Raw genomic sequence first — 223,200 nt, forward strand, 5'->3', positions numbered from 1 at the left:
CTGGTCCAGGTCTACGCCTGCCTGCCGATGCTGACCCTGTATCCCATGGCGCTGGGCATGGTCTGCTACCGCCTGGCGATCAAATTGTCGGAACACAAACGCGCCCTGAGCGCCTTGAGCCGCACCGACAGCCTCACCGGCCTGCTCAACCACGGTTCGTGGAAAGACCTGCTGCACCTGAAGTTTCACAAGTGCCAGCAACAACATGGGAACGCCACCATCGCGCTGATCGACATCGACCATTTCAAGCAGATCAACGACAGCTATGGGCACATCATCGGTGACCAGGTTCTGCGCCAACTAAGCCTGGAACTTCGACGCAACCTGCGGGCAAACGACCTGGCCGGGCGATACGGCGGCGACGAGTTCTGTGTGATTCTTCCGGACATGCCCATGGAACAGGCCGCGCAAGTCATGGAACGCATGCGCGAGGTGTTCAGCAATTACCGCAACCCGGAAATCCCCGAGCTGCGGGTCAGCCTGAGCATTGGCCTGGCGTCTTTCCAGAGCACCTTCACCGACGCGGCCATGTGGCTCAACGCAGCGGACCGCGCGCTGTACGCGGCCAAGGACACCGGCCGTAACCGAGTCAATATCAGCGACTACGTGGTCGCCCATTCCGCCTGAATCCCGCCCTCTGCATCTCGTCTGAATTAAACGCGCCCGTCGCCGACCGATAGCATAATGCCGCCATTGGTCGACTGGCATAGAACTTCTTGCCGGCCATACGACTCAGAACTCGCTGTTCCACCCCGCTGCCAGCACAAGGAAGCTGGCAATGAGCACGTTTGCCGTATGGCCAGGCCTTACGGTGGCAGGCGCCCCCATGGATACCCCTGACGCTTGCTTCCCCCGAGCACACGACCATGCTATTCAACGCCCATAAAAAAACCATCAGTACCCTGCAAGCCACCATTGCCCAGCAAGCCAGCCTTCTCGACGCCATCGACCGCTCAATGGCGGTGATTGAATTTGATCTGCAAGGCACGGTCCTGCGGGCCAACGAGAATTTCCTCAAGGCCATGGGCTACACCGCCGACCAAGTCGTGGGCCAGTCCCACCGCCTGTTCTGCACCCCGGTCTTTGCCCGCAGCGCCGAGTACGGCCAGCTATGGACGCAACTGCGCAACGGCCAATTCCAGTCCGGCACCTTTGAGCGCGTGACCAGCGACGGCCAGCCGATCTGGCTGGAGGCCAGCTACAACCCGGTGCGCGACGAGTCCGGCAGCGTGGTGAAAGTGGTGAAGTACGCCATGGACGTCACCCCGAAAATGCAGGCCGAGAGTGAAGCCAACGCCAAGTTGCAGGCCATCGACCGCGCCATGGCGGTGATCGAGTTCAACCTCGACGGCACCATCATCAGCGCCAACCAGAATTTCCTGCAGCGCATGGGCTACAACCTGGCGCAGGTGCAGGGCAAGCATCACCGCATGTTCTGCACACCGGAGCTGGCCAACAGCAGCGCCTACAGCGATTTCTGGCGACGGCTGAACCAGGGTGAGCTGTTCAACGGCCAGTTCGAACGCATCGACAAAAACGGCCAGGTGGTGTGGCTGGAAGCCAACTACAACCCGGTGTACGACGCCAGCGGGCGCCTGTGCAAGGTGGTGAAATACGCCTCCGACGTCACGGCCATGGTGGAGAAACACGCGGCCGACGCGCAAAGCGCCACCCAGGCTTATCACATCTCGCTGCAAACCCGGGACATCGCCGAAAAAGGCGCCGAGGTGATCCAGCAGACCGCCACCGGCATGCGTGAGATTGCCGCCAATATCGACGGTTCTTCCGCGCTGATCGCCAAGCTGGGCGAGCGTTCGCAGCAGATCACCGCCATCGTCAACACCATTCGCGGGATTGCCGACCAGACCAACCTGCTGGCATTGAACGCTGCCATCGAAGCCGCACGCGCCGGCGAACAAGGGCGTGGCTTTGCGGTGGTGGCCGATGAAGTGCGGCAATTGGCGGCGCGCACCAGCGGTTCGACGGCCGAGATTTCGTCGATGATCGAGATGATCCAGACCGAAACCCGCCAGGCCATCGACAGCATGGACGGTACCCGCGACCGCGCCGCCCAAGGCGTGGACCTGGCCAACCAGGCCGGCACGGTGATCCTGCAGATTCGCGAAGGCGCCAGCGAGGCGGTGCAGGCTGTGAGTGCGTTTGCCAATGAACGGGGCAACAGGTAAGCGACAGGGTTCTTCATGTGCCAGGCCGAGGGCTCGGTCTATAGTGGTGGCTTGTCTTACGCCACGGATTCGAGCCCGCCATGACCCCGGATAAACCTGAAGCCAACGTTGACCACCTGCGCTTTCATCGTAAACACGCCCATCTCGCGCCGACCTTTGGCAACGACACCTTTGCGTTGAAAGCCGAAGCCTTCGCGCGCTTCTTTGGCACCCCGACGTTCCTGGGGGCGCAAACGGCAATCGTGATTCTGTGGGTCGTGCTCAACATGACCGGCATCACGCACTTTGACGTCTACCCGTTCATCCTCTTGAACCTGGCGTTCAGCCTGCAATCGGCCTATGCCGCCCCCTTGATTTTGCTCGCCCAGACCCGCCAGGCCGCACGGGACAAGGCCCAATCCGACGCCGACGCCCAGCACCGCGAAGCCCTGGCCGTGGCCAACACCGAACGCCAGGCCCAGGCGGCGCAGACCACCAAGCAACTGCTGGAACTGTTGGAGCAGAACACCAAGCTCACCGAGATGACCAAACAACTGACCGAACGCATCGAAGGGCTGACCAGCGAAATGCACGACCAATTCGTGCGCAAGACCTGACCCTCCCACGCATCCCGTGTGGGAGCTGGCTTGCCTGCGATAGCATCTGCGCGGTATGCCTGATGCACCACAGCGCCTGTATCGCAGGCAAGCCAGCTCCCACAGTTATCTCACCGGCAAACGCACATGCTGGCCCAACTGATCAAATAACGTCACCACCGAGCGCAAGGCCCGGCAATCGGGGCGCGTCAGCAGCCACAGGGCGGTGTCGTGCCCCACCAGCGGCGGGCTCAACGGTTGCAGGTCCGCGCCCAGCAGGTAATCCGGCAACGCGGCCACGCCGAGTCCCGCGCGCACCAGTTCGGTTACCGAAACCATGCTGTTGCAGCGATAGGCCGGCATCACTCCCGGCAAGTGCTGGCGCCGCCAGGTGACGGTGGGGTGATCCGGCAGGAAGTCATCCGGCGCGATCCAGTTCAGGGCCGCCAGTTCCTCCCCCGCATGCTGGCGGGCATAGTCGGCACTGGCGCACACCCGATACGACACCGTGCCCAGGCAACGTCCTACCAGATGCTCGGGCGGTGCCTTGGTCAGGCGCAGGGCAATATCCGCATCGCGGCGACTGAGGTTGGCGAAGTCATTGGACGTGCTCAGCTCCAGGGTCAGCGCCGGGTAACCCGGCATGAACTGCGCCAGGGCCGGCAGCAACAGTGACTGCAATACCGAGTCCGTGCACGTCAGGCGCACCGTACCGCTGATCACTTCACCGCCCTGCTCCACTCCCACACGTGCTGCCTCCAGCGCCTGTTCGGCACGTTCGGCCTGCTCGGCGAGGGTGGTGGCCAAGGTGGTGGGCAGGTAGCCGGCGCGGCTCTTTTCGAACAGCGTCTGGCCCAGCGCCGTCTCCAGCCGCCGCACTGCGCGAAACACCGTAGACACATCCACCCGCAGCAACGCCGCCGCCCGCGCGAGCGTGCCGCCGCGCACCAGGGCGAGGATCAGGGAAAGGTCTGGGTAGTCGATCTGATAGTGCGCCACTGCATTGAACATGTGTGTTGACGCCAATATTGATTGCGTGAGCGCCAATCTATAGTGAGCGCCAGGACTCAACAAGCCACGGATACCCTCGATGAATAAAACCACCCTGCACCTGGCCCTGATCGGTGACTACGATGCCCAAGTCACCGCCCACCAGGCCATTCCCCTGGCGTTGCAACAGGCCGGCGCGGCGCTGGGCCTGACGGTGCGGTTCGACTGGCTGGCCACCGACACGATCAAATCCACCGAACAGCTGCAGCACTTCGACGGATTCTGGTGCGTCCCCGCCAGCCCCTACCGAGACCTTGACGGCGCGCTGCTGGCCATCCGGTATGCCCGTGAACAAAAGCGCCCGTTCCTCGGCACCTGCGGCGGTTTTCAACACGCGGTGCTGGAATATGCCCGCAACGTGCTGGGCTGGGCCGACGCCGAGCATGGCGAACTGGCCCCCGACTCGCCGCGTGCAGTGCTGACACCGTTGACCTGCGCGCTGGTGGAAGCGACCGACACCATTCGCTTGATGGCCTTTACCCGCATCGCCGAGGCCTACGCCACCCTCGATATCCATGAAGGCTACCGTTGCCGCTATGGCATCAATCCAGACTTCGAAAGCGCATTGCTGGAAGCCGACCTGATTGCCAGCGGCCATGACTCGGCGGGCGATCTGCGGGCGGTGGAGTTGCTGGGCCATCCGTTTTTTGTCGCCACCCTGTTCCAGCCGGAACGTGCGGCGCTTAAAGACGTCACCCCGCCGCTGGCCATTGCGCTGCTGAAGGCCTGCGCATGATCGCCAAGACACCCAAACCGCCGTACTACGCCGTGGTGTTCAGTTCATTGCGCACTGAAGGTGACAACGGTTACGGACAAGCCGCCGACCGCATGCTGGAACTGGCCCGGCAACAACCCGGGTTTCTCGGCGTGGAATCGGCGCGCGGGGACGACGGGCTGGGCATCACGGTGTCCTACTGGAGCAGCGAAGCGGAGATCCTGGCCTGGAAGCAGCACGCCGAACACACTGAGGTGCGCGAACAGGGCCGCGCCACCTGGTACTTGGCGTGCCATACACGAGTGTGCAAGGTTGAGCGGTCTTACGCGTTCGAGCGCTGAAACCTCAGCCCGTGTAAAACACTTAATGTGGACAAGGGAGGCTCTGTGGTGAGGGCGCTTGCTGTAGTGAGGGAGCTTGTGTGGCGAGGGAGCTTGCTCCCGCTGGGCTGCGAAGCGGCCCCAAAATCTTGGGAGCGCTGCGCACTCCAGCGGGAGCAAGCTCCCTCGCCACAGCAAGCTCCCAAGCCACAGCAAGCTCCCTAGCCACAAAAAGCGCTCCAGCCGCAGGGCTATGCGGCACTCAACTGACCAGACTGCGCACCGCACTGATCTGTGGAATCTCCACCCGACGCATGTACACCCGCAGCGGTTCCGTGATGTTGATGCGATCGTCGATGTTCTGGTCCAGCAACAACTGGATCCGCTCGCGGGACAAGGTCATGGCCTGCCCGTCGACCTGCAGCCAGACAAACTCGGCGGTCGGGATAATGCCGTCATCGGCCACGTCCATGCCGAAGGAGTCTTCGCTGAAACGGACGATGTACTGGCCAGTCTTGCGGTTCAGGCCGACAAAACCCTGGAGTTGGTCGGCGGCCTGGCAGATAAGCTCGGAGGTGATGCGCATGGTAAACCTCACTGAAAAGTCCTACTTGGACTGGAAAGATGGTTTACACGCGTGGCAGGAAAATCTGCCCTCTGATGGGGCATTTCAAAGCAAGAGTACTGCATCGCACCGCACAAAAGTGCAGAAAAATGGCCGGTGAACACGTTAATGTCGGTTTGGTGATAGCGCCATTCGCAAGCAATTGTTAAAAAGGAGCCCTTCTCAAAGTTACCTCCACGAAAGGACTTCGCATATGCCTGTCACGTTTACCAAGAGTGCCCTGCTGCTGGCCCTGATGCTGGGCCTTGGCCAGGCACAGGCGGCAAGCCCGATCAGCCCTACCGAACTCGCGGCCAACGAAGGCATCCCGCACCCTGCCGTGATTGCCCACCGTGGCGCCTCCTTCGATGCACCGGAATCCACCGCCGCCGCCTACAAAGTCGCGCGCGACCTGGGTGCCGACTACCTGGAAATGGACCTGCAACGCAGCAAGGACGGCGTGCTATTCGCCCTGCATGACAACAACCTGCAACGCACCACCGACGTCGCCACCAAGTTCCCGGAGCGCAAGGACAGCCCGGCCAACGAATTCACCTGGGCCGAGCTTAAAACCCTGGACGCCGGCAGCTGGTTCAACGCCGCCTACCCGGACCGTGCCCGCCCGGGCTTCGTCGGCCTGAAAATCCTCAGCCTGGACGAAATCATCAAGATCGCCGAAGGCAACCCGCAGCACAAACCCGGCCTGTACATCGAAACCAAAGAGCCGAAGCAATTCCCGGGCATCGAGGCCGACCTGAAGAACAAGCTGCTGGATAAAGGCTGGTTGAGCTCCACCGGCTCCAACCAGGCCCAGAAAAACATCGGCGTCGGCCAGGGCAAGGGCCGCGTGGTGCTGCAAACCTTTGAGAAAGACAGCCTGAAAGAACTGCAAAAAGAGATGCCCAATACCCCGAAAATCCTGCTGTTGTGGGTAGGTGAAGGCAGCATCGAACCGAAATCCAAGGTGCCCTTCGCCGAGTCCGGCGAGCCGAGCAAAGCCGCCTACTACGCCAAGCAGGAGCCGAAGGACGCCGCCGAGTTCGAAAAATGGATCGACGAGGCCAAGAGCCTGGGCGCCATCGGTACCGGCCCTTCGGCACAACTGACCAACCTCGGCGACCAGAGCTACTCCGACCTGGTCAAACCCGAGATGAACCAGTTGACCCACGACAAGGGCTTGCTGGTGCACGTGTACACCGTGGATGAGCCGGTGGACTTCGACAAGGTCATGAAAGCCGGCGTCGATGGCATCTTCACCAACCGCGCTGCCGAACTGCTGAAGTACTACAAGCGCTGGCCGTCCTCGAGTGTGGCCGACCTGCTGCAGGACAACGGTTACTGAGTGAGCCCCGAATGGTCAGGTCGCCTGTGGCTGGGGCCTGACTACGGGCTGATCCAGGGCACACCGGGGCGCACCGCGCCCCATGCACACTATGCCCATCAGCTGATGTTCTCCGCGGGCGGGCCGGTCACGGCCAGCCTCGATGGCCGTGCCACCACGGCCCATCGCCTGTTTATCCCGTCCAGAATGCCCCACGCCATCCTCCAAACCCATGGTGAGGTATTGATGGTGTATGCCGAACCCGGCGCATTTGATATCGCCCCCTTGCAGGCCGCCCTGGCCGACAGTGAACGGTCCCTGGAAGCACTCGAGCGCACGCTGCGCCAATTGCCGAGACGCGCACTGGAAGATGCCAGGGTGGAGCGCGCGCTGTCGGCGCTGGATCAGCAACTGAGTGGCAAGGTCTCGGCCCACGCCCTGGCACAGGCGGCGCACGTTTCGTTAAGCCAGCTGGAACGTTTGTTCGCCAACCAACTGGGTTTGCCCGTGCGTCGCCTGGTGTTGTGGCGGCGCTTGCGAGTGGCGCTGGGACTGGCGCTCGGCGGCAGCACCCTGACCGAGGCTGCACATGGCGCCGGGTTCGCCGATTCGGCGCATTTTTCCCGGACCATGAAGCAACTATTCGGCGTCACGGCCGGGGCGTCGTTGCGCAACCTGCACGTACGAATCCTCGACTAAACCGACGGGAACCGGCGGCTCCTTGCTCAAGCGCACCGTCCTGAACGGGTCGCGCAACTGCGCCACATACTCCCGCGGAAAATCCGGCCGGCTGCCAATCCCCAAGTCGCCCTGCCCCATTCGATAGTCATGGCTGTAAAACGCCGTACCCAAGAGCCAATCCCACAGATTGAAAAACAAGCCGAAATTCACATCCCCAGCCCGGCCATATTTCATGTGATGAAAACGATGCACCGGCGCCCAGGCGAACACCCAGCGCAGCGGCCCCAGGCGCATGTCGACATTGGAATGCTGCAACAGCAGCTGCACGGCAATCGCCAGGGCCAGCAGCAGCGCCACCTCCGTGGGAATGCCCAGCAGGATCAACGGCGCCAACCCGGCCGTGGCTTCCAGCATCTGGTGCAACGGATGCTTCATCAAGCCATTGAAGCCATACAGCCGTTGCACGCTGTGGTGCACCGCATGCAGGCGCCACAAGGCAGCGACTCGGTGGCTGGCGTAATGCATCAGGGTGATGCCCGCATCGGCAATGAAGATCGCCAGCAGCAATTGCGCCCAGAGCGGCCACGCCCGCGGCCATACACCGTCGACGGCCAACAGCGCGGTCAGCACCGGCAAGATCAACAAGCCCGCCGCATTGAGGCCCTCATTGACCAACGCGTGAATCAAGTCGCGACGACGATCACCCTGGTTGCGATTCCACTGCGGCTCATAGGGCAACCACCACTCGGCGATAAACGACACCGCCACCGCCAGAACAAATACCAGCCCCAGCCACTGCAGCGCATCCCTCTGCACCAGCCACAGCGCCCACCCGATAAACCCCGCCCAGAACAAGGGCGCATACACCCAGGCCATTAACTGTTTCATCTGTGCCTCCCGTAAGTGAGACGCCAGCATGAAACCCCGCACTCGCCGCCGATTGAACAAACGGCGCAATTTTAAGGGTGAGTTAAGTTGCGCTGGTTAACCTGATCCCACTTAAACAGCTCACCCCAAAGGATCACACCATGAAAAACCTGACCGCTCTGTTCGCCGCTGCCGCCTTGACCCTTACCGCCGGTTTGGCCCAGGCCGATGTTCGCCCGGACCAGATTCCGAGCCTGCTCAAGTCCGGTGCCGTGATGGATTTTGAAAAGCTCAACGCCAAGGCCGTGGCCCAGCACAAAGGCGCCACCATCGTTGACACCGAACTGGAAGACAAAGCCGGCCGCCTGGTCTACGAGACCGAACTGCGTGACACCAGCAACGTGAAGTGGGACGTGAAGCTGGATGCCAAGACCGGCGAAGTCCTGGAAAACAAGCAAGACACTTGAGTTGAACTGCAAAAACGCCGCGCCGCCTTCGGGCCGCGCGGCTTTTTTATGCGCGCTCGTCGCCCAGAAGAGCAATTAGTCTAATTAGCGTGAACGAATTTGTACCTTACGCCGCCAAGCTCGCTAGAATCCCAACCATCAGCCAAGGCACAACGCCAGCAGCATCAGGACCGGAACCGTTCGCCATGGGGCAAAAAGCCGTCGACATTGCCACCATTGGCAGAATCAGCGCCGTCCCGGCGATTCTCCAGGTAGTCAGCGAGATGACCGGCTTGCGTTTTGCGGCCGTGGCACGGGTCACCGATGATTCATGGACCGCCTGCGCTGTGCGCGACCAACTGGACTTTGGCCTGCCCGTGGGTGGCGAGCTGGACCTGACCACCACCCTGTGCCACGAAATACGCGACTCCCACGTCTCGATCGTGATCGACAAAGCCAGCGAAGACCCGCTGTACCGCGACCACCACACGCCGCGCATCTACCACTTTGAAAGCTACATCTCGGTGCCGGTGTTCCGCACCGACGGGCGTTTCTTCGGAACCATCTGTGCCCTGGACCCGAACCCGGCGCAACTGCGCAGCAGCACCATCCAGTCGACCATGGAGTCGTTTGCCCGGGTGCTGTCGCTGCAGATCGAAGCCGAAGAAAGCCTCCAGCAGACCGAGGCCGACTTGCAACAGGAGCGCGAAACCGCCGAACTGCGCGAACAATTCATCGCAGTGCTCGGCCACGACCTGCGCAACCCGCTGTTCGCCATCAACGTCGGCGCCGAACGCCTGCTGCGCAAACACCCGGACCCGGCCACCGACACCCTGGTGCGGCACATGCTGGCCAGCGGCCGCCGGGCCTCGCAACTGGTGGAAGACGTACTGGACTTTGCCCGTGGCCGAATGGGCAGCGGCATCCCGGTGAACATCAGTGAATGCACCGGGCTTGAAGACACTTTGCAGCATGTGGTGGAAGAGGTGCAGCACGTGCACCCCAAGCGGCTGATCCACGCCCGCATCGGCAATCTCAAGGGTGTGAAAGGCGACCGCGAGCGGCTCGCGCAATTGCTCTCCAACCTGGTCGCCAACGCCATCAGCCACGGCAACCCGCAAGGGCCGGTTGAAGTCAGTGCGCAGGTCAACGCCGGCACGTTTGAGTTAACGGTGAAAAACCTTGGGCTGATCAGTGAGCAAGCCATGCCGCTGCTGTTCCAGCCCTACTCCCGACCGACGGGCGCCTTGCCCCAGGCCGGGCTGGGCCTGGGGTTGTACATCGTCAAACAGATTGCCGACGCCCATGGCGGGCGGCTGGAAGTGTCTTCCAGCGAGCAGGACGGCACGGTGTTCAGCTTCAGTTTGCCCGCGGGCGATTGACGGCCACCTCAAACCGTCACAAAAGCGTCAAATTCAGTTGCCATGATGCGCTCAAGTGAACCTGTGAAATTTCCTACAGGCACTTTCCCTGCGAGCCTCCATGAACCACAGCATCGACCACAGCCACCAGGACTCCGACCTGTTTGGCTTGCTCTACGGTTTTCGTTTCCGCCCCGGTGAAAAGGGCGAACAGATTGATTCAGCCACTGCCCTTGCGGCCTTGCAGCAACCCGGAGACCCCAACGAATTCCTCTGGCTGCATTTGAACCTGGCCCACGCCGCGTGCGAGCGCTGGATGCAGGCGCACCTGAACCTGCCGGAAGAATTCTTCGAAGCCTTGCACGAAGGCTCACGCTCCACCCGCATCGAACACGTGGACTCGGCCTTGCTGGCGGTGGTCAACGACGTGGTGTTCAACTTCAGCAGCATGGTGTCTTCAGACATTTCCACCTTATGGGTGTGCGCCCGCAGCCGGCTGCTGATCAGCGCGCGCCTGCAACCGCTGCACTCGGTGGACAAGCTGCGCTCGTCGGTGAAGGCCGGTGAACACTTTCGCTCGCCGCTGGAACTGCTGGTGCATTTGCTGCGGGACCAGGGCGAGGTGCTGACACAGATCGTGCGCAAGACCAGCCTCAGCGTCGACCAGATCGAGGACCAGTTGCTGTCGTCACGCCTGTCCACCAACCGCGCCGAACTGGGTGCCGCGCGCCGGGTGCTGGTGCGCCTGCAACGGTTGCTGGCGCTGGAGCCGGGCTCGTTGCTGCGGCTGCTCAATCGTCCGCCCCAGTGGCTGCAGAAGGAAGACGTGAAAGAGCTGCGCAAATCCACCGAGGAGTTTGCGCTGATCATCAACGACCTGATGGCGTTGGGTGAGCGCATCAAGCTGCTGCAGGAAGAGATCGCCGCCAACCTCAACGAACAGAGCAACCGCACGTTGTTCACCCTGACCGTGGTCACGGTGCTGGCGTTGCCGATCAACATCATTGCCGGTTTTTTTGGCATGAACGTTGGTGGTGTGCCGCTTTCTACAGACCCTGAAGGCTTCTGGATTCTGGTGGCGCTGGTGGCAACGTTCACGTTGATTGCCGGGCGCTGGGCGTTTCGCAAGCGCAAGGATTATTGAATTTGAAATGCGATCAATGTGGGAGCTGGCTTGCCTGCGATAGCGGTGGAGACTGATACACCGCTATCGCAGGCAAGCCAGCTCCCACATTTTATCGGCGGTGTTTTATAGACCGGCGGCAACTTCAATTCCCTAAACACTGATTTACCGCAGCATCTCTGTAACATTCTGCAACGATCATGACGGATATCCTCCCTCAACACTGGATGTTCCGGCATGGCAACCCCTTCGCTGACCGCCTCCACCGCCTCCGTCACCAACGATCCCAAACCGCGCCTGGACAAAAAACCGGGCCTGGTGACGGTGATCATTTTCTTCGCCGTACTCGCCATGGGCCTGTTGTTCACCGCCTACAGCCTGATGCACGACATGCACGAGCTGGGCACGGTGGTCACCACCTGGACGCCGTTCCTGCTGCTGGGCGTGGCGCTGTTGATCGCCCTGGGCTTCGAGTTCGTCAACGGCTTCCACGACACCGCCAACGCGGTGGCCACGGTGATTTACACCAACTCATTGCCACCGCATTTCGCGGTGGTGTGGTCGGGCTTTTTCAACTTCCTCGGCGTGCTGCTATCCAGCGGCGCGGTGGCGTTCGGCATCATCGCCCTGCTGCCGGTAGAGCTGATTTTGCAGGTCGGCTCCTCCGCCGGCTTTGCGATGATCTTCGCGCTGTTGATCGCCGCGATCCTGTGGAACCTCGGCACCTGGTGGCTGGGGTTGCCGGCGTCGTCGTCCCACACCTTGATCGGCTCGATCATCGGCGTGGGCGTGGCCAACGCACTGATGCATGGCCGCGACGGCACCAGCGGTGTGGACTGGGGCCAGGCGATCAAGATCGGTTATGCGCTGCTGCTGTCGCCGCTGATCGGCTTCGCCTTCGCCGCCCTGCTGTTGCTGGCGCTGCGGGCCTTCGTGAAAAATCGCTCGCTGTACAAAGCGCCGAAAGGCGATACCCCGCCGCCGTGGTGGATTCGCGGCATGCTGATCGCCACCTGCACCGGCGTGTCGTTCGCCCATGGTTCCAACGATGGCCAGAAGGGCATGGGCCTGATCATGTTGATCCTGGTGGGCACCCTGCCGATGGCCTACGCGTTGAACCGCACCATGCCGGCCGGTGAGTCGTTGCAGTTTGCCGCGGTGGCCGAAGTCACCCAGGCAGCCCTGGTAAAAGCGGCGCCGCAACTGGCCCCCGCCGACTCTCGCGGCACCTTGTCGACCTACGTACGCACCAAGGAAGCCACCCCGGAACTGGTGCCCGCCCTGGCCGCCATCACCGGGCATATCGGTGAGGAAGTGAAGAGCTACGGCTCCCTCGCCGCCGTTCCGGCCGAGGCCGTGGGCAACGTGCGTAACGACATGTACCTGACCAGCGAAACCATCCGCCTGATGGACAAGGGCAAGGTCGGCAACTTCGATGCCGACACCCAGAACAAGCTGCAACTGTTCAAGCAACAGATCGACAACGCCACACGGTTTATCCCGCTGTGGGTCAAGATCGCCGTGGCCATCGCCCTCGGGCTGGGGACCATGGTCGGCTGGAAACGTATCGTGGTGACCGTGGGCGAGAAGATCGGCAAGACCCACCTGACCTACGCCCAGGGCGCATCCGCCGAGATGGTGGCAATGCTGACCATCGGCGCGGCAGACATGTATGGCTTGCCGGTGTCCACCACCCATGTGTTGTCGTCGGGTGTGGCCGGGACCATGGTGGCGAACGGCGGTGGCTTGCAGATGAAGACCATCCGCAACTTGCTGATGGCCTGGGTGCTGACGTTACCGGCGGCGATTCTGTTATCGGGTAGCCTGTACTGGCTATTCACCCAATTGTTCTGACACAACCCGATAAAAATGTGGGAGCGGGCTTGCTCGCGAATGCGGTGGCTCAGTCACAGACTTATTGACTGACACTCCGCTTTCGCGAGCAAGCCCGCTCCCACATTGGGTTCAGTGGTGAGTTCAGGTGCTAAACAACCCACCCATCACCTTCAGCCGCTTTTTGTACACCCGCCGCGCCTCCAACGCTTCCTCCAGCGTCACCGCCACAAACCCCGCCCGCTGGTTCGGTTGCATCTGCCCGATCAGATCCAGGTCGGCACTGATCACCGTGCCAATCATCGCGTAGCCCCCGCCCGACACCGCGTCCCGGTGCAGCACGATCGGCTCCAGACCCGCCGGCACCTGGATCGAACCGATGGGGTAGCAACTGTCGACGATGTTCGACGGATCGGACCCGGCGCCAAACGGCTGTTCCCGTGGCTGAAAGCTCAAGGCATTGCCGCCCTTGAAGCGATAGCCGATGCGGTCGGCCTCCGACCCTACCGTCCAGGGCTCGGCAAAAAAGCTGCTCTTGGCGGCGGGCGTCAGGCGCTCGTAATACAGCCCTGGCACCACCCGCAGGGTCACGTCCCCACCCACCGATTGGCGCAACGCCATGGGCAAACTGTTCCCCGCCCGGCCTTTGCCGCTGGCTTCGCCCACGGGCAGTTCATCACCCTCCACCAGCCGCCGCCCGTGAAACCCGCCCAACGCACCCAGGGTGTAAGTGGACCGGCTGCCCAATACCAGCGGCACGTCAATACCACCAGCCACCGCGAGGTAAGTCCGTGCGCCGGCCTTGGGAAATTCAAAGCGCAGCACTTGCCCGGCCCGCACTTCAAACGCGGTGTCCTGATGCACCACCACGCCGTCCAGGCGCGGCGACATCAGCGCCCCGCACAACGCCACCAGGGCATCCTGCTGAAACTCCAGCTCCGGCCCGATCAACGTGCATTCCAGCCCGGCAGCGCCGATGGGGTTGCCCACCAGGTGGTTGGCCGCGCTCAACGCGTATTGGTCCAGGGCGCCGGATGGCGGGATGCCGAGGTGGTAATAACCTTCGCGGCCAAGATCCTGCACGGAGGTGGCGAGGCCGGCTTTGAGTACCTTGATCATGCCAGCGCCTCCTGCAAGGTTTTCGGGTAGCCGATGGGGTCGGCGAGAAAGGCGTCGAGGGAAAACTCCACCGGGCGGATGCGCAGGTCGAAGCGCCCTGCGTCCACTTCTGCCACGGCCAGGTCATAGGCGTCGCGGTCCATGGGTTTGAACTGCACGATGTCGCCGGGACGGAAGAACACCATGTGCTCTTTCAGGTAAGCCAGTTGCTGTTGCGGGTCGTAGATCGGCGCCGGGGTGACGCCGAACATCTGGTAACCGCCGGCGCCGCGTACCGAATAGATACAGCCAAAGCAGCCGCCGTGGCCGAGGGTCAATTTCGGCGTGTCGGTGCGTGGGCGCAGGTACTTGGGCACCTGCAACTGCCGCTCGCGCTCCACCATCTGGAACATGAACGGCAAGCCCGCCACAAACCCCACCATCGAGACAAACCACGGCGCGCCACTGTGGGCCGCGATAAACGCGTCCACATCCGCCAGGCCGTTGATCCGCGCTGCATATTCCAGGTCGGTGCCGGTCGGGTCCTGATGACGGTCGCGAAAGCGCATCAGGGTTTCATGGGTCCAGGGGTCGTTGTACAGCACCGGGATTTCGATGATGCGGGTGTGCAAGGTACGTTCGGCCACGGCCTGGGCTTCGGCGCTTTGTACCGCGTCGAGCAACACGTGGGGCGCGATGCGGTCCGGGTCGAAGCGAATCTGGAACGAGGCGTTTGCCAGGCAGACGTCCAGCACACCGTCCAGGGCCAAGCGTTCCACCGCGCGGGTGACGGCCATGCCCTTGAAGAAAGCCTCCAGGGACATGCTCTCGCTGACCTCGGCAAACAGGTGTTCATCACCGCCAAAGCTGTAGCGGATCGGGGAAGATTCAGCCATGTCTGTTCCTCTTGGAATCATTGTAGAAAGGCAGGCAAAAAATCAATCAGACCCGGTGTCTGGGCACCGGTGTCGGTCAGCGGGGTGTGCGTACTTCGATGCCCGCCTGATCCAGCGCTTCACGGGTGGCTTCCACCAGTTCAAGGGCGCCGGGGGTGTCGCTGTGCAGGCAAATGGAATCGAATTCGATAAACAGGTCTTCGCCTTCAACCGTGCGCACCAGGCCGGTCTGGCAGGCACGCAGGACACGCGCCGCAACCGTTGCCGGATCCAGCGCCCGCACATTGCGGGTAAACACGATGGAGCCGGTGAGATCGTACTCACGGTCGGCATAAAACTCCCGCACCACCGGCTGGCCGAGTTCCTTGGCAATGCGCCAGATCACCGAGTTGGGCATGCAGTACAGCAACAGCGTGGGTTCCAGGCGTTGCAGGTTTTCCACCAACAGCCGCGCCGCTTCTTCGTCCCGCGCCAGATGCATGTACAACGCGCCGTGGGGCTTGATGTGTTGCAGCGTCAGGCCCTGGGCCCGGGCGATCTCCCGCAGGGCGCCGAGTTGATAGAGCATGTCGTCCACCAGCTCCTGGGCCGGGGCGTTGATATGGCGCCGGCCGAACCCCACCAGGTCACGAAAACCCGGGTGCGCGCCAATCGCCACGCCCAACTGCTTGGCGCGCTCGACGGTGCGGCGCATGGTGCCCGGGTCGCCGGCATGAAAGCCGGTGGCGATGTTGGCCGAGCTGATGTAGGCCATCAGTTCACTGTCGACGCCATCGCCGATGGTCCAGGGGCCGAAGCCTTCGCCCATGTCCGAATTGAAATCCACTGCCTGCATCGGGGTCGCTCCGTTGAAGTTCTTGCGATGGAAATTAGGCTGCCCCTTGACCCCTTGGGAAGATCTATTATCAGATGGCCCATCTTCTGAAAATCAGATACCCGATACTGATCGTTCCCACGCTCCGCGTGGGAATGCCGCCCTGGACGCTCTGCGTCCGCCCTTGAAATCGTGACGCGGAGCGTCACAGGATGCATTCCCACGCAGAGCGTGGGAACGAGCGGAGAAACCATGTCCCTGACCCTGCGCCAAATCCGCTACTTCGTCGCCACCGCCGAAATCGGCCAGATCTCCCAGGCGGCGATTCACCTGAACATCTCCCAATCGGCGGTGACCACCGCGATCAAGGAGCTGGAAGCGATGCTCGGCGCGCAGCTATTCGTGCGCTCGGCCCAGGGCATGAGCCTGACCGACGCCGGGCGGCATTTCCTCAACCGGGCGTATGTGATTGTGCGCAGCGTCGACGATGCCCTGAACAGCCCGCTGCCGGACTACCGCGCCAGCGGCGTATTGCGGGTGGCCGCCAGCTACACCGTGCTCGGTTACTTCCTGCCGCACCACTTGCAGCGCATGGAACACTGGCACCCGGACGTGACCATCGAGGTGTTCGAACAGGAACGCCAGGCCATCGAACACGGCCTGCTCAACGGCCAGTTCGACATGGCTGTGGTGCTCACCGCCAACCTCACCCACGCGGATATCGTCTCGGAAATCCTCTTCAACTCCGAACGCCGCCTGTGGCTGCCCAGCCATCACCCGTTGTGCGAACGCCCCGCCGTGAGCCTCGCCGATGTGGCCAGGGAGCCGTACATTTTCCTCACCGTCGACGAAGCCGAACAAAGCGCCATGCGCTACTGGGAACAGGCCGGGCAAATCCCCAAGGTGCGGCTGCGCACCAGTTCGGTGGAGGCAGTACGCAGCATGGTCGCCAACGGCAGCGGCGTGGCGATCTTGTCAGACCTGGTGCATCGCCCGTGGTCACTGGAAGGCAAACGCATCGAAACCGTGAGCGTCACCGACAAGGTCACGCCCATGAGCGTCGGCCTGGCCTGGCACCGCGAGCGCGATTTCACGCCGGCGATGCAGGCGTTTCGGGATTACTTCCATGATGCATTCCTGGCGCCGCAGCAGTTGTCTGCCCGGCGTTGAAAGCAGCCTGCAAGGTGGCGGCCAGCCAATCCATGAACACCCGCACCCGCAGCGGCAAATGCCGTTGGCCGGCGTACAGCAGGGACACGTCCAGTGCCGGCGCCGGATAGTCCGGCAGCACCGCCACCAACTCGCCGCTGGCCAGTTGATCGTGAATGCCCAGGGCGGGCACCTGGGTCAGGCCAAAGCCACCGATGCACGCCGCCCGGTAAGCGTCGGTGCTGTTGACCGTGACGCGCCCGGCCATGGGAATCCGCTGCACCTTGTTGCCTTGTACGTATTCAAACCCTGGGGAACGTGAGCCCAGCGGGCGTACGTAATGCACCAACTGATGGTGAGCCAAATCAGCGAGCGTCCTGGGTACGCCGTAACGCTTCAGGTACGCAGCACTGGCGCAGTTGATCATCGGCATGCTGCACAACAAGCGGGCTACCACCGACTGGTCCGGCTGCGCACCGACGCGCAAGACGCAGTCGAAACCTTCCGCCAGCAAATCAACCTGGCGGTCGGTGCTGCTGATTTCCAGTTCGATCAGCGGGTGCAGGTCCATGAACTCGGGCAGGCGCGGCAGGATCAATTCCCGGGCCATGACATTGGGCATGTCCACCCGAATGCGCCCCGCCAGCTGCGCTTCATCCTGGCGAAACAAGCCTTCCAGCTCTTCCATGTGCGACAGCAAATCCTTGCTGCGCTCATACAGCACGCGCCCGTCCTGGGTCGCCTGGACCTTGCGCGTGGTGCGCTGCAACAGGCGCGCGCCCAGCAACTCTTCCAGTGCCTGCACATGCTCGGAAACCGTGGAGCGCGGCAAGCCCAGGCTCTCGCCCGCCTGGGTGAAACTCGACAGTTCAGCAACGCGCACGAAGGTACGCAGCAACTCTAGTTTGTTCATTGGATTGTTCGCCTTATCCGGCCAGTGATTCCGGTATAGCTCTGTTTATCACGTTATAGCCGGACAAATACACTCAGTCCCACGAACCACCACACGCCCCGAGGACTTCACCATGACCCGTAAAATTGCACTCATCACCGGCGCCAGCCGCGGCCTGGGCAAAAGCGCTGCGCTGCACCTGGCGGCACAAGGCGTCGACATTATCGGTACCTACAACAGCGCGGCGGACGAAGCCCAGGCCGTGCTCGCCCAAGTCGAAGCGCTGGGCGGCAAGGCGGCCATGCTGCAACTGGACGTCAGCCAGAGTTCCACCTTCGAGGCGTTCACCGCCCAGGTCGGCTCGGTATTGAAGGACGTGTTCGGCCAGGCGCACTTCAACTTCCTGATCAACAACGCCGGGATCGGCGCCCACGCCAGCTTCGCCGACACCACCGAAGCGCAGTTCGACCAACTGGTGGCGATCCACTTCAAGGGCCCGTTTTTCCTGACCCAGAAACTGCTGCCGCTGATCAGTGACGGTGGCCGCATCATCAATATCTCCAGCGGCCTCGCGCGCTTCAGCCTGCCGGGTTATTCGGCCTACGCCTCGATGAAAGGCGCGGTGGAAGTGCTGACCCGCTACCAAGCCAAGGAACTGGGTGCCCGTGGCATCACCGTGAACACCCTGGCCCCCGGCGCGATTGCCACCGACTTCAGCGGCGGCGTGGTGCGCGACAATCCGGACGTGAACGCGATGGTCGCCAACAACACCGCCCTCGGTCGCGCAGGCTTGCCGGATGATATCGGCGGGGCGATTTCCACCCTGCTGGCCGACGGCAGCAACTGGATCACCGGGCAACGGGTCGAGGCCTCGGGCGGGATGTTTCTGTAACGCTCTCGGATTCTCCGCTAGCATCAATGCTTTCGGATACCTGACAGGCAATCACCCATGAGTTTTGATCCAGGACTGGCCGGTGGCATGGGCGTACTGGCCGCCGTGGTCGACAGCGGCAGTTTCGCCCGCGCCGCCGACAGCCTCGAGATGACGCCTTCGGGGGTCAGCCGGGCTATTTCGCGGCTGGAAAAACGCTTGGGCATCCGCCTGTTCGACCGCACCACCCGCTCGGTGCAATTGACCGACGAGGGCCGGCGTTTCTACCAGGAAATCGCCCCGCTGCTGGCCGGCCTGGAAGAAGCCGCCAGCTCGGCGGCCGACAGCGCCCTGACGGTTCGCGGGCGGTTGCGGGTGAACATCGACCCGTACTTTTCGCGGCTGGTGCTGGGGCCGGTGCTGGGTGAATTCATGAGCCAATACCCGCAGCTGCAGTTGGACCTGCACACGCGGGATCAACTCGGGGACCTGGTAGCGGATGGCTTTGACCTGGCCATCCGTTTTGGCATTCCGCAATCGTCCTCGCTGATCGCCCGCAAGCTGATGGAAGTGCGGGTGCTGACGTTGGCCTCGCCAGCTTATCTCGAGCGGCATGGTCGCCCTTCACACCCCAAGGACTTGGAAGACGGCCAGCACGTGTGCATCGACTTTCGCGACTCCCAGACCGGCCGGCCGTTTGGCTGGGAATTCCACCGGCCGGGCGAGCAGGTCAACATCGCCACCAGCGGGCGGCTGGTGGTCAACGATGCCGGGACCTTGTACAGCGTGTGCGAACACGGCCATGCAGTGGCGCAAATGCTCGACCTTGGGCTGGCACCGGCGCTGAAATCCGGCGCGTTGATCGAGTTGTTTCCCGACTGGCCCGACGAGCGTTTCCCGTTGTATGCCTTCTACCCGTCGCGGCATTTGCCGGCGGCCAAGGTGCGGGCATTCCTCGATTTTGTGGCCGCCCTACAACCCCTGTAGGAGCTGGCTTGCCGGCGATGACGTATCCAAAATCGCCATCGCCGGCAAGCCGGACTCCTACGCGGTGCGCATCCGTTTCTGCATAATCCGCTCCCGCGCGGCGTCATACGCCCAGTGATACACATAGGTGTACGGCAGGAAAAACAGCAACACGCCGATGTCGAGGATAAACGCCTGCATCAGGCTGATGTTCAGCCACCAGGCAATCAGCGGCACACAGATCGCCACCAGGCCGCCTTCAAACATCAACGCATGCAGCACGCGGGTCCACACCCCGCCGGACAGTTGCAGGCGCGCCTTGAGACGGTCGAACAGGCCGTTGAAAATCACGTTCCAGGCCAGCGCCATAAGGCTGATGGCCAAGGTCACCATGCCCATCTCCAGGGCCGGTTTATCCATGATCCACGCCAGCAGCGGTGTACAGATCAACAAGGCCAAACCTTCAAAACCAATGGCCTGCCAAACGCGTTCAGTAATCGACTTGGTGGGTGTCATGACCCGTTCTCCGTGAGTGACGATGGTTGCCATCATTACCCTTGGAGTCGATACTTCATAACCAATAACCATCGATCAGGGCGATAGTCATGGCATCCCATGAAGTGCTTCAGGCGTTTGTGCAGGCGGCGACCCACGGTTCGTTTTCAGCGGCGGCGCGCAAGCTGGGCAAGAGCCAGTCCACCGTCAGCGCGGCGGTGGCCAGCCTGGAGATTGACCTGGATGTGGTGCTGTTTGATCGCAGCAGCCGCAAGCCCACGCTGACCCCGGCCGGGCATGTGCTGCTGCAACGCGCCGAGCAGGTGCTGGAAGCCAGCAGCCGCCTGGAGTTGGCGGCCAGCCAGTTATCCCAGGGGTTGGAACCGAAGCTGAGTATCGCGATGTCCGATACGTATCAGTCGGACCGTTTCGAAACCGCCCTCAGCGCCTTCGAACAGCGCTACCCGGACCTGGAGCTGGAATGCCTGATCGCCGAATGCGAGGACTTGATCGCCCTGGTGCAAAGTGGCCGGGCGCAGATTGCGTTTATCGAGATGCAGGAGGTTTACCCGCCGGACCTCACCAGCACCACCGTGGAAGAGCGCACGGAAATCGCGCTGTTTGTCTCACCCAGACATCCGCTGGCGAACCTTGCGGACATCGACCAGCACACCCTGGAACAACACCGCGAACTGCGCCTGGCGAGCATCATCAACCCGAATGAAACCCGCGGCCTGGGCCGGGTGTGGTCAGCGCCCAGTTACCTGATGCTGATGGAAATGGCACAACTGGGTTTTGGCTGGGCACCGCTGCCGCGCTGGCTGGTGGAGCGGTTTGGCGGCGACCACCTGTGTGAAATCAAGGCCCGGGGCTGGCCGCGCTCGGTGGCGGTGGACGCGTTGTGGTCACGCCAGCATCCGCCCGGCCCGGCCGGCAGTTGGTTGCTGGGCAAGATGCTGGAATAACGCCGAAACACACTATTCGCAACAATGAAGATCAAATGTGGGAGCTGGCTTGCCTGCGATAGCGGTGTGTCAGTCACCACCGCTATCGCAGGCAAGCCAGCTCCTACATTGAATTTGCGGTGAATTCAAAGGCGCCGTCAGGCGGCTTCAATCTGCGGCGGGCGGTTGTTCTGGAAATACTCATGCAAGGCCCGCAACGCCGGCAACTCCAGGGCCTGGGCGGCAAAGCACAACCCCACCCGGCGCGTCGGTGCCGGCAGGTGCCAGGGGCGAATCACCACCCCGGCCCGCTCCGCCGCCAGCGACTGCGGCAACATCGCCACGCCGACACCGGCCGCCACCATGTGCAATGCCTGGGTCAACGAACCGGCATGCCCGGCCACCGCCTGGGGCGAGCGGCCGTACAAGGCCATCAGCCGTTGGTGGGAATCATGCTGCGGGCAGGTAATCCAGTCTTCGATCGGCGCCCAGGCCTGCTCCTTGCCGCCCGCCGCCATCGGGTGCGCAATCGGCAGCGCCATCACGTAGGACTCTTCCCAAAGCGGCAGGAACAATTCGTCCTCGCAGCACATTTCCTCTACCGCCAGGCGCCCTTCTCCTTCGCAGCCTTCCTGCAAGGTCAGCAGCAAACCCGGCAGGCCCTGGTGCGCCATGCGCAGGAAGGTTTCGATCTGGCTGTCGGCAATATCGCCTTCCACCCCCAGTTCCAGGGCGATGCGGTTTTCGCGCCCGCGAAACAAGCGGCTCAACGCATCGGCCTCGGCCACCATGCGCCGGGCTTGCGGGTACAGCACCCGCGCCTCGTCACTGACCTCGACCCCACGAGGCTGGCGCAGAAACAGCGCCACGCCCAGTTCTTCTTCCAGTTGCTTGATAGTCACCGACAACGTCGGCTGGCTGATGAACAGGCGCTGGGCGGCGGCGGTGATATTGCGTTCCTCGAATACCGCGAGAAACGCCTTGAGATGACGCACATCCATAGTTAATACCGATGACAGACAGAGGAATAAGGCATTTTTCAGCCAGCCAAGGGCTAAATATACTGCGCTCCACGTTCAGTTATTTGTTTTTCTTATTTCAGGAGTTCCACCATGAGCAAGCCATTGATCATCATTACCGGCGCCAGTTCGGGCATTGGCGAAGCGACTGCGCGCTTGCTGTCGGCCGCCGGCTACCCGCTGTTGCTGCTGGCCCGCCGCATCGACCGGCTGAATGCGCTGGAGTTGCCGAACACCTTGTGTCGCGGTGTCGACATCACCGATCGCGCTGCGCTGGTGGCGGCGGTGAAGGAAGCTGAAGCGCAATTCGGCCCGGCCGATGCACTCATCAACAATGCCGGCGTGATGCTGCTGGGCGCGGTCAGCGAACAGGACCCGGCACAGTGGGAGCAGATGCTCGACGTCAACGTAAAGGGCCTGCTGAACGGCATCCATGCGGTGGCCGGCAGCATGGTCGAGCGCAAGGGTGGCACCATCATCAACGTCAGCTCGGTAGCCGGGCGCAAGACCTTCCCCAACCACGTCGCCTATGTAGGCACCAAGTTCGCCGTGCATGGAATTTCGGAAAACCTGCGGGAAGAAATGTCGCCGCACAATGTGCGTGTGATCACCATTGCGCCGGGCGCGGTGGAAACCGAACTGCTGAGCCACACCACCGACGAAGCCATCAAGACCGGCTACCAGGCGTGGAAACAGGACATGGGCGGCACCGTGCTGAGCGCCGATGATGTGGCTTCGGCGATTGCCTATGCCTACCAGCAGCCGCAGCATGTGTGCATTCGCGAGATCGTGTTGGCGGCGACGCGTCAGCAGCCGTAACTCATTCATCAAGACAACATCGAACAAATGTGGGAGCGGGCTTGCTCGCGAATGCGGTGGATCAGTCACTGAAATGTTGACTGACACACCGCATTCGCGAGCAAGCCCGCTCCCACATTTGGATCTCCGGCGCCTGCACTATTTGAGTTCGGCCAATCGCCGCTCGATAAAGCGCTTTTCGGGCACTTGCTGGGTCAATGCCAGCGCCCGTTCAAACGCTCGCCGCGCGTCCTCCACTCGCCCCAATCGCCGACAAAACTCGCCCCGCGCCGAGTACGCCAGGTGATAGTCCACCAACTCCCCCCGCGCCAGAATGCCGTCCACCAATTGCAAACCGGCCTGCGCTCCATCGCGCATCGCAACGGCCACCGCGCGATTCAGCTCGATCACCGGCGATGGCATCGCTCCAAGCAACACGTCATACAGCCCGACGATCTGCGGCCAATCAGTCTCATCGGCGCTCACGGCTTCAGCGTGTACCGCCGCAATCGCTGCCTGCAGGCTGTAGGGCCCGAAGCGGCGTGTGGTCAGGGATTTCTCCACCAGGGCGCATCCTTCAGCAATCAACGACGCATCCCACAGCGAACGGTCCTGCTCATCCAGCAACACCAACTCACCGCCGGCCGAAGTGCGTGCCGGGCGCCGGGATTGGTGGAGCAACATCAGCGCCAGCAAGCCCATCACTTCCGGCTCCGGCAACAACTCCATCAGCAAGCGGCCCAGGCGAATCGCTTCGCGGGTCAGGTCTTCACGGGTCAGGTCGGCGCCCATTGACGCCGAATAGCCTTCGTTGAACACCAGGTAAATCACCCGCAGCACACTGTCCAGGCGCTCGGGCAACTCCGCCAGGGATGGCACCTGATAGGGGATCTTCGCTTCGCGGATCTTGCCCTTGGCCCGCACGATGCGCTGGGCGATGCTAGTGGGCGTGGCGAGAAACGCCCGGGCGATTTCCTCGGTGGTGAGGTCGCAGATCTCACGCAAGGTCAGCGCCGCCTGGGCATCCGCCGCCAGCGCCGGGTGGCAGCAGGTGAAGATCAGGCGCAGGCGGTCGTCTTCCACGTCTTCAACGCTCCAGTCTGCCGCTTCCAGCGCATCGGCTTGCGCCTGCAACAACGGGGTAAAACGCGCCTGGCGACGTAAACGGTCGATGGCCTTGAAGCGCCCGGTCGAGACCAGCCAGGCCCGGGGGTTATCCGGCACACCGTCCTGCCCCCAGCGCTCGACTGCGACGAAGAACGCCTCGTGCAAGGCTTCTTCAGCCAGGTCGAAATCGCCAAGCAAGCGAATCAGGGTCGCCAGGATGCGCCGCGATTCGCTGCGATAAACCGCTTCAACCCGGGCCTGCACCGTCAATCGCGCAGGCCTTCGGTCACCAGCGTCACCAGCCGGTCGAGGCTCTGCCCCCAGCCTTCGTGAAAGCCCATGGCTTCGTGGGCCTGCTTGGTCTCGGCGCTCCAGTGCATGGCGCGGGCGGTGTACAGGGTCTTGCCGTCGACATCTTCAAAGGTGACTTCGGCGGTCATGAATGGCTGGCCCGAAGGGATCCAGCCGGGGGTGAAGGCGTCGGTAAACACCAGCCGACTGGGGGCGGTAATCTCCAGGAATACGCCCTGGGTCGGGTATTCGCTGCCGTCCGGCGCGCGCATCAGCGTGCGAAATTGCCCACCCACCCAAAGGTCCATTTCGCACTCGGGAGTGGTCATCCCGTGTGGGCCCCACCACTGCTGCAACAAGGCCGGCTCGGTCCAGGCGCGGAACACGCGGCTGCGAGGGGCATCGATCAAGCGACTGATGGACAGTTCAAATTCGGCGGGTTTGGGTTGAATGCTCATGGGAAACCTCCTGGGTTTTATTGTTGTGATCAGAGATTCAATTCACGCACGGGGCGCACTTCCACACTGCCGACCCGGGCCGCCGGTATGCCGCCGGCCACCTGGATCGCTTCATTCAGGTCCTTGGCTTCAATCAGGTAAAACCCGGCGAGCTGCTCCTTGGTTTCGGCAAACGGTCCGTCGGTGATCGACAACTTGCCGTTGCGCATGCGCACGGTGGTGGCGGTGCTCACCGACTCCAGCGGTTCGGCGGCGAGCATGCGTCCGCTGGCCTGCACGGACTGGCCATAGGCGAAACATTCCGGGTCCTTGGGGCTGTCGGGCGAATCGTGCAGCACCTGTTCGTTGCTATAGATCAGGCAGAGGTATTTCATGGGATTCTCCGTTTTCGGACAACTGACTATAGTTCGCGGCGCTCAAGGTTTCAGGTCGAACAGACCGGCGCCGGTTTCCATGTCGAACGGTGCCGACCAATGTTCATGCACCACTTTCCACTCGCCGCCAACGCGCTGGTAGCCGGCGCTGACGCGCATCCAGCAGGTCTTGAGTACGCCGTCGGGCCCGGTGCCGCCACAGTGCGCGAGCCAGTGGGCAAAGGCGCTGTTATCGCCGGCGACGATACGCATCTCATGGAAGTCAAAGACCCCAGGGCCCGGGCAGAACTCCATGCACGCCTTCCAGTGCGCCTGATAGGCGGTCTTGCCCTTGAACTGCAGGGCGCTGACGGCGTCGAACGCGACGATATCGTCGGCGTAAAAGCTAACAATCTTCTCGACATCCTTGGCGGTGACCGCCTGTTTCCATTGTTCGATCAAGCTGCTGATTGCGGTGCTCATGGCAATACTCCTTGCGGGAAAAATCACTGAAGACACCCTTAGTCGACTGAGCCCCGGGCCAATCGACAGTCCCGCAAAAAATAATTGCGACTACCGCAAACCCGCTAGAATCCGCGCTTCTATGTAGGATTTCGGATGCTACGCCGATGGAAACCCGCCTCGTCGCCTATCAGACGTTGACTGCCCTGCAACAACAGCAACTCAACGCCCTGGAAGTGCATCCCGAACAACTGGGTTTTTCCGGCGATATCTACTGTGCGCTGAACACCCTGCTGGTCAATCCGAATCCCGGCGTGGCAGGCTTTGCGTTACTCGCCGACGAGATTCCCGTGGCCTTCCTGCTGCTCAAACGCCCACCCTGCCTGCCCCATTGGGCGGATGAACACAGCGCCACGCTGCACGCGTTGCAAGTCGATCGCCATCAGCAAGGCCTGGGGTTTGGCAAAGCCTGCCTGCAAGCCCTCCCCGCCGCCGCGCGCCTGGTTTGGCCGCAGATCAAGGCGCTGGAGCTGTCGGTGGACACGGATAATGTGGCGGCGATGGGGCTGTATTTGCAGCAGGGCTGGGTGGACAGCGGGGAGGCGTATAAGGGGCGGATTGGGTATGAGCGCCGGTTGGCGTGGGTGTTTTAAACAATAAGGAGCTGGTGAAGATGCTAACAACCCTGGAACAACTCGAATCCCTCTACGGCCTGCCCCACGAACGGGCCGTGCGCAAGGAAATCCCGTTTCTCAACGAGGATTACCAGGCCATGGTCCGCGCGTCACCCTTGGTGGTGGTGAGTTCATCCGGCCCGGACGGCATCGACGGTTCGCCCCGTGGCGACGTGCCAGGTTTTGTACGAATCATCGACGAGCGCACGTTGGCGATTCCGGATCGGCCGGGGAATAACCGCCTCGACACCCTGCGTAATCTGGTGGTGGACCCGCGTATAGCGTTGCTGTTCATCATCCCGGGCATTGGCGAGACGTTGCGGGTCAATGGCCGGGCGCAGATTTCCATCGAGCCTGAGTTGCTGGAGAGCTTTGCGGTAAATGGCAAAGCGGCCCGTTCGGTGATTCTGGTGCAGGTGGAGGCGGCATATTTTCATTGCTCCAAAGCCTTTGTGCGCTCCGATTGCTGGAACCCGGAAAAGCATCTGGATCGCTCGGCACTGCCCTCCGCCGGGGCGTTTCACAAGCGCTTGAATGATGGCGCGTTCGACGCCGAAGCCTATGACCGCGAGATGCCGGAACGGGTCAAGGCCACGCTGTATTGAGAGGCCATTGCAGGAGCGAACGTGCTCGCTCCTGCCGGTGGCGCGGTCAGGCGGATTCGGCGTTGATGGGGATCCAGATTTCCACGGAGCCCGTGCCTTTACCCACATCGAAATCGGCGCTGTAGCGCTCAAAATCAGCCCCGACCACCTTGTACCCGGAGGCCGGCAGCCATTCGAACATGATGCGTTCATAGGTCTGCGCCAGCGCCTGCACCGGGCCAAAATGCGGGAACACGGCATAGCGATGGGCCGGGATTTCAATCGACTGGAAGTTGCTCGGTACATCGCCCTTGGCCGGGACTTCAACGCCGGCCAGGTAGTCAAATTCATCGTGTTTGGCGTTGTAGCACACGCCATAGGTCACGCCGCCGACGCGTTTCTTGATCTCTGTGAAGCAGCTGTCGAACAGCTCCCACAACTTGGGAATATCGCCAATCGTGGCCTTTGAATAACGCCCTTGCACACCCGCGATCACCAGGGCCTTGCCCTCTTCCATGCGCGGCTGTAACGGCAGTTTTGTCTGTTGATCCATCTGAACAGTCTCCTTCTCATGAGGGAACAAACCCGCGTCGAGTATAGGGGCATATCCCCGTCGCACTCCAAGCAGAAATTTTTCCCACAGCATCTGGACAATTGGCCATCACCGACCGTATTGTCTGCCCCGCAGGCCACCGCAGTGGCCGACGTCGCTCGGACGGTTCCGGGCGCTTACGTATTTCGAGGCAACAATGGCCGAACCCCATTCGCCGCGCCGCTTTGCGCGCATAGATCGACTCCCCCCTTACGTGTTCAATATCACTGCCGAGCTGAAGATGGCTGCGCGTCGGCGCGGCGAAGACATCATCGACTTGAGCATGGGTAACCCGGACGGCGCCACTCCACCGCACATCGTGGAAAAAATGGTCACCGTCGCCCAACGCGAAGACACCCACGGTTACTCCACTTCCAAAGGCATTCCGCGGCTGCGCCGGGCGATTTCGCGCTGGTACAAAGACCGCTACGAAGTGGACATCGACCCGGAAACCGAAGCCATCGTGACCATCGGTTCCAAGGAAGGCCTGGCGCACTTGATGCTGGCCACCCTGGACCAGGGCGACACGGTGCTGGTGCCCAACCCCAGCTACCCGATTCACATCTACGGTGCCGTGATTGCCGGCGCCCAGGTGCGTTCGGTGCCGCTGATTCCGGGGGTGGACTTCTTCGCTGAACTGGAACGTGCGATTCGTGGCTCGATCCCCAAGCCGAAGATGATGATCCTCGGCTTCCCGTCCAACCCCACCGCACAGTGCGTGGAACTGGACTTCTTCGAACGGGTGATCGCCCTGGCCAAGCAGTACGACGTGCTGGTGGTGCATGACCTGGCCTACGCCGACATCGTCTACGACGGCTGGAAAGCTCCGTCGATCATGCAAGTACCGGGGGCCAAGGACATCGCGGTGGAGTTTTTCACCCTGTCCAAGAGCTACAACATGGCCGGCTGGCGCATCGGTTTCATGGTGGGCAACCCGGAACTGGTCAACGCCCTGGCGCGGATCAAGAGCTACCACGACTACGGCACCTTCACCCCGCTGCAAGTCGCGGCGATTGCGGCGCTGGAAGGCGATCAGCAGTGCGTGAAGGACATTGCCGAGCAGTACCGCCAGCGCCGTAACGTGCTGGTGAAAGGCCTGCATGAGCTGGGCTGGATGGTCGAGAACCCGAAGGCGTCGATGTACGTCTGGGCGAAGATTCCCGAGGCGTATGCCGCGATGGGCTCGCTGGAGTTTGCCAAGAAGCTGCTGCTTGAGGCGAAGGTGTGTGTGTCGCCGGGGATTGGCTTTGGTGAGTATGGCGACGACCACGTGCGCTTTGCACTGATCGAAAACCAGGACCGGATTCGCCAGGCGGTGCGGGGCATCCGGGCGATGTTCCGGGCGGATGGGCTGGTCAAGAAAGCTGACGCCTGACCCGATCCAACGGCAGGAACCCAATCAATGTGGGAGCGGGCTTGCTCGCGAAGGCGGTGGTTCAGTCAACTCATATGTCGACTGATTCACCGCCTTCGCGAGCAAGCCAGCTCCCACATTTTGTTTTGCGGTGTGCCTGTTAGACCACCAGCGACAGCAACATGATAAAGCCCAACGCCACTACCGACAGGATGGTCTCCATCGCCGTCCAGGTCTTGAACGTCTCGGCCACGGTCATATTGAAGTACTGCTTCACCAGCCAGAACCCCGCATCGTTGACGTGAGACAGCACCAGCGAGCCCGCCCCCGTCGCCAATACCAGCAACTCGCGGTTCACTCCCGGGATCATTCCCACCACCGGCACCACAATGCCGGCACCGGTAATGGTCGCCACGGTGGCAGAACCGGTAGCCACACGAATCACCGCCGCCACCAGCCAGGCCAGCAGGATCGGGTTGATCTGCGCGGTCACCGCCATATGGCCGATCACATCACCTACGCCGCTGGTCACCAGCATCTGCTTGAAACCACCACCGGCACCGATGATCAGGATGATCGCAGCCGTCGGCGCCAGGCTGGCGTCGAGCAGCTTGAGGATTTGCTTGGAGCCGATGCCCTGGCGATGACCAAAGGTGTACAACGACAACAGCAAGGCCAGCAGCAAGGCGGTGATCGGGTGACCGATCATGTCCATCCAGTTGCGGATCACGTGGCCGTCCGGCAGGGCGACGTCGGCGAAGGTTTTCAGCAGCATCAGGAACACCGGCAGCAGCACGGTGATCAGGGTGATACTGAAGCTCGGCAGGGTCTTGGACTCCGGTTGCTCACTGGCCAGTTGGTCTACCAGTTCCTGGGACGGGTTGCCCGGAATGTACTTGGCGATAAACGAACCGTAGAGCGGGCCGGCGATGATGGCTGTAGGCAGCGCGACAATCAGGCCGTAGAGAATGGTCTTGCCGATGTCAGCCCCAAACACGCCAATTGCCAGCAACGGGCCCGGGTGCGGTGGCACCAGGCCGTGCACCGCCGACAGGCCGGCCAGCAGCGGAATGCCGATCTTGATCAGCGACACACCGGTACGGCGCGCGACGATAAACACCAGCGGGATCAGCAATACAAAACCGATCTCGAAGAACAACGGAATGCCCACCAGGAACGCGGCGAACATCATTGCCCACTGCACCTTCTCCTTGCCGAAGGCCCGCACCAGGGTTTGCGCGATCTGATCGGCACCGCCGGAATCGGCCATCATCTTGCCGAGCATCGTACCCAGCGCGAGGATAATCCCGACAAAGCCGAGCACCCCGCCGAAGCCGTCCTGGAAGGCCTTGATGATCTTGTCCACGGGCATGCCCGAGGTCAGGCCGAGAAAGCCTGCGGCGATGATCAGCGCAATGAACGGGTGGACTTTGAACCGGGTGATCAACACGATCAGGCCGATGATGGTCACCACTGCATCGAGCAGCAGATAGGTATCGTGGGACAAGCCAAACATGGGGGTCTCTCCTGTTTGTTGTTGTTATTAAAGCCGGTAAAAAATTCAGTGCAGGCGGACAGCGCTATCTTGTCCGGCAAAAAATTATTTGTTTGGTTCAAAGCCGTGTTCGAGCCACCAGGCATTGGTTTGCTCGGCCAGTTCTTCAACGCTGTCTTCACTGGCGTTCAGCGCCAGGGTCAACGGCTCGCCCACCGGGGATTCCAGGGTGGCGAATTGGCTGTCGATCAGGCTGGCCGGCATGAAATGGCCGGGGCGATGGGATACACGGTCAGCGGCGACTTCGCGGGTCAGCTCCAGAAACACAAACCCCAGGCCCGGCGCGGCTTCGCGCAGGTGGTCGCGGTATTTCTTCTTCAGGGCCGAACAGGTGAGCACCGGATGCTCGCCGGCCTTGAGCGAGCGGCGCAGCTCATCGCACAGGATGTCGAGCCAGCCGGCGCGGTCTTCGTCGTTAAGGGGATGGCCGGCGCTCATCTTCTCGATGTTCGCGGCGGGGTGAAAGCTGTCGCCTTCGATGGCGGTGGCGCCGTTCAGCAGGCACAGGGCCTCGCTGACGCTGGACTTGCCACAGCCGGAAACACCCATGATCACGAGGGCAGTAACAGGTTGACTCATGAAACACCTCAAGACGCAGATAGCGCTACCTTTGCACGCTGTAAGGCTAGTGCAAAAACAGGCTTTTCCCGCGCCGTCTTGTCATTTTTATGGAGTGACGCGTGCATCTGCTCCAAAGGTTTGAACGGGAACAGGCATCCCGACGTTCAAGAATTTGCAGGGTCTTGGAGACAGCGCTACCTTAGTGCCTCGATTTTTGTTTGGCAAGCCGCCTGATGACTCCCAAGAACGATAAAAATACCCGCACCACGGGCCGCCCTACCCTCAATGAAGTGGCCCGCCTGGCTGGCGTGAGCCCGATTACCGCCTCCCGGGCCTTGCGCGGCATCAGCACCGTGGCCACCGAACTGGTGGAAAAAGTGCAAAAAGCCGCCGCCGAACTGAGCTACGTGGTCAACCCGGCCGCCCGTGCCCTGGCATCTGCCCAGAGCCAGTCGGTGGTGGTGTTGGTGCCGTCGCTGTCCAACCTGCTGTTTATCGAAACCCTGGAAGCCATCCACCAGGTGCTGCGGCCCAAGGGCTTTGAAGTGCTGATCGGCAACACCCACTATTCCCGCGAAGAAGAAGAAGACCTGCTGCGCAACTACATGGCCTACCAGCCACGGGGGTTGCTGCTGACCGGGTTTGACCGTACGGAAAGCGCCCGGCGCATGGTGGAATCGAGCAATGTGCCGTGTGTGTACATGATGGACCTGGACCCGGGCGCCGGACTGAACTGCGTAGGATTTTCGCAATTGAACGCCGGGGAAACAGCGGCGGCGCATTTGATCTCACGGGGGCGCAAGCGGTTGGCCTACATTGGCGCTCAGTTGGACCAGCGCACGTTGTTGCGCGGTGAGGGTTTCAGGCGCGCTTTGCAACAGGCGGGGTTGTATGACCCTGCGCTGGAAGTGTTGACGCCACGGCCATCGTCGCTGGGCCTGGGTGGTGAATTGTTCCTGCAGTTGCTGGCCAGCCATCCGGATGTGGACGCGATCTTCTTTGGCAACGACGACCTGGCTCAAGGTGCGCTGCTGGAAGCGCTGCGCCATGGCATCAAGGTGCCGGAGCAGATCTCGGTGCTGGGCTTCAACGACCTGCCGTCTTCCTCGTTCATGGTGCCGCGTTTGAGCAGCATCAGCACCCCGCGTGAAGCCATTGGCCGGCGGGCGGCAGAGCATTTGTTGACGGTGATGGCCGGCAACAAGATCGCCCGGCCGGTGGTGGACATGGGGTTTGAGTTGAAGGTGCGCGAGAGTACCTAGGCGGTAGCTGTAGGAAGTGGCTGGTGTTGATGGCAGCGCCTTGCTCCGTTACCTACAGGTACGTCAGAATCCGCCGGCTTGTGCGCCTGGGTAGGGCTCTCTAAGGTTGCCCGGTCGCTGAATTTCTCAGTGATCGGGTTTAGTAGCCTGGACAGTCATACAGAATGAGCATGAGCTTCATCTATCAGACTTACGTGTCTGTGCTTGATGGTGGCTGTGCGCAGGGCGCCCTTGTGGCGCGCCGGATTTTTGTGTGACTTTGCCGGTCTACTAACCTGCGTGCAGCCGCCACCCTTTCGTTTAGTAGCGATCAGGTGATGGCCCAGATAGAGGTCACGCTTATGTTCAAAGTTACTCCCAATCCTCCTTCCTTATTCACCGTCAGCCCCGACGCCAGCAGCGAAAGCTTGATCGCCAACAGCTACGAGACGTTTTCCTCGGTCAGCACGTTGTTGCTCGACCTGTCTGATGAACTCACCGGCAAAGACCGCGACACCGCATTGGCGATTCACCAGTTGAGTGAGTTGGGCGTATTGCTGATGGGCAAGCTGATGGACCTGGAATCACCACTGATCTAACAGACCGCACGCGGTCAAACTGTGGGAGCGGGCTTGCTCGCGAATGCGGTGTGTCAGCCGACCTTTCCATCACTGATACACCGCATTCGCGAGCAAGCCCGCTCCCACATTTTTGATCCTGCCCACTTAACAACCTCGCCGTGCCTTCTGGCCCCTGCTAAATTGCCCCCTGCCTTCTCACCCTCGTCAGGAAAGCACCATGGGCCATTCGCTGAAAATCCTCGGTCGCACTTCTTCCATCAACGTGCGAAAAGTCCTGTGGACCTGCCAGGAACTGGATATCCCCTACGACCGCGAAGACTGGGGCATCGGCTTCGCCTCCACCCAGTCCCCCGAATTCCTGGCCCTGAACCCCAACGCCCAAGTCCCGGTGATCATCGACGACAACGGCGTGCTGTGGGAATCCAATACCATCTGCCGCTACCTCGTGGGCCTGCACCAACGCCACGACCTGTTGCCCACCGAGCCGGTCGCCCGTGCGAGGGTCGAGCAATGGATGGACTGGCAAGCCACCGAACTCAACCCGTCGTGGGGCTACGCCTTCCACGCTCTGGTACGCAAGAACCCGGACTATCAGGACCCGCAACGCATCAAAGCCGGGGTAAAAAGCTGGAACGACAAGATGGGCCTGCTTGAAGCGCAACTGATCAAAACCGGCGCCTACATCGCCGGTAACAACTTCACACTCGCCGACATCCTCATCGGCCTGTCGGTGCACCGCTGGTGGATGACGCCCATGGAGCATCCGTCCTACCCGGCGGTCAGCGCTTACTACGAAACCCTCAGCCAACGCCCCGGCTTCAAAACCTTCGCCCTCGACGGCCACAACTAAAAACAAGGACTACCCAATGAACGGACTCAACGTACTACTCACCGGCGCCTGCGGCCGCATCGGCAAGACGTTTTTCGAAGCCTCGAAAGACCGCTACCGCTTCACCCTCACCGACCGCATCGAGCCGGATTTCGCCCTCGGCGAGCACCGTTTCATCCCCGCCGACCTGAGCGACAAAACCGCCCTCGCCGCCCTGCTCGACGGGATTGACGTGATCGTGCACCTGTCGGGCATCCCCCACGCCAGCGCGACCTTCGACGAGTTGTTGCCCAACAATATCCTGGCCACCACCTACCTGTTCGAAGCTGCCGTGGCCGCAGGTGTGAAGCGCCTGGTGTTCGCCAGCAGTGCCCAGACCATCGAAGGCTACCCGGTAGACCGGCAGATCACGCCGGGCATGCCGGCACTGCCCGCCAACCTGTACGGCGTGAGCAAATGCTACGGCGAAGCCCTGTGCGGTTTTTACGCGGCCAAAACCCCGCTCTCCACCATCGCCCTGCGCATCGGTGCGTTTGAATTCCCCGAAACCCACGACCTGAACAACGCCCGCGACCTCAGCGCCTGGCTCAGCCCCCGCGACGCCGTGCAACTGCTACAACGCTCGGTGGAAACCATCGGGGTGAAACACCTGATCGCCCATGGCATTTCCAATAACCGTTTCAAACGCCTGGACCTCAGCGAAACAACCCGTGTGCTGGGTTACCAACCGGTGGATGATGCGTTCCAGGAATTCGAGATCCCGATCACTTACTGAGTCTTCTGCCCATGTCTTCACCCTCTCTTGCAGACGGTATCGACCCGATCCGCGCCGCGCACATCAGCGCGCGCATTGATCGGTTGCCCGCCGTCGCCACTGTCTGGCGCCTGGTGGCGCTGCTGTCGATTGGCGGCTTTTTCGAGCTGTATGACTTGTTTCAGACTGCCTATATCAGCCCCGGCCTGATCAGTGACGGAATTTTCCACACCGGCAGCCAGGGCGTATTCGGCTTCTCCGACCAGGCGGCCTTTGCCTCGGCGACCTTTCTCGGCCTGTTCCTCGGCGCCAGCCTGCTCAGCCCGATTGCCGACCGCTACGGGCGCCGGGCGATCTTCACCTTTGCGTTGATCTGGTACACCGTCGCCACCGTGTTGATGGGTATCCAGACCTCCGCCCTGGGCATCATCTGCATGCGTTTCCTGGTGGGCATCGGCCTGGGCATCGAACTGGTGACCATCGACGCCTACCTCTCGGAACTGGTGCCCAAGCGCATGCGCAGCTCGGCGTTTGCCTTTGCGTTTTTCATCCAGTTCCTGTCGGTGCCGGCGGTGGCGTTGATGTCGTGGTGGCTGGTACCTCAGGCACCGTTCGGGATTTCCGGCTGGCGCTGGGTAGTGGTGAGCAGTGCGGTATTTGCGCTGTTTATCTGGCAACTGCGCAAACGCCTGCCGGAATCGCCGCGCTGGCTCGCACAAAAAGGCCGTTTCGACGAAGCCGGGCAGATCATGGACAGCCTCGAAGCGCGCTGCCGGAAAGACCACGGCAAGCCACTCGATGAGCCGGAACCGCAAGCCGTCAGCGTGCAGGGCCAAGGGCGCTTCGCCGATATCTGGCAACCGCCGTACCGGCGCCGGGCGTTGATGCTGATTGTGTTTCATGTGTTCCAGGCCATCGGCTTTTTCGGCTTCGGCAACTGGCTGCCGGCGCTGCTCTCGGGCCAGGGCGTGAGCGTCACTCACAGCCTGGGCTATGCCTTCATCATCACCCTCGCCTACCCGTTGGGGCCGCTGCTGTTTGTGAAGGTGGCGAACCGGTTTGAGAACAAATGGCAGATTGTCGGCTCGGCGCTCGGCGCGGTGATCTTCGGCAGTTTGTTCGCGCTGCAAACCACCGCCGTGGGCCTGGTGATCTGCGGGGTGATGATCACCTTCTGCAATGCCTGGCTGAGTTTCAGTTATCACTCCTACCAGAGCGAACTGTTCCCCACCAACATCCGCGCCCGGGCGGTGGGTTTCTGCTATTCGTTCAGCCGGTTGTCGACGGTGTTCAGCAGCCTGTTGATCGGCGTGATCCTCGAACACCTCGGCACGCCCGGCGTGTTGGCGTTTATCGCCAGCAGCATGTTGATCGTGATGATCACCATCAGTTGGTTCGGCCCGCGCACCCGCAACCTGGCGCTGGAGAACATTGCCCACTAGCGGCAAACAATGGCCGTCGGCACGCCAACGCTTGCCGACGGTAGCGGCCAAAAGCCCCGTAAACACGGGGCTATACCACTGGGCACGCTAATTGCTCCACCTGTGGCACCGCCCACATCCACAGGTGTCCTGATCATGCTGATCAACAACAACCCCCAGGCTCAGTCGACGATCCAACGCATCAAGCGCGCAGACATGGACCCGGCCAACGCCGCGGCCAGCGCGCTGTACAGCGGTGCCGCGCAAAACGTGCAACAGGGCACTACCACTGTATCGACCACACAGGCAGCGGCCGACGCCACTGCCGACAACATCAATGCCGCCTTCGCCAAGACCCGTGTGCAGTTGCAAGCCACCACCGCAACCGCCTCGACCACCGATACGGCCAAGACTGACTCCACCACGTCGGCCCGCAGTGACTTCACCGACTACATGAAAAAAAGCCCGGCCGAGCGCATCCGCGAGCAACTGCTCAAGGAACAGGGTTTGACCGAGGATGATGTGAAGAACATGCCTCAGGACAAGCAGGATGCTATTTCCAAGGAAGTTGCAGAACGCCTGAAGGAGCAGCAGGCGCAGCAGGTAGCGGCGAAGACCGCTGACCCGCAGGCGCAGACGGTGAAAGAGACCCTGGCTGCGATCTAAGCGCTGACAATACAAACCCTGGTCAGGGAACTTGCTGGAGTGAGGGAGCTGCTGTGGCGAGGGAGCTTGCTCCCGCTGGAGTGCGCAGCGCTCCCAGGATTTTGGGGCCGTTTCGCAGCCCAGCGGGAGCAAGCTCCCTCGCCACAGCAAGCTCCCTCGCCACAGGTTATTTCTCGGCCATAACGGTGTGTTACTGCAGTTGCAGTGTGGAATTGAACTGACTGATCGCATCCACCACATGCCGTGACCCTTCCTGAATCTCCAGGATCACCTGCCCCGCCTCATTCGCCAGCTCCACCCCAAGCCCCGTGCGGCTCAGGCTCGATTGCATGCTCGACACCGCGCTGATCGACAGGTCGTGGTTCTTGCGCACCACATCCACAATCTCGATCGTCGCCTGGCTGGTTCGCGCCGCAAGGCTGCGCACCTCATCCGCCACCACCGCAAACCCGCGCCCATGCTCGCCCGCTCGGGCCGCTTCGATTGCGGCGTTCAGCGCCAGCAGGTTGGTCTGGTCGGCGATGCCGCGGATGGTCTGGACGATGGTGCCGATGATGTCCGACTGCTTGCTCACTGCGTCGATGCTCACGGCCGCTTCGTTAAGGTCACGGGAAATTTCTTCGATGATCTGCACGGTCTGCTGCACCACTTCCGAACCCTTGCGGGCGCAGGCGTCGTTTTGCACCGAGGTGGCGTGAGCCGAGTCGGCAGCCGTGCGCAAGGTGGTGACCTGGTCGGTGATGTCACTGGCGAACTTCACCACTTTGTACAGGCGCCCGTTGGCATCGAAGATCGGGTTGTAGGAGGCTTCCAGGAACAGCGTTTGGCCGAATTTGTCTTTGCGCTCAAACCGGTGGGAGTGATATTCGCCGCGATTGAGCGAGGCCCAGAATGCCTTGTAGGCCGGCGAATCGGTCTCACCGCGATGACAAAACAGACTGTGGTGCTGGCCGACGATTTCACTGAGGGAATACTTCACCGTCTTCAGGAAGTTGTCGTTGGCATTCAGAATCTGGCCTTGCGGGGTGAATTCAATGACCGCCATGGAGCGGCCGATGGCGTCGATCAGGCTCTGGTTTTCATGCTCGCGGTGAATCCGCGCCGAGATGTCCGAGGCCACCTTGATCACGCTTTGCACCTGGTTGTCGGCACCGATTACCGGCATGTAACTGGCCTCCAGCCACACTTCCTGACCATGCTTGTTCAACCGCATGAAGGTGCCACTGAGGGGCTCGCCCCGCGCCAGGTCGCGCCAGAGCTTGGCGTAGGCGTCGGTGTGGGTGTAGGCCTCTTCGCAGAAAATCCGGTGATGCTTGCCGCGAATTTCTTCGGCGCGGTAGCCCATGGTCTTGCAGAAATTTTCATTGGCATCCAGCACGATGCCGTCGCGATCAAACTCGATCATTGCCATGGAACGGCTGATGGCGGCCAATTTGGCTTTGGCTTCGGTAAGGGCACAGGAGAAACGTTCGATTTCCAGCAGGTCGGATTTGTGTTGGCGGTTGAACATGTCAGATCACCCTTTATTTTCCCGACGCCCACGCGGGCGCATTCCATTCACGGTTTGAATCTTGATCGAAGACCTTTATGGGGAAACCTATCCGAAACGCTTTATATGCCGAGCGTCATCAACGGTTCTGGGTGAGCATAGACAGGCGTTGGCGCTATGCAAGGCCACTAGTCAGCCAGCATTTGCAACAAAGCATTAACCACTGCGGAGGGCGGTTGGTGGCGTGATGTCACCAACGCAAACTCGCGATGCACCGGCTCCGCCAGGGGCATGATGCGCAAGCCTTGGCGCTGGGCCGGCAGGGTCATCTCGGGCACCAGCGTCACTCCCACGCCTTCACGCACCAGGCTGAAAGCGCTGTTCCACTCGCGCACTTCCACCCGCACCTCGCGCAGCACCAGGCCGGCTTCCTGCGCCAGGCTGCGGGCGTTGACGGTGCAGCCGCCGGTGGCAAGCACGAACGGTTGCTCCACCAACTCTTCCAGCGTGACCGTTGCCTGCGCCGGGCGCCGGGAAAACCCGTGGGCCATCGGCAGCACCGCCACCCAGTTATCCCGCCCCAGCACGGCGGCACTGCGCTCGGACGGCGGGTTGAGCACCACGCCCAGGTCGATCAGATTCGCGTCGAGCAGGGTGTTCACTTCATCGTCGGTCACTTCCAGGGCCGTGACCTCGATGCCGGGGTAAAGCTGGTTGAACCGACGCAGCAGCGGCGGCAGGAACACCGCCAGCACCATGGGGAAACTCGCGATGCGAATCGTCCCACGCAGCATCGGCCGCGCTTCGTCAACGGTGGTGCGAATCGCCTGCAAGGCCCCGAGCATCACCCGCGCCTGCTCGATCACTTGCAGGCCCAGGGCGGTAGGCACGGTCTGACGCGCCTCACGCACAAACAACTGCGCACCGAGGTTGGCCTCCATGGCCGCCATCGCCTGGCTGGCGGCGGACTGAGTCATGCCCACTCGTTCGGAGGCGGCAGTGATGCTGCCGTTGTCCGCCACGGCCACCAGCAGGCGCCAGTGCATCAGGTTCATCATGGCAGTAGCTGTCCTTATGGCAGGATTCTGAAAGATTAATTTTACCCAAGGTGCCATGCCCACGAGACTGAAGGCAACTGTCCTGCGGAGTTGCCCCGATGAAGCTGTATTTTTCCCCGAATGCCTGTTCCCTCGCCTCCCATATCGCGCTGCGGGAATTGGCCCTGCCGTTTGAATTGATTCGCGTCGACAACCAGAAAAAGCTCACGGCTGACGGTGATGATTTCCTGCAGATCAATCCCAAGGGCTATGTGGCCGCACTGCAACTGGACAACGGCGAGGTACTGACCGAAGGCGCGGCCATCCTGCAATACCTGGCCGACCGTGTACCCGCAGCGGGCCTGGCGCCGGCCAATGGCAGCTGGGAGCGGGTGCGTTTGCAGGAGTGGCTGAACTTTGTCTCCAGCGAGATTCATGGCGGGCTGGGAGTGTTGTTCAAGGACGCGATTCCCGATGAGGTGAAGGCGCTGTTCAAGGCCACGCTGTTCAAGCGTTTTGCGATTCTGGTACAGACCCTGGAGCGCCAGGATTACCTGCTGGGCGCGCAGTACTCAGTGGCGGATGCGTACCTGTTTGTGGTGCTGCGCTGGGCGGGGTTGTTTGATATCGACTTGCAGCAGTGGCCGGCGTTGGCCAAGTTTCAGCAGCGGGTGGGCGAGCGGCCGGCGGTGATTGCCGCCCTGGCCGCTGAAAATCCATGACCTGAAATGCGATCAACCTGTAGGAGCTGGCTTGCCTGCGATAGCGATGGTGAATCCAACACCGCTATCGCAGGCAAGCCAGCTCCCACATTGGGTCTTCATAGTTTTAGAGAATGGGTTTCAAGCCATAGTTTTCGATGAATGCACTTAACGCCAACACATCCACCGACCCCGAACGGTCCTGATCCAGGTGCGCCACCTGGCGGCGCACCGCCTGATGAATACGCCGGGTGCCCTGCCCCAGTTGAACCGTGCCGCACAGGTCCACCGCCTGCGCCGCCACGATCAACTCAATGCTGCCCAGCCACACCACGCGCTGCACCAGTTGCCGGGTTTTCTCGACCACCGCCAGCGCCTGCCCCGCATAATCTTCCACGCGATCCGCTACCGGCACGCTCACCGCCGGGATCGGATTGGCCAAGTGCCCGATCTCCGCCACCAACGCCGAACCGGTGCGCTGCAAGGCGGCCATGCCCACGTGCCCGGGCTGGTCGATCAGAAAGCGCGGCAGTTCACTGGAAGCCGGCGACAGCAACTTGGCAATCCGCTCGGCGCTGCACACCGCCACACGGCTCAACGCCAGGCCCAAGCCTTCGGCCGCCAGCGCGAGATGGGTGCTGTCGAAATTGGCCGTGGCCAGCACCAACGCGTCTTCGCTGATCAACGCCGGATTGTCCGCACCGCTGGCAAGCTCCAGCTCAACCAGTTCACGCAGTTGCAGCATCGCTTGATGCGCCGCGCCTTGAACCACCGTGGCACAGCGAAAGCTCAGCGGGTCCTGTAGCCGACGCGGGTTATCGGCCAATTCGCCGCCCGCCAGCAATTCCAGCAACGCCGCTGATTGCCCGCTTTGCCCCGGCGCCGGGCGCAACCGCGAAGCCCACGGCTGGAAAGGACTGAGGTTGGCCCGATAGCCTTCACACGACAACGCCAGCCCCGCCAACACGGCCTGCAATGCCTGTTCGGCCTCGGCCACCAGCAACGCGCCAAGGCCGATGCTCGCGGAGTTGGCCGACACCAGCGCCAGGCCATCCTTGCCCGTCAATGGCACGTTCAGCGCCAGGCTCAAATGCGCCAACGGCGCCAGGTCGCTCTCGCCCAACGAGCCGAGCAACGGCACCGCGGGCTCCATGCCGCAGTTGAGTAACACCAACAGCGCCTGCGCCGCACCCGGCGAAATACCCGAACGCCCCTGGGCCAACCCCGCCAAGCGGGCTGCGGTGATCGCGCGTAATTCCTCACGCTTGGCCAGGCGGCCAACGCCCACCGCACGCCCCAAAGGAATGTTTGCCTGCACCGGCGCAACCTGCGTATCCACCGCCGCACCGAGGCCGGTGGTCACCCCGTAAATCGGCGTGCCTTCAGCCACCAGGCGCAGCAACAGTCGATGCCCTTCGTCGATACGTTGGCGCGCCGCATCGCTGAAGTCAGCCGGTGCGTCTTGGCGGGCAATCGACAGCAAATCCTCAATCGTCAAACCGGCGGGATCGAAGTGAATCATGCCCAGCGCAACCGCTGGCCGATCCCCAGGCGTCTGGATTTTTCCAGCAGTGCGTGGCCCAGGGCGATATCGCTGAGGCTCAAGCCACGGTGCCAGAACAGGATGGTTTCCTCGGGGGTTTCCCGGCCGGTCTTCAAGCCGGCGACGATCTGCCCCAACTCGGCATGCAAGGTCTCGGCGCTGAGTTTTCCGGCGTCGACGTGGGCGCGCAATGCGCCGAACATCCCGCCCTTGCACTGGCCCCAGTCGTCCACCACCAGCTTGTGCATGATGTCGGTCAACGACAGTTCCACCGCGCTCATGGTGCCGTAGGGCACGACGAAGGCACCGGGCTTGATCCACTCGGTGTGCAGCAACGGTTGCGGCTGATCCAGGCGTGAAGCTTCCACCACGATGTCGGCGCCGCGCACCGTGGACTCCCAATCGTCCGTGACAATCACCGGCTTGCCGAGGTCGCGGCGCAGGCGTTCGGCGAAGGCTTCGCGGCTTTCACTGCGGCGCGAGTGCACGCGGATTTCGTCGAAGTCGAACAGGTGGTCCAGCAGCCGCACGTTCCAATACGCCGTGCCACGGGCACCGATGTGCGCGAGGACTTTACTGTCGGGACGGGCCAGGTATTTGGCACCGATGGCGGTGACGGCGCCGGTGCGCATGTCGGTAATCGCCGAGGCGTCCAGGATGGCCTTGGGGATGCCGGTGGCCGGGTCCAGCAGGTTGAGAATCGCCAGTTCCGAGGGCAGGCCCTTGCGGTAGTTATCGACAAAGTCGCCCACCACCTTGACCCCGGCGTAGCCGATTGCGCCGCCCAATACACCGCGCAGCACGTTGAAGTGGCCGTTGATTTCACCGCCGGGAATCAGGTGCATGCGCGGCTCGATCACCGCCTCGCTGCGGCCCTGGATGGCCAGGCTGGATTCGATGGCGTTGAGGATTTCGTCGTTGGTCAGGGCCAGTTCGTCGATGTCCAGGCCGTTGAGGAAGTCGATGTAGATCGGTTGCATGGTCTGCTCACTGATGGGTGCGAAGGTCGATGCTGAAGATGCTTTTATGGGGTGAGGGAGATTGCTTTGGGGAGGGAGCTTGTTGTGGTGAAGGAGCTTGTTGTGGTGAGGAGCTTGTTGTAGAGAGGGAGCTTGCTGTGGCGAGGGAGCTTGCTCCCGCTGGAGTGCGCAGCGCTCCCGCTTTTTTTGGGGCCGCTACGCAGCCCAGCGGGAGCAAGCTCCCTCGCCACAACAGCTCTTTCCCTAAAGCAACCTCCCTTGCCACAGCAAGCTCCCTCCCTACAGCAAGCTCCCTCTCCACAGGGATCAAGTTATGGAGCCTTGAACACAACCTGCTGCACATCGACCTTTTTCGGGATCAGGCCGTTGGCAAAAAACGCGTCGGCCGTACGTTGCTGGTTGGCGATATCCACGGCTTCCAATGGCCGGCTCGGCGTCGGCGAGCGGTGCTGGAAGTAACTCTCCACCACCGCCGGCTGCAAGCCCAATGTCTTGGCCATCAGCGCGACGCTTTCGTCATGCTGGTCCAGCGACAACCGCTGCGCCTGGGCAAACACCTTGAGAATCGCCGCAATCGCCTGCGGGTGCTGCTTGGCAAACGGCCCGCTGGCGATGAAGAAACTGCCCGCCGGGTTCAGCCCCTGGCCATCCCCCAGCACCTTCGCCGAACCGTCCACCACGGCCGCCGAGTAGTACGGGTCCCACACCACCCAGGCGTCGACCTTGCCTTGTTCAAACGCGGCACGGCCGTCGGAGGGCGACAGGTACACCACGTTCACGTCCTTCCACTGCAAGCCGGCACGCAGCAAACTTTTGAGGAACAGGTTGTGGGCGCTGGAACCCTTGAGCAACGCCACGCGCTTGCCCTTGAGTTCGGCCACGCTTTGCACGGTGCTGTCCTTGGGCAGCAGGATGGCTTCGGTGCGCCCGTCATTGGGCTCGACGCCGATGTAGCGAATGTCGATGCCGGCAGCCTGGGCGAAGATCGGCGGGATGTCGCCGATATTGCCGATGTCGATGCTGCCGCCATTCAGGGCTTCGATCAGCGGCGGGCCGCCGAGGAATTCGATCCACTCGACCTTGGTGCCCGGTAACCCTTGCTCGAACAGGTGATGCTCACGGGCGAGCACCATGCTCACCGAGCTTTTCTGGTAGCCGACGCGCAGGGTGGCCGGTTCTGCCGCCAGCAGCGGCCCGGCGCACAGTGCCAGCAGTGTGGCTGCGATGAGCTTGCGCATCAGAGACTCTCCTTGACCTTGGCCGCGACGTCCGCCGGCACCCATTGCTGCCAGACCTGCGGCTGTTCTTTCAGGAACGCTTCGGCCACCTGGCGCGGCGCGGTACGTTTCTCGGCCATTTGCGCGAGGATGCCGTTGAGCAGGTCAATCGGCAGGTCGACTTTTTCAAAGAACGTCACCAGTTGCGGGTACTGCGCCTTGAACGGCGCCGACACGCCAATCGCCAGGTGCGCTGGCATCGAACGAGTACCGATGGGGTGCGGGTTGTTGGCGTCGGCCAGGGTCTTCCAGGCTTCGGCGTTGAACGGTGGTTCTTCCAGTTTGATCAACTTGAAGCGCCCCAGCAGTGGCGTCGGCGACCAGTAGTAGAACAGCACCGGCTTGCCGCGACGGATCGAGGATGCAACCTCGGCATCCAGCGCCGCGCCGGAGCCGGTACGGAAGTTGACGTAGCTGTCGGTCAGGCCATAGGCCTTGAGTTTCTGGCTGTTGACGATCTCCGAGGTCCAGCCGGTGGGGCTGTTGAGGAAGCGCCCACGGGTCGGGTCTTCGGGGTCGCGGAACACGTCTTTGTAGCGGGCCAGGTCGGCGACGGATTTAAGCTCCGGGGCCAGGGGTTTGATGCCCCGTTCGGCGTCGCCCTTGATCACGTATTCCGGCACCCACCAGCCTTCGGTGGCGCCTTTGACGGTGTCGCCCAGGCCGAACACCTTGCCTTCGCTTTCGGCCTTGACCCACGCCGGACTGCGCCCGGCCCACTCTTCGCCGATCACCTGGATATCGTCCTTGGCCAGGGCGGCCTCCAGGCTCACGGTGCTGCCGGGCAAGGTGTCGGTGGGCAGGCCATAGCCTTTCTCGACGATCAGGCGCAGCACTTCGGTGATCAGGCTGCCGCTTTCCCAGGTGATGTCACCGAAGTGGATCGGTTTGGCAGGTTCGGCGGCCGTGGCTGATTGTGCCAGGACGGTGAGTGCCAATAGCGAGCCACCGAGCAGGTTCTTGATTGTTTTCATGTGTTACCTCGTGGTGATTCCATGAAGAGTGCTCTTGTGGCGAGGGAGCTTGCTCCCGCTGGACTGCGCAGCAGGCCCAAAGTGCTTGGGGCCGCTACGCGCCCCAGCGGGAGCAAGCTCCCTCGCCACAGGTTTTGCATCAGGGTTTAAAAGTCATAACTGAGCCGCGTGTAGTAAAACGCCCCTTCCGGCGCCGTCGGCGACAGGTAGCTGTATTGCTGGCCCGGGGTCTGGCGCAAACGGGTGTTGTAGTCGTCAGGCTTGCTGTCGAACAGGTTGTTGACGCCCACCGACACCCGCAGTTGTTTGGTGAAGGCGTAGTTCACGTCCAGGTCGGTGGTCCATTGCGCGCTGAAGGTCTGGTCGTACTGGGCGTTGGCTTCGCTGGAGGCGTATTTGCGGTACTTGCCGTAACGGGTTTCGTTGAGGGCGATAGTCCATTGGTTGAGCTTGTGGACCGCGCCAAACACCAGCTTGTCTTCCGGGTAACCGTGCTCCAGGAAGCCACGGGATTCACGGGTCAGCACTTCGAAGCCGTTGGGGTTTTCGTGGACCTTCTCGATGGTGGTGCGGGCCTTGGTGTAGCCCGCCGACAGGTTCAGGTTGCCCAACTGCTCAAGGTCCAGGTTGTACTTGCCCACGATGTCGACGCCGCGGGTGCGGGTGTCGGCGGCGTTGGTCATGAACTGCGCCCAGGAGTACTGGCCGTAGCCGGCGTCCTTGAGGATCTGCTCGGCCAGCGGCCCGGAAATACCACCGCTGAACAGCAGGCGGTCACGAATCGAAATCTGGTAGGCGTCGATGGTCAGCGAGGCCTGGTCGGTTGGGCGCAGCACCAGGCCCAGGGAGAAGTTGGTGGACTTCTCGGGCTTCAGCGGCTGTGCACCTAGGGCTCGGGCGGCCGGGTTGTCGGCCGGCAGCATGCGGGTCAGCACCGGGTTGCCGTTGGCGTCGAGGTTGGTGGTGGTGGTCCAGGAGGTGCCGATCTGGCCCAGGCTGGGCGCGTGGTAGGCATTGTTGACCGTGGCCCGCAGGCCGACTTTCGGGGTGAAGTCATAGCGCGCCGAGAGTTTGCCGGTGGTGGCTGAACCGAAGTCCGAGTAGTGCTCGGTACGCCCGGCAATGCCCACCTGGAGCTTGTCGGTGACCTGGTTTTCCAGGCCGAAATACACGCCGCCCACATCACGCTTGAAGGTGCCGGCGTCGTCCGGGGTCAGGCCCGAAGCCTGCACCGCGCCAACCTGCACGCCGTCGATGCCACCGTAGGAATAGGAATCGTAGTCGCCGGCCTCCAGCCGGTATTGCTCATGCCGGTAGGCGACGCCCGCCGACACGGTGAGTGGATGGCTCGACCAGTCGACGTTCAGATCCTTGGCGTAATCCAGGGTGATGTTGGTCTGGTCGTTGACCAGGGTGGCGACGTTGAACTTGGTCGGGCTGTTGATCCCGTAGCTCGGGTTGACGGTGTTGAAAGCCAGTTCGTCGTGCTCGTCGCGGCCATAGGTGGCGCTCAAATCGAAGCGGCCGATGCTCTCGTCTTCATAGCGGGTGCCGACGGTGACGGCGCCGTCTTCATAGCGATAGCGGTATTTCGGGATGGTGCCGTTGGGGTAGATCCCGGCCACGTTGTTCGGGCTGCTGGCCAGCAGCGGCGGCGTGTTGTTCACCGAAGTGTCCTGGCCGAAGGTGGCGAAACTGTAGAGGCGCCATTGGTCGTTCAGGCCGATTTCGGCGTTGGCCGCCAAGTTGTATTTGTCGCGCCCGGCACCGCCCCAGCGCGGGTCTTGTACCTGGCCGTCGGCGACGTATTTGTCGCCGATGTCATCGGGTTTGTTGTTCAGGGTGTTGAAGCTCAGGGTCAGGAAACCATCCCCCGGCAAGCCGATGCCGTACCAGCCATCGGTGGTTTTGCTGAAGCCGTCGCCCTGGGCGTATTTGCCCAGTTGGGTGTTGATGCCGCCACCGCTGTCGCGCTCCTTGAGCACGATGTTGACCACCCCCGCCACCGCGTCCGAACCGTATTGCGCCGAGGCACCGTCGCGCAGCACTTCGACGTGGTCGATGGCGCTGATGGGGATCATGTCGAGGTCCACCGGCTGCGCGCCAATGAACGGCACGCCACCGGAAATGTTCACCACCGCCGAGGTGTGCCGGCGCTTGCCGTTGATCAGCACCAGGGTCTGGTCCGGGGACAAGCCGCGCAGGGAGGCGCCTTTCGGATCCTGGCCGCGGGTGGCGCTGTTGTTCTGCGGAAAGTTGAACGAGGGCAGCAGTTGGAACAGCGCCTGGTTGAGGCTGGTGGCGCCGGTTTGCTTGAGTTCTTCGGCGTTGATCACATCCACCGGGGCGCTGCTGGTGAGGGCCGTGGCGTCACTGCGACGGGTACCGATGGCGACCACACGGTCGAGGGTCGGCGCCTGGGCTTCGGCGGTTTGCGCCTTGATGCTGTTGCTGGCAGGCGCGACTTTGGCGCCTTCCTTGATGATGAATGCACCGTCCGGGCTGACCTGGACTTGCAGGCCGGTGCCCTTGAGCGCGGCGTCTACCGCCTGTTGCGCCGACAGCGAACCGTCGACCCGCGCCGAGGAATAATTGCCCAGCTGCGGCGTGAAGGAAATCACCTGGCCGCTCTGGCGGCTGATGTTCAGCAGCACTTCGTCCAGCGGGCCGGGCGCGATGTGGTAGACCTGGCGCGCCTCTTCGGCGCTGGCAGCGAAAGACAGGAACAGACTGGCCAACGGCACCAGGGCAAAGGTTCGAAGCGGTGTACGGTTGAATGGGCTCACGTTGGCTCCCCCCAAGGAAACTCCTGAGCGCTGCTCCCCGCAGCGCTTACGGGAGTGATGTGGGATGGCCGGGGGAAAACTTGCAGATCGTTTGGTTATGTCGTTAGAACCGACATTCGGAAACGACGCGGTCAACTGTGGGAGCTGTCGAGCTTTAGCGAGGCTGCGATGGTATCGCTGCGGTACATCTGCGAGGCCGAGGTGCTCGCATCGCAGGCAAGCCAGCTCCCACATTGACCGAGGTGAACCGTTTTCAGGCGGCACTGACGGTCACCCACAACCCGGTCCGGCGGGTGATGTGGATCGGCAGGGTGCGTGCCAGGGTGTCGAGGATCTGGTCGGGATTGTCGAGGCGGTACAGGCCGCTGACCCGCAACCCTGCCACCGCCGGATCGAGGCGCAGCACACCGTTGTGATACGGGCGCAGTGCGTCGATCACTTCCACCAGCGGGCGGTCGCGCACTTGCAGGAAACCGTCGATCCACGCCGTCGCCCCCGAGGAACTGGCCAGCACCGGGCCGAAGCCGAAGCGGTCGTAAGTCACCTCGTGCCCGGCCTCCAGTTGCAGGCGTTCGCCGTTCTGGCCATCGATCTCCAGGGCGCCGTTGAGCGCCACCACATGGCCCTGCCCTTCGCGCTCGCGCAGCAACAGGCGATTGCCCAAGGCATGCAGTCGAGCTTGATCGGTCTGAATGAAAAACGGTCGGTTGCTGTCCCTGGCAATCTTCACCAGCAACTCGCCATCGCGCAGGCGCACCACGCGGTGTTGTGGGTCGAACTGGATGTCGGCGGCACTGCGGGCGTTGAGCAGTAACTCGCTGCCATCCGCCAGCTCTACAGTGCGCCGTTCGCCGGTGCCGGTGCGGATATCGGCGGTCAAATCCTCCACCACCGGCCGGGCCAGCCAACCGGCGCCCAGCATCAGGCCAGCGCCCACCAGGGCGCCGCGCAATACGGTGCGGCGGCTGGATGGCGCGTCCAGTGCCTGCTGCAATACCTTGCCGCTGACGCCTTGGGTCTGCGGAATTTGAAACACACCGAGGCGGGTTTCCAGTTGTTGGCACAAGGCTTCGTGACGCGGGTCTGCGGCGCGCCACTGATGGTAACGCTGCCAGTCGGCGGCACTCGCCTCGCCGGAGCGCAGCAACACCACCCAGCGAGTGGCGCTGTCGATCAGTTCGTCGCTCATTCCAGGCACAGCCGCAGGCAGCGGTTGACGGCACGGGTCATGTAGTCGCTGACCGAGCGTTGGGAAATGCCCAGCTCGGCCGCGATTTCCGGGTAGGTCAGGCCATTGAGTTGCGACAGCAGAAAGGTCGCCTTGACCTTGGCCGGCAAGCCGTCGAGCAACTGGTCGATGGCCTGCAGGGCTTCGAGCATCTGCGCCAAATCTTCAGGGGATGGCGCGGGCGAGGTTTCGTCCTGGTCGAGGGCGTCGAGGTAGGCGCGCTCCAGGTCACGGCGACGCCACAGCTGGTACATCAGGCGTTGGGCAATGGTGGTGAGCAAGGCCCGTGGCTGGCGGATCGGCGCCACGCCCGGGGAACTCAGGAGCTGGACGAAGGTGTCGGCGGCGATGTCTTCGGCGTGGGCACGGGAATCGAGATGGCGGTGCAAACGGCCGCACAGCCAGTCGTAATGACTGCGGAACAATCCGCCCACGTAATCGCTGTGAGAAGTGTCGGCGCCGGACATAGTGGCTCCATCTGAGTAGGTTGCGCGTTATGTCCGGTGTTCCGGTGGAGCGATCCTAGCAAGGCTGCTTATTCTTTAATAATATTTAAAAGGTATTTTTATATAACCAATCGTTCACACGCTCTGCGTGGGAATGCCGCCTTGGACGCTCTGCGTCTGCTTTGAAATGGTGACGCAGAGCGTCACAGGATGCCTTCCCACGCGGAGCGTGGGAACGATCATTGGAGGCGTGGATAACCCACGGCTTCAGCCTGCTGCCGGTAATCCAGCAGCACCTGGTAATCCGCTTCGGTGGCGGGCAGCACTTCGTGTACGCCGAGGGTTTGCACCACTTCGGGCAGATCCTGCAAGGCCAGGTTCATGGCCTCCCGCAGGTGTTCACTTGAGCCCGGCGCGCTGATGTAAGGCAGCGTCGGGCTGGGCGCGCTGCGAGTGACGATCCTCAGCCCGGCCACTTCCTCTGGCGCAAAACGGGCGAGGTAGTCGTAGGTCACGCTGTCGATGGCGGCAAGGTCGGCGCGGTTTTCCCGCAGCCAGCGCAGGCTTTCGCGATGGGCGCCGCTGATGCCGACTTCGGCAAAGAACCGACCGGCCTGCTGCAGCGGCGCCAGGCGTTCGCGCAGCAGGTTCATGCCGCTGTTGGAGTCATGGCCGTTGATCACGCCGCGGCTGTCTTGGAAGTCCGCCAAGGCAACGCGGGGATTGTCGTCGCGGGTCAGCAGCAGGCTGCAATGCTGGCCGCCGCTGCTATGGGGCAATTCGTAGCGCGGGCGGCCAATCACCTGGACTTGCCCGCGCAGCTCGGTCATCAGCGGGTAGCCGCAGGTTTGCGTCAGCAGCAATTGCGGGGCGCGCCACAGGCTGCGCAGGTCGAGATGATCAGCCTTGCGGCGGGTCGCGCCCAGGCGCTCAAGGATGCGCGAAAGCCAGCGCTCATTGGCCTGTTGCACCTGCTGCGGCGCCACGTACATCAGCAGTTCGGCGTAGCGGTCACTCATGGTCGTCTCTCAAGCAAAGGGGTGCCGTGGGCTGTCGATGGCCTTGAGCCCGTGACGGCCGATCAACTGGCCGTAACCCTGCACCAGGAACCCGCCGCTGCGCGCCACCCATTGTTCGCGGCGCGCGCGGTACACGGTGGGCAGCAAATACCACGGCAGCTTCGGCAAGTCGTGATGCACCAGGTGCAGGTTATTGTTGAGGAACAGCCAGGTCCACGGCCAGGCGGCTTCGTTAAGCACCGTGCGCTGTTCCGGTTGTGGGTGCGGGCGATGCTCATAGTAGGAACGGATCGCCGCCACCGACAAGGCCGGCACGCTGACCAGCGCCACGTAGTGCCACACCGGCAGCACGCTGTAGTGGGCGATGAAGGTCAGCATCAGCACGGTCACGGTGCCATGGCTCAGCCACATCAGCCACGCCTGGCGCTGGCCTTCGCGCAGACGCCTGACCTCGTTGCGCGCCAGCTTCCACAGCGCCAGCGGCGAACCCAACAGGAAGCGCCCCAGGACGGTCTTGGTCAGCCAATGCAAGGTGCGCTCGAACAGCGAACTGTCGTCCCACTGCCGCTGATTCAGGTAGCGGCTTTCCGGGTCGACACCGGGCACCGTCAGGTCTTCGTCGTTGTGGTGCACCAGGTGGCAGTTGCGGTACAGGGTGTAGGGGTACCAGACGGCAAACGGTGCGTAGCCGAGGAGTTTGTTCAAAGCAGTGAAGCGGGTGGGATGGCCGTGCAGCAGTTCGTGTTGCAGGGACATCCACAGCGTCACGAGCGGGATCAACAGTGCGGTACTCAGCCACAGGCCAAGCCAGTGGCTGGCGAGGATCACCGCAAACCAGCCGGCATAGACGCCGATCAACAGCAGCCAGGTCGGCCACTCGGTGCGGGCGGTAAAGGTCTGGGCCAGGGCTTCGATTTCCCGGCGCTGGGTTTCATCAAGGTAGTTGGACATCGGCAGCTCAGGGCAGGCGTGGCCGACGAAAAAGTCGGCTTCATCCTGCTCTGTGCAATGGGGCGGGAAAATCTTGCAGATCGTTTGGTGCTTAGCTTAGAACTTAATGACCGAACAGGTTGCTGTCGGTTTTCTTGGCCTTTTTCTCGGCGCGTTTTTCATCGGCGGTCTTTGCCGGTTTTTTCTTGTCAGCTTTCTTGGAATTCAGACCTTTGGCCATGATGCGTGCTCCACTTACAGGGGATGTAACACTGGGTATAACACCGATTGCCCAACAGAAGGCGCTTTGCCCGACTTATAATCTGCACCCCCTGGATTCGCGTGTTTGAAAACCATGCCCGAGTTGCACATCGACCGACTGGCAGAGCCGTTGTGGCCGCTGCTGAACAAGTTCTACCGCAGCCATAACTCGACAATGAAGGCCCTCAAGGGGGGCCAGTTGTGGGTGGCCAAGGGCAATGAGATTGTCGCGGGGCTGTGCCTGACGCCGGTGGAGGGTGGGCAGTGGTTGACCGGGCTGTTTGTCGACCCGGCGCTGCGTGGCCAGGGGCTGGCGGCGCAATTGATTCGCGCCTCGGTCGCAAGCGTTGAAGGCACGGTGTGGCTGCTGTGCCATCCGGACCTGGAAGGCTTTTATCAACGCCAGGGTTTTACCCAGGACACGTTGCTGCCGCAGTCCTTGTCGGAGCGCCTGGTGCGCTACAAACGCAACAAGCCGATGATCGCCATGGGCTTAGAACCGTTGGTGAGGTCGACCTTCAATAAAGTGTGATCAGCCGTTGTGGGCCCCATGCTAGCCTCGGCGGCACCAGCGGCCCATTACAGGATGATCATGAAAGCGACCCTTGCAGCCTTATCCCTTGCAGCCCTCCTCGCCCCGGCCTTGAGCCAGGCAGCCGAAGCGCCGGTTTCCGCCGAGCAGTATGCAACCGTGCTCGCCGGCAGTTGGCGCGTGCCGGCCAACAGCGCGCGTGATGGGTATCGTCACCCGCAGCAGACCCTGGAATTCTTTGGCCTGCGGGCCGACCAGACCCTGATCGAAATCACCCCCGGTGGTGGCTGGTACAGCGAGCTGCTGGCGCCGCTGCTCAAGGATAACGGCCACTACATCGCCGCCGTGCAGGCGCCGAACAGCAGTGCCTACGCGCGTACATCAGAAGAAAACCTGAAAAAGAAATTCGCCGCAGACCCGGTGCATTATTCCAAGGCCGGCTTCGCCGAGTTCGACCCCAAGGCTCCGGTGCTGGGCAAGCCTGGCTCGGCCGACACCGTGCTGACCTTTCGCAACGTGCATAACTGGGTGATGGCGGATACGGCGCCGGCGATGTTCGAGGCGTTCTTCAAGGTGTTGAAACCGGGCGGCGTGCTGGGGGTGGTGGATCACCGGGCCAAGGACGGGGCGTCGCTGGAAGACATCAAGCACAGCGGTTACCTGACCACCGCGTATGTGGTGAAACTGGCGACGGATGCGGGGTTCAAGCTTGAGGGGCAGAGCGAGGTGAATGCCAACCCGAAAGATACCAAGGACTACCCGGATGGGGTCTGGACCTTGCCGCCGGCGTTGACGTTGGGGGAAAAGGACAAGGCGAGGTATGTGGCGATTGGTGAGTCGGACCGGATGACGTTGCGGTTTGTGAAGCCCGCAAAATAAGCTGAATGCACACAGAACAAATGTGGGAGCGGGCTTGCTCGCGAATGCGGTGGATCAGTCTATATCTTCGGTGACTGGCACTCCGCTTTCGCGAGCAAGCCCGCTCCCACAGTTTGATGTGTGTTTTGCCTGAGGGTTATTCGTCTGCCGTAGGATCCATATCCGGGAACATCACTTCGATAAACCCGAACTTGCTGAAATCGGTAATCCGCGATGGGTACAGCCGGCCGATCAGGTGATCGCACTCGTGCTGTACCACCCGCGCGTGAAAGCCTTCGGCAATCCGCACAATCGGCTCGCCCTTGGGGTCAAACCCTTCGTAGCGAATCTGCTGGTAACGGTCCACTGCCCCACGCAAACCAGGCACCGACAGGCACCCTTCATAACCTTCTTCCAGCACCGGGCTAAGGGGCGTGATCAGCGGGTTGATGAGGATGGTCTGGGGCACGGCGGGCGCGTCCGGGTAGCGTTCGCTGCTCTCGAAACCGAAGATCACCAGTTGCAGGTCCACTCCAATCTGCGGTGCGGCCAGGCCGACGCCGCCGACGTGTTCCATGGTCTGGAACATGTCATCAATCAACTGCCACAGCTCGGGGCTGTCGAACATTTCCGGCGGAACCGGCGGGGCAATACGCAGCAGGCGCTCATCGCCCATTTTCAGGATTTCACGGATCATCGATCAGACTTCATCGGTAGTGGGCTTGAGGGAAGGGTCGCGGCCAAGGCCTGAGACATGCTTTTTTTCGTCGTGCTCGCCAAAGTCCTTTTCACCAGGATCCTTGCCTTCGGCCGACATGTGTTCGATCACCGCGTTCATCTCCGCCCCCAGCAACAGCACGGCAGCCGAGATGTAGAAGTACAACAGCAGCACAATGATCGCGCCGATACTGCCATACATGGCGTTGTAGTCGGCAAAGGTTTTGACGTAGTAGCCAAAACCCAGGGAAGCGACGATCCAGACCACCACCGCCAGGACCGATCCCGGGGTGATAAAGCGAAACTTCTGCTTCACGTCAGGCATCACGTAGTACATCAACGCCACGGAGAACATCAACAGGATGACGATCAGCGGCCAACGCAGGATGGTCCACAGCGTGACCACGAATTCCTGCATGCCGATCTGCCCCGCCAGCCATTCCATTACCTGCGGCCCGAGCACCATCAAGGCGGCGGCGGCCAACAGCATGCCGGCGAAGCCTACGGTGTAGAAAATCGACAGCGGGAAGCGCTTCCAGATCGGTCGGCCTTCCACCACGTCATAGGCGGCATTCATCGCACTCATCATCAGGCGCACACCCGCCGAGGCGGTGTACAGCGCGATCACGATACCCACCGACAACAGGCCACCCTTGGATTGCTGCAACTGGTCGATCACCGGGTTGACCTGCTCCAGGGCCTGGGGCGGCAATACCAGTTCCGATTGCATGCGCAGCCAGGTGAAGAAGTCCGGCAGGTGCAGGAAACCGATCAGGGCAATCAGGAACAGCAGGAAGGGAAACAGCGAGAACAGCATCTGGTAGGCCAGCGCCGAGGCGTACGTAGGCATCTCGTCATCGAGGAACTCTGTGACAGTGCGCACCAGCACTTTGTGCAGGGGCAAGCCTTGTAATACCGGAAAAATCATAGCGTCTCCTTTCGCCGCAAAAAGTTGAGTTCGTGGGCGACTCAGGGGCCGTTTTCTACATCAAGGTAGCTTATTTGGCGACCTTGAAACAATTTCCAAACTTTAATCACTGCAGGTGACACAAAAACGGCCATCCGTGGATGGCCGTCGGGCTGCTGGAGTGCAGGCAGCCAGGTCGGGACTATTTGACCGCTTTCTTTACTGCGTCCTTGGTGTCGCCGACTGCTTTTTGCACTTCACCTTTCTTTTCCTGAACCACGCCTTCAGCCCGCAACTTGTCGTTGCCGGTGACTTTGCCAACACCTTGCTTGATGTTGCCTACGGCTTCGTTCGCCAAACCTTTTGCCTTATCCGATGTGCTACTCATGGTATTTCTCCTGGGAACAATCAAGGATTTTGGTCACTACGTAATCGTTGACCCTTGGCCTTTCCAGAGAGTTTCAATTATTTTTTCAGCGGCATTTCATCGCGCCGTACAGGTTTGGCTTTATGTTTTGCGGCCAACCCACGAGAATGCCGGGCACATCCAGGCGCAAGCGCTGGGTAACAGATCCCGTAGGAAGGTTATGAAACTCAATAAAGCACAGGCCATTGCCCGCAGAAACCAGGAACTGGGCGGTGCCGTACTCGGTGTCAACAACTGCCACTTCACCGACCTGGACCGCAAACGCAACATCTGGTGGTTCGACCTGCCGGTGGGCCGGATTGCCGTGGGCCAGTACGAGTGGATCCACTTGTTGATGCACAACGCCGAGAGCGACCAGTTGCTGCACTTGAAGGTGCCAACGGTGTTTTTGCGCGAGAAGCTTGAAGGGCTGGTGGTGCGCAATGCTGGCAAGCGTAAGCCGGAGATTACCCTCGAGCTGAGTGCCGACAAGGACTCGTTCCTCAAGGACGTACGCCCGGCCGGTGCCGGTGTGAGCTTCGCGCAGTTCGCACTGTAGGAATACGGTAAAAACTGTGGGAGCGGGCTTGCTCGCGAAAGCGGAGTGTCAGTCACCGATATGTCACTGATACTCCGCTTTCGCGAGCAAGCCCGCTCCCACATTGGATTGCATTCCAAGTGGCGGAATCAGCGTTCAATAAAAAGCCCCGCATCTGCGGGGCTTTTTGTTGGGGCCGATTTACTTCTTCAAACCCAGCTTTTTCAGTTCTTCATCCCGCAGTTCGCGGCGCAGGATCTTGCCCACGTTGGTGGTCGGCAGCGCATCGCGGAATTCCACGGCCTTGGGCACCTTGTAGCCGGTGACGTTGGCGCGCATGTGCTCCATCACCTGGTCTTTGGTCAGGCTGGCACCCGGCTTGACCACGATGAAGATCTTGATGTGTTCCCCGGACTTCTCGTCCGGCACACCAATGGCCGCGCATTGCAGCACGCCCGGCAGGGTCGCCAGCACGTCTTCAAGCTCGTTGGGGTAGACGTTGAAACCGGAGACCAGAATCATGTCCTTCTTGCGGTCGACAATGCGCATGTAGCCATCCGGCTGGATGATCGCGATGTCACCGGTCTTCAGCCAGCCTTCGCTGTCGAGGATCTCGGCGGTGGCGTCTTCGCGCTGCCAGTAGCCCTTCATCACTTGCGGGCCCTTGACGCACAACTCGCCCACTTCACCCAGTGCCAGCTCGACGCCGTCATCGGTGATGACCTTGCACAGGGTCGACGGCACCGGAATGCCGATGGTGCCGATCTGGATGTTCTGGATCGGGTTCACGGTGGCCACCGGGCTGGTTTCGGTCATGCCGTAACCTTCGCAGATGGAGCAGCCGGTGACCGCTTTCCAGCGCTCGGCCGCCGCCAGTTGCAGGGCCATGCCGCCTGACAGGGTGACCTTCAGCGCCGAGAAATCCAGCTTGCGGAAGGCATCGTTGTTGCACAGGGCAACAAACAGGGTGTTCAGGCCGACAAAGCCGCTGAACTTCCACTTCGACAGTTCCTTGACCATCGCCGACAGGTCGCGCGGGTTGCTGATCAGGATGTTGTGGTTGCCGATCAGCATCATCGCCATGCAATGAAAGGTGAAGGCATAGATGTGGTACAGCGGCAGCGGGGTAATCAGGATCTCGCAACCTTCATTCAGGTTGGAGCCCATCAGCGCCTTGCACTGCAGCATGTTGGCGACGAGGTTGCGGTGGGTCAGCATCGCGCCCTTGGCCACGCCCGTGGTGCCGCCGGTGTATTGCAGCACGGCGACTTCGTCGCTGGCGGGGCTGACTTCGTTCACCGGCTGGCCGTGGCCCTTGGCCAATACGTCGTTGAACTTGATCGCCTTGGGCAAGTGATAGGCCGGGACCATCTTCTTCACGTACTTGATGACGCTGTTGATCAGCAGGCGCTTGAGCGGCGGCAACAGGTCGGCGACTTCGGTGACGATCACGTGCCGGACGGAAGTCTTGGGCACGACTTTTTCAGCCAGGTGCGCCATGTTGGCCAGGCAGACCAGGGCCTTGGCACCGGAGTCGTTGAATTGGTGTTCCATTTCCCGCGCGGTGTACAGCGGGTTGGTGTTGACCACGATCAGGCCGGCACGGATGGCACCGAACACGGCGACCGGGTATTGCAGGACGTTGGGCAGTTGCACGGCGATTCGATCACCGGGCTGCAAGTCGGTATGCTGTTGCAGGTAAGCGGCGAAGGCGCCGGACAGTTCGTACAGTTCACCGTAGGTGATTGTCTTGCCCAGGTTGCTGAAAGCCGGTTTGTTGGCGAAGCGTTGGCAGGACTGCTTCAGTACCGCCTGAATATTCGGATACTCGTCTGGATTGATTTCTGCAGCAATCCCGGCGGGGTACTTATCCTTCCAAAAGTCTTCGATCATGGAAGCCCACTCCTCAGCGACGCGAATTCATTCATCGCATTTGATGCGATTATTATTTGTTTGTTTTTGGGTGAGTCTGGCGGTTAAAAGCAGGCCAAGAGGTCACAAAGCGCGCCGAGAGTAGCAGCTTTGCCAAGGGCCGCCTAGAGCCAAAAGAGGCCCCTACGGTCATAAACATGACTCAAGAATATCTAATGGTCATTTTTAGAGCAAAGATTCTATAAGCCAAGAAAGGGCTCTGGAATGGGCATCTACGCATTTAAACTGAATGAATAAAAACCAAATGTGGGAGCGGGCTTGCTCGCGAAAGCGCAGTGTCAGTCACAGGATATGTCGACTGGTACACCGCTTTCGCGAGCAAGCCCGCTCCCACATTTTTTGACCTTATTTCAAATCAGGCTATGTCGCGCAATTCGCGCCGCAGGATCTTGCCCACCGGCGTCATCGGCAACGACTCACGCAACACAATATGCTTGGGCACCTTGTAGCCGGTGAAGTTGGCCTTGCAGTAGGTCTTCAGCTCTTCAAGGCTCACGCCCTGGGCACGGGCCACCACAAACAGCTTCACCGCCTCGCCGGTACGCTCGTCCGGCACGCCGATCACCGCGCAGCTGGCCACCGCCGGATGCGCCATCACCACGTCTTCGATCTCGTTGGGGTACACGTTGAACCCCGAGACGATGATCAGATCCTTCTTGCGATCAACGATGCGCACAAAGCCGTCCGGGTCGATCACCGCTATATCGCCGGTCTTGAGCCAGCCTTCGGCGTCCAGGGTCTCGGCGGTCGCCACCGGCTGCTGCCAGTAGCCCTTCATCACTTGCGGGCCCTTGATGCACAGCTCGCCCCGCTCGCCCAGCGGCAGCTCCGCGCCGTTGTCGTCGATGATCTTCATCGCCGTGCCCGGCACCGGAATGCCCACGGTGCCCAGCTTCGATTTGCCGCCATAGGGGTTGGTGCTGGCCACCGGTGAGGTTTCGGTCAAGCCGTAGCCTTCACCAATCGCGCAGCCGGTCAGTTGCTGCCAGCGCTCGGCCGTGGCCTTGACCAGTGCGGTGCCGCCGGAGTTGGTGAGCTTGAGGTGGGAGAAATCCAGGCTCTTGAAGTCCGGGTGGTCCATCAAGGCCACGAACAGGGTGTTGAGCCCCAGCAGCCCGGTGAAGCGCCACTTTTTCAGCTCCTTGATAAAGCCGCCGATGTCCCGGGGATTGGTGATCAGCACGTTGTGGTTGCCCGACACCATCATGCACATGCAATTCGCGGTGAAGGCATAGATGTGGTACAGCGGCAGCGGCGCCACCATCACCTCCTGCCCCTCCTTGATAAGCGGATGGCCGTCGTCCCCCAGTTGCGACATACACGCCCGCACTTGCTGCATGTTGGCCACCAGGTTGCCGTGGGTAAGCATCGCGCCCTTGGCCAGGCCGGTGGTGCCGCCGGTGTATTGCAGCACCGCGATGTCGTCGAGGGTCACCGGGTGGCGGTTGAGTGCCTGGCCGGCGCCCATGCGCAGGGCGCGCTTGAAGGAGATGGCTTGCGGCAGGTTATAGGCCGGGACCATCTTCTTCACCTTGTCGACCACGGTGTTGATCAGCCAGCCCTTGGCGGCAGGCATGAAGTCGCCCATCTTCGCTTCGATCAGGTATTCGATCTCGGTGTCCTTGCTGACTTCTTCAACCCGCGAGCCAAACAGGTTCAGGTACACCAGCGCACGAATGCCGGCATCCTTGAATTGGTGACGCATTTCCCGCGGGGTGTACAACGGGTTGGTGTTGACCACGATCAGCCCGGCGCGCAGGGCGCCGAACACGGCAATCGGATAATGCAGGACGTTGGGCATCTGCACGGCAATGCGGTCACCCGGCTTGAGGTCGGTGTGCCACTGCAGGTAACCGGCGAACGCGGCGCTGCGCCGATCCAGCTCGGCGTAGGTCAGGGTGATCCCCATGTTGCTGAACGCCGGACGATCGGCAAAGGTCTTGCAGGAACGCTCGAAGACTTCGATCACCGATTTATAGGCTGTGAGGTCGATCTCGTTGGGAACCCCGGCTGCGCGTTTGTCATTCCAGAAATCAGGTTGCATTATTCTTGTCCTCTTACCTGAGTGGTCCGGCCGCTTTTGATGTTGCGATGAAAGCGGAGCTTTGGGGACGTTAGCAGCTATGGTCAATCAGGCAAATACAACAAGATGCGTCATTGATTGTGTGAATCTCCCCGCCAAGGCCAGCGCTGATCCAGCGGCCTGCGGTGAATGAGCTATACACTGCAACGACCCTGAGCAAAGGAAGCGCCATGAACCACACCACTTTCTGGCTGACCGCGAATGACCGCAGTCGGGTGTACGTCAACCAGTGGCTGCCGGACGGGCCGCCCAAGGCGCTGATCATGCTGGCCCACGGCATGGCCGAGCACAGTGGCCGCTATGCCCGCCTGGCCCAGGCGTTGTGTGATGCCAGCTACGGCCTGTACGCCCCCGACCAGCGCGGCCACGGGCGTACCGCCGACGAGGGCACCCTGGGGCTGTTCGCCGAGAAAGACGGCTGGAACAAGGTGGTGGGCGACCTGGCGAGCCTCAACCAGCATATCGGCCAGCAAGCGCCGGGGGTGCCGATCATCCTGCTGGGCCACAGCATGGGCAGCTACATTGCCCAGGCGTACCTGCTGCACCACAGCGCGAGCCTTAACGGGGCGATTCTCAGCGGCTCGAATTTCCAGCCGGTGGCGCTGTACGGCGCGGCCAAGGTGATTGCCCATGTCGAACGCCTGCGCCAGGGGTTGCGCGGGCGCAGTGCGCTGATTGATTTCCTGTCATTTGGATCGTTCAACAAGGCGTTCAAACCCAATCGCACCGCTTTCGACTGGCTCAGCCGTGACCCGGCCGAGGTCGACAAGTACGTCAGCGACCCGCTTTGCGGCTTCCGTTGCACCAACCAGCTGTGGATCGACCTGCTGGGCGGCTTGCAGCAAATCAGCAAAGCGTCCAATCTCGCTCAGATAGACCCGGGGCTGCCCATCCTGATAATGGGCGGTGAATGTGATCCGGTCAGTGAAGGCAAGCGTCTCAAAAGTCTGGCCAATGCGTTGCGTGAAGCCGGCTGCCAGCACCTGGAGCTGAGCATTTACCCACAGGCGCGCCACGAATTATTCAACGAAACCAACCGTGATGCGGTCACAGCCGACGTGCTGACGTGGCTGGCCCAGGCAGCAGTGCTGCGCCGCCCTACTCGCTGCGAATGATTTTTCGTTTAAAATCAATATATTAAGATTTCTGATTAGCCACAGGATGCACCAACTGATGACCCAGGTTACCAACACGCCTTACGAAGCCCTCGAAGTCGGCCAGACCGCCAGCTACAGCAAGACCGTCGAAGAGCGCGATATCCAGTTGTTCGCGGCAATGTCCGGCGACCACAACCCGGTGCATCTGGACGCCGAATTCGCCAAGGCGACCATGTTCAAGGAGCGCATTGCCCACGGCATGTTCAGCGGCGCCCTGATCAGCGCGGCGGTTGCGTGCGAGTTGCCTGGGCCCGGCACGATATACATCGGCCAGCAAATGACCTTCCAGAAGCCGGTCAAAATCGGCGACACCCTGACCGTGCGTCTGGAAATCCTCGAGAAGCTGCCGAAATTCCGCGTGCGTATCGCCACCCGCGTATTCAACCAGCGCGATGAACTGGTGGTGGATGGCGAAGCCGAGATCCTCGCGCCACGCAAGCAGCAGACCGTGACCCTGACCGAACTGCCGGCCATCAGCATCGGTTGAACGAACGCCCATGAAAAAGCCCCGCATCTGCGGGGCTTTTTTATTCAGGCGGGGCTCAAGACTGAGCGCGAGCCTGGTTACGCAGGGCTTTCACCTGGTCGTGGTTGCGTTGCGCGCCGTGGAACTGACGCTCTACCAGGTCACGAATGCCCAGCAGGTTGTGCTTGTTGATCTTCTCGATCGCTTCTTTGTAAGCCTTCAGTGCGTGGTCTTCACCGCGCTCGGCTTCGTTCAGCACGGCTTCTTCGTCTTTACCGGTCACCATCGACTTCACGTCGACCCAACCACGGTGCAAGGCACCGGCGACGCTACCGGATTTTTCCGGATCACCACCCAGTGCTCTTACTGCGGTCTGCAGTTCGGCAGCGGCGGTACCGCAATCAACGGAACGTTTGGCAAACAGGGCTTTGAGTTCAGGGTGCTTGATGTCTTCTGCGCAGGTCTTGAAGCCTTCCTGGCCGTCTTTGCTGGTCTCGATCAGGTCGTTGAGTACGGAGATCGATTCTTTGTTGATATCAGTCATTTTTCAATTCCTTCGCGGGTTAAGAAACGTGTATTAGTAATTGCAGCGCCCGTGCCAGCTTTTGAAAAACAATTTATTACTTAAATTTCAATAAGTTAGCCAATACACAAAAATCTGTATCCGCTTTATTTGCATGATCTGTCATTTGGCCTCCATGCAGAATGCCTGTATTTTCCAAAGCACCGACTCAAACACCTGAAGCCGCAATGAACCCTGAAAAACTTGAACTGCTGATCACCCGCGAAATGCCCTTCGGCAAGTACAAGGGCCGGATCATTGCCGACTTGCCCGGCCCCTACCTGAACTGGTTCGCCCGTGAAGGTTTCCCCCATGGTGAACTGGGCGGGTTGCTGGCCCTGATGCAGGAAATCGACCACAACGGTTTATCCGAACTGCTGGAACCCCTACGCGCCAAGCACGGCAAGCCCTCCCCTCGTCATTAATAGAGCACGCACATGGACAGTACCCGCGACGAACAACACTGGCACGCCATCGCCCAGCGCTACGACCTGGAGCCCGGCCCGATCAACCTCGAAAACGGTTACTTCGGGCGCATGAGCCGCGCGGTACTTGAGCAGTATCAGGACAACGTCGCCTTCATCAACCGCAGCAACTCGATCCATGTGCGCCAGCGTTTCGAGCAGGGCGAAAACGTCGAGATCCGTAACCAGTTGGCGCAGTTGATGGACGCCGATCCTGAAGCCATCGCCCTCACCCGCTGCGCCTCGGATGCGTTGCAGTCGCTGATCCGCAACTACAACCGCTTGCAGCCCGGCGACCAGGTGCTGATCAGCGACCTGGAGTACGACACCGTCAAGGGCGCCATGCGCTGGCTGGCGCAGAATCGCGGTGTAGAAGTGATCGAGATTGCCCACGAACACCCGGCCAGTTTCGACAGCCTGGTGCAGACGTATCGCGATGCGTTCCTGCGCTATCCCCGCCTGAAACTGCTGGCACTGACCTACGTGACCCACCGCACCGGGCTGGTGATGCCGGTGGAGGCGATTGCCGGCGCTGCCAGGGAACATGGAATTGATGTGATCCTCGATGGCGCCCATGCGCTGGGGCAGATCGAGTTCAACCTGGCGCAGTTGGGTATCGCGTTTGCCGGTTTCAACCTGCACAAGTGGATCGGTGCGCCGTTGACCCTGGGCTTTATCTACATCGACCCACAACGCTTGGCGGACATTGATCCGGACATGGGTGAGTTTCATTACCCGGCCACCGATGTACGTGCCCGCACGCCATACAGTACGCCGAATTTCCCGGCGTTGATGACCTTGCCGCTGGTGTTCGAGGAGCATCGCTTGTTGGGCGGTTCGAAGGCCAAGGGTGCCCGACTCAACTACCTGCGGGATTTGTGGGTGAGTGAGGTGCGGCAGTTGCCGGGGATTGAAGTGCTGACGCCGGATGATCCACGGCTGTACTGCGCGATTACGTCGTTCAAGTTCACTCATCAGCCGGATCAACAGGTGATGGCGGACCGACTGCTCAAGGAATACAACCTCTTCACCACAACCCGCAGCGGGGCCTCGTTCGGCAGTTGTATTCGGGTGACACCAGGCTTTTTGACGTCAGCGGCGGACATTCATGCGCTGATCAAAGCCATCACCGAACTGAGCGCGATATCACTGTAGGAGCGAGCTTGCTCGCGAAGGTCGTTAACGATGACACGGGAAACCTGACACCCAGCGGTGCTCTCGGTTTTTTCGCGAGCAAGCTCGCTCCTACAGTGGGAGTGGGCCATTTTCCGCAGGCAAAAAAAAGCGGTACACCGACCAAGTGCACCGCAAAAATGCCGTAGAACACAGCAACAACGATTCGGTAAATCCAATCAGTCCAGCAGGGCCAGCGCCTCGGCGGTGGTTTCCTGGATGCGTGCCCAGTCGCCGTTCTTGACCCACTCCGGATCAAGCATCCAGCTACCGCCCACGCACATCACATTTTTCAACGCCATGTAGCTCTTGATGTTGGCCGGCCCAACACCGCCAGTCGGGCAGAATTTCACTTCGCCAAACGGGCCGCCCAGGGCCTTGATCGCCGCCACGCCACCGCTGACTTCAGCCGGGAACAGCTTGAAGCGGCGATAACCCAGGCCATAACCTTCCATGATCCCGGAGGCATTGCTGATGCCCGGCAACAGCGGAATCGAGCTGTGTACCGAGGCTTCCAGCAGGTCACGGGTAATCCCGGGGGTGACGATAAATTGCGAACCGGCCACTTCGGCCGCTTCCAGCATATGACGATCCAGCACGGTACCGGCACCGGTGCACAGCTCCGGACGCTGCTCACGCAGTACCTGGATGGCCTTGAGGCCGAACTGCGAACGCAGGGTCACTTCCAGTGCGGTCAAACCACCGGCTGCCAGGGCATCGGCCAGCGGCAGGATGTCCTGTTCACGGGCAATGGTGATCACCGGCAGGATCCGCGCCTTGGCGCAGAGGCTGTCGATCAAGGCAACTTTGTCCGCCATGGAAACGGTAGGTTGAGGGCTGTTCATCGCGGCTGATCCTTGGCTCATGGGCACCAGTAAATCTCTAGAGTAGGTTGCAAAAACGCGCGTATCGGCATGGCAGCAACGTCGTCACTGGCCAGCGCGGCGCTCAAGGTGGTCAATTTCGAGCTGCCGGAAATCGACAGCACGGTGTAGTGGGCGGTGGCCAGCAGCGCGCGACTCATGGTCAGGCGCTGGTGCGGCACAGTCGGCGCCAGCATCGGCCAGCAACGACGGCTGCCGTCCGGCTTCAACGCTTCAGCCAGGTTCGGGCTGTTGGGGAACAGCGACGCGGTGTGGCCGTCGTCGCCCATGCCCAGTACCAGCACATCAATCGCCGGCAACTCGGCCAGCAGGCGATCGGCCTGCTCGGCAGCGTCGTCAAGGGTGGCGGCGACGCTGTACAGGCTCAGGAACTTGGCCTTGGCCGCCGGGCCTTGCAGCAAATACTTCTTCAACAGGCCGGCATTGCTGTCGGCATGTTCCACCGGCACCCAGCGCTCGTCGGCCAGGGTGATGGTCACCTTGGACCAGTCCAGGCCTTGCTTGGCGAGGTTCTGGAAGAACGCCACCGGGCTGCGGCCGCCGGACACCACCAGGGTCGCCTCGCCACGGGCACTGATGGCCGCGCGCAGTTGTTCGGCCACGTCATTGGCCAAGCCATCCGCCAGCAGCACCGGGTTGCGGTACTCATGGGCAGTCACGCCCTGAGGCAGTTTCAAATCAGATATCGCCATACCAAGACCTCCCGTCCCGCGTGATCAGTGCAATCGAGCTCATTGGCCCCCAGGACCCCGCCGCGTACGGCTTGGGCGCATCACCGGATTTTTTCCATCCGGCGATCAACTGGTCACACCACTTCCACGCAGCTTCGATTTCATCTTTGCGCACAAACAGGTTCTGGTTGCCACGCATTACTTCCAGCAACAGCCGCTCGTAGGCATCGGGAATCCGTGCGCTGCGATAGGTGTCGGAAAAATTCAGTTGCAGCGGGCCGCTGCGCAGTTGCATGCCCTTGTCCAGGCCCTGCTCCTTGGTCATCACGCGCAAGGAAATCCCTTCGTCCGGTTGCAGGCGGATGATCAGTTTGTTGCTGATCTGCAAGCGCTGCTCCGGGGCGAAGATGTAGTGGGACGGTTCCTTGAAGTGGATGACGATCTGCGACAGTTTTTGCGGCATGCGCTTGCCGGTACGCAGGTAGAACGGCACCCCGGCCCAACGCCAGTTACGGATATCGGCACGCAGGGCGACGAAGGTCTCGGTGTCGCTCTGGGTGTTGGAGTTCTCTTCTTCCAGGTAACCCGGTACCGGCTTGCCGGCGCTGTAGCCGGCGATGTATTGGCCACGCACCACCTGGGTGGTCAGGCCGTCCGGGCTGATGGGCGCCAGGGCCTTGAGCACCTTGACCTTCTCGTCCCGAATACTGTCGGCAGACAGGTCGGCGGGCGGGTCCATGGCGATCAGGCACAGCAGCTGCAGCAGGTGGTTCTGGATCATGTCCCGCAGCTGCCCGGCCTTGTCGAAATAGCCCCAGCGACCTTCGATGCCTACTTGCTCGGCCACGGTGATTTCCACGTGGGAGATGTAGTTCTGGTTCCACTGGGTTTCAAACAGGCTGTTGGCAAAACGCAGGGCGATCAGGTTCTGGACGGTCTCTTTGCCCAGGTAGTGGTCGATGCGGTAGGTGCGGTTTTCCGGGAAGAACTGCGCCACTGCGTCGTTGACCTTGCGCGAGGAATCCAGGTCCGAGCCGATGGGTTTTTCCAGGACCACGCGGGTATTTTCCGCCAGGCCGACCTTGGACAGGTTCTCGCAGATCGCGCCATACACCGCCGCCGGGGTAGCGAAGTAGGCGATCAGGCGTTGTTCGGTGCCGGCGTTCTCTGCCAGGGCGACGTAGTCATCGGCCTTCAGGAAGTCGACATGCAGGTACGTCAGGCGGGCCAGGAAACGCTGGGCGACGGTTTCGTCCAGTTCCTTGCCAACGTAACCACGCAATTCTTTTTCAATGTGGGCCAGGTGCTGTTGCTCGGAACCGGCCTCACGGGCCAGGGCCAGGATGCGCGTGTCTTCGTGCAGCAGGCCCGCACCATCGAGTTGATAGAGGGCAGGAAATAACTTGCGCAGCGCCAGATCACCCAAGGCGCCAAACAGGGCAAAGGTGCAGGGTTCTACGGTTATCGAAGGCATGATGTTTGTTCTTTTATCAAGTTAAGCTACAAATACCTTTTTTTAAGGCATCACTCAAGGAAAAATGTAGTAATAACCACAACATTTTCCCGAAAAACGTATTCCGAGTGGTGGTGTTCAACTACCCTCAGTAGGATAGGCCACCGCAAAGGGCCGCTCGTCGATTGGTTGACGACCCTTATTTGCATCGTCGCCCTAAGGAAACATGAATGGACCGCGTGCGAAATCTACTGGAACAGATCCAGAAACGCCTCGAAGAACTGAACAAGGCTGAACGTAAAGTCGCCGAGGTCATCCTGCTCAACCCGCAGCAGGCGACCCGCTTCTCTATCGCCGCCCTCGCCCAGGCCGCTTCGGTCAGCGAACCTACAGTGAACCGCTTCTGCCGCTCGTTCGGCGTGAGTGGTTACCCTGAACTTAAATTGCAGCTGGCGCAAAGCCTGGCCAGCGGCGCGGCGTATGTCAGCCGCGCGGTGGAGGCCGATGATAACCCGGAGGCCTACACCCAGAAGATCTTCGGCAGTGCCATCGCGTCCCTCGACAGCGCCTGCCAGGCCCTGGACCCGAACCTGATCAGCAAGGCCGTCGACCTGCTGATCCAGGCTCGGCAGATCCACTTCTTCGGCCTGGGTGCTTCGGCGCCGGTGGCCATGGACGCGCTGCACAAGTTTTTCCGTTTCAACCTGTCGGTCACGGCCCACGCCGATGTGCTGATGCAGCGGATGATCGCCTCGGTGGCCCACACCGGGGAGTTGTTCGTGATCATTTCCTACACCGGGCGTACCCGTGAACTGGTGGAAGTAGCACGTATTGCGCGGGAAAACGGCGCCTCGGTGCTGGGCGTGACCGCCGAAAATTCGCCGCTGGCCAAGGCCAGTACGGTGAGCCTGAACATTCCGTTGCCGGAAGACACCGACATCTACATGCCGATGACCTCGCGGATCATTCAGTTGACGGTGCTGGATGTACTGGCGACGGGCATGACCTTGCGTCGCGGGGTGGATTTCCAGCCGCACTTGCGCAAGATCAAAGAGAGCTTGAACGACAGCCGGTATCCGGTTGGGGATGAATTCAACTAGGCCCGAATCTACTGTGAATGTGCCGGCCTCTTCGCGAGCAAGCCCGCTCCCACATTCGACTGCATTCCAAAAGTGGAACTCGGTCTAATGTGGGAGCGGGCTTGCTCGCGAAAGCGGCATCAGCAACACCGGAACATCCGGATCAAGCCCCCGCCCTCGCCTGCAAACTCAAATGCGCCCTCTCCCCCGGCGCCAGGCTCGCAGCAGCCATCGCCGACTCCACACACACAAACCCCGCAGCCTCGTTGAAGCTCACCCCCAGCAATGGTCGACTCCCCGGGTGCCACACCACCGTGTCGGCACTCTCGCCAGTGTCGATGCACAATTCGCGCTGCCAGGCATGGTCCTTGAGGTGCAGTTCACCGTCGTGCTGGAACACCCGCTGACACCCACCATCGACACGCAACTCGCCTTCCTGCTGGCACGCCTGACGATTCAGCTGGTCGTAGCCCTGCGCGCCATCGAGCCCAGACAGCGCTATCTCACCAACGTTGCCAATCCGCCAATAAGCGTGCAAAGCATGGCTCAATTGGCACGGCAGCTCGTCCTGGTGCTCGGTGGCCAGGCGCAGCTCCAGGGTTTCCCCCAGGTGTGCATGCAGGTCCACTTGCCAGTCGCATAGCTGCAATTGCCAGTGCAAACGCACGCCGTCGTCGTCGGTGCTGCTGTCCAGCAATTTCCAGTCGATCAGCCGTGCCCAACCATGGGACGGCCAGGCGTTTTCGCTGGGATGGCGGCCATACCACGGCCAACACACCGGCACGCCGCCACGGATGGCGCCGACCTGCGGCCACTTGGCAGCGCACCACAGCCAGGGCTTCTGGCCCGTGGGCTGAAAGTGCAGCAATTGCGCGCCCTGGCGACTGAACACCGCCTGGCAGAGCGGGTGATCAATCACCAGCACATCGCGCATCTGGAAGCGTTCCCAGGCGAATACCGGCCGCTCGCGCAGGGATTTGAAAAAGCGTTGCAGCGGATGCTCATGCATGTGCCACGGTCCTGAATATCTTTGCAGGCGCTGGCTTGCCTGCGATGGCATCGCCTCGGTGTGGCAGATACACCGCGGGGCGCGCATCGCAGGCAAGCCAGCTCCCACACAAAAAAAAGCGGATAGCCATGGCTACCCGCAAAATGCGCACAGAGAGAAGGAGCTTATCGCAACAACGTTAGAACGTAGACTGAATTTTCAGGCCCGCTACCACCGCGTTGTCGACTTGCTTAACACCACCTGGGTTGGCGATGTATTGCAGGTTGGGACGCACGGTCAGCCAGTTGGTGACGTGGATGCCGTAGTTCAGTTCGACGTTGTATTCGGTGTTGCGCAGCGGCGCGTAACCCGCTTCGCTGTAATCGGTGAAACCGTTGGCCTCGTTATACAGCTCGGCGTTTTTCTTCACGTCGCTGTTGGCATGGATACGGGACACACCGATACCCACGTCATCCTTGGTACGGGCGTCGAATGGGCCTTTGTACACAAGCATCACCGACTGGTAGTTGTCGACCAGGTTGGTGTCTTTGTCGTGGAAGGTGGCGTTGGCCGCGATGTTCAAGCCGCGGGAAGCGTCGCCATTGTGGGTAGTGAGTTGCTGTTGCACGACGCCCCAATAGCCGGTTTTGCTGCTGCGCACACGGTAGGCTGCCCCAGTGGTGGCTGCATCGTTGCCATTGACATCTTTAAGTACGTCGTTGGCGTCCGCGGCGCTCTTGTAGTAACCCACACGGTATTCACCCGGCAGGCCATTGACCTTAGGCGACCAGACCAATTCCACCGGAATCACGGTGCCCTTGGTGCCGCTGCCGCTGAGCTTGAAGCCGTTGCCGTGCTCCAGTTGCGACGGGTTCTGGTTGTATGCACCGATTTGCGCATACAGTTCAGGCGTGATGTTGTACTTCACGCGAATAGCCGCCTGGGCGACTGGCCAGTTGTACCAGGTGTTTACATAGTTACCGACCTGGGAGCCGCAGAACGACAGGTTCTGGAAGTCGCACGGGAAGGTGTTGAAGTCTTCGCCTTCACCGAAGTAACCGAGCTTCACGTCCAGCTTGTTGTCGAACATCTGGTGCTGAACCCAGAACTGGGTCAGACGCACCATGTGGCCTCGGCCGTCGACTTCTTGAGACGAACTCAAGGTGCCGGCACGCGGGTCACCGATACGGTCGTTGGAGATGTTTGCGCCATTACGATTGGTCAACTGGATCTTGGCCTGGGTGTTATCCCAGCCCCACAGCTTTTGCAGGTCCAGTGCCACGCCCAGACCGAACTGGTCAGCGTAACGGGCAGTCTTGTCGTTGTTGTAGCCGCCGCCAAGGTTGCCACCGACTTCACCGACGTAATCCGCCTTGATGTCGATACCTTGCTCGATCAGTTTGGTACGTTCGCCGCCCCAATCACCGGTCATCCACTTGGAGTCGGCGCTGAACGCGTCGTCCGCCATCGCATTGGCGGACAGTACCAGGGCTGCTGCTGCTGACAGTTGGCAGAACAACCGGGTGTTGTTGTGGTGCTTTTTCATCCCTACATCCTCGTCTTTATTGTTATTAACTGTTTTTATCTAACGCGGTTTACTTCTTTGTGAGAGCAGGACTCTCACAAAAGCCCCTACACATCATTTGAAACTTCAGCGTCCCTTGAATTGAGCGACGTTGTCGGCACGGTCCTGGGCAGGCAACGAAGCGGCAGTGCCCAGGCGCTCGCCGGTCTTGGCGTCGAACAGCAACACTTTGGCCGGGTCGAACTGCAAGGTCAGGGTCTCGCCCACTTGCGGCGCCACATCGGGCGCCAGGCGGCAGCAGACCTTGGTGTCATTGATTTGCACGAACACCAGGGTGTCCGGACCGGTCGGCTCGGTGACTTGCACCTCGGCCCGAATGGTCGGCGCGCCGGTGGCTTCAGCGGCAGCCAGTACGATCTGCTCCGGGCGCAGGCCCAGGATCACTTCGCGGTCTTCAAGACCGGCATCGTTCATGTTCAACGGCAATTCACAGCGGGCCTGGCCGCTGTCCAGCAGCGCCACCAGGCGGCCGTCCTTGCGTTGCAGGCGCAGTGGAATGAAGTTCATCGGCGGCGAACCGATGAAGCTCGCCACGAACAGATTGGCCGGGTCGTTGTAGATCTCTTTCGGCGTGCCGAACTGCTGGATGATGCCGTCCTTCATGACCGCCACTTTGTCGCCCAGGGTCATCGCTTCGATCTGATCGTGGGTGACGTAGACGGTGGTGGTTTTCAGACGCTGGTGCATCAGTTTCATTTCGGTACGCATCTCGACCCGCAGCTTGGCGTCGAGGTTGGACAGCGGTTCGTCGAACAGGTAGATCTTCGGGCGACGCGCCAGTGCCCGGCCCATGGCCACACGTTGTTGCTGGCCACCGGAGAGCTGGCCCGGCTTGCGATTGAGCAGGTGCTCGATCTGCAGCAGCTTGGCCACTCGCGCCACTTCTTCATCGATCGCCGCCTGGGGCATCTTGCGAATCTTCAGGCCGAATTCGATGTTCTCGCGCACGCTCATGGTCGGGTACAGCGCGTAGGACTGGAACACCATGGCGATGTCACGATCCTTGGGGCTCATGCCGCTGACGTCCTGGTCGCCGATCATGATCGCGCCACCGGTGATGTTTTCCAGGCCGGCAATGCAATTCATCAAGGTCGATTTGCCGCAACCCGAAGGGCCGACCAGGATCAGGAACTCACCTTCCTTGATCGACAGTTCGATGTTCTTCAGGGTGTCCGGCAGACCGGTACCGTAGGTCTTGTTTACGTTACGAAGTTCGAGCGTTGCCATGATTACCCCTTGACCGCGCCGGCCGTCAGGCCGCGCACGAAATACTTGCCTGCGACCACATAGACCAGCAGGGTCGGCAGCCCGGCGATCATCGCCGCCGCCATATCAACGTTATATTCCTTGACCCCGGTACTGGTGTTGACCAGGTTGTTCAGCGCCACCGTGATGGGCTGCGAATCACCGCTGGAGAACACCACGCCGAACAGGAAGTCGTTCCAGATCTGCGTGAACTGCCAGATCAGGCACACCATGATGATGGGTGTCGACATCGGCAGGATGATCAGGCGGAAGATCGTGAAGAACCCCGCGCCATCCAGGCGAGCCGCCTTCACCAGTGCATCGGGAATGCTGACGTAGTAGTTACGGAAGAACAGTGTAGTAAACGCCAGTCCGTAGACGATGTGCACGAACACCAGGCCCGTGGTGGTACTGGCCAGGCCCATCTTGCCGAGGGTGAACGAGGCTGGCAGCAGCACGGTCTGGAACGGCAGGAAGCACCCGAACAGCAACAGGCCGAAAAACAACTGCGAACCACGGAAGCGCCACATCGACAGCACGTAGCCGTTCAACGCACCGATGGCGGTGGAGATCAGTACCGCCGGAACGGTGATCTTGATCGAGTTCCAGAAGTAGCCGTCAACCGTGGCCCAGGCTTTCACCCAGCCGATGCCGGTGATCACGGTGGGCCAGCTCAGCAGGTTGCCGGTGCTGATGTCTTCCGGGGTCTTGAAGCTGGTGAGCAACATGACCACCAACGGCACCAGGTACAGCAGGACAGCGAGAATCAGCACCGCGTAGATCGCGACGCGGCTCAGGCTGATGGCAGGTTTGCCAGCAAGACTAGTCATTGCGCTTGGTCCTCAGCTCGGAGTACAGGTAAGGCACGATGATCGCGAGAATCGCACCGAGCATCAGAATCGCACTGGCCGAACCCATGCCCATCTGGCCGCGGCTGAAGGTGAAGGAGTACATGAACATCGCCGGCAGGTCGGAGGAGTAACCCGGACCACCCGCCGTCATGGCCGCCACCAGGTCGAAGCTCTTGATCGCGATGTGCGCCAGGATCATTACCGCACTGAAGAACACCGGGCGCAGGCTTGGCAGCACCACTTTCCAGTAGATGCGCGGCATGCTCGCGCCGTCGATCTGCGCCGCACGGATGATCGATTGATCAACACCGCGCAGGCCGGCAAGGAACATCGCCATGATGAAGCCGGAGGCTTGCCACACAGCAGCGATCACCAGGCAATACACCACACGGTCCGGGTCGATCAGCCAGTCCAGGCGAAAGCCTTCCCAGCCCCAGTCACGCAGCAGTTTGTCCAGGCCCATGCCTGGGTTGAGCAGCCATTTCCAGGCGGTACCGGTGACGATCATCGAGAGCGCCATCGGGTACAGGTAAATGGTGCGGATAAAACCTTCGCGACGGATTTTCTGGTCGAGGAAAATCGCCAGGGTCACGCCGATCACCAGGGTGATGCCGATGAACATGCCACCGAATACCGCGAGGTTCTTGCTCGCGACCCACCAGCGGTCGTTGTCGAACAAGCGCACGTATTGCGCCAGGCCTACGAACTTGTAGGTCGGCAGGAAAGTCGAGTTAGTGAACGACAGCACGAACGTCCACAGGATGTAGCCATAGAAGCCCACCAGAACGATGAACATGCTCGGCGCCAGCACCAGTTTGGGTAGCCAGCGCTGCAGTGCATCGAACGGCGAGGCTTTGCTGAACACAGCAACAGAACTCATGGGAAAATCCAGTACAGGGAAAAAGGACTACCGGAACATGCCTTGTGGGGGTTAGGGGTCCCCCCACAAGGCCATTCAGTGCTAACCGTTACTTGGCCGACTTGATCGCGGCAGCGAGTTTCTTCGCGGTATCCGCAGGGTCAGCTTTCGGGTCGTTGATGTAGTTGGTCACGACATCAAAGAACGCGCCTTGTACCGCCAGCGTGGTCGCCATGTTGTGCGCCATGCTCGGCTGCAGGCCACCGGTCTGGGCGTCTGCAAGGAAGTCCTTGGCGGCGGTCTGGGCGCAGGAGTCGAAGCCGTATTTGCCCATGTCTTTCAACATGTCGATACGAACCGGGATCGAGCCCTTGTTGATGCTGAAGACCTTCTGGAAGTTTTCGCTCAGCACCACCTTGGCGATGTCCTGCTGGCCGGCAGCAGTGCCCTTGTCTTTTTGCTTGAACGCAGCGAGGGAGTCGATGTTGTAGGTGAACGCCTTGTCGGTGCCCGGGAAGGCTACGCACTCGTAGTCTTTGCCGGCGACTTTCTTGGCGGCGGTCCATTCACTCTTGGCCCAGTCACCCATGATCTGCATGCCGGCCTTGCCATTGATGACCTTGGCGGCTTCCAGGTTCCAGTCCTGGCCCTTGCCGTCGGCGTCCATGTAGGTCGCGACTTTCTTCAGCTCGGTCAGGGACTTGATCATTTCAGGGCCGGTCAGGGCTTTTTCGTCGAGGTCGACCAGGGCTTTCTTGTAACCGTCAGCCCCCATGACCGAGAGCACGACCGCTTCGAAGACGGTGCTGTCCTGCCAAGGCTGGCCACCGTGGGCGAGCGCAATGAAGCCGGCTTTTTTCAGCTTGTCGCCAGCGGCGTAGAATTCTTCGAGGGTGGTAGGCGGTTTTTCGATACCGGCTTTCTTGAACACTTCCGGGTTGATCCACAGCCAGTTCACGCGGTGAATGTTCACCGGCACGGCCACGTAATCACCTTCGTACTTCACGGTATCGGAGACTTTCTTGTCCAGCAGCGAATCCCACTTCTCTTCTTTGGCGGGAACCTTCAGGACGTCGGTGTCGAGCAGCCCGGTGGACGCCCATTCCTGGATGTCGGGGCCTTTGATCTGGGCCATGCCTGGCGGGTTGCCAGCAACGGCGCGGCTTTTCAGTACGGTCATGGCAGTGGAACCGCCACCGCCGGCGACGGCACCGTCTTTCCAGGTGAAACCGTCTTTTTCAACTTGGGCCTTCAGGACATCTACTGCCGCTTTCTCGCCACCCGAGGTCCACCAATGCACAACTTCAACCGTCCCTTTCGAGTCGGCGGCAAAAGCACTGAGGGGAAACAACGAGGCAACGGAAATAGCTACGGCGAGGCGACTGATCGCTTTCATCTGAGTACCTTTTTTCTTGTTGTTATGCATGCAAGTCGGTGCTTGCGCTGCAAACGAGTTTAAACAGGGATTTTTCAGGTGCAGGTAACAAAGGGACGCCAAAATGTCACCACTTGGTGACATAGCGCCCGGTGGCCACGGCACGGGCCATGCTCGGTGACAAGGGTAGACCCGGCAGCAAGACAGACTGCCAGGCGTGGTAGAGGTCCGGTTTGCCACCCCAGATTTTCGCGCTGGGCTGGTTTTTCGGGCTCAGTTCGTGGTGCCAGCTGCCGTGGGTGCGGTCAATGAAACGGGTTTCACAGAACTCCCAGAAGCGCCGGTACCAGGTTTCGTAATGCAGCTCCCCCGTGCGCTTGAGCAGCGCCTGGGCAGCGGCACTGGCTTCGCAATGGGTCCAGTGCAGGCGCTCGCGCACCACGGGGCGCTGGCTCCAGTCGAGGGTGTAGACAATGCCGGGGGCGCCGTCGACGGCCCAGGCGTATTCACAGGCGCTGGCGAACAGGCCCTTGGCGTCGGTCACTAGCCACTCAGGGGTGACGAGCCCGGCATCCACGCGCGCAGCCTCAAGGTGCAACACCAGTCGCGCCCATTCGAAGCCGTGGCCGGGGGTGATGCCGTAGGGACGAAAACCATCGGCCGGGTTGTCTTCGTTGTAACCACGCAGGGGTTGCCAATGGCTGTCGAAATGCTCGATCACCATGTCCCTGTTTTGCGCCGCATGGGTATGAATAATCCGCTCGACGATGCGCAGTGCCCGGTCCAGCCAGCGGGTTTCACCGGTGACATCGGCCAGGGCCAGGAAGGCTTCAGTGGCGTGCATGTTGCTGTTGGCGCCGCGATAGGCTTCTACCCCGCTCCAGTCCTGGGCGAAGGACTCGAGCATCGCGCCCTCCTCTTCGTTCCAGAAGTACTGGTCGATGATGTGGATCGCGTCGTTGAGCAGGGTTTGCGCGCCGGGAGCGCCGGCCACTACTGCGGAGCTGGCGGCCAGGGCGACAAAAGCGTGCAGGTAGGCGGCCTTGCCGGTGTTGCCGTCGCGGGCGTCGGGCGTGGCGAACCAACCGCCGTGCCGGGCATCGCGCAGCGGGCCGCTGAGGGCCACGACGCCGTGTTCCACCAGGTCGGCATAACCTGGCAGGCCCAGCCCATGGGCCATGGCAAAGCTATGGGTCATGCGGGCGGTGTTCATGGTTTCGGCGACGGCATCGGGCGGCAGGACGCCTTGATCGTCGAGGTTGCCGAAGCCGTCAGGCAGCCTGGAAGCCTTGGCGAATGACAGCAGGCGCTGGCCTTCAGTGGCAAGCCAGGCGTGATGGGCAGGTGCGTTCAGCCAACTACTGGCAGGCAGTGGTTGCGTGGTCATGATTAGCCCTTTTTATTATGTGCGGGATGACGGGAGTCTAAACAAGGGCGGCGCGAGGGCAAGTAACGAAGGGGACGGGAAATGTCACCGATTGGTGACATTGATTGTGCCAGGGCCTGCAGGCGTCATGTGTAGTGACGCCTGCAGCACCTCACATCACTGCTGCCCGAGAGGGGTGATCCGGGCCGGCTGGTTGATCTGCTGCTGCAGGTTCTGCACCTGGCTTTGCAAGGCAGTGACGTTACGCGTGGTCTGGATGCGGAACACGTCGAACTCCTTGGTGGACGGACCGTCCGAAGCCGCGGCGCGGTTGTCCAGTTCGCTCTTGAGGACCACAAGGTCCTGCTCCAGGCGGGCGATGGCGGCCGTGGGGTTGCCCTGTTTTTTCAGGGCTGCGACGTCGGCGGAGAGGTCCTTGAACTCGGCGTCCCGGGACTTGAGGGTAGCCACCGCCTCCGTCAGCGCCTGGACCTGGCCCTGCAATTGCGCGTTGGCACTGGACAGTTGGGTCGTGCTGGCGGTCATCTGCTCCAGGCGCTTGTCCAGGTCAGTTGCCTGGCCGGCCACGCCCATCTGCTGCTTGCCCTGCTCCAGCAACTGGGTCTCCAGCTGCTTGATCTGCAGTTTCAGGGCCTCGCTGCCATTATTCACATTGGCTTCGCTGGCCACCACCTTGCCGGAAATATCCTGCAGGCGCCCCGCCGCTTCCTCGCTGATGCGCGCGAAGCTTTCCTGGGTCGCCACCAGTTGCTGGCCCATCAGGGAAATCTGCTGGAAGCTCCACCAGGCAAGGCCGGCGAAGGCGAACAGCAGCGCACCGACCAATGCCCACAGCGGCCCGGTACTGGCGCTCTTGACCTTGACAACCGGCGCAGGCCGGGAGCGCACGGAGGTAGCCGGCGTGGGCTCGAAATCATCGTCGTCCGAGGTGTCGGCCCGCAGGCTGGGAACGTTGTCGAAGTCGTCGTTAGCATCGTTACGCATGAATCAACCTTAAATCCTTTGAGGTGGCATATGGATAGCCAGGCGTCGGAGTATAAACCCCCGACCTGCCGCACTGATCGACCCGGGTTCGCAAATTCGGTTCCCGGTGTGTTGCCGGTTATTTAAGTCCGACGTCCTGGGCCTTCCACCAACTGCAGAACTCGTCGAGGGCCGCCCACAGGCTGACCTTGGGCTGGTAGTCGAGATAATGCCGTGCGCGGGTGATGTCGAGGGTGAAATCTTTGTTCATCACCTGCATGCCCAGCCGTGACAAAGACGGTTCCGGGCGCCCTGGCCACATGGCACAGAAGGCTTCATTGAGCGCCGCAACGCTGTAAGACAAGCCGTAGGACCGATAACGGGTGACCTGAGGCATGTCCATCTGTCGCATCACGTAGTTCACCACATCCCACACCGGCACCGGGGCACCGTTGCTGATGTTGTAGACCTTGCCCAACGCCGAGCCCGTCGCCAGCAAACTGCTGAGCAGGGCTTCATTGAGGTTGTGCACGCTGGTGAAATCGACCTTGTTCAGGCCATCGCCGACAATCGCCAGGCGGTTCTTGCGCTGCATCTTCAACAGGCGCGGGAAGATGCTCATGTCGCCGGCCCCCGTGACAAAGCGCGGGCGCAGGGCCAGCACTTCGAGGCCAAACTCCTGGGCGCCAAACACCTTTTGCTCCGCCAGGTATTTGGTGGCTGCATACGGATGCTTGAAACGCTTGGGCACTTGTTCTTCGGTCAAGCCCAGGTGGTCACGGCCGTCGAAGTAGATCGACGGCGAAGACAGGTGTACGAGGCGCCCGACCCGCTGCTTGAGGCAGGCCTCCACCACGTTTTCGGTAACCAGCACATTGCCCTGGTGGAAGTCCTGATAACGCCCCCACAGCCCCACGGCCCCGGCGCAATGCACCACGGCCTCGACGTCGCGGCACAGCTCGCGCACCAGGTCCGGATCATTCAAATCACCCTGGATAAACTCGGCGCCGCGCCGTACCAGGTGTTCCACACCTTCGGCCCGCCGCCCGTTGACCCGCACGTCCAGGCCCTGCTCCAGGGCGAAACGCGCAAAGCGCCCGCCAATGAAGCCGCTTGCGCCGGTGACCAGAATTTTCATGACTTACTCCGCATTCTTTCGTTTTTCATCGCTGTTGCCTTGACGCTGGCCATCACGCCAACGGCACCAACCATTGCCCCGTTGTGTGTGCCAGATGATCCGTCAGCAGGCCCAGCAATTGTCCACCACTGCGCCAATGATGCCAGTACAGCGGCACATCGATCGGCTTATCTGGCAATAACTCCACCAACACGCCCTTTTCCAGTTGGTCGCGCACCTGCAGTTCGGGCACCAGGCCCCAGCCCAATCCGGCTTCCGTCAGGCGAATAAAACCTTCGGACGAGGGGCATAGATGGTGTTCGAAACCACCGTCGACGCCCAGGGACGCCAGGTAGCGATGCTGAAGGAAATCATCCGGGCCGAACACCAGCGCCGGCGTGCGGGCCAGTTGATCGGCCCGCACGCCATCGGGAAAGTGCCGGGCGACAAACGCCGGGCTGGCCAGCGCCCGATACCGCATCGCGCCGAGCAACAGGCTGCGGGCACCGGCCACCGGGCGTTCGCTGGCGCAAATACAGGCTGCTACTTCGCCGGCGCGCATGCGCTTGAGGCCGACGGTCTGGTCTTCTACCACCAGGTCCAACAGCAAATGCTGCTCGGCGCAGAAGTCGCTCACCGCCTCGGCCCACCACGTGGCGAGGCTGTCGGCATTCAAGGCGATGCGCAGGCGCTCGGGCATGCCCTCTTCATCCAGCGCGGGCACCTGGCTTTGCAGGTCGCGCTCCAGCAATCGTACCTGTTGCACGTGGTTGAGCAGGCGGCGGCCGATCTCGGTGGGCGTCGGCGGCGTGGCACGTACCAGCACCGGCTGGCCGATTCGCGCCTCCAACAGCTTGATGCGCTGGGAAATCGCCGATTGGGAAATTCCCAGTACCTGCGCGCCCCGCTCGAAGCCGGCCTGTTCCACCACCGCCGCCAGGGCGGAAAGCAATTTATAGTCGAACATCAGTTTTCCTAATGAGCGATCAGCAATATTGGTTTTTCTTATACAACCTTGGACGGGAGAATAGCCAGCATCGCTTCTTCTTATTCAAGGACCTCCACATGGCTGGCGAAACCGCCCTGGCAACCCTGCTGCGCAGCATGAGCCCACAGCTCAATGACGGCGACTACGTGTTCTGCACCCTGGCCGACAGCCGAACCCCCGAAGGTTGCGAGGTGATCGGCAGCTTCCGCGAGCAGGAAGGCCTGACGTTGATCGTCGAGCGCCAGCAGGCCGAGCGCGCCGGACTGGCCTTCGACTATGTGGCTGCGTGGATCACCCTCAACGTGCATTCGGCCCTGGAAGCGGTCGGCCTGACCGCCGCGTTCGCCACGGCCCTGGGCCAGGCCGGGATCAGTTGCAACGTGATTGCCGGCTACTACCACGATCACCTGTTTGTCGGCCGCGCCGATGCCGAGCGCGCCATGACGGTGTTGCGGCAATTGGCGGCGGGCGCGGAGTAAATCCTATGTGGCAAAGCTATATGAACGGCCTGTTGGTGGCCTTTGGTTTGATCATGGCGATCGGCACCCAGAACGCGTTTGTGCTGGCGCAGAGCGTGCGGCGCGAACATCACCTGCCGGTGGCGGCACTGTGCGTGGTGTGCGACGCGATCCTGGTGGCCGCCGGCGTATTCGGCCTGGCCACCGTGCTGGCGCATAACCCGGTATTGCTGGCGATTGCCCGCTGGGGTGGCGCGGCGTTCCTGCTCTGGTACGGTACCCTCGCCCTGCGCCGGGCCTGCTCGAAGCAGAGCCTGGGCGAGGGCGAGAACCTCAAGGTACGCTCGTTGAAGGCGGTGATGCTCAGCGCCCTGGCGGTGACGTTGCTCAACCCCCACGTGTACCTGGACACCGTCTTGTTGATCGGCTCCCTCGGCGCCCAGCAAACCGAACCGGGCGCCTACGTGGCCGGCGCCGCCAGCGCTTCGTTCCTGTGGTTCATGACCCTGGCCCTGGGCGCCGCATGGCTGGCACCGTGGCTGGCGCGCCCCGCCACCTGGCGGATTCTGGACCTGCTGGTAGCCGCCATGATGTTCAGCGTGGCCTATCAATTAATCAGCGCAGCGTAGATATTCCAAAACGCTCTGGAACCTCTATCCCACACAGTTGTTGCGTGGTTTTGCCGCACCCCCGGTGCTATGATCCAGCCCCTGCGCCGCAAAGAGTACAAACTCCCCGGCGCTTGTTTGGCCGCCCGTGATCGGCCTTGCGCTCACCGCAACTGACCTGATTAGGAGAATCATCATGGCTTTCGAATTGCCGCCGCTGCCCTACGCACACGATGCCCTGCAGCCGCACATTTCCAAGGAAACCTTGGAATACCACCACGACAAGCACCACAACACCTATGTCGTGAACCTGAACAACCTGGTGCCTGGCACCGAGTTCGAAGGCAAGACCCTGGAAGAAATCGTCAAGTCTTCTTCGGGCGGCATCTTCAACAACGCCGCTCAGGTCTGGAACCACACTTTCTACTGGAACTGCCTGGCGCCAAACGCTGGCGGCCAACCTACCGGCGCACTGGCTGAGGCGATCAACGCTGCCTTCGGTTCGTTCGACAAGTTCAAGGAAGAGTTCACCAAGACTTCGGTCGGCACCTTCGGTTCCGGTTGGGGCTGGCTGGTGAAAAAGGCTGACGGTTCCCTGGCACTGGCCAGCACCATCGGCGCCGGCAACCCGCTGACCAGCGGCGACACCCCGCTGCTGACCTGCGACGTCTGGGAACACGCTTACTACATCGACTACCGCAACGTGCGTCCAAAGTATGTGGAAGCGTTCTGGAACCTGGTCAACTGGAAGTTCGTGGCTGAGCAGTTCGAAGGCAAGACCTTCACCGCTTAAGTACCGCTTGCAGTAGAAAGAGCCCGGCGATTGCCGGGCTTTTTTGTGGGCGATTACAAATGGAAAAATGCCAGGAAAACGCTGGAACTCATCAAAAGGATTTCGCCACGCAGCATGTAAGAGGAATGTCCCTCTGATTGACTGCAGGAGAACTTGATATGGATCTAGCATCTTTGATCGGCATGGCCCCTCAAGCACTTAACGTGTTCGATAACGTGACAGATAAGGGCCTGGACGTCCTGGACAAAAGCTTGGGCATCCTTGATAAGACCGTGGACATAGCTCGACAGGCCTTGGGGCAAATCGACCCTCAGGCGCAAGACCAGCCACAACCGCCGAAAATTTCGTTTACCTGATGGGCGCTGACGCTCGACGGTTTGTTTCGCTGGCCTGAAAAACCCGCGCTCGTCCTGAAAAGACAGTATAAGAAGTCGGCACGTACGATCCGCCGACTTCACTCCATGCCAGGCCTGCCTTTCCATTCCCCCTCCCAACGTCTTACCCCCGGACGCGCTCATCTAAACTGCAAAACCTGCCCTGGCCGCAATGTCCCTTTGACTGCCCTCACGGGATTGCCAATACTCATGGCATATTGAGGCTACCCGCATGGAACAAGGAATAACCCTTTGAAGCTGGAACTCAAAAACAGCTTGTCGGTGAAGTTGCTACGGGTGGTACTGCTTTCGGCATTGGCCGTGGGCGTGGTACTGAGCGCGGCGCAGATCGTCTTTGATGCGTACAAGACGCGCCAGGCCGTGGCCGGTGATGCCCAGCGCATCCTCGACATGTTTCGCGACCCGTCCACCCAGGCCGTCTACAGTCTGGACCGGGAGATGGGCATGCAGGTCATCGAAGGCCTGTTCCAGGATGATGCCGTGCGCATGGCCTCCATCGGCCACCCCAACGAAACCATGCTCGCGGAAAAAACCCGCGACCTGCAACAATCCCCGAGCCGCTGGCTGACCGACCTGATTCTGGGCCAGGAACGCACGTTCACCACGCCGCTGGTGGGGCGCGGGCCTTACAGCGAGTACTACGGTGACCTGAGCATCACCCTCGACACCGCCACCTATGGCAAAGGGTTTCTTGTCAGTTCGGTGATCATTTTCATCTCCGGGGTGCTGCGGGCGCTGGCCATGGGGCTGGTGTTGTACCTGGTCTATCACTGGCTGCTGACCAAGCCGCTGTCGCGCATCATCGAGCACCTGAGTTCGATCAACCCCGACCGCCCCAGCGAGCACAAGATCCCGCAGCTCAAGGGCCACGAGAAAAACGAGCTGGGGCTCTGGATCAACACCGCCAACCAGTTGCTCGAATCCATCGAGCGCAATACGCACTTGCGCCATGAGGCGGAAAACAGCCTGCTGCGCATGGCCCAGTACGACTTCCTGACCGGCCTGCCGAACCGCCAGAAACTGCAGGAGCAACTGGACAAGATCCTGATCGACGCCGGCCGCCGGCAACGCCGGGTCGCCGTGTTGTGCGTGGGGCTGGATGACTTCAAAAGCGTCAACGAGCAGTTCACCTACCAGGCCGGCGACCAGTTGCTGCTGGCCCTGGCCGACCGCCTGCGCGCCCACAGCGGCCGCCTCGGCGCCCTCGCCCGCCTCGGCGGCGACCAGTTCGCCCTGGTGCAGGCCGATATCGAGCAGCCCTACGAAGCCGCCGAATTGGCACAAAGCATCCTCGACGACCTGGAAGCCGAATTCGCCCTCGATCACGAACAGATCCGCCTGCGTGCCACCATCGGCATTACCCTGTTCCCGGAAGACGGCGACAGCACCGAGAAGCTGCTGCAAAAAGCCGAACAGACCATGACCCTGGCCAAGAGCCGCTCGCGCAACCGCTACCAGTTCTATATCGCCAGCGTCGACAGCGAAATGCGCCGCCGCCGCGAGCTGGAAAAGGATCTGCGCGACGCCTTGAGCCGCGAGCAGTTTCACCTGGTGTACCAGCCGCAGATCAGCTATCTCGACCACCGTGTGGTGGGTGTCGAAGCGTTGATCCGCTGGCAGCACCCGGAGCACGGCCTGGTGCCGCCCGACCTGTTTATCCCCCTGGCCGAACAGAACGGCACCATCATTGCCATCGGCGAATGGGTACTGGACCAGGCCTGCCGGCAACTGCGGGAATGGCATGACCTGGGCTTCACCGAGCTGCGCATGGCGGTCAACCTGTCGACCGTACAGTTGCACCACGCCGAGCTGCCACGGGTGGTCAACAACCTGCTGCAAATCTACCGCTTGCCGCCGCGTAGCCTGGAGCTGGAAGTCACCGAGACCGGCCTGATGGAAGACATCAGCACCGCCGCCCAGCACCTGCTGAGCCTGCGCCGCTCCGGGGCACTGATTGCGATTGATGACTTCGGCACCGGCTATTCGTCCCTGAGCTATCTGAAAAGCCTGCCGCTGGACAAGATCAAGATCGACAAGAGCTTCGTCCAGGACCTGCTGGATGACGACGACGATGCGACCATCGTGCGGGCGATCATCCAGCTCGGCAAAAGCCTTGGCATGCAGGTGATCGCCGAGGGTGTGGAGACCGCCGAACAGGAGGCCTACATCATCTCCGAGGGTTGCCACGAGGGTCAGGGCTACCACTACAGCAAACCCTTGCCGGCACGGGAGTTGGTGACCTACTTGAAGCAGGCCCAGCGCAATAACGCCGCCATCCTCTGAAGCGATGCCGGCCATCGGGGCCACGCGCGCCGATGGCCGGCAAATCGATACTAAATATTTCCTGCTTATAACGCTTTACACAAAATGCAAATCTTTCGCATTATGTCGCAGTTTTGCGCGCCCCCCGCGTGCCCCATCAACAACCGAAGCAGGATGTTCGCCATGATTCGTATGCCCCTGGCCACCGCCAGCCTTCTCGCCATTGCCATTTCGCTCGCCGGTTGCGGTGAAGGCAAAGACAAGGCCGCCGCGCCTCAAGCCCCGGCCGCCGCCAGCACCACCGCCCCGGCGGCTGCCCCGGCAGGCCAGGTAGACGAGGCCGCCGCCAAGGCCGTGGTCGCGCATTACGCTGACATGGTGTTCGCGGTGTACAGCGATGCCGAGTCCACCGCGAAAACCCTGCAAACCGCGATCGACACTTTCCTTGCCAACCCGAACGACGACACCCTGAAAGCGGCCCGTACCGCCTGGATCGCCTCGCGCGTGCCGTACCTGCAGAGTGAAGTGTTCCGCTTCGGCAACACCATCATTGACGACTGGGAAGGCCAGGTGAACGCCTGGCCCCTGGACGAAGGCCTGATCGACTACGTCGACAAGACCTACGAACACGCCCTGGGCAACCCTGGCGCCACCGCCAACATCATCGCCAACAACGAGATCCAGGTCGGCGAAGACAAGGTCGATGTCAAAGACATCACCCCGGAAAAACTCGCCAGCCTGAATGAGCTGGGCGGTTCCGAAGCCAACGTAGCCACCGGCTACCACGCAATTGAATTCCTGCTCTGGGGCCAGGACCTGAACGGCACCGGCCCGGGCGCCGGCAACCGTCCAGCGTCGGACTACATGACCGGTGATGGCGCCACTGGCGGCCACAACGAGCGCCGCCGCACCTACCTGCGCGCCGTGACTCAACTGTTGGTCAGCGACCTGGAAGAAATGGTCGGCAACTGGAAGCCCAACGTCGAAGACAACTACCGCGCCACGCTGGAAGCAGAACCTGCGACCGATGGCCTGCGCAAGATGCTGTTCGGCATGGGTAGCCTGTCCCTGGGCGAGCTGGCCGGTGAGCGCATGAAGGTTTCCCTGGAAGCCAACTCGCCGGAAGACGAACAGGACTGCTTCAGCGACAACACCCACAACTCGCACTTCTACGACGCCAAGGGTATTCGTAACGTTTACCTGGGTGAGTACACCCGCACCGACGGTACCAAGATGACCGGCGCCAGCCTGTCCTCCCTGGTGGCCAAGGCCGACCCGGCGGCCGATGAAGCGTTGAAGGCTGACCTGGCCTCCACCGAAGCGAAGATCCAGGTGATGGTGGACCACGCCAACAACGGCGAACACTACGACCAGTTGATTGCTGCCGGTAACGACAAAGGCAACCAGATCGTACGTGACGCCATCGCCGCATTGGTGAAGCAGACCGGTTCGATCGAACAGGCTGCTGGCAAGCTGGGCATCAGTGACTTGAACCCGGATAACGCTGATCACGAGTTCTGATCAGTGCCGCGTTGAATGAGGCGACCTTCGGGTCGCCTTTTTTGTGCCTGCCCTCCAAGCTCCATCAACCAGCACAAATCACCTGTGGGAGCGGGCTTGCTCGCGAAAGCGGTGGGTCAGCCAATGCATCCGTTGACTGATACACCGCTTTCGCGAGCAAGCCCGCTCCCACACTTGATCTGCCACGTCTCCAACGCCCCCCCGGTTTACTTGCCCTGCACCGCAGGTAGAATGGCGCCTTTCCTGTCACCCCGAGCGGACCTCATGGCGTTGCCGACCTTACGGATAATCGGTTTCATTATCGGCATCTTCCTGATCACCCTGGCGATCGCCATGGTCATCCCCATGGCGACCCTGGTGTTTTTTGAACGCACCAGCGACCTGCCGTCGTTCCTCTGGGCCAGCCTGATTACCTTTATCGCGGGCCTGGCACTGGTCATCCCCGGCCGCCCGGAACACGTGCACCTGCGCCCGCGGGACATGTACCTGCTGACCGTCTCCAGCTGGCTGGTGGTGTGCATCTTCGCCGCACTGCCATTCCTGCTGACCCAGCACATCAGCTACACCGACTCGTTCTTCGAAAGCATGTCCGGCATCACCGCCACCGGTTCCACGGTGCTCAGCGGCCTGGACACCATGTCCCCGGGCATCCTCATCTGGCGCTCGCTGCTGCACTGGCTCGGCGGTATCGGCTTTATCGGCATGGCGGTGGCGATCCTGCCGCTGCTGCGCATCGGTGGCATGCGCCTGTTCCAGACCGAATCCTCCGACCGCTCGGAAAAGGTCATGCCCCGCTCACACATGGTGGCGCGCCTGATCGTGGCGGCGTACGTGGGCATCACCATCCTCGGCAGCCTGGCGTTCTGGTGGGCCGGGATGGGGCTGTTCGATGCGATCAACCATGCGATGTCGGCGATTTCTACCGGCGGGTTTTCCACTTCCGACGAATCCCTGGCCCACTGGAAACAGCCGGCGGTGCACTGGGTGGCCGTGGTGGTGATGATCATGGGCAGCCTGCCGTTCACCCTGTATGTGGCCACGATGCGTGGCAACCGCCGGGCGCTGATCAAGGATCAGCAGGTGCAAGGCTTGCTCGGGTTGCTGGTGGTGACCTGGCTGGTGCTCGGCACCTGGTATTGGTGGACCACCGACCTGCCTTGGCTGGACGCGCTGCGCCACGTGGCGGTGAACGTCACCTCTGTGGTGACCACCACCGGTTTCGCACTCGGGGACTACAGCATCTGGGGCAATTTCTCGCTGATGCTGTTCTTCTACCTGGGCTTTGTGGGCGGTTGCTCCGGCTCCACGGCTGGCGGGATCAAGATCTTCCGTTTCCAGGTCGCCTACATCCTGCTCAAGGCCAACTTGAACCAGTTGATTCACCCGCGAGCGGTGATCAAGCAGAAGTACAACGGCCATCGCCTCGATGAAGAAATCGTGCGGTCGATCCTGACCTTCTCGTTTTTCTTCGCCATCACCATCTGCGCCATCGCCCTGGCCCTGTCGTTGCTGGGCCTGGACTGGATGACCGCGTTGACCGGCGCCGCCAGTACCGTGTCCGGCGTGGGCCCGGGCCTGGGTGAAACCATCGGCCCGGCCGGTAACTTCTCCACCCTGCCGGACGCGGCCAAGTGGATCCTGTCATTCGGCATGCTGCTGGGCCGGCTGGAGATCATTACGGTGTTTGTGCTGTGCATTCCGGCGTTTTGGCGTCACTGACAGGCAGCTCATGCAACCGCGCCCGGTACTCGCCGGGCGTGGCATCGAACCAGCGGCGAAACGCACGAAAGAAGTTGCTCGGGTCGGCAAACCCCAACAGGTAGGCAATTTCCAGCAGGGTCATGCTCGGCTGCGCCAGGTATTGCTCGGCCAGTTCGCGGCGGGTGTCGTCGAGCAAGGTCTGGAAACTCGTACCCTCCTCCTGCAAGCGGCGCTGCAAGGTGCGCTGGGACAGGTGCAACGTCTGCGCAACCACTTCACGCTTGGGCTCGCCCTGGGGCAGCAATCGGCATAGCACCTGCCGCGCCTTGTGGGTCACCCGGCTCTCGGAAAACCGCGCCAGGTACTCCCCGGCAAAACGATCGTGCAACAACGCCATCGCCTCGTTCGCCGTGGGCAACGGCGCCTCCATATCGGCCCGTTCGAAGATCAGCGCGTCATAGGGCGCGTTGAACACCAGCGGTGCATGGAAGGCTTGTTTGTAGGGCGCCAGGTCCGCTGGCTGATCGCCCTGCACCAGCACCTTGCGCGGTTGCAACGTGCGCCCGGTCAGCCAGCCGCATAACGCCAGGGCACTGGCCAGGGACGCTTCGGCACTTTGCCGGGTAGGCGGCAGGTGGTCGCCGTGCACCGTCAGAATCAGCGCATAACCTTCGGGTAACAGGCGGAAACTCAGGTCGGCACTTTCAGCAATGATTCGCTGGTAACGCACCAGCCGCATAAAACCTTCGGCCAGGGTATTGCTGGACATCAAGGCGTAGCCGGCCACATGAAACGACGCCGGGCGCACCACCTTGCCCATGTTCAAGCCAATCGCCGGGTTGCCCGACAGCTCGACCGCGCGCTGCCAGAGCCGGGTCATGGAGTCCTGGGGGAAGCGTGCATCCGGGTCATTCAGCGCGGCGTAATCCAGGCCAAGCTGCTTGAACAAGGCACGGCAATCCAGGCCGTCCATTTCCAGCGCCTTGACTATCCCCATCGCCCAGCTTGCAGAAGTCGTTCGTTCGCTCATGGCGTTTTCTTAACAAGGAAGGCTGAAACGACAGCCAGGAATCCGAAGGATACTAAAGTGGCATCTATTGTCACTGGCTGTTACCACTGATGACTCTAGACTCAAATAAGCTCCCCGCCGAACATCTGTCGGGCAGAACAATAACCAGAGGGCCGACCACTGTGGAAAATGCCAGGCAATTCAACAGCTTCGCCGATTTCTACCCGTATTACCTGAGCGAACACGGCAACAGTACGTGCCGTCGCCTGCACTTTATCGGCACCAGCCTCGTTATCTTCATTCTCGCGTTGGCGATCGGCAAAGGTGCGTGGTGGCTGCTGCTGGCGCTGCCGGTGGCCGGCTACAGCTTTGCCTGGATCGGCCATTTCTTCTTTGAAAAGAATCGCCCGGCGACCTTCCAGCATCCGCTGTACAGCCTGTTGGGGGATTTCGTGATGTACCGCGACATGATTCTGGGCAAGGTGCCGTTCTAGCCCCACGCTTGAAGAACAATAAGAGAGGCTTTGATGAACCAGCAGGCCCGCTTCACCCATATGCAGGATGGTACCCAGGAAGACTGGGCGATCATCGCCAAGGATTTCAGTGCTTACGCCCGGCAATTGCCAAGCCGGATCCTGGCGCATCTACGGCTGCTGGAGGGCGACTTCGGCGGCTTCCCGGTGGACCGCCTGACCCACTCGCTGCAAACCGCCAGCCGCGCCTGGCACGATGGCCGGGATGAAGAGTACGTGGTGTGCGCCCTGCTCCACGACATCGGCGACACCCTCGGTTCCTACAACCACCCGGACATCGCCGCCGCGATCCTCAAGCCGTTCGTAAGCGCCGAGAATCTGTGGATGGTGGAGAAGCACGGGATCTTCCAGGGCTACTACTTCTTCCACCACCTGGGGATGGACCGCCACCTGCGCGAGCAATTTGGCGACCACCCGCAGTACCGGCAAACCATCGAGTTCTGCGCGCAGTACGACGCAGCGGCGTTCGACCCGGCCTACGACACCCTGCCGCTGAGCTTCTTCGAGCCGATGCTGGCGCGGGTGTTTGCCCAGCCGAAGAACTCGCTCTACAAGGCGGCGATGGAACGCCAGGGTTAAACCGGCAGCAATGTGCCACCGTGGCCGGTTTGGGTGGCTGGCTCCGGATCTTTGACGATCTCCCGGGCCACCATCAGGATCACGATGGCCGCAATGATGTCGAAAATCGCCAGCACCACAAACAGCGGGCTGTAGCCGACCTTGGTCACCAGCACGCCGAACACCGCAGTAAATGCCGCAGCCCCGATAAACCCGCACATCTGCCCGCCACCGGTGGCGGTGGCCACGTCGTTCTTGCCGAATGAGTCCGAGGCGATGGAAAACAGCGCACCCGACAAGGTCTGGTGGGCGAAACCGCCGACACACAGCAGGGCAATCGCGGTGTAGGCACTGTCCACCAGGCCGATGCACGCCGGGCCGATCATGCACAGGCAACCGAACAGCATCACCAGCTTGCGCGAGGTGAACAGCGAGACCTTGAAGTAGCGGTGGAACAACGGGCTCAGGTAGCCACCCAGCACACAGCCAATGTCGGCGGCCAGGAACGGCAGCCAGGCGAACAGCGCCATTTCCTTGATGTTCATGTGCCGCTCGGTCATCAGGTACAACGGAATCCAGGCATTGAACGTCTGCCAGGCCGGCTCCGAGAGCATCCGCGCCGAGGCGATGGCGAAAAAGTTGCGGCTCTTGAGGATGCGCTTCCAGCTGGCTTTCTTCTGCACGCCTTCCTTGAGGTGGGTTTCCTGGCCGGCCTCGATGTACTCACGCTCGGCCTGGGCCAGCAGGCGCTGGTCACGCGGGTGCTTGTACAGCAGCAGCCACAGCCCGCTCCACACCAGGCCGATGCCGCCAACGATCAGGAATGCCAACTGCCAGCCGCTGTGCAAAATCGCCCAGACCACCAGTGGCGGCGCCAACAACGCACCAAACGACGAACCAAAGTTGAACCAGCCAATGGCGACGGAGCGCTCCTTGGCCGGGAACCACTCGGTAATCGCCTTGACGCCGCCGGGGAAGCCCGCCGACTCCGTCAGCCCCAGTGCGCCACGGGCCACTGCCAGGCTCTGCCAACCGGTGGCGAATGCCGCCAGGGCACAGACTACCGACCAGGAGATGGCGAAGATGGCAAAGCCCATCTTGGTACCGATCGCATCGATCACATAACCGGCGATCGGCTGCATCAAGGCGTAGCACACCTGCCAGGCAACAACGATGTGGGAATACTGCTCAGTGGAGATGCTCAGGTCGGTCATCAGCGTGGGGGCTGCGACTGAGAGCGTGTTGCGGGCCAGGTAGTTAATAATCAGGCCGACCGTCATCAGCCCGACCATCCACCAACGGATGCCTTTGATTTTCATCGCTTCACCTTAATTATTTTTAGATTTGAGGCGTACGTTCTGCGACCGAGCGCATCCGTATTACGGGCGCTATAAAACTGTAACGTCATATGTCGTCATACAACTGTTAGCGTTATATTCAGTCCGCAGCACGATGTCAATCCGTGAAGGGTGATGTTGTACGATGACAATCGACACCCCTGTGGCGCCACGTCACTTGCGCGGCGGGATGAAGACGCGTTCATTTTCTGAGATAAAATCTTTCTGTCATTTACAGTGCTGTATCCTGCACAGGCTTTTTGAACGCGCGGAATCACCTGCGATTGATAAAACAGATCTTGCGAGGAGCGACGACGATGCACGAAATCCCTAATCTCCCCTTCCCAAGCCTGCACGAAACTGAGCAGCCAACCCCGCAACAGGCCGGTGCCACCAAGCCCGAGCCCAAAGAGGCAAAACCGGTCGACCGCAAGAGCGAAGACTGAGAGCCGTACCCAGACCGTGTGGAAAGCGTGACATTGCGCGCTTTCCACACCGCCTGAACACCGTGAGCCCCGCCATGACCGACACCACCCCCGATACCGCCCTGCTCGACACTGCCTTGCACATGGTCGACGTATGGAACCGCCTCACTCCGGAAAAACAGGCCCTCCTGCTCAAGCGCTTCGGCACCCAGGAAAACGCCCTCGCCGCGTTGGTAACCACGCAACTGCTCAACCCCGCCGATCGCTAAAAGTTTGCTTTGCTGCCCCCGCACGCGCCCAGCATCGGTATCATAAGCAGCCTATCTTTTCCTGCTGCGACAGTGGACCTCTCCCCATGCCAGATACCCAGCGCCCCATGGCGGTCACGCTGCAAGTCGTTTCCATCGTTTTGTTCACCTTCATCGGCTACCTGAATATCGGCATTCCCCTGGCCGTGTTGCCTGGCTATGTGCACAGCGACCTGGGCTTTGGCGCCGTGATCGCGGGCCTTGTGATCAGCGTGCAATACCTGGCCACTCTGCTGAGCCGGCCCTACGCGGGACGCATCATCGATAACCGCGGCAGCAAGCGCGCCGTCATGTACGGCCTGGCCGGTTGCGGGTTGAGCGGCGTGTTCATGTTGCTCTCGGCGTGGCTGTCACACCTGCCGGCGCTGAGCCTCACCAGCCTGCTGATTGGCCGCCTGGTGCTGGGCAGCGCTGAAAGCCTGGTGGGCTCGGGTTCCATCGGCTGGGGCATTGGCCGGGTGGGCGCGGCGAATACCGCCAAGGTCATCTCCTGGAACGGCATCGCCAGCTACGGCGCCCTGGCCATCGGCGCACCGCTGGGGGTGTTGCTGGTCAGTCATTTCGGGCTGTGGAGCATGGGCGTCAGCATCATCCTGCTGGCGGTGCTGGGCCTGCTGCTGGCCTGGCCGAAAGTCGCCGCGCCGATCGTGGTGGGCGAGCGCCTGCCGTTCATGCATGTGCTGGGGCGCGTGTTGCCTCACGGCTGCGGGCTGGCGCTGGGCTCGATCGGGTTTGGCACCATCGCCACCTTCATCACCTTGTATTACGCGACCCAGCATTGGGATAACGCGGTGCTGTGCCTGAGCCTGTTCGGTGCCAGCTTTATCGGGGCGCGGTTGTTGTTCGGCAATTTGATCAACCGCATTGGCGGGTTTCGCGTAGCGATTGCCTGTTTGTCGGTGGAGACGCTGGGGCTGCTGCTGCTGTGGCTGGCGCCGGATCCTCATTTGGCGTTGGCGGGTGCGGCGTTGAGCGGGTTTGGCTTTTCCCTGGTGTTTCCGGCCTTGGGTGTGGAGGCGGTCAACCTGGTGCCCGCCTCGAGCCGGGGTGCGGCGGTGGGGGCGTATTCGCTGTTTATCGATTTGTCGTTGGGGATCACCGGGCCGTTGGCCGGGGCGATTGCGGCGGGGTTCGGGTTTGCCTCGATCTTCCTGTTTGCGGCGATCGCGGCGTTTGGCGGGTTGCTGTTGAGCCTGTATTTGTATCGGCAGGCGCCGAAGTATCGCGAAGAACGTCAGGCGAGTTAGAAGTCGACCTTGCCGCGGCCGGCCTTGATGCTGCCGCGTTTGGTCTTGGATTCGAGGCGGCGCTTCTTTGAGCCCAGGGTGGGTTTGGTGGGGCGGCGTTTCTTTTCGACCTTGGTGGCGCTGAGGATCAGTTCCACCAGGCGCTCGAGGGCGTCGGCGCGGTTTTGTTCCTGGGTGCGGTATTGCTGGGCCTTGAGGATCAGTACGCCTTCGCTGGTGATGCGGGTGTCGCGCAGGGCCAGCAGGCGTTCCTTGTAGAAGTCAGGCAGGGACGAGGCCGGGATGTCGAAACGCAGGTGCACGGCGCTGGAGACCTTGTTGACGTTTTGACCGCCAGCGCCCTGGGCGCGGATGGCTGTCAGCTCGATCTCGGCGTCGGGGAGGTGCACGTTGTTGGATATCACCAGCATTTTTTGATCGGGCCTTGGGGTGGAGGGGTAAGGATACGCCAATGTGTTGGGCTGCTGGGGGCTGGGGGCTGGGTACATATCCGTTATTTGGGTGATGGCTGATATTGGTTCCGCTCTTACAGCGGCTCACTTTTGAACAGCGCAAAAGTAAGCAAAACGCTCTTGCCCCACCACTCGGCACCTCGCCTAGGCTCGGTGTGCCCTCACTCCGGCTTTGGACCGTGGGCCGCCGTCATGGGCCATCCTTGGCCCAGGACGGCTAACCCGGCGTCCTGCCGGGTTACCCACGCTCCAAAGCCTGCGTTCGGCCAGCGTGGTTTAACGGGGCGCCTAAGATCAAGATCAAAAGCAGATCAAGAGCACAGCGCCCTACCTGTAAGCGCGCGCCGGATTTGGCACCGCGTTGCAGGATAATTGGCACCTCGCGCAGGCAATCAGACAGAAGTGTTTTGCACGCTATTTGGCATCACAGGCCACTCAATGGCTCTTGGAAAGCTTGCCTGCTGTTGGACCCGGTTGAGTGCTACACGGTAGCGCTTCCATGCTGTCAGCTCAGCCTCCTCATCCGAGGAGGCATCTCCCAGGTCTACGGCGTCTTGTAGCGGGGCTATTCTCGTCGTCGCATCACCCAGCAGCCGGTCCCGCTCCACCAGCGCCAGAGTGGTCAAAGCCTCGGTCTCAGCCTTTTTATCCAGCTGCCACTTACCGCCCTGCCATGAGTGGAACGGGCCAGGGCAACGCTCGGCCGTAAGATCATCGGGCAACGGGCCGAATCGTTCCCATCTGACAGCCTGGCCATCCGAGACTCGGTAAACGTCACCACGAAAGTCAGGCATGAGGCCCCACACTTGCTCGCCATCCGGCACGTGCACCACAGCGAGCCCCTTCTCGGGTTGTGGCGGGGCCTCGGTAAAGGCCATAGCAGGGATAAGCCACTTACCTGGCTCCAGTGGATCAGGATCGGCATGGGCGCAGCCTAGATACTCCCCTGTAAGCGGGTGAGCCTGATACACAAGCGGCGGTGTCAATTCAGTCATAAATCACCTCAATATTTAATGCACATTACTCGGACGACGTTGCGCGACCGGGCCTCGGACCCACCTGAAGATGCTGTTGCGTACTGCACCTGGCCAGGGCTGACGCCGGCAATCCCCGTGGCACTGAGTCCAAAGCTGTTGTTGTGGGTAGCACCGAATAGATGACTGTGAGCTTTGTTATCGGAGTCTTGCCAAGTAAACATTGCACGTCCTGGGTCTACCCCTCGGCCGTCGTCCACCCCCCGGATGAACTCGCCACGGCTATCCGGGAGGTTGAATGTTGTGCTGCCATCCCCCGCGCCGTAGTTCGTTCCAATCACGTTGAACAGATTTGCGTAGGTCGTGCGAGAAACCGCCGCACCGTTTTCCTTCAAGAAGCCTGAGGGCGCGAAGGCTCCCGCAAATTGAATGGTTGTACCCGTAGGAAAAATGAGATTCGGGTCAAGATTTCCGCTGTGCCAAAGTGATCGGGTAGCCGTCCAGGTACTTGCACCCTTGCATCCCCGTACCAGAATTAGAGGCTCGGTATTGCCCTGTACGAAACCAATCTGGCCAGCGTAAGTATCTGCACCATAGGGAATATTGACTAGGCCAACGTTGTTGCCGAAAGCAGACGGGCCACCGCCAAAGTAATAAAAGCCACCAGGCAAGCCGACAGTGTCAACACCGACTGAGGGCGCAGTTGTTCCTCCAAGTCCATACTGACCAATTGACAGCTTCCCACTCCCAAGGCCTGCTACGAAAGCAGTCGTGGCGAATTGAGTGGTGGCGGTTCCGGCGGGTGCCGTCGGACCGGATGGCATGCCGGTGAACACCGGGCTAATGAGCGGGGCTCTTTTGGAAAACTCTGTATCGATCTGCTGCGTTGTATAGGCGTTGGTGATCCCATAACCGGCCAACGTGGTGGCCTTGTCTGCCTTAGAGGACGGGTCAAACGTGCCGCTATGCCACAGCTCCCTAGTAGGGGTCCAAGTATTCGCAGTCTTACAGCCGCGTACTAAAATCCGTGGCTCATTATTCCCCTGCTGAAACCCGATCTGACCGGCATAGGTACTGTCAGCATAAGGAATGTTGACCAGACCTACATTGTTAGCGAAAGTGGTCCCTCCGCCCCCGAAGTAATAGAAGCCACTGGGCAACCCGACAGTATCAACCCCCATTGCCGGAGCTTTGGTCGTACCGAGACCATACTGCCCAATCGCCAAAGCATCAGAAATTCCGTACCCGTCCAGAGTCGACGGCTTGTTCTTCATCGTCAGAAAGTCATTGGCAGCACCTGCCAAGACCTTGACTGCTTTAAGCACCTGAGCATCATCCGAGGCATTAAGCGCGATATTTGCCCCCAGGACCAACCCTACAAGCTCACGCTGTAGAGCATTAAACCAACTGGCCTTTAGGAGTGTTGCTGCAACGCCTGCCCCCGGATTTCCTTCGGTGAACTCACCCGCAGCATTCGCTGTATTGGTGCTGTCGCTGATCTTCTGCATTTAGTTGGCTCCGTAACCGAACAGCAAAATGGATTCCGCGGGTTTCATCTGGCTAAGGCGGCACTCAAGGGCCTTGTTGCCCCATGCAGACAGTGGGTCGCCTGCGCCCGTACTTCCGATGCGGGCATGAATGGCCGTTACAGCGGGCGCATTGATACGCCAAGCAAAGGACCAGTCGCCGCCATTAATTGCGTCGCCAGCCCTAGCCAGTCCTGCGCGGGCAGGCTGAAAAGTGGTGATGGTGATGTCGTATCCCATGGACTTCGCCAGGGATATAAAAAAGGCCTTACTTTGCCCTGCACGGCCTTGCAGCTTGCTCACGACTGCTTGCACGCGCTGCCCAACTGTCTGGGCTTGCCCAATCAGGCATGGATCAGGAAGGGCTAACACTCTCTCCCAGTCCGCCAACCCCTCGCCCGTGTCAGGAAAGATGGTGCTGTAGACCGCGCTTGACTGACCGTCGGCCAGATCCATGGCATTAGCCTCTGCCTCCAGCGTGGCCGAGAGATAAGGCGCAGCGCCGTTGTAAGAGACTGGAGGAAGTAGGAGTCGCAGCTGGTCGGCGAGAGTAGTCATTCCATAAGCCCCAGAGTGATCGTCCCAGGGCGAATCCAACCAATTACGGCTGGGTTTTCCGATGCCTTAACGTTCCCTACTGGGCTAGTTACAGCCCGATCCAGCACCCCGGCCAAGTTATTGATCATGGCTTCAATCTGCGAACGCTTGAGCGTATCGCCCGGTTTCAATGCGTTGAGAAGCATGGTGTAGGCTTTTTGCGCCGCTGCTTGGACATCGGCCATGGAGTACTCGGGCGCTAACTCAATATTCGCGGCAGCGTTAACGGTACGAATGGTAGGGGCATAAACCCAGACATCAGCGATGACCGAGCATTGTTCCTGTAAGTGCGCCAAACAGGCGGCGATGACTTCCGCCGAAGGTAGTCCTGTACTTGCTGTGATAACCACATCAACAGTTCCTCCGCCTCGGCGCCGAGGGATCACAAGTGCTTCGGAAACTCCCTCAACCTCCAGAGCCCAACGGCGAAAGTCGTAAGCAGCACCTCCGGCCGGAGGCGTTTGGATGATGTCTAAAAAGCGGGCGAGCAGAGATTCGACTGCCTCTTGATCATCGCCGCCCGCAGTTTTACCGATGAATGTCGCCGCCGAATCCATGCCCAAGGGCGGGCTGGTAAGAATCAGGCCCCCGGTAAGATTGTTGACTGCCAGGCCAACTGTCTGCGCTTCAACCAAAACCGAAGCGGTGCCACTGGCACTAAGTTTCGCGCCAGCTTTGGCATTGAACTGTTCACCCGTGACAACGTGCCTCATGGTCGCGCCCACTAACAACTCGACACCCGGCGAGCCCTTCAATGCAACAGTGCCGGTGGCAGCAACAGCGTCTTTTCGCAAAACGCCTCTGAGTCCGGCCGCATGAAGAAGCTCTTCCTCATCGGCCGTGTCAGGGAAGATTTGGCGGTAAAGCCAGGCGAGCTTCTGATACAGCCCTTCAATGGCCGACGCCACAGCGGCTGACCGAACATAGTTGTCGCTGTCCGGACCAATATCAGCTTCGGCCTGAAGGTTGCGAATATCACGGAGGATGCCCTGCAATATTGTGTCGAGGGCGGGAGCGGTAAAAGCCATATCAGTTCACTCTTACAGGTTGGCGAAACACCTGCGGATTGCCGGTAGCGTCGGTGATGTCAATTTGCAGGTTGAGCCAGCCGTTGTGAGGCTGTTCGACGGTGATGGTGATGCTCTGGGCGCGGCCGTCATCGAGCAGCGGCTGGAGTGCCTGCTCGGCGTACTGCTTGGCGAGCTTGCCGACCCGTGACAGGTCTTTAGAGCGTTTCAGTTCGTGCAGGCGGGAGCCCACGGTGGTGTCTTTCCACCAGGTGCCGAGGGGTGTAATGAGGCGGATGTAAACGGCGTTGCCCAGCGTATAGATACGCTGGCCCGTCAAGTCGCCAGTAGTTGGGTTTATGCCTGCGTCCATAGGCTGGCATAGTGACGTGCACGCAAAAGACGCCGAGTATCAGCGGGGTTTAAGAATTTCCCTGGGGGCTTTCGGCTTACTGCTGTTGACCTGGTACTGGACCGCCCCCGTGGTTATGCCCGTTATAGATAAGCCGATCTGCCTGCATAGTCCGGGTATGGTCCGCGATATCTCCCGCTGCTTTAACGTCCTCGCTCATTTCGACCAGGGGCGTTTCAAAACGCACCTTGGTCGAGGCCCTGACCACCAATGTGTCAGTTTCGATTTCAATCAGCCGACCACGCTTCATATGGATGTAGTCGCCCTCATCGGTATATAGGGCCACCTCTCCATCCTTGATCACGACCCGATAACGTCCGTCCTCACTGGCCACGACGACCGTGTGCTTACTATTGCCGCCTACAGGGATCGCGATAAATTCAGCACCAGGCAGCGGCCCCGAGGTGAACCCATAGTGTTGCATCAGTTCGCCGGAAACCGACTCGCCCGCAAGCCCTTCCATTTCAATGCCAATCAACGTGCCATGGGTATTACGTGCCGCCGTACCTCGGAAGGCCTGACGAATGTTCCCCACCACTCTACTGACCTGCTCGCGCACCAGGCGCGCCATATTGCTCATCATGCCCCCCTGATGATTTCGATGAATGCCGCGTCCGGGTTGGCTTTCTTGCCCTTTCGCTTCTTGGTGGGGTTGCCGTCCAGCACCCACATTTTGTCTTCACGCAGCCGCAGCTCGGTGATAGGCCCGTCACTCCGAGTCAGGCGCAAGGCGCGGGCCATCAGAAAGTAAGTCGCATCCAGCCCATGGGGCTCACTACGCACAATGACCCGCTGGCCCGGGTTCCAAACTTGGCCGTTGTCGGCACGGTGGCCCATGACCACGGCTCGAATCTCGAAACCCTCCAGGCGACTGTCCGCCAACAGCTTACGGGCACGGGTGGTAGCCATGTCCTGGTTCTCGCTGGAGCTGTCGATCACCACCTTCGGCCGGAAAATCCCACGGCGGGACAGGGTTTCGTCCTGGATGACTGAGCGCAGGTGGGAGCGTTTGGTGTCCAGGCCGTCGTTGTCATACTGACCGTGTTGGCCCAATACAGTGATCTGGCTGTATCGGTTGGCGATAGAACGCCGCACACTGAGACGCTGTACGTTATTGCCGACGCCGTCTTCCCGCATGATCAGTGTACTGACTGGCGCGGCGTTGTAGTCCGGCCCGCCGATGATCAGGCGGCCGTCAGGCTCTACCCAGGGCCACAGGCCGTTGGCTTCGGCAACCTGGAGCAATGCCTCCCAGGCGCTTTGACCTGGTTCAATCTGAACGCGGCGCCTGGTCTTGGCCTGGGCGGCGCGGATTTCTATTTGAGTAATGCCCAGCGGCTTTACGACTTGGTCCAGGATCTGCGCCAGCGAAGCTTCGCGCATCGATACGAACGGTGCGGAACAGTCGACCAGGGGCGCCGCACGGTCCCGCCCGGTAATACGCATAGAGATACCCTGACGGGAGATGTCGTGTTCGAATTCGTCGACCTGGCCGGTTAGTACGCGGTCCTTGCCCAAGGTCAGCGAGCAAGGCGCGCCCTCGGCTAATACGCTAGGCAAGCGGGTGGCGTCTTTGGTGTACAGCTCAAGTTCGAAACCGTCAGCAGCGGTCAACAGATCGGACTCAACCGACCAGCCGTCCCATTCTTCATGCGCCAGGCCACCAATGGACAGACGTATAGACTCGTCCAGCACGTTACTTGGCGTAGGCACGCAGCACCTCCCCGGCCTGAATGTTATGTGGAGTTTTCAAGCTGGGATTGAGGCGGATCAGCTCGGCGGCGCGGGTATGGTCGCCGTACCAGCGGTGGGCCAACAGATGCAGGCTAGCAGGCATCTCAACCACTCGTTTCAGCAACGGCGGACTTTGCAGAATGACTTGGCGGGCGCGGGCCTGGATCAACGCGGCGACATTTCGCAATGCCTCAATGATCGGAAGAGCGGTTTCCACGTCGTAAAGGTGACGTTGAAGCAGAATGGATGACTGGACCAGAGAGCGCACCAGGTTAACCAGGCCTTCCAGTTCTAATGGACTCAAGGTCGGCGTATCGGCTTCGTCCTCGATGATGGTGGCCACCGCCTGGGCGTGAGCAAGCGCCAATTCGGTGATGACCAGGACAACCAGAGCGAAACCACTAGCGGCAACTGGATCATCTGGCATGCCATCAGGCAGCAGCACCAAGACGCTACCTGGAATGGTTGGTGCGCCAACGATCAGCGGGCCGACAGTGGTAGCCACACCCTGGCGCGCACCGATCAAAAAGCCCGCGCCTGCACGCGCTGCATCTGCCGGCAGGCTCGCATTACCTGGCAACGTAGCGGGCACACCAGTACGAGTAAGTAATGCTGTTGACGAGCTAGGTGTACTGCCCTGGACTGCGCCCCGGATCTCTGACGGGGTACGCATCAGATCGACCAGGGGATCAAACGCCCCTGACGGACGCTTGGCCATCGACCCAACACCGGACACCACGCCGAGGATCTGAGAGCGCAGTTGTTGCAGACGTAGGCCAATGCCAGGTAGGCCCAGGGCCTTTTCGATCAGCCCCACCCAGCCTCCGCCAATCCACGACTGGATCTCGCCGACCAGAGAGTCAATGCGGCCAAACAGATCGAAGATGCCATCCTGCCAGCTATATTCATCCTCCAGCCCCAATACGCCAATGTCGACGAACTCGAATTGCCGGTCGAAGAATGGAGCGTCGGGCGTGTCCTCAACAAACACTATGCTGATCTCGGCATAATCCGGCCGGTCGGCGCTGTGCTTCACTTCGCCAGTATTGCTGACGACATTCATGCTGCCGTAGATCGGGTGGATCAGTTCGCCCGTACCTGGTGTGTTCAGGGTGCGGAGGATGTTCTGAAGTTCGATCTCATAATTGACACCGAACACGACCACTTGCATGGGGATGCGGCGCGCCCCACGGCCCAGGTCTTTGACCCGGTCGCCATCCTTGAAAGGCGTCCCATGCTCGGACAGAGCGCGTTGCCATTGCAGGCTTTCGCTTTCTACCTGGAGCGGGACGCCGCGAAAAGAGGCGTCCAGCAGGCTCTCTGCCCAGCTCATCCGCCGCGCCTCATCTGAATACCAGTTCGACGCTCGACCTCGGCCTGGATCATCCGCGAGTCAGTACGCACTTCAATGATCAGCGGCTGGGTGAGCAAGGAACGGAGGCGTTCCTCGGCGGCTTGTGCGGCAGGATTGGCACCGATTGCACCTGGTGCGGAGCCGTTGCCGGCAATTCCAGGAAAGCCGGCCATGCTGCCGCCCGACAACGGGTTAGCCAGGCGTTGCGCCTGGTCAGCTAACCAGGTCGAAGGCTGGCTGGTACCGGTTTGCGACATCATGTCCCGCAGGCGTTGTTGTGCTGTGAAGGTGTTGGCACCCGCAGCCAGGGCACGACTGGCGAGGCCCTGGGCCCAAGTGTTAGCGCCGTCGGTGGGAAGGCCCGCAGCAGTCAGGCCGGTTTCATGGTGCGCCAGGCGCTGGGCCTCTGTGGACAGCCAATCAGATGACTGGCCGGGATTCCGGTCAGCGAGCGCCATACGGTTGCGATAGAAAGAGGTTTGATAGCTACGCTGATCATCGTTCAGCAGCTTGCTGCGTTGAGCGTCACGCAACCTACCTGCATCGGTACTTGCGCTGTCGCCACCTAACTGAGTTGCACTAGCACCGAGCGCCAACGGAGCCAACCACGGCGCGATAAATCCGCCAGGCTTACCCTTGGTCTTGTCCGGACCAGATCCATTTGGCAAATCTGGTCCGCCGCCACCAAGAACAGCACCAGCAGGCCAATTGGTGACGAACACCGATGTAACGCCCGTGGCCTCTTCCAGCACCTTGCCCACGGCGATGTTTTTCAAGGTCTCCGGTCCGCCCATGAACTTGTTGAGCAAAGCGCCAGCGCCTGCTTTGGCACCGCGTCCGGCGTAGTAGCCACCGACTCCCAGTGCGGCACCACCAGCCAGCATTTGCTCGCCTGATAGATTCAGGTCATCGAGTAGATAAGCGCCCATATCGGCAAACCCTTTGTTCAAGGGAGTCGCCATGCGGTCTATGGCTTCGGCCAGCGTCGCCTTCATGCGTGCGGCAGTACCACTTGTGCTTTCGGTGTTTTCCTTCAAGTCTTTGCTGTAAATAGGTTCAGCGTTACCCAGCGTTTTAGCACCAGACTTTAAGTCGTCCAGCCTGTCGCCAGTTAGCATACTGCGCCAGCCACGCACGGTATCCTGGTCCATGCCCTTGAAAACAACGCCCATGAACTTGGCGCGCTGCTCATCATTTTTCATCGCTTCAAACTTGTGCTTTAAATCGCTAAAGATCTCTTCTGGATTACGCGAGCTTTTATCTTTATTGAAAAATTTGATGCCCGTAGTTTTTGAAACTTGGTCTCTGTACTGCTTATTGCTAAATACGCGCAAGGTAGATTCAGCTAACGTACCCAGTCTATCTGGCTGTAACTCAACCTTTGATAGCGACTCGGTAAAGGCCAGCGCCTGCTCAATCGACATACCGGCCGCAGCTGCCGCACCACCAATTTTAGGAAACAAATCGGACAAGTTCTCAAGTTCAGCGTTACCAAGTCTTCCGGCGACCGTCATCTTTTGAAGCAGATCAAGCGCGGCACCTTCTTTATTCAGGTCAATGTTGAATGCGCCAGATGCAGCAACAACTGCTTTGCCTAAGATTGCTGGATTTGCACCGGTAATGGCATTGGCTTGACCGATGGCGTCGCCAGTTTTTTTCGCCGCATCGTAGTTCACGCCAGATGCAATCAAAGTATTGAATCCGGTGTCTACGTCTGCACGAGTAGCACCGTAAGTTTTAGCGATTCGCCAGCCTTCCGTATGCCACTCATCTTTTTCCTCATTGGTCATACCCGCAGTCTGTTTGGTACGAATCAGCACACGCTCTAGTTCGGAGTTTGCTTTCAGTCCAGCAACCACTCCGACTCCAACCCCCAGCCCAGCTAACTTTCCTTGCATACTGCCGCCCAGGCCCTTGATACGGTCGAACTCCTGACGCACACCTATCGCGATGGTTTTCAAAGTACGCAGGCTGCGACCGCTGTTCTGCGCCATGCGGCGGAAGGACGCTTCTGTCTTATCGACGCTCTGACGCAAAGGCTGCACACCTTGCCGGTCGGTACTCTGCAACTCAGTTTTTGCATCTCGTGCAGCCTTGCGAGCGGTGTTGGCCATATCCTTGAGTTCGGCGGTTGTCTTGCTGACCTCGATGCGCGTGCCGGAACCAGCCGTAGCGGTTTCGCGCATTGCTGCACGGATCACTTTATAGCTGTTGGCCCCGACCTGGCCAACCTTGGTGATGGCAGAAGATGCTTTCCAGCTTTCATCGGCCAGAGACTTGGCGCCCTCCTTGCCAGCCTTGCGCAGGTCACGGTTGATCTGCTCGATCTCGCGCCGACTGTTGCCCGCATGGGCCTGGAAACGAAGCGCGACGCGCAGATCGGACATGAATAACTCCCGGAAACAGACTTACAGGGACAGGAAAGGCCCGGTGTCGAGCCTGTCATTTGGGTTTAGGCAACGCCTTGCGCAGGCGCTGACTGACATAGCGGGTGCCTTTGACCTTGCCGATGATCAGATCAATACGTGCATCGATCTCGGCCCTGGTCATCTGGCGAAGCTCTTCTAGCCGGTAGCCGTGGCGGACGAAGGCGTGTTCGATTCGTCGCCAGTCGGCGTTGCCGCGCTCGGCGGCGCGAGCTTTTTTTCCAGCTCGGCATCGGCATCGGCAATGATGGCCAGGTCGCTCTCGGTGAGTTCGCCCAGGAGCAATTCAGTGGTCAACGCGTCGGCGGGAATCTCGCCCAGGGACAACAACTGACGGCGATAAACCTCCAGGGTGATCAGTTGAAATGGCGCGCCTGGGTGCAGCTCCTGCGCGGCGACCAGGTCGCCCGCAACAGGAACACGCAAAGTGAAGGTCTTGTGGCGCAGGCCGGAGTAATAGACACCCATTTTGAGTTCGCGGGTGATGCTCAGTCCTTCCCAGCGCTTGCTTGATTGCTCGGTCATTGCATCACTCCGTGTAGTAGTTGAGGGCGGCGATGGTCAGGTCGCGGGTGGCTTCACCTTCAAGCTGGTACTTACTGCCCAGCTCGATCAGAGAACAACCTGTCCAGGTCTCACGCTTACCGCCACCGTCCTGGGCATAGATCGTCAGCTTGGCATCCATCAGAGCGCGCCATTCCGGCTCGCCGCTTTTAGGAATGACCACCGAGACTTTCAGTTCGTGCTCTTCGATACCCTTCGCCGTGCCGGTGGGACGACCTGTGCGGTTCATGGTCTTGACCACCTTGCGCCCGGTCTTGAGGCTTGGCTCGACGCTCGTCACCTCATAGTCCGTGCCGTTGATCTCCAGGACGATCTGCCCTACGTAGTTATCAGCCATCTAAAATCACCTCTTACAGGAGCAGGTCAATGCGACCGGCGAACACATGCAGGCCGTTGACTACATCGACAGGAATGGTTGCATTGAGGCGGTTTACGTCCTGCAGTGAACGCTCAACCACCAGGCCATCCGCGTTGGCGTCCACCTCTTCGACGATTTCCAACTCTTCCAGCTTCTTGAGCACGTCCAGAATCTCGCCACGAACGGCCGCAGGTGTCTTGCTGGAGAGTTTCGAGCGTGGGAAGCGCAGGCGGATGCGGTCGCGAACCGCCACTCGCACGTAATACAGGGTGCGTATGGTGGTCAGATCCAGCAGCGACACATCCGTGGCACCGGCAGCAGACTTGGTGTAGGTGGTCACTGCACGGACGATCTGTATGACATCACCGGCCGCAACCTCCAGCGGCGTGACACCATTGGCCAGGGCCGTTTCCTGCTCCGTGCGGCCGAGGCGCTGAGTGACCGGCGGAACCTTGATACCAGTCAATACCAGGGTATTCAGCGGCCGCGCTGGATCTTCTTCCGAGGCGATCATGGCGGCGTAAGCGGCGGCGACCTGGCGCGCAGTCGATGCAGTTCCCGGCAGGACTGCCAAGCTGATTGCACCGGAGTTCAGCGACGTGGCCAACGTGGTCGCGGCCGACAAGGTGCTGGTCAGCGCCGCCACACCGATGATGCCCTGTTGCTCCATCGAACTGGTGTAGGTCTGGATGTGCGTGCGCAATGCAGTGAGTGCGATCTGGCTAAACCAAGCAGGCACCAGAATGGTGAAACCACCCATGGCGGTGGAGTCCAAAGCAGCCTTAATGTCGGGTTCTGTTTCGCCTGTAACCACCACGCCAACGGCCGAGAGGGAGGCGTACCGATTGGCGGAGATAAATGCATCCGCCATTTCCCCGGCCACTGTGCCGCCGAACAAAGCCTTGGCCTCGGCTGCACTGTAGAACGGCGTAGGCACGTTGGCAGCAACAGTAGCATCGACGCCCAGGGGCACGATCAGGCAGACGCTCTGCTTGTTGGTGGGCAGTGTCCGTACCGCCAGGCTGGTATTGAACTCAATGTAAACGCCCGGCTTGCGAATCGACGCCGGGATGGTGTCAAAGGAAATGCTCATTCAGCGGATTCCTGTGCGAGTTGTTTGGCACTGCCGCGTGGTTTCTTCGCGGCGAGCAGTTCACCAGCCGCCAAGCGGCGTCGGTAGTAGGAGGTATCTGGCACGTCGACGGACTCGGTCTCTTCGATGTACTTGTACGGATCTTCATCCATGGGCACCCGATGACCAGGTGCGGCGATAACGTGCATTACACGTCCCTCAGTTCGATGATGTCGGTGGCCACCGGCTCGGGGTTCTCCGATGGGGTGTGATATTCCAAGCTAACTCCCAGGAAGTCAGGCAGAGCTTCTTTCGGTTTCTCCCAATCCAGTTCGATGACGAACGACTGCCCCAGGACTGAGAGGTGGTCGCTGGCCAACTTGCCGTTGACCAGGTTGGAAAGCTCTGTCGGACGGATAGCCGCACGATTTACCCAGGGCTGCCAGTCGACCAGTTGGTGCATGCAGGCTTCCCACAGCGCGTATGTGCCAATGTCAGTGGGCGTTGTTCCGCGACGAGTTTCCTTTTCACCACGCGGATGACGCGCAGCAATGACCAGGCGAAACGTGATCGGCAAGGTGTAACGGGTGCTGCTTTTCCTGGTGAACGTAACCTTTGGCACCATCAGCAAGATCGCAGGACAACGTTTGAGCAGACCCGACAACAGGTCAGGGTCGCCAAGCTCACCGCCATAGCTGGCGACTGTCAGGCGCGGGAGCTTCACACTCAACTCCTTGAGCCGCGCCTCGATCAAGTCCTCCAGCTCGCCCAGCATTACAAGTTCCTCAAGGTGGTACGGCTCATAAGCCGAGGCTGGTGGCTGATCTGAAGACCAGACTGCCCACCATCCGAGGCGCCACGCTCCTTGTCTTCCTTGGCCAAGGTTTCCAGTCGCTTGATTACATCCTTGTAAAGCACCCGCACAGTCGACTCTTCCTTTCCGGCATCGTCGTACAGGTGGTAGCGGGCGATCTCGGCCAGGTCATCCGTGACCCATGCGGGAGCATCCTCGCCAGCCGCACGGAACCGTAGGTAAAACGAAACTTCGCTACGCGACCGAGTGACCGCGTCAGCGATCCTGGCCAACGCCATGACGGCGATAGCCACTTCTTCCGCAGGCCAGTCATCCAAAGGCTTGCCAGCGGCTGCGGCTACCAGCAGCTCGGGCTCAATGACTCGGTCGGTATCTGCTACTGCAACCTCGGTGATATCACGGGGGCCAAAGCGGACCAGGAGCTGACTGGCCGATGGCAGCGAGAGGTTCATTTATCCGCTGCCTTTTTCGGCTTTGCTGGTACCTTCGTCGCCTTTACTTTGGCCGCCTCCCGCAGTACATCCTCCGCAATCGCTTCATCCCAAAGCGTTTCGGTTTCTGCGTTCAGCTTGGCCGCTTCCCGTTGTTCTTCCTCCAGAAGCGCGGCGCTCCAAAGTACTTCAAGGTCTGGCTCGGACTTGCCTCCGCCTGCCGAAACAACGCCACCTACCGGCGACAAATCAGGCTCAAGGCTGGCTCCGTCCAGGAGTTTTGGCCCAACGTTACCCACTGCCGCAGGGTCTGCCTGACCCACGCTCGACAAGGCACCTTTACCGGAGATGGGCGCTTCCGGCAGCGCGGAGGACGACGTGAATGCATTGTGCTGCTCCAGTCCCAGGCCAAAGTCTCGCTCTTCGACGGCGAGAAACAATTGAGGCTCTTTACTCAGTTCCTCCCATTGCTCATCCGTGAAGTCATCCCGGAACCACGCAGTCGGCTGGTCGGAGTGAGCAACGCCGCAGCGACGGAAGCCGTTACGCTTGGCTGTAATAACGATGACAGTCGTCATGACACCCCCTTACGCTTCGCCAGTCGAGCCGAAGGCCAGTTGCCAGAAGCCATAACCACCGGCCGCCCGTGCTTCTGCCCCGAACTTGAATTTCTTGCGACTGAAAACGTCTTCAGCTTCGGGATCGGTCTGCTGGACGAAGACTGGAGCCTTGCGCTCCTGGTAGATGAAGGGGCGTACGGGCTTGCTTGTGTCCAGGAGGAACCAGGCCGTATCGGAGGTGATACGAGTCGAGACGACCAACTCGGCAGTACCCTTGTAGAGGTTGACCTTGCCGTCTTCCAGGCGATCACTGGTCAACAAGGCGCGGGCGGTGTCTTCCAAACCTGGGCCGACCAGGAGGATTGTTGGGCGCACATCCAGAGGACGGCCATCATCGTCCTTGAACTTGCCCATGGCGGTGCGTGCTGCGCCATAGCTGCCCTTGGCTGCCGCCTGAGTCGTAATGGAAAGCGCCGCCGTGCCTTTGTTGCTGACGCTACCAGTGCCGACGACGTGGTCGGTGTCGAAGAAGTACTGGCCGTCGTAGCACAGGTTGCCAAAACCGCCGTTCACCAACTCGAATACGATTTCATCCGGCAACTGCTTTGCTGAGAAGCCTGCCATTTGCGCCTGGGGCGCATAAATGCCCAACTGATCGTCTTCGATATGGTTGCGGTCAACTTCGACAGTCGCTTCAAAATCTTCGTTTTCTACGGTGTAGCTGAACGCCTTGAGGCTCTTAACGTGCTTTTCGCCAACCCAACGGCGCATTTTTGGAAACGCCGACAGCCACGCATACATGTTGGCGCCAGTGGTGCTTGGCACCTTCATGGCGATCTTTTCCCAGGCGCTGGGTGCGGTCGCAAAGGCGTTGTTGAAAAGGGTTTTCAGGGCAACAAATGCTGCCTGGATCGAGGACTTGTTAACTAACATGCGCAATGCGCTCCTATATATAGAGGGAGTTACTCAACCCACACGCCGTTGGTATCAATACCGACGATGCGTCCAGCAGTGGATCGGGTGCCGCCTGCATCAGCAGCCGCTACGGTTTCGTCATCGACGATGTAAGCGGGCTTGAACAGGTACGCCTGGGTGATGGTGCCGTCATTGGTCCAGAGGAATGCCTTGCCATGGCGGATCTCGACCTGAGCAGCACCAGCTGCGCCGCCACGGTTGTCGACTGACTCTTCGGCACGGCCGAGGTAGGACAGGCCCAGGGCGGTTGAACCAGGTGCAGCAAAACCAGTGGCGTTAGCGACTACCAGAGAGCCCGCGAAGATGCGGACGTTGGCGGCAACGGGAACCACCAGAACCTCGGTGGCCTTCATGGGCGTATTGCGATCTTGAGTCAGCGGCACGGGTTAAACCTCGCTTTGCTTGGTTTTGGCAAACTCGACCGGGTCAACCCCAAACTGCACGCACATGGCTTGCTCTTCGGAGTTGAGGGCGGTTGAAGTGTCTTTGTGTTTGCGGTCGCCCAAGCCGGTTGGGTTCGCAACGATGGGCGCGGCATCGACAAAAGCCTTGAAGCGCGTGAGACCGGCTTCGTCCTGGCACATGGCACGGTGGTAATCCACGGTCGCCGGGGTGATCTTCCCGGCCTGGGTGGCCTGAGTGATGACCGCATCCACAGCCTTGGTGTGTTCTGCCGTTTTAAGAGCGGTGAGGGCTTGCTCCGAATTCAACGCACGGGATTCCATCGCGTTGTAGTCGGCGCGAGGCACGAACCGCTCCAGGTTGCCCGACTCGGTATTGAGTGCCTGGTTAGTGGCGTTGAGTTTGGTGGTGGTGGCGGCAAAGACCTGCTCTGCGGTCGCCGTTTCAGGCAAACCGAGCAGCTTTAAAAGCTCTGGTGAGGGTTTCACAGGGACGTTCTCCATTTGCTCTTGGTTGAGTGCTGTCATTACAAGATTGGGGATGTTGGTAAGGGCTGCGCTGACCATGCGCACGATGCGTTTGGATCCATCGTCGTAATCAAAAACGGGGGAAAGGAAGCGGTACTCTTTGCTTTCAACCTGGAGTTCGCCGCGTGGCGTCCAGTCGACCTGACCCCACAACGCGCCGTCGCGGATTTCCAACTGTTTAATCCAGGCACCTGCGGGAGCTTCTTCACCGTGAGGGGCGCGGCGCTGGGTGGCATGCTCCCAGTCGATAGGCAAATCGATTGCCCGGCTGGAGAAGTTGGTCTGTACAAACTGATGGGCCGCATCGTCGAACAGCCAGGAGCGGCCGTCACGGCCGACCACATTGGGACCGGCGGGAATGAGTTCTACCCACTCGGGGGCCTTCCCTTCGGAAAGCTCGACAGAGCTGTAGATTTCAGAGTTAACGGCGAGTTGAGTTTTCATGCCGCCAGTGTGGATAGACTGGCGGATGAGTGAGTATCAGCGGGGTTTAAGGTTTTAGAATTCGTCGACTATCGGAATGATGGGAAAGACTTTTTTGAGTTGACCTTCTAATTCCTGGGAGAACTCTTCGACAAGCCTTGCCAGTCGACGCACATCGCCAATGGTAATCAAAACGGGATAACCGTCTTTGTCGCGTCCGCCACGATGGACAATATCGTGGCGTATGATTATTTCCGGAATGAATTTTTCGATCTCTGGGAAATTGATACCCAAGGTCATTTCTAGTAGAGGCTTTACTTTATCTAAGCGATGCCAGATGAATGTCTGAAGGTAGTCAGCTACTTTTCTCTCCAGGTCGTCCATAACGGTAAAAACGTCGGAAAGCTGGAATTTTTGTCCTGTAAAATCCTTATTGCTTTTTACGAATGACCGTAAGACCTTTTTATCCCGAGTGACCCAATAGGAAGTGGTATCCCAGAGATACGCCTCCAAAGCTGTTATTGCGGCACTATGTAATAAATGAGTGACGAAGCTTGGAAGAATCGACTGAGCTTCTATTGTTTCCTCGATCTGTTCAAGCCGTTCGTTGAGCATCCTCAAAGGATCTTCTCGTTCCTCAGGGCGTAACGAATATAAATCTTCGTAATTCCAACCCTCGTCTTCGGGATAAATTGGCGCCCACTCATCGCCACCTTCAGCTCCATGCAATTCTGCGATGAGTTCTTCCATAACCTCAAACTCCACCGTCTTATCGAAGCGCTCCTGGATCACATCGTTAGGATCATAAGGGCCCCCGTGTACAAACAGGTATCCCCCCTCTCTCCCGTCGTAAGGGGTGTCGTGAGCTGGGTCTTGGTAGCGCGCGTAAAACCAGCACCGCATTGCTTCGATTTGCAATTCTCTAGGTGCGGTCTCTAGCCAAGTATTGTCCGGATCAAATTGCTGAGCGGATAGGTCGCCCGATTCAGGAGGAAGCTCTGGCCGATCATCATAGTCCCACTCACTCATCGCTATTTCCCTACGGCGGCTTTGATTGTGTCTGACCATATGTGTTTCGTCTGGCACATTTCAAGCTCCGTCTTAGCCAGTCCACCCACCTATTACCAGACCTGTACGTTCTGTAAGCCCACAGAGCTAATCTAACGCACGTCTAACGGTGCTAACGCCATGCAGTGGCGATATGCGTACCGAGAGCATCGATACGCACCGCTGACGTGATTCTACGCAATCAGCCAGCGACCGGCTCCGAAAGATAGTCTTGGATGATTGCCAGCACCTCGATATCGTCCTCTGATGACATGCCCAGGTAGGGCCTTGCCTCGATCTCGGCGCCGTGCGCGCCACGAGTCACCCATTGGGCAAAGTTGGATTTGCTCTTCTTCACAAAACGATTCCCCACCGATCCATCTTTACCTTGCCGGAAGTAGACCTGCTGTGATCTGGCTGCATGCTGGACCTTTCCGCCGAACTGGTGGATGGCGCCGTACACGCGGTCTGTACCGAACGACAGTTCATTGCTGCTGACGGTGTGGCGCATGGTGTCTTGGAGCGTGCCCTTTTCGCGCAGGATGCGGCCACCTTTTTTACGGGCCAGGGTTGACGGTGCGAGTGGGGCCCAGGGAGAGCCGTCCGGGGCGACCTGTTGCCGAAAGCGGTTATCCGTGGCCTGGTGAAGATACTCCGCAATGTCATTCAGCGGCGTTGTGAGGTCACCCAGCCGCTCGGTCAGATCATCCAGGGCTTTGCCTACTGGACTTGTATCAATGGAGACCTCAAGCATTGAACCTGCCATGTGATGCTCCTTATTCCGTGCGCCGGTAAAGCAGTACGCCCAAGCGCAATGCCTCTAGGTACTGCTCACTGTCATCCACGAAGCCGGTGACGCCGGTCCAGCCGTCAGCGCCCTGGTCGAATACAGCAACGGCTGGCTCGGACTGACCCTTTACCTGGACGTGTGCCAAGTAGCGACGGCGCAGCACCGCCTTGCCCTGATCTTGCTGCCACTCCAGGCGTGCCCAAATTTCATCGGGCGCCTTAATAGCTTCAGCCAACAGCGGAAGTTCGCGTGCGTTGACCTGCTGCGCCAATGTTATTGCGCCGGTTTTGGCATCGCTGAACATCTCCCGCCCGATGACCAGGGCATCACCGGTCACATCACGGAACAGTGCCGGAGCTGCATCCGTGGCACCGAACTCGCCCAGGAACTGAGTCACAGCTTGAGAGGCAGGCACTTTGGCCGGGAGCAAACGCTTTGCTGGGATTTGTCGAGGTTGCGGCAAGGGACCGGTCGGCTGACGGTTGGGCAAACCCAATGCAGGTGTCGGAGCTGCTGATGGTGCAGGTATCAGATCGTGGGTGCGCATCTGGGGCACGGAGTTCGTCAGGCGTGATTGACCAGGTGCATATTCAAAGCCTGGATCAATGCCCTTGGGCACTCGCACTGTACGTGGTCCTTCAGGACTGTTCTTGCCGATGATCCGATCTTCCCACTCAATGGCGGGTGCCGAGCCAATCGTCAGGCCCTGGCGCTCTACGTCCCTTGCCGAAAGCATGAATTTCTTACACTTGCAGCCCCAACCATTTTGCGGGGTATGGGTCGCCCACCATGGGTCATCGAGCGGCAAGGTGATGCCGTTCCACGATAAGTGCATAGGCCGAGGGTGGGCGCTGTCGCCATGGCGATAGATTGCATAGGGTCTGCGTTTGCGCAGCTCTGGGTCTGCCATCTGCGCTTCGCGCCCGGAGTTATAGGACTGCCGTAGGTTTGTTTCCCAAATGACATTGGTACGCCATCCGCGCTCGCCCTGGTACTGCCAGCCATGTTTGCCGACGACCTGGTCAAAGTCTTTGCGGAACTGTTCCAGAGTGGTGCCGCTGGCGATGGACTTTTCTACGGCGCTCCGTAAGTCGACCAGTAGATCCCGCTTTACGGCGCCAGCTACAACAAACGCGTAGTCGTGTTCGGCCGTGTAAACATCCGTCCAGGAGCGAGTCGGCACATCAACTTTGCCACGGAAATAGTCGATCTGCTCTTTGAAAGGGAGTGATCCATGAGAGACAGCCATTTCTAGTCCTTGTATCGTATGGTGAGGTTAAGAAAACCAATGCTGTTCAATCAATGGAGCTGAAAAATGAACCAACAAGATGCAGCAAACGTCATTGAGGTTGTAAAAGAGCCAATAGCCGACATCACTATGGCTATAGTGCTTTTAATCCAAACACTCAAGCAGCAACCAAACTTCGATGTGTCATTGTTCAACTCACAACTGGAAAAGATTCTTACCGTTATCGGTGATCGGCCAATATGTGCAGAGCTGCTTAGGCAGTGCATCGACATTGAGGAAGCTTAAAGTCCCCGCAAAATATCGTCGCGGCCGGCCAGACTTGCAGCCGTCAGGCCGTCGGCGATAGCGTCTGCCAACTGGCTGGTGGTCATGGCTGGATAGGTCTCAATGAGGCGATCACGAAATTCTTCCAGGCTACTGACTGAGTCGAGCAGTTCCTTGATCTGCTCGACCATGTCATCTATATGGCCACCCGCTGTCCGCTCCAGAGTGCGCACCTGGTTATCGACGATGTCAGGCATCATCACCGGCTTGACTTGCTTTTGCTCGTTGTTGGTAGCCTGGGCTAACACTGGCGTGGCAACCGGTGGCGGGACACCCAGCAGCTCGGCGCCTTGTGCAGGAGCCGGGATATTGAGCTTGTCACGAATAACCGACTGCTCCACTTTCAACCCCAACGGAACCAGCTTTTCGAGTGCCTCGATCAGAAGCTTGGTGTTCTCAGGCTCTGGTACATCGATGATCAGTCGTGGATATGGACGACCTGGTGCAAAGTTTAAATCGCACCAGGGGCGCACAAAGTATCGGTTGAGGGTGTTGGACTCAGCCTTGGCGTCGGCTTGCAGTAGATCCAGGCGAACCTCATTGTGGATCGTTGCCTGGGCTTGGCTGGAGCCATCGTCAGTGGACATGGTTTGGCCGACCACGGCTTTGCTGACTTGCTTGTCCCACCATTCGGCCAGGCCTTTAAAGAAGTCACCAGCACCGGTGACGTTCGCTGCCTGAGTGAAGTCGATGCGCATGCTGTCCGGAATCACCGCTGCCGCGTCGCTGCCCAAGTTGGCCACCGCCGACATCAGCGTGGCGATATCGTCCTTGCTGGCACCAGGTCCATAGCGGCCCACGCGCATGGGCATACCGAAGATATCAGCGAAGCCCATCCAGTCTTTCCAGGTCCAGGCCTTACACATATAGCCAACGGCTGCCAGACGCGCCAAACCGCCCCGGATCGGCAGACCCGAACGGATGCGCGGCAGGTGGACGATAAACTTGTACGGCGCCAATGCGATGCCATTGAGCATGTCGGCTTCATCCAGCAGTCGTAGCTCCCGCCCGGTCTCGCGGTCAAACTGGAAAAACCGCTGATCCCGTGGCTCAAACCGGTCCGGGCTCCAGGTCTTGCCGCTACGGTCCCACATGATTTCAGAGACGGCGTAGCCCTTGCCCATGGCGTCGGTCAGGTCGGCTTGCAGTTCGCCGAACTCGGGGGAGTCCACAATCTCCTTGAGTTGGTCCGCTCGACGAACGTCCTCGGCGTCGTCGCTCGCAGCTTCGACACGGATGGCCAGGCCTGATATCGCGAGCTTACGAGTGCCTAACACCGAGGCGTAATGCAGATCCCGCTCTTCCATTTCCTCGGCAAGGGTCAGGTAATCGTGGGCGTTCCCTTCGGCGGCCCCCTGCAAGATGGCGGCAAGCCGACCAGGTGTCAGGCCGCTGGCCACCGACTGGTGCCAAACCTGGCGTATGCCGGTGGTACGCGCTGCGGCCAGCTCTTCCGTGAGCTTGTCGTACTGGATCGGGCGACCGTACTGGTCGACGATTTTGGATTCAGCCATTACCAAATGCCTTTTTTGGAGCGCCAACCGGCGCCGATCTGGATCTCGCGGTCATGCTGAGATGCGGGTTGGACACGGTGATATTCGATAATCTCGACTTCCTGACGGGACGCATAGTCGGCCAAAACGGCGGCAATACCGGCGTCGCCGTGGCGCTTGGGGCCGGCTTTTTCGCCTTTCTCGTTGGTGCGTTTCTCCGGGATGCGGGCCACACCCTTGACCATCCGAAAGGCACGCACGTCGCTGACCACGTCTTTGTCGGCCGGGATGTCGTAGAAGGTGTCATCTTCCAGGGCGGCCTTGAACGGTGGCATGTTGTCGCGATACCAGCCCTCGGTGAGCATCACACGCTCGATGCGGTTGAAGCCGAACTCGACGGCAGTGTCTTCCGACAGTTGCGAGCCGTTGCCCCTGGCGTCGTCGGCGCCTTTGAGGAAATTGGGTAAGCGACGGATGATGTAAAACTTAATCTGGAGTTGTTGCTTGAACGGGACGTTACGCAGCTCGACCACAAAGGGCGTGCGTTTGCGCAGATTCTGCTCTTTGAGCAATGGCCAGAAGACCGAGAGGTCGCCGGAGCGCCCGAAGTCCATGCCATAGAAGCTCTGAACGTCCAGGGGAATGGCCGAAAGCAGAGGGAGCAAATGCTCTTCGCACCACTCCAGGGACTCGGCCAGGCGCAAGTGTTCGGCGATGGTTTCGTAACCCTGCGGGTATGCCAGGCGCAGTACCGGCACGTCACGATTACTGCGCTGCTCAACCAGGGCCATGCTGAGGAAGGCACCGCCACCCTGGGATGGCACGCAGTCTAATTCTTCGTCGGCTGCATCGCCGTAGAAGCCGTATACGTCATTCACCCAGGCGATTTGATCCTCAAGCCTGTACTCAATGCCTTTACGCAGGCAGACACGCTTGTACAGACCATCAGCAACGGCTTCACCGAACGTGCAGCGGAACACTTCACCATTGCGCTTGCCTGCCCGGATTTCGTTGACCAGGTCGTTGAAGGGGTTCTCCGTACCGTCGTGGGTGCTGATCACATGGACTTCACCGCCCCAGATCAACAGAGCCATGGCAGCTTTCAGCAGCTCGGCCAAGTCCGCATGGAACGCGGCTTCGTCGATCACGACAACGCCCTGACGGCCGCGCAGGTTGGACGGGCGACTGGTCAGCGCAACTATGCGGTGGCCGCTGGGAAACGCGATGGTGTAGGTCTTGATGTGTTTGTCGGGGTCGCTGTCGGGCCAGATGCCTTCTTCTATTTGCTCGGCCGCGTAGTTATAGGCCCGCGCCCACATGGCGCATGCCTGGATGTACTCCACGGTCATGTCCTGGTTGTAGCCGAGGTAATAGACAGTTTGACCGCCCGCCGATTTTTCGGACGCGGCTACTAGGACGTTGTCTGCCGCCTCAGCCCATGTGAGACCGATACGCCGGGATTTCTCGCCAACCTTGAGTGGGGCGCGTATACCGATCCACTCTTTCTGATAGTCGAGTAAGACCGCTGGGGCAAGCAAAGTGGCGGTGCTGTCTAGGACAAGGGGCAGACTCACGATGCCATCCCCAGGATCTCGCGCCGGATTTCGTCCGCTGTTGTCTGACTCATGCCGCCTTTTTTGGCGATCTTGTCGACGCGAGCAGCGGCCGCTTCGACCTTTTCCTTCCACTCGGCCTGCCATTTTTTCTGCACAACTGAGGCCTTGCCAAGCTCGGCCACGGCTTTGGCCATCTTGTAGGGGTCGAACTTGCCCTCATCAGCCAGCAGCATCTTGAACAAGTGCTCTTGAACAAAGCGCATCAATGCTTCGTTGACTGAACCTTCCTCATCAGGCGCCGCCTCCACTACAGCACGGGCCTGCTCGCTGGCCATCCTCAAGGCGGAGAGCTTGGACTCAAAGTCCTGGCCATAGCGATGTAGCGCCGACTTGCTGATCGAAAAACCCTGGCTCGACAGTTCATTGGCCAGGGCTTCGTAATCGCTGAAGTTGTTTTCGGCCAGGGCCTTGTCGAGCCAGGTCTTGACCGACTTGGGCAGGCTGGCCACCTTGCTGCGCGGGGGCATAGGGTCACCAGTACTTTTCTGGACGGGCAACACCTGGATTGCAGGCGATGGTGTATTCCGCAATATCGACCCCGTAGTGGGTCAGGCCGCAGATCCACACACCGTTGGGCTTTTTGTCCAGCGTCACCAGGCTACGGTCGGCCAAATAGTCAAGTTCGCGGCGCAGCTCCATGGTGGTGGCGTCGGGATAGATGCCTTGGATAGTGGACAACACCACAGCCTCATGAGGATCTACGGGGCGCGAGGTGTCCAGGGTCTTGATGATGTACCAGCGCAGGGATTCCCGGCGCGTTTTGGCGGCGTCGATGTTCATTACTTCAGTCCTTTTAATTGAACGGTTTCTAGCTTGAGGGCCAACGCATCAAGCTTGGCCTCGATCACGGTTTGGCCGCGCACGTAGTCTTCCCGGCGCACGTAGTGCACGGGCATGTCACCCCGCAGCCGTTCAAAGGATATTTCCAGTGTGCGCAGGCGTTCGCTGTCCTTGTCCGTTATCGCAAAGCGCTGGTCCAGGCGGCGCTCCATTTGCATGACCATAACCTTCACCAGTCCGGCGAAAGCGCCGAGGATGGTTACGGCGATACTCACTAGTTGCCACGCCGGCATTTCAATCGTCGTCATCGACGCCCCCTCTTTTCGCGATGCGTTTGGCACTGCGCGCAAAGCTGCACACCTGGTATGGCCACACGGCGTTGTTCCGGGATTGGCATATCGCAATCCTCTCCTGTGCAGAACTCGGCCGAAGGGCCGGTCAATACTTCACGTTGTGCCAAATGTGCCGCCAAAGAGGATTCGTTGTGGATCGCCTCCAGGTGACTGGCAAAGTCAGTTACTTCCATTGAGTGTCCAATCGATCAGGCGGTTGAGCTGAGCCCGGCAGGAACTGTGCAGCTCCCCGTTGCGAATCTGGTTTGTGAGGACAAGCGGCTGGGTGACGCCCGAGTCGAGGCTGTCAGTGGCTCCGGCTCCATCGGGCGACGTAGCAATTCCGCTGGCGGCTTGTCGGGCTTGCTGGGCAGGCACTGCGGTGCCGATTCCGTTGGCTTTGTTCCACACGCGGACAAAGCCAACAGTGAACACGCCAACAGGCAAAGGCTCAGGCGCCGATTCGAGGGTGCGGCGATACAGGGTCGTGACACGGGCAATCTCTCCCTTGAGTTGGTCGGTATTCTTGCGCAACGAATCCTTAGCGTCGGCGAGCTGGGTGGCGAGCAGATCGCCCCGATCCCGCTGAGCGCGCAGATCCTCAACCGCCTGTTTGGCGGCTTTAGCTGTTGCATCGGCGATACGTTGCTGTTCCTGGGAATGTTCTAGGCGCAGCTTGGCGATAGCTGTTTCCCCTTCGCCCAAGGCCTTGGCGTAACCCTGGTCATAGCCGTCCTGCCAGTTGAGATGCAGGCCGAACACCACGGCCGCGATGATGCCCACGTACCAGGTGGCGGGCTTGAGTAGATCGAGCAAGCCATTCATTGGCACACCCCTTGGCCCCAGCCGGCCGTGACGTACAGGGCTTCCCAGCGCAACAGGATCAGACGCGGGTATTGACGATTTTCCTTGAACGCAGCAGCCGAGCGGCCGTTATTGAACCGCTCGACGGAGTTGAACCAGGTCAGCGGATCGGCACCCTTAGCCGATGCCAACTTGCGGTCTTTGATCACCCAGCCCAAACCGCCGTTGTAGGCGGAAAGGATCAGCGCCCCTTGTTCGCAGGGGCCACGCGCCTTGATGCGGTTCGCTAGCCAGCGGTCATAGCTGACAAGTGCCTGCATGGACCAAACCGGGTTATACGGCTCGACCTTGCCGAGAGCCTTGGGAAACAACTCGGCAAGCCAGGTGGCGGTCGAGGGCATCACCTGGCCCAAGCCTTGCGCACCGACGGGCGACTTCGCGTCGAACTTCCAGCGGCTTTCCTGGTGGATCTGAGCGGCGAAGGTGGATACCGGTGCATCCAGGCCCCATTCCGACTGGGCGATGCGGGTCAGGTCGCGGCGGTAGCGTTCTGCCTGGTCCGGGATTTCGGCCTTGGCCGGTGGGCTGGCGGCCAGGCAGACGAGCAAGCCCACGCAGCCAGCAGCTATATATAGAAGAGAACGAGAGCGGCGCATGTCAGAGCCCCAGCGTCAGGCCGAGGACGCAACCCAGCACCACCAGGGCGCGGCGGATACCGGCCATGGATTGGTCGCAACTCGGAACCATGTCCGGTCGGGCGTATGGGAACAACGCTCGATCCAGCCAGTAACCGAGCACGCAGCCCAGCGTAACCAGGCCACATTTGTAGAGGACGACGGGCAGCTTGGTCGGGGCAACGATGGCCAGGCAGAACAACAAAGCGATGGTGATCAGTGCCCAGAAGGTCATGCGAGGCGTACGGGGACGCCGCTTAGGTGCGGTGGTGGTCATTGGGATACTCGCGGTGAGTGGATGGCGGCGCGCAATGCGGCCAGGTGTTGAGCGGCGACCACGGCTTTGCCGGGTACATGGACGGGTGCCCGGTACTCGGCGAGGGTCGGCGTGATGGTTCTTACAGCGGGGCGTAATTTCTCTTGTTGGCGCACATGCTGCTCGATGCGACCGTTAGCCTGTGCAATATGCTGTTGCACCAACTCCCGCCAGTCGGCCGGGACCTTGGCCCACAACACCGCACGCGCAGCATCATCACCAGCGGCGAGGATGAGCTGGGCGAACTGGCGCGGCCATTTGGGCCGGGAGACTTTGGGCGATGTAGGTGCGGAATGCATAGTGCGAACCTGCCGTTGGGGGAACGGTGCCAGCTTCGCGTATGGGGAGGATTGGTTGAGTATCAGCGGGGTTTAAGAAAAAGCCCCGCTCGATGGCGGGGCTTGAAGTTACATACTGATAAATTGGGGCAGGATAAAAAGTGAAGCCTTACAAACTATCCAAACAATCATCGGAATATAGTTTGCTTTTAAGCGACTAGATCTTATGTAGAGATATACAGGTGGAATAAAGCACCACCAAATACTCGGGGGCTGGTGCCCTGCTAGGTGAAGCTTTCGAGAGTCAGCGCCGCACAGAGCAATAACGATCACGATACCGATGAAGATACCGACACTTTGATCGATGCCGAGATCAACAAACCCAAGAAGCGGTGAAAATGCGAGAGACCAAGCCCAAACGTTTGGCACAGAATTTTTGCTCAAAGGAGGCGGAACTACCGTCAGTTCAGCTTTGAGTTCTGTCGTTTCGATTGGAACCCAAGACTCCATCCCTGTTTTCCAAACGAGGGTGCCATGCCCGATTTTTTTCACAGTTAAGAGTTTTCTGATGTCACTTTCGGTGATTGGTCCTACGCGAGAACCGCCATCGTCATAAAACCATTGCACCTGTGTCATCAGTGGATACTCCTTCCTTGATCTTCGTTGTAGCCAAATAAGTCGGGCTCATTCTTGCGATGTAGTGCCCGTTGTCGGCGAATGATGTCATAAATTGTTTGGTTGGCAAGGTCGTACTTGCTGACCAAGTCAGGGATCGGTGTGTTGTTTTCTCTCCAATCCCGGTAGATTTTGGCATCTCGCAAGGCCCGCTTGAGTGCATCACCCCGTGGTAAGTAAACCACCCGACCGCCCATCACCGAACAAATCGCAAAGACAACATGCCGGGCTAGTTCAGCGGCTTCTACTCCCGGCTTAATTTCCACCAGGAGCTTGGCCTCGGCGATTTCTACCATCTCCCGCAATGAACCTTCCCACCGGGATATAACCGTAGGGTCTTGCATATTCGCCAATACCTTCTTGGCGTCAAGTTGATCGATGTCATCCGGGAACAGTTCTTCGTTCATCGCTCAGGTCTCCCATGTCGGCGGGCATCGTAGGTCAGTGCCGCAACCATTTTCTGAAGCTGCCCAGGGTCTAGCCATTCGACGCGTTCGACCTTGAACATGCGCAGGGCCATACCGTCGGCATAGGCCCAGGAACGCTTTGCCTCGGAGAGAAAGGCCTCTATTTTCCCCACCAGTTTTACACGGTCTGGAGCCGCCACTGGTGCTTTGCGCCCTTGCTTTTTAGCCTTTGTAGGCTCCCAGCCCAGGCGAGCGAACTCGGCCAGTACCGCGCCGATCTGGCGTGGCGTCAGATCTTTGGCCGAACGCACATCTGCCACGCGGCCCAACAAGGCGCGGTAGGTTTCATCATCCAGCCCAAGGTCCTTCTTGGCGATGTGGATCTTGCTCAATTGCAGGTTACGTGTAGTCACTGTCTTCCTCCTTTGATCAGTACCTGGAACGCTGCCGGGTCGGTTCGGGACAATGCGGCGACACCATGAATGGCCATCGTGAGCGCATGCTCTGTTTCGTCGAATCTACCGGCAGTGCGGATCTGTTCCAGCTCGTTTTGGGTGCCGCTGTAGATTTCCATCTTGAGCTTGCTGGCCCCCATAGCCAGGCGCTTTTCACTGTCGCGCTTACGCTGGGCACGTTTACGTTCGCGTGCCAGGCGGGTTTGGCGCTGTTTGGGTGTTTCGTCTGTCATGGGTGGCTGCTCATCAGTACCGGACAACCACGTCCGGCAGACCGTCCCAGCACGCCGGGGCGGTTTCGCTTAGTGCAGGGCAAGTTGTTCCTGGCCGCTGACGCCGTGGTTCAGACGGACATCGCCCGCCGCGAGAACGCCGTGCATAGCGTCAGTCATGGCACGTACACCGTTGCCCTTGCTGGCGTTGCGGTCGCGGCAATCAAGCTTTTCCGTCTCGGAATGGTGCTTGAGCATGTACGCCGCTGTTGCCGGTGATGGTTCATCGTTGCCAGCAAACGCCATGACTTGCTGGCGCACCGCCGACACCCAAGCACCACAGAACACGTCAGCGCGCTTGGTCTTGGTCGCAGGCTTGCAGCGTTTCAACTGAGTGCTGATGAAGTCACGGCGGGACTGGCGGACCTGGCGCAGTAACAAGGCCATGGTGTAGCTGGCCAGCTCGGCCAGTTCGCCGATAAAGCGCCATTCGCCGATGCCCGCCATGAACAGCACTTTGCAGGCGTAGGCCTGTGTAACTGCGCCCACCAGGTTGGCTTCCCATTGCGGCGGGGTCATCTTCGAACCACTACGGGCGGCACACTCGTACACCTCAGAGAGCTGAATGTCCGACTCTTCCAATCGGTACTTTTCCATCAAGGCGCGGGCCTGGCGCATTGCAGTGGCAGCTTCGTGGGGGTTGTCACTGGCTGCCAGGCGCAGCAGTTTTTTGATTTTGTCCAGGGCTTTGGTGTGGTCCATATCGTCAGTTCTCAAGGATTCGGGTGATGTTGGTATTGTTGGCCAGCAGGTGTTTTTTCAGGGAGTTGAAGCTTTTCCAGCACCAGTCGTAGGTGTAAAACTTGGTTGCCTCCATCTCGGTGGTTTTGCGCTTACCGTAGATTTTTCGATAGTTCTCGATATCCCTTTTGGTATGAAGAGCCCGAGTGACCTTGCGGTAAAAACGGCGAGTTTCTTCGTGCTTCGGTGCGCCGGTTTTGTGGTCACAATCCAACCAGACGCCCTTCAAATAGCCATCCACGTAGACCACCGTGGACCAGCTCTTTTTAGTGCGGTCAGTCTCCTGCGATAGGCTGATCTCAAACCCATCACATTTGAGCTTCATGTGGCCCCACGGGCTTTCCATCTGCTCCTTCAATGCATCCCAATCGGCTTGTTCCATCGTTTCCTCGGCTGCTCATCAGTACCAGGCAACCACGCCTGGCAGACCATCCCGGATAACCGGGACGGTTTCGCTTATTGAAGGGTCGTGGTGGTTGGTTGCCAGCGGCAGGCTGGAATGGCGCCCAACATCTTTTCGCTGGCGACCAGGTCGAACAGCTTGTTGAAAATGCGTACGGCTTCCGTCGGGCGGGGTGTGCCCAATGAGGTAGTCGGTACGCCTGTCATATCGACGGCGACGGAAGGCATGCCGCTGTCTTCACGGCAGTCTTCCAGGGTGATGATTATCTTGGCCATGCGGGCTCCTAGCGTTGCTTGTGAAAGGTGATGTGATAGTCGCGTGCGACCTGGCGGACGTGCTTTTCACTCATATGGTGTTTACGGGCGATCCACTTGGGCGAGTTGCCCATGGCCGCATCGGCCATGATCAATGCCGCGTCCCTGTCGGTGCCGGGGGGAGAACCTTCAGCGTCGGCAGGCGCTACGGCCTCTGGTACTGCCACAGGGGCCGAAGATGCAAACAGATGGGCATAAACCGGCGACCGCTCCGGGTTAATGGTGAACGTCGCCGGGGCGCTGCTCATCTGGTGACCGACTTTCTGGACCTTCCCGCCGCGCATCAGGAACTCCGCAGTCAAGCGTTCGAGGTTGGCGAGCTCGATGTCGTGTTGCGGCGAGTGGATCGGCAGCGGATCGCTGTGTGTGTCGTGATAGCGCTGCATGTCAGGCCCCCAACGCTCGGAAGCCAGCCTGGTTGCTCAAGGCAAGACGCTGGATGAAGTGCGCCACAGCGGTGATGCCTTCGCGCTGGCTCGCTGCCTCGGGCACACCAGGAACAAACAGCGTTTCGTTGTCAGCGCGGGACAGGCGAGCGTTCACGCAGACAACGTCGCGAACTGTTTTTTCTTCGCCGACAGCAAGCGCAATGGCGCCCTCGGGAAGGGCCACACCGAAGTCGATATGGCCGGAAGAGAAGCAATACGCAGTGATGGTTTTTTTCATTTCACACACCTGCAATGTCGAGGCTGATGGGTTCGTATTGGTCGGTATCACCAACCCGCTGATACACGCGGATGTAGGACTTGGAGCCGATCACCTGGCAGGCGTCGCCAATGGCCTGCATGGCGCGCTGCCAGCGTTCATCGGTGATTTCCATACGGCGCAACGCCAGGACGCGGGCTGTGCGGATGTCGCCCTTTTGGTCAGTCCGAAAGGCATCATTTACCAGCGTGACCACTTCGGGACGTGCCCCGGCGGTCCAGTCGCGCAGGCACTCATCAATCAATGCACGCGCAGCCTGGAGGCGTTCGTCGAAAGCGATGCTTTCCTGGACTGCGCGCATGATCTTGAAACGCCCATCGAAGCTGATCAGGCTGACATTTCCCTTCTTGCCACCGATCTGGGCGCCGTACTGCTCAGCACTGAGTTCGACAAAGGCTTCGATATCACCGAAGGCCGAGGCCTTGAACTTCGCCAGCACATCGCTGGCAGCGCGGGCTTTTTCAACCAGGCCAAGTACCAGGGCGTCCCGCTCCAGGTCTATAGGTTTGATCAGACTTTCCGGGATCAGCCGCTTTTGCGCGTCGACGCGGTAGCCTTCGGGAATGGTTTGTTGTTGTGTCATTGCAAGGTTCCTCAGTGGAGAGTCAGTCGCGACCAGTCAGCAGGACGGGAAGCGCTAATGGGTTCGCGCCATTCCAGGGTCACGCCCTGGAACTGCACGTTGAAACGGGTGCTACCGGCCGTGCCGTGGCGTTGATAGCCCTCGGTGTGGCCAAGGTTGATCAGCCGCTGACCGGCTTCCGGCGTGATCACCAATCGGTTATCAGCCGGATGAAAGCCCTGCACGCGAATCCCGTGGGCCTGCAAGTTGCGGGCGGCGGCGTTGAAAATGCGCAGACGGTCGGCCAGCGACGGAGTCAGGACTTTCAACGGATTACGGCTAGTGGAGGCGAGCATGAGCGTTCTCCTGGTTGCAGCAGTCGGGGTTGATTGGGCAGTGTTGGCAGGCGCGCCAGTGCTGCATCGCCTGCGGGTTGTGGGTCGGTGCGGGTTTTTCGCGGTAGCTTTGGCACTGGTCGGTGGTGATGGTCTCGTCCAGTGCGATGCATTCAATTCGCCCCAGGGTTTCCATTACCCGACGCTCGACGCCAGAGGTGCTGGGCGAGCTGTAGCGGTTGGCCAGGATCAAGCTGACGGCTGTGCGGCTCATGCCGATGCGCTGACTGGCCTTGGTTTTATTGCTGGCGGCAACTTCGGCGGCAAGCAAGCGCACGAACAGCGGTATGTCTTGGCCCCAGGCAGCAAGGTTGACCTGGTTCATTGGGTCACCTGCTGATCAGCCTTACGCCAAACCACCTGGTCCAGGTTTGGGTCATATACCTGGTCGAAGTCGCGCTGGTAGATGGGGTGCTTGGGGCCGGTGTAGCGCGACGAGACCAGGCGGAAGCGGGTTTTAAAACCTGCCGTACCGCCTCTGCGGGTCACGTAGCCAGCCTTCGCCAGGCCCGACAAGTACACGTGGGCGCCAAACTCGCTGATAGATACGCCGTTGATACTGGCTGCGACGGCGGCCTCTGCGGCGGTGAATTCACCGAGAATGCGCAAGGCGCGCCAGACGTTTTCAGCCCCATCCCCAAGCTTGATAACTTTACCGCCACGGGTCACACGGGGGGCTTCAATACCCTGGTCTTTCAGGAGGGTCCACTCGGCATCTAGACGGGGAAGGCTTCGTACTTTGCTGACAATCCCAGCCTTCGCCATATCCCGGAAATAGGCGCGTACAGATTGATCGTCTTGCTTGGACTTGCGCGCAACAGCGTAAGTCGTCAGCTCGTTGGGGCTGGCGTTTATGGCGCGAATGGCTTCCCACATGTGCTGCCGTGGGGACTTGCCGCCCACCATCACCAGATCGGCTCTGACTCTTGGCATCCTCAAGCCCTCCGGGACGGCGCTTCGCCGGTAAACCAGCTATCTGAGCCCCAACCAGCAAGGTCGATACTGTCAATGCAGCGAGCCTGGGTTTCGGTGTAGACCTTGTAGAGGTTGACCGCGACGCGGCGCAGGCAGCCATTCACCTTCTTGCGTAGGTCATCCAACAGGTCATCGGCGAAGTGCAGTTGTGGGTAACTGGCCTCGGCCAAAGCGCGCAGGTCGTCGAGGGTTGCGCGTTGCGCAGGCACCCACTCCAGCACCCGGTTATGCAGACGTTCCAACTTGGCCAGGCTACCGGGCACACGTTCTTCGCCGATCAGGACGATGGTGCCTTCGCTGGCGTTGTAGATGTCGGTCAGGACGTTGGCCACCGCCTTTTCGAGCAGGTATTGCACGTCGTCGATTAGCAGCGGGCGGCCACTTTTTGATAGTTGTTCGGCGATCTGGTCAACCATCACGGACATGGTTGGTGCGGGTTGGATGCTCATTTCCCGAAGGATGGCGTGCAGAAAAGCCTTTTTGCTCCAGGTGTCCCGGCACTCTACGTAATAGGCCCGGTGCTGGTTGGCGGCGAACGCAGCGCCCACGCTTTTACCCAGTCCGCTTGCACCGTACATAACGACCAAGCCAGGCAAGCCCGCTGGGCGGTTGTGGGTACGGGCGATAGCGGCGGACAAGAGGCCGACGTTGGTCAGGGGAACAATCTTGGTAACACTCATAATTCGACTCCTAAAGGTCTTGGTTTAAGCGCGTGCTTGCTCGGCGAACGCGAACATTTGCTGTATCGAGGTAAAGTCAGGGTGCTGCGGATAACGGGAGTGCCACTGCGTTTCCTCGGGGGTAAGCGTTTCGCCGCTGGTGAGGCGGGCGTCGAGCTGGTTCCAAAGGCGGTAGCGGGCGGTTGGGTCGGTCGGTAGGTCGAAAGCTTTGGGCTGCGGGGCTGACAGCTCGGCGAAACGGCGGGCTTCGGCCATTTGTTCAAGGCTGAGCTGGGCCGACGGCGCCGTGGTAGGGGCGATCATTTCCACGCGCTTGCCGGTCAAGGTTTCGATCTTGTCCACGGCGCGTTTCATCTGGCCGATTTCACGCTTCTCGTAGGCCTTCTCAATCATGGCTTTCGGCATGTAGTCGCTCGCATTGCCGTCTACCAGGGCCTCACCGATCAGGTCGCCACCCAGAGTGCGGACCCAAACACGTGAGGCATCTCGCACGTCGTAGGCCAGCCGGATTTCTTCGCCGTGAAAGCTGCGCAATGCGTCTAGGAAGTACGTTTCACCTGCCCAGGTAACTTCCCCGCGACGTGTCGGGCGGACGACTTGCGGGCGTGACAGGTCGTTGAGCAGCTCGGCCGGAGCAATAATTGGCTCCCAGCCTTCGGCGCGTGCGGCTTCCCAGGCTTCGTTCGGGCTCATGTGCCGCAGCTTGCCGGTCAGCGGGTCGCGGAATTTGGCAAGCCCCCGGTGTGGGCTGTTGTTGTACGTTTCAATCTCGTATTCAACACCGGCCATAAACTCGGCAAAGGTCGGAATCAAGCGGGTACGGCCGGTTTCGCGCAGCTCTTTGCGGCCAATCCGATGCACTTTGGTGCCTGCATGTTTGTCCATGTCGGCGCCGATGTAGCTGGTCAGCTTCTTGGCTGCATTGACCCAAATCGTTTGGTGGGAACGCTCAATGAGGCCGCGGGCCTGGCTGTTGTAGGGCAAGGCATGGGTCATAGTGCCGCCGAGACGGTCGACTACTTCACGTACGGTGTCGTTGGCAAAGCCGGAACCGTTGTCAACGTAGAACACCGCAAACATGCCGTGCTGCATGGCGTCACGCAGGGCGTCCATAACGCCGATGGTGGACTCGGCCTCACCAATGGAAATACCCACGGCCTTGCGAGTAGCGACATCGAGGACGGTGGTTGCTTCCGGGCGGTAAGGCTTGCCGGTGCGTGGGTTCAATACCTCTGCATCAAACTTGTGGCCGTCGGCGGTGAATACGTCGCACGGGTACATGCTCTTGGTGGAGCGGCGCTTGAATGGTTGCAGGGCTTTGAGTTCCTGCGGCGTACGGCGGCCGCGCTCGCGTGCCTCTGCGCTTAGCTTATTAAGGAAGCGACGCACCACATGGATGCTCGGACGCTCGGCCGGGTTCTTCATGGCGAACTCGGCATAGGCTGATTCGACGCTGGGCTTGGTCGGGCGCTGGTAGCACGCCAGGAAAGCCGCCGCCCATGTAGGGAGGCTCATGTCTTTTTGGCGGCGGGCAGGCGCCAGGCCGGTTTCACCTTCTTTGCGGAAATCGGCCAACCAACGCTTAAGCGTGCGCTCGCTCAAAGAGCGGTCGCCGGTCTTGCGGTCGTTGGCGCGCTGCACCAAGCCATTTAAATATGGTGTGAGCTGTTCAGCCTTTGCCAGGGAAACTAGGGTATCTATGGCGCGTTGCTGGCTTATAGCCTGGCTCATACGTTCGATTTCACGTACGAACGCCAGGCGAGCCGTCATCACAGAGCGTTGATCTTCGCTCAAGCGTGACGCCGAAATAGTGTCACGCTGGGTGCTTTCTGGTTTTGATGCGACCACCGTTTGCGATTCGGCTTCGGCGACCGATGCGGCAATCAGTGCGGCCTGGGTGACCTTCGGGAGAATTGCGAATGCATATTCAACAGCCTTGCTTCCTAGGCGTGCTTGGCCTTCCCAGTGTTCACGTGCAGCCAATGCTTTTACATTGCGTGCCGTCCCCGGAAGCCCTGGCAAGCCCGCAAGTTCCTGGGCTGAATACCAACTACGCATTGTCGTCACCCAACATCTTTTTCAGGTCCCGAACTTTGCGCGTTGCATCATGCGCCACCCGTGATAGGCGACCTATTTCCGCGTCCAGAGCCTCGCGCCCATAAGCGACCCGGCCACCGCGCAGGTGTACTTGCCAATTCGTCAGGACATGGCTTGCACAGACTTCCTCCAGCAAAGCAGCTCGATACAGAGGTAGGTTGTGATCTGCACGGGCAGGACTTGACCAGGCGTCTAACATGTTCTTGCTAACGTCGTCGCCCGAAAGGCGTGACATGCGAGCCGCAATCTCATAGCGGTCCAAGTCGGACTCTTTGAGGACTTCGCTGACCAGCTCGCTGACCTGGGCGGCATAGTTGCCGTGACCGGGTATAGAAAGCACCGGCTGCGGAACAGAGAAGATGTCTAATGTTCTGTCATCTTTTTGGTTACGCATGTTCAGGCACTCCTTGCCGCTTTACAGTGTCCAACCGTCTGTTGTCCGGTATCCTTGTTGTAGGACGTGTTTATTTCCGCGCGCCCAGGCCGTTGCCGGTGTGGAGTGCCATCGGCGTTCCAGCGCTCTGGCCAGATGTCGGAAGGCTCAAGGCACAGAGCATCAGCAAGGGACCGTTCGATGCGCGGATAGGGAGTGCTTTTGGCGTTGCGGATTGCGCGATCAGTGACCTCAAGCTGACGAGCAAGCTTCGCCATTGAGGTGCCCCGTACGCGGAGTTGGTATTTGATCCACTCCCATCGGCTAGTAGGGTCAGTGGGCATGTCGATATCGCTCATAGTTTTGAACCATCTTCACGGGTGGTTTTTTTGGGACGTCTAACGTCCTGTTGCGGATAAACATAGCGCGGATAAATGCGCATATCAATCGGAAAAACGAGCATCCGATTCTTTTTTATGCGTGGCGCGCTCGGAAAAATGAATAGAACGAGATAAATCAATGACTTACAAGGAATCGGATAAAACGGATGCTTCAGGAACGCAGCATCCGATTCCATCGGGGGCAATCGGATGTTTCCGTGAAAGACTTAAGGAAGCGATGGGGACTAGAGCGGCGCGCGTTTTTGCGCGCGACTCAAGCCTTTCTGAGGGGGCTATACGCAGTTATCTGAGCGGAGAGACGTATCCTACTCTCGACAGGCTGGAGCAGATTGCCCAGGCGGCTGATGTGTCGGCGATGTGGCTGGCGTTCGGTGAGCAGCCCCAGACTGCGCTTGTTATTGAGGATGACAAATACAGCTATGTCCCCCTTTACGACGCTCGTTGCAGTGCCGGTCACGGGGCATGGACAGAGGGGGCTCGGGTTCTTACGCACCTGGCTTTTACCACTTACTCATTGCGCAAGCAGGGATTGGAGCCGTCGAAGCTCTCGGCTATCCGGGTGGACGGTGACTCTATGGAGGGGGTGCTGAGTGATGGCGACACTGTGTTGATCGACCACAGTCGCAACAGCCTGGAAGGGGAAGCCATCTACGTTATTCGCTTGGATGACCATCTGTACGCCAAGCGGCTGCAACGCCAGATTGGCGGTGGCGTAGCAGTTATCAGCGCAAACGCGGCTTATCAGACCATGAAGGTTTCTAAAGAAAACCTGAATGACCTAGAGATTGTGGGACGTGTTGTTTGGGCGGGCGGTTGGATTTAACGGGCAAGGTGTAATATCACGCTACCGAGACGGCGCCGGGGCTGTGTGCCAAAGGTTTCGCTAAACTGGCCCGGTCACAGTGTTCCGGCTGGATTTGAACTGTTTATTTCGTTGCACTGCTTTGGCACTGATTTTAGTCGTAGCCTTTTTCTGAAACCCTTGCTGGGCTTGGTCCGTCGCACCATCTCCCGCTTTGTCCCGGCTCATCCCACTGACTTCCTACCAGTGCCATATCTAGAACCTCCCCACACTACCGGCCGGCTTGAGTGTTGAAGAGCAAAAGCCAAATCAAAATCTAAAGCGGGCACGGTCCACTGTAGGAGCTGGCTTGCCGGCGATGGCATCACCTCGGTGTACCTGCAAGACCGAGTTGCCTGCATCGCCGGCAAGCCAGCTCCTACAGAAAAGCAGCTCTGCTTTCGCTCTGGTTTTTGATCTGGCTTTTAACACTCAGGTCGGCTTTCAGGCCGCCGTGCTTTTGCTTTTGATTTTGATCTGCGGGCCCCGTCAACCACGATGGCCGCAAGCAGGCACGGTGGAGCGGGTAAACCGGCAAGGATGCCGGTTTAGCCGCGCCGGGCCATGGATGGCCCGTCGCGGCGGCCCGCGGAACCGGGCCGGAGTGCGGGCATGCCGAGCCTAAGCGAGGCACCGAGTGGTGGGGCAAAGACCTTTTGGTTACTTTTGGGGCGTTTGCCAAAAGTGACCCGCTGTAAGAGCGGAACCATAAGTCGCCGTTACCGAAGAAACGGATATGTACACCATCAACTCAACACCACCCCCTCCCGAGCCTTGCGCCTGTTCTTGATCCCATAACAAACCCACATAAACACCACCCAAACCGGAATCGCATACACCGACACCTGAATCCCCGGAATCAGCAGCATCACCCCAAGAATAAACACCACAAACGCCAGGCAAACATAATTCCCATACGGATACCAAAGCGCCTTGAACAACGGCACCTGCCCCGTCCGATCCATATGCTGCCTAAACTTGAAATGCGAAAAACTGATCATCGCCCAGTTGATCACCAGGGTCGCCACCACCAGCGACATCAACAACTCCAGCGCATGCTGCGGAATCAGGTAATTCATCAACACCGCCACCAGCGTAATCGCCGCCGACGCCAGGATCGACCGCACCGGCACCCCGCGCTTGTCGATCTTCGCCAATGCCCGCGGCGCATCACCCTGCTCAGCCATCCCCAACAGCATCCGGCTATTGCAGTAAGTGCCGCTGTTGTAGACCGACAACGCCGCCGTCAGCACCACAAAGTTGAGAATATGCGCCGCGGTATTGCTGCCCAACATCGAAAACACCTGCACAAACGGACTGCCGCTATAGGCGTCCCCGGAGGCATTCAGGGTCTCCAGCAAGCTGTCCCAAGGCGTCAACGACAACAGCACCACCAACGCGCCGATGTAGAAAATCAGGATCCGGTAGATCACCTGGTTGATCGCCTTCGGAATCACCGTGCGTGGCTTGTCCGCCTCAGCCGCAGTAAACCCGAGCATCTCCAGGCCGCCAAACGAGAACATGATGATCGCCATGGCCATCACCAAACCACCCACGCCATGGGGAAAGAACCCGCCGTGCTCCCACAGGTTGGTCACCGAGGCTTGTGGCCCGCCGGTGCCACTCACCAACAGGTAACTGCCCAGGGCGATCATGCCGACAATGGCGACCACCTTGATGATCGCAAACCAGAACTCGGCCTCGCCGAAGACCTTGACGTTGGAAAGATTGATCACATTGATCAGCACAAAAAACGCCGCCGCCGACACCCAGGTCGGGATCTCGGGCCACCAGTAGTGCACATATTTGCCGACCGCCGTCAGCTCCGACATGCCCACCAGGATGTACAAAATCCAGCAGTTCCAGCCCGACAGGAAGCCGGCGAAACCGCCCCAATACTTGTGGGCAAAGTGGCTGAAGGAACCGGCCACCGGCTCTTCGACGATCATCTCGCCCAGCTGGCGCATGATCATGAAGGCGATAAAGCCGCAGATGGCATACCCGAGGATCATCGACGGCCCGGCGGATTTCAGCACGCCGGCCGACCCCAGGAACAACCCGGTGCCAATCGCGCCACCGAGGGCGATCAGTTGGATATGGCGATTTTTCAGGCCGCGCTTCAGTTCGCCTGAATGCGAGTTGGCTTCACTCATGGAAAGGGTCTCACGCAAGGTTTGAGGGTGCTCATGGAGGGGTGCTGCTTTGGTAACGGGCTACAGCAGCGCCGATCAAACCCCGGTCCAGCGTTTTTTCTTACGGTCATACGTCACCTGTTGTTTTTATCTGTGACGAAATCGAACCCGACGGGCTTGTGGCCAGGCGGAATGAACAAGGCGGATAGCCCTGAGAGAGTGGGATCACAGTAAAACGCGGCGCATTGTACACCGCCAAACCTGTCTGGGCTGACAGGATGCGGTGCGGCAGATAGGAGGGACATTAGGAAAATTCTTTCAGATAACGAGAAGTTGACGAAAGGACGATTCCTACAAAACCATGCAACCAACTCTCTGTTTCATCGACATAAACCAAATCGCCATCAAAACGGAATAAAAAATCCAAATGGAACCGTGTCAATAAAAATTTTGCAATCCCAAACACTCTCTTCTAGGTTCATCCACTTGCCCAGCGCAGCAAGCTGGCAAGCTCGTTCTCAAACAACGTCATCTAGGAGATTCACCATGCAAGCACTGGAAAATGACCTGGAAACCGAACTGCAACTCGACGATTGGTTTGAAGCGCCGACCCATGAGGCCGCCGTTGAAATGATGCAAGCCGATGCCGTCGTGCCGTTCGGCACCGCGATGTGGCCTTTCTAATCTGATCAGGCACCCCGGCAGGTGCGGGACGCCGCACCTGCCACTGCTCCTACCGAAGGCTTTGAAGGAAGGACGTCATGGACAAGGCCCGCGCCGTCGAACATTTTCTGTATTACCTCGCCCATCACCCGGCCCTCGCCGGCCTGCACCGCCCCACCATTTTGCTTGGCCATACCGAACGCTACGACGCCATCGCCCAGTCGATCATCCAGGGCTGCGCTGCCCGCTTCGACTTCCAGGTACAACGCCTGGACCAAGCCCCCAGCGAAACGCTGGCCAAGGCCATCGAAGGCTGTGACCTGTACATGTTTCTCTACGATTCCTCGACCTTGCCCAACCCACGCGCCGAAGGCCCGGACTTTATCCGCGCACTGCAGGGCGTGATGGCCGAGCACTGGAAAAAGTCCCTGCTGCTCAAGGACTATGGCGATTACTTCTACGACACCTTCAGCGTCGCCCCACAGCGGATTGCCGACCTCAACGCCACGTTGATCCGGCGCATGTCCCAGGCCAGCGTGCTGAGCTTCACCGACCAGCATGGCTCGCGCCTTGAAGCGCCCATGAGCAGCATCAAGAAGTGGACCAATATCAACGGCGTCGGCAACCACGACCTGGCGCCCGGCGAGATCGCGACCCACAGCGAGGCCATCAACGGCCAGGTGCGGTTTGTCGGCACCTTCCTCAGCACCATTCCCTTTGCGCGTAAATACGGCGTGCTGCAATCACCGCTGGAACTGTGGATCGAGAACTCGACCATCTGCACCGTGGCCAGCGAAGTGCCGGGGCTGGCGGATGACTTCAACAAATACCTGAATGCCAACCCGTCCAATCGCCGGGTGGAAGAACTGGGCATTGGCACCAATGAAGGCGTGAAGGATTTGTATGCGCGCAACGCCGGCTTTGAAGAGCGTCATTGCGGGCTGCACCTGGGATTGGGTGGCGGGCAGAAAGGCAGCCACCACCTGGACCTGATCTTCGCCAGCGGCGTGTTGGCCCTCGACGATAAACCCGTGTTCGATGGGGCTTTCATGTTCTGACACGCCCGCCAAAACAATGGAGATCAACTGTGGGAGCGGGCTTGCTCGCGAATGCGGTGGGTCAGTCACTGGATGTATCAACTGATACACCGCATTCGCGAGCAAGCCCGCTCCCACAATGGACCTGCTTTGCTCATAGAGCAGGTTCCAAATCCAGGCCAAAAAAAACGCCAACCCGAGGGTTGGCGTTTTTATGCAGTGCTTAACGAATCACTGCGGCTTCTTGCGACCAAAACCTGGACGCTGGCCGGAACCGGCCGGTGCACCACGACGCTTGCCCGATGGCGCGTCATCGACCAGCTTCAGGCCCGGGCGCTTTTTCGGCGATGGCTTGGCTGGACGTTTGGTGCTGGCGCTGTCGTCGGCACGGCCCGCAGCCGGAGCACCACGACCAGACTCGCCACGGTTACCGCGACCGCCAGCAGGTGCATCACCACGACCGGCTGGACGCGGTGCGCGCGGCGCACGTTCGCCATCCTGACGGGGCGGTGCCGAAGGACGACGCTCGCCTTCGATGTGCGGCTCGCGGGAGATGCGGCCGCCCGTGGCCGGTGCATCCAGCGCAGGGCGCAGGGTGCGGGCAACACGGTCGGTACGCGCCACCGGACGCGACGATTTACGCTGCATACGCTCAAGCTTGTCTTTGCTCTTGGCGTTCATCTGCGGCATGGCCACCGGCGTCAGGCCGACTTCGGCACTGAGGATGTCGACTTCGTACTGGCTCATTTCGCGCCAGCGGCCCATCGGCAGGTCGGAGTTGAGGAACACCGGGCCGAAACGCACGCGCTTCAGGCGGCTGACCACCAGGCCCTGGGATTCCCACAGGCGACGTACTTCACGGTTACGGCCTTCCATCACCACGCAGTGGTACCAATGGTTGAAGCCTTCGCCGCCCGGCGCCTGCTTGATGTCGGTGAACCTGGCCGGGCCGTCTTCCAGCACGACGCCGGCTTTCAAGCGCTCGATCATTTCGTCATCGACTTCACCACGCACACGTACCGCGTATTCACGGTCCATCTCGTAGGAAGGGTGCATCAGGCGGTTGGCCAGCTCACCGTCGGTGGTGAACATCAGCAAGCCGGTGGTGTTGATGTCGAGACGACCGATGTTGATCCAGCGGCCTTCTTTGGGGCGCGGCATCTTGTCGAATACGGTTGGACGGCCTTCCGGGTCGTCACGGGTGCAGATTTCGCCATCAGGCTTGTTGTACATGATGACGCGGCGCACCGATTCGGCGGCCTCTTCACGCTTGATGACCTTGCCATCAATGGTGATGGCATCGTGCAGGTCGACGCGCTGGCCAAGGGTGGCTTCAACGCCGTTGACCTTGATGCGCTTCTGGGTGATCCAGGCTTCTACGTCGCGGCGCGAGCCTACGCCGATACGGGCGAGGACTTTCTGCAGTTTTTCACCTGCGGGGCCGATTTCCTGGGTGTCGTTCTGGTCTTGGTCACTCATCTTAAGCACCTCCCGGTGTGTCGATTCAGGCTTGGCCTGAAAATAGTAAAAGCTGGGCTTTTGGCGAACGCATCGCCAAAGGGTCGCGAATCATACGCTCATGGCGCGCGTTGCGCATCAGAGACTAGTCGATAAGTGCAGGCTCATTTGCCTTTCCGCCGACCGGTGGCACCCAGCGCCAGCAGGCGCAGCTCGGCTTCGGCGAGTACCGTGCGCTTGTCGACCTTGTCGAGTTTCTTCCAGGCACGGATCTCGCGCTTGCTGCGCCCGCAGCCCACGCAGATGTCATCGGTGAATTTGCAGACGCTGATGCAGGGGTCTTTGGTGGAGCTCATTTGAGTTCTCCTTGCTGGCGACAATCCAAATGTGGGAGCGGGCTTGCTCGCGAATGCAGTGTGTCAGTCGCCGGATGCTTGGCTGACCCACCGCATTCGCGAGCAAGCCCGCTCCCACATTTTGTTCTGCGTCAGTCTTCGAATTGGCGGCGCTCGTTTTCGATGGCTTCGGCCAGGGCGCGGGCTTCGTCTTCTTCGTCGCTCAGCGGCGGTTGTTCGAGCGCTGCGACGGCGGCCAGCAGTTTGGCACGGGCTTCGGCGACGCCGAGGATGTCCTCCTCGGGTTCAGGCTCGGGCTCATCTTCAACTTCGACTGGCGGCTCAACCTCAACGTTCAGTTGCAGCGCAGGCTCCTGCTCACCGTCACTGACCGCACCATCACGCAGCAAGTCATCGAAGTCGGTCTTGATGCCCTGCTCCATGTCATCCAGTTCCAGCAACAATGTGTGGAAACTGGTTTCGTCCTTCGGCTCTTCCGGCTCGGCGCTGGCGTCGGCCAGCTCCTGCAACCCGGCGGGCACCGGTGCGTCGTCGAAATCCAGGACCGGGTCCGGCTCCATCTCCCGCAGCTCGGCCAGCGGCGGCAAGTCGTCGAGGTTTTTCAGGTTGAAGTGATCGAGGAACACCTTGGTAGTGGCAAACATCGCCGGCTTGCCGGGCACGTCGCGGTAGCCAACGATCCTGATCCACTCCCGCTCCAGCAACGTCTTGACGATATGGCTGTTGACCGCGACGCCGCGCACGTCTTCGATCTCGCCCCGGGTGATCGGCTGGCGATAGGCGATCAGCGCCATGGTTTCCAGCATCGCCCGGGAATAGCGCTGCGGGCGTTCTTCCCACAGGCGGCCAACCCACGGCGAGAACTTCTCGCGAATTTGCAGGCGATACCCGGAAGCCACTTCCCGCAGCTCGAAGGCACGGCCGTCGCAGGACTTGCGCAGAATCTCCAGGGCCTTCTTGAACACCGGCGGCTCAGGGCGCTCGGCTTCTTCAAACAGTTCGAACAGGCGCTCCAGGGATTGCGGCTTGCCCGAGGCCAGGAGAAAGGCTTCCAGCAGCGGGGCCAGTTCGCGGGGTTCAGTCAGATTCATCGATTCAGCTCTTTATTCGGCTCGCGCCCGCACGTGGATAGCCGCAAAAGGCTCATTCTGGACCAGCTCGACCAAGGATTCCTTGACCAGCTCAAGGATCGCCATAAAGGTCACGACTACCCCCAGGCGCCCTTCTTCCTTGGTAAACAGCTCGACAAACGGCACAAACCCGCCGCCCTTGAGGCGATCCAGCACATCACTCATGCGCTCGCGGGTGGACAGTGCCTCGCGGCTGACCTGGTGGCTTTCAAACATATCGCCACGGCGCAGTACTTCGGCCATGGACATCAGCAACTCTTCCAGGCTCACGTCCGGCAGCAGCTTGCGCGCCCGGGCTTCCGGGGCGTCGAGCTTGGGCACCACCACATCGCGGCCGACCCGGCTCAAACCGTCGATGCCTTCGGCCGCGGCCTTGAAGCGCTCGTACTCCTGCAGGCGGCGGATCAGTTCGGCGCGGGGGTCATCCTCTTCCGCCTCGATAGTCTCCGAGCGCGGCAGCAGCATGCGTGACTTGATTTCCGCGAGCATCGCGGCCATCACCAGGTATTCGGCGGCCAGTTCCAGGCGCACGGTCTGCATCAGTTCGACGTAGCCCATGTACTGGCGGGTGATTTCCGCCACCGGGATGTCGAGGATATTGATGTTCTGCTTGCGGATCAGGTACAGCAGCAAGTCCAGCGGACCTTCGAAGGCTTCGAGGAAGACTTCCAGCGCATCCGGCGGGATGTACAGGTCCAGCGGCATTTCCATCACGGCCTGGCCGTAGACCATGGCAAATGGCAGTTCCTGCTGGGCGCCCGCCTGGCTGTCGACGGCTTCCACGGCCGACATTCAGGCCTCGACCATGAACGGTGCCGGGTCGCCACACCCTACGCGCACCACTTCCGGCTCGCCGTCGGCCAGGTTGATCACGGTAGAGGCCTTGTTGCCGCCGTAGCCGCCGTCGATGATCAGGTCGACGTGTTTTTCCAGTAGCCGGCGCATTTCATAAGGGTCGTACAACGGCTCTTCTTCCCCCGGCAGGATCAGCGACACACTCATCAGCGGCTCACCGAGTTCGGCCAGCAGCGCCAGGGCGATCGGGTGTTCCGGCACCCGCAGGCCGATGGTGCGCTTCTTCGGGTGCAGCAGCAGGCGCGGCACTTCGCGGGTGGCGTTGAGGATGAAGGTGTAGGGCCCCGGCGTGTGCGCCTTGAGCAGGCGGAAGGTGCCGGTGTCGACCTTGGCGAACAGCCCCAGCTGGGACAGGTCGCTGCAAATCAGTGCGAAGTTGTGGTTCTTGTCCAGGTCACGCAGGCGTCTTACGCGCTCGACCGCATTCTTGTCGCCGATCTGGCAACCGATGGCGTAGGACGAATCCGTGGGGTAGATCACCACGCCACCGGCACGGATGATCTCCACGGCCTGTTTGATCAGGCGCGCCTGCGGGTTTTCCGGATGAATCTGGAAGAATTGACTCACGTGTTCTACCTGTTCAGACGGTGGCAATAATGGGGTCATGTTTGAAGCGACACCAAAGGGGCGGCAAATCTTCCGGAACGGCGCGGTACTCGCCAATCTCGGACCAGCCGCCGGGGCCATGAAAATCACTGCCGGCGCTGACCAGCAGACCAAATTCACGGGCAAGAATCGCCAGGCTGCCTACCTGCTCGGCGGGTTGATGCCCGTTGACCACTTCGATTGCGTGGCCGCCCGCTCCAATATAGTCGCCAATCAGCTTGCGACGCTTGCTGCGGGTGAAATCGTAATGCCACGGATGCGCCAGGCTGACCCAGGCACCTGCTGCCCGCAGTGTGCCAACGGTGTCTTCCAGGGTTGGCCAGTGTTGCTTGACGTCCCCCAGCTTGCCGGCACCCAGCCATTTGCGGAACGCTTCGGCGCGATCCTTTACAAAACCTTCACGCACCATCCAGTCGGCAAAGTGCGGGCGGGCCGGGGCGTTGCCGCTGTCACCCAGTTCCTGCTGGATGGCGCGGGCGCCTTCCAGGCCGTTGGGCATGCCCTTGAGGGCCAGCTTGCGGCTTATTTCTTCGGACCGCAGCCAGCGGCCATCGTGCAATTTGGCGATGGCCTCCACCAGCGGCGGCGCGTTGACGTCGAAACCGTAGCCCAATACGTGGATGGTTGCGCCGCCCCAGGTGCAGGACAATTCAACTCCGTTGACCAGTTGCATGCCCAACGCATTCGCCGCTTCGCGGGCCTCTGCCAGGCCTTCGAGGGTGTCGTGGTCGGTCAACGACAGGACTCGCACGCCTTTTTCAAACGCACGCGCAACCAGGACCGCGGGCGCCAGGGCGCCGTCGGAGGCTGTGCTATGGCAGTGCAAATCAACATTCACGGGAGTGTGTAACCTCAAGTCAGCTGGCGCTTTCGCTACCAAGGATGTTTGTTATTATGCCGCCACATCCAGCTTCTGGCTCTTACTGTGAAACAATTCATCGACTTCATCCCGCTGTTGCTGTTTTTCATCGTTTACAAAACCGACCCTCGCGTTATCGATCTTGCCGGCCACGAGCTGACCGTCGGCGGCATCTACAGCGCCACGGCGGTGCTGATCATCAGCTCCGTGGTGGTCTACGGCGCGCTCTTCATCTCCCAGCGCAAGCTGGAAAAAAGCCAGTGGCTGACCCTGGTCGCCTGCCTTGTGTTCGGCAGCCTGACCCTGGCCTTCCACAGCGAAACCTTCCTTAAATGGAAAGCCCCGGTGGTCAACTGGCTGTTCGCCCTGGCCTTTATCGGCAGCCACTTCATCGGTGATCGCCTGCTGATCAAGCGGATCATGGGCCACGCGCTGACCTTGCCAGACCCGGTGTGGACCCGCCTGAACATCGCCTGGATCGTGTTTTTCCTGTTCTGCGGCGCTGCCAACCTGTTCGTCGCCTTTACCTTCCAGAGCTACTGGGTGGACTTCAAGGTGTTCGGCAGCCTGGGCATGACCGTGCTGTTCCTGGTCGGCCAGGGTATCTACCTGTCGCGCCACCTGCATGACACCGACCCTACCACGCCGAAAACCGAGGACTGACATGCTCTACGCCATCATTTCCACCGACGTCGCCAACTCCCTGGAAAAACGCCTGTCCGTACGCCCGGCCCACGTCGAGCGCCTGAAACAGCTGCAAGCCGAAGGCCGCCTGGTACTGGCCGGCCCGCATCCTGCGGTAGACAGCAACGACCCGGGAGATGCCGGCTTCACCGGTAGCCTGGTGGTTGTCGAGTTCGCCTCCCTGGCGGCGGCACAAGCCTGGGCCGATGCTGATCCGTATGTAGCGGCCGGCGTGTACGCCCAGGTGCTGGTCAAACCGTTCAAGCAAGTCCTGCCTTGATTCGTTGCGCGCTGAACCAAATGGCTTCAGCGCACTCCTAAACGCTCATTATTCCCGGTAACCTGCCGACAACGTTCTGAATATTCGTGTGGAATCAGGAGTTCCGATGCGCTTACGTCAGTTGTGTCTGTTGGCAGTGTTAATGATCGGGGCTACGGCCCACGCTGAAGAAACCTCGAACACCGGCAGTTCCACGCCCCTGTCCTTGAGTGCCGGCAGCCAGATCACCGATTTGCAGCAACGTTTGAAAGAAAGCGAACGCCAGCGCGATGAGCTGAGCAAGCAATTGCAAAGTGCTGACGCCACGCGGGAAAGTACCCAACTGAGTAAACTGCGCCAGGAGAACCAACGCCTGGTCCAGCAACTCAAAGAAGCACAGGGCAGTGCCTTGCCACGCTGGCTTACCGAGCAACAACAATGGTTCGTGACCGGCGGGGCAGTCGCACTGATCGCCCTGTTATGCGGGATCTTCGCCAGTGGCGGGCACCGGCGCCGTCGACAATGGCTAAATTGAGTGAGTCATGAGCGAGCTGTTACTGATAGATGATGACCAGGAGCTCTGTGAGCTGCTGACCAGTTGGTTGAGCCAGGAAGGTTTCCAGGTGCGCGCCTGCCATGACGGCTTGAGCGCCCGCAAGGCATTGGCCGAAGCCGCCCCGGCGGCCGTGGTGCTCGACGTGATGCTGCCCGACGGCAGCGGCCTGGAGCTGCTCAAGCAATTGCGCAGCGACCACCCGGAACTGCCGGTGCTGATGCTCTCGGCCAGGGGCGAACCCCTGGACCGGATCCTCGGCCTGGAACTGGGCGCCGACGACTACCTGGCCAAACCCTGCGATCCTCGTGAACTGACCGCGCGCCTGCGCGCCGTGCTGCGCCGCAGCCACCCGGCCGCCGTGTCCACTCAGCTGGAGCTGGGCGACCTGTGCTTCAGCCCGGTGCGTGGCGTGGTCACTATCGATGAACAGGAATTTGCCCTGACCGTGTCCGAAAGCCGCCTGCTGGAAGCCTTGCTGCGCCAGCCCGGCGAGCCGCTGGACAAGCAGGAACTGGCGCAAATCGCCCTGGGCCGCAAGCTGACCCTGTATGACCGCAGCCTGGACATGCACGTCAGCAACCTGCGCAAGAAGATCGGCCCGCACCCGGATGGCCGGCCACGGATCGTGGCGCTGCGTAGCCGCGGCTATTACTACAGCCTCTAGCCCGCGTAGCAGCTGTCGAGCCTCGGCGAGGCTGCGACAGCATCTCCTCGGTACAGGTGTCAGACCGCAGCGCCTGCCTCGCAGCCTCGCCAAGGCTCGACAGTTGCTACGGTCGCCAATAGTTTTGTCAGCCCCGCCCAAAATCCTCTTTACCCAAGCTTTACCGTCCCCTGACTGCCGCTGACCTTGATCTCCGTAATCTACTCACATCCGGACTCACCGGAATAGAGACAGGAGAATCACCATGCGCAAGACCCTTATCGCTTTGATGTTCGCTGCTGCCCTGCCAACCGTTGCCATGGCCGCTGCGCCAGAAGGCCCAGGCCCGATGGGCGGCCCTGAAGGCCACATGATGGGTGGCCCAGGTCACGGCGGTGAACACGGCATGCGGGGCAAAGGTGGCCCTTTCAGCCAGCTGGACCTGAGCCCTGAACAGCGCCAGCAGATCGGCAAGTTGATGGGCCAGCAATGGCACGCTCGCAAAGAGTTGGTGCGCAAGTACCTGGACAAACTGCCAGCCGCTGATCAGAAAGCCATGAAAGACGAAATGGCGGCCGCCAAGCAGAAAACCCAGACCGACATCCGTGCCGTGCTGAAACCCGATCAACAGAAGAAATTCGACGAGATCGTGAAAAAACAAGCCGAGCGCCGCGCCGAGTGGAAGGAATTCCAGGCCTGGAAAGCCCAGCAGCCGCAAAAAGCGCAATAATGATCTAGCTTCACTCCCAGCCCAGTGGCCACCGCCGCTGGGCTTTTCCTGTTTGAGGATTTCTTGTGCGTTCATTGTTCTGGCGCGTCCTTGCCAGCTTCTGGCTGGCCATCGCCCTGGTTGCCGGGTTGTCGATCCTGCTTGGGCATATGCTCAACCAGGACGCCTGGATTCTCAGCCGCCACCCCGGGCTCAATAACCTCGCGCAGGAATGGACGCAGCTTTACGAGGCCCAGGGCGAGGACGCCGCCCAGGAGCTGCTGCAGCAGCGCAAGCGTCAGTACCACATTGACGTGCAAGTGCTTAACGAAAGCGGCGAGCCTGTGGTGCGCGGCACTTTCCCGCGCCGCGCCGCCGCCCTCGAAGCCCGGCAAAACGACAGCCAGGACCGCCACCTGCCCTGGCGCCGGCTGACCGCCGAGTACACCAGCGAAAAAACCGGCGACACCTACCTGCTGATCTACCGCATTCCCCACCCGGAACTGGACGCCTGGCACCGCAGCAGCCTGCTCTGGCCGTTAAGTGCCCTGGCGATTGCGCTGGTGGTGCTGACCCTGTTCAGCCTGTTGGTGACGTTGTCCATCACCCGCCCCCTCAGCCGCCTGCGCGGCGCAGTGCACGACCTGGGCCAGACCACCTATCAGCAGAACAGCCTGGCGCGGCTGGCCAACCGTCGCGATGAATTCGGCGTACTGGCCACCGACTTCAACCGCATGGGCGCCCGCCTGCAAAGCCTGATCGGCAGCCAGCGCCAGTTGCTGCGGGATGTGTCCCACGAACTGCGCTCGCCCCTGGCCCGCCTGCGGATCGCCCTGGCCCTGGCAGAACGGGCCACGCCCGAAGCGCGGGAAAAACTCTGGCCGCGCCTGACCCGCGAATGCGACCGCCTGGAAGCGCTGATCAGCGAAATCCTGGTACTCGCCCGGGTGGACGCCGATAACGCCAGTGCCGAAGACATCGACCTCAACCCGTTACTCCGGACCCTGCAAAAAGACGCCTTGCTCGGCGCGCCGGACCAACCCGTGCAGCTGGATGCCGAGGCCGGGCTGCACCTCAAGGGCTGGCCGACCATGATCGAACGCGCGGTGGATAACCTGCTGCGCAACGCCCAACGCTTCAACCCGCCCGGCCAACCGATTGAAATGGAAGCCAGACGCCAGGGCGAACGCATTGTGATCAGTGTGCGCGACCACGGCCCCGGCGTGGATGCCGAACACCTGAGCCAACTCGGCGAGCCGTTTTACCGCGCCCCGGGGCAAACCGCCCAGGGCCATGGCCTGGGCCTGGCCATTGCGCGGCGCGCCGCAGAGCGCCATGGCGGCAGCCTGATCCTGGCCAATCATCAAGGCGGCGGCTTTATCGCCAGCGTGGATCTGCCGCTGGAGCCGGGGGTTGTCATTCAACCCTGATGATCTTCTATGATGGTCCTTCTCATTAGGAGGGCCTTTGATGACTGATCTGCTCACCCCCATCCAGGAAGCACTCGATTTACCCGTCACCCCACTGGCCGTAACCGAAGTCGGCGCCCTGCCCTCGACCTTTGCCGTCACCGAACTGGCCAGCGCCAGCATCGGTGCCGCGGGCCAGGCGGTCGCCCAGTTGCTGTTGCAGCAAACCGGGCGCCTGCCCTCGGTGACCGTGGACCGGCGCCTCGCCTCGTTCTGGTTCTCCTCCTCGCTGCGCCCCGACGGCTGGACCACCCCGCCGCTGTGGGACCCGATTGCCGGCGACTACGCCTGCACCGATGGCTGGATTCGCCTGCACACCAATGCACCGCATCACCGTGCCGCCGCCGAGCGCGTACTCGGGCAGGTCGCTGATCGTGACGCGATGGCCGCGAAGGTTGCGCCATGGACCGCTGCCGAGCTGGAACAGGCGATCGTCGAAGCCAACGGCTGTGCGGCGCAGATGCGTTCGTGGCAAGACTGGCAAGTTCATCCACAAGGCTTGGCGGTCAATCAGGAACCGCTGGTCCATCGCCAGACCTTTGCAGCCCTCAGCGACAAACCCTGGCTGGGCTCGGTGGCAAGGCCGCTGGCGGGCATCAAGGTGCTGGACCTGACGCGCGTATTGGCCGGCCCCACCGCCAGTCGTTTTCTCGCAGGCCTCGGCGCCGATGTACTGCGCATCGATTCCCCTGACTGGAACGAACCCGGCGTGGTGCCGGAAATGACCCTGGGCAAACGTTGCGCCCGCCTGGACCTGAAAAACCCCGACGACCGCCTGATCTTCGAAAACCTGCTCAAGAACACCGACATTCTGCTGCACGGCTACCGCGCCGATGCACTGGAACAGTTGGGCTACGGTGAGGCTGCGCTGCAAGCCATCGCGCCTGGCCTGATCGACGCCAGCCTCAACGCTTACGGCTGGAGCGGCCCGTGGCGCAATCGCCGGGGGTTCGACAGCCTGGTGCAGATGAGCACCGGAATTGCCGAGGCTGGCAGGCAGTGGAAAAAGTCGGAAAAACCGGTGCCGCTGCCGTTGCAGGCGCTGGACCACGCCACCGGGTATTTGATGGCGGCCAGTGCGATCCAGGCGTTGAGTGAACGATTGAAGTCCGGCCGCGGCGGTTCGGCACTGTTGTCCCTCGCGCGCACGGCAAAACTGTTGGTGGACGCAGGACAAGTCCCGGAACAACTACCGCTGCGGGCCGAAGAACCGGGTGATCAAGGCTTGGTGGTGGAGCAAACCGCCTGGGGCCCGGCCCACCGCTTGCTGCCCCCGGTGACCATCAGCGGGACACCGTTGCAGTGGGACTTGCCCGCAGGGGAATTGGGCTCACACCGCCCTCAGTGGTGACCGAAGATCCTGTGGCGAGGGAGCTTGCTCCCGCTGGACTGCGCAGCAGGCCCCAACTTTGGGGTCGATGGGGGCAATTCGCGTCCCAGCGGGAGCAAGCACCCTCGCCACAGGTATGCAGAATCAATCCGCGCGGCTCAGTGATGTCCACAAATGCTGCGCCGCATAGGCTCTAAGCGGTCGCCAGGCCTCAGCCCGCGCCAGCAACTGGCGCGGGCTCACCGGCCCGCCTTCCAGCGCCACCAGCGCATTGATCAAACCGATATCCCCCGAGGCAAACGCATCCTGCTCGCGCATCTGGCGCATGGCGATGTACTGCGCCGTCCAGTCACCAATCCCGGGTAATGCGACCAACCGCGCCACACCTTCCTTCAGGTTCGCCTTCGCCTGGAAGATCTGCGGGTCATCCAGCAACGCCTGGGCCACGCCCGACAAGGTACGCCCGCGACTTTTCGGCATGCCGAGGGTTGCCAAATCTGCGGCTGCCAGCACCTCGGCCGAAGGAAACACATGGGTCACACCGGCATGGGGCGTCACCAGCGGCGTGCCGTACTGCGCCACCAGCTTGCCCGCCAGCTTGATCGCCGCCACCACGCTAATCTGCTGGCCCAACACCGCGCGGATCGCCAGCTCCAAACCATCCCAGGTTCCCGGCACCCGCAAGCCAGGACGCGCCGCCACCAAGCTCGCCATCAAGGGATCATTCGCCAATTGCCGGTTGATCCGCTTCGGGTCAGCCGACAGGTCAAACATGTCCCGTAACCGCCGCTCAATTTCCGGCAACGCTGCCGGGTCGGGGAAGTCCACCGTTACCTCAAGCCAATCACCGGCCCCGGGCGACACACTGAGCCAACCCTGCTGACCGTCGACACTGATACTGCGCGAGTAAACGCCTGCGTCCACCGTCTCCATCCCGCTGATCGCCCGCGCCGACAAAAAGCCCAACATCGCCGCCCAGTCATACGGCGCCTGATACGCCAGCTGCATTCTCACAACGACAATACCCCGCTGTACAACCCATACGCCGCCAGGCTCGCCCCGGCGATCACGCAGGCGAAAATGCCTTTTTCCAGATGGGTAAACAAGGGCTGGCCCTGCTCGCGCTTGGCCAGGGCAAACAGGATCACGCCCGGTGCATACAGCAGCGCCGACAGCAGCAAGTACTTCAGGCCACCGGCGTAGAGCAGCCACACCGCATAGGCCAGGGCGATCAGGCTCACCAGCAGGTCCTTGGTGCGTTCGCCATGGGCGCCTTCGTAGGTTTCACCGCGGCCGCTCAACAGCACCGCATACGCCGCCGACCACAGATAGGGCACCAGGATCATCGACGACGCCAGGTAGATCAGGGTGGTGTAGGTACTTTCCGAAAACAGCGTGATCACCAGGAACAACTGGATCATCACATTGGTCAGCCACAGCGCATTGACCGGCACCTGATTGACGTTTTCCTTTTTCAGGAACGCGGGCATGGTCTTGTCATGGGCGGTGGCGTAGAGAATTTCGGCGCAGAGCAACGCCCACGACAGCAGCGCACCCAGCAACGAAACCGCCAGGCCGATGCTGATCAACAGCGCGCCCCACGGGCCGACGATATGTTCCAGCACCCCGGCCAGGGACGGGTTTTGCAGGTTGGCCAGTTCCGGCTGGCTCATGATCCCGAGCGACAGCAGGTTGACCAATACCAGCAGCGCCAACACCCCCAGGAAACCGATGACCGTGGCCCGGCCCACGTCCGAGCGTTTCTCGGCCCGCGCCGAGTAGACACTGGCGCCCTCGATGCCGATAAACACAAACACCGTGACCAGCATCATGTTGCGCACCTGATCCACCACGCCGCCGAAATTCGGATTACTCAGGCCCCAGATATCCCGGGTAAAGATATCGGCCTTGAATGCCACGGCGGCGATCACGATAAACATCACCAACGGCACGATCTTGGCCACGGTGGTGATCTGGTTGATGAACGCCGCCTCCTTGATGCCGCGCATCACCAGGAAATGCACCGCCCACAACAACACCGATGCGCAGCCAATCGCCACCGGGGTATTGCCCTGGCCGAACACCGGAAAAAAGTAGCCGAGGGTACTGAATAGCAACACGAAGTAACCGACGTTGCCCATCCAGGCACTGATCCAGTAGCCCCAGGCCGACGAGAAACCCATGTAGTCGCCAAACCCGGCCTTGGCGTACGCGTATACGCCGGAATCCAGTTCAGGCTTGCGGTTGGCCAGGGTCTGGAACACAAAGGCCAGGGTCAGCATGCCCACGGCGGTAATGCCCCAGCCAATCAACACCGCGCCTACCTCGGCCCGCGCCGCCATGTTCTGCGGCAACGAGAAAATCCCGCCGCCGATCATCGAGCCCACCACCAGGGCGATCAAGGCATTGAGGCGCAGCTTTTCCGAGGATTGGGACATGAACACTCCTGAACAAAACAACCATTGAGCCAACAACTGTGCACTCAACTAATTTATTAAGCCGGCGCAGCGTTTATTAGATATAGCCAATAAAGGCGCCTGCTTCATAACTTAAAGGCATGACAATAAACAGCGTTAAGGCAAATTTATAATTTAAATAACGCTGCGCTGTAAAAGTTTGCATATCTGTAAATACGGGCTAGCTTCAAAGGTCCATGCTAATGAGAAAACCTGTTGTTTGAAACGCAGAACCGCTCTACGACGAGCCTCTGCGAGGCACTTGAGCGCCCGTACCTTTCATCATAAGTCATTAATTCACAATGGAATGTGCCAATGAAGTGATCTGAGTCAGCTGTTTGATTAGCGCACGGATTTATTCTGTGGTCTCTCTTCTCCTGCATTGGAGTCATGCGATGTCTGAATCTCCCGGAAAACTTCGACTCGGCGCACTGGTTGCACTTGTCGTGGGTTCAATGATTGGTGGCGGGATCTTCTCACTGCCGCAAAACATGGCGGCCAGCGCCGATGTCGGCGCGGTACTGATTGGTTGGGTGATCACCGCCGTGGGCATGTTGACCCTGGCGTTCGTGTTCCAGACCCTGGCCAATCGCAAGCCCGACCTCGACGGCGGGGTCTATGCCTACGCCAAGGCCGGGTTTGGCGACTACATGGGTTTCTCATCCGCCTGGGGTTACTGGATCAGTGCCTGGTTGGGCAACGTCGGCTATTTCGTGCTGCTGTTCAGCACCCTCGGTTACTTCTTCCCCATCTTCGGCGAAGGCAACACCCCGGCGGCGGTGATCGGCGCGTCGGTGCTGCTGTGGGCCGTGCACTTCCTGGTACTGCGCGGGATCAAGGAAGCCGCGTTCATCAACCTGGTGACCACCATCGCCAAGGTGGTGCCACTGGTGCTGTTTGTGTTGATCGCGCTCTTCGCGTTCAAGCTGGACATCTTCACCGCCGACATCTGGGGCGTGAAAAACCCGGACCTGGGCAGCGTGATGAACCAGGTGCGCAACATGATGCTGGTCACCGTCTGGGTGTTCATCGGCATTGAGGGTGCGAGCATCTTCTCGTCCCGCGCCGAAAAACGCTCCGACGTCGGCAAGGCCACGGTGATTGGTTTTATCACCGTGCTGCTGTTCCTGATGCTGGTGAACGTGCTGTCCCTGGGGATCATGACCCAACCGGAATTGGCCAAGCTGCAAAACCCGTCGATGGCCGCCGTGCTGGAGCACGTGGTGGGTCACTGGGGCGCGGTATTGATCAGCGTCGGCTTGATCATTTCCTTGCTGGGGGCGCTGCTGTCGTGGGTGCTGCTGTGTGCGGAGATCATGTTCGCCGCCGCCAAGGACCACACCATGCCGGAGTTCCTGCGTAAGGAAAACGCCAACCACGTGCCGGCCAACGCCCTGTGGCTGACCAACGCCATGGTGCAGATTTTCCTGGTGATCACGCTGTTCTCGGCCAGCACTTACCTGTCGCTGATCTACCTCGCCACCTCGATGATCCTGGTGCCTTACCTGTGGTCGGCGGCCTATGCACTGCTGCTGGCGGTGCGCGGTGAAACCTATGAAAGCGCCCCGGGCGAACGCAGGAAAGACCTGCTGATCGGCGCCATCGCGTTGATCTACGCGGTCTGGCTGCTGTACGCCGGTGGCACCAAGTACCTGTTGCTGTCCGCCCTGCTCTACGCCCCTGGCGTGATCCTGTTCGCCATGGCCAAGCATGAATTGGGCAAACCGATTTTCACCAACGTCGAGAAGCTGATTTTCGCCGCAGTCGTCATAGGTGCCCTCGTGGCGGGCTATGGCCTCTACTCCGGCTTCCTGACCCTGTAATCATTGTTCACTGGAGGATCTGTAATGACCACGGAAAAAGTGAAGTACGGCGTACATTCCGAAGCCGGCAAACTGCGCAAAGTCATGGTGTGCTCCCCAGGTTTGGCCCACCAGCGGCTGACCCCAAACAACTGCGATGAACTGCTGTTCGATGACGTGCTGTGGGTAGCCCAGGCCAAGCGCGACCACTTCGACTTCGTGACCAAGATGCGCGAGCGCGACATCGATGTGCTGGAAATGCACAACCTGCTGACCGACATCGTCGCCATCCCCGAAGCGCTGGACTGGATCCTGGAGCGCAAGATCACCGCCAACCAGGTGGGCCTGGGGCTGGTCAATGAGGTCAGCTCGTGGCTGCGCAGCCTGGAGCCGCGCAAGGTCGCCGAGTACCTGATCGGTGGCGTGTCGGCCGATGACCTGCCGAGCAGTTTCGGTGGCAAGACCATCGAGATGTTCCGCGATTTCCTCGGCCACTCAAGCTTCATCCTGCCGCCGCTGCCCAACACCCAGTTCACCCGCGACACCACCTGCTGGATCTACGGCGGCGTGACGCTGAACCCGATGTACTGGCCGGCGCGACGCCAGGAAACCCTGCTGGCCAGCGCCATCTACAAATTCCACCCCGAGTTCACCAACGCGGACTTCCAGGTGTGGTACGGCGACCCTGACCAGGAACACGGCAACGCCACCCTGGAAGGCGGCGACGTGATGCCGATTGGTAACGGCGTGGTGTTGATCGGCATGGGCGAGCGTTCCTCGCGCCAGGCCATCGGCCAACTCGCCCTGAACCTGTTCAAGCACAAGACCGTGGAGCGTGTGATCGTCGCCGGCCTGCCGAAATCCCGCGCGGCGATGCACCTCGACACCGTGTTCAGCTTCTGCGACCGCGACCTGGTCACGATCTTCCCGGAAGTGGTCAACCAGATCGTCGCCTTCACCCTGCGCCCGGACGAGACCAAACCCGGCGGCATCGACATCCAGCGCGAAAAAACCAACTTCCTCGACACCGTCGCCGCCGCCCTGAACCTCAAGGCCCTGCGTGTGGTGGAAACCGGCGGCAACAGCTTCGCCGCCGAGCGCGAGCAGTGGGATGACGGCAACAACGTAGTGGCCGTGGAGCCTGGCGTGGTGATCGGCTACGACCGCAACACCTACACCAACACCTTGCTGCGCAAGGCCGGTGTGGAAGTCATCACCATCAGCGCCGGTGAACTCGGCCGTGGCCGTGGCGGCGGCCACTGCATGACCTGCCCGATCATTCGCGACCCAATCGACTACTGATATTCAAACCCTGGCCGCCGCTCATAAGGCGCCGGCCAGGGGGATAACCTAAACAGAAGGAGATCCACCATGGCTTTTAATATGCGCAACCGCAGCCTGCTGTCGCTGATGCACCACACCACTCGCGAGCTGCACTACCTGCTGGACCTGTCCCGCGACCTCAAGCGCGCCAAATACACCGGCACCGAGCGTCCGCACCTGAAGGGCAAAAACATCGCGCTGATCTTCGAAAAAACCTCGACCCGCACCCGTTGCGCGTTCGAAGTGGCGGCCCATGACCAGGGTGCCCACGTCACCTACATCGACCCGGTGTCGTCGCAGATCGGCCACAAAGAAAGCATGAAAGACACCGCCCGCGTCCTCGGCCGGATGTTCGATGCCATCGAGTACCGTGGCTTTGAACAGGAAATCGTCGAAGAGCTGGCCAAGTTCGCCGGGGTGCCGGTGTTCAACGGCCTGACCGCCGAATTCCACCCCACCCAGATGATCGCCGACACCCTGACCATGCGCGAGCACAGCGACAAGCCACTGCATGACATCAGCTACGCCTACCTGGGCGACGCCCGCTACAACATGGGCAACTCGCTGCTGATGATCGGCGCCAAGCTGGGCATGGACGTGCGCATCGGCGCACCGAAAGCCCTGTGGCCCCATGCTGATTTCATCAAGCAGTGCCAGGCATTTGCCGAGGAAAGCGGCGCGCGCATCACCATCACCGAAGACCCGAAGGAAGCGGTGAAAGGCGTGGACTTCATCCACACCGACATCTGGGTGTCCATGGGCGAGCCGGTGGAAGCGTGGGACGAGCGCATCGAGCAACTGCTGCCGTACCAGGTCAACGCCAAGATGATGAAAGCCTCGGGCAACCCACGGGTGAAATTCATGCACTGCCTGCCGGCGTTCCACAACAGCGAGACCAAGGTCGGCAAGGACATCGCCGCGCGTTATCCGAACCTGGCCAATGGCGTGGAAGTGACCGAAGAGGTGTTTGAGTCGCCGGCCAACATTGCCTTTGAACAGGCGGAAAACCGCATGCACACCATCAAGGCGATCCTGGTGTCGGCGCTGGCGGATATCTAAACCCACACCGCTCCCACTTTTGATACGCGGTCCAAAATGTGGGAGCGGGCTTGCTCGCGAAGGCGGCGTGCCAGTCGCTATATTTTTCACCGACACACCGCTTTCGCGAGCAAGCCCGCTCCCACATTTGGCCCGGTGTTCACAACGCTGGATTCTGGAAGGACAACCTTATATGCGTATCGTCGTTGCACTGGGCGGCAACGCCCTTCTGCGCCGTGGTGAACCCATGACCGCAGACAATCAACGGGCCAATATCCGCATCGCCACCGAACAGATCGCCAAGATCCACAAAGGCAACGAGCTGGTGATTGCCCACGGCAATGGCCCGCAAGTGGGCCTGCTGTCGCTGCAGGCTGCCGCCTACACCCAGGTTTCACCTTACCCGCTGGATGTGTTGGGAGCCGAAACCGAAGGCATGATCGGCTACATCATCGAACAGGAACTGGGCAACCTGCTGGACTTCGAAGTGCCGTTCGCCACACTGCTGACCCAGGTCGAAGTCGACGCCAAGGACCCGGCCTTCCAGAACCCGACCAAACCCATCGGCCCGGTGTACTCCAAAGCCGAAGCGGAAAAACTGGCCGCTGAAAAAGGCTGGGCGATTGCCCCCGATGGCGACAAGTATCGCCGCGTGGTGGCCAGCCCACGGCCAAAGCGGATCTTTGAAATCCGCCCGATCCAGTGGTTGCTGGAAAAAGGCAGCATCGTGATCTGCGCCGGCGGCGGCGGGATTCCGACGATGTATGGCGAAGACGGCAAGCTCAAGGGCATTGAAGCCGTGATCGACAAAGATCTGTGCTCATCCTTGCTGGCCGGGCAACTGGACGCCGATTTGCTGGTGATCGCCACCGACGTCAATGCCGCCTTTATCGACTTCGGCAAGCCCACCCAGAAAGCCATCGGCCAGGCGCACCCGGACGAAATCGAAAAGCTCGGCTTCGCCGCCGGCTCCATGGGGCCCAAGGTCCAGGCCGCCTGCGAGTTCGCCCGCCAGACTGGAAAAACCGCAGTGATCGGTTCACTCTCGGACATCGAAGCGATCGTCCAGGGCAGCGCCGGCACCCGCATCAGTACCGCAAAACCTGGCATCACCTACCTGTGAAGTAGAGGAGAAACGCCTATGGCTACCTTTGAACCTGGTCACCTGCACATCGAACGCCACGCGCTGAACAAGGATGACTACAGCTACAACCTGTGCATCGACTACGAAGTCAGCCAGGACCCAAAGGAAGGCAAGGGAATGCTCTTCAAGATGCACGGCACGGTGCAGGGCAAGGAGCTCAAGGAAGAGTTCTTCCTGCCCAAGGACCAGTCGTTCGACTTCGCCCGGCAGGCGATGAACATCGCGCAGAAGTACGGCATGCCGAAGATTGCCGTGCTCAATGGCCAGATGCACAAGCAGTACGATTTGATGTTTGAGGATGTGCGCCATCAGTTGGATGTGAAGCCTGGGGATCCGGTCAAACCCGAACACCTCGAATAACCTGATTTCCCAGGCACCAACCATCAAATGTGGGAGCGGCGGTGCGACGATTCGACTTGCTCGCGAATGCGGTGTATCAGTTGATACATCCGGTGACTGACACACCGCATTCGCGAGCAAGCCCGCTCCCACATTTTGATCTCCATCTTCTCCAAGGCATACTTGCCACCTCTCGCTCGCCAGAACCAAAAACAGCCCCATGCGTATCCACGTCAGCTTCATCGACCGCGTCGGCATCACCCAGGAAGTCCTGGCCTTGCTCGGTGGGCGCAATCTGAACCTGGATGCGGTGGAAATGGTTCCGCCCAACGTCTACATCGACGCGCCAACCTTGAGTGCCGAGGTACTGGAAGAGCTGCGTGATGCACTGTTCAGCGTGCGCGGCGTGCAAGCCGTGACCGTGGTCGACATCCTTCCCGGCCAGCGCCAGCACCTGCAACTCGATGCCCTGCTCGCCGCCATGACCGACCCGGTACTGGCCCTGGACAGCGCCGGCAAGATCCTGCTGGCCAACCCGGCGCTGATCGCCTTGTACGGTCGTGAACCCGCCGGGGAAAGCATCAACGAACTGTTCGACGACCCAACCCTGCTGGCCACCCTGCTGGAACACGGCTTTCGCCTGGCCCTGCGGGAAATCAGCGTCAACGGCCAGACCCTGCTGCTGGACGCCACGCCGATCACCGACGCCGGCGCCCTGCTGACCCTGTACCAACCCAACCGCATCGGCGAACAACTGTCGGCGCTGCACCATGACCACGCCGAAGGTTTCGACGCGTTGTTGGGCGAGTCTCCGGCGATCCGCACCCTCAAGGCGCGGGCGCAACGGGTGGCGGCGCTGGATGCACCGTTGTTGATCCAGGGCGAGACCGGCACCGGCAAGGAGCTGGTGGCCCGTGCCTGCCACGCCATCAGCGCACGCCACAGCGCGCCGTTCCTGGCCCTGAACTGCGCGGCGCTGCCGGAGAACCTGGCCGAGAGCGAACTGTTCGGCTACGCCCCCGGAGCCTTCACCGGTGCCCAGCGCGGCGGCAAGCCGGGGCTGATGGAACTGGCGAACCAGGGCACGGTGTTCCTCGACGAGATCGGCGAGATGTCACCGTACTTGCAGGCCAAGCTGCTGCGGTTTCTCAACGACGGCAGCTTCCGCCGGGTGGGCGGCGACCGTGAGGTGAAGGTCAATGTGCGGATCCTCAGCGCCACCCACCGCGACCTGGAAAAGATGGTCAGCGAAGGCACCTTCCGCGAAGACCTGTTCTACCGCCTCAACGTGCTCAACGTCGAAGTGCCGCCCCTGCGCGAGCGCGGCCAGGACATCCTGCTGCTGGCCCGCTACTTCATGCAGCAGGCCTGCGCGCAGATCCAGCGCCCGGTCTGCCGCCTAGCGCCGGGCACCTACCCGGCGCTGCTGGGCAACCGCTGGCCGGGCAACGTGCGGCAATTACAGAACGTGATCTTCCGCGCCGCGGCCATTTGCGAAAGCAGCCTGGTGGACATCGGCGACCTGGACATCGCCGGCACCTCGGTGGCGCGGCAGAACGATGGTGAAGTCGACAGCCTGGAGCAGGCGGTGGAAGACTTCGAGCGCGGGTTGCTGGAGAAGCTCTATGTCAGCTATCCGTCCACGCGCCAGCTGGCCAGCCGCCTGCAAACCTCCCACACCGCCATTGCCCACCGCTTGCGCAAGTACGGTATTCCCAGCAAGCCCTGACTGACTGAACGCGATCAACATGTGGGAGCGGGCTTGCTCGCGAATGCGTTGGGTCAGTCAATACATTCGGCACTGACATACCGCTTTCGCGAGCAAGCCCGCTCCCACATTTGATCTACGGCGCCCTCAAAAGCGACCTCCGCCTGTACTGAAAGCGCTACAGTGGAACGATATCAATACACACCGTCCCAGGCGTCGCGATGCAAGGCTTTGATCCTCATAGTCTTTTTTTCAACGGCCCAGCTGTAGCGATATCGCTACAACCACCTTCCGATCATCACCCGCCATAATCAGTAACTAATTGTTTTATAACGACAAAAAAACATTGGCCGCAATTTTGCTAAGCAACTCCCCATTATTCCAATCCCGTCCACCAGACGAATCTGGCCCTGAGGAGTTTCCATGAGCGAGTTGCGCTTTACTGAAGATCACGAATGGCTGCGCGCCGAAGCCGACGGCAGCGTGACCGTGGGCATTACCGCTTTTGCGCAGAACGCGCTGGGTGATGTGGTTTTCGTGCAACTGCCTGAGCTGCAGTCCTACGACAAAGGGGCAGAAGCCTCCACCGTTGAATCGGTCAAGGCCGCCAGCGGCGTATACATGCCATTGGACGGCGAAGTCCTCGAAGTAAACGACAAGCTGGACGGCAGCCCCGAGCTGGTCAACGAAGACCCGATGGGCGAAGGCTGGTTCTTCCGCTTTAAACCGGCTGATGCCGACGCAGTAGCTAAGCTGTTGGATCAGGATGCGTATGACCGCCTGATCAAAGCCAACGCTGAAGCCTGAGGAGCGCGCCATGACTAATCTGACCACCGCCAACGAATTCATCGCCCGCCACATCGGCCCGCGCCAGGACGACGAGCAACACATGCTCGCCACCCTGGGCTTTGATTCCCTGGAAGCCTTGAGCGCCAGCGTGATCCCGGAAAGCATCAAGGGCACCGCTGTGCTGGGCCTGAGCGACGGCCTGAGCGAAGCCGACGCACTGGCTTCGATCAAGGCGATCGCCGCCAAGAACGAGCTGTTCAAGACCTATATCGGCCAGGGCTACTACAACTGCCACACACCGTCGCCGATCCTGCGCAACCTGCTGGAAAACCCGGCCTGGTACACCGCCTACACGCCGTATCAGCCGGAGATTTCCCAGGGCCGCCTGGAGTCGCTGCTGAACTTCCAGACGCTGATCAGCGACCTCACCGGCCTGCCGATCGCCAACGCCTCGCTGTTGGACGAAGCCACCGCCGCTGCCGAAGCCATGACCTTCTGCAAACGCCTGAGCAAGAACAAAGGCAGCAACGCGTTCTTCGCCTCCGTGCACAGCCACCCGCAAACCCTCGACGTATTGCGCACCCGTGCCGAGCCGCTGGGCATCGACGTGGTGGTGGGCGACGAGCGTGAACTGACCGACGTCAGCGCCTTCTTCGGCGCCCTGCTGCAATACCCGGCGAGCAACGGTGACGTGTTCGACTACCGCGAGCTGACTGAGCGCTTCCACGCCGCCAACGCACTGGTGGCCGTGGCCGCCGACCTGCTGGCCCTGACCCTGCTGACCCCGCCGGGTGAGTTCGGCGCCGACGTGGCCATCGGCAGCGCGCAACGCTTCGGCGTGCCGCTGGGCTTCGGTGGCCCGCATGCGGCGTACTTCTCCACCAAGGATGCGTTCAAGCGCGACATGCCGGGCCGTCTGGTAGGCGTCTCCGTGGACCGTTTCGGCAAGCCGGCCTTGCGCCTGGCCATGCAGACCCGCGAGCAACATATCCGCCGCGAGAAGGCCACCAGCAACATCTGCACCGCTCAGGTATTGCTCGCCAACATCGCCAGCATGTATGCCGTGTACCACGGCCCGAAAGGCCTGACCCAGATCGCCAACCGCATTCACCACCTGACCGCGATCTTCGCCAAAGGCTTGGGCGCATTGGGCCTGGCGGTTGAACAAGCCCACTTCTTCGACACCCTGACCATCAAGACCGGCGCGCAAACTGCTGCCCTGCACGACAAGGCTCGCGCCCAGCGCATCAACCTGCGTGTGGTCGACAGCGAACGCGTTGGCCTGTCGGTGGACGAAACCACCTCCCAAGCCGACATCGAAACCCTGTGGAGCGTGTTCGCCGGCGGTAAAGCCCTGCCGGACTTCGCCGCATTGGCTGCCAGCGTTGAAAGCACCCTGCCGGCCGCGCTGCTGCGCCAGTCGCCGATCCTCAGCCACCCGGTGTTCAACCGTTACCACTCCGAAACCGAGCTGATGCGCTACCTGCGCAAACTGGCCGACAAGGACCTGGCCCTGGATCGCACCATGATCCCGCTGGGCTCGTGCACCATGAAGCTCAACGCCGCCAGCGAAATGATCCCGGTGACCTGGGCCGAGTTCGGTGCCCTGCACCCGTTCGCCCCGGCCTCGCAAAGCGCCGGCTACCAGCAACTGACGACCGAACTGGAAGCCATGCTCTGCGCGGCCACCGGTTATGACGCGATTTCCCTGCAACCGAACGCCGGTTCCCAGGGCGAATACGCCGGCCTGCTAGCCATCCGTGCCTATCACCAGAGCCGTGGCGAAGAACGCCGCGATATCTGCCTGATCCCGTCGTCGGCCCACGGCACCAACCCGGCCACCGCCAACATGGCCGGCATGCGCGTCGTGGTCACCGCCTGCGATGCACGCGGTAACGTCGACATCGAAGACCTGCGTGCCAAGGCTATCGAGCACCGCGAGCACCTCGCTGCGCTGATGATCACCTACCCGTCCACCCACGGCGTGTTCGAAGAAGGCATCCGCGAAATCTGCGGGATCATTCACGACAACGGCGGCCAGGTGTACATCGACGGCGCCAACATGAACGCGATGGTCGGCCTCTGCGCCCCGGGCAAGTTCGGCGGCGATGTGTCCCACTTGAACCTGCACAAGACCTTCTGCATTCCCCACGGCGGTGGCGGCCCGGGCGTCGGTCCGATTGGCGTCAAATCCCACCTGACGCCGTTCCTGCCCGGCCATGCCGCGATGGAACGCAAGGAAGGCGCGGTGTGCGCCGCACCGTTCGGCAGCGCGAGCATTTTGCCGATCACCTGGATGTACATCAGCATGATGGGCGGCGCGGGCCTCAAGCGCGCTTCGCAGTTGGCGATCCTCAACGCCAACTACATTTCCCGTCGCCTGGAAGAGCACTACCCGGTGCTGTACACCGGCAGCAACGGCCTGGTGGCCCACGAATGCATCCTCGACCTGCGCCCGTTGAAAGACAGCAGCGGCATCAGCGTGGATGACGTGGCCAAGCGCCTGATCGACTTTGGTTTCCATGCGCCGACCATGTCGTTCCCGGTGGCTGGCACCCTGATGATCGAGCCGACCGAAAGCGAATCCAGGGAAGAACTGGACCGCTTCTGCGACGCGATGATCGCCATCCGCGAAGAGATTCGCGCGGTGGAAAATGGCTCGCTGGACAAGGACGACAACCCGCTGAAGAACGCACCACACACTGCTGCGGAACTGGTTGGCGAATGGAGCCACCCATACAGCCGTGAACAAGCGGTGTACCCGGTGGCGTCGTTGATCGAAGCCAAGTACTGGCCGCCGGTTGGCCGGGTCGACAACGTGTTTGGCGATCGCAACCTGGTGTGCGCGTGCCCGTCGATCGAGAGCTACGCGTAACCTGATGTGGGAGCGGGCTTGCTCGCGAATGCGGAGTGTCAGTTGATACATCTGGTGACTGACCCGCCGCTTTCGCGAGCAAGCCCGCTCCCACATTGGACCGCGTACATCCGTTCAATAATAAGAAACCGGAGAACAACCATGTCTTTAAGCGTGTTCGACCTGTTCAAGATTGGCATCGGCCCCTCCAGCTCCCACACCGTCGGCCCGATGCGCGCTGCCGCTCGATTCGTCGAGGGACTGAAGCGCGACAACCTGCTGGGCGCCACCACCTGCGTCAAGGTGGAGCTCTACGGCTCACTCGGCGCCACCGGCAAAGGCCACGGCAGTGACAAGGCCGTATTGTTGGGCCTGGAAGGCGAGCACCCGGATACCGTGAACACCGAAACCGTTGCCGCCCGCCTGTTGGAAATTCGCGGCAACGCACGCTTGAACCTGCTCGGCGAACACAGCATTGCGTTCAACGAGAAAGAACACCTGGCGATGATTCGCAAACCCCTGCCCTATCATCCCAACGGCATGATCTTCCGCGCCTTCGACGCCGCCGGCTTGCAGATTCGCAGCCGCGAGTACTACTCGGTGGGCGGCGGTTTTGTGGTGGATGAAGATGCCGCCGGCCACGACCGTATCGTCGAAGACGCCACGCCCCTGACGTTCCCGTTCAAAAGTGCCAAGGACTTGCTCGGCCATTGCGCCACCTATGGGCTGTCCATCAGCCAGGTGATGCTGACCAATGAAAGCGCCTGGCGCCCGGAGGCGGAAACCCGCGCCGGCCTGCTGAAGATCTGGCAGGTGATGCAGGACTGCGTGGACGCGGGCTGTCGCAACGAAGGGATTTTGCCGGGAGGGCTGAAGGTCAAGCGCCGCGCCGCCGCGTTGCATCGCCAACTGTGCAAGAACCCGGAATCGGCGCTGCGCGACCCGTTGTCGGTGCTGGACTGGGTCAACCTGTACGCCCTGGCGGTCAACGAAGAAAACGCCAATGGCGGGCGCGTGGTGACGGCGCCCACCAACGGTGCGGCCGGGATTGTGCCGGCGGTGTTGCACTACTACATGCGCTTTATCCCGGGGGCCAGCGAAGACGGAGTGGTGCGCTTCCTGCTCACCGCCGCAGCCATCGGCATTCTGTACAAGGAAAACGCCTCGATCTCCGGCGCCGAAGTCGGCTGCCAGGGGGAAGTCGGCGTGGCCTGCTCCATGGCTGCCGGCGCCCTGTGTGAAGTGTTGGGCGGTACGGTTTCCCAGGTGGAGAACGCCGCCGAGATCGGCATGGAACACAACCTCGGCCTGACCTGCGACCCCATCGGCGGGCTGGTGCAGGTGCCCTGCATCGAGCGCAACGCCATGGGTTCGGTCAAGGCCATCAATGCGGTGCGCATGGCCCTGCGCGGCGACGGGCAACACTTCGTGTCCCTCGACAAGGTCATCCGCACCATGCGCCAGACCGGCGCCGACATGAAAAGCAAATACAAGGAAACCGCCCGTGGCGGTTTGGCGGTCAACATTATCGAGTGCTGACGCCTATAAGCGCGTCCGCACGTTTTTCAGGAGCTGAATATGTCCACCGAAACCCTGTTGAAAACCCCGTTGCACGCCCTGCACATCGAACTGGGCGCACGCATGGTGCCCTTCGCCGGCTACGACATGCCGGTGCAATACCCGCTGGGCGTGATGAAAGAACACCTGCACACCCGTGAACAAGCCGGGTTGTTCGATGTGTCGCACATGGGCCAGATCCGCCTGACCGGCGCCGGTGCCGCCAAGGCCCTGGAAACCCTGGTGCCGGTGGACATCATCGACCTGCCGGTGGGCATGCAGCGTTATGCGATGTTCACCAACGAGCAAGGCGGCATCCTGGATGACCTGATGGTCGCCAACCTGGGTAACGACGAACTGTTCCTGGTGGTCAACGCCGCCTGCAAGGACCAGGACCTGGCCCACCTGCGCCAGCACATCGGTGACCAGTGCACCATCGAGCCACTGTTCGAGGAACGCGCCCTGCTGGCCCTGCAAGGCCCGGCTGCCGTCAGCGTGCTGGCGCGCCTGGCGCCGGAGGTCAAGCACATGACCTTCATGCAATTCGCACCGACCCGCCTGCTGGGCGTGGACTGCTACGTCAGCCGCTCGGGCTACACCGGCGAAGACGGCTTCGAAATCTCGGTACCGGCCGCGAACGCCGAGGCCCTGGCCCGCAGCCTGCTGGCCGAAACCGAAGTACAGGCCATCGGCCTGGGCGCCCGCGACTCCCTGCGCCTGGAAGCCGGCCTGTGCCTTTATGGCCATGACATGAACACCGAGACCACGCCGATTGAAGCCAGCCTGTTGTGGGCAATTTCCAAGGCCCGTCGTGCTGATGGCGCACGCGCCGGTGGCTTCCCGGGCGCCGATGCGATCTTCACCCAGCAACAAACCGGCGTCAGCCGCAAACGCGTAGGCCTGTTGCCACAGGAACGCACGCCAGTCCGTGAAGGCGCAGAAATCGTCGACGAACACGGCACCGTGATCGGCAGCGTCTGCAGCGGCGGTTTTGGCCCGAGCCTGGGCGGCCCGCTGGCCATGGGTTATCTGGACAGCGCTTTCATCGCACTGGATACCGAAGTATCTGCGTTGGTACGTGGGAAAAAGGTGCCACTACGTGTAAGTAAAATGCCATTCGTGCCACAACGTTACTACCGTGGTTGATTGACTGTTCCTATAAGTAACGCGGTTGCGTTAACGTGCACTAATCTGTAACGCAACCGCCACATTAAAGTGCATTGACGATAGTCAATGTTATGTTCAGTCACCTATAACAAGTGACGAATTCTATCGAATAAACGCGTTCCACATTGTGGACAGAAGTGTAACGAGGCCGAGCAAAACCTGGGGTTTTGCCGGGGCTTGTTTTTTCTGTATTAGTTGGCGTAGAGTTTGCCCACTGTGTTTGCATGGGTCGCTTTGAACCTGGACCTGGGCAGTAGCCAAAGTTTGCTACAACCCGTTCGACGTCTCTTACTTTCCTGCAACCCAGCCCAGTACTCTTTCATGTGAAAGGGGCTGTCATTAATTTTTTTGCGTCAAGGAAATAAGAAAATGGCTGATCGTCAGAGCGGTACCGTCAAGTGGTTTAACGACGAAAAAGGGTTTGGTTTTATCACTCCAGAAAGCGGTCCGGATCTGTTCGTCCACTTCCGCGCTATTCAGGGCAACGGCTTCAAAAGCCTGAAAGAAGGCCAGAAAGTGACCTTCATCGCGGTGCAAGGCCAGAAAGGCATGCAAGCCGACGAAGTACAAGCAGAAGGCTGATCCTTGCTGCGACAAAAAGCCCCTGATATGACATCAGGGGCTTTTTTATGGGCGTTCTTCCGTAAAATGGCTTTTTTCCTGCCGAGAGCCATGCCATGTCGAAACACCTGCTGAGCCCCCAAGGCGAGTTTCCCGCCGTAGGCCTGGGCCGTCGTCTGGCAGCGATGTTCTATGACTTCCTGTTGTGCACCGCCCTGCTGATCGTCACGGCCTTTATCTACAAGCTGGTGTGGATGGGGTTTGTCGGGGAGGCCAAGTTACGGGCGCTGTCTGAGTCTGGCGCGCTGGACGGTGATCCGCTGTTGTCGACGATTTTGTTTTTTGTGTTGTTTGGGTTTTTTGCCAAGTTCTGGACGCACTCGGGGCAGACCCTGGGGATGCAGGTTTGGGGGGTGCGGGTGCAGAACGCTGATGGGTCGCGGATTAGTCTGTGGCAGGCGTTGTTGCGGTTTGTGGTGTCGATTGCTTCGTGGTTGTGCCTGGGGCTTGGGTTTATCTGGTCGTTGTTCGACAAGCAGAAGCGTGGCTGGCATGACATTTATTCGGACACGCGGTTGGTGCGGGTTCCGAAGAAAAAGAAGTAGGTTTTCAGGTTGGGGGCATATCCGTTGCTGCGGTGATGGCCGCTATTGGTTCCGCTCTTACAGCGGCTCACTTTTGAACAGCGCAAAAGTAAGCAAAACGCTCTTGCCCCACCACTCGGCACCTCGCCTAGGCTCGGTGTGCCCTCACTCCGGCTTTGGACCGTGGGCCGCCGTCATGGGCCATCCCTGGCCCAGGACGGCTAACCCGGCGTCCTGCCGGGTTACCCACGCTCCAAAGCCTGCGTTCGGCCAGCGTGGTTTAACGGGGCGCCTAAGATCAAAATCAAGATCAACAGCAAGAGCACAGCGGCCTCCCGGCCGGCTTGAGTGTTGAAGAACAAAATCAAAAGCTAAAGCGGGCACGGTCCAAATGTGGGAGCGGGCTTGCTCGCGAAGGTCGTTAACGATGACGTGGGCATCCTGATTCAACGCGGCGCTCTCAGGTTTTTCGCGAGCAAGCCCGCTCCCACAGAAAAGCAGCTCTGCTTTCGCTCTGGTCTTTGCTTTTGCTTTTAACACTCAAGCCGGCCGGGAGGCCGCTGTGCTTTTGATCTGCTTTTGATCTTGATCTGCGGGCCCCATCAACCACGATGGCCGCAAGTAGGCACGGTGGAGCGGGTAAATCGGCAAGGATGCCGATTTAGCCGCGCCGGGCCATGGATGGCCCGTCGCGGCGGCCCGCGGAACCGGGCCGGAGTGCGGGCATGCCGAGCCTAAGCGAGGCACCGAGTGGTGGGGCAAAGACCTTTTGGTTACTTTTGGGGCGTTTGCCAAAAGTGACCCGCTGTAAGAGCGGAACCATAAGCGGCCGTTACCTAAATAACGGATATGTACTCAAACAAGATCAAGCATTCCCCGCCAACCTCAACCGAGCCGCCTGAGTAAAATCCAACATCCGCTTCAGCGGTCTAACCGCCTGCGGAATCACCGAAGGCTCAACAAAAATCTCATTACTCCCCTCACGCAAGCACTGCAGCGTGCGCTCCAGGGTATTCATCGCCATCCACGGGCAATGCGCACAACTGCGACACGCCGCCCCATTCCCCGCCGTCGGCGCCTCGACAAACACCTTGTCCGGGCACAACTGCTGCATCTTGTAGAAAATGCCGCGGTCGGTGGCCACGATAAACGTCTTGTTCGGCAACCGCTGCGCCGCCGCAATCAACTGGCTGGTAGACCCCACCGCATCCGCCAACTCGATCACCGACGTCGGCGACTCCGGGTGCACCAGAATCGCCGCGTCCGGGTACAACGCCTTCATGTCCTCCAACTGCTTGGACTTGAACTCCTCGTGAACGATGCACGCACCATCCCACAGCAACATGTCTGCACCCGTCTGACGCTGGATATAGGTGCCCAGGTGCTTGTCCGGCCCCCAGATAATCGTCTCGCCGTTATCCATCAGGCTTTCGACAATCTCCAGCGCACAACTGGAAGTCACCACCCAATCAGCACGGGCTTTCACCGCCGCCGACGTGTTGGCATAAACCACCACGGTGCGCTCAGGGTGCTGATCACAGAATGCCGAGAACTCATCCACCGGGCAGCCAAGGTCCAGAGAGCACGTGGCTTCCAGTGTCGGCATCAGGATGCGTTTTTCAGGCGTGAGGATCTTGGCCGTCTCCCCCATGAATCGCACGCCCGCCACCAATACGGTCTTGGCCGGGTGCGCCGCGCCGAAGCGGGCCATTTCCAGGGAGTCGGAGACACAGCCACCGGTTTCTTCGGCCAGGGCCTGAATCACCGGGTCGCAGTAGAAGTGTGCCACCAGCACCGCGTCCTGAGCCTTGAGCTCGGCGGCGATGGCGGCGCGGTAGCCCGCCTCTTCTTCGGCGCTCAGCACCTTGGGCTGCTTGGCGTCGAGGTGGGCTTGGACCAGAAGGCGTTCGGAAATTTGCGTCATGTTCGCAAGACCTGCAGGCGCAGTTGCGCGAAAGTCGAGTGTACCACCGGCTCTGGAGCCTTTCGGGCGCCGCCGGACGAAGTGATTGTGTTCATCAAGCACGGTGAAGCTGCGCAAGGCTACAGAATATCGAATGGTTTCAAAAGCCTAATCTGGGATTCGGCCAGGCATGAAAAAGGGAAACCCGGCCAGGGGTTTCCCTTTTTTACAACGACCGGTTTAACCGGGCAAAGCGGACGGATCGTCTTGCAGCAACGCCCACTGATGCATGTTCGCCAGGGCATCCTTCAGGATGGTTTCATCGGCGCCCTTGGCACTCTTGCCTTCCCGCGCCGCATATTCCAGCAGTACCAGGTAGTCGCGATGGCTGGTGGCCTCGTTCGGTACCACGCTGTCTTTAACCAGTCGAGCCATCTCGTATCGCTGGGTGCGGGTGTTCTGGCTGGCGCTTTGGTCCACGGAGGCGTTGGTCAGGAAACCATCCTTGTAGGTGATGTTCGCCGCACTGCTGGCCTTGTCGTCGACCTGCACATAGAGGTAGTTCTGCGACTCGCGCCTGGTATCGAAAGCCGGCGGCTTCCCGCCATCCAGGCCTTGATGGAAACTGGCCTTGAGGCTTGATCGCTGGACCTGATCGATCGTGCGATTGGAGAGGTCATTGCCGCCGATGCGCGTTTTCTGGGAAATCCCATAGGCAAACGTATCGGTTTCCCCTGGGCGCGCCGGGTTGGGGGAGCTGGCCGCCTGGCTGATGGAGGCCTTGAAATCCGCCAGGCCCGTCAGCAGACCTTGATCTGCCGCGCTGCGGGTCAGCAGCGCAGGCGCTTTGGCGCCCTGCGGGTAGTTGCTGTTCATGGCGGTAAACGCATCCTTGAACATCGCCATCAGGTCAGCATCGGCTTTGCCCCGCGACTGGGCCTTGTCGAACTGGGCCAGGTAGCTTTTCAGCGCGATTGCCTGTTGCTTGGCGTTGCCGAGGATGCCGGCGTTCTTCAGGTCGACCGAGAGATTCACTTCCCCCGCCGGGCTACTCATGCGCGTGGTGCGGCCCTGGCTGTCCGCATGGAATGCAAGCGTGAGGTCGTCAGTATTGCTCACTTTCAATTTGCCGCTGAGGTCCACCGAAGCCAATACGCTGGAATCAAACTGCGTCAGCTTGCTCAGCTCGAGTTTCGGCGGCTGGGCGGCCAGGCCGTCGATCGCGTCCTGGAAGGCTTCGCCCAACTTGGCGACTTCCTTGAGTTCGGCGGCGCTGAGGGCGCCACCGTCCACCTTCGCCTGCGCGGCCAAGCCTCCCAACTGGCTGGCCAGGCTGAAGGTGACGGTCTTGCCGCTGGCCGTCTTGACGGTCAGGCTGACCAGGTTGTCGGCCCTGCTGTGCAGCAGCGCCTGTTGAACCTTGAGTTCGGCGGGGCTTTGGGTCCTGGAAGAGCTGGTGCTCAGCGCCGACTGGGAAATGTCGGTACCGCTCTTCGCAAATTGCTCAATCAGGGTGGCGCCCAGGCCGCTGAAGCCTGTGCCTCTGGGCAGTGCAGGGAAATTCGTGCTGATCGCTTTGGTGACCGCATCGTCGCTGTCACTTTCCCAGGCATTGATCGGCCCATGGCCGGGCAATTGGCCGTTGCGGGAATACGTCTCGGCTTGAACGTCCACCGTGACATTGCCAAGGCTGACCACCGAGGAAGGTCGCACGGCAGCGGCGTCCGTTTCTGGCGCCTGCGTAGCTGGCGGGGTAACGGCGGGTCGATTGGTAAGGGCGATGGCGGAGCTGATCGGCGAAAGCGTAGTCATGACGATCCCTGTCTTGAGCTGGATTGCAGCCAATTTAACCAAGACAGGGAAGGTTTGGTAGCGCGACCGATACAATTGCTAGCAAAGAGCCATGTCAGAAAACTGACTCTTTGCCCTCTTCCGGTGCATCAGAAGCGGTAAGTCACCGAACCGCCGAAACCGTTGGCGCTGTTTTCATACTTGGCGTCGTAGGTCAGCGCCAGTTGCGGATTATTGTCGCGGACCTTGATCGGCTCTTCTTTCAGGTAGGAATAAGCGACGTCGAAGGTCAGGTTATCCACTGGCGTCCAGCCAGCGCCCAAGCTGAACACCGTGCGATCGCCCGTAGGAATACGTACGGACCGGTCGGTGTTGTTGGTGGGCGTCTGGTCCACCGAAAAGCCGGTACGCAGCACCAGTTGCTTGTTCAACTGGTACGACAGGCCGATGGCGTGAGACCAGGTGTCATGCCAGTGCTGTTCTTCGGTGATGGAGTTCAGGCCGGCCAGTTCGGTGGCGAGGTCAGAGACGCCACTGTTGTTGATCGTAATCTTCTTCAACTGGCTCCAGCGGGTGTAGGTGCTGCCGACGTACAGGGTCCAGTCATCGTTGAGTTTATGGGTGACCGAGAAGTCCACGGACGACGGCGTGGTGACATCCAGCTTGGCGTCATACCGCTGCGGGCCGCCATCCACCAGGTCGGTGAGCACCCCCGAGGCGTTGGTTTTGCCCGACAGGTGATACACAACCTGCGAGTGGTAGGTCACACCAATGCGCGTGCTTTCAATCGGCTGCACCAGGATACCGGCGTTGAAACCGGTGGCGGTGTCGTCGCCCTTGACCTTTACGCTTTCCGTGCCGAGGCCAAATGCCGGGACCTTGGAGTCCAGTTCGCCACTGATACGGTTGAAGGTCGGACCGAAGCCCACCGAAACCTTGTCGTTGAAGGCATAGCTGACGGTTGGCTGCACCGTGATGACTTGAACCTTGCTTTTGTTGCCAAAGCCATTGCCCTGGAAGCTGTGTTCATAGTCGGTCACGAGGCCGAACGGCGCGTAGATTCCCAGGCCAAACGCCCAGTGTTCATCAATCGGCGTCACCAGGTAGCCCATCGGTACGGCGATGCCGGGGACCATATCGCCTTTGTTGGTGCCGGGGTTGTCCACGCCACCTTGGCTGGAGCTGGCGTCCTTGATGTTCGACTTGGCATCCAGGTAGGTCGCCCCGATGCTCACTTCATTCTGCTTGAGGCGAGACATGCCCGCCGGGTTGCCGAACACCGTGCTGGCGTCATCCGCGGAGGAGGAACGCCCGGCGTAACCGGTCCCCATTGAACTGATGCTTTGTTCGTTGAGGGCGAAACCACCGGCAAACAAGGAAGTGGAGGCAAGGGAAATCGACAGCGCCAAAGCGCTCTTGAAGAGTTTTTTATTCATTATTAGAACTCGAATTATTGGGCAGCGAGAGGAAGCTACCAATCTTCGAGCGGGCAAATTATGAAGAGTTTTTCATGCGCAAAATTGTCCGACAATCCTATTTCTTTCAAAGACTTCGACGGTTTTTCCAGCACTTATTCAGACCCCGGAACCTGAATATGACTGACGGGTTTTAATCTCGCCGTCACGCTTGCAGCAGGCCGGATTGCCTGCCATCGAATATGCGTGAAGGCGCTGGTGATATAAGTGTCGCAATGACATGATGACGGCCATTTAACACGTGTGGCAGCACTCAAATGAATAGCACTATCGGGACGGGTCCTGAGACAAACAGCCCACCTGAATCTGGCGAGAGTGATTTGTCCGCCGCGGGCCTCAACCACAGCGAAGCCTTCACCGAACGCGTGCTTGCCAGCATCAACGATTGCATCAAGGTGCTGGACCTCGACGCCCGCCTGACCTTCATGAGCGAAGGCGGCAAGCAGATCATGGAAGTCAGCGACTTCAATGCGATCCGCGGCTGCCCCTGGCCCGACTTCTGGCACGACCAGGGCAATCTCGATGCCAAGGCTGCCGTTGAGGCCGCCAAGGCCGGTCGCAATGCCAGCTTTGTCGGCGCTGCCCACACCCTGGCCGGCAACCTTAAATGGTGGCACGTGAACGTCAGCCCGATCATGGGCAGTGACGGCCTGCCGGAGAAAATCCTCTGCGTGTCCCGGGACATCACGCCCCTGCGCGAAGCCGAAGAGTCCCTGCGCAAACTCAACGAGTCCCTGGAACAGCGGGTGGTCGAACGCACTCGCGATCGCGACCGTATCTGGCGTCTGTCGCCGGACCTGATGCTGGTGGCACAACTCGACGGTGTGATCTCCGCCGTGAACCCGGCCTGGACACGCATGCTCGGCCACGCCGAAAACGACCTGGTGGGCAGCCAGTTGCTGGCCCTGGTTCACCCCGACGACCTGGCCGTCTCATCCTCGGCGGTCAGCCGTTTGGGCGATGGCAAGAACTTCCCCAATTTCAAGAACCGTTACCGCCACCAGGACGGCAGCTACCGCATGATCGCCTGGACGGCCGTGCCCGACAGCGACTACATCCACGCCGTGGGCCGCGACATCCAGGCTGAGGAAGAAGCCAAGGAAGCCCTGCGACTGTCGGAAGACGCCCTGCGTCAGTCACAGAAACTGGAAGCCATCGGCCAGCTCACTGGCGGTGTCGCACATGATTTCAATAACCTGCTGACGGTGATCAAGTCCTGTGCCGACTTGCTCAAGCCACCTGCCCTGAGCGAAGCACGCCGCGTGAAATACGTGGAAGCCATCGCCAGCACGGTCGATCGCGCGGCCCGCCTGACGGCCCAGTTGCTCACATTCGCCCGCCGCCAGGCTTTGCGACCCGAGGTGTTCAACGTCGGCGAAAGTGTAAAGCGGGTGGGCGAGATGATGGACAGCCTGACCGGCTCGCGGGTCAAGGTAAGCATCCAGGTGCCTGACGACGCCTGCTTTATCAACGCCGACGAAAGCCAGTTCGATACCGCGCTGGTCAACATGGTGGTGAACGCCAGGGATGCCATGGCCGGCAACGGGCATTTGACCATCACCGTTTCGACGGCAACCTGGCTACCCTCGGTTCGCGCTCACCCGGTACGCATCGCCGATTACGTGACCATCGAACTGGCGGACACCGGCTCGGGTATCCCGCCGGAAAAACTCGACGCGATCTTTGAGCCCTTCTACACCACCAAGGGTATCGGCCAGGGCACCGGCCTGGGCTTGTCCCAGGTGTACGGCTTCGCCAAGCAATCAGGCGGGGAAATCCTGGTACAGAGCGAGTGCGGCAGGGGTAGCCAATTTACGCTGTACCTGCCCAAGGTCGAGCCAAGTGCCATGCCGGTACCTCAAGACACCAGCGCTTCGCCCATCATCTCAGGCTTGTGCGTGCTGATGGTCGAGGACAACGCCGATGTGGGCCTGTACACCTCGCAAACCCTGGAACAGATGGGCTTTCACGTGCTGTGGGTGCCGGATGCGAACAGCGCGCTGGAAGCCCTGGCCCCCAACCCGGAAAGCTTCCAGGTGGTGTTCTCCGATATCTCCATGCCCGGCATGAGTGGCCTGGAGTTGCTGGACGCAATCGAAGCCTTGTACCCATGGCTGCCGGTGGTGCTCACCACCGGCTACAACGACGAATACGCGCGTATCGCCCAGGAAGAAGCCAGCCGTTTTGTCTTGCTGCAAAAGCCGTATTCCACCGAGGTGCTGGCCCTGCTGCTGCAAAAAGTCGTCAAGAGCCGCCTGCCCCTGGTCGCACAAGGCTAGACCGCAGGCCGGGTCGTGTCCGGAACATTCCCCATCTCCAGGGCCAGATCCAGCCAGGCCCGCGCCGCCGGTGGCAAGTGCGCCTGTCGCCGCCAGGCCAGGGCGATGTGCCAATCAGTCTGGGGCTCGTCCAGCTGGATCAGGGCGATGCCGGCGTGCAGGTGTTTGTAAGCCAGCATGCTCGGTAGAAACGCGACACCCAGGCCTGCGGCAACCAGGTCGACGATAAAGTCGATCTGGGCACTGCGGGCGGTGATACGCGGGACTACGCCTCTGCGCTCGCAGGCTGTGAGAATGATCCGGTTAAGCGCAAACCCGGCCTCGAACAGAATAAAGGGCGAGTCAGCCAGGTCGGAAAAATCGACGCTTTTACGCCCGGCCAAAGGATGGTCGATCGGCATCACCACCATCAGTGGCTCGACGCGCACATCCTGATATTCAAATTCTCCCGCCACCGGTACCAGCAACGCGGCCAGGTCCACCTCCCCGGCCTCCAGGCATTCGCCCAACTTCTTGCTGCCATGCTCGATCAGCTCGATCTCGATTTCCGGATAACGCTGTCGATACAAGGCAAACATCGCCGCAAACAGCACCCCACTGCCCACCGGCGGCAAGCCGATGCGCAATACACCGCGCTTAAGCCCCAGCAAGTCGTTGATCTCGGCCACCAGGTCACTGCGCTCCGCCAGCAACACCAGCGCTCGGCGGTAGGCAATTTCGCCGGCGGCCGTGAGCTCGCTCTTGTGGCCGATGCGATTGAACAGCGGCGTGCCCAATTCATCTTCCAGAGTCTTGACCGCCTTGCTGACGGTAGACTGGGTGAGCGAAACCACCTCGGCTGCTTGTGAGAAGCTGCCCTGGCGAACTACTTCGACAAAGGCCAGCAACGTACGAAGGTTCATGAGTATTCCGTTTGCGACTTGATTCAAGTTGGAAAAGTTGTTTTTACCATGAAAGGCCTTTGTCTATCCTCACCCCACCGTTTTCTTCACTCGGGGCATCACTGTTCATGATCATTTCGTCTGCATCGGATTACCGCGAAGCCGCCCGCCGCAAACTGCCGCGTTTCCTGTTCGACTACATCGACGGCGGCGCCTACGCCGAACACACCCTCAGGGCCAACAGCTCCGACCTGTCGGATATCAGCCTGCGCCAGCGCATCCTGCGCAACGTCGAAAGCCTGAGCCTTGAAACCACGTTGTTCGACCAGCCATTGGCGATGCCGGTGGTCCTCAGCCCGGTGGGCCTGACCGGCATGTTTGCCCGGCGTGGTGAAGTCCAGGCGGCGAAGGCGGCAGCGAACAAGGGCATTCCGTTTTGCCTGTCGACCGTTTCCGTGTGCCCGATCGAGGAAGTGGCGTCCCAGAGCCCGCAATCGATCTGGTTTCAGCTGTATGTGCTGAAAGACCGCGGCTTCATGAAAAACGCCCTGGAGCGCGCCCAGGCCGCCGGGGTGAAAAACCTCGTGTTCACGGTCGACATGCCCACCCCCGGCGCGCGTTATCGCGATGCCCATTCGGGTATGTCCGGTGCCTACGGGCCGCAACGCCAAATCCTGCAGGCCATGACCAAACCAGCCTGGGCCTTCGATGTGGGCCTGCTGGGTCGCCCCCACGACCTGGGCAACATCTCCAAGTACCTGGGCAAGCCCACCCAACTGAAGGACTACATCGGCTGGCTGGCCAACAACTTCGACCCTTCCATCAGTTGGAAAGACCTGGAGTGGATCCGCGAATTCTGGAAAGGCCCGATGATCATCAAAGGCATCCTCGACCCACAGGATGCCAAGGACGCGGTGAGCTTTGGTGCCGACGGCATCGTCGTATCCAACCACGGCGGGCGCCAGCTTGATGGCGTGCTGTCCACAGCCAAGGCACTGGCGCCTATCGTACAAGCCGTGGGCAGCGATCTGACGGTGCTGGTGGACTCCGGCGTACGCTCGGGGCTGGACGTGGTGCGCATGCTCGCGCTGGGCGCCAAGGGCGTTCTGCTGGGCCGTGCACAGGCTTACGCACTGGCCGCCGACGGGCAGCGTGGCGTGGAGAACCTGCTGGATATCTTCGCCAAGGAAATGCGCGTGGCCATGACGTTGACCGGAGTCACGTCGATCGCCCAGATCGATGAGTCGATCCTGGTGCGCAGCCAGGGTTGATCAGTGCAGCGACCTCGGAGCATCCCTTCCGGGGTCGCCCACAGATATTTCTAAATGTTTCTTCATAAAGCCAAACCGTCATTAAACAGACACATTTCAGGAATTAAATCGTCACGTCCCAGGCAGGTGGAGTCCTCCACCTGCCCCCTTCCTTTGAGGTGTCGTCGTGATGTTGCTGACCAAAAAGAGTCTGTCAGTGTTGTTCACTGCCCTGTGCCTGAGTGGTGTCGCTCACGCCACTGACGTCACGGGCGCAGGCTCCAGTTTCGTCTACCCGGTGCTGTCCAAGTGGTCCCAGGAATACAGCAAAAGCTCCAGTGACCGGATCAACTACCAGTCCATCGGCTCCGGTGGTGGTATCGCCCAGATCAAGGCGGCTACCGTGGACTTCGGTGCGTCCGACGCGCCGCTGTCGGCGGATGAACTGAAGGCCGGCGGCCTCGGCCAATTCCCAAGCGTGATTGGCGGCATCGTGCCGGTGATGAACGTCGAGGGCGTTGCAGCTGGCCAGCTGAAACTCGATGGTGATGTGCTGGCGAAGATCTTCCTCGGTGACATCAAGGCCTGGAACGACCCGGCGATTGCCGCCCTCAACCCCGGCTTGAAACTGCCGGGCGCGAATATCACCGTGGTCCACCGCTCGGACGGCTCGGGCACCTCGTACAACTTCACCAACTACCTCTCCAAGGTCAGTGATGGCTGGAAAACCAAAATCGGTTTCGGCACCACCGTGCCGTGGCCGGTCGGTGTGGGCGGCAAGGGTAACGAAGGTGTTTCGGCCTACGTGAAGCAGATCAAGAACTCCATCGGCTTTGTTGAATACGCCTACGCCCTGCAAAACAAGATGACCTACGCCTCACTGAAGAACGCGTCCGGCAAATTCGTCGAGCCCAACGCCAAGGCCTTCCAGGCAGCGGCTGATACTGCCGATTGGGCCAACGCCCATGACTTCAACCTGATCATGACCAACGCACCGGGCGAGAACGCGTGGCCGATCACGGCGACCACCTGGATCATCATGTACAAGCAGGCAAAAAACGCCGAGCAAAGCCAGGCCGCTTTCAACTTCTTCAAATGGTCGTTGGAGAAAGGTCAGCAGCAGGCTGCGGCATTGGACTACGTAGCGTTGCCCGATTCCCTCGTGACCCGGATCGAAGGTTACTGGAAGTCTGACTTCGCCCACTGATCCGCCTCTATAGCCCCCTTCCTCAAGCATGTGCATGCTTGATGGAGGCGGGTGAGCACTTCTGATATGAACGACACCGTGCAATCCCTGGTTATGACTACTCACGCAAGCGACGTGTCGGGTGATAGCCGCGCCGCTCGCGATCAGCGCCACGATCTGTGGTTCAAACGCTCGATGTTCGGGGCCGCGATGCTGGTGCTGCTGCTCTTGGCAAGCATCGCCGCCTCCACCCTGTGGGGCGGTGGCCTGGCCTTCAAGACCTTCGGTTTCGGTTTCATCACCAGCACCGAGTGGGATGCGGTCAACAACCACTTTGGCGCCCTGGTACCGATCTACGGCACCTTGGTCACCTCGTTGCTGGCGTTGCTGATTGCGGTGCCGGTGAGTTTCGGCATCGCGATTTTCCTCACCGAAGTGGCGCCGCCCTGGCTGAGAATGCCGGTCGCCTCCGCCGTTGAATTGCTCGCGGGCATTCCCTCGATTATCTATGGCATGTGGGGCCTGTTTGTTTTCGGGCCCTTTATGGCTGAACACTTGTCACCCTGGATCAACGATTACCTGGGTGCGCTTCCGTTTATTGGATCGCTGTTCCAGGGGCCACCGCTGGGCATCGGGATGCTGACCGCCGGCATCGTGCTGGCGATCATGATCACGCCGTTCATCACGTCGGTGATGCATGAGGTTTTCCGCAGTGTGCCGACTCAATTGAAGGAGTCGGCCTACGCACTGGGCAGTACTACCTGGGAAGTGGTGTGGGACATCGTCCTGCCCTACACCCGTTCGGCAGTGGTCGGCGGGATCTTTCTCGGCCTCGGTCGCGCCCTGGGTGAAACCATGGCCGTGACCTTCGTGCTGGGCAACGCGCAACAGTTCTCCGCCTCGTTGCTGATGCCCAGCAGTTCCATCGCGTCCGTCATCGCCAACGAGTTCAGCGAGGCGTACACCGACCTGCATCGTTCGGCGCTGATCGCCCTGGGCTTCCTGCTGTTTATCGTGACATTCGTGGTGCTGGCACTGGCGCGGCTGATGCTCATGCGCCTGTCCCGCAAGGAGGGCCTATGAGCAGCAACGAACGCCTGTACCGCAAGCGTGCCTTGAAGAACCGGGTGGCCATGCTGCTCAGTTGTGGCGCGACAGTCTTTGGCCTGCTGTGGCTGGCGTGGATTCTGCTGACCACCATCATCAACGGCTTTCAGGCGCTCAACCTGCGCCTGTTTACCGAGATGACGCCGCCACCCGGAACAGACGGCGGCCTGGCCAACGCGTTTTATGGCAGCGCCCTGATGTCCGGGATTGCGCTGCTGATTGGCACGCCCATCGGACTGATGGCCGGTATCTGGCTGGCGGAATTCGCACGGCACTCGCGCCTGGGTACCACGGTGCGTTTCATCAACGACATCCTGCTGTCCGCGCCGTCGATCGTGCTGGGCCTGTTCATCTACACCGGGGTGATCCTGCCGCTGAACCTGCTGACCAATCACCAGGTAGGTTTCTCCGCCATTGCCGGTGCCCTGGCGCTGGCCTTGCTGGTGATTCCGGTGGTGGTGCGCACGACCGACGAGATGCTCCAACTGCAACCTTCCACCATGCGCGAGGCGGCCCTGGCCCTGGGCGTACCCCAGTGGAAACTGACGTTGCAGATCGTGTTGAGAGCGGCCAAGGCCGGCGTGGTGACCGGCATCCTGCTGGCGCTGGCGCGGATTACCGGGGAAACCGCGCCGCTGCTGTTCACCGCCTTCGGCAACCAGTTCTGGAGCAGCAACCTGCTCAAGCCGATTGCCAGCGTGCCGGTGGTTATTTTCCAGTACGCCATGAGCCCCTTCGATGACTGGCACTCCCTCGCATGGGCAGGCGCCTTGGTACTGACGATGTTCGTGCTGGTGCTGAGCTTGCTGTCTCGCCTGATTCTTTTGCGCAATAGGTCCCACTGATGCAATCGACCCGCCTTGATCCTGAAAAAACCAAAATCCGTGTCCGTGGGTTGGAGTTTTTCTACAACAACCAGCGTTCGCTGAAATCCATCGACATCGACATTCCGGAAAAACGCATCACCGCGATCATCGGCCCATCGGGCTGCGGCAAGTCGACCTTGCTGCGCGTGTTCAACCGTATCTACTCGATGTACCCGAAGCAGGAAGCCCGCGGTGAAGTGCTGCTCAATGGCGAAAACATCCTCGCCCCCGGCTATTCGATGAACCGCCTGCGCAGCCACGTCGGAATGGTCTTCCAGAAGCCGGTACCGTTCCCGATGTCGATCTACGACAACATCGCCTATGCCGTGCGCCACCACGAAAAGCTGTCGCGCCGGGAAATGGATGATCGAGTCGAGCAAGCCTTGCGCGGCGGCGCGCTGTGGGATGAGGTGAAAGACAAACTCAAGCAGAGCGCCCAGAGTCTCTCAGGCGGGCAGCAGCAACGCCTGTGCATCGCCCGCACCATTGCGCTGCGCCCACAGGTATTGCTGCTGGATGAACCGACCTCGGCGCTCGACCCGATTTCCACCGGGCGCATCGAGCAGTTGATCACCGAGCTGAAAGAGCAATACACGGTGATCATCGTGACCCACAACATGCAGCAGGCCGCCCGGGTGTCGGACAGCACGGCGTTCATGTTCATGGGCGAACTGATTGAGCATGGCAATACGGATGAGATCTTCACCAAGCCGAAGATGAAACAGACCGAGGACTACATCACCGGGCGGTTTGGCTAGCTTTAACAAAAAAGCCGATCACTCTCTGTCGCGAGAGTGATCGGCTTTTTACTGGGCAAAAAAAAACCCGGAAATCCTCACTTGCGTGGGCCTTCCGGATTTTCTAAACCGCCAAAAATGGTGGGTCGTGTGGGATTCGAACCTACGACCAATTGGTTAAAAGCCAACTGCTCTACCAACTGAGCTAACGACCCGCTGTGTGGTGGCGCGTATAATACTGATTTCTAAGGATTATTCAACACCTTATTTAAAATAAATCAGAAATAACGCGTTGGGTCAGTAATTCCGGCCGCTTGGAAGCCCTCTGCACGCAGTCTGCAGCTGTCGCATTTCCCACAAGCGCGACCATCAGTGTCTGCCTGATAGCAGGAAACAGTCAGCGAGTAATCGACGCCAAGTCCTACGCCTGCCTTCACGATATCGGCCTTGCTGCGGTTCTGCAGTGGCGCCAGGATGCGAAAGCCCTGCCCTTCTACACCGGCCTTGGTCGCCAGGTTGGCCATGCGCTCGAACGACTCGATGTACTCGGGGCGGCAGTCCGGGTATCCGGCGTAGTCCAGGGCGTTGACGCCGATGAAGATGTCGCGGGCATTGAGCACCTCGGCCCAGCCGAGGGCCAGGGACAGGAAGACCGTGTTGCGTGCCGGCACGTAGGTCACCGGAATGCCTTCGCTGGGGCCTTGCGGCACGTCGATGGAGCTGTCGGTCAGCGCCGAGCCACCCATGCCGTCGAGATTCAGGCCGATCACCTTGTGCTCCACCGCGCCCAGGTGTCGGGCGACACGGGCGGCAGCGTTCAGTTCGGCACGGTGACGCTGGCCGTAGTCGAAGCTCATGGTGTAGCAGCTATAGCCTTCTGCACGGGCCATGGCGACCACTGTCGCAGAGTCGAGGCCGCCGGACAGCAGGATCACCGCACGTTTTTGATCAGTCATCTCAGCGCCCCGGCTCGTCGTTCCACAGGTACTTGTGCAGCTGCAGTTGCAGACGCACCGGAAGGTTGTCTGCAACAACCCAGTCGGCCAGGTCGCGAGCATTCAGGTCATGATGGCTGGGGGAAAACAGCACTTCGCCGGCGCGGCGGTCCAGGCCATACTGGATCAGCTTGGAGGTCGCCCAGTCGTAGTCTTCACGGGAACAGATGACGAACTTGACCTGGTCGTTGGCCGTCAGCAGCTCGATGTTCTCGTAGCGGTTGCGGTGCACTTCCTTGGAGCCTGGGGTCTTGAGGTCGACGACTCGGCTGACCCGAGGGTCGACTGCAGAGATATCGAGGGCGCCGCTGGTTTCCAGGGACACCTCGTAGCCGGCATCGCACAACTGCCTGAGCAAGGGAATGGCATTGGGCTGTGCCAGTGGCTCGCCACCCGTGACGCAGACATAACGCGGCCGGTAACCGGCCACCTGCTCAAGGATGTCTTCAAGGGTGCGCACGGTGCCGCCGCTGAAGGCGTAGGCGCTGTCGCAGTACTGGCAACGCAGCGGGCAACCGGTGAGGCGCACAAATACAGTGGGCAGCCCGGCAGTGCGCGTTTCACCCTGCAACGAGTAAAAAACTTCGGTGATACGTAATGTGTCTTGCATAGTCGCCACGGGCGTAACAGCTAAACAGGCTGTCCGCCTCCGTCAGGCACTTCGAGGAATTGCGCCAACGCGTAAACCCCAGGAAGCGTGTTTCATAAAAGGGCGTGGATTCTAACGAAAAAACCCGCGCAGGGCGCGGGTTTCTTCTGAACGGGTTGCGACGCTTACATGCGTTGCAGATCCCGCTGAGCCAACTGGGCCGCAGAGGTACCCGGATATTGGGCCACCACCTGCTGCAGAATGCCTTTGACCTTGTCGGTATGACCCAGGCGGCGTTCTACGTCAGCCAGTTTGTACAGCGAATCCGGCACCTTGGCGTGCTTGGGGTACAGCTGGCTGACCTTGGCAAATGCCTGGCCTGCGCCCTGCAGATCACCCTTGGCCAGGTTCACCTCACCCAACCAGTACTGGGCGTTGCCCGCGTACTGGCTGTTCGGGTATTTGCGCAGGAATGCGGTAAAAGCCTGGCTGGCCTTATCGAAATCCTTGGCTTTGATCAGGTCGAAGGCTGCATCGTAATACAGCTTTTCCTTCGCCGGATCACCCGGTTCGCTGCTGGCGGCAGGGGCTTGGCTGGCAGCCGCGGCCCCTGCTGCTGCACCACCGGCGGCGCTTGCGGCGCCACCGGCAGAAGAATTATCAGGAGTAGCGGCTGGTGTAACGCCGGCTCCAATGCGTCGATCAAGATCCTGGTAACGCTCCAGGCCTTCTTGCTTCAGCTGGTTCACTTGATTCTGCAGAACCTCAATCGTGCCTTGTTGCTGCGACAATTGATCCTGCATGCGTTGCAGCTGGTTGAACAGTTCGCCCTGTGCCGAAGGCGCGGCAGTTGCCGCGCCCCCGGCATAGGCGCCGTTCGTGCCATAACCCGCTGGCGGATAACTGCTCCCGCTATTGTTATAGCCAGAGTTGCTATCTTCCACAGGAACCGCAGCCCACACCGCAAGCGGTGCCAGGCTGAGAGCCAATACAGTTAGAGCACGACGGCACGTTCGCATGACGAATTACTTACGCAGTTCGACGCGACGGTTTTGAGCCCAGGACTGCTCGTCGTGGCCAGTAGCAACTGGACGCTCTTTACCGTAGGAAACCAGTTCCAGTTGGCCTGGAGCAACACCTTGCAGAACCAGGTAGCGCTGAACGGCTTTCGCACGACGCTCGCCCAGTGCCATGTTGTACTCACGAGTACCACGTTCGTCGGTGTTACCTTCCAGAACAACGCGAGCGCCGTTAGCTTTCAGGTCCTTCGCGTGAACGTCCAGAGCGCGCATGGCTTCTGGTTTCAGGTCCGAACTGTCGTATTCGAAGTAGAAAGTGGTGATAGCGCGCAGAGCAGCTTCTTCGCTCAGGGAGCCGTCAACTGCACCAGTGTTAGCGCCGTAACCAGCGTTTGGATCAACAGCTGCGCCTTCACCGGCATTGTCGCCGCCTTTAGACGAGCAACCAACGGCTACGGACAGAGCCAGAGCCAGAGCAGCAAACTTACCAAACTTCAGCATTTCCATCGTGAAACTCCTAATGAACCCCAGTGTGTTAAGTACTTCTTTTTGTAGCGCCGCGTCAGTTCAGGTAAGGGGACCAGGACGGTTCTCTGACTTCGCCTTGAGCGGTAGGAAGCGGGAGCCTTACGCGTCCATTAATGGACACGAGCATCAAGACTCCCCGGCCCTGCTGGCGGGTGGCGTAGATTACCATGGTGCCGTTGGGCGCAACAGTAGCTGACTCATCAAGGTTGGTATCTGTAAGGATTTTTACGGTTCCACGCTGCAAATCCTGGGCCGCAACCCGGAAATTAGTGAAACCATCCTGACGGTGAATCATCACCAACGTCTTTTCATCAGCCGAAAGCTTAGGTGCAGCGTTGTAGTTACCAATAAAGGTCACTCGTTCGGCGCCGCCGCCGTTGACGCTGGTTTTGTAGACTTGCGGCTTGCCGCCACGGTCGGAGGTGAAGTAGATGGTCGAGCCATCCTTGCCCCAGAACGGTTCGGTGTTGATGCCCGGGCCGCTGGTAACACGGCTCAGTTGGCGCGAAGCCATGTTCATCACGTAGATGTCCGGGTTGCCATCTTTGGACAGCACGAATGCCAGGCGTGAACCATCCGGCGACCAGGCTGGCGCGCCATTCAGGCCTTCGAAGTTGGTGATCTGCTCACGGCGACCGGTATCGATGTGCTGGACGAAGATCCGTGGACGCTTCTGTTCAAAGGACACGTAGGCGATACGCTTGCCATCTGGCGCGAAACGCGGCGACAGGATCGGCTCACGGGATTGCAGCAACGTCACTGCACGCGCGCCGTCATAGTCGGAACGCTGCAAAGTGTAACGAGTGTTGTCTACCGAAAAACGCTCGGCCGTTACATAGAGCAAGCGCGTGGAGAAGGCACCCTTGATCCCGGTCAGTTTTTCAAACGACTGGTCGGAGATGTAGTGCGCCATGTCCCGCAGCTGATCCGTGGTGCCCGACACGCTGCCGGTCAGCACTTGCTGCTCGGTCGCGACGTTGAACAGGGTGTACTGGATCTGCAGGCGACCGCCGGCGGGCGTGATGCTGCCCACCATCAGGTACTGGGCGTTCAGCGCTTTCCAGTCACGGAAGATGACTTCGCTGGCCTGGGTCGGCTGGCTGATCATGTTGCCTTTGTCGATCGGTGCGTAGTAGCCGGAGTTGCGCAGGTCATCGCTGATGATCTGCGACATGTCGTCCGGCAGCACGCTGCCGCCCTGCCAGCCAAACGGCACAACGGCGATCGGGGTGGCCCGATCGCTACCGCTGGTGACCAGGATGTTCTTTTCATCCGCCGCCGCTATCCCTGCCATGCAGCAAATAACGACAAGCATTCCTCGAAGAAGGTTTCTCACAAGGCTAGATCCTCAGGTGTGAATGTCATCTTGAATGAACGGTAGGGAGCGAAGTCGCTTGGTTTCATTCCCTGCATCTCGGTCAACCGGCCAATGTTCTTGACCGCTGCTACCGCCGAACTGTCGAACGAACCGTCGCCACTGGACTTGGCCACGCTGACCGAAGTCACCGTACCGTCCGGCAACATGCCGATCTGCAGCACTACTGTCATGCCTTTACGTGCCGAAGGAGGACGGGTCCACCCTTCCGCTGCCCGTGAACGAATCAGGTCGTCGAAACTGCCCGCGACTTCATCACCACGTTCATCGGCCAAGGCTTGCTGGCGCTGCGGCGTGTCGGAAAGCAAATCGGCCAAGGCCTGGGCCTTTTTGTCTTCGGTCGATTTACGCGCTGCTTCCTGGGCCTTTTTCTTGGAGGCATCGGCGGCAGCTTTCTTCTTCGCATCGTCGGCGATCTTCTTCTTCGCCTCGTCAGCTTCAGCTTTCTTCTTGGCGTCGTCCGCGGCTTTCTTCTTCGCGTCTTCGACTATCTTTTTCTTCGCGTCTTCAGCGGCCTTTTTCTTGGCCTCTTCTTCGGCAGCCTTCTTGGCTTCTTCTTCAGATTTCTTCTTGGCTATATCAGCCAATTGTTTCTCTTCAGCCTTCTTGGCTTCGGCAGCTTTATCGGCTTTCTTGGCTTCATCAGCCTTTTGCGCCTCTGCAGCTTTCTTCGCCTCGTCAGCCTTTTTCGATTCCTCGGCCTTTTGAGCCGCCTCTTCTTTCTTTTGTTCCGCAGCAGCCTTCACCGCTTCCTGCTCGACCTTCTTCTGTTCCATCTGCTCGACTTCAGTCTGGCGCGCAGCCGACTTCTGGGCCTCACCCGCAATCTTCTGATTGGTCTGGGTGGTGGCCTGGCTTTTCGATTTCAGCTGATACAGGGTCGCCTGCACGATCGGCTTGGCTGGCGGCAGGTCCGGGGTCATGGCAAAGCTGACGAACAGCATGCCAAACACCAGGACGTGCAGGGCAATTGCCCAGACGCTAGGCCAGAAGTAGCTTTCCGAGGCGGACGGCTCTCGCTGTTGGTGCATCAGGGCGCCTCGGTAATCAAGCCAACATTACCGACCCCGGCCTTCTGCAGCCCGCCCATGGCGCCCATGACGGAGCCGTAGTCGACGACCTTGTCGCCGCGAATGAACACCTGGGTGTGCTTGCCACCTTCGTTGCCGGCGCGAATGATTTTGGTCACGGCATCAGTCATCTGCGGCAAGGTCATGGCCTTGTCCTGCTGTTTCTGAGTGTCGACTTCGCTGCCAAGGTTCCAGTAATAGGTCTTGTCAGCCTTGATCGAAATGGTCAGGACCTGGGTGTTGTTGTCCTGCGGCAAGGCTTCGCTGGAAACCTTGGGCAGATCAACCTTCACGCCCTGATTGAGCATCGGCGCGGTCACCATGAAGATAACCAGCAGCACCAGCATCACGTCGATGTAAGGCACTACGTTCATCTCGGCGACCGGCTTGCGCTTTTTGCGAGCTCGAGCGATTAAAGCCATTGGGAATTACCTGCTTATTCTTCGCTGGTGTGCACTTTACGGTGCAGGATCGCCTGGAATTCATCGGCGAAGGTGTAGTAACGGCTGATCAAGGTTTCGCCACGAGCGGCAAAACGGTTGTAGGCGATTACTGCGGGAATAGCTGCGAACAGACCGATGGCGGTGGCGATCAGCGCTTCGGCGATACCCGGGGCCACGGTGGCCAGGGTCGCTTGCTGGGCCTGGGCCAGGCCGCGGAAGGAGTTCATGATCCCCCATACGGTACCGAACAGGCCGATATACGGGCTGACGGAACCGACGGTGGCGAGGAACGGCAGGCTTTGCTCAAGCTTTTCTTCTTCCCGGGAGATGGCGACGCGCATGGCACGGGCCACGCCTTCCATGACCGCTTCCGGGTCAACGCCTGGCTGCTGGCGCAGACGGGAGAATTCCTTGAAGCCGGCGCGGAAGATCTGCTCGACGCCCGAATCCGGGTCCGGGTTGCTGCCCGCCTGGCGGTACAGCTTGGACAGGTCGATACCCGACCAGAAGCGCTCTTCGAAGCTCTCCAGGGCACGTCGACCAGCACGCAGCAGGTTGCTGCGCTGAAAAATCATGACCCAAGAGGTAACCGATGCGGCTACCAGGACCAGCATCACCAGTTGAACCACGACACTGGCATTGCTGACCAGGCTCCACATGGAGGAATGGTCGACGACGGTAGGTTCCACGCTAAATCTCCTGCTCTGAATGTTTACCCGCGCCGCTCACGCCGGCAAAGGCCGCGCGTAGAGTTTCGGGAATGGCCCGGGGTTTCAAACTATTGGTGCGAACACAGGCCACCAGGAACTGCCCCTCACAGAGCAGCGTTGCATCCGTAGCCCGCCTGACCTGCTGTTTAAAGCGCAGGCTGGCACGGTTCAATTCGGTTATTTCTGCGCTGACCAGCAGCTCGTCGTCCAGTCGCGCCGGCGCGTGGTAACGCGCCTCGCTGGAATGCACGACAAACAACAGGTCCTCCCCTGCCAGCTGGGATTGGGCAAAGCCCAGCTCCCGTAGCCGCTCGGTTCGAGCCCGCTCCATGAACTTTAGGTAATTGACGTAATAAACGATGCCGCCAGCATCGGTGTCCTCGTAATAAACGCGACAGCGATGTGCGAACGACTGATCCCCGTTTTGCGCGCGCATACTCTAGTGCTTACTCCTCAGGTTGCCAATCCGGCCAGGCAACTGTTTTTCATTCTGTGGCACATTTCTAACGAAAGAATGACGACGCCAGCCACTAGGACAGCACAAACTCCGAATAAATCGAATCGCCAAGCGTTTTTAATCGTCTACTGCATCGAGGAATTCGTCTACTACGGGCATCTCGCCCAATCGTGACGGAATGTTTAACCCAAAGTGCAGATACGCATGCCGGGTGACCACACGCCCCCTTGGCGTGCGCATGATGTAGCCCTGCTGAATCAGATACGGCTCCAGTACATCCTCAATCGTATGCCGCTCTTCGCTGATGGCGGCGGCGAGGCTGTCCACGCCCACCGGGCCGCCGTCGAACTTCTCGATCATGGTCAACAGCAGGCGCCGGTCCTGGTGATCAAAGCCATGCTCATCCACATCCAGCAGGTTCAGCGCCAGGTCTGCCACGGGCTTGGTGATATGCCCCTTGGCCCGCACTTCGGCAAAGTCGCGCACCCGGCGCAGCAGACGGTTGGCAATCCGCGGGGTACCACGGGCGCGGCGGGCGATTTCAAAGGCGCCTTCCGGGTCCAGGGGCAAGCCCAGGATGCTCGCCGAACGGCTGACGATGGTGGCCAGATCCGCCGTGCTATAGAACTCTAGACGTTGAACAATCCCGAAACGGTCTCGCAGCGGGTTGGTCAGCATGCCCGCACGGGTGGTCGCACCCACCAGCGTGAACGGTGGCAGGTCGAGCTTGATCGAGCGCGCCGCCGGGCCTTCACCGATCATGATGTCCAGCTGGAAGTCTTCCATGGCCGGGTACAGTACTTCCTCGACGATGGGCGAAAGCCGGTGGATCTCGTCGATAAACAGTACGTCGTGGGGCTCCAGGTTGGTCAGCAGCGCCGCCAGGTCGCCCGGGCGCTCCAGCACGGGGCCGGAGGTGGACTTGATCGACACGCCCATTTCCTGGGCGATGATGTTAGCCAGGGTGGTCTTGCCGAGCCCGGGCGGGCCGAAGATCAACGTGTGGTCCAGGGACTCGCTGCGCCCGCGCGCGGCCTGGATGAACAGCTCCATCTGCTCGCGCACGGTGGGCTGGCCGATGTATTCGGCAAGGCTCAGGGGGCGAATCGCCCGGTCCTGGATTTCTTCACGATCACGAGGCCCGGTGGCCGCGATCAGACGATCAGCTTCAATCACTTAAATCATTCCCTTCAGGGCGCGGCGGATCATGTCTTCGCTGCTCAGGTTCTTGTCCTTGATGGCTGACACGGCCTTGCTCGCCTCTTGCGGCTTGTAGCCCAGGGAGATCAGCGCGCTGACCGCATCGCTTTCAGCGCTGGCCACCGGCACACCCGGCGCATCAGGCTGGTTGGGCACCAGGGCAAACATGCTCGGCACAACCTCCCAGGCCTTGAAGCGGTCTTTGAGCTCCACCAGCAGGCGCTCGGCGGTTTTCTTGCCAACGCCCGGTACCTTGGTCAGCGCGGACGTGTCCTGGGCCGACACACAGCGCACCAATTCATCCACTTCCAGGCTCGACATCAGCGCCAGCGCCAGCTTCGGCCCCACGCCGTTGAGGCGGATCAGCTCACGGAAAAAATCCCGGTCACGCTTGCCAACGAACCCATAGAGCAATTGCGCGTCTTCGCGCACCACCAGGTGAGTGTGCAGGGTCAGCGGTTCACCGACCGACGGTAAGCGGTAGAGGGTGGTCATGGGCACTTCAAGCTCATAACCCAGCCCGTTTACATCCAGAATCAGGTGCGGTGGCTGTTTCTCAGCCAGGGTGCCGCGCAAGCGTCCAATCACGTTCGAATCCTTAAGAATCGGCTCAAATCAAGGCCTGGCCGGTAATAACGCGGGCATGCCGGCCGACAGCACAGGCCGTTCATGCACCCCACGCAGAATGAATGCGCTGATGCTATCAGAGACGCAGCCGGCCGCCACGACTGCGTGCGGTCCCCAAGCCATGGGGCATCAGGCTGGAACGGGTATGGGCATGGCAAATGGCAATGGCCAGGGCGTCGGAGGCATCGATTTGCGGTTTGGCGGTGAGTTTGAGCATGTGCATGACCATCATCATCACCTGCTCTTTATTGGCAGCACCGGTACCGACCACGGCTTGCTTGACCTGGGTCGCGGTGTATTCAGCGATCTCCATGCCCTCCTCGGCTCCGGCCACAATGGCCGCACCGCGGGCCTGGCCGAGCTTCAGGGCGGAGTCGGCGTTTTTCGCCATGAACACTTTTTCGATGCCCATGGTCACTGGCCCATAGGTCTGGATCACTTCACGCACGCCGCGATACACGATCTGCAAGCGCTCGGCCAACTCGCCGGCGCCGGTACGGATACAGCCCGACGCCACGTACACGCAGCCTCGCGGGGTCTGTTGGACCACGCCAAAGCCGGTGATTCGCGAACCGGGGTCGATACCTAGGATTAGAGTCATAACGCCTGCAGTTGGATAAAAAATTCTTGATATAGCCAAGATCAAAATGTGGGAGCGGGCTTGCTCGCGAAGGCGGTGTATCAGTCACCGTATTGACTGACTGACACGCCGCCTTCGCGAGCAAGCCCGCTCCCACATTAGATCTGCATCATCCTTCAGCCTAGCTGTTCAGCCACCGATTCCGGAATATCGGCATTGGAATAGACGTTCTGCACGTCATCCAGGTCTTCAAGCATGTCGAGCATCTTGAGTACCTTCTGCGCCCCGTCCAGGTCCAGCTCGGCGCTGGTGGTCGGCAGCATCACGATTTCCGCGTCGGTGCCTTTGAAACCAGCCGCTTCCAGGGCGTTACGCACCGAATAGAAGCCCGCGAACGAGGTGAACACGTCGATGGAACCGTCTTCGTTGGTCACCACGTCGTCGGCATCGGCCTCCATTGCCGCCTCAATCAGCGCATCTTCATCCACGCCCGGCGCGAAGGAAATCTGCCCCTTGCGCTCAAACAGGTAGGCCACCGAACCGTCAGTGCCGAGGTTGCCGCCACATTTGCTGAACGCATGGCGCACGGCAGCCGCGGTACGGTTGCGGTTGTCGGTCATGCACTCGACCATCACCGCCACGCCACCCGGGCCGTAGCCTTCGTAGCTCAACTCGACCATGTCGTCGGTATCGGCCGCACCGGCACCACGGGCGACGGCGCGGTCGATGATGTCGCGGCTCATGTTGGCGCCGAGGGCTTTGTCCAGGGCCAGGCGCAGGCGCGGGTTGGAACCCGGGTCACCGCCACCCTGGCGCGCGGCAACGGTCAGCTCGCGAATCCACTTGGTGAAGATCTTGCCTTTCTTGGCATCCTGACGCTCTTTGCGGTGCTTGATGTTCGCCCACTTGGAATGGCCAGCCATAACACAACTCCGAAATTCTGTAGAAACCTGTCGATCCCGCCCCAGGCGGGACTTCCCTCTTTAACGTGCAGCCCTTGTAACGCAAAGGCGCATCCGAAGATGCGCCCTTAGCTGACAATGTAAAACCTTATCGCGCTTTCACGCTGCGGCCTTACTCAGCCTTTGGTGTCTCGCGCAGACGGATATGCAGCTCGCGCAGTGCCTTGGCATCCACCACACCCGGCGCTTGCGTCATGACGTCGGCAGCACTTTGGGTTTTCGGGAAGGCAATCACTTCACGGATCGACTGGGCACCGGTCATCAGCATCACCAGACGGTCCAGGCCGAAGGCCAGGCCGCCATGGGGTGGCGCGCCGTATTTCAGGGCGTCGAGCAGGAAGCCGAACTTCTCTTGCTGCTCATCTTCGTTGATGCCCAGCAGGCGGAAGACCGATTGCTGCATTTCCTTGCGGTGGATACGGATCGAACCGCCACCCAGCTCGGTGCCGTTGAGCACCATGTCGTAGGCACGGGACAGAGCGCCAGCCGGGTTGGCTTCCAGCTCTTGCGGCGTGCACTTCGGCGCGGTGAACGGGTGGTGCAGTGCGCTGAAGCTGCCGTCGTCGTTTTCTTCGAACATCGGGAAGTCGACAACCCACATCGGCGCCCACTGGCAGGTCAGCAGGTTCAGGTCGTTGCCGACCTTGATCCGCAGTGCACCCAGCGCTTCGCTGACGATCTTCGACTTGTCGGCACCGAAGAACACGATGTCGCCGTCAACTGCGCCAACACGATCCAGGATCACATTGAGGTTGGCTTCAGGGATGTTCTTGACGATTGGCGACTGCAGGCCTTCAACGCCCTTGGCGCGCTCGTTGACCTTGATGTACGCCAGGCCCTTGGCACCGTAGATGCCGACGAACTTGGTGTAGTCGTCGATCTGCTTGCGCGGCATGCTCGCAGCGCCAGGCACGCGCAGTGCGGCGATACGGCATTTCGGGTCGTTGGCCGGGCCGCTGAACACCTTGAAGTCGACATCTTTCAGTTGGTCTTCAACGTCAACCAGTTCCAGCGGGTTACGCAGGTCTGGCTTGTCGGAACCGTAACGGCGCATGGCTTCTTCGAAGGTCATGTGCGGGAATTCGCCGAACTCCAGGTTCAGCACTTCCTTGAACAGGTTGCGGATCATCTGCTCGGTGATGCCCATGATCTCTTTTTCATCGAGGAAACTGGTCTCGATGTCGATCTGGGTGAATTCCGGCTGGCGGTCGGCCCGCAGGTCTTCGTCACGGAAGCACTTGGCGATCTGGTAGTAACGGTCGAAGCCGGCGACCATCAGCAGTTGCTTGAACAGCTGTGGCGATTGCGGCAAGGCGAAGAAGGAACCGGCGTGGGTACGGCTCGGCACCAGGTAGTCGCGGGCGCCTTCCGGGGTAGCACGGGTCAGGATCGGCGTCTCGACGTCGAGGAAGCCGTTCTCGTCGAGGAAGCGACGGATGCTGGTGGTCATGCGCGAACGCAGGCGCAGCTTCTCGGCCATTTCCGGGCGACGCAGGTCCAGGAAGCGATAACGCAGGCGGGTTTCTTCGCCAACGTCAGAGAACTCGTTCAGCGGGAACGGCGGAGTTTCCGACTCGTTCAGCACTTCCAGTTCGTAACCCAGCACTTCGATCATGCCCGACGCCATGTTGGCGTTGGTGGCACCGGCCGGACGCAGGCGAACCTTGCCGGTGATCTTCACGACGTACTCGCTGCGCACGCGATCGGCGGCGGCGAAGCTCTCGGCGCGGTCCGGATCGAACACCACCTGGGCCAGACCATCACGATCACGGATATCGAGGAAGATCACCCCGCCGTGGTCGCGGCGACGGTGAACCCATCCGCAAAGGGTGATTTCCTGACCTTCCAGGGTCTCGTTCAGTTGGCCGCAATAGTGGCTGCGCATCATGATAGTGGTTTCGCTTCTCGTAATTCGAAATTCGGTGGAGGCCCGCCTCATCACCGTACAGCTAAGTCAGGTGACGGATAATGCAGGAGCCTGCGCGTAGAGTTCAACTCAGTCTGCTTTGTCGCCGCCGGCCAGATTCTTCTTCGAACCGGTCTTGAAGTCGGTCTCGTACCAACCGTTGCCACTCAGGCGAAAGCCCGGCATGGACAACATCTTCTTGAGCTCCGGTGCCTGGCAGGCAGGGCAATCGACCAGCGGCGCTGCGCTGATCTTTTGAATGGCTTCCAACTGATGACCACAGGAAGCGCATTGATAGTCGTACATGGGCATGGAGATGTCTCGGCGATCAGATCATTACTGCGCCACGCCCTGCCCTGGCTCTATCCTGTGGGAAAGTCCCGGCATGCGCAGCAAAGCCCGGGATTATATCTGGTAAATCGAGGCTGTGCAGCCGTAGCGGCGCGCTGCTCTTTATATAGATGACTGCAGCAGGCTTCTGCCAGGCGCCCGACCCGGGGCAATCCCGGGACGGGCGCCCGGCACAAGGTTCATGCAGGGTCCGGCTGGACACTGGGCGCGACAAGCCGCCCTTTCAATACATGCACCACGCAAACCACCCTGACCAGACCGCTGAAGTTCTTTACACCGCCATAACGCAAGTGCACTTCCCGGTCTACGTAAGACAGCAGCGCACTGACCGAACACGTATTGATCCTGGCGATCTCCGCGAGGATATTCCAATACACCTCTTCGAGCCGCAAACACGTCGAAAAACCATTAAGCCGAACCGATCGGGACAATGGCCTGGCCAAGTTCATATCGAACCCCTTGGCAAAGGGATCTACCTTTATCTTGTGCAATCCGCACGTTTCCATAACTCCATTACCTGCTCCGCGTGACATACACTTGACACTCCATTGCCTGACGGCCACTCATGTTCTCGTTGGCCGTTGAGCTATAAAACATCAAGACGACAAGTGCAGCCAGAAGACAGGGAGCCGATCACCGTAGGACAAGCCAACGCGCGTATCAGGAAGCTCGCGGAATCACGGAAATCGCCGGGAAGCAGGCATGCGAGGGGCGTCAGCTCGACGCCCTCCCGCCACCGGTGTTATTTGTTTTCGAGCAGGGAACGCAACATCCATGCGGTCTTTTCATGCACTTGCATACGCTGGGTCAGCAAGTCCGCCGTCGGTTCATCACTGACTTTATCCAACAACGGGAAGATCCCCCGGGCTGTGCGAGTCACCGCTTCCTGGCCTTCGACCAGTTGCTTGATCATGTCTTCAGCGCTCGGCACACCCTCTTCTTCCTTGATCGAAGAAAGTCGCGCATACACCGAGTAGGCACCCGGTGCGGGAAAGCCCAGGGCACGAATACGCTCTGCGATTGAATCCACCGCCAGCGCCAGTTCGTTGTACTGCTCTTCAAACATCAAGTGCAGTGTACGAAACATGGGCCCCGTTACGTTCCAATGGAAGTTGTGGGTCTTCAGGTAAAGTACATAGGTATCGGAAAGCAGTCGCGAAAGTCCATCAACGATTGATTTACGGTCTTCTTCACTGATACCAATATCGATTGCCATGTGTTTCCCCTTCAATTGATAAAAATTCATTGATCAGGTGCAGGACCACTCTAGCAAGAGTGCCGGCCGTGCGCAGCCTGGCTGACCCTTTCGAGGTGCGGCAAATCGCCCCTTGCAGAGCGGGCTTGCCCGACAGGCAAGGCTTCAACAGCTACCGGAAAAATTACCCAGCACCTGCGAAAAAGCCTGCACCTGTCTAGGACAAGTGTTTGACGCAGAAATGCCGTGCCCCTTGTAACAGCCTGAAATGCTTGATTTGAGTAGGCACAGGCTTTGCTGTTAAATAGGCAGCGTGTCGCCGCCGATATTTTTCGCGGCAAGCGGCATAGGCTGATACCCGTGCACGTGCCCAACGCCTCCCATTGTTCAGAAGCGAACCGTGCCCGTCAGCTCTTCCTTGTGATCCGTCTTAACGTGAGTTAATCAAAATGTTGAAAATCGTCCACCTGCTAACGGGCGCTGCAGCTTTGCTGCTGTCCTTTATCCCCAGCCTGCGATCAGAGACCCTGCCTTACCTGCAGCAACCTGACGCTCTCTACCTGACCTTCTTTGGTCTTCTTAACCTGACACTGGCTCCAGTCATTCCATACTGGAACAAAGGCCCGCGTCATCAACTGCAAAACCTGGTCAGCGCCCTGCTGGTCCTGGCTGTTGTCGTGCAAACCCTCACCCTGCTGGCGCCTATGCCTGAAGTGGGTGGCCACCCGGCCGTCCTGCTCAGCCTGGCAATAGCACTGGTCGCCATCGTTCTTCATCTGGCCATCAGTTTTTACCGCTCCTCCCCGGCCGCTGCGTCGCAAAGCTACGACATGACCAACCGGGATACCGGGACCGTCAAGTGGTTCAACACCTCCAAGGGCTTCGGCTTTATTTCCCGGGATTCGGGCGACGATATCTTCGTCCACTTCCGGGCGATTCGCGGCGAAGGCCATCGCGTACTGGTGGAAGGCCAGCGCGTGGAGTTCTCCGTCATGAACCGTGACAAGGGGCTGCAAGCTGAAGATGTGATCGCCGCATTGCCGCGTCGCTGATTCCAGCACCCCGAAAAAAAGAAACCGCGATGCAGCCTGGCTGCATCGCGGTTTTTTTATGCCCGGGGGGTCAACCCCTGCCTTATTAATAATGAGGCGGCGGCGCCTCTTCCTCGGACGACTCGAACTGGCCGCCCATTTCTTCCTGGCGCTTGAGCAACGCAGTCATCTGCAACTGCAGGCGTTCCACGGCACGCTGCTGGGTGACCAGGATGTCATTCAGGGTCTCGATGGTGTCGTCCTGAAAGGCCAGGCGGCTTTCCAGGTCGGTCACGCGGGCTTGAAGATCCATGGCTCAAGCCTCCAGGAACGTGAAGTCGGCCGGCAGGATCTCGCGCAGGCGCGCACGAATTGCCACCACTTGCTCGTCACTGTAGGGCTTCGCCGGGTGCTTGCCCCAGACCGGCGCAGGCCAGGCCGCGTCGTCGCGCTTGCGTACGATCACATGCACGTGCAGTTGGCTGACCACATTACCCAAGGCACCGATATTCATTTTGTCGGCGCCGAACCCTTCGTTCAGCCACTGTGCCAGTGCCGTGCTTTCCTGCCACACCCGCTGCTGGTCGGCGACATCCAGTTGAAACACTTCGCTGATACCGTCGATGCGCGGCACCAGGATGAACCAGGGGTAATTCGAGTCATTGGAAAGCAGCAGCCGACACAGGGGGAAATCCCCGATAGGCAAGGTGTCTTGTTGAAGGCGTGGATCTAAGGCGAACACAGCAGTCACTCCCGTTCGGCGGGTCAGGTTTCAGGCGCCCAGCATACCTGCGAATGCCGGTCGCTTCACGGCGAATGCGCGTGGCCGAATACGCGCCCAAACAGGACGCCACGAAAAAAAGCGCACCATTTCGAGACAGGCCAATATTTCAGCTACGCTAAATGACCAATGTATCCAATTCTGGTCAAAGTCGGGACGCAGAACATGCTTCAAGACCTTGAGCCAGACGGCTTTCAAAAGGCCAAGGGTGAACGGGAGCAGAAACGCAGTCAGTGAAGCACTGCACCAAAATGACCCATTTGTGCTTCAAAGGGATCCGCCAACTACCCACCGAACGGGGTGAACCGGTAACGTTTTGCTCTGGTACAGGTTTTATGCGCCACCAAACCGGAGTGCGGCAGGCGCGTCAAGGCCAAACCAAACGGCGTAAAAAGCCCGTGCTTATGCGGTTTTTACAGGCCGTTGACACTTTTCACGAAAAAATCACATTCGGTTACGGGTTTGTGCACGCTTGTTGCATTCACACCCATATCGTCGACAACGGCACCGGCGGGAAGCAGGTGTTTCGCGACGGAAAATAACAGCGGTTCAATGCCTGACAGGGATGAGTTGAAACTTTCAGGGGTGACTTTTCCACCCCGCTTCCAAGGTTTTAAAACAGCATTGAAGTTGTCAGTCCGGTTACAAGTGGACTGTGAATTTGCGACATGGAGCTAGCAATTTACGACAGGCCCGTAAAGAAGCTGAAAGGATAGATGTGCAAGTATCGTCAATAATGTCTGCGTGATATAACTTTGCGCCGACACAAAAAAGAAAGAGCCGCCCAGACAAAAATATAGGTGGGACGGCAGTACTCTTCCTAAAACCAAAGGAGCAAATCACGATGCGCGTGATGAAGTGGAGCATGATCGCCCTGGCTGTTTCAGCAGGCACCTCGCAGTTCGCAATGGCGTCCTCCCAGGACGATTCCAAGGGCTTTGTTGAAGACAGTACTTTCAGCATCAACACTCGCCTCCTGAACTTTAGCCGCGACTTCCGTAACAATGACACCGGCAAGAGCCGCGTCGACGAAACCGGTCTGGGCTTCAACGGCCTGTACCAGTCGGGCTTCACCCAAGGCACCATCGGTGTGGGTGTCGACGTCATCGGTCTGTTGGGCGTCAAACTGGACAGCGGCAAGGGTCGTTCCGGCACTGGCCTGTTTCCAACTGGCTCCGACGGTCGCGCTCAGGATGATTACTCCAAGGGCGGCGGCGCAGTTAAGTTCCGTATCTCCGATACGGTCCTGAAAATCGGCGACCAGTACACCACCGCGCCTGTATTCGCTTCCGATGACAGCCGTCTGCTGCCTGAATTGCCACAGGGTATCTCGCTGACCAGCAACGAGATCAAAGGCCTGAAACTTGAAGGCGGTCACTTCACTTCGAGCGTGGCACAAGCCCAGACCTACCGCGACAGCCTGGGCCTGACAAAAACCGACTTCATCGGTGGTGTCTACGCCCTGACTCCAGAAGTCAGCGCCAGCCTCTACTACGCGAAGACCGAAGACTACTGGAAAAAAACCTACGCCAACCTGAACTGGACCCATGCGCTCAGCAATGAGCAGTCCCTGGCGGTCGACTTCAACATCTACAGCACCAAAAGTGATGGCGCTGGCCTGCAACGGGCTGAGAAAGACGGCACCACCAAACTGGACAACCGTGCCTACAGCTTGCAAGGCGCGTACACCATCCAGGCTCACACCTTTACCCTGGCCTACCAGAAGGTCAGCGGTGACGGTGACTACGGCTACGGCGTAGACGGCGGCGGCACGATCTTCCTTGCCAACTCCATCGCTCGTTCCGACTTCAACGCTGAAGACGAGAAGTCGTTCCAGGCTCGCTACGACCTGAACATGGCGACTTTCGGCGTACCAGGCCTGAGCTTCATGACTCGCTACGTCAAAGGTACCGGCGCCAACACCGCCGACACCTCGAACGGCAAAGAGTGGGAACGTGACATCGAAGCCAAGTACGTGATCCAGAGCGGCCCGGCAAAAGACCTGAGCCTGCGCGTGCGTCAAGCCACTTATCGCTCCAGCGATGGTGTGTACTACGGTTCGGCGTCCATCGACGAACTGCGTCTGATCGCGCAATACCCGCTGAACATCTTGTAATTGGCAGTTTGATTACAACGATGACTTAGGGTTTCGGCCCTAACTAAAAAGCCGCTCACTTGTTCGCAAGTGAGCGGCTTTTTTATTGCAACTTAATCTCAACAACCGGATAACTAGCAAGCTAACTATCTAGTTTAATCCTGCGTAACAAACCTGACACATCGGCCAGGTTTAATCATCCAGTCACACTATTACTTCCCAGCACTTTCCTGCATGACGCGAATAACCCGTTGTGGAAACGGAATATCAATCCCCGCCGCTTTCAAACGGTCACGTGCCAGTTCATTGAACATGAACATCACATCCCAGTAATCCGAAGTCTTGGTCCAGACTCGCAGGGATACCGTGATCGAACTGTCGCCCAAGGTCGAAACTACCGCTGCCGGCGCAGGATCAGCCAATACACGTGGATCCTTGGCCAGTTCCAGCAGCACTTCACGTGCTTTCTGCAGGTCGGCTTCATAGTCGACCCCCACGTCAAACACCACCTTGCGGGTCGGCTGACGGTTGGTGTTGGTGATGAGGCCGTTGGACAGGCTGCCGTTCGGGATGATCACCGTCTTGTTGTCGCCGGTGCGCAACACGGTGTGGAAGATCTGGATGCTGTCGACGGTACCGGAAGTGCCCTGGGCTTCGATCCAGTCACCAATGCGGAACGGACGGAACAACAGAATCAGCACGCCGCCGGCGAAGTTCGCCAGGCTGCCTTGCAAGGCCAGGCCGATGGCCAGGGTGGCGGCGCCGATCGCGGCAACGAACGAGGTGGTTGCGACGCCGATCATCGAGGCCACGTTGACCACCAGCATGACCTTGAGCGCAATGTTCGCAAGGCTGGTAATGAAGTGTTGCAGCGCCAGGTCAGCATTACGCAATGCCAGCAAACGCCCTACCCGGTGGGTCAAGACGTTGATCAGCCACCAACCGATGGCCAGGGTGACCACTGCCAGCAAAAATCGGCTGCCGTATTCCATGATCATCGGTAACCACGACTCCGAGGTCTTGATCAAGTGATCCACTTCAGCGTTCAAGTCCATCTACATTCTCCTGTTTGCCGGATGTGCGGCCTTATCAATCCCCACATAACAAATGAGCCCCGAAGGGCTCAATCGTTTCTGCAGGTTCTGGGCGTGGGACGTCAAAAACGTCCACAGGTTCCCGAGGGGTCCACTCAGTCGCGGAAGTTATTGAACTGCAGCGGCATGTCGAAGGTCTTGGCGCGCAGGGCAGCAATGGCCTCCTGCAAATCGTCACGCTTCTTGCCGGTGATACGCACCTGCTCGCCCTGGATGGCGGCCTGGACCTTGAGCTTGGCGTCCTTGACGTGAGCGACGATTTTCTTCGCCAGCTCCTTGTCGATGCCTTCCTTGAGCACGGCTTCCTGCTTCATCAGCTTGCCGGACGCATAGGCATCCTTGATTTCAAGGCACTGTGCATCGATCTTGCGCTTGACCAGAGACAGCTTGAGGATCTCAATCATCGCTTCCAGCTGGAAGTCGGCTTCCGCGGTCAGGTTGACGGTCAGCTCCTTTTCCTTGAACTCGAAGCTGCCCTTGCCCTTCAAGTCATAGCGGCGATCCAGCTCCTTGACGGCGTTCTCGACGGCGTTGGTGACTTCATGTTTGTCCAGTTCGGATACCACGTCGAACGACGGCATGTAATTTCTCCAATAAAAAAGGGGCGCGGCTCAGTAGAGATGGAGCACGCCCGGGCTAAAATGCCCGGGCATTATAGCGGTTCTTTCGCCTCGTTCACTGCGGGCAGCCTTACGGAGTAAAAACTGATGTCGACCACCTGGCACGTCCTCGGCGCCGGCAGCCTCGGAACACTGTGGGCCGCCCGCCTGGCCCGCGCCGGGCTGCCCGTGCGCCTGATCCTGCGGGATCACAGGCGGTTGGCGAGTTATCAGAAGGCCAATGGCCTGACCCTGGTCGAGCAAGGCGTGGCTCACACCTACCCGGTCGTCGGCGAAACCTCCGACAGCCCTGGGCAAATTCATCGCCTGCTGGTGGCATGCAAGGCTTACGACGCCCAGGAAGCCGTCGCACAGCTGGAACATCGACTGGTGCCAGACGCCGAACTGATCCTGCTGCAAAACGGGCTGGGCAGCCAGGACGCAGTCGCCGCCCAACTGCCCCAGGCACGCTGCATCTTCGCCTCCAGCACCGAAGGCGCGTTTCGCGAGAGTGACTGGCGAGTAGTGTTTGCCGGCCATGGCTACACCTGGCTGGGGGATGCTCGGCACCCTACTCCGCCGCTGTGGCTGGATGACCTGCAAGCCGCCGGCATTCCCCATGAGTGGAGCACCGACATCCTCACCCGCCTGTGGCGCAAACTGGCCCTGAACTGCGCCATCAACCCGCTGACCGTGCTTTACCAATGTCGCAATGGCGAGCTGCAAGACCATCAGTGCGAAGTGGCCACCCTGTGCGCCGAACTCGCCGACCTGCTGGAATGCTGCGGCCAACCCGCTGCCGCAGAGGATTTGCACAGCGAAGTGGAACGGGTAATCCAGGCCACGGCGGCCAATTACTCCTCGATGTACCAGGACGTGGCCAGTGCCCGACGCACCGAAATCAGCTATTTGCTGGGCTATGCCTGCCAGGCGGCCGCCCGCCACCAACTGAGCTTGCCGCACCTGCAACAACTCCAGGCGCGCCTGGTACGGCAACTGTCTGCGCGCGGATTGCCCAGCGACTGAAGCACGCGCTACCCTGCCTGCTTGTTCCTTTGCAGCGAAAACCTTGATGCCACTGCGCCAGCGTCTCGAAAATCTACCGGTTGGGCAGAAACTGCTGGCGGCCCTGCTGGTTTTGTTGACCACCGTCTTGCTGGTGGCCAACCTGACCTTTATCAGCGCCGCCTACTGGATCTCCCAGGAAAGCATGGCGCCCCAGGCCTTGCAGGCCATCGGTCGGCTGGTGTCCAACCCGTCGCTCGCCGCCGAGTCCCTGGACTCACCGCTCAAGGCGCAAACCCTGCTGGATGAACTGACCAGCTACTCGCCATTGCGGGCTGCGGCCTTATACGACGGAGATGGCACGCGCCTGGCCCAGCTGCAACATGCCAATCGCCTGCACCTGCCAGATAATTTCCGGGACATTGAAACCTGGCGTACCACCGAATTTCGCAGCAACCAGGTGATCACCCTGCCCCGTGCCGGCAAACCGTCCGGGCACTTGCTGCTGGTGGCCAGCAGCGAACTGCCGGTGGCTTTCTATACCGGGACCTTCACCGCCAGCCTGGGTATCCTGATCTTCAGCGTGTTGCTGTGGCTGGTGATCGCCCGGCAGATCAAGCGCCTGATTACCCGGCCGATCCACGAACTGGAAGAATTGTCGCGCCAGGTCACCCGGGAAGAGAACTACGCCCTGCGCGCCGGTCGCGGCAACCATGATGAAATCGGCAGCCTCGCCGAAGCTTTCAACACCATGCTTTCGCGCATTGAAGCCCGTGAGCAGCAACTCAAGCGCGCGCGAGACGATTCCCAGGCCGCCTACGATCAAGCCCAGGGCCTGGCGGAAGAAACCCGCCACACCAACCGCAAGCTGGAACTGGAAGTGCAGGTGCGCAGCAAGATCGAGAAAAAGCTCACCGGCTTCCAGAACTACCTCAACAGCATCATCGACTCGATGCCCTCGGCACTGATCGCCCTCGACGAACAGCTCTACGTCACCCAGTGGAACCAGGAAGCCAGCGCACTTTCCGGGACCCGCCTGGACGAGGCACTGAACCAGCCGATCTTCCTCGCCTTCCAGCCGCTCAAGCCGTTCCTGCCGCAGATCAAGGCCACGGTAGAGCAACACACCGTAGAGCGGATCGAGCGCGTTACCTGGGTCAAGGATGACGAACCCAAGCACTACGCCCTGACCTTCTACCCGTTGATGGGCGGTGCCGGGCGCGGCGTGGTGATCCGGATCGACGACATCACCCAGCGCTTGTCCCTGGAAGAAATGATGGTGCAGTCAGAGAAAATGCTCTCGGTCGGTGGCCTGGCCGCCGGCATGGCGCACGAAATCAACAACCCGCTGGGAGCGATCCTGCATAACGTGCAGAACATTCGCCGCCGGTTGTCCAACGAACTGCCGAAAAACCTCGAGCACGCCGAACAGGCGGGCATCGACCTGGACTCGGTCAACCGCTACCTGCAAAGCCGCGAAGTGCCACAGTTGCTCGACGGCATCCAGCAGGCTGGCGCCCGGGCGGCGAAAATCGTCACCCACATGCTCAGTTTCAGCCGCCGCAGCAACCGGCAGATGGCGCCGTGCGACTTGCCGGCCTTGATCGACCAGGCGGTGGAAATTGCCGGCAACGACTTCGACCTCACCGTCGGCTTCGACTTCAAGGGCCAGGCGATCATCCGCCAGTTCGACCCGCAACTGGGCCCGGTCCCCGGCACCGCCAACGAACTGGAGCAAGTACTGCTCAACCTGCTGAAAAACGCCGCCCAGGCCATTCATCAGCGCGAAGACGGCAGCGAGCCCGGCCGGATCATCCTGCGCACCCGGCTCAACCCGCCGTGGGCAGAAATCCAGGTGGAAGACAACGGCATCGGTATGAGCGAGAACGTGCGCAAACGCACGTTTGAGCCGTTCTTCACCACCAAGGAAATCGGCCAGGGCACCGGGCTTGGGTTGTCGGTTTCGTATTTCATCATCACCAACAATCACAAGGGGCAGATGGAAGTGCATTCGACCCTTGGCCAGGGTACCTGCTTCACCTTGCGCCTGCCCCTGGCGGGCAGCCAATTGCCACCCAACGAACTCACTCAACTGGAGCGCTAACCATGGGCTTTCGCCTGTCGAAAATTTACACCCGTACCGGCGACAAGGGCGAAACCGGCCTGGGCGACGGCCGCCGCGTGCCCAAGGACCATCCACGGGTGGAGGCGATTGGCGAGGTGGATGCGCTGAACAGCCAGTTGGGTTTGTTGCTGGCGGGATTGGAGGAACAAAGCGGGCAGCATCCAGCGTTGAAGGATGTGATCGAGGTGCTGACACCTTGCCAGCATCGTCTGTTTGACTTGGGCGGCGAATTGGCGATGCCGGTGTACAAGGCGCTGAACGCGGCGGAAGTCGACCGGCTTGAGGCGGCGATCGATCGCTGGAATGAAGAGGTCGGGCCGCTGGAGAACTTCATTCTGCCGGGTGGTTCGGCGTTGATTGCCCAGGCCCATGTATGCCGAAGCCTGGCTCGCAGTGCGGAGCGCCGGTGTCAGCACCTGAATGCAGAGGAACCGCTGGAAGGCGTCGGGTTGGCGTACATCAACCGGCTGTCGGACTTGCTCTTTGTGGCAGCCAGGGTGATTGCCAAGCGCCAGGGCGTTGCAGAGATCTTGTGGCAGGCGGCGGCAAAGCCGCACTGACGCTTACTGACCGATTGCAACCTGTGGCGAGGGAACTTGCTCCCGCTGGGCTGCGTAGCGGCCCCAAAAAAGCGGGAGCGCTGCGCACTCCAGCGGGAGCAAGCTCCCTCGCCACAACAGCTCCCCTGGCCACTCGCCAGGGTTATGCCTAAACCTCAGGCCAGAACGCCCGAATCCCCGCCACACCTTGAGCACCAGCCTCCCAGGCCTTTTCCCGCTCAGCAGGACCCACCCCACCGAGCAAGAACACCGGTTTGCTGAACCCACTGATCAACTGCTGCGCCTGCTCCCAGCCCAACGGCTCGGCATCAGGATGAGTCAGGGTGGGCTGCACCGGCGACAAGGTGACGAAATCCACGTCCATCAACTCCGCCAAGGCTAATTCCTCAGCATTGTGGCAAGACGCCGCCAACCAGCGATCCTTCGGCAAAGGACGTCCCTTGCTGGCGTACTTGCGCAGTTGCGCCGAGGTCATATGCCAGCCGGCCGCGGGAAAATCCCCCAGCCATTCAAACGGCCCCTTGAGCATCAGTTGCGCCTTGCCCGCACACAGGCCCACGGCATCCACCGCCAGGTCACGGTACTTGGGGTCGTAACCGTTGGGGGCACGCAGCTGAACCAGCTTGATGCCACCAGCGATGGCTTTTTGAATACCGCGCAGCAGGACGAGTGTCTCCAGCTCGCCCGGAGTGATCAAGTAGTCAGCCGGTAAACGCGCCGCCGCAACGATCGGCGCATTGGCTGCCGGAAACTCATAGTTCGGCAGGTCCCGCTGGGCCACCCACTCAAGGGGTTGGCCTTCGGCACCGTGGGGCTCGCCGGTAAAGGCCGAGACTTCCCAGACATCCAGCAACACCTGTTTGTCCGGGTAATCATGCTGCACCTTGATCAACGGGCGAGCCGCCGTGACCTGGATGCCCAGCTCCTCCTGCAATTCACGGGACAGCGCGGTAGCGACCGACTCATCGGCCTCCACCTTGCCACCGGGAAACTCCCAGAGGCCGCCCTGATGCTGGGTATCGGCGCGGCGCGCCAGCAGAATCCTGCCGTCGACACCCCGGATGACCGCTGCTGCTACATGAACTCGTTTCACCGCACTATTTCCTCTGAATCGGTTTGAAGACCTGCCTGGTATCAGGTGCGGTATTCCGCGTTGATCTTCACGTACTCGTGGGACAGGTCAGTGGTCCAGATGGTTTCGCTGCACTCACCGCGACCCAATTCGATACGGATGGTGATTTCTTCCTGCTGCATCACCGCCGAACCCTGGGCTTCGGTGTACGTCTCGGCCCGGGCGCCACGGCTGGCGATGCACACTTCGCCGAGGAACACGTCGATCTTGCTCACGTCCAGGTTCGGCACGCCGGCACGGCCCACAGCGGCCAGGATACGGCCCCAGTTCGGGTCGGAGGCAAACAGCGCGGTCTTGATCAGCGGCGAGTGAGCCACGGTGTAACCGACATCCAGGCATTCCTGGTGGTTACCGCCGCCGTTGACTTCAACCGTCACAAACTTGGTGGCGCCTTCGCCGTCGCGCACGATGGCCTGGGCCACGTCCATGCACACTTCGAACACCGCCTGCTTCAACGCGGCGAAATACGCGCCGTTGGACGAGGTGATTTCCGGCAGGTCAGCCTGGCCGGTGGCGATCAACATGCAGCAATCGTTGGTCGAGGTGTCGCCGTCGATGGTGATGCGGTTGAAGGACTTGTTGGCGCCGTCGAGCATCAGGTTTTGCAGCACGTCACGGGAGACTTTGGCGTCGGTGGCGATATAGCCCAGCATGGTCGCCATGTTCGGGCGAATCATGCCGGCGCCTTTGCTGATGCCCGTGACGGTAACGGTCACGCCTTCGTGCACAAACTGACGGCTGGCGCCTTTTGGCAGAGTATCGGTGGTCATGATCCCGGTAGCCGCAGCCGCCCAGTTATCCACCGACAGGTCATCCAGCGCTGCTTGCAACGCGCCTTCGATTTTCTCTACCGGCAGCGGCTCACCGATCACACCGGTGGAGTACGGCAGCACCTGGCTGGCGTCTACGCCGGTCAGCTCCGCCAGCTTGGCGCAGGTGCGGGCAGCGGCGGCCAGGCCAGGCTCGCCGGTCCCGGCGTTGGCATTGCCGGTGTTGGTCAACAGGTAACGCACCGGGCCTTCGACACGCTGCTTGGCCAGAATCACGGGCGCGGCGCAAAACGCGTTCAGGGTGAACACACCCGCAACGGTCGAGCCTTCGGCACAGCGCATCACCACCACATCCTTGCGCCCCGGGCGCTTGATGCCCGCCGAAGCGATACCGAGTTCAAAACCGGCAACCGGGTGCAACGTGGGCAAAGGACCAAGACCAACAGCCATGAATGCGCTCCTAAAAATATTGGGTGTGTACCCCGTCGCTATCGACGGTGACGAAATGGCAAAACGCCGCGACGGCTGATGCCGGTCGCGGCGCGGGGGTGTTGCAGCGTCAGGCGAAAATCTTAGTTGATTTCGCCGTGGCAGTGTTTGAACTTCTTGCCCGAACCGCACCAGCACAGTTCGTTGCGGCCCAGCTTCTGTTCGTTGCGCACCGGGGCCTGGGCCAGGGCCACATCGACCTCTTCGCCCAATACTTCCGGAGCCTCAAGACCAGGCGCTTCGTCGTGCTGGAACTGCATGCGCGCAGCCAGTGCCTCGGCTTCCTGACGCAGGCGGGCTTCTTCCTCGATCGGGTCTTCGCGACGCACCTGAACGTGGGACAGCACACGAATCGAATCGCGCTTGATCGAATCCAGCAGTTCGGAGAACAGCGTGAACGACTCGCGCTTGTACTCCTGCTTCGGGTTCTTCTGGGCGTAGCCACGCAAGTGGATGCCGTGACGCAGGTGGTCCATGGTCGACAGGTGGTCTTTCCACAGGTCGTCCAGCACACGCAGTACGATTTGCTTCTCGAAGGTGCGCAGTGCTTCGGCACTCGCCTGCTCTTCTTTCTCGTTGTACGCGGCCAGCAGCTCGGTCATGAGCTTCTCGCGCAGGGTTTCTTCGTACAGGTGGTCGTCTTCGTCGAGCCATTGCTGGACCGGCAAGTCGACACCGAAGTCGCTCTTCAACGCAGCTTCCAGGCCGGCAACATCCCACTGCTCAGGCAGGGACTGTGGCGGGATATGGGCGCTGACGGTGGCGTTGAGCACGTCCTGGCGGAAATCGGCAATGGTCTCGCCGATGTTGGTGGCGGCCAACAAGCTGTTACGCATGTGATAAATCACTTTACGCTGTTCGTTGTTGACGTCATCGAACTCGAGCAGTTGCTTACGAATGTCGAAGTTACGGCCTTCTACCTTGCGCTGGGCCTTCTCGATGGCGTTGGTCACCATGCGGTGTTCAATCGCTTCACCGGACTGCATGCCCAGGGCTTTCATGAAGTTCTTCACCCGATCCGAGGCGAAGATGCGCATCAGGCTGTCTTCCAGGGACAGGTAGAAACGGCTGGAACCGGCGTCACCCTGACGACCGGCACGACCACGCAGCTGGTTGTCGATACGGCGCGATTCGTGACGCTCGGACGCGATCACCTGCAAGCCGCCGGACTCCAGCACTTGCTGGTGGCGCTTCTGCCAGTCGGCCTTGATCTGCGCGATCTGCTCAGGGGTCGGGTTGTCCAGGGACGCAACTTCCACTTCCCAGTTACCGCCCAACAGGATGTCGGTACCACGACCGGCCATGTTGGTGGCGATGGTCAGTGCGCCCGGGCGACCGGCCTGGGCAATGATCTCGGCTTCTTTTTCGTGGAACTTGGCGTTGAGGACCTTGTGCTCGATGCCTTCCTTGGCCAGCAAGCTGGACATGTGCTCGGAAGTTTCGATGGTGGCAGTACCCACCAGCACTGGACGGCCCTGGGCCATGCATTCCTTGATGTCGGCGACGATTGCAGCGTATTTCTCGTCGGCGGTCAGGAACACCAGGTCGTTGAAGTCTTTACGCGCCAGCGGCTTGTTCGGCGGGATAACCATCACCGACAGACCGTAGATCTGGTGGAATTCGAACGCTTCGGTGTCGGCTGTACCGGTCATGCCGGACAGTTTGTTGTACAGACGGAAGTAGTTCTGGAAGGTGGTCGAGGCCAGGGTCTGGCTTTCAGCCTGGATGTTCAGGACTTCCTTGGCTTCGATCGCCTGGTGCAGGCCTTCCGACAAACGGCGACCCGGCATGGTACGACCGGTGTGTTCGTCGACCAGTACGACCTGGCCGTCCTGCACGATGTATTCAACGTTGCGATGGAACAGCTTGTGGGCACGCAGGCCGGCATATACGTGGGTCAACAGGCCCAGGTTGTGCGCCGAGTACAGGCTCTCGCCTTCGGCCAGCAGGCCGATCTGGGTCAGCATGTCTTCGACGAACTGGTGACCGGCTTCGTTGAGTTCGACCTGGCGGGTCTTCTCGTCGATGGTGAAGTGACCTTCTTTGGTCACCACGCCTTCCACTTCCTCGATGTGTTGCTCAAGGCGCGGGATCAGCTTGTTGATCTCGGTGTACAGGCGCGAGCTGTCCTCGGCCTGACCGGAGATGATCAGCGGGGTACGGGCTTCGTCGATCAGGATGGAGTCGACTTCGTCGATCACGGCAAAGTTGAGTTCGCGCTGGAATTTTTCTTCCATGCTGAACGCCATGTTGTCGCGCAGGTAGTCGAAACCGAATTCGTTATTGGTACCGTAGGTGATGTCGGCAGCGTAGGCGGCGCGCTTCTCTTCCGGCGGCTGGAACGGCGTGACAACGCCGACGGTCAGGCCGAGGAATTCGTACAGCGGACGCATCCAGTTGGCATCCCGGCGGGCGAGGTAGTCGTTCACCGTCACAACGTGCACGCCCTTGCCGGACAGTGCGTTGAGGTAAACGCCCAGAGTTGCCACCAGGGTCTTGCCTTCACCGGTACGCATTTCGGCAATCATGCCTTCATGCAAGGTCATGCCGCCGATCAACTGGACGTCGAAGTGGCGCATGCCCATGACACGCTTACCGGCTTCGCGGGCGACCGCAAAGGCTTCGGGAAGCAGCTTGTCGAGGGTTTCACCTTTGGCTATGCGGGCCTTGAACTCTTCGGTCTTGGCGCGCAATTGCTCGTCCGAAAGGGCAACCATCTGCTCTTCGAAGGCATTGACCAGCTGCACCGTCTTGAGCATGCGTTTGACTTCGCGCTCATTCTTGCTTCCAAAAAGTTTCTTTAACAAAGGCGCAAACATATCGGCAGGTTCTTCCACACATAGGGATGGAGGGCGCCCCGTGAGTCGCCCGAGCAGCCCTCACGGCCGCATGCGAACGAGCATTCTACCCGGAAACGTGGGTGAGGAAAGTGGCGTTATTCCACGATGCTGGCACGGCGCTCTTGGAGGGCTTGTTTAAAATAAGGGCTTTTTGCTGAACTTCAACCCATTCGGGCAATAAGTTACTCGTTGATTTAATGGATAAACTGCCGGTAATGCAATGGCGGCGGTGTCGCAGACGCTTTCTGCTACCATGGCCTCTCTGTTACTTAAGGTGTCTAGTCATGGCATTTCGCCCTCTTACGGCCCGAGCTCCCGCCGTGTTGCTTCGCGAAGCCAAGCCTTTAAAAGCCATCTTCGGCCATGCGCAACGCCTTGGTCATCTGCAACGCCTGGTAGAAAGCCAACTGCAGCCCGCCGCTCGCGAACACTGCCATGTGGCCTCGTGGCGCGAAGGCAATCTGCTGCTGATCGTCACCGACGGCCATTGGGCGACGCGCCTGCGCTACCAGCAGAAACGTTTGCAGCGCCAATTGATGGCCTTCGACGAATTCGCCAGCCTGACGCGCATCCAGTTCAAGGTGCAACCGCCGACCGTGCCGCAAGGTGCGGTGGGGCATACGATGGATTTGTCGGAAATCGCCGCCGAAACCATTCAGGCCACGGCAGACGGGATTACCGATCCGAATTTACGCGCTGCGCTGGAGCGGCTGGCCGCTCACGCCAAACCCAAAACCTGAGACCGGCGCAGAACCAAGTGTGGGAGCGGGCTTGCTCGCGAAGGTGGCGTGTCAGTCACTGGATATATTGACTGATCCACCGCTTTCGCGAGCAAGCCCGCTCCCACATTTGATCCCATCGTTATTTACGTTTGCTGCCGCCTAACAAAGACCCCAGTAACCCGCGCACCAACTGCCGGCCCATCTGATTGGCCGCCTGTTGCATCGCCGATTTCAGTGCCTTGCCTGCCGTAGTACCGAGGAAAGCACCGGCCTTGTCGGTAAAGCTTGGCTCTTCAGCGGCGGGCGTCGAATCCTCTTGCGGGCCCAAGTCCTTGCGCGCCATCAACACTTCGTACGCCGACTCACGGTCAATCGGCTTGTCATAGCGCCCCTGCAATGGCGAACTGGCAATCAGTGCTGCCCGCTCAGCTTCGCTCAGTGGCCCGATCCGCGATTGCGGCGGTGCTACCAGTACGCGTTGGACTACTTCAGGCGTCCCCTTTTCCTGCAAGGTTCCCACCAATGCCTCACCTGTACCCAACTCGGTCAGCACCGCCAGCGCATCAAATGCCGGATTGGGCCGGAAACCATCGGCCACCGCCCGCAGGGACTTCTGCTCCTTGGTGGTGAACGCCCGCAGCCCGTGCTGGATGCGCAAGCCGAGTTGCGCCAGCACGGTGTCCGGCAAGTCCCCGGGAGACTGGGTGACGAAATACACACCGACGCCTTTCGAGCGAATCAGCCGCACCACTTGCTCCAGGCGATCCTGCAGGGCCTTGGGGGTGTCGGCAAACAACAGATGCGCCTCATCGAAAAACAGCGCCAGCAGCGGCTTGTCGGCATCGCCACGTTCCGGCAGTTGCTCGAACAGTTCGGCCAACAGCCAAAGCAGGAAGGTCGCGTAGACCTTCGGCGCCTCATGCACCAGCCGGCTGGCGTCCAATAGATGAATACGCCCGCGGCCGTCACTGGCCGGTTGCAGGATGTCTTCGAGTTGCAGCGCCGGCTCGCCGAACAACGCTTCGGCACCCTGCTGCTCCAGCACCGCCAGGCGCCGCAACAGCGCCTGGCTGGAACCGATGGTCATCAAGGCCGCGTCTTCCCCGAGCAACTCCGGGTGATAGCGCAAATGGTTCAGCAGCGCCTTGAGGTCCTTGAGGTCCAGCAACAACAGGCCTTCACGATCGGCCACCTTGAAGGCTGCGTAGAGGGCCGATTGCTGGCTGTCGGTGAGCTCCAACAGGCTGCCGAGCAACAGCGGGCCCATTTCACTCATGGTGGTGCGCAACGGATGACCGGACTGGCCGTGGATATCCCACAACGTCACCGGATACGCCTTGGGCGTGTAATTAAGGAAAGGCATGCCGGCTATGCGCTCGGCGACCTTGCCCTGAGGGTTGGCCGCAGCGCCCAGGCCACACAGGTCACCCTTGATATCGGCGGCAAATACCGCGACCCCGGCGTCGCTGAAAGCTTCCGCCAGGCGCTGCAAGGTCACGGTCTTGCCGGTGCCGGTGGCGCCTGCGATCAGGCCGTGGCGGTTGGCCAGGCGCATCGACTGGGCAATCGGCTGGCCCTGAAGATCTGCACCAATAATGAGTTGCGAGGAGTCAGGCATTTTGTCACCCATGGTTAATCTTTGGCGCTGAATGGTCGATACAGATAAAGCGAGAGACCCAAAAAGTCTTGGAAAAACAGGCCGGATAATTCCTGCAGGAGCAGATGGAAATATCACACTTTTTTTGACGCAGCCATTCCGCGCGTCCCAGAAGGACGTGCATCGGATATTAAGACCATAGCGGACCCCACAAGCCATGAATAAAAATCTGCGTTTCAGCCATAAAATCCTGCTTGCCGCCGCTCTTGTCGTCATTGCCGCCTTTGCGTTGTTTACCCTCTACAACGACTACTTGCAGCGTAATGCGATTCGCGACGACCTGAACAACTACCTGCATGAAATGGGCGATGTCACTGCCAGCAACATCCAGACCTGGCTTACCGGGCGCATAGTGCTAATAGAAAGCGCCGCACAGAACATCGCCATCAACCCGGATTCAACCAGCGTCGCCAGCCTTCTGGAACAGAAGGCCCTGACGTCCTCGTTCATGGCCACGTACCTTGGCGACAGCAAGGGCGGCTTCGTCATCCGCCCCGATACCAAGATGCCCGACGGCTTCGACCCACGGGTACGCCCCTGGTACAAGGGCGCGCAGGGCAGCAACGGCTCAACCCTGACCGAACCCTACATTGACGCGGCCACCGGCCAGTTGATCATCTCCATCGCCACCCCCAGCACCAAGGCCGGCCAGAGTGTCGGCGTGGTGGGCGGCGACCTGAGCCTGCAAACCCTGGTAGACAACATCGGTGCCCTGAACTTCGGCGGCATGGGTTATGCCTTCCTGGTCAGTGCCGACGGTAAAGTGCTGGTACACCCGGACAAGGGCCTGGTGATGAAAACCCTGGCCGACGTCTATCCGAACAACACCCCCCGAATCAGCAGCGACTTCAGTGAAGTCGAGGTAAACGGCAAGACACGTATCGTCACCTTTACCCCGATCAAGGGCCTGCCCTCGGTGAACTGGTACCTCGGCCTGTCGGTGGATAAAGATAAATCCTTCGCCATGCTCAGCGAATTCCGCACCTCGGCGATCATCGCCACGATCATCGCCGTGGTCATCATCATCGCCCTGCTGGGCATGCTGATTCGCATCCTCCTGCAGCCACTGCACGTCATGACCCGCGCCATGGAAGACATCGCCGACGGTGAAGGCGACCTGACCCGCCGCCTGACCATCCAGAACCACGACGAATTCGGCGTGCTTGGCAGCGCTTTCAATCGTTTCGTGGAGCGGATTCACACCTCGATTCGCGAAGTTTCCTCGGCCACCGAGCAGGTCAATGAAGTGGCCCTGCGGGTGGTCAGCGCCTCCAATTCCTCGATGGTCAATTCCGACGAGCAGGCCAACCGGACCAACAGCGTCGCGGCCGCGATCAACGAGCTGGGGGCCGCCGCCCAGGAAATCGCCCGCAACGCCGCACAGGCCTCCAACCAGGCCAGCGATGCCCGGCACTTGGCCGAAGACGGTCAGCAAGTGGTGGAACGCAATATCAAGGCGATGAACCAGTTGTCGCAGATGATCAGCGCCTCCAGCACCAATATCGAAGCGCTTAACAGCAAGACAGTGAACATCGGGCAGATTCTGGAAGTGATCACCAGCATTTCCCAGCAAACCAACCTGCTGGCCCTCAACGCGGCGATTGAAGCCGCACGGGCCGGGGAAGCCGGGCGCGGCTTTGCGGTGGTGGCCGATGAAGTGCGCAACCTGGCGCACCGCACCCAGGAGTCGGCGCAGCAGGTGCAGAAGATGATCGAGGAGCTGCAAGTCGGCGCCCGGGATTCGGTCAGCACCATGAGCGAAAGCCAGCGGCACAGCCAGGACAGTGTGGAAATCGCCAACCTGGCGGGCGAGCGTCTGAACAGCGTGACCCAGCGTATCGGCGAAATTGACGGGATGAACCAGTCGGTAGCCACCGCTACCGAGGAACAGACCTCGGTGGTGGAGTCAATCAACATGGACATCACCGAGATCAACACCCTCAATCAGGAAGGTGTGGAAAACCTGCAATCAACCTTGCGGGCCTGTTCCGACCTGGAACAGCAAGCGGCGCGCTTGAAACAACTGGTGGGTAGTTTCCGGATTTGATCCCGCCGGGTCAGCGGCTGCCTTGCACAGCCGCTGACGCCTTTTCTTCAGGCAATTCGGATGTGTCCTGCAATTGTTCCCACAACTCGGCGGCGCCTGGAAACTCGGTGCCGTCCTCACTGCTCAGGTCATCCGGGTCATATCGACTCAAACAACCCTCTCCCAGCGTCGCGGGGGCTTTGGAAGTCGCCTTGTCCAGTGGATCGCTCATGCTCCAGTCCTCACCCGCGCTCAAAAAAAGGGCCTGTAGCGATTTAACGCCCAGGCCCTTCATTCTTCAATCAAAACACTTCAATCAGAACACGACAGTCTTGTTGCCGTGCACCAGTACCCGGTCTTCCAGGTGATAGCGCAGGCCGCGAGCCAGCACCATCTTCTCGACGTCACGGCCAAAACGGACCATGTCTTCGATGCTGTCGCTATGGCTGACACGCACCACGTCCTGCTCGATGATGGGACCGGCGTCCAACTCTTCGGTGACGTAGTGGCACGTTGCACCGATCAGCTTCACGCCACGCAGGGATGCCTGGTGATACGGCTTGGCACCCACAAACGATGGCAGGAAACTGTGGTGAATATTGATCACCTTGCCAGCGTATTCACTGCACAACTCCGGCGGCAGAATCTGCATGTAGCGCGCCAGTACCACGACGTCCGCATCGTGCTGCTTGACCAGGCGCGAGACCTCGGCAAAGGCCGGCTCCTTGTCCTGCGGGTTGACCGGGACGTGGTAGTACGGAATGCCATGCCACTCGACCATGCTGCGCAGGTCGTCATGGTTGGAAATCACGCAGGAGATTTCGCAGTCCAGTTCATCGCTGTGCCAGCGGTGCAGCAGGTCTGCCAGGCAGTGGGACTCACGACTGGCCATCAGGACCACGCGTTTTTTCTGTTCCGTGTCGGTGATGCGCCAGGTCATCGAGAACTCTTCAGCGATCGGCGCAAATGCCTCGCGAAATGCCTCTAGACCAAAGGGCAGCGTATCGGCACGAATTTCGTGACGCATGAAAAACCAGCCGCTGAGATTGTCCGAGTGATGGCTCGCTTCGGTGATCCAACCGTTGTGGGAAGCCAGAAAGTTACTGACCTTGGCAACGATGCCAACCCGGTCCGGGCAAGCAATCACCAGCCGAAAAGTGCGCATTAGGGGGAAACTCCAGAACTTCGCAAAGGCCGCCATTCTAGCGATTGCGCAGAAAAACTGCAGTATTCCTCAACGCTTATTCTGATCGGCTGCGTCAACCCTGCCCCTTAATAGCGTAAGGTTTTTCCCCACTATGTGTGCAAACGCGTGGACTCCGGCAGTAAGCCAAGACTTAACCAGAGTATCTTTAGGCCATCCCCCTTACTAATTAACTCAATTCCACGCTTTTGCCACAAACAACCAAAGTAAATTACATAAATGCGGCCTTAAATGTTTACTTGGGCAAACTGTCTGACTATTATTGAGCCACTATCCCCTTTCACCCAGCGCCCTGCATAAGGTAGTCCCCATGTCCCTGATCAACGAATATCGCGCCACCGAAGAAGCTATCAAAGAGCTGCAAGCCCGTTTGAAGAACCTGTCCCAAGACGACAAACTGCAAACCGAGCTGGAATTCGAAGGCAAATTGCGCACCCTGATGGGCGAATACTCCAAATCCCTGCGTGACATCATCGCGCTGCTGGATCCGGATTCGAAAGTTAAGGCTCCACGTGGCGCCGTAAAAGCTACCGGCACCAAGCGTGCACGCAAGGTTAAACAATACAAAAACCCGCACAACGGCGAAGTGATTGAAACCAAAGGTGGCAACCACAAGACTCTGAAAGAGTGGAAAGCCAAGTGGGGCGGCGACGTGGTTGAAGGCTGGGCTACCCTGCTGGGCTAAGCCTCGCCAGGACGCTGCGTGATACGCAACGCAATAAAAAACGCCAGCTTGCTGGCGTTTTTTATTGTCCGTATTTTACCGGGAAGCTGATTACAGACTCATTCGAGTCGCTAAGGCATCAACATACTCCTGCCATTCATCAAGCACCTGGCGCTGAAACGGTGTGGCACTAACAGCCAACTCAAGACACGCCTGCTTAAAACCCTCAAGGGTGTTTGGCGCGCCCCATTGAGGGTCTGACAAACGTTGCTGACAGAAAACTCTCCAGCGTTGTTGCTCTTCACTATTCAAGGTGTCTGGAAAGTTGCGTGCACGATAGCGAAATAATAATTCAGGCAAACGTTCATCATCGAAAGGCCATTGCTGGCGCGCTAGTTGCGCCGGCTCGGCGACTCTCACTTGCTCACATAAACGTCGATCACGATCCCCGATAAAACCATCGTATAGCTGCTGCTCGGGATCGGCGCTTGGCGCAAAATCTTCCTCGGCGTAAATCGCCGCCAGTTTATCGCGCCATAGTTCCTGTGCGTCGCTTAGCCGCAGGGCCCGCGCCTCACACTCATCCATATCCAGCTGCAAACGCTCGCGGTCTTGCGGCCGAAGCACGCTCAACGGTGCGACCACCGGGCAACGATTGATGTGCAGCAACTTGAGCGGTACCGGCAATTCACCTTCGGCCAGTTCGTCGCGGCGGATATATAAGCGCCGGCGCAAGGTATCGGCGTCCTCGTCCAACAGCCCTTGCGGATCGAGCCCCAGGTCGCAGACGATCAATGCATTGCGATTGCGCGGGTGCCACGCCAGCGGCAGCACCACCCCCAGGTAATGACGCTCGGCAGAAAAACGACCGGAAATATGCACCATCGGCTGCAACAACCGCACCTGGTCCATGACCCGTTGTTTGCTGCGCAGTTGAAACAGCCAGTCATAGAGCTTGGGTTGCTTCTCGCGGATCAACCGGGCCAGGGCGATGGTGGCGCGCACATCGGACAAGGCGTCGTGGGCCTGGCCGTGGTCGATGCCGTTGGCGGCCGTCAACCGCTCAAGCTTGAGGGTGACGCGCCCGTCCTGTTCCGGCCAGACGATCCCGTCAGGGCGCAGGGCGTAGGCAGTGCGCACCACGTCGATCAGGTCCCAGCGGCTGTTGCCGCCTTGCCATTCCCGGGCATAGGGATCGAAGAAATTGCGGTACAAGCTGTAGCGCGTCATCTCATCGTCAAAACGCAAGGTGTTGTAGCCGGCCCCGCAAGTGCCCGGGGTGGCCAGCTCGGCGTGCACCCGGGTCATGAAGTCGGCTTCGGCCAGGCCTTTTTCCGCCAGCACGCCGGGAGTGATGCCAGTGATCGCGCACGCTGCCGGATGCGGCAGGATATCGTCGCTGGGGTGGCAGTAGAGATTGACCGGCGGCCCGACCTCGTTAAGCTCGAGGTCGGTGCGAATACCGGCTACCTGCAGCGGGCGGTCGGTACGCGGATTGATGCCGGTGGTTTCATAGTCGTACCAGAAAATGGTGGTCACGGGCTATTCCTGTGCTGAAGACCGGCAAAGTCTAGGCGCTTGCAGGCATCGGGGGCCAGCGCTGTGTTCCCTGTACAAATATTCAGTAAATCGTTGAGTGGTTGCTTCCACCGTCGACACTGCTAGCATCGGTCTTTCCAACCCCGCCGCTGCCGCCCAGGCGCCAGCGCCGCACTGCCAAGGACCGCGATGCCACCTGCGCCACTGGATACCCGCTACCAGATCGAGACCCCGGAGGGTATCGACCTGCCCCTGCGCCCGGCCGGCCTGCTGGTACGCTCACTGGCCTTTGCCTTCGACCTGGGTTTGCGCGGCCTGATTCTCGGCATCCTGTTTAGCGCATTGGCCTTTCTCGGCAACCTGGGCATTGGCCTGGGTTCGCTACTGCTGTTCCTCGTCAGTTGGTGGTACATGGTGCTTTTCGAAGTGCTCAACCAGGGCTGCTCGCCCGGCAAACAGGTCATGGGCCTGCGGGTGGTACAGGACGACGGCACGCCCATCGGCTGGTCCGCCTCGCTGATCCGTAACCTGCTGCGCTTTGTCGACATGCTGCCCTTCGGCTATTTCCTCGGCGCCATCAGTTGCCTGCAACACCCCAACTTCAAGCGCCTGGGCGACCTGGCGGCCGGGACCCTGGTGATCTACCGCGAACAACCGCTTTCCCGCCCGCAAGTGCCCCAGGCCCCGGCGCTGCGCCTGCCGTTCGCCCTTGAGCTGAACGAACAACGGGCGATTCTCAGCTTCGCCGAACGCCAGGGCGAGCTGTCGGCCGAACGGGTCAACGAACTGGCCGCTATCCTGGCCACGCCCCTGCAGGTCTCCCCTGCCCGCGCCGTGGCAGAACTCAACGGTGTGGCCCGCGGATTGTTGGGGCCAGCATGAAACAGAGTCTTTTCGAAAGCCGCCATCAGCCACAATGGCAAGCCTTTGCCGAGCAATTGACGCAGTTGGAGAAAGGCAAAGCCAAAGGCGCCGACTTCGTCGACTTCCCTCATCAATACCGGCAGTTGTGCCAGCACCTGGCCCTGGCCCAGGAGCGCGGCTACAGCAGCTACCTGGTGGACCCGTTGCAGCAGCTTGCCTTGCGCGGCCATCAACAGTTGTATCGTCATCGCAGCCGGATGGGGGCAAACGTGCTGAGCTTCCTGCTGGCCGATTTCCCCAGGCTGGTTCGCGCGCAATGGCCATTTGTGCTGGCTGCCGGCCTGCTGTTCTTTGGCAGCCTGCTCGGCATTGCCTTGCTGGTGTACCTGTTTCCGGACTTGATCTACAGCATCGTCAGCCCTCGGCAGGTGGCCGAGATGCAGGCCATGTACAACCCCGATGCCAGCCGCCTGGGCCGGGCAGCCGAACGCGCTTCCAGCGAAGACTGGATGATGTTCGGCTACTACGTGATGCACAACATCGGTATCGCCTTCCAGACCTTTGCCGCCGGGCTGCTGTTCGGCCTGGGCAGCGTATTTTTCCTGTTCTTCAATGGCCTGATCATTGGCGCCGTTGCCGGGCACCTGACGCAAATCGGCTACGGGCAAACGTTCTGGTCATTTGTCATCGGCCATGGCGCCTTCGAGCTCAGCGCAATTGCCCTGGCTGGCGCGGCTGGCCTGCAACTGGGCTGGGCGCTGATTGCACCGGGGCCCCTCACCAGAGGCGAATCCCTGCGCCTGGCCGCGCGCAAAAGTGTGCAAATGATTTGTGGTGTGATGGTGTTCCTGCTGATCGCCGCGTTTATCGAGGCGTACTGGTCGTCCACCAATGCCGTGGCGCCGTGGGTCAAGTACCTGGTCGGCACCGCCCTGTGGTTGCTGATGGCGGCCTACCTGCTGTTTGCCGGACGGAATCGCCATGCGCCTGAGTGATGCCAGCGTCGTGATCCGCCCGCGTACCTCCTGGGAGGCCATGGACCTCGGCATCCTGCTGGCCCGGGAACATCGGCTGCTGTTGATGAGCAGTTGGGCCATCGTGACCTTGCCGGTCTTCGCCCTGTTCAGCGTGCTGCTGTGGAATCACCCCACCACCGCGCTGTTGCTGTTCTGGTGGTTGAAACCGGCATTCGACCGCCTGCCACTGTATATCCTGTCCAAGGCCCTGTTCGGCGAAACACCCAGCCTGAAACAAGCGCTGCGCCAATCGCCGCGGCTGCTCAAGGGCCAACTGCTGGCCAGCCTGACCTGGCGGCGCTTCAGCCTCAGCCGTAGCTTCGAGATGCCGGTGGTCCAGCTCGAAGGGCTGCAAGGCCAGGCGCGCCAACAACGTCTCGGGGTGTTGCAGCAGCGCAACGCAGGCGCCGCGCGCTGGCTGACCCTGATCGGGGTGCACCTGGAAATCGCCCTGTGGTTCGGGTTGATGGCCATGTTCTATTTCTTCCTGCCGCAAGAGGTCGAACGCGACTGGGATTGGCAGCAACTGGTGCTCACCGCCGGCCACGACTGGCGTTGGCTGGAGCACCTGACCAACATGTTCTACGCCTTGATCCTGGTGTTCTGGGAGCCGATCTATGTCGCCTGTGGCTTCAGCCTTTACCTGAACCGCCGCACGGTGCTGGAAGCCTGGGACCTGGAACTGGTGTTCCGCCGAATGCGCCAGCGCCTGAGCGGTGTGGCGTCGCTGCTGTTGCTGGTGGCCGGGCTGACGCTGATTCCGCCGATCCCATCGGCATGGGCTGATGAACCGGTTCCCCAAACGCCGCTGACTACACAATCGGCCAGTCACTCGATCAAGACGCTGTTGGAGCAGCCACCGTTCAAGAACCCGGAAACGCTCACTCGTTACCGCTTCGGCGAGGATAAAGCAGCCGACAAAAACAAAGCGGCAGGTGATGCCAAGCTGCCAGCCTGGCTGGAAGCATTGCTGAAAAACCTCAATAGTGATTCGTTCAAGCACATCGCCAAGGGCCTTGAAGTACTGCTCTGGGGATTGCTGGCAGGTGGCCTGGCACTGGTGATCTGGCGCTACCGCGACTGGCTGCATGCCTTTGTCAGCCGCCGCAGCCCGCGCAAACCCAAGGCTGCCAAACCCGTGCCTTCGCAGCTGTTCGGCCTTGAACTGGGGGCTGACACCTTGCCCGAAGACATCGCAGGCGCCGCCGAACAGCTGTGGGCAACACAGCCCCGGGAAGCCCTCGGCCTGCTCTACCGTGGGTTGCTCAGCCGCTTGCTGCACGACTTCAACCTGCCGCTGAAAAGTGCCGACACGGAAGGTGAAGTCCTGGAACGTATCCGCCAACTGCAACAACCGCAGCTGCTGGCATTCAGCGGTGAGCTGACCCGTTACTGGCAAAACCTTGCCTATGGCCATCGCCTGCCGCCTGCCTTGGCGCAACAACAGCTATGCAGCGATTGGCGAACCCTGTTCGGCTCGGGAGCGGCGCAATGAACCGGCCGTTGCTGTGGGTCGGGCTGCTGGTCGCGGGCTTGCTGGCAGCAGGCGGTTTTTATGCCTGGCACACGGCGATTCCTTATCAGGAAGTGGTCGATCGCGGCCCTTCACCCGAAGCCCTGGCCAACCCCTACCTGGCAGCTGAACACTTTCTGCGCCAGCAGGGCCTGGTGGTGGAACATGCCAACAGCCTCGAACGGCTGGCCAGCCTTTCGCCCAAGGGCAACAGCCTGCTGTTGCTGGGCGAGCGCAGCAACATGAGCCCGCCCCAGGTTGATCAATTGCTGCAGTGGACCCGGGCTGGCGGCCATCTGCTGCTGGTAGCCGAAGCGCTGTGGGATGAGGACACCGGTGAAAGTGGCGACCTGTTGCTGGATCGTGTGCAGATACACCAATCCTTCAGTGAAGAATTCGACGCTCCGGCACCCGCGCGTAAAAAGAAAACGCCGGACCTGACCAAACTCTATGTGGACAACGAAACAGCGCCGGCCTATTTCAGCTTCGACACCGACTTCAACCTCACCGACCCCAGGCACCTGGCACAATTCTCGGCCAACAGCGCCCGGTCGACGCACCTGATGCAGGTCAACCTCGGGCAAGGGCGTGTGACCGTGGTCACCGACAGCGACCTGTGGAAAAACCCGGGCATCGGCCTGCACGATAACGCGTGGCTGCTCTGGTACCTGAGCCAGGGCACCCAGGTCACACTGCTGTTCAACACTGATGTCGAGGACCTGTTCAGCCTGTTGTTGCGCTACTTCCCCCAGGCACTGGTGGCACTTGCCGCACTGATCGCCCTGGGCCTCTGGCACGCCAGCCTGCGCCAGGGTCCGATCCGGCAACCGGCGCCCAAGGCACGGCGGCAATTGCAGGAACACTTGAACGCCAGTGCCGACTTCCTGTTGCGCCGCAGCGGGCAAGACAGCTTGCTGCAAGCTTTGCAGCGCGACATCCAGCGCACCGCTCGGCGCCGTCATCCCGGGTTCGAACACCTCGATACAGCCGAACAATTGCGGGTGCTTGAACGCCTGACCCGCCAACCCTCCCTTGTTATCAGCCAGGCCCTTGGCCCACCTGCGACGAAACGGCTCTCCAGCGCCGATTTCAGCCGCCAGGTGGCCTGCCTGCAAACCCTCAGGAATGCCCTATGAGCGAATTTCCCGCCACTGACCCGATTCAGCGCGCCAGCCAACTGGCCCAGGCCTTGCGCGTCGAACTGCGCAAGGCGGTTATCGGTCAGGACCCGGTGATCGATGACGTGCTCACGGCGTTGATCGCGGGCGGCCATGTGTTGCTTGAAGGGGTTCCCGGCCTGGGCAAGACCTTGCTGGTACGCGCGCTGGCACGCTGTTTTGGAGGCGAGTTCGCGCGCATCCAGTTCACCCCGGACCTGATGCCCAGCGACGTGACCGGCCATGCCGTATACGACCTGCATACCGAACAGTTCAAGCTGCGCAAGGGACCGTTGTTCACCAACCTGCTGTTGGCTGACGAGATCAACCGTGCCCCGGCGAAAACCCAGGCAGCGTTGCTGGAAGCCATGCAGGAACGCCAGGTAACCCTTGAAGGCGAGGCGCTGCCCATCGGCCAGCCGTTCATGGTACTGGCCACCCAGAACCCCATCGAGCAGGAAGGTACTTACCCGTTGCCCGAAGCCGAACTGGACCGTTTCATGCTCAAGGTGCGCATGGACTATCCCGAGGCACAGCAGGAACTGGACATGGTGCGCGAAGTCACCCGCTCGTCCCGAGCCGACATGCTCGACGTACAGCCGCTGCGCACGGTGCTGCAAGCCGAAGACGTGCTGCTGTTGCAACAGATTGCCAGCGAGTTGGCGCTGGATGAGCAGGTGCTCGACTACGCCGTGCGCCTGGCCCGCACTACGCGCAGTTGGCCGGGCCTGACCATCGGCGCCGGGCCCCGGGCCTCCATCGCCCTGGTTCGCGGTGCACGGGCTCGGGCCTTGCTGCGCGGGGGCGAGTTCGTGACCCCGGACGACATCAAGGGCTGCGCCCTGGCAGTGTTGCGCCATCGGGTGCGTATTGCCCCGGAGCTGGATATCGACGGGTTGGAAGTCGACCAGGTGCTCCGGCAATTGCTGGACCAAGTCCCGGCGCCACGCCAATGAGACGCCCATGAGACCAACCCGCCTGCTGTTGACCTGGCTCGGTGTACTGCTGGGCCTGAGTATCCTGCTCGGCGCACTGGTGGCGCTACAGGTCAAGGTGCCAGACGCCCTGCACTCAGTGACGTGGGGCCTGCTGCTGGCCCTGTTGCTGCTGGCCTTGCTGGATGCCAGCCGCCTGCGCCGCCGGCCGTCCCCGCGCGTGCGACGGCAGATGCCCGGCAGCCTGGCACTGGGGCGCTGGGGGGAAGTGCGGGTAACCCTGGAGCACGATTATCCCCAGCCGTTGGCGGTCCAGGTATTCGATCATGTGCCTGACGGCCTGGCGGTGGAGGACCTGCCGCAGTCCATCGAACTGCGGCCCGGCGAGCACAGTGAACTGGGTTATCGGCTAAGGCCCCAAAGGCGCGGGCATTTCAGCTTTACCCGCTGTGAAGTGCATCTGCCCAGCGCCCTGGGGCTATGGTCGGCCCGGCGCCTGATCGACGTCAGCGACGCAACCCGGGTCTACCCGGACTTCGCACGCCTGTATGGCGCGCAGTTGCTGGCGGTGGACAACTGGCTCAACCAGCTGGGCGTACGCCAGCGGCAACGGCGTGGGCTGGGCCTGGAGTTTCACCAGCTGCGTGAGTTTCGCGAAGGTGACAGCCTGCGCCAGATCGACTGGAAAGCCACCGCCCGGCAACGCACGCCCATTGCCAGGGAGTACCAGGACGAGCGCGACCAGCAGATCATGTTCATGCTCGATTGTGGCCGCCGTATGCGCAGCCAGGACGCCGAACTGTCGCACTTCGACCACGCGCTCAACGCCTGCCTGCTGCTCAGTTATGTAGCCTTGCGCCAGGGCGATGCCGTAGGGCTGTGCACATTTGCCTGCGACCAGCCGCGCTACCTGGCGCCGGTCAAGGGCAGTGGCCAGCTCAACCTGTTGCTGAATGCGGTGTATGAACTGGACACGTCCCGGCGTACGGCCGATTACCAGGCGGCCGCCAGCCAACTGCTGGCCCGGCAGAAACGTCGCTCGCTGGTGATCGTAGTGACCAATTTGCGGGATGAGGAAGATGAAGAGTTACTCAGCGCCGTAAAGCGCATCAGCCGCCAGCACCGGGTAATGGTCGCAAGCCTGCGGGAGGAGGTCCTTGACCAGTTACGCCAGGCTCCCGTGCAAACCCTGCCCGAAGCCCTGGCCTACTGCGGCACGATCAACTATCTCAATACCCGGGACGAACTCCACGACCGCTTGAACGCCCACGGGCTGTCGGTACTGGACACACTGCCTTCGGACCTGGGTGCCGCCCTGGTGACCCGCTACCTGGGCTGGAAAAAAGCCGGCGCGCTATGAACGCCGGATGCAGCACCTAGGCAGAGGCCTGCAACGGATCAAAGCTGAAGTAATCCAGCAGCGCGCTGATCACCTCCCCATATTCGGCAGGGGCCTGGGATATGCTGAACCCGGAATCGTAATGCTGGGGGTTTATATCCTCATGACACCACAGGCAGGTGGCCGTGAGGTCTACCGCCTGCACCTCACCCTCAGGCCCGGGGATCTTCAAGCGCAGCTCGAACTCCACATCGACCATCATGGGTAACTGGCTGATCAACATCAGGCCCTGCTCGGAAACATTGCCCAGATAGCCGATTGGCTTGTCCGTCAGGCGATTGAACACTTGAAGGAAGCAAGGTAACTGATGTCGCTCGATCCGTCGGGGAGTAAACATGATGAGGTCGCCATCCAATGGCCATGATTGTGGCCGCTCCAGTGATTCGAAACGAGCCTGAAGGCCCGCTCTCCCCGGATATCGGTGCGACAACCGCAAACGGGTTGCCACTTCTACAGCTGCCAAATCCGGGAACGCCATCCGTTTGAATAGAAACTTATACAAACTGACATTCAAAGATTAGCCCAAGACTGGCAACGAGCCAGCTATGGCATGACAAATATCATCACAACGACGCCGGCCGCGGCTGGGCAACGCTCGCGCCGGGGTAATGCCCCAGTTGCTGCAGGGTATCCAAACGGGCACGGGCACGGAATGCGTACTCGCTCGCCGGGTACTGGCTGATGATGAACTGATAGGTTTGCGCCGCATCGACAAACAGCTTCTCGCGCTCCAGGCACTGCCCGCGCAACATCGAGACTTCCGGTTGCACGTAGCGCCGGGAACGGCTTTCACGGTCGACCTGGGACAACTCAAGGGTGACCCGCTGGCAATCGCCCACACCGTAGGCGCGGTACGCATTGTTCAAATGATGGTCCATCGACCAACGGGTGCAGCCGACAACACTGACGGCCAGGGCAGCAATGATCACGATTCGCATGGGGGTTCTCCTGTCTTGTGCAGTGTATCGACCCTTCATCGAAAATCTTCAAGGTTGTTCATCTGTTCATGCAGAGTGAAAACAAGCGAATCATCGATAAGTAGTGCAAACGAACAATGACTACAACCAAAGAGCATAGTAGCCTTCCCCAGCGCTTGAACTCAGGAGTCCGTGCATGTCCGTCCGTCGTACCAAAATCGTCGCCACCCTTGGCCCGGCCAGTAACTCGCCGGAAGTCCTCGAACAGCTGATTCTGGCTGGCCTGGACGTTGCCCGTCTGAACTTCTCCCACGGCACCCCGGACGAGCACAAGGCTCGCGCCAAGCTGGTGCGTGACCTGGCCGCCAAGCATGGCCGCTTCGTGGCGTTGCTGGGTGACCTGCAAGGCCCGAAAATCCGTATCGCCAAATTTGCCAACAAGCGGATCGAGCTGAAGATCGGTGACCAGTTCACCTTCTCCACCAGCCATCCCCTGACCGAAGGCAACCAGCAAGTCGTGGGTATCGACTACCCGGACCTGGTGAAAGACTGCGGCGTGGGCGACGAACTGCTGCTGGACGACGGCCGTGTGGTAATGCGCGTCGACACCGCCACCCCGACCGAACTGAATTGCACCGTGATCATCGGCGGCCCGCTGTCGGACCACAAAGGCATCAACCGTCGCGGCGGTGGCCTGACTGCCCCGGCCCTGACTGAAAAAGACAAGGCCGACATCAAGCTCGCCGCCGAAATGGAAGTGGACTACCTCGCGGTATCCTTCCCGCGCGACGCCGCCGACATGGAATACGCCCGTAAACTGCGCGACGAAGCCGGCGGCACTGCCTGGCTGGTGGCGAAGATCGAACGCGCCGAAGCCGTAGCCGACGATGAAACCCTCGACGGCCTGATCAAGGCTTCCGACGCCGTGATGGTTGCCCGTGGCGACCTGGGTGTGGAAATCGGTGACGCCGAGCTGATCGGTATCCAGAAGAAAATCATCCTGCACGCACGTCGCCACAACAAGGCGGTGATCGTTGCGACCCAGATGATGGAGTCGATGATCCAGAACCCGATGCCAACCCGTGCCGAAGTGTCCGACGTGGCCAACGCCGTGCTCGACTACACCGACGCCGTGATGCTTTCGGCTGAAAGTGCGGCTGGCCCATACCCGCTGGAAGCCGTGCAGGCCATGGCACGCATCTGCGTCGGCGCTGAAAAGCACCCGACCAGCAAGACCTCCAGCCACCGTATCGGCAAGGTCTTCGAAAGCTGCGACCAGAGCATCGCCCTGGCGGCCATGTACACCGCCAACCACTTCCCGGGTGTGAAAGCGATCATCGCCCTGACCGAAAGTGGCTACACGCCGTTGATCATGTCGCGCATCCGTTCCTCGATCCCGATCTACGCGTTCTCCCCGCACCGCGAAACCCAGGCCCGTGCGGCCATGTTCCGCGGCGTCTACACCGTACCGTTCGACCCGGCATCGCTGCCGCCTGAGCAAGTCAGCCAGGCCGCGATCGACGAGTTGCTCAAGCGCGGCGTCGTGGAGAAAGGCGACTGGGTCATCCTGACCAAGGGCGACAGCTACCACACCATCGGCGGCACCAACGGCATGAAGATCCTGCACGTTGGCGACCCAATGGTCTGATTGACCGCTCGCTGAAAAACAAAAGCCCCGCCATGTGAATGGCGGGGCTTTTTGCATTGCAAATTGGCTTGTGTGTTGGCTTTACTGGCCTATTCGCGAGCAAGCCCGCTCCCACATTTTATCGCGTACATCCTGAAGAAACACGGTCGAATGTGGGAGCGGGCTTGCTCGCGAAGACGGCCGACCAGTCAACGCTCATTCATCTCCGAGTGATAAACCCCGACAACGCCGCAATCGCCTCCGGCGACTTCAACCTCTGGGTAAACAACGCCCCCTCCTCCTCGATCACCTTGCGCAACTGCTCGCGATCAACGCTTTTCATCAGATGCTTGCTGACCTGTACTGCGCCCGGCGCCAGGGTCTCAAACCGTCCAGCAATTTCCCGCGCCTTGGCCAGGGCCGATTCACCGCTGCCCAATGCCTCGGTGGCAATGCCCCAGGCGGCAGCCTGTTCGCCGGTAAACCCTTCACCCAACAGCAGCAACTCCGCCGCCTTGGCATGCCCCAGCAAGCGCGGCAGGATCAAGCTGGACCCAAACTCCGGACACAGCCCCAGGTTGACGAACGGCATGCGCAACCGTGCATCCCGGCTGACATACACCAGGTCACAATGCAGCAGCAGCGTCGTGCCAATTCCCACCGCCACGCCCGCCACCGCCGCAATCACCGGCTTGCGGCAGTTGAGCAAGCTGCGCATGAAATTGAAGACCGGGCTGTCGAGATCCGCCGGCGGTTGTTCGAGGAAGTCGCCAATATCGTTACCGGCGGTGAAGCACTCGCTGCTGCCCTGGATCAGCACGGCATTCACGCTGGTATCGGCATCCGCCTGCTCCAGCGCCTCGGCCAATTGGCTGTACATGGCGCGGGTCAGGGCATTTTTCTTGTCCGGGCGATTGAGCTGCAAAATCAGCAACCCGCGTTCGCGTTGCTGCAGGATGGCATCGGTCATGACAAATCTCGCGGCTGGGAAATTCAGCGCTCAACCACGGGGCAGGAACACATCGGCCAGCAGTTGATTGCGCGGCAGTCCGGCCAGGAACAGGCGCTTGGAAAAGGCCTCGACACTGGCCGGGTGCCCGCAGAGTAAAGCCAGAGTTTGCCGGGAAACAAGCCGCAGTTGCGCCAACGCCTGCGTCACCTCAGCCGCTGTCCATAGCTCAACGGTCACGTTCGGATGCGCACCAGCCAGCTGGGCCAATGGCCCGGCGAGGTAATGACCGCCCGCGTCATGGGCCAGGTGAATGACCCGGATGGCGCCCTGGTGATCCTGGCGCAAGGCCTCGCGCAACACGCCCCATAGCGGGCCGAGTCCGGTGCCCGAGGCCAGCAGCCAGAGCGGCCGCGATTGCCAGTCGGGGTCGTACTGCAAGGCGCCGCCCCGCAATTCGCCCAGGCGCAGGCTGTCACCGGCCTTGAATTGGCGGGCGGCGTCGCTGAATTCGCCGGGCAGGCGGCAATCAATGTGAAATTCGAGAAACGGATCTTCCTGGGGCAGGCTGGCCAATGAATAAGGCCGCGCAACGCTGCCGGCCCACAACACCAGATGCTGCCCCGCCCGGTAGCGCAAGCCGCGTTCGGGTTGCAGCCGCAAGCGCAGTACACTCGGGGTCAACCAATCGACGCTCAGCACCGTCGCCGGCAACCCGTCACGCAGCGGGTCGAAGGCTTCGACGTGCAAGTCACCTGCGACCTGGCACTGGCACGCCAGGCGCCAGCCATCCTGGCGCTGCGCCGGGCTCAGGGCATCCGGCTGGTTGTCCTGGATATCCCCCTGGCAACGCACCAGGCAGGCATGGCAGCTGCCGGCGCGGCAACTATAAGGCACGGCCACGCCCGCCTGGTTCAGGGCATCCAGCAAGTTGCTGCCGGCGGCTACCGACCAGTGGCGTTCACCGACGTGAAGTTCAGGCATCAAGGATCTCGGATCAAAAAGGCGTCTACAGGGAATCACGCCCGGTAGAGTTTGACCATAGTCGGGTGTATCGGCCACCGTGGCGGGTTATACTGCCGCGCCTTTTTAGCGTCGCGCCTGCACCACTTTGGCGTGCCTTGGAAAGGTGGCTTCAGCCGACCGATGCAACACTGACGCCACCTTTATTGAATGTTCCCTTATAGAGGAGCGCGACTCATGACCGTGATCAAGCAAGACGACCTGATTCAGAGCGTTGCCGACGCCCTGCAATTCATTTCCTACTACCATCCCGTTGACTTCATCCAGGCGATGCACGAGGCCTACCTGCGCGAAGAATCGCCAGCGGCCCGTGACTCCATGGCTCAGATCCTGATCAACTCGCGCATGTGTGCCACCGGCCACCGCCCGATCTGCCAGGACACCGGGATTGTCACCGTATTTGTACGTGTAGGCATGGACGTGCGCTGGGATGGCGCCACCATGAGCCTGGACGACATGATCAACCAAGGCGTGCGCCAGGCCTACAACCTGCCGGAAAACGTCCTGCGGGCTTCGATCCTCGCCGACCCGGCCGGTGCGCGTAAAAACACCAAGGACAACACCCCTGCCGTGATCCACTACTCCATCGTCCCGGGTAACACCGTGGAAGTGGACGTGGCCGCCAAGGGCGGTGGTTCCGAGAACAAGTCGAAAATGGCCATGCTCAACCCGTCCGACTCGATCGTCGACTGGGTGCTCAAGACCGTTCCGACCATGGGCGCCGGCTGGTGCCCACCGGGCATGCTTGGCATCGGCATCGGCGGCACCGCCGAGAAAGCCGCGGTAATGGCCAAGGAAGTGTTGATGGAATCCATCGACATCCACGAGCTGAAGAAGCGCGGCCCGTCCAACCGTATCGAAGAGATGCGCCTGGAGCTGTTCGAGAAGGTCAACCAACTGGGCATCGGCGCCCAGGGCCTGGGTGGCCTGACCACCGTGCTCGACGTGAAAATCATGGACTACCCGACCCACGCGGCCTCGCTGCCGGTGTGCATGATCCCCAACTGCGCCGCCACCCGTCACGCGCACTTCGTGCTCGACGGTTCGGGCCCTGCATCGCTCGAAGCGCCACCGCTGGACGCCTACCCGGAAATCGTCTGGGAAGCCGGCCCGTCGGCCCGTCGCGTCAACCTCGACACCCTGACCCCGGAAGACGTGCAGAGCTGGAAGCCGGGCGAAACCGTGTTGCTCAACGGCAAGATGCTCACCGGTCGCGACGCCGCGCACAAGCGCATGGTCGAGATGCTGAACAAGGGCGAAACCCTGCCGGTGGACCTCAAGGGTCGCTTCATCTACTACGTCGGCCCGGTTGATCCGGTGCGCGAAGAAGTGGTGGGGCCTGCCGGTCCGACCACCGCCACGCGGATGGACAAGTTCACCCGCCAGATCCTCGAGCAAACCGGCCTGTTGGGCATGATCGGCAAATCCGAGCGCGGCCCGACCGCTATCGAAGCGATCAAGGACCACAAGGCGGTTTACCTGATGGCAGTGGGCGGCGCGGCTTACCTGGTGGCCCAGGCCATCAAGAAATCCCGCGTCGTGGCGTTCGCCGAGCTGGGCATGGAAGCGATCTACGAGTTCGACGTGAAAGACATGCCGGTCACCGTTGCCGTTGATAGCAAGGGCGAGTCGGTACACATCACCGGTCCTGCCATCTGGCAGAAAAAGATCAGTGAAAGCCTGGCGGTTGAAGTGCAGTAAGCATTTCCCCGCAAGGATAAAAGGCGACCACTACGG

At 60.4% G+C, this 223,200-nt stretch carries 234 protein-coding genes, 1 tRNA gene, 2 other RNA genes and 1 pseudogene (1 of these 238 cut by a window edge); 93 read left to right on the forward strand and 145 right to left on the reverse strand.

Annotation, left to right across the window (positions count from 1 at the left end):
* The 3 genes from V6607_RS25195 to V6607_RS25205 form a co-directional block, all read left to right on the forward strand.
* On the forward strand, positions 1 to 627 hold the 3' portion of the coding sequence (locus V6607_RS25195; RefSeq protein WP_003211472.1) for a diguanylate cyclase. It extends 432 nt beyond the left edge of the window; 627 of the gene's 1,059 nt are visible here — the last part of the coding sequence; its start codon lies off the left edge, out of view; its stop codon occupies positions 625 to 627.
* Between the two features lie 239 nt (positions 628 to 866).
* Positions 867 to 2,186, forward strand: a complete 1,320-nt coding sequence (locus tag V6607_RS25200; protein WP_134327186.1) for a PAS domain-containing methyl-accepting chemotaxis protein — start codon at positions 867 to 869, stop codon at positions 2,184 to 2,186.
* A gap of 80 nt (positions 2,187 to 2,266) precedes the next feature.
* Positions 2,267 to 2,782, forward strand: a complete 516-nt coding sequence (locus V6607_RS25205) for a DUF1003 domain-containing protein (RefSeq protein WP_003211469.1) — start codon at positions 2,267 to 2,269, stop codon at positions 2,780 to 2,782.
* Positions 2,783 to 2,887: 105 nt separating this feature from the next.
* Here V6607_RS25205 and V6607_RS25210 read toward each other — a convergent pair whose 3' ends face one another.
* Positions 2,888 to 3,772 (reverse strand): LysR family transcriptional regulator, encoded by an 885-nt coding sequence (locus V6607_RS25210; protein WP_134327187.1) that lies wholly within the window; start codon positions 3,770 to 3,772, stop codon positions 2,888 to 2,890.
* A 79-nt stretch (positions 3,773 to 3,851) separates the two neighbouring features.
* Here V6607_RS25210 and V6607_RS25215 point away from each other — a divergent pair, with 79 nt between their 5' ends.
* Positions 3,852 to 4,547 carry a CTP synthase gene (locus V6607_RS25215; protein WP_134327188.1) on the forward strand — a complete coding sequence of 232 codons (696 nt, stop codon included), beginning with the start codon at positions 3,852 to 3,854 and terminating at the stop codon, positions 4,545 to 4,547.
* Positions 4,544 to 4,867 (forward strand): antibiotic biosynthesis monooxygenase, encoded by a 324-nt coding sequence (locus V6607_RS25220; RefSeq protein WP_134327189.1) that lies wholly within the window; start codon positions 4,544 to 4,546, stop codon positions 4,865 to 4,867. The genes V6607_RS25215 and V6607_RS25220 overlap by 4 nt, the downstream gene beginning before the upstream one ends.
* A 241-nt stretch (positions 4,868 to 5,108) precedes the next feature.
* Here the strand turns inward: V6607_RS25220 and V6607_RS25225 are convergent, their stop codons facing one another.
* Positions 5,109 to 5,432 carry a DUF2025 family protein gene (locus tag V6607_RS25225; RefSeq protein ID WP_134327190.1) on the reverse strand — a complete coding sequence of 108 codons (324 nt, stop codon included), beginning with the start codon at positions 5,430 to 5,432 and terminating at the stop codon, positions 5,109 to 5,111.
* 232 nt (positions 5,433 to 5,664) lie between these two features.
* Here V6607_RS25225 and V6607_RS25230 point away from each other — a divergent pair, with 232 nt between their 5' ends.
* Entirely contained in the window at positions 5,665 to 6,792 is a 1,128-nt protein-coding gene (locus V6607_RS25230) for a glycerophosphodiester phosphodiesterase (RefSeq protein ID WP_134327191.1), read from the forward strand.
* The gene (locus V6607_RS25235; protein WP_134327192.1) at positions 6,793 to 7,470 is read left to right on the forward strand and encodes an AraC family transcriptional regulator; all 678 of its coding nucleotides are present in this window, start codon (positions 6,793 to 6,795) and stop codon (positions 7,468 to 7,470) included. It begins immediately after the preceding gene.
* Here V6607_RS25235 and V6607_RS25240 read toward each other — a convergent pair.
* Positions 7,411 to 8,340 carry a sterol desaturase family protein gene (locus V6607_RS25240; RefSeq protein WP_134327193.1) on the reverse strand — a complete coding sequence of 310 codons (930 nt, stop codon included), beginning with the start codon at positions 8,338 to 8,340 and terminating at the stop codon, positions 7,411 to 7,413. The two genes, V6607_RS25235 and V6607_RS25240, sit on opposite strands and share 60 nt — an antisense overlap.
* Positions 8,341 to 8,480: 140 nt before the next feature.
* Here V6607_RS25240 and V6607_RS25245 point away from each other — a divergent pair, with 140 nt between their 5' ends.
* From V6607_RS25245 to V6607_RS25260, 4 genes are all read left to right on the forward strand, one after another.
* Positions 8,481 to 8,786: a PepSY domain-containing protein gene (locus V6607_RS25245; protein WP_003211453.1), complete on the forward strand. Its 306-nt coding sequence runs from the start codon at positions 8,481 to 8,483 to the stop codon at positions 8,784 to 8,786.
* A gap of 185 nt (positions 8,787 to 8,971) precedes the next feature.
* Complete coding sequence (locus V6607_RS25250; RefSeq protein ID WP_134327194.1) at positions 8,972 to 10,147, forward strand: GAF domain-containing sensor histidine kinase; 1,176 nt, start codon at positions 8,972 to 8,974, stop codon at positions 10,145 to 10,147.
* A 100-nt stretch (positions 10,148 to 10,247) separates the two neighbouring features.
* Positions 10,248 to 11,270, forward strand: coding sequence for a transporter (locus V6607_RS25255; RefSeq protein ID WP_102369741.1), 1,023 nt, complete (start codon positions 10,248 to 10,250; stop codon positions 11,268 to 11,270).
* 216 nt (positions 11,271 to 11,486) lie between these two features.
* Complete coding sequence (locus V6607_RS25260; RefSeq protein ID WP_008432964.1) at positions 11,487 to 13,103, forward strand: inorganic phosphate transporter; 1,617 nt, start codon at positions 11,487 to 11,489, stop codon at positions 13,101 to 13,103.
* Positions 13,104 to 13,226: 123 nt separating this feature from the next.
* Here the strand turns inward: V6607_RS25260 and V6607_RS25265 are convergent, their stop codons facing one another.
* The 3 genes from V6607_RS25265 to V6607_RS25275 form a co-directional block, all read right to left on the reverse strand.
* Positions 13,227 to 14,201: a biotin-dependent carboxyltransferase family protein gene (locus V6607_RS25265; protein WP_134327196.1), complete on the reverse strand. Its 975-nt coding sequence runs from the start codon at positions 14,199 to 14,201 to the stop codon at positions 13,227 to 13,229.
* Positions 14,198 to 15,076, reverse strand: a complete 879-nt coding sequence (locus V6607_RS25270) for an allophanate hydrolase subunit 1 (RefSeq protein ID WP_008432967.1) — start codon at positions 15,074 to 15,076, stop codon at positions 14,198 to 14,200. The genes V6607_RS25265 and V6607_RS25270 overlap by 4 nt, the downstream gene beginning before the upstream one ends.
* Before the next feature lie 76 nt (positions 15,077 to 15,152).
* On the reverse strand, positions 15,153 to 15,911 hold the full coding sequence (locus V6607_RS25275; RefSeq protein ID WP_063027778.1) for a 5-oxoprolinase subunit PxpA: 759 nt from the start codon (positions 15,909 to 15,911) through the stop codon (positions 15,153 to 15,155).
* Positions 15,912 to 16,142: 231 nt separating this feature from the next.
* On the opposite strand from V6607_RS25275, the gene V6607_RS25280 reads away from it, so the two are divergent.
* On the forward strand, positions 16,143 to 17,060 hold the full coding sequence (locus tag V6607_RS25280; RefSeq protein ID WP_087693153.1) for a LysR family transcriptional regulator: 918 nt from the start codon (positions 16,143 to 16,145) through the stop codon (positions 17,058 to 17,060).
* Here the strand turns inward: V6607_RS25280 and V6607_RS25285 are convergent.
* Positions 16,981 to 17,952: a LysR family transcriptional regulator gene (locus V6607_RS25285; RefSeq protein ID WP_003211437.1), complete on the reverse strand. Its 972-nt coding sequence runs from the start codon at positions 17,950 to 17,952 to the stop codon at positions 16,981 to 16,983. The two genes, V6607_RS25280 and V6607_RS25285, sit on opposite strands and share 80 nt — an antisense overlap.
* A gap of 112 nt (positions 17,953 to 18,064) precedes the next feature.
* Between V6607_RS25285 and V6607_RS25290 the strand changes: the two genes are divergently transcribed.
* Both V6607_RS25290 and V6607_RS25295 read left to right on the forward strand, forming a co-directional pair.
* Entirely contained in the window at positions 18,065 to 18,823 is a 759-nt protein-coding gene (locus tag V6607_RS25290) for an SDR family oxidoreductase (protein WP_134327198.1), read from the forward strand.
* 57 nt (positions 18,824 to 18,880) lie between these two features.
* Positions 18,881 to 19,789: a LysR family transcriptional regulator gene (locus V6607_RS25295; protein ID WP_003211434.1), complete on the forward strand. Its 909-nt coding sequence runs from the start codon at positions 18,881 to 18,883 to the stop codon at positions 19,787 to 19,789.
* Between the two features lie 57 nt (positions 19,790 to 19,846).
* On the opposite strand, the gene V6607_RS25300 is transcribed toward V6607_RS25295, so the two are convergent.
* A complete protein-coding gene (locus V6607_RS25300; RefSeq protein WP_134327199.1) occupies positions 19,847 to 20,284 on the reverse strand; it encodes a multidrug/biocide efflux PACE transporter in 438 nt (145 codons plus the stop codon).
* A gap of 89 nt (positions 20,285 to 20,373) precedes the next feature.
* On the opposite strand from V6607_RS25300, the gene V6607_RS25305 reads away from it, so the two are divergent.
* Complete coding sequence (locus V6607_RS25305) at positions 20,374 to 21,228, forward strand: LysR family transcriptional regulator (RefSeq protein ID WP_102369744.1); 855 nt, start codon at positions 20,374 to 20,376, stop codon at positions 21,226 to 21,228.
* 137 nt (positions 21,229 to 21,365) lie between these two features.
* Here the strand turns inward: V6607_RS25305 and V6607_RS25310 are convergent, their stop codons facing one another.
* Positions 21,366 to 22,208, reverse strand: a complete 843-nt coding sequence (locus tag V6607_RS25310; protein WP_003211429.1) for a LysR family transcriptional regulator — start codon at positions 22,206 to 22,208, stop codon at positions 21,366 to 21,368.
* A gap of 111 nt (positions 22,209 to 22,319) precedes the next feature.
* On the opposite strand from V6607_RS25310, the gene V6607_RS25315 reads away from it, so the two are divergent.
* On the forward strand, positions 22,320 to 23,045 hold the full coding sequence (locus V6607_RS25315; RefSeq protein WP_134327200.1) for an SDR family oxidoreductase: 726 nt from the start codon (positions 22,320 to 22,322) through the stop codon (positions 23,043 to 23,045).
* A 138-nt stretch (positions 23,046 to 23,183) separates the two neighbouring features.
* Here the strand turns inward: V6607_RS25315 and V6607_RS25320 are convergent, their stop codons facing one another.
* Genes V6607_RS25320 through V6607_RS25335 form a run of 4 tightly spaced genes read right to left on the reverse strand, consistent with a single transcriptional unit; the run spans position 23,184 to position 25,716 of the window.
* The gene (locus V6607_RS25320) at positions 23,184 to 24,395 is read right to left on the reverse strand and encodes an RNA polymerase sigma factor (protein WP_102370297.1); all 1,212 of its coding nucleotides are present in this window, start codon (positions 24,393 to 24,395) and stop codon (positions 23,184 to 23,186) included.
* 2 nt (positions 24,396 to 24,397) lie between these two features.
* Positions 24,398 to 24,880 carry an SRPBCC family protein gene (locus tag V6607_RS25325; protein WP_003213108.1) on the reverse strand — a complete coding sequence of 161 codons (483 nt, stop codon included), beginning with the start codon at positions 24,878 to 24,880 and terminating at the stop codon, positions 24,398 to 24,400.
* 29 nt (positions 24,881 to 24,909) lie between these two features.
* Positions 24,910 to 25,254 carry a YciI family protein gene (locus V6607_RS25330; protein WP_003213107.1) on the reverse strand — a complete coding sequence of 115 codons (345 nt, stop codon included), beginning with the start codon at positions 25,252 to 25,254 and terminating at the stop codon, positions 24,910 to 24,912.
* A 42-nt stretch (positions 25,255 to 25,296) separates the two neighbouring features.
* Positions 25,297 to 25,716 carry a nuclear transport factor 2 family protein gene (locus tag V6607_RS25335; RefSeq protein WP_134327201.1) on the reverse strand — a complete coding sequence of 140 codons (420 nt, stop codon included), beginning with the start codon at positions 25,714 to 25,716 and terminating at the stop codon, positions 25,297 to 25,299.
* Between the two features lie 146 nt (positions 25,717 to 25,862).
* Here V6607_RS25335 and V6607_RS25340 point away from each other — a divergent pair, with 146 nt between their 5' ends.
* Both V6607_RS25340 and V6607_RS25345 read left to right on the forward strand, forming a co-directional pair.
* Positions 25,863 to 26,348: a GNAT family N-acetyltransferase gene (locus V6607_RS25340; RefSeq protein ID WP_134327202.1), complete on the forward strand. Its 486-nt coding sequence runs from the start codon at positions 25,863 to 25,865 to the stop codon at positions 26,346 to 26,348.
* Between the two features lie 20 nt (positions 26,349 to 26,368).
* The gene (locus V6607_RS25345) at positions 26,369 to 26,974 is read left to right on the forward strand and encodes a pyridoxamine 5'-phosphate oxidase family protein (RefSeq protein ID WP_063027754.1); all 606 of its coding nucleotides are present in this window, start codon (positions 26,369 to 26,371) and stop codon (positions 26,972 to 26,974) included.
* A gap of 46 nt (positions 26,975 to 27,020) precedes the next feature.
* Here V6607_RS25345 and V6607_RS25350 read toward each other — a convergent pair whose 3' ends face one another.
* Entirely contained in the window at positions 27,021 to 27,506 is a 486-nt protein-coding gene (locus V6607_RS25350; protein ID WP_134327203.1) for a GyrI-like domain-containing protein, read from the reverse strand.
* 196 nt (positions 27,507 to 27,702) lie between these two features.
* Here V6607_RS25350 and alaC point away from each other — a divergent pair, with 196 nt between their 5' ends.
* Complete coding sequence (alaC, locus tag V6607_RS25355) at positions 27,703 to 28,920, forward strand: alanine transaminase (protein WP_102605211.1); 1,218 nt, start codon at positions 27,703 to 27,705, stop codon at positions 28,918 to 28,920.
* Positions 28,921 to 29,059: 139 nt separating this feature from the next.
* On the opposite strand, the gene V6607_RS25360 is transcribed toward alaC, so the two are convergent.
* Both V6607_RS25360 and V6607_RS25365 read right to left on the reverse strand, forming a co-directional pair.
* A complete protein-coding gene (locus tag V6607_RS25360; RefSeq protein WP_008431626.1) occupies positions 29,060 to 30,415 on the reverse strand; it encodes a GntP family permease in 1,356 nt (451 codons plus the stop codon).
* Between the two features lie 84 nt (positions 30,416 to 30,499).
* Positions 30,500 to 31,033 (reverse strand): gluconokinase, encoded by a 534-nt coding sequence (locus V6607_RS25365; protein ID WP_087693163.1) that lies wholly within the window; start codon positions 31,031 to 31,033, stop codon positions 30,500 to 30,502.
* Between the two features lie 212 nt (positions 31,034 to 31,245).
* Between V6607_RS25365 and V6607_RS25370 the strand changes: the two genes are divergently transcribed.
* From V6607_RS25370 to V6607_RS25395, 6 genes are all read left to right on the forward strand, one after another.
* Complete coding sequence (locus V6607_RS25370; protein WP_166742203.1) at positions 31,246 to 32,277, forward strand: LacI family DNA-binding transcriptional regulator; 1,032 nt, start codon at positions 31,246 to 31,248, stop codon at positions 32,275 to 32,277.
* A gap of 341 nt (positions 32,278 to 32,618) precedes the next feature.
* On the forward strand, positions 32,619 to 32,855 hold the full coding sequence (locus V6607_RS25375) for a DUF6124 family protein (protein ID WP_134327205.1): 237 nt from the start codon (positions 32,619 to 32,621) through the stop codon (positions 32,853 to 32,855).
* Positions 32,856 to 33,054: 199 nt separating this feature from the next.
* Complete coding sequence (locus V6607_RS25380) at positions 33,055 to 33,687, forward strand: glutathione S-transferase (protein ID WP_134327207.1); 633 nt, start codon at positions 33,055 to 33,057, stop codon at positions 33,685 to 33,687.
* Between the two features lie 16 nt (positions 33,688 to 33,703).
* Entirely contained in the window at positions 33,704 to 34,441 is a 738-nt protein-coding gene (locus V6607_RS25385; protein ID WP_134327208.1) for an NAD(P)-dependent oxidoreductase, read from the forward strand.
* An 11-nt stretch (positions 34,442 to 34,452) separates the two neighbouring features.
* Positions 34,453 to 35,862, forward strand: coding sequence for an MFS transporter (locus V6607_RS25390; RefSeq protein WP_003213083.1), 1,410 nt, complete (start codon positions 34,453 to 34,455; stop codon positions 35,860 to 35,862).
* Between the two features lie 135 nt (positions 35,863 to 35,997).
* Positions 35,998 to 36,507: a hypothetical protein gene (locus V6607_RS25395; RefSeq protein WP_003213081.1), complete on the forward strand. Its 510-nt coding sequence runs from the start codon at positions 35,998 to 36,000 to the stop codon at positions 36,505 to 36,507.
* A 190-nt stretch (positions 36,508 to 36,697) separates the two neighbouring features.
* Here V6607_RS25395 and V6607_RS25400 read toward each other — a convergent pair whose 3' ends face one another.
* Positions 36,698 to 38,017, reverse strand: coding sequence for a PAS domain-containing methyl-accepting chemotaxis protein (locus tag V6607_RS25400; protein WP_003213079.1), 1,320 nt, complete (start codon positions 38,015 to 38,017; stop codon positions 36,698 to 36,700).
* A gap of 167 nt (positions 38,018 to 38,184) precedes the next feature.
* Entirely contained in the window at positions 38,185 to 39,054 is an 870-nt protein-coding gene (locus V6607_RS25405; RefSeq protein WP_003213077.1) for a LysR substrate-binding domain-containing protein, read from the reverse strand.
* Positions 39,055 to 39,152: 98 nt separating this feature from the next.
* Between V6607_RS25405 and gstA the strand changes: the two genes are divergently transcribed.
* Entirely contained in the window at positions 39,153 to 39,755 is a 603-nt protein-coding gene (gene gstA / locus V6607_RS25410; protein WP_008431610.1) for a glutathione transferase GstA, read from the forward strand.
* Positions 39,756 to 39,861: 106 nt separating this feature from the next.
* Here gstA and V6607_RS25415 read toward each other — a convergent pair whose 3' ends face one another.
* From V6607_RS25415 to V6607_RS25455, 9 genes are all read right to left on the reverse strand, one after another.
* The gene (locus tag V6607_RS25415; protein ID WP_134327209.1) at positions 39,862 to 41,256 is read right to left on the reverse strand and encodes an aromatic amino acid lyase; all 1,395 of its coding nucleotides are present in this window, start codon (positions 41,254 to 41,256) and stop codon (positions 39,862 to 39,864) included.
* Entirely contained in the window at positions 41,253 to 42,257 is a 1,005-nt protein-coding gene (locus V6607_RS25420) for an ornithine cyclodeaminase family protein (RefSeq protein ID WP_134327210.1), read from the reverse strand. Before V6607_RS25420 ends, V6607_RS25415 begins: the two co-directional genes overlap by 4 nt.
* A 311-nt stretch (positions 42,258 to 42,568) precedes the next feature.
* The gene (locus V6607_RS25425; protein WP_008431606.1) at positions 42,569 to 43,495 is read right to left on the reverse strand and encodes an aliphatic sulfonate ABC transporter substrate-binding protein; all 927 of its coding nucleotides are present in this window, start codon (positions 43,493 to 43,495) and stop codon (positions 42,569 to 42,571) included.
* Complete coding sequence (locus V6607_RS25430; protein ID WP_003213067.1) at positions 43,495 to 44,508, reverse strand: ABC transporter substrate-binding protein; 1,014 nt, start codon at positions 44,506 to 44,508, stop codon at positions 43,495 to 43,497. Before V6607_RS25430 ends, V6607_RS25425 begins: the two co-directional genes overlap by 1 nt.
* Positions 44,509 to 44,654: 146 nt before the next feature.
* Positions 44,655 to 47,294 carry a TonB-dependent receptor gene (locus tag V6607_RS25435; protein WP_134327211.1) on the reverse strand — a complete coding sequence of 880 codons (2,640 nt, stop codon included), beginning with the start codon at positions 47,292 to 47,294 and terminating at the stop codon, positions 44,655 to 44,657.
* A 253-nt stretch (positions 47,295 to 47,547) separates the two neighbouring features.
* Positions 47,548 to 48,483, reverse strand: coding sequence for a FecR domain-containing protein (locus V6607_RS25440; RefSeq protein ID WP_134327212.1), 936 nt, complete (start codon positions 48,481 to 48,483; stop codon positions 47,548 to 47,550).
* Positions 48,480 to 48,989 carry a sigma-70 family RNA polymerase sigma factor gene (locus V6607_RS25445; protein ID WP_003213062.1) on the reverse strand — a complete coding sequence of 170 codons (510 nt, stop codon included), beginning with the start codon at positions 48,987 to 48,989 and terminating at the stop codon, positions 48,480 to 48,482. Before V6607_RS25445 ends, V6607_RS25440 begins: the two co-directional genes overlap by 4 nt.
* Before the next feature lie 218 nt (positions 48,990 to 49,207).
* Entirely contained in the window at positions 49,208 to 49,987 is a 780-nt protein-coding gene (locus V6607_RS25450; RefSeq protein WP_134327213.1) for a PhnD/SsuA/transferrin family substrate-binding protein, read from the reverse strand.
* A gap of 9 nt (positions 49,988 to 49,996) precedes the next feature.
* The gene (locus V6607_RS25455; protein ID WP_003213058.1) at positions 49,997 to 50,938 is read right to left on the reverse strand and encodes a fatty acid desaturase; all 942 of its coding nucleotides are present in this window, start codon (positions 50,936 to 50,938) and stop codon (positions 49,997 to 49,999) included.
* 334 nt (positions 50,939 to 51,272) lie between these two features.
* Between V6607_RS25455 and V6607_RS25460 the strand changes: the two genes are divergently transcribed.
* Positions 51,273 to 51,710, forward strand: a complete 438-nt coding sequence (locus tag V6607_RS25460; RefSeq protein ID WP_134327695.1) for a GNAT family N-acetyltransferase — start codon at positions 51,273 to 51,275, stop codon at positions 51,708 to 51,710.
* Positions 51,711 to 51,770: 60 nt separating this feature from the next.
* The gene (locus V6607_RS25465) at positions 51,771 to 52,589 is read left to right on the forward strand and encodes a class I SAM-dependent methyltransferase (RefSeq protein ID WP_134327214.1); all 819 of its coding nucleotides are present in this window, start codon (positions 51,771 to 51,773) and stop codon (positions 52,587 to 52,589) included.
* A gap of 136 nt (positions 52,590 to 52,725) precedes the next feature.
* On the opposite strand, the gene def is transcribed toward V6607_RS25465, so the two are convergent.
* The 3 genes from def to V6607_RS25480 form a co-directional block, all read right to left on the reverse strand.
* Positions 52,726 to 53,265, reverse strand: coding sequence for a peptide deformylase (gene def / locus V6607_RS25470; protein ID WP_003213049.1), 540 nt, complete (start codon positions 53,263 to 53,265; stop codon positions 52,726 to 52,728).
* 3 nt (positions 53,266 to 53,268) lie between these two features.
* Positions 53,269 to 54,213: a YihY/virulence factor BrkB family protein gene (locus V6607_RS25475; protein ID WP_003213047.1), complete on the reverse strand. Its 945-nt coding sequence runs from the start codon at positions 54,211 to 54,213 to the stop codon at positions 53,269 to 53,271.
* A gap of 181 nt (positions 54,214 to 54,394) precedes the next feature.
* Positions 54,395 to 54,580: a CsbD family protein gene (locus V6607_RS25480; RefSeq protein WP_003213044.1), complete on the reverse strand. Its 186-nt coding sequence runs from the start codon at positions 54,578 to 54,580 to the stop codon at positions 54,395 to 54,397.
* Positions 54,581 to 54,779: 199 nt separating this feature from the next.
* Between V6607_RS25480 and V6607_RS25485 the strand changes: the two genes are divergently transcribed.
* Entirely contained in the window at positions 54,780 to 55,157 is a 378-nt protein-coding gene (locus V6607_RS25485; RefSeq protein WP_003213043.1) for a hypothetical protein, read from the forward strand.
* A 180-nt stretch (positions 55,158 to 55,337) separates the two neighbouring features.
* Here V6607_RS25485 and fadD1 read toward each other — a convergent pair whose 3' ends face one another.
* Both fadD1 and fadD2 read right to left on the reverse strand, forming a co-directional pair.
* On the reverse strand, positions 55,338 to 57,029 hold the full coding sequence (gene fadD1 / locus V6607_RS25490) for a long-chain-fatty-acid--CoA ligase FadD1 (protein ID WP_003213041.1): 1,692 nt from the start codon (positions 57,027 to 57,029) through the stop codon (positions 55,338 to 55,340).
* 394 nt (positions 57,030 to 57,423) lie between these two features.
* A complete protein-coding gene (fadD2, locus tag V6607_RS25495) occupies positions 57,424 to 59,112 on the reverse strand; it encodes a long-chain-fatty-acid--CoA ligase FadD2 (protein ID WP_003213039.1) in 1,689 nt (562 codons plus the stop codon).
* A gap of 209 nt (positions 59,113 to 59,321) precedes the next feature.
* Between fadD2 and V6607_RS25500 the strand changes: the two genes are divergently transcribed.
* Together V6607_RS25500 and V6607_RS25505 are read left to right on the forward strand one after the other, a co-directional pair.
* Positions 59,322 to 60,266 carry an alpha/beta hydrolase gene (locus V6607_RS25500; protein ID WP_008431585.1) on the forward strand — a complete coding sequence of 315 codons (945 nt, stop codon included), beginning with the start codon at positions 59,322 to 59,324 and terminating at the stop codon, positions 60,264 to 60,266.
* A gap of 58 nt (positions 60,267 to 60,324) precedes the next feature.
* The gene (locus V6607_RS25505; protein WP_003213034.1) at positions 60,325 to 60,795 is read left to right on the forward strand and encodes a MaoC family dehydratase; all 471 of its coding nucleotides are present in this window, start codon (positions 60,325 to 60,327) and stop codon (positions 60,793 to 60,795) included.
* A 55-nt stretch (positions 60,796 to 60,850) separates the two neighbouring features.
* On the opposite strand, the gene V6607_RS25510 is transcribed toward V6607_RS25505, so the two are convergent.
* Entirely contained in the window at positions 60,851 to 61,318 is a 468-nt protein-coding gene (locus tag V6607_RS25510; RefSeq protein ID WP_008431582.1) for a PA2169 family four-helix-bundle protein, read from the reverse strand.
* A gap of 206 nt (positions 61,319 to 61,524) precedes the next feature.
* Between V6607_RS25510 and V6607_RS25515 the strand changes: the two genes are divergently transcribed.
* From V6607_RS25515 to V6607_RS25525, 3 genes and pseudogenes are all read left to right on the forward strand, one after another.
* A complete protein-coding gene (locus V6607_RS25515; RefSeq protein WP_265813452.1) occupies positions 61,525 to 61,761 on the forward strand; it encodes a DUF3820 family protein in 237 nt (78 codons plus the stop codon).
* Positions 61,762 to 61,773: 12 nt separating this feature from the next.
* The gene (locus V6607_RS25520; protein WP_134327216.1) at positions 61,774 to 62,955 is read left to right on the forward strand and encodes an aminotransferase class V-fold PLP-dependent enzyme; all 1,182 of its coding nucleotides are present in this window, start codon (positions 61,774 to 61,776) and stop codon (positions 62,953 to 62,955) included.
* Positions 62,946 to 63,053: pseudogene (locus tag V6607_RS25525) on the forward strand (outer membrane lipoprotein carrier protein LolA); the annotation flags it as partial. The gene V6607_RS25520 and the pseudogene V6607_RS25525, both read left to right, overlap by 10 nt.
* A 99-nt stretch (positions 63,054 to 63,152) precedes the next feature.
* On the opposite strand, the gene V6607_RS25530 reads toward V6607_RS25525, so the two are convergent.
* From V6607_RS25530 to zwf, 3 genes are read right to left on the reverse strand one after another with little or no spacing between them, the layout of a single operon-like run.
* On the reverse strand, positions 63,153 to 63,818 hold the full coding sequence (locus V6607_RS25530) for a bifunctional 4-hydroxy-2-oxoglutarate aldolase/2-dehydro-3-deoxy-phosphogluconate aldolase (RefSeq protein ID WP_003213027.1): 666 nt from the start codon (positions 63,816 to 63,818) through the stop codon (positions 63,153 to 63,155).
* A 17-nt stretch (positions 63,819 to 63,835) separates the two neighbouring features.
* Positions 63,836 to 64,549, reverse strand: coding sequence for a 6-phosphogluconolactonase (gene pgl, locus V6607_RS25535; protein ID WP_008431579.1), 714 nt, complete (start codon positions 64,547 to 64,549; stop codon positions 63,836 to 63,838).
* Positions 64,536 to 66,002: a glucose-6-phosphate dehydrogenase gene (zwf, locus tag V6607_RS25540; RefSeq protein WP_003213023.1), complete on the reverse strand. Its 1,467-nt coding sequence runs from the start codon at positions 66,000 to 66,002 to the stop codon at positions 64,536 to 64,538. Before zwf ends, pgl begins: the two co-directional genes overlap by 14 nt.
* Before the next feature lie 218 nt (positions 66,003 to 66,220).
* On the opposite strand from zwf, the gene V6607_RS25545 reads away from it, so the two are divergent.
* Entirely contained in the window at positions 66,221 to 67,081 is an 861-nt protein-coding gene (locus V6607_RS25545; protein ID WP_173406104.1) for a MurR/RpiR family transcriptional regulator, read from the forward strand.
* A gap of 142 nt (positions 67,082 to 67,223) precedes the next feature.
* On the opposite strand, the gene V6607_RS25550 is transcribed toward V6607_RS25545, so the two are convergent.
* From V6607_RS25550 to V6607_RS25595, 10 genes are all read right to left on the reverse strand, one after another.
* Positions 67,224 to 68,069, reverse strand: coding sequence for a D-hexose-6-phosphate mutarotase (locus V6607_RS25550; protein ID WP_003213018.1), 846 nt, complete (start codon positions 68,067 to 68,069; stop codon positions 67,224 to 67,226).
* 178 nt (positions 68,070 to 68,247) lie between these two features.
* A complete protein-coding gene (locus tag V6607_RS25555) occupies positions 68,248 to 69,594 on the reverse strand; it encodes a carbohydrate porin (protein ID WP_134327217.1) in 1,347 nt (448 codons plus the stop codon).
* A gap of 105 nt (positions 69,595 to 69,699) precedes the next feature.
* Positions 69,700 to 70,860 (reverse strand): sn-glycerol-3-phosphate ABC transporter ATP-binding protein UgpC, encoded by a 1,161-nt coding sequence (gene ugpC / locus V6607_RS25560; protein ID WP_017475738.1) that lies wholly within the window; start codon positions 70,858 to 70,860, stop codon positions 69,700 to 69,702.
* A 2-nt stretch (positions 70,861 to 70,862) separates the two neighbouring features.
* Positions 70,863 to 71,708 (reverse strand): carbohydrate ABC transporter permease, encoded by an 846-nt coding sequence (locus tag V6607_RS25565; protein ID WP_003213012.1) that lies wholly within the window; start codon positions 71,706 to 71,708, stop codon positions 70,863 to 70,865.
* Positions 71,701 to 72,609 (reverse strand): sugar ABC transporter permease, encoded by a 909-nt coding sequence (locus V6607_RS25570; RefSeq protein WP_003213011.1) that lies wholly within the window; start codon positions 72,607 to 72,609, stop codon positions 71,701 to 71,703. The genes V6607_RS25565 and V6607_RS25570 overlap by 8 nt, the downstream gene beginning before the upstream one ends.
* Before the next feature lie 88 nt (positions 72,610 to 72,697).
* Entirely contained in the window at positions 72,698 to 73,984 is a 1,287-nt protein-coding gene (locus tag V6607_RS25575) for an ABC transporter substrate-binding protein (RefSeq protein ID WP_134327218.1), read from the reverse strand.
* Positions 73,985 to 74,090: 106 nt separating this feature from the next.
* A complete protein-coding gene (locus V6607_RS25580; protein WP_134327219.1) occupies positions 74,091 to 75,350 on the reverse strand; it encodes an AGE family epimerase/isomerase in 1,260 nt (419 codons plus the stop codon).
* 156 nt (positions 75,351 to 75,506) lie between these two features.
* Positions 75,507 to 76,334, reverse strand: a complete 828-nt coding sequence (locus V6607_RS25585) for a hypothetical protein (RefSeq protein WP_003213005.1) — start codon at positions 76,332 to 76,334, stop codon at positions 75,507 to 75,509.
* A 118-nt stretch (positions 76,335 to 76,452) separates the two neighbouring features.
* On the reverse strand, positions 76,453 to 77,451 hold the full coding sequence (locus V6607_RS25590; RefSeq protein WP_003213003.1) for an NAD(P)-dependent oxidoreductase: 999 nt from the start codon (positions 77,449 to 77,451) through the stop codon (positions 76,453 to 76,455).
* A 52-nt stretch (positions 77,452 to 77,503) separates the two neighbouring features.
* Positions 77,504 to 78,397 carry a LysR family transcriptional regulator ArgP gene (locus V6607_RS25595; protein ID WP_134327220.1) on the reverse strand — a complete coding sequence of 298 codons (894 nt, stop codon included), beginning with the start codon at positions 78,395 to 78,397 and terminating at the stop codon, positions 77,504 to 77,506.
* 98 nt (positions 78,398 to 78,495) lie between these two features.
* Between V6607_RS25595 and V6607_RS25600 the strand changes: the two genes are divergently transcribed.
* The 7 genes from V6607_RS25600 (at position 78,496) to V6607_RS25630 (ending at position 86,174) form a co-directional block, all read left to right on the forward strand.
* Entirely contained in the window at positions 78,496 to 78,897 is a 402-nt protein-coding gene (locus tag V6607_RS25600) for an ACT domain-containing protein (protein ID WP_134327221.1), read from the forward strand.
* 5 nt (positions 78,898 to 78,902) lie between these two features.
* On the forward strand, positions 78,903 to 79,505 hold the full coding sequence (locus tag V6607_RS25605) for a LysE/ArgO family amino acid transporter (RefSeq protein WP_338741470.1): 603 nt from the start codon (positions 78,903 to 78,905) through the stop codon (positions 79,503 to 79,505).
* Positions 79,506 to 79,680: 175 nt separating this feature from the next.
* Positions 79,681 to 80,277, forward strand: coding sequence for a Fe-Mn family superoxide dismutase (locus V6607_RS25610; protein WP_003212997.1), 597 nt, complete (start codon positions 79,681 to 79,683; stop codon positions 80,275 to 80,277).
* A gap of 158 nt (positions 80,278 to 80,435) precedes the next feature.
* Positions 80,436 to 80,633, forward strand: a complete 198-nt coding sequence (locus V6607_RS25615; RefSeq protein WP_003212995.1) for a hypothetical protein — start codon at positions 80,436 to 80,438, stop codon at positions 80,631 to 80,633.
* Positions 80,634 to 80,903: 270 nt separating this feature from the next.
* A complete protein-coding gene (locus V6607_RS25620; protein ID WP_134327222.1) occupies positions 80,904 to 82,955 on the forward strand; it encodes a GGDEF domain-containing phosphodiesterase in 2,052 nt (683 codons plus the stop codon).
* A 162-nt stretch (positions 82,956 to 83,117) separates the two neighbouring features.
* Positions 83,118 to 84,455 (forward strand): imelysin family protein, encoded by a 1,338-nt coding sequence (locus V6607_RS25625; RefSeq protein ID WP_003212990.1) that lies wholly within the window; start codon positions 83,118 to 83,120, stop codon positions 84,453 to 84,455.
* Between the two features lie 264 nt (positions 84,456 to 84,719).
* Positions 84,720 to 86,174: a TrkH family potassium uptake protein gene (locus V6607_RS25630; protein ID WP_003212988.1), complete on the forward strand. Its 1,455-nt coding sequence runs from the start codon at positions 84,720 to 84,722 to the stop codon at positions 86,172 to 86,174.
* On the opposite strand, the gene V6607_RS25635 is transcribed toward V6607_RS25630, so the two are convergent.
* Complete coding sequence (locus V6607_RS25635; protein WP_003212986.1) at positions 86,131 to 87,186, reverse strand: AraC family transcriptional regulator; 1,056 nt, start codon at positions 87,184 to 87,186, stop codon at positions 86,131 to 86,133. The genes V6607_RS25630 and V6607_RS25635 overlap by 44 nt on opposite strands.
* A 161-nt stretch (positions 87,187 to 87,347) precedes the next feature.
* Between V6607_RS25635 and V6607_RS25640 the strand changes: the two genes are divergently transcribed.
* On the forward strand, positions 87,348 to 87,659 hold the full coding sequence (locus V6607_RS25640) for a DUF962 domain-containing protein (protein WP_003212984.1): 312 nt from the start codon (positions 87,348 to 87,350) through the stop codon (positions 87,657 to 87,659).
* A gap of 33 nt (positions 87,660 to 87,692) precedes the next feature.
* Positions 87,693 to 88,277, forward strand: a complete 585-nt coding sequence (locus tag V6607_RS25645; protein ID WP_003212982.1) for a hypothetical protein — start codon at positions 87,693 to 87,695, stop codon at positions 88,275 to 88,277.
* Here the strand turns inward: V6607_RS25645 and V6607_RS25650 are convergent.
* Positions 88,274 to 89,548 carry an MFS transporter gene (locus V6607_RS25650; protein ID WP_052024259.1) on the reverse strand — a complete coding sequence of 425 codons (1,275 nt, stop codon included), beginning with the start codon at positions 89,546 to 89,548 and terminating at the stop codon, positions 88,274 to 88,276. The genes V6607_RS25645 and V6607_RS25650 overlap by 4 nt on opposite strands.
* Before the next feature lie 362 nt (positions 89,549 to 89,910).
* Between V6607_RS25650 and V6607_RS25655 the strand changes: the two genes are divergently transcribed.
* The 3 genes from V6607_RS25655 (at position 89,911) to V6607_RS25665 (ending at position 91,573) form a co-directional block, all read left to right on the forward strand.
* The gene (locus V6607_RS25655; RefSeq protein WP_003212978.1) at positions 89,911 to 90,039 is read left to right on the forward strand and encodes a hypothetical protein; all 129 of its coding nucleotides are present in this window, start codon (positions 89,911 to 89,913) and stop codon (positions 90,037 to 90,039) included.
* Between the two features lie 74 nt (positions 90,040 to 90,113).
* Complete coding sequence (locus tag V6607_RS25660) at positions 90,114 to 90,287, forward strand: hypothetical protein (protein ID WP_008430977.1); 174 nt, start codon at positions 90,114 to 90,116, stop codon at positions 90,285 to 90,287.
* An 86-nt stretch (positions 90,288 to 90,373) separates the two neighbouring features.
* Positions 90,374 to 91,573, forward strand: coding sequence for an MFS transporter (locus tag V6607_RS25665; RefSeq protein ID WP_003212974.1), 1,200 nt, complete (start codon positions 90,374 to 90,376; stop codon positions 91,571 to 91,573).
* Here the strand turns inward: V6607_RS25665 and arfB are convergent.
* The 23 genes from arfB to V6607_RS25780 form a co-directional block, all read right to left on the reverse strand.
* A complete protein-coding gene (gene arfB / locus V6607_RS25670) occupies positions 91,570 to 91,983 on the reverse strand; it encodes an alternative ribosome rescue aminoacyl-tRNA hydrolase ArfB (RefSeq protein WP_003212972.1) in 414 nt (137 codons plus the stop codon). The genes V6607_RS25665 and arfB overlap by 4 nt on opposite strands.
* 434 nt (positions 91,984 to 92,417) lie before the next feature.
* Positions 92,418 to 93,020, reverse strand: a complete 603-nt coding sequence (locus V6607_RS25675; protein ID WP_338741486.1) for a tail fiber assembly protein — start codon at positions 93,018 to 93,020, stop codon at positions 92,418 to 92,420.
* 8 nt (positions 93,021 to 93,028) lie between these two features.
* Entirely contained in the window at positions 93,029 to 94,507 is a 1,479-nt protein-coding gene (locus V6607_RS25680) for a phage tail protein (protein ID WP_338741489.1), read from the reverse strand.
* Positions 94,508 to 95,083: a putative phage tail protein gene (locus V6607_RS25685; protein WP_338741492.1), complete on the reverse strand. Its 576-nt coding sequence runs from the start codon at positions 95,081 to 95,083 to the stop codon at positions 94,508 to 94,510.
* Positions 95,080 to 96,150 carry a baseplate J/gp47 family protein gene (locus tag V6607_RS25690; RefSeq protein WP_338741495.1) on the reverse strand — a complete coding sequence of 357 codons (1,071 nt, stop codon included), beginning with the start codon at positions 96,148 to 96,150 and terminating at the stop codon, positions 95,080 to 95,082. The genes V6607_RS25685 and V6607_RS25690 overlap by 4 nt, the downstream gene beginning before the upstream one ends.
* Before the next feature lies 1 nt (position 96,151).
* Positions 96,152 to 96,502 carry a phage GP46 family protein gene (locus V6607_RS25695; RefSeq protein ID WP_338741498.1) on the reverse strand — a complete coding sequence of 117 codons (351 nt, stop codon included), beginning with the start codon at positions 96,500 to 96,502 and terminating at the stop codon, positions 96,152 to 96,154.
* A gap of 76 nt (positions 96,503 to 96,578) precedes the next feature.
* Positions 96,579 to 97,121 (reverse strand): phage baseplate assembly protein, encoded by a 543-nt coding sequence (locus tag V6607_RS25700; RefSeq protein ID WP_338741501.1) that lies wholly within the window; start codon positions 97,119 to 97,121, stop codon positions 96,579 to 96,581.
* A complete protein-coding gene (locus tag V6607_RS25705; protein WP_338741504.1) occupies positions 97,121 to 98,254 on the reverse strand; it encodes a phage baseplate assembly protein in 1,134 nt (377 codons plus the stop codon). Before V6607_RS25705 ends, V6607_RS25700 begins: the two co-directional genes overlap by 1 nt.
* Positions 98,238 to 99,608, reverse strand: coding sequence for a DNA circularization N-terminal domain-containing protein (locus V6607_RS25710; RefSeq protein WP_338741507.1), 1,371 nt, complete (start codon positions 99,606 to 99,608; stop codon positions 98,238 to 98,240). The genes V6607_RS25705 and V6607_RS25710 overlap by 17 nt, the downstream gene beginning before the upstream one ends.
* On the reverse strand, positions 99,605 to 102,016 hold the full coding sequence (locus tag V6607_RS25715; RefSeq protein WP_338741510.1) for a phage tail tape measure protein: 2,412 nt from the start codon (positions 102,014 to 102,016) through the stop codon (positions 99,605 to 99,607). Before V6607_RS25715 ends, V6607_RS25710 begins: the two co-directional genes overlap by 4 nt.
* A gap of 177 nt (positions 102,017 to 102,193) precedes the next feature.
* Complete coding sequence (locus V6607_RS25720; protein ID WP_338741513.1) at positions 102,194 to 102,580, reverse strand: hypothetical protein; 387 nt, start codon at positions 102,578 to 102,580, stop codon at positions 102,194 to 102,196.
* 4 nt (positions 102,581 to 102,584) lie between these two features.
* A complete protein-coding gene (locus tag V6607_RS25725; protein ID WP_338741516.1) occupies positions 102,585 to 102,956 on the reverse strand; it encodes a phage tail protein in 372 nt (123 codons plus the stop codon).
* A 13-nt stretch (positions 102,957 to 102,969) separates the two neighbouring features.
* Positions 102,970 to 104,070, reverse strand: coding sequence for a phage tail sheath C-terminal domain-containing protein (locus V6607_RS25730; protein WP_338741519.1), 1,101 nt, complete (start codon positions 104,068 to 104,070; stop codon positions 102,970 to 102,972).
* On the reverse strand, positions 104,067 to 104,258 hold the full coding sequence (locus V6607_RS25735; RefSeq protein ID WP_138739425.1) for a DUF2635 domain-containing protein: 192 nt from the start codon (positions 104,256 to 104,258) through the stop codon (positions 104,067 to 104,069). Before V6607_RS25735 ends, V6607_RS25730 begins: the two co-directional genes overlap by 4 nt.
* The gene (locus V6607_RS25740) at positions 104,258 to 104,824 is read right to left on the reverse strand and encodes a phage protein Gp37 (RefSeq protein ID WP_338741528.1); all 567 of its coding nucleotides are present in this window, start codon (positions 104,822 to 104,824) and stop codon (positions 104,258 to 104,260) included. Before V6607_RS25740 ends, V6607_RS25735 begins: the two co-directional genes overlap by 1 nt.
* The gene (locus tag V6607_RS25745) at positions 104,824 to 105,315 is read right to left on the reverse strand and encodes a phage protein Gp36 family protein (RefSeq protein WP_338741531.1); all 492 of its coding nucleotides are present in this window, start codon (positions 105,313 to 105,315) and stop codon (positions 104,824 to 104,826) included. Before V6607_RS25745 ends, V6607_RS25740 begins: the two co-directional genes overlap by 1 nt.
* Complete coding sequence (locus V6607_RS25750) at positions 105,312 to 105,872, reverse strand: HI1506-related protein (protein WP_338741533.1); 561 nt, start codon at positions 105,870 to 105,872, stop codon at positions 105,312 to 105,314. Before V6607_RS25750 ends, V6607_RS25745 begins: the two co-directional genes overlap by 4 nt.
* Before the next feature lie 9 nt (positions 105,873 to 105,881).
* A complete protein-coding gene (locus V6607_RS25755) occupies positions 105,882 to 106,787 on the reverse strand; it encodes a Mu-like prophage major head subunit gpT family protein (protein ID WP_338741536.1) in 906 nt (301 codons plus the stop codon).
* 29 nt (positions 106,788 to 106,816) lie between these two features.
* Positions 106,817 to 107,212, reverse strand: a complete 396-nt coding sequence (locus tag V6607_RS25760) for a hypothetical protein (protein ID WP_338741538.1) — start codon at positions 107,210 to 107,212, stop codon at positions 106,817 to 106,819.
* A 3-nt stretch (positions 107,213 to 107,215) separates the two neighbouring features.
* Complete coding sequence (locus V6607_RS25765; RefSeq protein WP_338741541.1) at positions 107,216 to 108,202, reverse strand: phage protease; 987 nt, start codon at positions 108,200 to 108,202, stop codon at positions 107,216 to 107,218.
* A 54-nt stretch (positions 108,203 to 108,256) separates the two neighbouring features.
* On the reverse strand, positions 108,257 to 109,210 hold the full coding sequence (locus V6607_RS25770) for a hypothetical protein (protein ID WP_338741544.1): 954 nt from the start codon (positions 109,208 to 109,210) through the stop codon (positions 108,257 to 108,259).
* 220 nt (positions 109,211 to 109,430) lie between these two features.
* Positions 109,431 to 109,994: a phage virion morphogenesis protein gene (locus V6607_RS25775; protein ID WP_338741549.1), complete on the reverse strand. Its 564-nt coding sequence runs from the start codon at positions 109,992 to 109,994 to the stop codon at positions 109,431 to 109,433.
* A 10-nt stretch (positions 109,995 to 110,004) separates the two neighbouring features.
* Positions 110,005 to 111,267 carry a PBECR2 nuclease fold domain-containing protein gene (locus V6607_RS25780; protein ID WP_338741552.1) on the reverse strand — a complete coding sequence of 421 codons (1,263 nt, stop codon included), beginning with the start codon at positions 111,265 to 111,267 and terminating at the stop codon, positions 110,005 to 110,007.
* A 66-nt stretch (positions 111,268 to 111,333) separates the two neighbouring features.
* On the opposite strand from V6607_RS25780, the gene V6607_RS25785 reads away from it, so the two are divergent.
* Positions 111,334 to 111,552 carry a hypothetical protein gene (locus V6607_RS25785; RefSeq protein WP_338741555.1) on the forward strand — a complete coding sequence of 73 codons (219 nt, stop codon included), beginning with the start codon at positions 111,334 to 111,336 and terminating at the stop codon, positions 111,550 to 111,552.
* On the opposite strand, the gene V6607_RS25790 is transcribed toward V6607_RS25785, so the two are convergent.
* From V6607_RS25790 to V6607_RS25925, 28 genes are all read right to left on the reverse strand, one after another.
* Entirely contained in the window at positions 111,549 to 113,105 is a 1,557-nt protein-coding gene (locus V6607_RS25790; RefSeq protein ID WP_338741558.1) for a DUF935 domain-containing protein, read from the reverse strand. The genes V6607_RS25785 and V6607_RS25790 overlap by 4 nt on opposite strands.
* Positions 113,105 to 114,658 carry a hypothetical protein gene (locus tag V6607_RS25795; protein ID WP_338741560.1) on the reverse strand — a complete coding sequence of 518 codons (1,554 nt, stop codon included), beginning with the start codon at positions 114,656 to 114,658 and terminating at the stop codon, positions 113,105 to 113,107. Before V6607_RS25795 ends, V6607_RS25790 begins: the two co-directional genes overlap by 1 nt.
* Complete coding sequence (locus V6607_RS25800) at positions 114,655 to 115,149, reverse strand: DUF3486 family protein (RefSeq protein ID WP_338741562.1); 495 nt, start codon at positions 115,147 to 115,149, stop codon at positions 114,655 to 114,657. Before V6607_RS25800 ends, V6607_RS25795 begins: the two co-directional genes overlap by 4 nt.
* 22 nt (positions 115,150 to 115,171) lie before the next feature.
* The gene (locus V6607_RS25805; RefSeq protein WP_301050493.1) at positions 115,172 to 115,480 is read right to left on the reverse strand and encodes a hypothetical protein; all 309 of its coding nucleotides are present in this window, start codon (positions 115,478 to 115,480) and stop codon (positions 115,172 to 115,174) included.
* Entirely contained in the window at positions 115,480 to 115,788 is a 309-nt protein-coding gene (locus V6607_RS25810) for a hypothetical protein (protein WP_010564659.1), read from the reverse strand. The genes V6607_RS25805 and V6607_RS25810 overlap by 1 nt, the downstream gene beginning before the upstream one ends.
* A gap of 204 nt (positions 115,789 to 115,992) precedes the next feature.
* Positions 115,993 to 116,637: a DNA-packaging protein gene (locus V6607_RS25815; protein WP_338741572.1), complete on the reverse strand. Its 645-nt coding sequence runs from the start codon at positions 116,635 to 116,637 to the stop codon at positions 115,993 to 115,995.
* Positions 116,634 to 117,272 carry a transglycosylase SLT domain-containing protein gene (locus V6607_RS25820; protein ID WP_338741574.1) on the reverse strand — a complete coding sequence of 213 codons (639 nt, stop codon included), beginning with the start codon at positions 117,270 to 117,272 and terminating at the stop codon, positions 116,634 to 116,636. Before V6607_RS25820 ends, V6607_RS25815 begins: the two co-directional genes overlap by 4 nt.
* A 1-nt stretch (position 117,273) precedes the next feature.
* Entirely contained in the window at positions 117,274 to 117,525 is a 252-nt protein-coding gene (locus tag V6607_RS25825; RefSeq protein ID WP_046068456.1) for a putative holin, read from the reverse strand.
* A 38-nt stretch (positions 117,526 to 117,563) separates the two neighbouring features.
* Positions 117,564 to 117,905: a hypothetical protein gene (locus tag V6607_RS25830; RefSeq protein ID WP_338741581.1), complete on the reverse strand. Its 342-nt coding sequence runs from the start codon at positions 117,903 to 117,905 to the stop codon at positions 117,564 to 117,566.
* A gap of 108 nt (positions 117,906 to 118,013) precedes the next feature.
* Complete coding sequence (locus V6607_RS25835) at positions 118,014 to 118,520, reverse strand: DUF4339 domain-containing protein (protein WP_338741583.1); 507 nt, start codon at positions 118,518 to 118,520, stop codon at positions 118,014 to 118,016.
* On the reverse strand, positions 118,520 to 118,966 hold the full coding sequence (locus tag V6607_RS25840; RefSeq protein WP_338741585.1) for a Mor transcription activator family protein: 447 nt from the start codon (positions 118,964 to 118,966) through the stop codon (positions 118,520 to 118,522). Before V6607_RS25840 ends, V6607_RS25835 begins: the two co-directional genes overlap by 1 nt.
* Positions 118,963 to 119,379: a regulatory protein GemA gene (locus V6607_RS25845; protein WP_338741587.1), complete on the reverse strand. Its 417-nt coding sequence runs from the start codon at positions 119,377 to 119,379 to the stop codon at positions 118,963 to 118,965. The genes V6607_RS25840 and V6607_RS25845 overlap by 4 nt, the downstream gene beginning before the upstream one ends.
* The gene (locus V6607_RS25850; RefSeq protein ID WP_338741590.1) at positions 119,376 to 119,654 is read right to left on the reverse strand and encodes a hypothetical protein; all 279 of its coding nucleotides are present in this window, start codon (positions 119,652 to 119,654) and stop codon (positions 119,376 to 119,378) included. The genes V6607_RS25845 and V6607_RS25850 overlap by 4 nt, the downstream gene beginning before the upstream one ends.
* An RNA gene (locus tag V6607_RS25855) (hammerhead ribozyme type II) lies at positions 119,655 to 119,725 on the reverse strand. It lies immediately after the preceding gene.
* Positions 119,724 to 120,395: a DUF2786 domain-containing protein gene (locus V6607_RS25860; RefSeq protein WP_338741592.1), complete on the reverse strand. Its 672-nt coding sequence runs from the start codon at positions 120,393 to 120,395 to the stop codon at positions 119,724 to 119,726. Before V6607_RS25860 ends, V6607_RS25855 begins: the two co-directional genes overlap by 2 nt.
* Positions 120,396 to 120,399: 4 nt before the next feature.
* The gene (locus tag V6607_RS25865) at positions 120,400 to 120,816 is read right to left on the reverse strand and encodes a hypothetical protein (protein WP_338741594.1); all 417 of its coding nucleotides are present in this window, start codon (positions 120,814 to 120,816) and stop codon (positions 120,400 to 120,402) included.
* Positions 120,817 to 120,821: 5 nt separating this feature from the next.
* Positions 120,822 to 120,892, reverse strand: an RNA gene (locus V6607_RS25870) — hammerhead ribozyme type II.
* Complete coding sequence (locus V6607_RS25875; protein WP_338741595.1) at positions 120,891 to 121,112, reverse strand: hypothetical protein; 222 nt, start codon at positions 121,110 to 121,112, stop codon at positions 120,891 to 120,893. The genes V6607_RS25870 and V6607_RS25875 overlap by 2 nt, the downstream gene beginning before the upstream one ends.
* Positions 121,113 to 121,120: 8 nt before the next feature.
* Positions 121,121 to 121,537, reverse strand: a complete 417-nt coding sequence (locus V6607_RS25880) for a hypothetical protein (protein ID WP_338741597.1) — start codon at positions 121,535 to 121,537, stop codon at positions 121,121 to 121,123.
* 1 nt (position 121,538) lies between these two features.
* Complete coding sequence (locus tag V6607_RS25885) at positions 121,539 to 121,817, reverse strand: host nuclease inhibitor protein (RefSeq protein ID WP_338741599.1); 279 nt, start codon at positions 121,815 to 121,817, stop codon at positions 121,539 to 121,541.
* A 1-nt stretch (position 121,818) separates the two neighbouring features.
* On the reverse strand, positions 121,819 to 122,439 hold the full coding sequence (locus tag V6607_RS25890; protein WP_338741602.1) for a DUF3164 family protein: 621 nt from the start codon (positions 122,437 to 122,439) through the stop codon (positions 121,819 to 121,821).
* A gap of 11 nt (positions 122,440 to 122,450) precedes the next feature.
* A complete protein-coding gene (locus V6607_RS25895) occupies positions 122,451 to 122,774 on the reverse strand; it encodes a hypothetical protein (protein ID WP_338741605.1) in 324 nt (107 codons plus the stop codon).
* Positions 122,758 to 123,138 (reverse strand): hypothetical protein, encoded by a 381-nt coding sequence (locus tag V6607_RS25900; protein WP_338741607.1) that lies wholly within the window; start codon positions 123,136 to 123,138, stop codon positions 122,758 to 122,760. Before V6607_RS25900 ends, V6607_RS25895 begins: the two co-directional genes overlap by 17 nt.
* A complete protein-coding gene (locus V6607_RS25905; RefSeq protein ID WP_338741611.1) occupies positions 123,135 to 123,746 on the reverse strand; it encodes a hypothetical protein in 612 nt (203 codons plus the stop codon). Before V6607_RS25905 ends, V6607_RS25900 begins: the two co-directional genes overlap by 4 nt.
* Positions 123,747 to 123,748: 2 nt before the next feature.
* Complete coding sequence (locus V6607_RS25910) at positions 123,749 to 124,468, reverse strand: ATP-binding protein (protein WP_338741613.1); 720 nt, start codon at positions 124,466 to 124,468, stop codon at positions 123,749 to 123,751.
* Between the two features lie 24 nt (positions 124,469 to 124,492).
* Entirely contained in the window at positions 124,493 to 126,526 is a 2,034-nt protein-coding gene (locus V6607_RS25915) for a DNA-binding protein (protein ID WP_338741615.1), read from the reverse strand.
* A complete protein-coding gene (locus V6607_RS25920; RefSeq protein WP_200600792.1) occupies positions 126,519 to 126,959 on the reverse strand; it encodes a hypothetical protein in 441 nt (146 codons plus the stop codon). Before V6607_RS25920 ends, V6607_RS25915 begins: the two co-directional genes overlap by 8 nt.
* A gap of 2 nt (positions 126,960 to 126,961) precedes the next feature.
* Positions 126,962 to 127,297, reverse strand: coding sequence for a helix-turn-helix domain-containing protein (locus V6607_RS25925; RefSeq protein ID WP_080944627.1), 336 nt, complete (start codon positions 127,295 to 127,297; stop codon positions 126,962 to 126,964).
* A gap of 160 nt (positions 127,298 to 127,457) precedes the next feature.
* Between V6607_RS25925 and V6607_RS25930 the strand changes: the two genes are divergently transcribed.
* The gene (locus V6607_RS25930; RefSeq protein WP_338741626.1) at positions 127,458 to 128,162 is read left to right on the forward strand and encodes a S24 family peptidase; all 705 of its coding nucleotides are present in this window, start codon (positions 127,458 to 127,460) and stop codon (positions 128,160 to 128,162) included.
* Between the two features lie 764 nt (positions 128,163 to 128,926).
* Here the strand turns inward: V6607_RS25930 and V6607_RS25935 are convergent.
* Positions 128,927 to 130,333 carry an amino acid permease gene (locus tag V6607_RS25935; protein ID WP_134327224.1) on the reverse strand — a complete coding sequence of 469 codons (1,407 nt, stop codon included), beginning with the start codon at positions 130,331 to 130,333 and terminating at the stop codon, positions 128,927 to 128,929.
* Between the two features lie 525 nt (positions 130,334 to 130,858).
* Between V6607_RS25935 and V6607_RS25940 the strand changes: the two genes are divergently transcribed.
* The gene (locus V6607_RS25940; protein ID WP_003175756.1) at positions 130,859 to 130,996 is read left to right on the forward strand and encodes a hypothetical protein; all 138 of its coding nucleotides are present in this window, start codon (positions 130,859 to 130,861) and stop codon (positions 130,994 to 130,996) included.
* Between the two features lie 77 nt (positions 130,997 to 131,073).
* Entirely contained in the window at positions 131,074 to 132,033 is a 960-nt protein-coding gene (locus V6607_RS25945) for a leucyl aminopeptidase (protein ID WP_102605965.1), read from the forward strand.
* A 210-nt stretch (positions 132,034 to 132,243) separates the two neighbouring features.
* On the opposite strand, the gene rluB is transcribed toward V6607_RS25945, so the two are convergent.
* The 6 genes from rluB to V6607_RS25975 form a co-directional block, all read right to left on the reverse strand.
* The gene (rluB, locus tag V6607_RS25950; protein WP_003220080.1) at positions 132,244 to 133,491 is read right to left on the reverse strand and encodes a 23S rRNA pseudouridine(2605) synthase RluB; all 1,248 of its coding nucleotides are present in this window, start codon (positions 133,489 to 133,491) and stop codon (positions 132,244 to 132,246) included.
* Between the two features lie 143 nt (positions 133,492 to 133,634).
* On the reverse strand, positions 133,635 to 133,826 hold the full coding sequence (locus tag V6607_RS25955; protein WP_008433107.1) for a DUF1289 domain-containing protein: 192 nt from the start codon (positions 133,824 to 133,826) through the stop codon (positions 133,635 to 133,637).
* A 131-nt stretch (positions 133,827 to 133,957) separates the two neighbouring features.
* Entirely contained in the window at positions 133,958 to 134,917 is a 960-nt protein-coding gene (gene scpB / locus V6607_RS25960; protein WP_134327225.1) for an SMC-Scp complex subunit ScpB, read from the reverse strand.
* A 12-nt stretch (positions 134,918 to 134,929) separates the two neighbouring features.
* Positions 134,930 to 135,628, reverse strand: coding sequence for a ScpA family protein (locus V6607_RS25965; RefSeq protein WP_173406103.1), 699 nt, complete (start codon positions 135,626 to 135,628; stop codon positions 134,930 to 134,932).
* 120 nt (positions 135,629 to 135,748) lie between these two features.
* Positions 135,749 to 136,378 carry an L-threonylcarbamoyladenylate synthase gene (locus tag V6607_RS25970; protein WP_003220075.1) on the reverse strand — a complete coding sequence of 210 codons (630 nt, stop codon included), beginning with the start codon at positions 136,376 to 136,378 and terminating at the stop codon, positions 135,749 to 135,751.
* A gap of 13 nt (positions 136,379 to 136,391) precedes the next feature.
* Positions 136,392 to 137,255 carry a PHP domain-containing protein gene (locus tag V6607_RS25975; RefSeq protein ID WP_134327226.1) on the reverse strand — a complete coding sequence of 288 codons (864 nt, stop codon included), beginning with the start codon at positions 137,253 to 137,255 and terminating at the stop codon, positions 136,392 to 136,394.
* An 87-nt stretch (positions 137,256 to 137,342) separates the two neighbouring features.
* Between V6607_RS25975 and V6607_RS25980 the strand changes: the two genes are divergently transcribed.
* The 7 genes from V6607_RS25980 to V6607_RS26010 all read left to right on the forward strand — a co-directional run bounded on the left by V6607_RS25980 (position 137,343) and on the right by V6607_RS26010 (position 142,947).
* Positions 137,343 to 137,939, forward strand: a complete 597-nt coding sequence (locus tag V6607_RS25980; protein ID WP_102369772.1) for a septation protein A — start codon at positions 137,343 to 137,345, stop codon at positions 137,937 to 137,939.
* A 1-nt stretch (position 137,940) separates the two neighbouring features.
* Complete coding sequence (locus tag V6607_RS25985) at positions 137,941 to 138,240, forward strand: YciI family protein (protein WP_003220069.1); 300 nt, start codon at positions 137,941 to 137,943, stop codon at positions 138,238 to 138,240.
* Between the two features lie 106 nt (positions 138,241 to 138,346).
* Positions 138,347 to 138,754, forward strand: coding sequence for a hypothetical protein (locus tag V6607_RS25990; protein ID WP_003220067.1), 408 nt, complete (start codon positions 138,347 to 138,349; stop codon positions 138,752 to 138,754).
* A gap of 7 nt (positions 138,755 to 138,761) precedes the next feature.
* Positions 138,762 to 139,439: a response regulator transcription factor gene (locus tag V6607_RS25995; protein ID WP_003220065.1), complete on the forward strand. Its 678-nt coding sequence runs from the start codon at positions 138,762 to 138,764 to the stop codon at positions 139,437 to 139,439.
* A 244-nt stretch (positions 139,440 to 139,683) separates the two neighbouring features.
* Entirely contained in the window at positions 139,684 to 140,148 is a 465-nt protein-coding gene (locus tag V6607_RS26000) for a Spy/CpxP family protein refolding chaperone (RefSeq protein WP_087692654.1), read from the forward strand.
* Between the two features lie 65 nt (positions 140,149 to 140,213).
* A complete protein-coding gene (locus V6607_RS26005; protein ID WP_003220063.1) occupies positions 140,214 to 141,557 on the forward strand; it encodes a HAMP domain-containing sensor histidine kinase in 1,344 nt (447 codons plus the stop codon).
* Positions 141,558 to 141,597: 40 nt separating this feature from the next.
* Positions 141,598 to 142,947 carry a CoA transferase gene (locus V6607_RS26010; RefSeq protein ID WP_134327227.1) on the forward strand — a complete coding sequence of 450 codons (1,350 nt, stop codon included), beginning with the start codon at positions 141,598 to 141,600 and terminating at the stop codon, positions 142,945 to 142,947.
* Positions 142,948 to 143,070: 123 nt separating this feature from the next.
* Here the strand turns inward: V6607_RS26010 and V6607_RS26015 are convergent, their stop codons facing one another.
* Entirely contained in the window at positions 143,071 to 143,934 is an 864-nt protein-coding gene (locus tag V6607_RS26015) for a DNA-3-methyladenine glycosylase (RefSeq protein WP_087692652.1), read from the reverse strand.
* A 2-nt stretch (positions 143,935 to 143,936) separates the two neighbouring features.
* Positions 143,937 to 145,364, reverse strand: coding sequence for an arginine-ornithine antiporter (gene arcD, locus V6607_RS26020; protein WP_003220058.1), 1,428 nt, complete (start codon positions 145,362 to 145,364; stop codon positions 143,937 to 143,939).
* Between the two features lie 413 nt (positions 145,365 to 145,777).
* On the opposite strand from arcD (V6607_RS26020), the gene arcD (V6607_RS26025) reads away from it, so the two are divergent.
* From arcD (V6607_RS26025) to V6607_RS26080, 12 genes are all read left to right on the forward strand, one after another.
* A complete protein-coding gene (gene arcD, locus V6607_RS26025; protein WP_003220056.1) occupies positions 145,778 to 147,205 on the forward strand; it encodes an arginine-ornithine antiporter in 1,428 nt (475 codons plus the stop codon).
* Positions 147,206 to 147,229: 24 nt separating this feature from the next.
* Positions 147,230 to 148,486 carry an arginine deiminase gene (gene arcA / locus V6607_RS26030; RefSeq protein ID WP_134327228.1) on the forward strand — a complete coding sequence of 419 codons (1,257 nt, stop codon included), beginning with the start codon at positions 147,230 to 147,232 and terminating at the stop codon, positions 148,484 to 148,486.
* A 69-nt stretch (positions 148,487 to 148,555) separates the two neighbouring features.
* A complete protein-coding gene (locus V6607_RS26035) occupies positions 148,556 to 149,566 on the forward strand; it encodes an ornithine carbamoyltransferase (protein ID WP_003220053.1) in 1,011 nt (336 codons plus the stop codon).
* A 172-nt stretch (positions 149,567 to 149,738) separates the two neighbouring features.
* Positions 149,739 to 150,668 (forward strand): carbamate kinase, encoded by a 930-nt coding sequence (gene arcC / locus V6607_RS26040; protein WP_087692649.1) that lies wholly within the window; start codon positions 149,739 to 149,741, stop codon positions 150,666 to 150,668.
* Between the two features lie 18 nt (positions 150,669 to 150,686).
* Positions 150,687 to 151,049: a DUF5064 family protein gene (locus tag V6607_RS26045; protein ID WP_003220051.1), complete on the forward strand. Its 363-nt coding sequence runs from the start codon at positions 150,687 to 150,689 to the stop codon at positions 151,047 to 151,049.
* A 199-nt stretch (positions 151,050 to 151,248) separates the two neighbouring features.
* Positions 151,249 to 152,757 carry a sigma-54-dependent transcriptional regulator gene (locus V6607_RS26050; protein ID WP_102369776.1) on the forward strand — a complete coding sequence of 503 codons (1,509 nt, stop codon included), beginning with the start codon at positions 151,249 to 151,251 and terminating at the stop codon, positions 152,755 to 152,757.
* Between the two features lie 402 nt (positions 152,758 to 153,159).
* On the forward strand, positions 153,160 to 153,543 hold the full coding sequence (gcvH, locus tag V6607_RS26055) for a glycine cleavage system protein GcvH (RefSeq protein ID WP_003220049.1): 384 nt from the start codon (positions 153,160 to 153,162) through the stop codon (positions 153,541 to 153,543).
* A 10-nt stretch (positions 153,544 to 153,553) separates the two neighbouring features.
* The gene (gene gcvP / locus V6607_RS26060; RefSeq protein ID WP_134327229.1) at positions 153,554 to 156,400 is read left to right on the forward strand and encodes an aminomethyl-transferring glycine dehydrogenase; all 2,847 of its coding nucleotides are present in this window, start codon (positions 153,554 to 153,556) and stop codon (positions 156,398 to 156,400) included.
* Between the two features lie 141 nt (positions 156,401 to 156,541).
* Entirely contained in the window at positions 156,542 to 157,918 is a 1,377-nt protein-coding gene (locus V6607_RS26065; protein WP_087692646.1) for an L-serine ammonia-lyase, read from the forward strand.
* Between the two features lie 39 nt (positions 157,919 to 157,957).
* Entirely contained in the window at positions 157,958 to 159,082 is a 1,125-nt protein-coding gene (gene gcvT / locus V6607_RS26070; protein WP_003220046.1) for a glycine cleavage system aminomethyltransferase GcvT, read from the forward strand.
* A gap of 390 nt (positions 159,083 to 159,472) precedes the next feature.
* Positions 159,473 to 159,685, forward strand: a complete 213-nt coding sequence (locus tag V6607_RS26075; RefSeq protein WP_003220045.1) for a cold-shock protein — start codon at positions 159,473 to 159,475, stop codon at positions 159,683 to 159,685.
* Positions 159,686 to 159,780: 95 nt separating this feature from the next.
* On the forward strand, positions 159,781 to 160,269 hold the full coding sequence (locus tag V6607_RS26080; RefSeq protein WP_003220044.1) for an RDD family protein: 489 nt from the start codon (positions 159,781 to 159,783) through the stop codon (positions 160,267 to 160,269).
* Between the two features lie 844 nt (positions 160,270 to 161,113).
* Here the strand turns inward: V6607_RS26080 and nadA are convergent.
* The 3 genes from nadA to V6607_RS26095 all read right to left on the reverse strand — a co-directional run bounded on the left by nadA (position 161,114) and on the right by V6607_RS26095 (position 165,378).
* Entirely contained in the window at positions 161,114 to 162,172 is a 1,059-nt protein-coding gene (nadA, locus tag V6607_RS26085) for a quinolinate synthase NadA (protein ID WP_003209852.1), read from the reverse strand.
* Positions 162,173 to 162,391: 219 nt separating this feature from the next.
* The gene (locus V6607_RS26090) at positions 162,392 to 163,963 is read right to left on the reverse strand and encodes a lactate dehydrogenase (protein WP_256662372.1); all 1,572 of its coding nucleotides are present in this window, start codon (positions 163,961 to 163,963) and stop codon (positions 162,392 to 162,394) included.
* 128 nt (positions 163,964 to 164,091) lie between these two features.
* Positions 164,092 to 165,378, reverse strand: coding sequence for an outer membrane protein transport protein (locus V6607_RS26095; RefSeq protein WP_008432395.1), 1,287 nt, complete (start codon positions 165,376 to 165,378; stop codon positions 164,092 to 164,094).
* 359 nt (positions 165,379 to 165,737) lie between these two features.
* Here V6607_RS26095 and V6607_RS26100 point away from each other — a divergent pair, with 359 nt between their 5' ends.
* Positions 165,738 to 167,696, forward strand: coding sequence for a PAS domain-containing sensor histidine kinase (locus tag V6607_RS26100; RefSeq protein ID WP_134327230.1), 1,959 nt, complete (start codon positions 165,738 to 165,740; stop codon positions 167,694 to 167,696).
* On the opposite strand, the gene V6607_RS26105 is transcribed toward V6607_RS26100, so the two are convergent.
* Entirely contained in the window at positions 167,693 to 168,598 is a 906-nt protein-coding gene (locus V6607_RS26105) for a LysR family transcriptional regulator (RefSeq protein WP_003209844.1), read from the reverse strand. The two genes, V6607_RS26100 and V6607_RS26105, sit on opposite strands and share 4 nt — an antisense overlap.
* Positions 168,599 to 168,705: 107 nt before the next feature.
* Here V6607_RS26105 and lldD point away from each other — a divergent pair, with 107 nt between their 5' ends.
* The 5 genes from lldD (at position 168,706) to pstB (ending at position 173,744) form a co-directional block, all read left to right on the forward strand.
* Positions 168,706 to 169,848, forward strand: coding sequence for an FMN-dependent L-lactate dehydrogenase LldD (gene lldD, locus V6607_RS26110; RefSeq protein WP_003209842.1), 1,143 nt, complete (start codon positions 168,706 to 168,708; stop codon positions 169,846 to 169,848).
* 169 nt (positions 169,849 to 170,017) lie between these two features.
* Positions 170,018 to 171,034, forward strand: coding sequence for a phosphate ABC transporter substrate-binding protein PstS (gene pstS, locus V6607_RS26115; RefSeq protein WP_003209841.1), 1,017 nt, complete (start codon positions 170,018 to 170,020; stop codon positions 171,032 to 171,034).
* Between the two features lie 66 nt (positions 171,035 to 171,100).
* Positions 171,101 to 172,096 carry a phosphate ABC transporter permease subunit PstC gene (pstC, locus tag V6607_RS26120; RefSeq protein ID WP_087692899.1) on the forward strand — a complete coding sequence of 332 codons (996 nt, stop codon included), beginning with the start codon at positions 171,101 to 171,103 and terminating at the stop codon, positions 172,094 to 172,096.
* Positions 172,093 to 172,965, forward strand: coding sequence for a phosphate ABC transporter permease PstA (pstA, locus tag V6607_RS26125; RefSeq protein WP_003209837.1), 873 nt, complete (start codon positions 172,093 to 172,095; stop codon positions 172,963 to 172,965). The genes pstC and pstA overlap by 4 nt, the downstream gene beginning before the upstream one ends.
* On the forward strand, positions 172,965 to 173,744 hold the full coding sequence (pstB, locus tag V6607_RS26130) for a phosphate ABC transporter ATP-binding protein PstB (RefSeq protein ID WP_003209835.1): 780 nt from the start codon (positions 172,965 to 172,967) through the stop codon (positions 173,742 to 173,744). Before pstA ends, pstB begins: the two co-directional genes overlap by 1 nt.
* A 118-nt stretch (positions 173,745 to 173,862) precedes the next feature.
* On the opposite strand, the gene V6607_RS26135 is transcribed toward pstB, so the two are convergent.
* The 18 genes from V6607_RS26135 to V6607_RS26220 form a co-directional block, all read right to left on the reverse strand.
* Positions 173,863 to 173,938 (reverse strand) — tRNA-Lys (locus V6607_RS26135).
* Between the two features lie 63 nt (positions 173,939 to 174,001).
* A complete protein-coding gene (gene queC / locus V6607_RS26140; protein ID WP_134327231.1) occupies positions 174,002 to 174,679 on the reverse strand; it encodes a 7-cyano-7-deazaguanine synthase QueC in 678 nt (225 codons plus the stop codon).
* A 1-nt stretch (position 174,680) separates the two neighbouring features.
* Complete coding sequence (gene queE, locus V6607_RS26145; protein WP_087692898.1) at positions 174,681 to 175,328, reverse strand: 7-carboxy-7-deazaguanine synthase QueE; 648 nt, start codon at positions 175,326 to 175,328, stop codon at positions 174,681 to 174,683.
* A 164-nt stretch (positions 175,329 to 175,492) separates the two neighbouring features.
* Positions 175,493 to 176,326, reverse strand: coding sequence for a tol-pal system protein YbgF (gene ybgF / locus V6607_RS26150; protein ID WP_023659229.1), 834 nt, complete (start codon positions 176,324 to 176,326; stop codon positions 175,493 to 175,495).
* A gap of 6 nt (positions 176,327 to 176,332) precedes the next feature.
* Positions 176,333 to 176,833: a peptidoglycan-associated lipoprotein Pal gene (gene pal / locus V6607_RS26155; protein WP_003209827.1), complete on the reverse strand. Its 501-nt coding sequence runs from the start codon at positions 176,831 to 176,833 to the stop codon at positions 176,333 to 176,335.
* 55 nt (positions 176,834 to 176,888) lie between these two features.
* A complete protein-coding gene (tolB, locus tag V6607_RS26160; RefSeq protein ID WP_032868196.1) occupies positions 176,889 to 178,169 on the reverse strand; it encodes a Tol-Pal system beta propeller repeat protein TolB in 1,281 nt (426 codons plus the stop codon).
* Between the two features lie 17 nt (positions 178,170 to 178,186).
* Entirely contained in the window at positions 178,187 to 179,260 is a 1,074-nt protein-coding gene (gene tolA, locus V6607_RS26165) for a cell envelope integrity protein TolA (protein WP_003209823.1), read from the reverse strand.
* Complete coding sequence (gene tolR, locus V6607_RS26170; protein ID WP_161635741.1) at positions 179,260 to 179,712, reverse strand: protein TolR; 453 nt, start codon at positions 179,710 to 179,712, stop codon at positions 179,260 to 179,262. The genes tolA and tolR overlap by 1 nt, the downstream gene beginning before the upstream one ends.
* A 23-nt stretch (positions 179,713 to 179,735) precedes the next feature.
* Positions 179,736 to 180,431 (reverse strand): protein TolQ, encoded by a 696-nt coding sequence (gene tolQ, locus V6607_RS26175; RefSeq protein ID WP_003209819.1) that lies wholly within the window; start codon positions 180,429 to 180,431, stop codon positions 179,736 to 179,738.
* Between the two features lies 1 nt (position 180,432).
* The gene (ybgC, locus tag V6607_RS26180; protein ID WP_008432379.1) at positions 180,433 to 180,888 is read right to left on the reverse strand and encodes a tol-pal system-associated acyl-CoA thioesterase; all 456 of its coding nucleotides are present in this window, start codon (positions 180,886 to 180,888) and stop codon (positions 180,433 to 180,435) included.
* Positions 180,889 to 181,026: 138 nt separating this feature from the next.
* Positions 181,027 to 182,085: a Holliday junction branch migration DNA helicase RuvB gene (gene ruvB, locus V6607_RS26185; RefSeq protein WP_003209815.1), complete on the reverse strand. Its 1,059-nt coding sequence runs from the start codon at positions 182,083 to 182,085 to the stop codon at positions 181,027 to 181,029.
* Complete coding sequence (ruvA, locus tag V6607_RS26190; RefSeq protein ID WP_003209814.1) at positions 182,086 to 182,697, reverse strand: Holliday junction branch migration protein RuvA; 612 nt, start codon at positions 182,695 to 182,697, stop codon at positions 182,086 to 182,088.
* A 115-nt stretch (positions 182,698 to 182,812) separates the two neighbouring features.
* A complete protein-coding gene (gene ruvC, locus V6607_RS26195; RefSeq protein WP_003209812.1) occupies positions 182,813 to 183,337 on the reverse strand; it encodes a crossover junction endodeoxyribonuclease RuvC in 525 nt (174 codons plus the stop codon).
* A gap of 155 nt (positions 183,338 to 183,492) precedes the next feature.
* Positions 183,493 to 184,239, reverse strand: coding sequence for a YebC/PmpR family DNA-binding transcriptional regulator (locus V6607_RS26200; RefSeq protein WP_003209810.1), 747 nt, complete (start codon positions 184,237 to 184,239; stop codon positions 183,493 to 183,495).
* Between the two features lie 151 nt (positions 184,240 to 184,390).
* Entirely contained in the window at positions 184,391 to 186,166 is a 1,776-nt protein-coding gene (aspS, locus tag V6607_RS26205; RefSeq protein WP_003209808.1) for an aspartate--tRNA ligase, read from the reverse strand.
* A gap of 108 nt (positions 186,167 to 186,274) precedes the next feature.
* Positions 186,275 to 186,496 (reverse strand): zinc ribbon domain-containing protein, encoded by a 222-nt coding sequence (locus tag V6607_RS26210; protein ID WP_003209804.1) that lies wholly within the window; start codon positions 186,494 to 186,496, stop codon positions 186,275 to 186,277.
* Between the two features lie 218 nt (positions 186,497 to 186,714).
* Positions 186,715 to 187,068 (reverse strand): ribbon-helix-helix domain-containing protein, encoded by a 354-nt coding sequence (locus V6607_RS26215; RefSeq protein ID WP_043225921.1) that lies wholly within the window; start codon positions 187,066 to 187,068, stop codon positions 186,715 to 186,717.
* A 209-nt stretch (positions 187,069 to 187,277) separates the two neighbouring features.
* Positions 187,278 to 187,751 (reverse strand): Dps family protein, encoded by a 474-nt coding sequence (locus tag V6607_RS26220; protein ID WP_003209800.1) that lies wholly within the window; start codon positions 187,749 to 187,751, stop codon positions 187,278 to 187,280.
* Between the two features lie 428 nt (positions 187,752 to 188,179).
* Between V6607_RS26220 and V6607_RS26225 the strand changes: the two genes are divergently transcribed.
* Positions 188,180 to 188,782 (forward strand): cold-shock protein, encoded by a 603-nt coding sequence (locus V6607_RS26225; RefSeq protein WP_003209798.1) that lies wholly within the window; start codon positions 188,180 to 188,182, stop codon positions 188,780 to 188,782.
* Between the two features lie 85 nt (positions 188,783 to 188,867).
* Here the strand turns inward: V6607_RS26225 and V6607_RS26230 are convergent, their stop codons facing one another.
* Complete coding sequence (locus tag V6607_RS26230; protein ID WP_003209796.1) at positions 188,868 to 189,074, reverse strand: SlyX family protein; 207 nt, start codon at positions 189,072 to 189,074, stop codon at positions 188,868 to 188,870.
* 3 nt (positions 189,075 to 189,077) lie between these two features.
* Positions 189,078 to 189,503 carry an HIT domain-containing protein gene (locus V6607_RS26235; RefSeq protein WP_003209794.1) on the reverse strand — a complete coding sequence of 142 codons (426 nt, stop codon included), beginning with the start codon at positions 189,501 to 189,503 and terminating at the stop codon, positions 189,078 to 189,080.
* A 374-nt stretch (positions 189,504 to 189,877) separates the two neighbouring features.
* On the opposite strand from V6607_RS26235, the gene V6607_RS26240 reads away from it, so the two are divergent.
* On the forward strand, positions 189,878 to 190,084 hold the full coding sequence (locus V6607_RS26240) for a hypothetical protein (protein ID WP_003209792.1): 207 nt from the start codon (positions 189,878 to 189,880) through the stop codon (positions 190,082 to 190,084).
* 302 nt (positions 190,085 to 190,386) lie between these two features.
* The gene (locus V6607_RS26245; RefSeq protein WP_003209790.1) at positions 190,387 to 191,658 is read left to right on the forward strand and encodes an OprD family porin; all 1,272 of its coding nucleotides are present in this window, start codon (positions 190,387 to 190,389) and stop codon (positions 191,656 to 191,658) included.
* 191 nt (positions 191,659 to 191,849) lie between these two features.
* On the opposite strand, the gene V6607_RS26250 is transcribed toward V6607_RS26245, so the two are convergent.
* Positions 191,850 to 192,692, reverse strand: a complete 843-nt coding sequence (locus tag V6607_RS26250; protein WP_003209787.1) for a mechanosensitive ion channel domain-containing protein — start codon at positions 192,690 to 192,692, stop codon at positions 191,850 to 191,852.
* Positions 192,693 to 192,826: 134 nt separating this feature from the next.
* The gene (locus V6607_RS26255) at positions 192,827 to 193,312 is read right to left on the reverse strand and encodes a YajQ family cyclic di-GMP-binding protein (protein ID WP_003209785.1); all 486 of its coding nucleotides are present in this window, start codon (positions 193,310 to 193,312) and stop codon (positions 192,827 to 192,829) included.
* A 126-nt stretch (positions 193,313 to 193,438) separates the two neighbouring features.
* On the opposite strand from V6607_RS26255, the gene V6607_RS26260 reads away from it, so the two are divergent.
* Genes V6607_RS26260 through V6607_RS26270 form a run of 3 tightly spaced genes read left to right on the forward strand, consistent with a single transcriptional unit; the run spans position 193,439 to position 197,020 of the window.
* Positions 193,439 to 194,356 (forward strand): putative 2-dehydropantoate 2-reductase, encoded by a 918-nt coding sequence (locus V6607_RS26260; protein ID WP_134327232.1) that lies wholly within the window; start codon positions 193,439 to 193,441, stop codon positions 194,354 to 194,356.
* Positions 194,357 to 194,402: 46 nt separating this feature from the next.
* Complete coding sequence (locus V6607_RS26265; RefSeq protein ID WP_003209782.1) at positions 194,403 to 196,439, forward strand: ATP-binding protein; 2,037 nt, start codon at positions 194,403 to 194,405, stop codon at positions 196,437 to 196,439.
* 2 nt (positions 196,440 to 196,441) lie between these two features.
* Entirely contained in the window at positions 196,442 to 197,020 is a 579-nt protein-coding gene (locus V6607_RS26270) for a cob(I)yrinic acid a,c-diamide adenosyltransferase (protein WP_008432363.1), read from the forward strand.
* A 148-nt stretch (positions 197,021 to 197,168) separates the two neighbouring features.
* Here V6607_RS26270 and V6607_RS26275 read toward each other — a convergent pair whose 3' ends face one another.
* The 3 genes from V6607_RS26275 to secA all read right to left on the reverse strand — a co-directional run bounded on the left by V6607_RS26275 (position 197,169) and on the right by secA (position 202,230).
* Positions 197,169 to 198,113: a Nudix family hydrolase gene (locus V6607_RS26275; RefSeq protein ID WP_134327233.1), complete on the reverse strand. Its 945-nt coding sequence runs from the start codon at positions 198,111 to 198,113 to the stop codon at positions 197,169 to 197,171.
* A gap of 41 nt (positions 198,114 to 198,154) precedes the next feature.
* A complete protein-coding gene (argJ, locus tag V6607_RS26280; protein ID WP_003209777.1) occupies positions 198,155 to 199,372 on the reverse strand; it encodes a bifunctional glutamate N-acetyltransferase/amino-acid acetyltransferase ArgJ in 1,218 nt (405 codons plus the stop codon).
* Between the two features lie 122 nt (positions 199,373 to 199,494).
* Positions 199,495 to 202,230, reverse strand: coding sequence for a preprotein translocase subunit SecA (gene secA / locus V6607_RS26285; RefSeq protein ID WP_087693541.1), 2,736 nt, complete (start codon positions 202,228 to 202,230; stop codon positions 199,495 to 199,497).
* Positions 202,231 to 202,535: 305 nt separating this feature from the next.
* On the opposite strand from secA, the gene V6607_RS26290 reads away from it, so the two are divergent.
* Positions 202,536 to 202,991 carry a DciA family protein gene (locus V6607_RS26290; RefSeq protein ID WP_008432358.1) on the forward strand — a complete coding sequence of 152 codons (456 nt, stop codon included), beginning with the start codon at positions 202,536 to 202,538 and terminating at the stop codon, positions 202,989 to 202,991.
* A gap of 121 nt (positions 202,992 to 203,112) precedes the next feature.
* Here the strand turns inward: V6607_RS26290 and V6607_RS26295 are convergent, their stop codons facing one another.
* On the reverse strand, positions 203,113 to 204,591 hold the full coding sequence (locus V6607_RS26295) for a helicase HerA-like domain-containing protein (protein WP_102605694.1): 1,479 nt from the start codon (positions 204,589 to 204,591) through the stop codon (positions 203,113 to 203,115).
* Positions 204,592 to 204,787: 196 nt separating this feature from the next.
* On the opposite strand from V6607_RS26295, the gene V6607_RS26300 reads away from it, so the two are divergent.
* A complete protein-coding gene (locus tag V6607_RS26300) occupies positions 204,788 to 206,677 on the forward strand; it encodes a methyl-accepting chemotaxis protein (RefSeq protein ID WP_003209766.1) in 1,890 nt (629 codons plus the stop codon).
* A gap of 10 nt (positions 206,678 to 206,687) precedes the next feature.
* Here V6607_RS26300 and V6607_RS26305 read toward each other — a convergent pair whose 3' ends face one another.
* Both V6607_RS26305 and purU read right to left on the reverse strand, forming a co-directional pair.
* The gene (locus tag V6607_RS26305; RefSeq protein WP_023659227.1) at positions 206,688 to 206,888 is read right to left on the reverse strand and encodes a hypothetical protein; all 201 of its coding nucleotides are present in this window, start codon (positions 206,886 to 206,888) and stop codon (positions 206,688 to 206,690) included.
* An 84-nt stretch (positions 206,889 to 206,972) separates the two neighbouring features.
* Entirely contained in the window at positions 206,973 to 207,821 is an 849-nt protein-coding gene (gene purU / locus V6607_RS26310; protein WP_003209762.1) for a formyltetrahydrofolate deformylase, read from the reverse strand.
* A 349-nt stretch (positions 207,822 to 208,170) separates the two neighbouring features.
* Here purU and mvaT point away from each other — a divergent pair, with 349 nt between their 5' ends.
* Positions 208,171 to 208,545, forward strand: coding sequence for a histone-like nucleoid-structuring protein MvaT (gene mvaT, locus V6607_RS26315; RefSeq protein WP_003209760.1), 375 nt, complete (start codon positions 208,171 to 208,173; stop codon positions 208,543 to 208,545).
* A gap of 90 nt (positions 208,546 to 208,635) precedes the next feature.
* Here mvaT and sbcB read toward each other — a convergent pair whose 3' ends face one another.
* On the reverse strand, positions 208,636 to 210,063 hold the full coding sequence (gene sbcB / locus V6607_RS26320) for an exodeoxyribonuclease I (RefSeq protein ID WP_134327234.1): 1,428 nt from the start codon (positions 210,061 to 210,063) through the stop codon (positions 208,636 to 208,638).
* A 189-nt stretch (positions 210,064 to 210,252) separates the two neighbouring features.
* Between sbcB and V6607_RS26325 the strand changes: the two genes are divergently transcribed.
* The 6 genes from V6607_RS26325 to V6607_RS26350 are packed head-to-tail and all read left to right on the forward strand — an operon-like array spanning position 210,253 to position 216,908.
* Positions 210,253 to 210,945: an RDD family protein gene (locus V6607_RS26325; RefSeq protein ID WP_134327235.1), complete on the forward strand. Its 693-nt coding sequence runs from the start codon at positions 210,253 to 210,255 to the stop codon at positions 210,943 to 210,945.
* Positions 210,942 to 211,922 (forward strand): stage II sporulation protein M, encoded by a 981-nt coding sequence (locus V6607_RS26330; protein WP_003214164.1) that lies wholly within the window; start codon positions 210,942 to 210,944, stop codon positions 211,920 to 211,922. Before V6607_RS26325 ends, V6607_RS26330 begins: the two co-directional genes overlap by 4 nt.
* Entirely contained in the window at positions 211,909 to 213,438 is a 1,530-nt protein-coding gene (locus tag V6607_RS26335; protein ID WP_134327236.1) for a DUF4129 domain-containing protein, read from the forward strand. The genes V6607_RS26330 and V6607_RS26335 overlap by 14 nt, the downstream gene beginning before the upstream one ends.
* Positions 213,435 to 214,592, forward strand: a complete 1,158-nt coding sequence (locus V6607_RS26340; protein ID WP_003214159.1) for a DUF4350 domain-containing protein — start codon at positions 213,435 to 213,437, stop codon at positions 214,590 to 214,592. The genes V6607_RS26335 and V6607_RS26340 overlap by 4 nt, the downstream gene beginning before the upstream one ends.
* Positions 214,589 to 215,569, forward strand: coding sequence for a MoxR family ATPase (locus V6607_RS26345; protein WP_008432346.1), 981 nt, complete (start codon positions 214,589 to 214,591; stop codon positions 215,567 to 215,569). The genes V6607_RS26340 and V6607_RS26345 overlap by 4 nt, the downstream gene beginning before the upstream one ends.
* 7 nt (positions 215,570 to 215,576) lie before the next feature.
* Positions 215,577 to 216,908 (forward strand): DUF58 domain-containing protein, encoded by a 1,332-nt coding sequence (locus V6607_RS26350; RefSeq protein ID WP_134327237.1) that lies wholly within the window; start codon positions 215,577 to 215,579, stop codon positions 216,906 to 216,908.
* Positions 216,909 to 216,924: 16 nt separating this feature from the next.
* On the opposite strand, the gene V6607_RS26355 is transcribed toward V6607_RS26350, so the two are convergent.
* Positions 216,925 to 217,284, reverse strand: a complete 360-nt coding sequence (locus V6607_RS26355) for a PilZ domain-containing protein (RefSeq protein WP_134327238.1) — start codon at positions 217,282 to 217,284, stop codon at positions 216,925 to 216,927.
* A 226-nt stretch (positions 217,285 to 217,510) separates the two neighbouring features.
* Complete coding sequence (locus V6607_RS26360) at positions 217,511 to 217,885, reverse strand: hypothetical protein (RefSeq protein WP_003214151.1); 375 nt, start codon at positions 217,883 to 217,885, stop codon at positions 217,511 to 217,513.
* Positions 217,886 to 218,060: 175 nt separating this feature from the next.
* Here V6607_RS26360 and pyk point away from each other — a divergent pair, with 175 nt between their 5' ends.
* Positions 218,061 to 219,512 carry a pyruvate kinase gene (pyk, locus tag V6607_RS26365; protein ID WP_003214149.1) on the forward strand — a complete coding sequence of 484 codons (1,452 nt, stop codon included), beginning with the start codon at positions 218,061 to 218,063 and terminating at the stop codon, positions 219,510 to 219,512.
* Positions 219,513 to 219,711: 199 nt separating this feature from the next.
* On the opposite strand, the gene V6607_RS26370 is transcribed toward pyk, so the two are convergent.
* Both V6607_RS26370 and V6607_RS26375 read right to left on the reverse strand, forming a co-directional pair.
* The gene (locus tag V6607_RS26370; RefSeq protein ID WP_003214147.1) at positions 219,712 to 220,461 is read right to left on the reverse strand and encodes an enoyl-CoA hydratase-related protein; all 750 of its coding nucleotides are present in this window, start codon (positions 220,459 to 220,461) and stop codon (positions 219,712 to 219,714) included.
* Between the two features lie 30 nt (positions 220,462 to 220,491).
* Positions 220,492 to 221,424, reverse strand: coding sequence for an iron-sulfur-binding ferredoxin reductase (locus tag V6607_RS26375; protein WP_134327239.1), 933 nt, complete (start codon positions 221,422 to 221,424; stop codon positions 220,492 to 220,494).
* Positions 221,425 to 221,640: 216 nt separating this feature from the next.
* On the opposite strand from V6607_RS26375, the gene V6607_RS26380 reads away from it, so the two are divergent.
* The gene (locus tag V6607_RS26380; protein WP_003214142.1) at positions 221,641 to 223,164 is read left to right on the forward strand and encodes a fumarate hydratase; all 1,524 of its coding nucleotides are present in this window, start codon (positions 221,641 to 221,643) and stop codon (positions 223,162 to 223,164) included.
* Positions 223,165 to 223,200: the final 36 nt, after the last annotated feature.

This window comes from Pseudomonas sp. KK18 (genome assembly GCF_037094675.1).
GTDB lineage: Bacteria > Pseudomonadota > Gammaproteobacteria > Pseudomonadales > Pseudomonadaceae > Aquipseudomonas.

Coding starts and splice junctions, on each gene's coding strand:
- V6607_RS26255 (WP_003209785.1), bottom strand. CDS start 193,312: ATGCCGTCGTTCGACGTGGTATCCGAACTGGACAAACATGAAGTCACC.
- V6607_RS26335 (WP_134327236.1), top strand. CDS start 211,909: ATGCGCCTGAGTGATGCCAGCGTCGTGATCCGCCCGCGTACCTCCTGG.
- V6607_RS25915 (WP_338741615.1), bottom strand. CDS start 126,526: ATGCGTAGTTGGTATTCAGCCCAGGAACTTGCGGGCTTGCCAGGGCTT.
- V6607_RS25280 (WP_087693153.1), top strand. CDS start 16,143: ATGTCCCTGACCCTGCGCCAAATCCGCTACTTCGTCGCCACCGCCGAA.
- V6607_RS25275 (WP_063027778.1), bottom strand. CDS start 15,911: ATGCAGGCAGTGGATTTCAATTCGGACATGGGCGAAGGCTTCGGCCCC.
- V6607_RS25570 (WP_003213011.1), bottom strand. CDS start 72,609: ATGAGTTCTGTTGCTGTGTTCAGCAAAGCCTCGCCGTTCGATGCACTG.
- fadD1 (WP_003213041.1), bottom strand. CDS start 57,029: ATGATCGAAGACTTTTGGAAGGATAAGTACCCCGCCGGGATTGCTGCA.
- V6607_RS25360 (WP_008431626.1), bottom strand. CDS start 30,415: ATGTTTGGCTTGTCCCACGATACCTATCTGCTGCTCGATGCAGTGGTG.
- arfB (WP_003212972.1), bottom strand. CDS start 91,983: ATGCTGGTGATATCCAACAACGTGCACCTCCCCGACGCCGAGATCGAG.
- V6607_RS25920 (WP_200600792.1), bottom strand. CDS start 126,959: ATGCGTAACCAAAAAGATGACAGAACATTAGACATCTTCTCTGTTCCG.
- V6607_RS25335 (WP_134327201.1), bottom strand. CDS start 25,716: ATGAGCACCGCAATCAGCAGCTTGATCGAACAATGGAAACAGGCGGTC.
- V6607_RS25885 (WP_338741599.1), bottom strand. CDS start 121,817: ATGAAAAAAACCATCACTGCGTATTGCTTCTCTTCCGGCCATATCGAC.
- V6607_RS25575 (WP_134327218.1), bottom strand. CDS start 73,984: ATGAAAGCGATCAGTCGCCTCGCCGTAGCTATTTCCGTTGCCTCGTTG.
- pstA (WP_003209837.1), top strand. CDS start 172,093: ATGAGCAGCAACGAACGCCTGTACCGCAAGCGTGCCTTGAAGAACCGG.
- gcvP (WP_134327229.1), top strand. CDS start 153,554: ATGACTAATCTGACCACCGCCAACGAATTCATCGCCCGCCACATCGGC.
- V6607_RS25430 (WP_003213067.1), bottom strand. CDS start 44,508: ATGAAAACAATCAAGAACCTGCTCGGTGGCTCGCTATTGGCACTCACC.
- V6607_RS26330 (WP_003214164.1), top strand. CDS start 210,942: ATGAAACAGAGTCTTTTCGAAAGCCGCCATCAGCCACAATGGCAAGCC.
- gcvT (WP_003220046.1), top strand. CDS start 157,958: ATGTCCACCGAAACCCTGTTGAAAACCCCGTTGCACGCCCTGCACATC.
- ruvC (WP_003209812.1), bottom strand. CDS start 183,337: ATGACTCTAATCCTAGGTATCGACCCCGGTTCGCGAATCACCGGCTTT.
- V6607_RS25440 (WP_134327212.1), bottom strand. CDS start 48,483: ATGAGCGACGAACTGATCGACAGCGCCACTCGCTGGGTGGTGTTGCTG.
- V6607_RS26105 (WP_003209844.1), bottom strand. CDS start 168,598: ATGAACCTTCGTACGTTGCTGGCCTTTGTCGAAGTAGTTCGCCAGGGC.
- V6607_RS25225 (WP_134327190.1), bottom strand. CDS start 5,432: ATGCGCATCACCTCCGAGCTTATCTGCCAGGCCGCCGACCAACTCCAG.
- V6607_RS25450 (WP_134327213.1), bottom strand. CDS start 49,987: ATGAGTGACCGCTACGCCGAACTGCTGATGTACGTGGCGCCGCAGCAG.
- V6607_RS25400 (WP_003213079.1), bottom strand. CDS start 38,017: ATGTTCAACCGCCAACACAAATCCGACCTGCTGGAAATCGAACGTTTC.
- V6607_RS25465 (WP_134327214.1), top strand. CDS start 51,771: ATGAAAGCGACCCTTGCAGCCTTATCCCTTGCAGCCCTCCTCGCCCCG.
- V6607_RS26350 (WP_134327237.1), top strand. CDS start 215,577: ATGAGACCAACCCGCCTGCTGTTGACCTGGCTCGGTGTACTGCTGGGC.
- pstS (WP_003209841.1), top strand. CDS start 170,018: ATGTTGCTGACCAAAAAGAGTCTGTCAGTGTTGTTCACTGCCCTGTGC.
- V6607_RS25835 (WP_338741583.1), bottom strand. CDS start 118,520: ATGACACAGGTGCAATGGTTTTATGACGATGGCGGTTCTCGCGTAGGA.
- V6607_RS26090 (WP_256662372.1), bottom strand. CDS start 163,963: ATGACTACGCTTTCGCCGATCAGCTCCGCCATCGCCCTTACCAATCGA.
- V6607_RS25205 (WP_003211469.1), top strand. CDS start 2,267: ATGACCCCGGATAAACCTGAAGCCAACGTTGACCACCTGCGCTTTCAT.
- arcC (WP_087692649.1), top strand. CDS start 149,739: ATGCGTATCGTCGTTGCACTGGGCGGCAACGCCCTTCTGCGCCGTGGT.
- V6607_RS26370 (WP_003214147.1), bottom strand. CDS start 220,461: ATGACCGATGCCATCCTGCAGCAACGCGAACGCGGGTTGCTGATTTTG.
- queE (WP_087692898.1), bottom strand. CDS start 175,328: ATGCAAGACACATTACGTATCACCGAAGTTTTTTACTCGTTGCAGGGT.
- V6607_RS25390 (WP_003213083.1), top strand. CDS start 34,453: ATGTCTTCACCCTCTCTTGCAGACGGTATCGACCCGATCCGCGCCGCG.
- fadD2 (WP_003213039.1), bottom strand. CDS start 59,112: ATGCAACCTGATTTCTGGAATGACAAACGCGCAGCCGGGGTTCCCAAC.
- queC (WP_134327231.1), bottom strand. CDS start 174,679: ATGACTGATCAAAAACGTGCGGTGATCCTGCTGTCCGGCGGCCTCGAC.
- V6607_RS25925 (WP_080944627.1), bottom strand. CDS start 127,297: ATGAGCGATATCGACATGCCCACTGACCCTACTAGCCGATGGGAGTGG.
- V6607_RS25220 (WP_134327189.1), top strand. CDS start 4,544: ATGATCGCCAAGACACCCAAACCGCCGTACTACGCCGTGGTGTTCAGT.
- ybgC (WP_008432379.1), bottom strand. CDS start 180,888: ATGCGCGCGCAAAACGGGGATCAGTCGTTCGCACATCGCTGTCGCGTT.
- ybgF (WP_023659229.1), bottom strand. CDS start 176,326: ATGCGAACGTGCCGTCGTGCTCTAACTGTATTGGCTCTCAGCCTGGCA.
- V6607_RS25690 (WP_338741495.1), bottom strand. CDS start 96,150: ATGGCTTTTACCGCTCCCGCCCTCGACACAATATTGCAGGGCATCCTC.
- V6607_RS25585 (WP_003213005.1), bottom strand. CDS start 76,334: ATGCGTAACGATGCTAACGACGACTTCGACAACGTTCCCAGCCTGCGG.
- V6607_RS25420 (WP_134327210.1), bottom strand. CDS start 42,257: ATGCAACCGATCTACATCGACTTCCTCAACGGCCTGGACATCGACGAA.
- V6607_RS25340 (WP_134327202.1), top strand. CDS start 25,863: ATGGAAACCCGCCTCGTCGCCTATCAGACGTTGACTGCCCTGCAACAA.
- V6607_RS25725 (WP_338741516.1), bottom strand. CDS start 102,956: ATGGCTGATAACTACGTAGGGCAGATCGTCCTGGAGATCAACGGCACG.
- V6607_RS26300 (WP_003209766.1), top strand. CDS start 204,788: ATGAATAAAAATCTGCGTTTCAGCCATAAAATCCTGCTTGCCGCCGCT.
- V6607_RS26080 (WP_003220044.1), top strand. CDS start 159,781: ATGTCGAAACACCTGCTGAGCCCCCAAGGCGAGTTTCCCGCCGTAGGC.
- gcvH (WP_003220049.1), top strand. CDS start 153,160: ATGAGCGAGTTGCGCTTTACTGAAGATCACGAATGGCTGCGCGCCGAA.
- V6607_RS25755 (WP_338741536.1), bottom strand. CDS start 106,787: ATGTTAGTTAACAAGTCCTCGATCCAGGCAGCATTTGTTGCCCTGAAA.
- V6607_RS25685 (WP_338741492.1), bottom strand. CDS start 95,083: ATGACTACTCTCGCCGACCAGCTGCGACTCCTACTTCCTCCAGTCTCT.
- V6607_RS25655 (WP_003212978.1), top strand. CDS start 89,911: ATGCACGAAATCCCTAATCTCCCCTTCCCAAGCCTGCACGAAACTGAG.
- V6607_RS25780 (WP_338741552.1), bottom strand. CDS start 111,267: ATGGCTGTCTCTCATGGATCACTCCCTTTCAAAGAGCAGATCGACTAT.
- V6607_RS25520 (WP_134327216.1), top strand. CDS start 61,774: ATGGACAGTACCCGCGACGAACAACACTGGCACGCCATCGCCCAGCGC.
- V6607_RS25485 (WP_003213043.1), top strand. CDS start 54,780: ATGAAACTCAATAAAGCACAGGCCATTGCCCGCAGAAACCAGGAACTG.
- V6607_RS26295 (WP_102605694.1), bottom strand. CDS start 204,591: ATGCCTGACTCCTCGCAACTCATTATTGGTGCAGATCTTCAGGGCCAG.
- V6607_RS25290 (WP_134327198.1), top strand. CDS start 18,065: ATGACCCGTAAAATTGCACTCATCACCGGCGCCAGCCGCGGCCTGGGC.
- V6607_RS26245 (WP_003209790.1), top strand. CDS start 190,387: ATGCGCGTGATGAAGTGGAGCATGATCGCCCTGGCTGTTTCAGCAGGC.
- V6607_RS25695 (WP_338741498.1), bottom strand. CDS start 96,502: ATGGACGCAGGCATAAACCCAACTACTGGCGACTTGACGGGCCAGCGT.
- argJ (WP_003209777.1), bottom strand. CDS start 199,372: ATGGCTGTTGGTCTTGGTCCTTTGCCCACGTTGCACCCGGTTGCCGGT.
- V6607_RS25210 (WP_134327187.1), bottom strand. CDS start 3,772: ATGTTCAATGCAGTGGCGCACTATCAGATCGACTACCCAGACCTTTCC.
- V6607_RS26000 (WP_087692654.1), top strand. CDS start 139,684: ATGCGCAAGACCCTTATCGCTTTGATGTTCGCTGCTGCCCTGCCAACC.
- lldD (WP_003209842.1), top strand. CDS start 168,706: ATGATCATTTCGTCTGCATCGGATTACCGCGAAGCCGCCCGCCGCAAA.
- V6607_RS26200 (WP_003209810.1), bottom strand. CDS start 184,239: ATGGCTGGCCATTCCAAGTGGGCGAACATCAAGCACCGCAAAGAGCGT.
- V6607_RS25890 (WP_338741602.1), bottom strand. CDS start 122,439: ATGACACAACAACAAACCATTCCCGAAGGCTACCGCGTCGACGCGCAA.
- V6607_RS25265 (WP_134327196.1), bottom strand. CDS start 14,201: ATGATCAAGGTACTCAAAGCCGGCCTCGCCACCTCCGTGCAGGATCTT.
- V6607_RS25815 (WP_338741572.1), bottom strand. CDS start 116,637: ATGAATGGCTTGCTCGATCTACTCAAGCCCGCCACCTGGTACGTGGGC.
- arcD (WP_003220056.1), top strand. CDS start 145,778: ATGTCTGAATCTCCCGGAAAACTTCGACTCGGCGCACTGGTTGCACTT.
- tolB (WP_032868196.1), bottom strand. CDS start 178,169: ATGCTTGTCGTTATTTGCTGCATGGCAGGGATAGCGGCGGCGGATGAA.
- gstA (WP_008431610.1), top strand. CDS start 39,153: ATGAAGCTGTATTTTTCCCCGAATGCCTGTTCCCTCGCCTCCCATATC.
- V6607_RS26345 (WP_008432346.1), top strand. CDS start 214,589: ATGAGCGAATTTCCCGCCACTGACCCGATTCAGCGCGCCAGCCAACTG.
- V6607_RS25635 (WP_003212986.1), bottom strand. CDS start 87,186: ATGAGCGAACGAACGACTTCTGCAAGCTGGGCGATGGGGATAGTCAAG.
- V6607_RS26210 (WP_003209804.1), bottom strand. CDS start 186,496: ATGCCCATGTACGACTATCAATGCGCTTCCTGTGGTCATCAGTTGGAA.
- V6607_RS25850 (WP_338741590.1), bottom strand. CDS start 119,654: ATGACAGACGAAACACCCAAACAGCGCCAAACCCGCCTGGCACGCGAA.
- V6607_RS26260 (WP_134327232.1), top strand. CDS start 193,439: ATGTCGACCACCTGGCACGTCCTCGGCGCCGGCAGCCTCGGAACACTG.
- V6607_RS25315 (WP_134327200.1), top strand. CDS start 22,320: ATGAGCAAGCCATTGATCATCATTACCGGCGCCAGTTCGGGCATTGGC.
- arcA (WP_134327228.1), top strand. CDS start 147,230: ATGACCACGGAAAAAGTGAAGTACGGCGTACATTCCGAAGCCGGCAAA.
- V6607_RS25445 (WP_003213062.1), bottom strand. CDS start 48,989: ATGTCCGGCGCCGACACTTCTCACAGCGATTACGTGGGCGGATTGTTC.
- aspS (WP_003209808.1), bottom strand. CDS start 186,166: ATGATGCGCAGCCACTATTGCGGCCAACTGAACGAGACCCTGGAAGGT.
- V6607_RS25625 (WP_003212990.1), top strand. CDS start 83,118: ATGATTCGTATGCCCCTGGCCACCGCCAGCCTTCTCGCCATTGCCATT.
- scpB (WP_134327225.1), bottom strand. CDS start 134,917: ATGAATCTGACTGAACCCCGCGAACTGGCCCCGCTGCTGGAAGCCTTT.
- alaC (WP_102605211.1), top strand. CDS start 27,703: ATGGCCGAACCCCATTCGCCGCGCCGCTTTGCGCGCATAGATCGACTC.
- V6607_RS25505 (WP_003213034.1), top strand. CDS start 60,325: ATGACCCAGGTTACCAACACGCCTTACGAAGCCCTCGAAGTCGGCCAG.
- V6607_RS25905 (WP_338741611.1), bottom strand. CDS start 123,746: ATGCCAAGAGTCAGAGCCGATCTGGTGATGGTGGGCGGCAAGTCCCCA.
- V6607_RS26035 (WP_003220053.1), top strand. CDS start 148,556: ATGGCTTTTAATATGCGCAACCGCAGCCTGCTGTCGCTGATGCACCAC.
- V6607_RS25790 (WP_338741558.1), bottom strand. CDS start 113,105: ATGGCTGAATCCAAAATCGTCGACCAGTACGGTCGCCCGATCCAGTAC.
- V6607_RS26050 (WP_102369776.1), top strand. CDS start 151,249: ATGCGTATCCACGTCAGCTTCATCGACCGCGTCGGCATCACCCAGGAA.
- V6607_RS25270 (WP_008432967.1), bottom strand. CDS start 15,076: ATGGCTGAATCTTCCCCGATCCGCTACAGCTTTGGCGGTGATGAACAC.
- pstC (WP_087692899.1), top strand. CDS start 171,101: ATGAACGACACCGTGCAATCCCTGGTTATGACTACTCACGCAAGCGAC.
- V6607_RS25770 (WP_338741544.1), bottom strand. CDS start 109,210: ATGAGTGAGTGGGACTATGATGATCGGCCAGAGCTTCCTCCTGAATCG.
- V6607_RS25325 (WP_003213108.1), bottom strand. CDS start 24,880: ATGAGCATTCAACCCAAACCCGCCGAATTTGAACTGTCCATCAGTCGC.
- V6607_RS26360 (WP_003214151.1), bottom strand. CDS start 217,885: ATGCGAATCGTGATCATTGCTGCCCTGGCCGTCAGTGTTGTCGGCTGC.
- V6607_RS25350 (WP_134327203.1), bottom strand. CDS start 27,506: ATGGATCAACAGACAAAACTGCCGTTACAGCCGCGCATGGAAGAGGGC.
- V6607_RS25880 (WP_338741597.1), bottom strand. CDS start 121,537: ATGCAGCGCTATCACGACACACACAGCGATCCGCTGCCGATCCACTCG.
- V6607_RS25910 (WP_338741613.1), bottom strand. CDS start 124,468: ATGAGTGTTACCAAGATTGTTCCCCTGACCAACGTCGGCCTCTTGTCC.
- V6607_RS25740 (WP_338741528.1), bottom strand. CDS start 104,824: ATGCTGGGCGAGCTGGAGGACTTGATCGAGGCGCGGCTCAAGGAGTTG.
- V6607_RS26340 (WP_003214159.1), top strand. CDS start 213,435: ATGAACCGGCCGTTGCTGTGGGTCGGGCTGCTGGTCGCGGGCTTGCTG.
- V6607_RS25200 (WP_134327186.1), top strand. CDS start 867: ATGCTATTCAACGCCCATAAAAAAACCATCAGTACCCTGCAAGCCACC.
- V6607_RS25895 (WP_338741605.1), bottom strand. CDS start 122,774: ATGCTCGCCTCCACTAGCCGTAATCCGTTGAAAGTCCTGACTCCGTCG.
- ugpC (WP_017475738.1), bottom strand. CDS start 70,860: ATGGCAACGCTCGAACTTCGTAACGTAAACAAGACCTACGGTACCGGT.
- V6607_RS26265 (WP_003209782.1), top strand. CDS start 194,403: ATGCCACTGCGCCAGCGTCTCGAAAATCTACCGGTTGGGCAGAAACTG.
- V6607_RS26230 (WP_003209796.1), bottom strand. CDS start 189,074: ATGGATCTTCAAGCCCGCGTGACCGACCTGGAAAGCCGCCTGGCCTTT.
- V6607_RS25365 (WP_087693163.1), bottom strand. CDS start 31,033: ATGAGTCAACCTGTTACTGCCCTCGTGATCATGGGTGTTTCCGGCTGT.
- V6607_RS25285 (WP_003211437.1), bottom strand. CDS start 17,952: ATGAACAAACTAGAGTTGCTGCGTACCTTCGTGCGCGTTGCTGAACTG.
- V6607_RS25875 (WP_338741595.1), bottom strand. CDS start 121,112: ATGGCCAAGATAATCATCACCCTGGAAGACTGCCGTGAAGACAGCGGC.
- V6607_RS25260 (WP_008432964.1), top strand. CDS start 11,487: ATGGCAACCCCTTCGCTGACCGCCTCCACCGCCTCCGTCACCAACGAT.
- tolA (WP_003209823.1), bottom strand. CDS start 179,260: ATGCACCAACAGCGAGAGCCGTCCGCCTCGGAAAGCTACTTCTGGCCT.
- V6607_RS25515 (WP_265813452.1), top strand. CDS start 61,525: ATGAACCCTGAAAAACTTGAACTGCTGATCACCCGCGAAATGCCCTTC.
- pgl (WP_008431579.1), bottom strand. CDS start 64,549: ATGGCGATATCTGATTTGAAACTGCCTCAGGGCGTGACTGCCCATGAG.
- V6607_RS25555 (WP_134327217.1), bottom strand. CDS start 69,594: ATGAAAAAGCACCACAACAACACCCGGTTGTTCTGCCAACTGTCAGCA.
- pal (WP_003209827.1), bottom strand. CDS start 176,833: ATGGAAATGCTGAAGTTTGGTAAGTTTGCTGCTCTGGCTCTGGCTCTG.
- rluB (WP_003220080.1), bottom strand. CDS start 133,491: ATGAGTGACCAAGACCAGAACGACACCCAGGAAATCGGCCCCGCAGGT.
- V6607_RS25615 (WP_003212995.1), top strand. CDS start 80,436: ATGGATCTAGCATCTTTGATCGGCATGGCCCCTCAAGCACTTAACGTG.
- V6607_RS26305 (WP_023659227.1), bottom strand. CDS start 206,888: ATGAGCGATCCACTGGACAAGGCGACTTCCAAAGCCCCCGCGACGCTG.
- V6607_RS26290 (WP_008432358.1), top strand. CDS start 202,536: ATGGCATTTCGCCCTCTTACGGCCCGAGCTCCCGCCGTGTTGCTTCGC.
- V6607_RS25405 (WP_003213077.1), bottom strand. CDS start 39,054: ATGATGAACCTGATGCACTGGCGCCTGCTGGTGGCCGTGGCGGACAAC.
- V6607_RS25730 (WP_338741519.1), bottom strand. CDS start 104,070: ATGAGCATTTCCTTTGACACCATCCCGGCGTCGATTCGCAAGCCGGGC.
- V6607_RS25860 (WP_338741592.1), bottom strand. CDS start 120,395: ATGGACCACACCAAAGCCCTGGACAAAATCAAAAAACTGCTGCGCCTG.
- secA (WP_087693541.1), bottom strand. CDS start 202,230: ATGTTTGCGCCTTTGTTAAAGAAACTTTTTGGAAGCAAGAATGAGCGC.
- V6607_RS25250 (WP_134327194.1), top strand. CDS start 8,972: ATGGGGCAAAAAGCCGTCGACATTGCCACCATTGGCAGAATCAGCGCC.
- V6607_RS26010 (WP_134327227.1), top strand. CDS start 141,598: ATGACTGATCTGCTCACCCCCATCCAGGAAGCACTCGATTTACCCGTC.
- V6607_RS25310 (WP_003211429.1), bottom strand. CDS start 22,208: ATGGATGTGCGTCATCTCAAGGCGTTTCTCGCGGTATTCGAGGAACGC.
- V6607_RS25375 (WP_134327205.1), top strand. CDS start 32,619: ATGTTCAAAGTTACTCCCAATCCTCCTTCCTTATTCACCGTCAGCCCC.
- V6607_RS25245 (WP_003211453.1), top strand. CDS start 8,481: ATGAAAAACCTGACCGCTCTGTTCGCCGCTGCCGCCTTGACCCTTACC.
- V6607_RS25710 (WP_338741507.1), bottom strand. CDS start 99,608: ATGAGCTGGGCAGAGAGCCTGCTGGACGCCTCTTTTCGCGGCGTCCCG.
- V6607_RS25700 (WP_338741501.1), bottom strand. CDS start 97,121: ATGAGCAATATGGCGCGCCTGGTGCGCGAGCAGGTCAGTAGAGTGGTG.
- V6607_RS25300 (WP_134327199.1), bottom strand. CDS start 20,284: ATGACACCCACCAAGTCGATTACTGAACGCGTTTGGCAGGCCATTGGT.
- V6607_RS25610 (WP_003212997.1), top strand. CDS start 79,681: ATGGCTTTCGAATTGCCGCCGCTGCCCTACGCACACGATGCCCTGCAG.
- V6607_RS25580 (WP_134327219.1), bottom strand. CDS start 75,350: ATGACCACGCAACCACTGCCTGCCAGTAGTTGGCTGAACGCACCTGCC.
- pyk (WP_003214149.1), top strand. CDS start 218,061: ATGTCCGTCCGTCGTACCAAAATCGTCGCCACCCTTGGCCCGGCCAGT.
- V6607_RS25305 (WP_102369744.1), top strand. CDS start 20,374: ATGGCATCCCATGAAGTGCTTCAGGCGTTTGTGCAGGCGGCGACCCAC.
- V6607_RS25775 (WP_338741549.1), bottom strand. CDS start 109,994: ATGGCAGGTTCAATGCTTGAGGTCTCCATTGATACAAGTCCAGTAGGC.
- V6607_RS25825 (WP_046068456.1), bottom strand. CDS start 117,525: ATGACCTTCTGGGCACTGATCACCATCGCTTTGTTGTTCTGCCTGGCC.
- V6607_RS25345 (WP_063027754.1), top strand. CDS start 26,369: ATGCTAACAACCCTGGAACAACTCGAATCCCTCTACGGCCTGCCCCAC.
- V6607_RS26215 (WP_043225921.1), bottom strand. CDS start 187,068: ATGTCACGCGGAGCAGGTAATGGAGTTATGGAAACGTGCGGATTGCAC.
- V6607_RS25330 (WP_003213107.1), bottom strand. CDS start 25,254: ATGAAATACCTCTGCCTGATCTATAGCAACGAACAGGTGCTGCACGAT.
- V6607_RS25590 (WP_003213003.1), bottom strand. CDS start 77,451: ATGAAAATTCTGGTCACCGGCGCAAGCGGCTTCATTGGCGGGCGCTTT.
- V6607_RS25255 (WP_102369741.1), top strand. CDS start 10,248: ATGAACCACAGCATCGACCACAGCCACCAGGACTCCGACCTGTTTGGC.
- V6607_RS25995 (WP_003220065.1), top strand. CDS start 138,762: ATGAGCGAGCTGTTACTGATAGATGATGACCAGGAGCTCTGTGAGCTG.
- V6607_RS25985 (WP_003220069.1), top strand. CDS start 137,941: ATGCTCTACGCCATCATTTCCACCGACGTCGCCAACTCCCTGGAAAAA.
- V6607_RS25395 (WP_003213081.1), top strand. CDS start 35,998: ATGCTGATCAACAACAACCCCCAGGCTCAGTCGACGATCCAACGCATC.
- V6607_RS25425 (WP_008431606.1), bottom strand. CDS start 43,495: ATGCGCAAGCTCATCGCAGCCACACTGCTGGCACTGTGCGCCGGGCCG.
- V6607_RS25930 (WP_338741626.1), top strand. CDS start 127,458: ATGACTTACAAGGAATCGGATAAAACGGATGCTTCAGGAACGCAGCAT.
- V6607_RS26325 (WP_134327235.1), top strand. CDS start 210,253: ATGCCACCTGCGCCACTGGATACCCGCTACCAGATCGAGACCCCGGAG.
- pstB (WP_003209835.1), top strand. CDS start 172,965: ATGCAATCGACCCGCCTTGATCCTGAAAAAACCAAAATCCGTGTCCGT.
- nadA (WP_003209852.1), bottom strand. CDS start 162,172: ATGACGCAAATTTCCGAACGCCTTCTGGTCCAAGCCCACCTCGACGCC.
- V6607_RS26380 (WP_003214142.1), top strand. CDS start 221,641: ATGACCGTGATCAAGCAAGACGACCTGATTCAGAGCGTTGCCGACGCC.
- V6607_RS25935 (WP_134327224.1), bottom strand. CDS start 130,333: ATGAGTGAAGCCAACTCGCATTCAGGCGAACTGAAGCGCGGCCTGAAA.
- V6607_RS25385 (WP_134327208.1), top strand. CDS start 33,704: ATGAACGGACTCAACGTACTACTCACCGGCGCCTGCGGCCGCATCGGC.
- V6607_RS25665 (WP_003212974.1), top strand. CDS start 90,374: ATGCCAGATACCCAGCGCCCCATGGCGGTCACGCTGCAAGTCGTTTCC.
- V6607_RS25565 (WP_003213012.1), bottom strand. CDS start 71,708: ATGACTAGTCTTGCTGGCAAACCTGCCATCAGCCTGAGCCGCGTCGCG.
- V6607_RS25765 (WP_338741541.1), bottom strand. CDS start 108,202: ATGAAAACTCAACTCGCCGTTAACTCTGAAATCTACAGCTCTGTCGAG.
- V6607_RS25810 (WP_010564659.1), bottom strand. CDS start 115,788: ATGACGACGATTGAAATGCCGGCGTGGCAACTAGTGAGTATCGCCGTA.
- V6607_RS25500 (WP_008431585.1), top strand. CDS start 59,322: ATGAACCACACCACTTTCTGGCTGACCGCGAATGACCGCAGTCGGGTG.
- V6607_RS26270 (WP_008432363.1), top strand. CDS start 196,442: ATGGGCTTTCGCCTGTCGAAAATTTACACCCGTACCGGCGACAAGGGC.
- V6607_RS26355 (WP_134327238.1), bottom strand. CDS start 217,284: ATGTTTACTCCCCGACGGATCGAGCGACATCAGTTACCTTGCTTCCTT.
- V6607_RS25380 (WP_134327207.1), top strand. CDS start 33,055: ATGGGCCATTCGCTGAAAATCCTCGGTCGCACTTCTTCCATCAACGTG.
- V6607_RS25805 (WP_301050493.1), bottom strand. CDS start 115,480: ATGAACATCGACGCCGCCAAAACGCGCCGGGAATCCCTGCGCTGGTAC.
- V6607_RS25295 (WP_003211434.1), top strand. CDS start 18,881: ATGAGTTTTGATCCAGGACTGGCCGGTGGCATGGGCGTACTGGCCGCC.
- V6607_RS25650 (WP_052024259.1), bottom strand. CDS start 89,548: ATGGTCGGGCTGATGACGGTCGGCCTGATTATTAACTACCTGGCCCGC.
- V6607_RS25830 (WP_338741581.1), bottom strand. CDS start 117,905: ATGCATTCCGCACCTACATCGCCCAAAGTCTCCCGGCCCAAATGGCCG.
- mvaT (WP_003209760.1), top strand. CDS start 208,171: ATGTCCCTGATCAACGAATATCGCGCCACCGAAGAAGCTATCAAAGAG.
- V6607_RS26095 (WP_008432395.1), bottom strand. CDS start 165,378: ATGAATAAAAAACTCTTCAAGAGCGCTTTGGCGCTGTCGATTTCCCTT.
- V6607_RS25455 (WP_003213058.1), bottom strand. CDS start 50,938: ATGTCCAACTACCTTGATGAAACCCAGCGCCGGGAAATCGAAGCCCTG.
- V6607_RS25605 (WP_338741470.1), top strand. CDS start 78,903: ATGTGGCAAAGCTATATGAACGGCCTGTTGGTGGCCTTTGGTTTGATC.
- V6607_RS25955 (WP_008433107.1), bottom strand. CDS start 133,826: ATGAGCTCCACCAAAGACCCCTGCATCAGCGTCTGCAAATTCACCGAT.
- V6607_RS25415 (WP_134327209.1), bottom strand. CDS start 41,256: ATGATTCACTTCGATCCCGCCGGTTTGACGATTGAGGATTTGCTGTCG.
- V6607_RS25460 (WP_134327695.1), top strand. CDS start 51,273: ATGCCCGAGTTGCACATCGACCGACTGGCAGAGCCGTTGTGGCCGCTG.
- def (WP_003213049.1), bottom strand. CDS start 53,265: ATGATCCGTGAAATCCTGAAAATGGGCGATGAGCGCCTGCTGCGTATT.
- V6607_RS25510 (WP_008431582.1), bottom strand. CDS start 61,318: ATGACTGATATCAACAAAGAATCGATCTCCGTACTCAACGACCTGATC.
- arcD (WP_003220058.1), bottom strand. CDS start 145,364: ATGTCCCAATCCTCGGAAAAGCTGCGCCTCAATGCCTTGATCGCCCTG.
- V6607_RS25215 (WP_134327188.1), top strand. CDS start 3,852: ATGAATAAAACCACCCTGCACCTGGCCCTGATCGGTGACTACGATGCC.
- V6607_RS25475 (WP_003213047.1), bottom strand. CDS start 54,213: ATGATTTTTCCGGTATTACAAGGCTTGCCCCTGCACAAAGTGCTGGTG.
- V6607_RS25785 (WP_338741555.1), top strand. CDS start 111,334: ATGAACCAACAAGATGCAGCAAACGTCATTGAGGTTGTAAAAGAGCCA.
- V6607_RS25865 (WP_338741594.1), bottom strand. CDS start 120,816: ATGGAACAAGCCGATTGGGATGCATTGAAGGAGCAGATGGAAAGCCCG.
- V6607_RS25645 (WP_003212982.1), top strand. CDS start 87,693: ATGAACCAGCAGGCCCGCTTCACCCATATGCAGGATGGTACCCAGGAA.
- zwf (WP_003213023.1), bottom strand. CDS start 66,002: ATGCCTTCGATAACCGTAGAACCCTGCACCTTTGCCCTGTTTGGCGCC.
- V6607_RS26240 (WP_003209792.1), top strand. CDS start 189,878: ATGCGCCACCAAACCGGAGTGCGGCAGGCGCGTCAAGGCCAAACCAAA.
- V6607_RS26375 (WP_134327239.1), bottom strand. CDS start 221,424: ATGCCTGAACTTCACGTCGGTGAACGCCACTGGTCGGTAGCCGCCGGC.
- V6607_RS25230 (WP_134327191.1), top strand. CDS start 5,665: ATGCCTGTCACGTTTACCAAGAGTGCCCTGCTGCTGGCCCTGATGCTG.
- V6607_RS25720 (WP_338741513.1), bottom strand. CDS start 102,580: ATGACCGAGCAATCAAGCAAGCGCTGGGAAGGACTGAGCATCACCCGC.
- V6607_RS25480 (WP_003213044.1), bottom strand. CDS start 54,580: ATGAGTAGCACATCGGATAAGGCAAAAGGTTTGGCGAACGAAGCCGTA.
- V6607_RS25600 (WP_134327221.1), top strand. CDS start 78,496: ATGGCTGGCGAAACCGCCCTGGCAACCCTGCTGCGCAGCATGAGCCCA.
- V6607_RS25990 (WP_003220067.1), top strand. CDS start 138,347: ATGCGCTTACGTCAGTTGTGTCTGTTGGCAGTGTTAATGATCGGGGCT.
- V6607_RS25595 (WP_134327220.1), bottom strand. CDS start 78,397: ATGTTCGACTATAAATTGCTTTCCGCCCTGGCGGCGGTGGTGGAACAG.
- V6607_RS26075 (WP_003220045.1), top strand. CDS start 159,473: ATGGCTGATCGTCAGAGCGGTACCGTCAAGTGGTTTAACGACGAAAAA.
- V6607_RS25840 (WP_338741585.1), bottom strand. CDS start 118,966: ATGAACGAAGAACTGTTCCCGGATGACATCGATCAACTTGACGCCAAG.
- V6607_RS25820 (WP_338741574.1), bottom strand. CDS start 117,272: ATGCGCCGCTCTCGTTCTCTTCTATATATAGCTGCTGGCTGCGTGGGC.
- V6607_RS26225 (WP_003209798.1), top strand. CDS start 188,180: ATGTTGAAAATCGTCCACCTGCTAACGGGCGCTGCAGCTTTGCTGCTG.
- V6607_RS25240 (WP_134327193.1), bottom strand. CDS start 8,340: ATGAAACAGTTAATGGCCTGGGTGTATGCGCCCTTGTTCTGGGCGGGG.
- V6607_RS26065 (WP_087692646.1), top strand. CDS start 156,542: ATGTCTTTAAGCGTGTTCGACCTGTTCAAGATTGGCATCGGCCCCTCC.
- V6607_RS25735 (WP_138739425.1), bottom strand. CDS start 104,258: ATGCACGTTATCGCCGCACCTGGTCATCGGGTGCCCATGGATGAAGAT.
- V6607_RS26045 (WP_003220051.1), top strand. CDS start 150,687: ATGGCTACCTTTGAACCTGGTCACCTGCACATCGAACGCCACGCGCTG.
- V6607_RS25745 (WP_338741531.1), bottom strand. CDS start 105,315: ATGAACCTCTCGCTGCCATCGGCCAGTCAGCTCCTGGTCCGCTTTGGC.
- V6607_RS26250 (WP_003209787.1), bottom strand. CDS start 192,692: ATGGACTTGAACGCTGAAGTGGATCACTTGATCAAGACCTCGGAGTCG.
- V6607_RS25750 (WP_338741533.1), bottom strand. CDS start 105,872: ATGACGACTGTCATCGTTATTACAGCCAAGCGTAACGGCTTCCGTCGC.
- V6607_RS25530 (WP_003213027.1), bottom strand. CDS start 63,818: ATGAACAGCCCTCAACCTACCGTTTCCATGGCGGACAAAGTTGCCTTG.
- V6607_RS25945 (WP_102605965.1), top strand. CDS start 131,074: ATGGACAAGGCCCGCGCCGTCGAACATTTTCTGTATTACCTCGCCCAT.
- V6607_RS25940 (WP_003175756.1), top strand. CDS start 130,859: ATGCAAGCACTGGAAAATGACCTGGAAACCGAACTGCAACTCGACGAT.
- V6607_RS26220 (WP_003209800.1), bottom strand. CDS start 187,751: ATGGCAATCGATATTGGTATCAGTGAAGAAGACCGTAAATCAATCGTT.
- V6607_RS25660 (WP_008430977.1), top strand. CDS start 90,114: ATGACCGACACCACCCCCGATACCGCCCTGCTCGACACTGCCTTGCAC.
- V6607_RS25680 (WP_338741489.1), bottom strand. CDS start 94,507: ATGCAGAAGATCAGCGACAGCACCAATACAGCGAATGCTGCGGGTGAG.
- purU (WP_003209762.1), bottom strand. CDS start 207,821: ATGCGCACTTTTCGGCTGGTGATTGCTTGCCCGGACCGGGTTGGCATC.
- V6607_RS25675 (WP_338741486.1), bottom strand. CDS start 93,020: ATGACTGAATTGACACCGCCGCTTGTGTATCAGGCTCACCCGCTTACA.
- V6607_RS25715 (WP_338741510.1), bottom strand. CDS start 102,016: ATGTCCGATCTGCGCGTCGCGCTTCGTTTCCAGGCCCATGCGGGCAAC.
- V6607_RS25630 (WP_003212988.1), top strand. CDS start 84,720: ATGGCGTTGCCGACCTTACGGATAATCGGTTTCATTATCGGCATCTTC.
- V6607_RS26015 (WP_087692652.1), bottom strand. CDS start 143,934: ATGCAGCTGGCGTATCAGGCGCCGTATGACTGGGCGGCGATGTTGGGC.
- V6607_RS25900 (WP_338741607.1), bottom strand. CDS start 123,138: ATGAACCAGGTCAACCTTGCTGCCTGGGGCCAAGACATACCGCTGTTC.
- V6607_RS25550 (WP_003213018.1), bottom strand. CDS start 68,069: ATGCATGAGCATCCGCTGCAACGCTTTTTCAAATCCCTGCGCGAGCGG.